This is a genomic window from Pseudomonas saudiphocaensis, assembly GCF_000756775.1.
Classification (GTDB): domain Bacteria; phylum Pseudomonadota; class Gammaproteobacteria; order Pseudomonadales; family Pseudomonadaceae; genus Stutzerimonas; species Stutzerimonas saudiphocaensis.
In genome coordinates this window covers 2,327,354-2,556,347 of the sequence record NZ_CCSF01000001.1, presented here as the reverse complement: position 1 = coordinate 2,556,347, position 228,994 = coordinate 2,327,354, and the positions used below count along the sequence as shown (strand labels likewise).

Annotated in this window: 197 protein-coding genes, 2 tRNA genes and 8 pseudogenes (2 of these 207 cut by a window edge); 87 read left to right on the top strand and 120 right to left on the bottom strand. The window is 61.5% G+C overall.

What is annotated here, in order from left to right; translation table 11 throughout:
• Together BN1079_RS11725 and BN1079_RS11720 are read right to left on the bottom strand one after the other, a co-directional pair.
• Positions 1-418, bottom strand: the start of a protein-coding gene (locus tag BN1079_RS11725) for an ABC transporter substrate-binding protein (RefSeq protein ID WP_037024609.1). Its footprint begins 788 nt before the window's first position; 418 of the gene's 1,206 nt are visible here — the first part of the coding sequence; its start codon is at positions 416-418; the stop codon falls past the left edge of the window.
• Between the two features lie 424 nt (positions 419-842).
• A complete protein-coding gene (locus BN1079_RS11720) occupies positions 843-1,628 on the bottom strand; it encodes a universal stress protein (RefSeq protein WP_037024608.1) in 786 nt (261 codons plus the stop codon).
• Between the two features lie 174 nt (positions 1,629-1,802).
• On the opposite strand from BN1079_RS11720, the gene BN1079_RS11715 reads away from it, so the two are divergent.
• Both BN1079_RS11715 and BN1079_RS11710 read left to right on the top strand, forming a co-directional pair.
• Complete coding sequence (locus BN1079_RS11715) at positions 1,803-2,717, top strand: response regulator (protein ID WP_037024607.1); 915 nt, start codon at positions 1,803-1,805, stop codon at positions 2,715-2,717.
• A gap of 162 nt (positions 2,718-2,879) precedes the next feature.
• A complete protein-coding gene (locus BN1079_RS11710) occupies positions 2,880-3,776 on the top strand; it encodes a peptidoglycan DD-metalloendopeptidase family protein (RefSeq protein ID WP_037024606.1) in 897 nt (298 codons plus the stop codon).
• Between the two features lie 33 nt (positions 3,777-3,809).
• On the opposite strand, the gene BN1079_RS11705 is transcribed toward BN1079_RS11710, so the two are convergent.
• From BN1079_RS11705 to rlmE, 5 genes are all read right to left on the bottom strand, one after another.
• Positions 3,810-4,568, bottom strand: coding sequence for an outer membrane beta-barrel protein (locus tag BN1079_RS11705; protein ID WP_037024604.1), 759 nt, complete (start codon positions 4,566-4,568; stop codon positions 3,810-3,812).
• 174 nt (positions 4,569-4,742) lie between these two features.
• On the bottom strand, positions 4,743-6,092 hold the full coding sequence (locus BN1079_RS11700) for a hemolysin family protein (protein WP_037026861.1): 1,350 nt from the start codon (positions 6,090-6,092) through the stop codon (positions 4,743-4,745).
• Positions 6,093-6,182: 90 nt separating this feature from the next.
• A complete protein-coding gene (gene phoR / locus BN1079_RS11695; RefSeq protein WP_037024602.1) occupies positions 6,183-7,475 on the bottom strand; it encodes a phosphate regulon sensor histidine kinase PhoR in 1,293 nt (430 codons plus the stop codon).
• A gap of 112 nt (positions 7,476-7,587) precedes the next feature.
• Entirely contained in the window at positions 7,588-8,277 is a 690-nt protein-coding gene (phoB, locus tag BN1079_RS11690; protein ID WP_037024600.1) for a phosphate regulon transcriptional regulator PhoB, read from the bottom strand.
• Positions 8,278-8,375: 98 nt separating this feature from the next.
• Entirely contained in the window at positions 8,376-9,011 is a 636-nt protein-coding gene (rlmE, locus tag BN1079_RS11685) for a 23S rRNA (uridine(2552)-2'-O)-methyltransferase RlmE (protein ID WP_037024598.1), read from the bottom strand.
• Between the two features lie 242 nt (positions 9,012-9,253).
• Here rlmE and BN1079_RS11680 point away from each other — a divergent pair, with 242 nt between their 5' ends.
• Both BN1079_RS11680 and BN1079_RS11675 read left to right on the top strand, forming a co-directional pair.
• Positions 9,254-10,882: an NAD(P)/FAD-dependent oxidoreductase gene (locus BN1079_RS11680; RefSeq protein WP_037024596.1), complete on the top strand. Its 1,629-nt coding sequence runs from the start codon at positions 9,254-9,256 to the stop codon at positions 10,880-10,882.
• Between the two features lie 8 nt (positions 10,883-10,890).
• Positions 10,891-11,616, top strand: a complete 726-nt coding sequence (locus BN1079_RS11675; RefSeq protein ID WP_037024594.1) for a TrmH family RNA methyltransferase — start codon at positions 10,891-10,893, stop codon at positions 11,614-11,616.
• A 16-nt stretch (positions 11,617-11,632) separates the two neighbouring features.
• Here BN1079_RS11675 and ubiA read toward each other — a convergent pair whose 3' ends face one another.
• The 3 genes from ubiA to glcC form a co-directional block, all read right to left on the bottom strand.
• Positions 11,633-12,529, bottom strand: a complete 897-nt coding sequence (gene ubiA / locus BN1079_RS11670; protein ID WP_037024592.1) for a 4-hydroxybenzoate octaprenyltransferase — start codon at positions 12,527-12,529, stop codon at positions 11,633-11,635.
• A 38-nt stretch (positions 12,530-12,567) separates the two neighbouring features.
• Positions 12,568-13,107 (bottom strand): chorismate--pyruvate lyase family protein, encoded by a 540-nt coding sequence (locus BN1079_RS11665; RefSeq protein WP_037024589.1) that lies wholly within the window; start codon positions 13,105-13,107, stop codon positions 12,568-12,570.
• A 132-nt stretch (positions 13,108-13,239) separates the two neighbouring features.
• Entirely contained in the window at positions 13,240-14,010 is a 771-nt protein-coding gene (gene glcC / locus BN1079_RS11660) for a transcriptional regulator GlcC (RefSeq protein ID WP_037024587.1), read from the bottom strand.
• 232 nt (positions 14,011-14,242) lie between these two features.
• On the opposite strand from glcC, the gene glcD reads away from it, so the two are divergent.
• The 11 genes from glcD to BN1079_RS11605 all read left to right on the top strand — a co-directional run bounded on the left by glcD (position 14,243) and on the right by BN1079_RS11605 (position 25,846).
• Positions 14,243-15,742, top strand: coding sequence for a glycolate oxidase subunit GlcD (gene glcD / locus BN1079_RS11655; RefSeq protein WP_037024584.1), 1,500 nt, complete (start codon positions 14,243-14,245; stop codon positions 15,740-15,742).
• A complete protein-coding gene (gene glcE, locus BN1079_RS11650) occupies positions 15,742-16,800 on the top strand; it encodes a glycolate oxidase subunit GlcE (protein ID WP_037024582.1) in 1,059 nt (352 codons plus the stop codon). Before glcD ends, glcE begins: the two co-directional genes overlap by 1 nt.
• 5 nt (positions 16,801-16,805) lie before the next feature.
• Complete coding sequence (gene glcF, locus BN1079_RS11645; RefSeq protein WP_037024579.1) at positions 16,806-18,023, top strand: glycolate oxidase subunit GlcF; 1,218 nt, start codon at positions 16,806-16,808, stop codon at positions 18,021-18,023.
• 103 nt (positions 18,024-18,126) lie between these two features.
• A complete protein-coding gene (locus tag BN1079_RS11640; protein ID WP_037024577.1) occupies positions 18,127-18,531 on the top strand; it encodes a heme-binding protein in 405 nt (134 codons plus the stop codon).
• 117 nt (positions 18,532-18,648) lie between these two features.
• Entirely contained in the window at positions 18,649-20,832 is a 2,184-nt protein-coding gene (locus BN1079_RS11635) for a malate synthase G (RefSeq protein ID WP_037024574.1), read from the top strand.
• Between the two features lie 200 nt (positions 20,833-21,032).
• Positions 21,033-22,736 carry an L-lactate permease gene (locus BN1079_RS11630; protein ID WP_037024572.1) on the top strand — a complete coding sequence of 568 codons (1,704 nt, stop codon included), beginning with the start codon at positions 21,033-21,035 and terminating at the stop codon, positions 22,734-22,736.
• Positions 22,737-22,849: 113 nt separating this feature from the next.
• Positions 22,850-23,017, top strand: a complete 168-nt coding sequence (locus BN1079_RS11625; RefSeq protein ID WP_037026858.1) for a rubredoxin — start codon at positions 22,850-22,852, stop codon at positions 23,015-23,017.
• Between the two features lie 34 nt (positions 23,018-23,051).
• Positions 23,052-24,236, top strand: coding sequence for an NAD(P)/FAD-dependent oxidoreductase (locus tag BN1079_RS11620; RefSeq protein ID WP_037024570.1), 1,185 nt, complete (start codon positions 23,052-23,054; stop codon positions 24,234-24,236).
• A gap of 149 nt (positions 24,237-24,385) precedes the next feature.
• Positions 24,386-24,658 (top strand): HU family DNA-binding protein, encoded by a 273-nt coding sequence (locus BN1079_RS11615; protein ID WP_037024568.1) that lies wholly within the window; start codon positions 24,386-24,388, stop codon positions 24,656-24,658.
• 147 nt (positions 24,659-24,805) lie between these two features.
• Positions 24,806-25,186: an SCP2 sterol-binding domain-containing protein gene (locus BN1079_RS11610; protein ID WP_037024566.1), complete on the top strand. Its 381-nt coding sequence runs from the start codon at positions 24,806-24,808 to the stop codon at positions 25,184-25,186.
• 366 nt (positions 25,187-25,552) lie between these two features.
• Positions 25,553-25,846 carry a hypothetical protein gene (locus BN1079_RS11605; RefSeq protein ID WP_231850781.1) on the top strand — a complete coding sequence of 98 codons (294 nt, stop codon included), beginning with the start codon at positions 25,553-25,555 and terminating at the stop codon, positions 25,844-25,846.
• 109 nt (positions 25,847-25,955) lie between these two features.
• Here BN1079_RS11605 and BN1079_RS11600 read toward each other — a convergent pair.
• Positions 25,956-26,032: transfer RNA gene (locus tag BN1079_RS11600), tRNA-Arg, on the bottom strand.
• A gap of 213 nt (positions 26,033-26,245) precedes the next feature.
• On the opposite strand from BN1079_RS11600, the gene BN1079_RS11595 reads away from it, so the two are divergent.
• A complete protein-coding gene (locus BN1079_RS11595; RefSeq protein WP_037024563.1) occupies positions 26,246-26,941 on the top strand; it encodes a cytochrome b/b6 domain-containing protein in 696 nt (231 codons plus the stop codon).
• A 40-nt stretch (positions 26,942-26,981) separates the two neighbouring features.
• Here the strand turns inward: BN1079_RS11595 and BN1079_RS11590 are convergent, their stop codons facing one another.
• The gene (locus BN1079_RS11590) at positions 26,982-27,437 is read right to left on the bottom strand and encodes a c-type cytochrome (RefSeq protein ID WP_171819335.1); all 456 of its coding nucleotides are present in this window, start codon (positions 27,435-27,437) and stop codon (positions 26,982-26,984) included.
• Between the two features lie 336 nt (positions 27,438-27,773).
• Between BN1079_RS11590 and gabD the strand changes: the two genes are divergently transcribed.
• Together gabD and BN1079_RS11580 are read left to right on the top strand one after the other, a co-directional pair.
• On the top strand, positions 27,774-29,222 hold the full coding sequence (gene gabD, locus BN1079_RS11585) for an NADP-dependent succinate-semialdehyde dehydrogenase (RefSeq protein ID WP_037024561.1): 1,449 nt from the start codon (positions 27,774-27,776) through the stop codon (positions 29,220-29,222).
• 97 nt (positions 29,223-29,319) lie between these two features.
• Complete coding sequence (locus BN1079_RS11580) at positions 29,320-30,504, top strand: HDOD domain-containing protein (RefSeq protein ID WP_037024559.1); 1,185 nt, start codon at positions 29,320-29,322, stop codon at positions 30,502-30,504.
• 59 nt (positions 30,505-30,563) lie between these two features.
• Here the strand turns inward: BN1079_RS11580 and BN1079_RS11575 are convergent, their stop codons facing one another.
• Positions 30,564-31,442 carry an alpha/beta hydrolase family protein gene (locus BN1079_RS11575; protein WP_037024557.1) on the bottom strand — a complete coding sequence of 293 codons (879 nt, stop codon included), beginning with the start codon at positions 31,440-31,442 and terminating at the stop codon, positions 30,564-30,566.
• A 98-nt stretch (positions 31,443-31,540) separates the two neighbouring features.
• Between BN1079_RS11575 and BN1079_RS11570 the strand changes: the two genes are divergently transcribed.
• From BN1079_RS11570 to rpmG, 3 genes are all read left to right on the top strand, one after another.
• Positions 31,541-32,140 carry a TetR/AcrR family transcriptional regulator gene (locus BN1079_RS11570; protein WP_037024555.1) on the top strand — a complete coding sequence of 200 codons (600 nt, stop codon included), beginning with the start codon at positions 31,541-31,543 and terminating at the stop codon, positions 32,138-32,140.
• Between the two features lie 229 nt (positions 32,141-32,369).
• Positions 32,370-32,606, top strand: a complete 237-nt coding sequence (gene rpmB / locus BN1079_RS11565) for a 50S ribosomal protein L28 (protein WP_037024553.1) — start codon at positions 32,370-32,372, stop codon at positions 32,604-32,606.
• An 11-nt stretch (positions 32,607-32,617) separates the two neighbouring features.
• Positions 32,618-32,773 carry a 50S ribosomal protein L33 gene (gene rpmG, locus BN1079_RS11560; RefSeq protein WP_014854577.1) on the top strand — a complete coding sequence of 52 codons (156 nt, stop codon included), beginning with the start codon at positions 32,618-32,620 and terminating at the stop codon, positions 32,771-32,773.
• A 202-nt stretch (positions 32,774-32,975) separates the two neighbouring features.
• Here rpmG and aptA read toward each other — a convergent pair whose 3' ends face one another.
• Positions 32,976-34,292: an omega-aminotransferase AptA gene (gene aptA / locus BN1079_RS11555; protein WP_037024550.1), complete on the bottom strand. Its 1,317-nt coding sequence runs from the start codon at positions 34,290-34,292 to the stop codon at positions 32,976-32,978.
• A gap of 199 nt (positions 34,293-34,491) precedes the next feature.
• Here aptA and BN1079_RS11550 point away from each other — a divergent pair, with 199 nt between their 5' ends.
• The 6 genes from BN1079_RS11550 (at position 34,492) to BN1079_RS11525 (ending at position 40,770) form a co-directional block, all read left to right on the top strand.
• On the top strand, positions 34,492-35,985 hold the full coding sequence (locus BN1079_RS11550) for an aldehyde dehydrogenase (protein WP_037024546.1): 1,494 nt from the start codon (positions 34,492-34,494) through the stop codon (positions 35,983-35,985).
• A gap of 179 nt (positions 35,986-36,164) precedes the next feature.
• Complete coding sequence (locus tag BN1079_RS11545; RefSeq protein WP_037024544.1) at positions 36,165-37,346, top strand: acyl-CoA dehydrogenase; 1,182 nt, start codon at positions 36,165-36,167, stop codon at positions 37,344-37,346.
• A gap of 122 nt (positions 37,347-37,468) precedes the next feature.
• Positions 37,469-38,692 carry a CaiB/BaiF CoA transferase family protein gene (locus BN1079_RS11540; protein WP_037024542.1) on the top strand — a complete coding sequence of 408 codons (1,224 nt, stop codon included), beginning with the start codon at positions 37,469-37,471 and terminating at the stop codon, positions 38,690-38,692.
• 84 nt (positions 38,693-38,776) lie between these two features.
• Positions 38,777-39,385, top strand: coding sequence for a LemA family protein (locus BN1079_RS11535; protein WP_037026853.1), 609 nt, complete (start codon positions 38,777-38,779; stop codon positions 39,383-39,385).
• Positions 39,382-40,137 carry a TPM domain-containing protein gene (locus tag BN1079_RS11530; RefSeq protein WP_037024539.1) on the top strand — a complete coding sequence of 252 codons (756 nt, stop codon included), beginning with the start codon at positions 39,382-39,384 and terminating at the stop codon, positions 40,135-40,137. Before BN1079_RS11535 ends, BN1079_RS11530 begins: the two co-directional genes overlap by 4 nt.
• An 18-nt stretch (positions 40,138-40,155) precedes the next feature.
• On the top strand, positions 40,156-40,770 hold the full coding sequence (locus BN1079_RS11525; RefSeq protein ID WP_037024537.1) for a TPM domain-containing protein: 615 nt from the start codon (positions 40,156-40,158) through the stop codon (positions 40,768-40,770).
• Positions 40,771-40,915: 145 nt separating this feature from the next.
• Here the strand turns inward: BN1079_RS11525 and BN1079_RS11520 are convergent, their stop codons facing one another.
• Positions 40,916-42,883: an AAA family ATPase gene (locus tag BN1079_RS11520; RefSeq protein WP_037024535.1), complete on the bottom strand. Its 1,968-nt coding sequence runs from the start codon at positions 42,881-42,883 to the stop codon at positions 40,916-40,918.
• Between the two features lie 293 nt (positions 42,884-43,176).
• Here BN1079_RS11520 and BN1079_RS11515 point away from each other — a divergent pair, with 293 nt between their 5' ends.
• Positions 43,177-43,635: a FecR family protein gene (locus BN1079_RS11515; protein WP_037024533.1), complete on the top strand. Its 459-nt coding sequence runs from the start codon at positions 43,177-43,179 to the stop codon at positions 43,633-43,635.
• Complete coding sequence (locus BN1079_RS11510) at positions 43,632-44,201, top strand: OmpA family protein (RefSeq protein WP_231850780.1); 570 nt, start codon at positions 43,632-43,634, stop codon at positions 44,199-44,201. The genes BN1079_RS11515 and BN1079_RS11510 overlap by 4 nt, the downstream gene beginning before the upstream one ends.
• 14 nt (positions 44,202-44,215) lie before the next feature.
• Here the strand turns inward: BN1079_RS11510 and BN1079_RS11505 are convergent, their stop codons facing one another.
• From BN1079_RS11505 to BN1079_RS11485, 5 genes are all read right to left on the bottom strand, one after another.
• Positions 44,216-44,596, bottom strand: coding sequence for a RidA family protein (locus BN1079_RS11505; protein WP_037024531.1), 381 nt, complete (start codon positions 44,594-44,596; stop codon positions 44,216-44,218).
• 97 nt (positions 44,597-44,693) lie between these two features.
• The gene (gene spoT / locus BN1079_RS11500) at positions 44,694-46,802 is read right to left on the bottom strand and encodes a bifunctional GTP diphosphokinase/guanosine-3',5'-bis pyrophosphate 3'-pyrophosphohydrolase (RefSeq protein WP_037024529.1); all 2,109 of its coding nucleotides are present in this window, start codon (positions 46,800-46,802) and stop codon (positions 44,694-44,696) included.
• Positions 46,803-46,859: 57 nt separating this feature from the next.
• Entirely contained in the window at positions 46,860-47,123 is a 264-nt protein-coding gene (rpoZ, locus tag BN1079_RS11495) for a DNA-directed RNA polymerase subunit omega (protein ID WP_037024527.1), read from the bottom strand.
• 99 nt (positions 47,124-47,222) lie between these two features.
• A complete protein-coding gene (gmk, locus tag BN1079_RS11490; protein ID WP_037024525.1) occupies positions 47,223-47,843 on the bottom strand; it encodes a guanylate kinase in 621 nt (206 codons plus the stop codon).
• Positions 47,844-47,909: 66 nt separating this feature from the next.
• Positions 47,910-48,773, bottom strand: a complete 864-nt coding sequence (locus BN1079_RS11485) for a YicC/YloC family endoribonuclease (protein ID WP_037024522.1) — start codon at positions 48,771-48,773, stop codon at positions 47,910-47,912.
• Between the two features lie 172 nt (positions 48,774-48,945).
• Here BN1079_RS11485 and rph point away from each other — a divergent pair, with 172 nt between their 5' ends.
• Together rph and BN1079_RS11475 are read left to right on the top strand one after the other, a co-directional pair.
• The gene (gene rph / locus BN1079_RS11480) at positions 48,946-49,668 is read left to right on the top strand and encodes a ribonuclease PH (RefSeq protein ID WP_037024519.1); all 723 of its coding nucleotides are present in this window, start codon (positions 48,946-48,948) and stop codon (positions 49,666-49,668) included.
• Between the two features lie 14 nt (positions 49,669-49,682).
• Positions 49,683-50,051 (top strand): DUF4870 domain-containing protein, encoded by a 369-nt coding sequence (locus tag BN1079_RS11475; RefSeq protein WP_037024516.1) that lies wholly within the window; start codon positions 49,683-49,685, stop codon positions 50,049-50,051.
• A 48-nt stretch (positions 50,052-50,099) separates the two neighbouring features.
• Here the strand turns inward: BN1079_RS11475 and BN1079_RS11470 are convergent, their stop codons facing one another.
• Positions 50,100-50,879: an exodeoxyribonuclease III gene (locus tag BN1079_RS11470; RefSeq protein WP_037024514.1), complete on the bottom strand. Its 780-nt coding sequence runs from the start codon at positions 50,877-50,879 to the stop codon at positions 50,100-50,102.
• An 84-nt stretch (positions 50,880-50,963) separates the two neighbouring features.
• On the opposite strand from BN1079_RS11470, the gene pyrE reads away from it, so the two are divergent.
• From pyrE to BN1079_RS11455, 3 genes are all read left to right on the top strand, one after another.
• Positions 50,964-51,605, top strand: a complete 642-nt coding sequence (gene pyrE / locus BN1079_RS11465) for an orotate phosphoribosyltransferase (protein ID WP_037024512.1) — start codon at positions 50,964-50,966, stop codon at positions 51,603-51,605.
• Between the two features lie 16 nt (positions 51,606-51,621).
• Complete coding sequence (locus BN1079_RS11460; protein WP_171819301.1) at positions 51,622-52,215, top strand: DUF4124 domain-containing protein; 594 nt, start codon at positions 51,622-51,624, stop codon at positions 52,213-52,215.
• 166 nt (positions 52,216-52,381) lie between these two features.
• Positions 52,382-53,857 carry a DUF3360 family protein gene (locus tag BN1079_RS11455; protein WP_074436838.1) on the top strand — a complete coding sequence of 492 codons (1,476 nt, stop codon included), beginning with the start codon at positions 52,382-52,384 and terminating at the stop codon, positions 53,855-53,857.
• A 77-nt stretch (positions 53,858-53,934) separates the two neighbouring features.
• Here BN1079_RS11455 and BN1079_RS11450 read toward each other — a convergent pair whose 3' ends face one another.
• From BN1079_RS11450 to BN1079_RS11430, 5 genes are all read right to left on the bottom strand, one after another.
• A complete protein-coding gene (locus BN1079_RS11450) occupies positions 53,935-55,569 on the bottom strand; it encodes a diguanylate cyclase domain-containing protein (RefSeq protein WP_037024505.1) in 1,635 nt (544 codons plus the stop codon).
• Positions 55,562-55,948, bottom strand: a complete 387-nt coding sequence (locus tag BN1079_RS11445) for a response regulator (RefSeq protein ID WP_037024501.1) — start codon at positions 55,946-55,948, stop codon at positions 55,562-55,564. Before BN1079_RS11445 ends, BN1079_RS11450 begins: the two co-directional genes overlap by 8 nt.
• Positions 55,945-58,338 (bottom strand): PAS domain S-box protein, encoded by a 2,394-nt coding sequence (locus BN1079_RS11440; RefSeq protein WP_037024498.1) that lies wholly within the window; start codon positions 58,336-58,338, stop codon positions 55,945-55,947. The genes BN1079_RS11445 and BN1079_RS11440 overlap by 4 nt, the downstream gene beginning before the upstream one ends.
• 27 nt (positions 58,339-58,365) lie before the next feature.
• On the bottom strand, positions 58,366-58,752 hold the full coding sequence (locus tag BN1079_RS11435; RefSeq protein WP_037024495.1) for a response regulator: 387 nt from the start codon (positions 58,750-58,752) through the stop codon (positions 58,366-58,368).
• Positions 58,753-58,817: 65 nt separating this feature from the next.
• On the bottom strand, positions 58,818-61,733 hold the full coding sequence (locus BN1079_RS11430; RefSeq protein ID WP_037024492.1) for a PAS domain-containing sensor histidine kinase: 2,916 nt from the start codon (positions 61,731-61,733) through the stop codon (positions 58,818-58,820).
• Between the two features lie 232 nt (positions 61,734-61,965).
• Between BN1079_RS11430 and BN1079_RS11425 the strand changes: the two genes are divergently transcribed.
• On the top strand, positions 61,966-62,964 hold the full coding sequence (locus BN1079_RS11425) for a GGDEF domain-containing protein (protein ID WP_052114471.1): 999 nt from the start codon (positions 61,966-61,968) through the stop codon (positions 62,962-62,964).
• Positions 62,965-63,177: 213 nt separating this feature from the next.
• Here the strand turns inward: BN1079_RS11425 and aguA are convergent, their stop codons facing one another.
• From aguA to BN1079_RS11410, 3 genes are all read right to left on the bottom strand, one after another.
• On the bottom strand, positions 63,178-64,275 hold the full coding sequence (gene aguA / locus BN1079_RS11420) for an agmatine deiminase (protein WP_037024490.1): 1,098 nt from the start codon (positions 64,273-64,275) through the stop codon (positions 63,178-63,180).
• Between the two features lie 108 nt (positions 64,276-64,383).
• On the bottom strand, positions 64,384-65,265 hold the full coding sequence (aguB, locus tag BN1079_RS11415) for an N-carbamoylputrescine amidase (protein WP_037024488.1): 882 nt from the start codon (positions 65,263-65,265) through the stop codon (positions 64,384-64,386).
• A 156-nt stretch (positions 65,266-65,421) separates the two neighbouring features.
• Positions 65,422-66,798, bottom strand: coding sequence for a glutamine synthetase family protein (locus BN1079_RS11410; protein ID WP_037024486.1), 1,377 nt, complete (start codon positions 66,796-66,798; stop codon positions 65,422-65,424).
• A 243-nt stretch (positions 66,799-67,041) separates the two neighbouring features.
• On the opposite strand from BN1079_RS11410, the gene BN1079_RS11405 reads away from it, so the two are divergent.
• From BN1079_RS11405 to BN1079_RS11370, 8 genes are all read left to right on the top strand, one after another.
• Entirely contained in the window at positions 67,042-67,788 is a 747-nt protein-coding gene (locus BN1079_RS11405; RefSeq protein WP_037024477.1) for a gamma-glutamyl-gamma-aminobutyrate hydrolase family protein, read from the top strand.
• Between the two features lie 68 nt (positions 67,789-67,856).
• A complete protein-coding gene (locus BN1079_RS11400; protein ID WP_037024476.1) occupies positions 67,857-69,215 on the top strand; it encodes a glutamine synthetase family protein in 1,359 nt (452 codons plus the stop codon).
• A 165-nt stretch (positions 69,216-69,380) separates the two neighbouring features.
• Complete coding sequence (locus BN1079_RS11395; protein ID WP_037024474.1) at positions 69,381-70,739, top strand: aspartate aminotransferase family protein; 1,359 nt, start codon at positions 69,381-69,383, stop codon at positions 70,737-70,739.
• A gap of 201 nt (positions 70,740-70,940) precedes the next feature.
• Positions 70,941-72,038 (top strand): polyamine ABC transporter substrate-binding protein, encoded by a 1,098-nt coding sequence (locus BN1079_RS11390; protein WP_037024473.1) that lies wholly within the window; start codon positions 70,941-70,943, stop codon positions 72,036-72,038.
• 201 nt (positions 72,039-72,239) lie between these two features.
• Positions 72,240-73,328, top strand: coding sequence for a polyamine ABC transporter substrate-binding protein (locus BN1079_RS11385; RefSeq protein ID WP_037024472.1), 1,089 nt, complete (start codon positions 72,240-72,242; stop codon positions 73,326-73,328).
• Positions 73,329-73,411: 83 nt separating this feature from the next.
• A complete protein-coding gene (locus BN1079_RS11380; protein ID WP_037024470.1) occupies positions 73,412-74,563 on the top strand; it encodes an ABC transporter ATP-binding protein in 1,152 nt (383 codons plus the stop codon).
• Positions 74,560-75,456, top strand: coding sequence for an ABC transporter permease subunit (locus BN1079_RS11375; protein ID WP_037024468.1), 897 nt, complete (start codon positions 74,560-74,562; stop codon positions 75,454-75,456). The genes BN1079_RS11380 and BN1079_RS11375 overlap by 4 nt, the downstream gene beginning before the upstream one ends.
• Complete coding sequence (locus BN1079_RS11370) at positions 75,453-76,331, top strand: ABC transporter permease subunit (RefSeq protein ID WP_037024467.1); 879 nt, start codon at positions 75,453-75,455, stop codon at positions 76,329-76,331. Before BN1079_RS11375 ends, BN1079_RS11370 begins: the two co-directional genes overlap by 4 nt.
• Positions 76,332-76,400: 69 nt before the next feature.
• Here BN1079_RS11370 and BN1079_RS11365 read toward each other — a convergent pair whose 3' ends face one another.
• Positions 76,401-76,970, bottom strand: a complete 570-nt coding sequence (locus BN1079_RS11365) for a DUF6436 domain-containing protein (protein ID WP_037024466.1) — start codon at positions 76,968-76,970, stop codon at positions 76,401-76,403.
• Positions 76,971-77,057: 87 nt separating this feature from the next.
• Between BN1079_RS11365 and bipL the strand changes: the two genes are divergently transcribed.
• Complete coding sequence (bipL, locus tag BN1079_RS11360) at positions 77,058-77,996, top strand: phospholipase BipL (RefSeq protein ID WP_037024465.1); 939 nt, start codon at positions 77,058-77,060, stop codon at positions 77,994-77,996.
• 30 nt (positions 77,997-78,026) lie between these two features.
• Here the strand turns inward: bipL and BN1079_RS11355 are convergent, their stop codons facing one another.
• Entirely contained in the window at positions 78,027-78,791 is a 765-nt protein-coding gene (locus tag BN1079_RS11355; RefSeq protein WP_037024463.1) for a DUF2059 domain-containing protein, read from the bottom strand.
• 96 nt (positions 78,792-78,887) lie between these two features.
• On the opposite strand from BN1079_RS11355, the gene BN1079_RS11350 reads away from it, so the two are divergent.
• Positions 78,888-79,496: a 2OG-Fe(II) oxygenase gene (locus BN1079_RS11350; RefSeq protein WP_037024461.1), complete on the top strand. Its 609-nt coding sequence runs from the start codon at positions 78,888-78,890 to the stop codon at positions 79,494-79,496.
• A gap of 56 nt (positions 79,497-79,552) precedes the next feature.
• On the opposite strand, the gene dctM is transcribed toward BN1079_RS11350, so the two are convergent.
• The 9 genes from dctM to rfbB form a co-directional block, all read right to left on the bottom strand.
• Positions 79,553-80,833 carry a C4-dicarboxylate TRAP transporter large permease protein DctM gene (gene dctM, locus BN1079_RS11345; RefSeq protein WP_037024460.1) on the bottom strand — a complete coding sequence of 427 codons (1,281 nt, stop codon included), beginning with the start codon at positions 80,831-80,833 and terminating at the stop codon, positions 79,553-79,555.
• The gene (locus tag BN1079_RS11340; protein ID WP_037024458.1) at positions 80,834-81,460 is read right to left on the bottom strand and encodes a TRAP transporter small permease; all 627 of its coding nucleotides are present in this window, start codon (positions 81,458-81,460) and stop codon (positions 80,834-80,836) included. It lies immediately after the preceding gene.
• 289 nt (positions 81,461-81,749) lie between these two features.
• On the bottom strand, positions 81,750-82,742 hold the full coding sequence (locus BN1079_RS11335; protein WP_037024456.1) for a TRAP transporter substrate-binding protein: 993 nt from the start codon (positions 82,740-82,742) through the stop codon (positions 81,750-81,752).
• A 331-nt stretch (positions 82,743-83,073) separates the two neighbouring features.
• Positions 83,074-84,459: a sigma-54-dependent transcriptional regulator gene (locus BN1079_RS11330; protein WP_037024454.1), complete on the bottom strand. Its 1,386-nt coding sequence runs from the start codon at positions 84,457-84,459 to the stop codon at positions 83,074-83,076.
• Positions 84,460-84,465: 6 nt separating this feature from the next.
• Positions 84,466-86,271: a sensor histidine kinase gene (locus tag BN1079_RS11325; RefSeq protein WP_037024452.1), complete on the bottom strand. Its 1,806-nt coding sequence runs from the start codon at positions 86,269-86,271 to the stop codon at positions 84,466-84,468.
• A gap of 73 nt (positions 86,272-86,344) precedes the next feature.
• Positions 86,345-87,259, bottom strand: coding sequence for a dTDP-4-dehydrorhamnose reductase (rfbD, locus tag BN1079_RS11320; protein WP_037024450.1), 915 nt, complete (start codon positions 87,257-87,259; stop codon positions 86,345-86,347).
• Positions 87,256-87,801 carry a dTDP-4-dehydrorhamnose 3,5-epimerase gene (gene rfbC / locus BN1079_RS11315; RefSeq protein WP_037024448.1) on the bottom strand — a complete coding sequence of 182 codons (546 nt, stop codon included), beginning with the start codon at positions 87,799-87,801 and terminating at the stop codon, positions 87,256-87,258. Before rfbC ends, rfbD begins: the two co-directional genes overlap by 4 nt.
• Positions 87,798-88,670 (bottom strand): glucose-1-phosphate thymidylyltransferase RfbA, encoded by an 873-nt coding sequence (rfbA, locus tag BN1079_RS11310; protein WP_037024446.1) that lies wholly within the window; start codon positions 88,668-88,670, stop codon positions 87,798-87,800. The genes rfbC and rfbA overlap by 4 nt, the downstream gene beginning before the upstream one ends.
• Positions 88,667-89,740: a dTDP-glucose 4,6-dehydratase gene (rfbB, locus tag BN1079_RS11305; protein WP_037024444.1), complete on the bottom strand. Its 1,074-nt coding sequence runs from the start codon at positions 89,738-89,740 to the stop codon at positions 88,667-88,669. Before rfbB ends, rfbA begins: the two co-directional genes overlap by 4 nt.
• A 235-nt stretch (positions 89,741-89,975) precedes the next feature.
• On the opposite strand from rfbB, the gene BN1079_RS11300 reads away from it, so the two are divergent.
• Positions 89,976-90,923, top strand: a complete 948-nt coding sequence (locus BN1079_RS11300) for a sensor domain-containing diguanylate cyclase (protein ID WP_197538855.1) — start codon at positions 89,976-89,978, stop codon at positions 90,921-90,923.
• Here BN1079_RS11300 and BN1079_RS11295 read toward each other — a convergent pair.
• From BN1079_RS11295 to BN1079_RS11280, 4 genes are all read right to left on the bottom strand, one after another.
• The gene (locus BN1079_RS11295; RefSeq protein ID WP_037024441.1) at positions 90,920-92,038 is read right to left on the bottom strand and encodes an ABC transporter permease; all 1,119 of its coding nucleotides are present in this window, start codon (positions 92,036-92,038) and stop codon (positions 90,920-90,922) included. The two genes, BN1079_RS11300 and BN1079_RS11295, sit on opposite strands and share 4 nt — an antisense overlap.
• A gap of 1 nt (position 92,039) precedes the next feature.
• The gene (rbbA, locus tag BN1079_RS11290; protein ID WP_037024438.1) at positions 92,040-94,778 is read right to left on the bottom strand and encodes a ribosome-associated ATPase/putative transporter RbbA; all 2,739 of its coding nucleotides are present in this window, start codon (positions 94,776-94,778) and stop codon (positions 92,040-92,042) included.
• Positions 94,775-95,842: an HlyD family secretion protein gene (locus BN1079_RS11285; protein WP_037024430.1), complete on the bottom strand. Its 1,068-nt coding sequence runs from the start codon at positions 95,840-95,842 to the stop codon at positions 94,775-94,777. The genes rbbA and BN1079_RS11285 overlap by 4 nt, the downstream gene beginning before the upstream one ends.
• 69 nt (positions 95,843-95,911) lie before the next feature.
• Entirely contained in the window at positions 95,912-96,187 is a 276-nt protein-coding gene (locus BN1079_RS11280; protein ID WP_231850779.1) for an ABC-type transport auxiliary lipoprotein family protein, read from the bottom strand.
• A 329-nt stretch (positions 96,188-96,516) separates the two neighbouring features.
• On the opposite strand from BN1079_RS11280, the gene BN1079_RS11275 reads away from it, so the two are divergent.
• Complete coding sequence (locus tag BN1079_RS11275) at positions 96,517-96,924, top strand: VanZ family protein (protein WP_037024427.1); 408 nt, start codon at positions 96,517-96,519, stop codon at positions 96,922-96,924.
• 145 nt (positions 96,925-97,069) lie between these two features.
• On the opposite strand, the gene BN1079_RS11270 is transcribed toward BN1079_RS11275, so the two are convergent.
• The 6 genes from BN1079_RS11270 to BN1079_RS18025 form a co-directional block, all read right to left on the bottom strand.
• A complete protein-coding gene (locus BN1079_RS11270; protein WP_037024425.1) occupies positions 97,070-98,248 on the bottom strand; it encodes a polysaccharide pyruvyl transferase family protein in 1,179 nt (392 codons plus the stop codon).
• 8 nt (positions 98,249-98,256) lie between these two features.
• On the bottom strand, positions 98,257-99,315 hold the full coding sequence (locus tag BN1079_RS11265; RefSeq protein ID WP_037024423.1) for a nitroreductase family protein: 1,059 nt from the start codon (positions 99,313-99,315) through the stop codon (positions 98,257-98,259).
• On the bottom strand, positions 99,312-100,640 hold the full coding sequence (locus tag BN1079_RS11260) for a flippase (protein WP_037024420.1): 1,329 nt from the start codon (positions 100,638-100,640) through the stop codon (positions 99,312-99,314). Before BN1079_RS11260 ends, BN1079_RS11265 begins: the two co-directional genes overlap by 4 nt.
• A gap of 261 nt (positions 100,641-100,901) precedes the next feature.
• Entirely contained in the window at positions 100,902-101,786 is an 885-nt protein-coding gene (locus BN1079_RS11255; RefSeq protein ID WP_269450526.1) for a GGDEF domain-containing protein, read from the bottom strand.
• Positions 101,787-102,621: 835 nt separating this feature from the next.
• Positions 102,622-103,773 (bottom strand): site-specific integrase, encoded by a 1,152-nt coding sequence (locus tag BN1079_RS11250; RefSeq protein ID WP_037024409.1) that lies wholly within the window; start codon positions 103,771-103,773, stop codon positions 102,622-102,624.
• Positions 103,773-104,000, bottom strand: coding sequence for a DUF4224 domain-containing protein (locus BN1079_RS18025; protein WP_037024406.1), 228 nt, complete (start codon positions 103,998-104,000; stop codon positions 103,773-103,775). Before BN1079_RS18025 ends, BN1079_RS11250 begins: the two co-directional genes overlap by 1 nt.
• A gap of 989 nt (positions 104,001-104,989) precedes the next feature.
• On the opposite strand from BN1079_RS18025, the pseudogene BN1079_RS17420 reads away from it, so the two are divergent.
• Positions 104,990-105,175: pseudogene (locus tag BN1079_RS17420) on the top strand (IS3 family transposase); the annotation flags it as partial.
• A gap of 1,060 nt (positions 105,176-106,235) precedes the next feature.
• A complete protein-coding gene (locus BN1079_RS11240; protein WP_037024405.1) occupies positions 106,236-106,547 on the top strand; it encodes a hypothetical protein in 312 nt (103 codons plus the stop codon).
• 222 nt (positions 106,548-106,769) lie between these two features.
• Here BN1079_RS11240 and BN1079_RS11235 read toward each other — a convergent pair whose 3' ends face one another.
• From BN1079_RS11235 to BN1079_RS11225, 3 genes are all read right to left on the bottom strand, one after another.
• Positions 106,770-106,955 (bottom strand): hypothetical protein, encoded by a 186-nt coding sequence (locus BN1079_RS11235; protein ID WP_037024404.1) that lies wholly within the window; start codon positions 106,953-106,955, stop codon positions 106,770-106,772.
• A 126-nt stretch (positions 106,956-107,081) separates the two neighbouring features.
• Positions 107,082-107,474, bottom strand: a complete 393-nt coding sequence (locus BN1079_RS11230; protein WP_037024403.1) for a hypothetical protein — start codon at positions 107,472-107,474, stop codon at positions 107,082-107,084.
• A 33-nt stretch (positions 107,475-107,507) separates the two neighbouring features.
• Positions 107,508-107,963, bottom strand: coding sequence for a hypothetical protein (locus tag BN1079_RS11225; RefSeq protein ID WP_037024402.1), 456 nt, complete (start codon positions 107,961-107,963; stop codon positions 107,508-107,510).
• A 230-nt stretch (positions 107,964-108,193) separates the two neighbouring features.
• Here BN1079_RS11225 and BN1079_RS11220 point away from each other — a divergent pair, with 230 nt between their 5' ends.
• Positions 108,194-108,556, top strand: a complete 363-nt coding sequence (locus tag BN1079_RS11220) for a hypothetical protein (RefSeq protein ID WP_231850778.1) — start codon at positions 108,194-108,196, stop codon at positions 108,554-108,556.
• 167 nt (positions 108,557-108,723) lie between these two features.
• Here the strand turns inward: BN1079_RS11220 and umuC are convergent, their stop codons facing one another.
• The 7 genes and pseudogenes from umuC to phnC all read right to left on the bottom strand — a co-directional run bounded on the left by umuC (position 108,724) and on the right by phnC (position 115,100).
• A complete protein-coding gene (gene umuC / locus BN1079_RS11215) occupies positions 108,724-110,031 on the bottom strand; it encodes a translesion error-prone DNA polymerase V subunit UmuC (protein ID WP_052114470.1) in 1,308 nt (435 codons plus the stop codon).
• Positions 109,994-110,431 (bottom strand): LexA family protein, encoded by a 438-nt coding sequence (locus BN1079_RS11210; protein ID WP_037024399.1) that lies wholly within the window; start codon positions 110,429-110,431, stop codon positions 109,994-109,996. Before BN1079_RS11210 ends, umuC begins: the two co-directional genes overlap by 38 nt.
• A 266-nt stretch (positions 110,432-110,697) precedes the next feature.
• Positions 110,698-111,564 (bottom strand): annotated as a pseudogene (locus BN1079_RS11205) (LysR family transcriptional regulator); the annotation flags it as partial.
• A complete protein-coding gene (gene ptxD / locus BN1079_RS11200; RefSeq protein WP_003152798.1) occupies positions 111,558-112,568 on the bottom strand; it encodes a phosphonate dehydrogenase PtxD in 1,011 nt (336 codons plus the stop codon). The pseudogene BN1079_RS11205 and the gene ptxD, both read right to left, overlap by 7 nt.
• A gap of 8 nt (positions 112,569-112,576) precedes the next feature.
• Positions 112,577-113,404, bottom strand: coding sequence for a phosphonate ABC transporter, permease protein PhnE (phnE, locus tag BN1079_RS11195; protein ID WP_003298907.1), 828 nt, complete (start codon positions 113,402-113,404; stop codon positions 112,577-112,579).
• 8 nt (positions 113,405-113,412) lie between these two features.
• Positions 113,413-114,276, bottom strand: coding sequence for a phosphate/phosphite/phosphonate ABC transporter substrate-binding protein (phnD, locus tag BN1079_RS11190; protein WP_003117866.1), 864 nt, complete (start codon positions 114,274-114,276; stop codon positions 113,413-113,415).
• Positions 114,273-115,100, bottom strand: a complete 828-nt coding sequence (phnC, locus tag BN1079_RS11185; RefSeq protein ID WP_003117867.1) for a phosphonate ABC transporter ATP-binding protein — start codon at positions 115,098-115,100, stop codon at positions 114,273-114,275. Before phnC ends, phnD begins: the two co-directional genes overlap by 4 nt.
• 510 nt (positions 115,101-115,610) lie before the next feature.
• Between phnC and BN1079_RS17415 the strand changes: the two genes are divergently transcribed.
• Positions 115,611-116,078 (top strand): VOC family protein, encoded by a 468-nt coding sequence (locus BN1079_RS17415; RefSeq protein ID WP_306424301.1) that lies wholly within the window; start codon positions 115,611-115,613, stop codon positions 116,076-116,078.
• A gap of 534 nt (positions 116,079-116,612) precedes the next feature.
• Positions 116,613-117,167: pseudogene (locus tag BN1079_RS11180) on the top strand (DinB/UmuC family translesion DNA polymerase); the annotation flags it as partial.
• A 163-nt stretch (positions 117,168-117,330) separates the two neighbouring features.
• On the opposite strand, the pseudogene BN1079_RS11175 reads toward BN1079_RS11180, so the two are convergent.
• From BN1079_RS11175 to aadA1, 7 genes and pseudogenes are all read right to left on the bottom strand, one after another.
• Positions 117,331-117,642, bottom strand: a pseudogene (locus tag BN1079_RS11175) (SdiA-regulated domain-containing protein); the annotation flags it as partial.
• Between the two features lie 34 nt (positions 117,643-117,676).
• Positions 117,677-120,595 (bottom strand): Tn3-like element ISPa38 family transposase, encoded by a 2,919-nt coding sequence (locus BN1079_RS11170; RefSeq protein ID WP_049339758.1) that lies wholly within the window; start codon positions 120,593-120,595, stop codon positions 117,677-117,679.
• Positions 120,596-120,619: 24 nt separating this feature from the next.
• The gene (locus BN1079_RS11165; RefSeq protein WP_001389365.1) at positions 120,620-121,384 is read right to left on the bottom strand and encodes an IS6-like element IS6100 family transposase; all 765 of its coding nucleotides are present in this window, start codon (positions 121,382-121,384) and stop codon (positions 120,620-120,622) included.
• A 506-nt stretch (positions 121,385-121,890) separates the two neighbouring features.
• Positions 121,891-122,391: a GNAT family N-acetyltransferase gene (locus tag BN1079_RS11160; protein WP_000376623.1), complete on the bottom strand. Its 501-nt coding sequence runs from the start codon at positions 122,389-122,391 to the stop codon at positions 121,891-121,893.
• A 127-nt stretch (positions 122,392-122,518) separates the two neighbouring features.
• Positions 122,519-123,358 (bottom strand): sulfonamide-resistant dihydropteroate synthase Sul1, encoded by an 840-nt coding sequence (gene sul1 / locus BN1079_RS11155; RefSeq protein WP_000259031.1) that lies wholly within the window; start codon positions 123,356-123,358, stop codon positions 122,519-122,521.
• Positions 123,352-123,699, bottom strand: a complete 348-nt coding sequence (locus BN1079_RS11150; RefSeq protein ID WP_000679427.1) for a quaternary ammonium compound efflux SMR transporter QacE delta 1 — start codon at positions 123,697-123,699, stop codon at positions 123,352-123,354. The genes sul1 and BN1079_RS11150 overlap by 7 nt, the downstream gene beginning before the upstream one ends.
• A 163-nt stretch (positions 123,700-123,862) precedes the next feature.
• Positions 123,863-124,654, bottom strand: a complete 792-nt coding sequence (aadA1, locus tag BN1079_RS11145; RefSeq protein WP_001209508.1) for an ANT(3'')-Ia family aminoglycoside nucleotidyltransferase AadA1 — start codon at positions 124,652-124,654, stop codon at positions 123,863-123,865.
• Between the two features lie 145 nt (positions 124,655-124,799).
• Between aadA1 and intI1 the strand changes: the two genes are divergently transcribed.
• From intI1 to BN1079_RS17390, 4 genes and pseudogenes are all read left to right on the top strand, one after another.
• Positions 124,800-125,813 (top strand): class 1 integron integrase IntI1, encoded by a 1,014-nt coding sequence (gene intI1 / locus BN1079_RS11140; RefSeq protein ID WP_000845048.1) that lies wholly within the window; start codon positions 124,800-124,802, stop codon positions 125,811-125,813.
• 261 nt (positions 125,814-126,074) lie between these two features.
• Positions 126,075-126,635, top strand: coding sequence for a recombinase family protein (locus BN1079_RS11135; protein ID WP_037024392.1), 561 nt, complete (start codon positions 126,075-126,077; stop codon positions 126,633-126,635).
• 223 nt (positions 126,636-126,858) lie between these two features.
• Positions 126,859-127,710: pseudogene (locus BN1079_RS11130) on the top strand (flavohemoglobin expression-modulating QEGLA motif protein); the annotation flags it as partial.
• An 11-nt stretch (positions 127,711-127,721) separates the two neighbouring features.
• Positions 127,722-128,034, top strand: a pseudogene (locus BN1079_RS17390) (hypothetical protein).
• Between the two features lie 13 nt (positions 128,035-128,047).
• On the opposite strand, the gene BN1079_RS11125 reads toward BN1079_RS17390, so the two are convergent.
• Together BN1079_RS11125 and BN1079_RS11120 are read right to left on the bottom strand one after the other, a co-directional pair.
• Positions 128,048-129,415, bottom strand: a complete 1,368-nt coding sequence (locus tag BN1079_RS11125) for a heavy metal sensor histidine kinase (protein WP_037024389.1) — start codon at positions 129,413-129,415, stop codon at positions 128,048-128,050.
• On the bottom strand, positions 129,412-130,086 hold the full coding sequence (locus BN1079_RS11120; protein ID WP_037024386.1) for a heavy metal response regulator transcription factor: 675 nt from the start codon (positions 130,084-130,086) through the stop codon (positions 129,412-129,414). Before BN1079_RS11120 ends, BN1079_RS11125 begins: the two co-directional genes overlap by 4 nt.
• A 457-nt stretch (positions 130,087-130,543) precedes the next feature.
• On the opposite strand from BN1079_RS11120, the gene BN1079_RS11115 reads away from it, so the two are divergent.
• Genes BN1079_RS11115 through BN1079_RS11105 form a run of 3 tightly spaced genes read left to right on the top strand, consistent with a single transcriptional unit; the run spans position 130,544 to position 136,317 of the window.
• Positions 130,544-131,785, top strand: a complete 1,242-nt coding sequence (locus tag BN1079_RS11115; RefSeq protein WP_037024384.1) for a TolC family protein — start codon at positions 130,544-130,546, stop codon at positions 131,783-131,785.
• 40 nt (positions 131,786-131,825) lie between these two features.
• Positions 131,826-133,133 carry an efflux RND transporter periplasmic adaptor subunit gene (locus tag BN1079_RS11110; RefSeq protein WP_037024381.1) on the top strand — a complete coding sequence of 436 codons (1,308 nt, stop codon included), beginning with the start codon at positions 131,826-131,828 and terminating at the stop codon, positions 133,131-133,133.
• A 19-nt stretch (positions 133,134-133,152) separates the two neighbouring features.
• Positions 133,153-136,317, top strand: coding sequence for a CusA/CzcA family heavy metal efflux RND transporter (locus tag BN1079_RS11105; RefSeq protein ID WP_037024378.1), 3,165 nt, complete (start codon positions 133,153-133,155; stop codon positions 136,315-136,317).
• A gap of 227 nt (positions 136,318-136,544) precedes the next feature.
• On the opposite strand, the gene BN1079_RS17385 is transcribed toward BN1079_RS11105, so the two are convergent.
• Positions 136,545-136,775, bottom strand: coding sequence for a hypothetical protein (locus BN1079_RS17385; protein ID WP_074436837.1), 231 nt, complete (start codon positions 136,773-136,775; stop codon positions 136,545-136,547).
• Between the two features lie 388 nt (positions 136,776-137,163).
• Between BN1079_RS17385 and BN1079_RS11100 the strand changes: the two genes are divergently transcribed.
• A complete protein-coding gene (locus BN1079_RS11100) occupies positions 137,164-138,096 on the top strand; it encodes a cation diffusion facilitator family transporter (protein ID WP_037024377.1) in 933 nt (310 codons plus the stop codon).
• A gap of 60 nt (positions 138,097-138,156) precedes the next feature.
• Here the strand turns inward: BN1079_RS11100 and BN1079_RS11095 are convergent, their stop codons facing one another.
• From BN1079_RS11095 to BN1079_RS11045, 12 genes are all read right to left on the bottom strand, one after another.
• A complete protein-coding gene (locus BN1079_RS11095; RefSeq protein WP_037024376.1) occupies positions 138,157-138,486 on the bottom strand; it encodes a DUF2790 domain-containing protein in 330 nt (109 codons plus the stop codon).
• Between the two features lie 214 nt (positions 138,487-138,700).
• Positions 138,701-139,402 carry a M48 family metallopeptidase gene (locus BN1079_RS11090; RefSeq protein WP_037024374.1) on the bottom strand — a complete coding sequence of 234 codons (702 nt, stop codon included), beginning with the start codon at positions 139,400-139,402 and terminating at the stop codon, positions 138,701-138,703.
• Positions 139,399-142,728 (bottom strand): type I restriction endonuclease subunit R, encoded by a 3,330-nt coding sequence (locus BN1079_RS11085; RefSeq protein ID WP_037024373.1) that lies wholly within the window; start codon positions 142,726-142,728, stop codon positions 139,399-139,401. The genes BN1079_RS11090 and BN1079_RS11085 overlap by 4 nt, the downstream gene beginning before the upstream one ends.
• 321 nt (positions 142,729-143,049) lie before the next feature.
• Positions 143,050-144,711, bottom strand: coding sequence for an ATP-binding protein (locus BN1079_RS11080; RefSeq protein ID WP_037024372.1), 1,662 nt, complete (start codon positions 144,709-144,711; stop codon positions 143,050-143,052).
• A gap of 1 nt (position 144,712) precedes the next feature.
• A complete protein-coding gene (locus tag BN1079_RS11075; RefSeq protein WP_052114469.1) occupies positions 144,713-146,059 on the bottom strand; it encodes a restriction endonuclease subunit S in 1,347 nt (448 codons plus the stop codon).
• Positions 146,052-148,550 (bottom strand): N-6 DNA methylase, encoded by a 2,499-nt coding sequence (locus tag BN1079_RS11070; protein WP_037024371.1) that lies wholly within the window; start codon positions 148,548-148,550, stop codon positions 146,052-146,054. Before BN1079_RS11070 ends, BN1079_RS11075 begins: the two co-directional genes overlap by 8 nt.
• 365 nt (positions 148,551-148,915) lie before the next feature.
• Positions 148,916-150,685 carry a DUF927 domain-containing protein gene (locus BN1079_RS11065; RefSeq protein WP_052114468.1) on the bottom strand — a complete coding sequence of 590 codons (1,770 nt, stop codon included), beginning with the start codon at positions 150,683-150,685 and terminating at the stop codon, positions 148,916-148,918.
• A gap of 114 nt (positions 150,686-150,799) precedes the next feature.
• The gene (locus BN1079_RS17725) at positions 150,800-150,970 is read right to left on the bottom strand and encodes a helix-turn-helix transcriptional regulator (protein WP_171819300.1); all 171 of its coding nucleotides are present in this window, start codon (positions 150,968-150,970) and stop codon (positions 150,800-150,802) included.
• Positions 150,971-151,501: 531 nt separating this feature from the next.
• Positions 151,502-151,577: transfer RNA gene (locus BN1079_RS11060), tRNA-Thr, on the bottom strand.
• A 57-nt stretch (positions 151,578-151,634) separates the two neighbouring features.
• Positions 151,635-152,861, bottom strand: coding sequence for a methyltransferase (locus tag BN1079_RS11055; protein ID WP_037024369.1), 1,227 nt, complete (start codon positions 152,859-152,861; stop codon positions 151,635-151,637).
• Between the two features lie 73 nt (positions 152,862-152,934).
• On the bottom strand, positions 152,935-154,311 hold the full coding sequence (locus BN1079_RS11050) for a TRAP transporter large permease (RefSeq protein ID WP_037024368.1): 1,377 nt from the start codon (positions 154,309-154,311) through the stop codon (positions 152,935-152,937).
• Positions 154,304-154,855, bottom strand: coding sequence for a TRAP transporter small permease subunit (locus BN1079_RS11045; RefSeq protein ID WP_037024365.1), 552 nt, complete (start codon positions 154,853-154,855; stop codon positions 154,304-154,306). Before BN1079_RS11045 ends, BN1079_RS11050 begins: the two co-directional genes overlap by 8 nt.
• A 198-nt stretch (positions 154,856-155,053) precedes the next feature.
• On the opposite strand from BN1079_RS11045, the gene BN1079_RS11040 reads away from it, so the two are divergent.
• Complete coding sequence (locus BN1079_RS11040; protein WP_037024364.1) at positions 155,054-156,157, top strand: TRAP transporter substrate-binding protein; 1,104 nt, start codon at positions 155,054-155,056, stop codon at positions 156,155-156,157.
• A gap of 67 nt (positions 156,158-156,224) precedes the next feature.
• Here BN1079_RS11040 and BN1079_RS11035 read toward each other — a convergent pair whose 3' ends face one another.
• The 4 genes from BN1079_RS11035 to BN1079_RS11005 form a co-directional block, all read right to left on the bottom strand.
• The gene (locus BN1079_RS11035; RefSeq protein ID WP_037024363.1) at positions 156,225-156,647 is read right to left on the bottom strand and encodes an OsmC family protein; all 423 of its coding nucleotides are present in this window, start codon (positions 156,645-156,647) and stop codon (positions 156,225-156,227) included.
• 66 nt (positions 156,648-156,713) lie between these two features.
• A complete protein-coding gene (locus tag BN1079_RS11030; RefSeq protein ID WP_037024361.1) occupies positions 156,714-157,019 on the bottom strand; it encodes a DUF2388 domain-containing protein in 306 nt (101 codons plus the stop codon).
• Positions 157,020-157,086: 67 nt separating this feature from the next.
• Entirely contained in the window at positions 157,087-160,224 is a 3,138-nt protein-coding gene (locus BN1079_RS17380; RefSeq protein ID WP_081950853.1) for a PAS domain-containing protein, read from the bottom strand.
• A 133-nt stretch (positions 160,225-160,357) separates the two neighbouring features.
• Positions 160,358-161,959, bottom strand: a complete 1,602-nt coding sequence (locus BN1079_RS11005; RefSeq protein ID WP_037024352.1) for a L,D-transpeptidase family protein — start codon at positions 161,957-161,959, stop codon at positions 160,358-160,360.
• Between the two features lie 205 nt (positions 161,960-162,164).
• On the opposite strand from BN1079_RS11005, the gene BN1079_RS11000 reads away from it, so the two are divergent.
• A complete protein-coding gene (locus BN1079_RS11000) occupies positions 162,165-162,872 on the top strand; it encodes a murein L,D-transpeptidase catalytic domain family protein (RefSeq protein WP_037026817.1) in 708 nt (235 codons plus the stop codon).
• 202 nt (positions 162,873-163,074) lie between these two features.
• On the opposite strand, the gene tfpB is transcribed toward BN1079_RS11000, so the two are convergent.
• Complete coding sequence (gene tfpB, locus BN1079_RS10995) at positions 163,075-164,859, bottom strand: type IV pilus assembly ATPase TfpB (RefSeq protein ID WP_037024351.1); 1,785 nt, start codon at positions 164,857-164,859, stop codon at positions 163,075-163,077.
• A gap of 120 nt (positions 164,860-164,979) precedes the next feature.
• Positions 164,980-166,344, bottom strand: coding sequence for a CYTH domain-containing protein (locus BN1079_RS10990; RefSeq protein ID WP_037024350.1), 1,365 nt, complete (start codon positions 166,342-166,344; stop codon positions 164,980-164,982).
• Between the two features lie 109 nt (positions 166,345-166,453).
• Here BN1079_RS10990 and BN1079_RS10985 point away from each other — a divergent pair, with 109 nt between their 5' ends.
• From BN1079_RS10985 to argA, 4 genes are all read left to right on the top strand, one after another.
• Entirely contained in the window at positions 166,454-167,131 is a 678-nt protein-coding gene (locus tag BN1079_RS10985; RefSeq protein WP_037026815.1) for a TIGR00153 family protein, read from the top strand.
• A 38-nt stretch (positions 167,132-167,169) separates the two neighbouring features.
• Positions 167,170-168,435 carry an inorganic phosphate transporter gene (locus tag BN1079_RS10980; protein WP_037024348.1) on the top strand — a complete coding sequence of 422 codons (1,266 nt, stop codon included), beginning with the start codon at positions 167,170-167,172 and terminating at the stop codon, positions 168,433-168,435.
• 127 nt (positions 168,436-168,562) lie between these two features.
• Positions 168,563-169,720: an acetylornithine deacetylase gene (argE, locus tag BN1079_RS10975; protein WP_037024346.1), complete on the top strand. Its 1,158-nt coding sequence runs from the start codon at positions 168,563-168,565 to the stop codon at positions 169,718-169,720.
• Positions 169,721-169,808: 88 nt separating this feature from the next.
• The gene (argA, locus tag BN1079_RS10970) at positions 169,809-171,107 is read left to right on the top strand and encodes an amino-acid N-acetyltransferase (RefSeq protein ID WP_037024345.1); all 1,299 of its coding nucleotides are present in this window, start codon (positions 169,809-169,811) and stop codon (positions 171,105-171,107) included.
• Between the two features lie 61 nt (positions 171,108-171,168).
• On the opposite strand, the gene gshA is transcribed toward argA, so the two are convergent.
• From gshA to BN1079_RS10955, 3 genes are all read right to left on the bottom strand, one after another.
• Positions 171,169-172,755, bottom strand: coding sequence for a glutamate--cysteine ligase (gene gshA / locus BN1079_RS10965; RefSeq protein ID WP_037024343.1), 1,587 nt, complete (start codon positions 172,753-172,755; stop codon positions 171,169-171,171).
• Positions 172,756-172,878: 123 nt separating this feature from the next.
• Positions 172,879-173,268: a PaaI family thioesterase gene (locus tag BN1079_RS10960; protein ID WP_052114467.1), complete on the bottom strand. Its 390-nt coding sequence runs from the start codon at positions 173,266-173,268 to the stop codon at positions 172,879-172,881.
• 3 nt (positions 173,269-173,271) lie between these two features.
• Positions 173,272-175,584 (bottom strand): Tex family protein, encoded by a 2,313-nt coding sequence (locus BN1079_RS10955; RefSeq protein WP_037024342.1) that lies wholly within the window; start codon positions 175,582-175,584, stop codon positions 173,272-173,274.
• Positions 175,585-175,801: 217 nt separating this feature from the next.
• On the opposite strand from BN1079_RS10955, the gene ompR reads away from it, so the two are divergent.
• Together ompR and BN1079_RS10945 are read left to right on the top strand one after the other, a co-directional pair.
• Positions 175,802-176,539, top strand: coding sequence for an osmolarity response regulator transcription factor OmpR (gene ompR, locus BN1079_RS10950; RefSeq protein WP_037024341.1), 738 nt, complete (start codon positions 175,802-175,804; stop codon positions 176,537-176,539).
• Positions 176,540-176,784: 245 nt separating this feature from the next.
• The gene (locus BN1079_RS10945; RefSeq protein ID WP_037024340.1) at positions 176,785-178,104 is read left to right on the top strand and encodes an ATP-binding protein; all 1,320 of its coding nucleotides are present in this window, start codon (positions 176,785-176,787) and stop codon (positions 178,102-178,104) included.
• Positions 178,105-178,213: 109 nt separating this feature from the next.
• Here BN1079_RS10945 and rimK read toward each other — a convergent pair whose 3' ends face one another.
• Both rimK and rimB read right to left on the bottom strand, forming a co-directional pair.
• Positions 178,214-179,119: a 30S ribosomal protein S6--L-glutamate ligase gene (gene rimK / locus BN1079_RS10940; RefSeq protein WP_037024339.1), complete on the bottom strand. Its 906-nt coding sequence runs from the start codon at positions 179,117-179,119 to the stop codon at positions 178,214-178,216.
• Positions 179,116-179,610 (bottom strand): retropepsin-like aspartic endopeptidase RimB, encoded by a 495-nt coding sequence (rimB, locus tag BN1079_RS10935; protein WP_081950831.1) that lies wholly within the window; start codon positions 179,608-179,610, stop codon positions 179,116-179,118. Before rimB ends, rimK begins: the two co-directional genes overlap by 4 nt.
• A 213-nt stretch (positions 179,611-179,823) precedes the next feature.
• Between rimB and hslR the strand changes: the two genes are divergently transcribed.
• The gene (hslR, locus tag BN1079_RS10930) at positions 179,824-180,216 is read left to right on the top strand and encodes a ribosome-associated heat shock protein Hsp15 (protein WP_037024336.1); all 393 of its coding nucleotides are present in this window, start codon (positions 179,824-179,826) and stop codon (positions 180,214-180,216) included.
• Here hslR and BN1079_RS10925 read toward each other — a convergent pair whose 3' ends face one another.
• Genes BN1079_RS10925 through BN1079_RS10850 form a run of 16 tightly spaced genes read right to left on the bottom strand, consistent with a single transcriptional unit; the run spans position 180,217 to position 198,113 of the window.
• Positions 180,217-180,972, bottom strand: a complete 756-nt coding sequence (locus tag BN1079_RS10925) for a carbohydrate deacetylase (protein WP_037024334.1) — start codon at positions 180,970-180,972, stop codon at positions 180,217-180,219.
• 17 nt (positions 180,973-180,989) lie between these two features.
• Positions 180,990-182,141 (bottom strand): GNAT family N-acetyltransferase, encoded by a 1,152-nt coding sequence (locus tag BN1079_RS10920; RefSeq protein WP_052114466.1) that lies wholly within the window; start codon positions 182,139-182,141, stop codon positions 180,990-180,992.
• A 4-nt stretch (positions 182,142-182,145) separates the two neighbouring features.
• The gene (locus BN1079_RS10915) at positions 182,146-182,838 is read right to left on the bottom strand and encodes a hypothetical protein (RefSeq protein WP_037024332.1); all 693 of its coding nucleotides are present in this window, start codon (positions 182,836-182,838) and stop codon (positions 182,146-182,148) included.
• Positions 182,835-184,760 carry a hypothetical protein gene (locus BN1079_RS10910; protein WP_037024329.1) on the bottom strand — a complete coding sequence of 642 codons (1,926 nt, stop codon included), beginning with the start codon at positions 184,758-184,760 and terminating at the stop codon, positions 182,835-182,837. The genes BN1079_RS10915 and BN1079_RS10910 overlap by 4 nt, the downstream gene beginning before the upstream one ends.
• Positions 184,757-186,067, bottom strand: a complete 1,311-nt coding sequence (locus BN1079_RS10905) for a lipopolysaccharide biosynthesis protein (RefSeq protein ID WP_037024326.1) — start codon at positions 186,065-186,067, stop codon at positions 184,757-184,759. Before BN1079_RS10905 ends, BN1079_RS10910 begins: the two co-directional genes overlap by 4 nt.
• A complete protein-coding gene (locus tag BN1079_RS10900) occupies positions 186,064-187,059 on the bottom strand; it encodes a polysaccharide deacetylase family protein (RefSeq protein ID WP_037024325.1) in 996 nt (331 codons plus the stop codon). Before BN1079_RS10900 ends, BN1079_RS10905 begins: the two co-directional genes overlap by 4 nt.
• A 4-nt stretch (positions 187,060-187,063) precedes the next feature.
• Entirely contained in the window at positions 187,064-188,200 is a 1,137-nt protein-coding gene (locus tag BN1079_RS10895; RefSeq protein WP_037024322.1) for a glycosyltransferase, read from the bottom strand.
• Positions 188,193-189,158 (bottom strand): glycosyltransferase family 2 protein, encoded by a 966-nt coding sequence (locus tag BN1079_RS10890; RefSeq protein ID WP_037024320.1) that lies wholly within the window; start codon positions 189,156-189,158, stop codon positions 188,193-188,195. The genes BN1079_RS10895 and BN1079_RS10890 overlap by 8 nt, the downstream gene beginning before the upstream one ends.
• Positions 189,155-190,528 carry an O-antigen ligase family protein gene (locus BN1079_RS10885; RefSeq protein ID WP_037024319.1) on the bottom strand — a complete coding sequence of 458 codons (1,374 nt, stop codon included), beginning with the start codon at positions 190,526-190,528 and terminating at the stop codon, positions 189,155-189,157. The genes BN1079_RS10890 and BN1079_RS10885 overlap by 4 nt, the downstream gene beginning before the upstream one ends.
• Positions 190,525-191,634: a glycosyltransferase family 4 protein gene (locus tag BN1079_RS10880; RefSeq protein ID WP_052114465.1), complete on the bottom strand. Its 1,110-nt coding sequence runs from the start codon at positions 191,632-191,634 to the stop codon at positions 190,525-190,527. Before BN1079_RS10880 ends, BN1079_RS10885 begins: the two co-directional genes overlap by 4 nt.
• On the bottom strand, positions 191,607-193,199 hold the full coding sequence (locus tag BN1079_RS10875) for a GumC family protein (RefSeq protein ID WP_037024318.1): 1,593 nt from the start codon (positions 193,197-193,199) through the stop codon (positions 191,607-191,609). The genes BN1079_RS10880 and BN1079_RS10875 overlap by 28 nt, the downstream gene beginning before the upstream one ends.
• Before the next feature lie 14 nt (positions 193,200-193,213).
• Positions 193,214-194,215 (bottom strand): polysaccharide biosynthesis/export family protein, encoded by a 1,002-nt coding sequence (locus tag BN1079_RS10870; protein WP_037026799.1) that lies wholly within the window; start codon positions 194,213-194,215, stop codon positions 193,214-193,216.
• A gap of 10 nt (positions 194,216-194,225) precedes the next feature.
• Entirely contained in the window at positions 194,226-194,873 is a 648-nt protein-coding gene (locus tag BN1079_RS10865) for a CpsD/CapB family tyrosine-protein kinase (RefSeq protein WP_037024317.1), read from the bottom strand.
• Positions 194,873-195,664 (bottom strand): sugar transferase, encoded by a 792-nt coding sequence (locus BN1079_RS10860; RefSeq protein ID WP_231850777.1) that lies wholly within the window; start codon positions 195,662-195,664, stop codon positions 194,873-194,875. Before BN1079_RS10860 ends, BN1079_RS10865 begins: the two co-directional genes overlap by 1 nt.
• On the bottom strand, positions 195,661-196,728 hold the full coding sequence (locus BN1079_RS10855; protein WP_037024316.1) for an NAD-dependent epimerase: 1,068 nt from the start codon (positions 196,726-196,728) through the stop codon (positions 195,661-195,663). The genes BN1079_RS10860 and BN1079_RS10855 overlap by 4 nt, the downstream gene beginning before the upstream one ends.
• The gene (locus BN1079_RS10850; protein ID WP_052114464.1) at positions 196,725-198,113 is read right to left on the bottom strand and encodes a UDP-glucose dehydrogenase family protein; all 1,389 of its coding nucleotides are present in this window, start codon (positions 198,111-198,113) and stop codon (positions 196,725-196,727) included. The genes BN1079_RS10855 and BN1079_RS10850 overlap by 4 nt, the downstream gene beginning before the upstream one ends.
• A gap of 282 nt (positions 198,114-198,395) precedes the next feature.
• Between BN1079_RS10850 and hslO the strand changes: the two genes are divergently transcribed.
• The 3 genes from hslO (at position 198,396) to BN1079_RS10835 (ending at position 201,798) form a co-directional block, all read left to right on the top strand.
• Positions 198,396-199,283 carry an Hsp33 family molecular chaperone HslO gene (gene hslO, locus BN1079_RS10845; RefSeq protein WP_037024315.1) on the top strand — a complete coding sequence of 296 codons (888 nt, stop codon included), beginning with the start codon at positions 198,396-198,398 and terminating at the stop codon, positions 199,281-199,283.
• A 188-nt stretch (positions 199,284-199,471) separates the two neighbouring features.
• Positions 199,472-201,013, top strand: a complete 1,542-nt coding sequence (locus BN1079_RS10840; protein ID WP_037024314.1) for a phosphoenolpyruvate carboxykinase — start codon at positions 199,472-199,474, stop codon at positions 201,011-201,013.
• Positions 201,014-201,195: 182 nt separating this feature from the next.
• On the top strand, positions 201,196-201,798 hold the full coding sequence (locus BN1079_RS10835) for a nitroreductase family protein (RefSeq protein ID WP_037024313.1): 603 nt from the start codon (positions 201,196-201,198) through the stop codon (positions 201,796-201,798).
• 150 nt (positions 201,799-201,948) lie between these two features.
• Here BN1079_RS10835 and BN1079_RS10830 read toward each other — a convergent pair whose 3' ends face one another.
• Positions 201,949-202,200 (bottom strand): DUF2790 domain-containing protein, encoded by a 252-nt coding sequence (locus BN1079_RS10830; RefSeq protein ID WP_037024309.1) that lies wholly within the window; start codon positions 202,198-202,200, stop codon positions 201,949-201,951.
• A gap of 287 nt (positions 202,201-202,487) precedes the next feature.
• Between BN1079_RS10830 and BN1079_RS10825 the strand changes: the two genes are divergently transcribed.
• Complete coding sequence (locus BN1079_RS10825; RefSeq protein ID WP_037024307.1) at positions 202,488-204,428, top strand: RecQ family ATP-dependent DNA helicase; 1,941 nt, start codon at positions 202,488-202,490, stop codon at positions 204,426-204,428.
• Between the two features lie 4 nt (positions 204,429-204,432).
• Here BN1079_RS10825 and BN1079_RS18020 read toward each other — a convergent pair whose 3' ends face one another.
• Together BN1079_RS18020 and BN1079_RS18015 are read right to left on the bottom strand one after the other, a co-directional pair.
• Complete coding sequence (locus tag BN1079_RS18020; protein WP_414860263.1) at positions 204,433-204,927, bottom strand: methyl-accepting chemotaxis protein; 495 nt, start codon at positions 204,925-204,927, stop codon at positions 204,433-204,435.
• A gap of 372 nt (positions 204,928-205,299) precedes the next feature.
• Positions 205,300-206,454: pseudogene (locus BN1079_RS18015) on the bottom strand (FIST signal transduction protein); the annotation flags it as partial.
• A gap of 322 nt (positions 206,455-206,776) precedes the next feature.
• Here BN1079_RS18015 and BN1079_RS18010 point away from each other — a divergent pair.
• Together BN1079_RS18010 and BN1079_RS18005 are read left to right on the top strand one after the other, a co-directional pair.
• A pseudogene (locus BN1079_RS18010) lies at positions 206,777-207,553 on the top strand (MCP four helix bundle domain-containing protein); the annotation flags it as partial.
• 69 nt (positions 207,554-207,622) lie between these two features.
• A complete protein-coding gene (locus tag BN1079_RS18005; RefSeq protein WP_414860262.1) occupies positions 207,623-208,411 on the top strand; it encodes a methyl-accepting chemotaxis protein in 789 nt (262 codons plus the stop codon).
• 19 nt (positions 208,412-208,430) lie between these two features.
• Here BN1079_RS18005 and BN1079_RS17895 read toward each other — a convergent pair whose 3' ends face one another.
• Positions 208,431-208,559, bottom strand: a complete 129-nt coding sequence (locus BN1079_RS17895; RefSeq protein WP_269450525.1) for a hypothetical protein — start codon at positions 208,557-208,559, stop codon at positions 208,431-208,433.
• A gap of 307 nt (positions 208,560-208,866) precedes the next feature.
• Between BN1079_RS17895 and BN1079_RS10810 the strand changes: the two genes are divergently transcribed.
• The 4 genes from BN1079_RS10810 (at position 208,867) to BN1079_RS10795 (ending at position 212,272) form a co-directional block, all read left to right on the top strand.
• Positions 208,867-209,781 carry an aldo/keto reductase gene (locus tag BN1079_RS10810; RefSeq protein WP_037024301.1) on the top strand — a complete coding sequence of 305 codons (915 nt, stop codon included), beginning with the start codon at positions 208,867-208,869 and terminating at the stop codon, positions 209,779-209,781.
• A 19-nt stretch (positions 209,782-209,800) separates the two neighbouring features.
• Complete coding sequence (locus BN1079_RS10805; RefSeq protein ID WP_037024298.1) at positions 209,801-211,108, top strand: NTP/NDP exchange transporter; 1,308 nt, start codon at positions 209,801-209,803, stop codon at positions 211,106-211,108.
• Positions 211,109-211,166: 58 nt separating this feature from the next.
• A complete protein-coding gene (locus BN1079_RS10800; RefSeq protein ID WP_037024295.1) occupies positions 211,167-211,751 on the top strand; it encodes an Sbal_3080 family lipoprotein in 585 nt (194 codons plus the stop codon).
• A 95-nt stretch (positions 211,752-211,846) separates the two neighbouring features.
• Positions 211,847-212,272, top strand: a complete 426-nt coding sequence (locus BN1079_RS10795) for an HPF/RaiA family ribosome-associated protein (protein ID WP_037024294.1) — start codon at positions 211,847-211,849, stop codon at positions 212,270-212,272.
• 17 nt (positions 212,273-212,289) lie between these two features.
• Here BN1079_RS10795 and BN1079_RS10790 read toward each other — a convergent pair whose 3' ends face one another.
• Positions 212,290-212,997 carry a succinate dehydrogenase iron-sulfur subunit gene (locus tag BN1079_RS10790; RefSeq protein WP_037024293.1) on the bottom strand — a complete coding sequence of 236 codons (708 nt, stop codon included), beginning with the start codon at positions 212,995-212,997 and terminating at the stop codon, positions 212,290-212,292.
• A gap of 111 nt (positions 212,998-213,108) precedes the next feature.
• On the opposite strand from BN1079_RS10790, the gene BN1079_RS10785 reads away from it, so the two are divergent.
• The gene (locus BN1079_RS10785; protein WP_037024291.1) at positions 213,109-214,218 is read left to right on the top strand and encodes an FUSC family protein; all 1,110 of its coding nucleotides are present in this window, start codon (positions 213,109-213,111) and stop codon (positions 214,216-214,218) included.
• 682 nt (positions 214,219-214,900) lie between these two features.
• Here BN1079_RS10785 and BN1079_RS10780 read toward each other — a convergent pair.
• The gene (locus BN1079_RS10780) at positions 214,901-215,809 is read right to left on the bottom strand and encodes a LysR family transcriptional regulator (RefSeq protein ID WP_037024290.1); all 909 of its coding nucleotides are present in this window, start codon (positions 215,807-215,809) and stop codon (positions 214,901-214,903) included.
• A gap of 115 nt (positions 215,810-215,924) precedes the next feature.
• On the opposite strand from BN1079_RS10780, the gene BN1079_RS10775 reads away from it, so the two are divergent.
• The 3 genes from BN1079_RS10775 (at position 215,925) to BN1079_RS10765 (ending at position 219,673) form a co-directional block, all read left to right on the top strand.
• Positions 215,925-217,715, top strand: a complete 1,791-nt coding sequence (locus BN1079_RS10775) for an acyl-CoA dehydrogenase C-terminal domain-containing protein (RefSeq protein WP_037024289.1) — start codon at positions 215,925-215,927, stop codon at positions 217,713-217,715.
• 330 nt (positions 217,716-218,045) lie between these two features.
• The gene (locus tag BN1079_RS10770) at positions 218,046-219,209 is read left to right on the top strand and encodes an iron-containing alcohol dehydrogenase (protein WP_037024287.1); all 1,164 of its coding nucleotides are present in this window, start codon (positions 218,046-218,048) and stop codon (positions 219,207-219,209) included.
• 20 nt (positions 219,210-219,229) lie between these two features.
• Positions 219,230-219,673 carry an acyl-CoA thioesterase gene (locus BN1079_RS10765; protein ID WP_037024285.1) on the top strand — a complete coding sequence of 148 codons (444 nt, stop codon included), beginning with the start codon at positions 219,230-219,232 and terminating at the stop codon, positions 219,671-219,673.
• Positions 219,674-219,712: 39 nt separating this feature from the next.
• On the opposite strand, the gene BN1079_RS10760 is transcribed toward BN1079_RS10765, so the two are convergent.
• The 3 genes from BN1079_RS10760 to yrfG form a co-directional block, all read right to left on the bottom strand.
• The gene (locus tag BN1079_RS10760; RefSeq protein ID WP_037024283.1) at positions 219,713-220,171 is read right to left on the bottom strand and encodes a YMGG-like glycine zipper-containing protein; all 459 of its coding nucleotides are present in this window, start codon (positions 220,169-220,171) and stop codon (positions 219,713-219,715) included.
• 157 nt (positions 220,172-220,328) lie between these two features.
• Positions 220,329-221,165: a formate dehydrogenase accessory sulfurtransferase FdhD gene (fdhD, locus tag BN1079_RS10755; protein WP_037024281.1), complete on the bottom strand. Its 837-nt coding sequence runs from the start codon at positions 221,163-221,165 to the stop codon at positions 220,329-220,331.
• Between the two features lie 138 nt (positions 221,166-221,303).
• Positions 221,304-221,984, bottom strand: coding sequence for a GMP/IMP nucleotidase (gene yrfG / locus BN1079_RS10750; RefSeq protein ID WP_037024280.1), 681 nt, complete (start codon positions 221,982-221,984; stop codon positions 221,304-221,306).
• A 150-nt stretch (positions 221,985-222,134) separates the two neighbouring features.
• Between yrfG and nudE the strand changes: the two genes are divergently transcribed.
• The 3 genes from nudE to BN1079_RS10735 all read left to right on the top strand — a co-directional run bounded on the left by nudE (position 222,135) and on the right by BN1079_RS10735 (position 226,060).
• Entirely contained in the window at positions 222,135-222,701 is a 567-nt protein-coding gene (gene nudE, locus BN1079_RS10745) for an ADP compounds hydrolase NudE (RefSeq protein ID WP_037024279.1), read from the top strand.
• Entirely contained in the window at positions 222,698-223,513 is an 816-nt protein-coding gene (gene cysQ, locus BN1079_RS10740; RefSeq protein ID WP_037024278.1) for a 3'(2'),5'-bisphosphate nucleotidase CysQ, read from the top strand. Before nudE ends, cysQ begins: the two co-directional genes overlap by 4 nt.
• Before the next feature lie 66 nt (positions 223,514-223,579).
• Positions 223,580-226,060 carry a sensor histidine kinase gene (locus BN1079_RS10735; protein WP_037024277.1) on the top strand — a complete coding sequence of 827 codons (2,481 nt, stop codon included), beginning with the start codon at positions 223,580-223,582 and terminating at the stop codon, positions 226,058-226,060.
• A 3-nt stretch (positions 226,061-226,063) separates the two neighbouring features.
• Here the strand turns inward: BN1079_RS10735 and BN1079_RS10730 are convergent, their stop codons facing one another.
• Positions 226,064-227,056, bottom strand: a complete 993-nt coding sequence (locus tag BN1079_RS10730) for an asparaginase (RefSeq protein ID WP_037024276.1) — start codon at positions 227,054-227,056, stop codon at positions 226,064-226,066.
• Positions 227,057-227,194: 138 nt separating this feature from the next.
• Positions 227,195-228,634, bottom strand: coding sequence for an alanine/glycine:cation symporter family protein (locus tag BN1079_RS10725; protein WP_037024275.1), 1,440 nt, complete (start codon positions 228,632-228,634; stop codon positions 227,195-227,197).
• A 156-nt stretch (positions 228,635-228,790) separates the two neighbouring features.
• Here BN1079_RS10725 and BN1079_RS10720 point away from each other — a divergent pair, with 156 nt between their 5' ends.
• Positions 228,791-228,994, top strand: partial view of a helix-turn-helix domain-containing protein gene (locus BN1079_RS10720; protein ID WP_037026790.1) — the beginning only. It continues 615 nt past the right edge of the window; only the first 204 of its 819 coding nucleotides appear in the window; its start codon is at positions 228,791-228,793; the stop codon falls past the right edge of the window.

The window sequence follows — 228,994 nt, the reverse complement described above, 5'->3', positions numbered from 1 at the left end:
CATAGGGCGAGCATTGCTTTCCGGTCAGCTCGGTGGTGGCGGCACCGGTCACCAGGTTGATCTTCTTCTTGCTCTTGGACAGCCCCTGCACGGCGAGCGCCACGGAGGAGGTGGTCAGCTCCATGATCGAGTCGACCTGTTCACGGTCGTACCATTGGCGGGCGATGTTGGAGGCGATGTCCGGTTTGTTCTGGTGGTCGGCGGTGACGATCTCGATGGGCGCGTCCAGTACCTTGCCGCCGAAATCCTCGGCTGCCATCTTCGCCGCCTCGAACGACCATTTACCGCCGAAATCGGCGTAGACGCCGGACTGGTCGTTGAGGATGCCGATCTTCACCTTGCCGTCGGATATCTCGGCCGAGGCGGGGGCGGCGATCGCCGCTGTCAGGGTTGCCGCTGCAATTGCTGAAAGCTTCATGCTTGTCTCCTGGCACGTTTGATCGTTGGCCGCTTCGCCTGGTTGGCCTGGCGGCTGACGTGGTTTTATGGCGAAACGCGATATCCGGCACTTGGTGCCTGGCGGTCTGTACAGGGGCTTTGTATGTGATGGGCGGTCGGCGCAAAGGCCTGCTGGAAGAGGGTCGGATGGCGATGGGGCAAGTTGGAATCCATGGTTGCTTCGACCTTGTTTATTGTTTTTCTAGGCCCCGAATCAGTGCCTTACTTCACGGCGCCGATGTGTTGAAACGACAACAGGCCATAGGAAATAAACGTAGCAGGGGATTCAGCGTAAGCAATGTCACTGGGGCAAGGCAGCTGCTGCTGCTTTGTAGACAGGGGTTGCGAAGCTAGGCATGGCGATGCCGCTTATGGCGCTCGCCAAGTTAGGGAACCGACGCGAATCAGCGTGCGATCAGGATGTCGCAGGGGGGCTGGTCGAGGTATTGCCGGGTCAGGCTGCCGAGCAGGGCGCTGCTCATCTCGCCACGACTATGACTGCCAAGAGCCAGCAGCTGCGGCTTGAATTCGGCAATGGCTGAGTCCAGGCAGTTGCTGCGCTCACCGTAGCGCAGGATCGAGCTGAGTACGGCGCCATTGTCATCCAGCTCGTCACCCAGATCCTCGATCAGCTGCCCGAACAGCTCCTGCTGCATTGCCAGCTCGCCGGCGTCCGGGCAGTGGATTTCGGCCACTTCATGAATATTCAGCGCGGTCAGCCTGGCCGCAGGCGGCAATAGTTGCCAGGTCGTTTGCAGGGCGCGACTGGCGCAGCGCGAGTAGTCCACTGCAGCCAGAGCCTGCGAGTAAGGCTGAACCGGTGCGATGGCAAGCAACAGGGGAATCGGGCAACCGAGCAGGATGCGCTCCAGTGTGGTGCCGGCGAAACCCTGTGGCGACTGGCGATGGTGCTGGCCGAGCACCAGCAGGTCGGCTTCCAGGCCGGTCGCCTGGGTGAGGATTTCCTCGACAGCGCGGCCTCGGCGTATCCAGGGCTTGAGCTCGCTACAGGCCACTTCCTGCAGCCGTGTCTGCAGATAACTGCGTGCCTGCAGCTCATCGCCGTGCTCGTCCAGCACATGCAGCAGGCTCAGACGGGCACCGGTCTGGCGTGCCAGCTGAGCGGCCCGACGCAGCGCCAAGTCAGCTTCAGGACTGAGGTCGTGAGCGATGAGGATATGCTGAACCATTGCGACCTCGCGGGCTGAACGGAGATGAGCAGTATGCCGCGCAGGCCGGTGATTGTCCTGCGTACCGGTGCCGCAGCGAGGCTGGGATGGCAAAAAAGCACCACCCCGGGCCGTCGAGCTTTTTAACACCGGCGGCTGCCGTTATGCTGGCGGCCATTCAAGCAGGAGCGAGTGATGAGCAAGGTCAGTGTGCTGGTGGTGGATGATGCGCCTTTCATCCGTGATCTGGTCAAGAAAGGGCTGCGTGGGCATTTCCCCGGCATTCGCATCGAGGAGGCGGTGAACGGTCGCAAGGCCCAGCAGATGCTCGATCGTGAACGCTTCGACCTGATCCTCTGCGACTGGGAGATGCCGGAAATGTCCGGCCTTGAGCTGCTTGATTGGTGCCGTGCGCAGGATCGTCTGAAAGGCGTGCCGTTCATCATGGTCACCAGCCGTGGCGACAAGGAAAACGTGGTGCAGGCGATTCAGTCCGGGGTCTCCGATTTCATCGGCAAGCCCTTCAGCAATGAGCAGCTGACCAGCAAGGTGCGCAAGGCGCTGGGCCGGGCCGGCAAGCTCGATGCGCTGGCCGCCAGTGCGCCGGTGCGTGCGCTGTCCACCGGCCTGGCCAATGACTCGCTGGCTGCACTGACCGGCGGCAAGGCGGAAGTGCTCAAGCCGGCTGCGACCAGCCCCGCCGCGCCTCAGGAGCAACCGGCAGCGGCCGCGCCATTGGTCCGGCCCCGTGTGGAAAAAGCCACTGCCGCCAGCGGGCGTGGGCAGGGGCAGTTGCGTCTGGCGGGCGGCACGCTGACCTGCGTGATCAAGGCGATGAGCCTCAAGGAAGCGTTGCTGGTCATCCGTCGCGGAGAAAAGCTGCCCCAGGTGCTGGAAGGCGCCGTGCTCGATCTGGAGCAGGGTGAAGGCGGTGAGGTGGCACGGCTGAACGGCTATCTGCATGCGGTGGCCGCGTTCGAGCCGAAGCCCGATAGTGAATGGCTGCAGCTGACCTTCCGTTTCGTCGACCGCGACCCGCAGAAGCTCGACTACCTGTCGCGCCTGATCGCCCGGGGTACGGCCCAGCGGCATTTCGTGCCGGGCGCCTGAGTGCTTCGCTGAGATGCGGGGTCGGCCCGGCTTTTCGCAACGCCTGTCGATTGCCGCGCATCCCGCTGATGATCCGCTTCACACCCCGATGGTTGGTAGCTCGCACGGAGGCTGTTGCGCTGCTAGTCTGCGGCTTCTGCACACACCATGAAGTTCGTTGCCATGACGGGACGTTTACTCGCGCTGCTCGGATTGCTCACGCTGGCCAGTCCGGCTTGGGCGCTGACCATTTACAAGTACACCGATGCCAATGGCGTGGTCACTTACAGCGACCAGGCGAGGCCGGGCGCCGCCGTGTTCACCTTCAATGACCGCATGGTGGAAAAGCTCGATAACCAGGTGAAGCTTGAAACCCGCAAGCATGCCGCCGGCGAAACCCTGCTGGTACGCAACGACCTTTACGCACCGGTGGATCTCGAGCTGAAGTTCGAGGGCGTGCAGAATGCGGTTGGGGTGCCGGCCAAGCCGATTCGTTGGGTACTGCCGCCGCGCAGCCAGATCCGCCTGGCTACCCTTGCCCCCCGCGATCCGTCCCGCCCGCTGAAATACACGCCGAAATTGCGCCACGCATTGGGCGATCCGCGCCTTCTGCCCAAGCCTTACAAGTACCCGCTGCCCTGGCGCGGCGGACCTTTTCGTCTGACCCAGGGTGCCAACGGTCAGTACAGCCACTTCACGCCCAAGGGCCGCTATGCGGTGGATATCGCCATGCCCGAAGGCACGCCCATCGTGGCGGCGCGTAGCGGCATGGTGGTCAAGGTGGAGAACCAGCAGAGCGGGCGCGGCAACAACCCGGCAGGCAACTTCGTGCGCATCCTGCATGACGACGGCACCATGGGTGTCTACCTGCACCTGATGAAGGGCTCGGTCACCGTGCGCGAAGGCCAGCGGGTCAGCGCCGGCAGTCCGATCGCCCGATCGGGCAACACCGGCAACAGCACCGGGCCGCATCTGCATTTCGTGGTTCAGCGCAACGTCGGCCTGGCGGTCGAATCGATTCCCTTCGAGTTCGCCCAGCCGGTTGGCAGTCTGCCGAACTTCGCCGTCGGCGGTGAATAACGGACGCTCGGCAGGCCCGGGTTTTCGGCGGGCTTAGAAGGCCAGGCCGACTTTCAAACCAACTTCTTCCTGCTTGAGTTTGGTGTTGTCGGCAACCACGCTGTCGCTGTCGAGTTCATAGCGGGTCTGGGTGTAGTACAGGCTGGTGCTGATCGGCATGTTGTTGATGCCCTTGTTCCAGAGCACGGTCAATTCGCCGTAAGGGTTGGCCTTGTCCTTGAGGTCCACGGTGTCGCTTTCGCCACCGACTTTCAATTTGCTTTCGGCTTCGATTGAGTAGCGGGCGCCGACTTCCAGGCGCAGGGTGTAGTCCGGCGTCAGGTAGTTGTAGCCGACCGCGGCCTTGGCGAATGGCGAGCGGTTGGTCAGCTCGACATCTTCCTCGAACAGACCGAAGCTCACGTCGTCCTGTTCGATACGGCCCCAGTCATAGCCGCCACCGACGATCAGGTCCACATAGTTGTTGGTGCTCAGTGCTGCACGCAGGCCCAGGTCCAGGTCAGCGCGCGCGGAGAGGAACTCCACGTCGTCCTTTTCCCGGTACTGGCCTTCCACGCCGATCTGGTAGATGAAGCCTTCCTGGCCGGTCAGCTTGTTGCCGAAGTTGTAATACAGGCCGCCCTGGTTGAGGCGTTCCTTGTCGCTTTCACCGTCGATGGTCAGCTTGTACTGGTTGTGCGAGCCGATGACGCCGAAGTTGGAGATTGGGCCGGTGGCGCTCTGGGCGAAGGCCTGGTGGCCGGCCAGGCACATGGCCAGAACTGCAGTAGTGCTCAGGGGATTGAGGCGCATGAAGGTAGCTCCATCTTGTTAGACGTGGATTGGCGGCCGGAGAGCCGCCTATGCCGTGGACCGGCACTACCTTCAGAAAATTCGCCCAGTGCGATGGGCGGTCAATTTTTCAAGTAAATCAGCGGCTAGCAGCCGATATGTAAACAAAGATGTAAGGACCGGTTCGCTGTCTCGTCACTCCTGCGGCTGAACTTTGAGCACCTTCGCCAGTACGATTTTCGGGCCGCGCATCTTCTTGATGATGATCTGCAGGCCGTCGACCAGCAGCTCTTCGTTTTCCTCGGGGACGCGCTTGAGGGTTTCGTAGATCAGGCCGGCCAGGGTGTCGGCTTCGATATGGTCAAGGTCGACATCGAGCAGACGTTCAACCTTGAACAGCGGGGTGTCGCCGCGCACCAGCAGTTTGCCTGGTTGATAGGTGAGGATGCCGCGCTCGGCCTTGCGGTGCTCGTCCTGGATGTCGCCGACCAGCACTTCCAGCACATCTTCCATGGTCAGGAAGCCCACCACCTTGTGATCGCCTTCCTCCACCAGCACGAAGTGCGCGCCACCCTGGCGGAACTGTTCCAGCAGGTCGCTCAGCGGCAGGTGCCGGGAAACGCGCTCAAGCGGGCGCAGCAGTTCGTTGAGGTGGAAGTTTTCCGCCAGGTTCTCGTCGCTGGCCAGGGCCAGCAACAGATCCTTGATATGCAGCAGGCCGGTGTATTCGCCGCGGTCACGGTCATACACGGGGTAGCGGCTGTACTTGTGAAAGCGGATCACATCGAGGATATGCGCCAGCGGAGCGTCATGGTCCAGCTGCAGCAGATCCTCGCGCGAGTTGGCCCAGTCGGCGACTTCCAGTTCACTCATCTCCACTGCCGAGGCGAGCACCTGGATCTGCGCGTTGGTCGGGTCCAGAGAGCGGTTGGAGTGCAGGATCAGCTTCAGCTCTTCCCGTGTGTAGTGGTGTTCGTAATTGCCACCGGGCTCGCCCTGGCCGGCGATGCGCAGGATGGCGTTGGCGCTGGCGTTGAGCAGGTAGATCGCCGGGTACATCAGCCAGTAGAACAGATACAGCGGCACCGCCGTCCACAGCGACAGCAATTCGGGTTTGCGGATTGCCCAGGATTTGGGCGCCAGCTCGCCGATCACGATGTGCAGGTAGGAAATGATGAAGAAGGCGGTGAAGAAGGCGATGGCGTGGACCAGAGCCGGCGAGTCGATGCCGAGCATCGCCAGCAGCGGTTCGAGCAAATGAGCAAAGGCCGGTTCACCGACCCAGCCCAGCCCCAGCGACGCCAGGGTGATACCCAGCTGGCAGGCGGACAGGTAGGCGTCCAGTTGGTCGTGCACCTTGCGCAGGATGTGCCCGCGCCAGCCGTGCTGCTTGGCAATGGCCTCGACCTTGGTCGCGCGCAGCTTGACCATGGCGAACTCGGCGGCCACGAAAAAGCCGTTGAGCAGGACCAGGAAGAAGGCAAATAGAATCAGGCCGATGTCGGCGAAGTAGGACGGATCGTTTAAAGCAGGGGAGGGGTCCATGAAGGTGTCGGGTAGCGGATGATCGCTGCACAATGGCCCCGCGCAGCGAACTTTTCAAGGGGCAGTCGACGAGAGCTGCCGGCGAGCGGCTCACTCGGTTCGCGAGCGCGGGAAGCTGCAGGTAAAGACGCTGCCCTTGCCGAGCGTGCTCTGGATGTCCAGGCGGCCCTGGTGCCGCAGCAGGACATGCTTGACGATGGCCAGGCCTAGGCCGGTGCCGCCGGTGCTGCTGGCGCGGCTGGAGTCGACTCGGTAGAAGCGTTCGGTCAGGCGTGGTAGGTGCTTGGACTCGATGCCGATGCCCGAGTCCTGCACGGCCAGGTGCGCACCATATTCGTCTCGCCACCAGCGCAGGTAAATCTGCCCGCCAGGTGGGCTGTATTTCACCGCATTGAACAGCAGGTTGGAAAAGGCGCTGCGCAATTCGGATTCACGGCCACGCAGCTGTAGCGAGGCGTCCACATCGAAACTGATGCTGTGTTGGTCGGCTGAGAGGGCCAGGGCGTCGCTGCGGATCGACTCCAGCAGCGCGGACACGTTTACCGGCTTGGCGCTTGTCGGAGGATCGGTGGCCTCCAGCTTGGCCAGCAGCAGCAGGTCGTTGAGCAGGTGCTGCATGCGATCGGCCTGCTGGTTCATCTGCTGCAATGCGCGGGTCCACTGCGGGCTTTGCTCCTCGCTGTGCTCGAGCATGGTTTCCAGATAGCCGGTGATCACCGTCAGCGGGGTGCGCAATTCGTGGGAAACGTTGGCGACGAAGTCCTTGCGCATCTGTTCCAGCTGATGGAGCCGGGTGATGTCGCGCACCACCATCAGGTACTCGCTGTTGCCGTAGCGGGTGATGGTGATCTGCAGCCAGAGACGGTCACTGACCGGTGAAGGCAGTTCCAGCGGGTCGTCATGGCGGCCGCTTTCGAAGTATTCCTTGAAGCTGGGATGGCGCACCAGGTTGGTGATCGCGTGGCCGCTATCCTGAGGTTTCTTCAGGCCCAGCAGGCGTTCGGCGGCTGGGTTCCACCACTCCAGGTTGGCATCGCTGTCGAGCATGATGACCGCGTCCTTCAGGGCCGCGGTGGAGCCCTGAACGCGGTCAATCACAGATTGCAGCTGGCCGCGCAAATGGATGTCGCGTCGCTGCAGCTGATACAGGCTGTCGAAGATCTCGCCCCAGATGCCATGGCTGTCCGGGGGGGGATCATCCGGCTGATCGCGCTTGAGCCACTGTTGCAGACGGCGTATCTGCCGGATGGTCCAGGCCAGGTAGCCGCCCAGGCCCAGCGCCAGTGCCCAGGCGTACTCGCCGGTGATCAGGCCGATCAGCAGACAGCCAGCCAACAGCAGGAGCAGACGACGCACCAGGGCGCCTTGCCAATCTTGGTTCACTGCTTGCGCTCCTGGGCGGCTCGGGCGGCGGGTCGTAGAAAACTACCTGGGTTTTTTCGCTGTCTGCTCGGGGCCATCTTCTATCCGTGAACTGCGGGTGGTGGCAGGGTTGTCAGCTTTTGGTGGAAAAACGATAGCCCGTGCCACGCACGGTCTGCACCAGGCCTTCGTAGGTTTCGCCCAGGGCTTTGCGCAGCCGGCGGATATGCACGTCCACGGTGCGTTCTTCTACGTATACGTTGCCGCCCCAGACCTGGTCGAGCAACTGGCCGCGCGTATAGGCGCGCTCCTGGTGAGTCATAAAGAACTGCAGCAGGCGATATTCGGTCGGGCCCATCTCGGCCGGAACGCCATCGATGGTGACGCGGTGGCTGACCGGATCAAGCAGCAGGCCGCCGATCTCGATGGGTGTCTCGGCGTCGTTGGCTCCGGCCCGGCGCAGCACCGCTTTCAGGCGCGCCACCAGCTCGCGTGGGGAGAAGGGCTTGGTGATGTAATCGTCCGCACCGACTTCCAGACCCTGGATCTTGTTGTCCTCGGCATCCTTGGCGGTAAGCATGATGATCGGCATGTCGGCCGTCATCTCTTCGCGTTTTAGGCGACGCGCCAGCTCGATTCCCGAGGTGCCGGGCAGCATCCAGTCGAGCAGGATCAGGTCCGGCTGACGGTCAACGACCAGGGCGTGGGCGGTCTGCGCGTTGTCTGCCTCAAGGCATTCGTAGCCAGCCATCTCCAGGGCCACCATGATCATCTCGCGAATCGGTGCTTCGTCGTCGACGATCAGTATGCATTTGCCATTCATGTCCGCTCTCGGTCCGCTTTCATCGTCGGGCATTAGATAACGGGAATGTTGCAGCGATGTTACAGGGAGAAGGCAGGCGCTAGCGGTGCGGCGCTCGGTCAGGCGTCTGCGTCCTGACCTTTGAACCCTTTGGCCACCAGGTAGACCTCATTCGACCGCGGTCGTGACGCCGCCGGCTTGCGTACCACCACCTTCTCGAATGAGGTGCGCACGTCCTTCAGAAAGGCGTCGGAGCCTTCGCCCTGGAACACCTTGACCACGTAGTTGCCGGCAGGCTTGAGCACCTTGCGCACCATGTCGAGGGTGAGCTCGACCAGGTACATCGAGGAAGCCTGGTCGGCGACAGCGATGCCGCTGAGGTTGGGAGCAATGTCGGAAACGATCAGATCCGGCTGACGGCCGTCGAGTTGGTCGAGAAGCTGCTGGAATACGGCATCTTCGGTGAAATCGCCCTGGATGAAGTCGACGTTATCCAGCGGGTCCATCGGTAGAATGTCGGTGGCTATGACCCGGCCCTTTTCGCCGACCAGCTTCCCCGCCACTTGCGACCAGCCGCCGGGGGCAGAGCCAAGGTCCATGATCAGCATGCCCGGGCGGATCAGCTTGTCCTTCTCGTTGAGCTCTATCAGCTTGTAGCTGGAGCGCGAGCGCAAGCCGTCCTTCTGAGCCCGTTTGACGTAGGGATCGTTGACATGTTCATCCAGCCAGCGGCGGCTGCTTTTGGATCGTTTCATTCGGGAGGTACCACGGGAATCAAGCTGAGGGGCGCGCCAACGCTTGGGGCTGAGGAGAGCCGTGCGCGCAGAATGGCGCCAATTATAGGCCGATAACGCGGTGCAGGTTAAATCGCCAGGCCGGTGCACCGGCTGCTGACGCCTCTGGAAAGTCGCCGGAGCGGGCGGCTCCGGGTACAATCGACCCCTATCCTCCCTCCTGTTTTCTTCCTCTGCCGGAGTCACCGGCCAGGACCATCGCCATGATTCGCATCACCGAACTGTCCCTGCCCCTCGATCACTCAAACGATGAGTTGCGCCAGGCCATCGTCCAACGGCTGGGCATCAGCGATGCCGATCTGCTGAACTTCACCGTGTTCAAACGCAGCTACGACGCGCGCAAGAAGAACAGCGTCATCCTGTTCATCTACATCATCGACCTGGAAGTGCGTGACGAGGCTGGCGTGCTGGCGCGCCTGGCCGATGATCGCAATGTCCGTCCGGCGCCGGATACCAATTATTATCCGGTGGGGCAGGCGCCAGCCGATCTGAGCGAGCGGCCGCTGGTCATTGGGCTTGGCCCTTGCGGGCTGTTTGCGGCGTTGCTGCTGGCGCAGATGGGCTTCAAGCCCATCGTGCTGGAGCGCGGCAAGGACGTGCGCAGCCGCACCAGGGACACCTGGGCACTGTGGCGCAAGAAGATCCTGAACTCCGAATCCAACGTGCAGTTCGGTGAAGGCGGGGCCGGCCTGTTCTCCGACGGCAAGCTCTACAGCCAGATCAAGGACCCGAAGTTCTATGCCCGCAAGGTGACCCAGGAGTTCGTTCGGGCCGGCGCGCCGGAGGAGATCATCTACGTCAGCAAACCGCACATCGGCACCTTCCGCCTCACTGGCGTGGTGGCGGCCATGCGCGAGGAGATCATTGCCCTGGGCGGCGAGGTGCGTTTCGAAAGCAAGGTGACCGATCTTGTGATCGACAATGACCAGCTCGAAGGTGTGGTGCTGGAGAACGGCGAAACCCTGCGCAGTCGCCATGTGGTAATGGCCCTGGGTCATAGCGCCCGCGATACCTTCCGCATGCTGCACGGACGGGGCGTATTCATGGAGGCCAAGCCCTTTGCCGTGGGCTTTCGCATCGAGCACCCGCAGGGCCTGATCGACCAGGCCCGCCTGGGCAAGTACGCCGGTCACCCGGAGCTGGGCGCCGCCGACTACAAGCTGGTCTATCACGCGAAAAATGGCCGCGCTGTCTACAGCTTCTGCATGTGCCCGGGCGGCACCGTGGTCGCCGCCACTTCCGAGCCGGGGCGCGTGGTAACCAATGGCATGAGCCAGTACTCGCGCAACGAGCGTAACGCCAACGCCGCCATCGTTGTCGGCATCAACCCGGAGCAGGATTTCCCCGGCGGCACGCTGGCCGGTGTGGAATTCCAGGAGCGCCTGGAGTCCCGTGCCTATGAACTGGGCGGCAGTGACTACTGTGCGCCGGGGCAGTTGGTGGGCGACTTTATTCGTGGCAAGCCGTCGAGCGAGTTTGGCGAGATAGAACCGTCCTACAAGCCGGGTGTGCGTCTGGGCGATCTGGCGCCGTCCCTGCCGGAATATGCCATTGAGGCCATTCGCGAGGCGCTGCCGGCGTTCGGCAAGCAGATTCGCGGTTTCGACCGTGACGACGCAGTGCTGACCGGTATTGAAACCCGCACCTCTTCACCCGTGCGCATTACCCGTGATCCGGAAACGCTGCAGAGCCTTAACCTTCGTGGCCTGTACCCGGCAGGCGAGGGTGCCGGTTATGCCGGCGGCATTCTTTCGGCGGGCGTGGATGGCATCAAGGTGGCTGAGGCGGTGGCCAAGTCCATGCTGGCCGAGGCCGGCGAGCCGAATAACTGAGCCAGCCGATGAAACTCGACGACATCAAGAAGCTTCAGCAGAAAAAGTACCGCGCCGAGTTCGGTCATTTTCTGGTGGAAGGCGAGCACCTGGTGCTGGAGCTGCAGAAAGCGGCTCTGCACAATCCGCTGCTACAGCGCAGCCAGCTATACGTCACCGGGGCCTACGAGCATTGGCAAAGTCCGTTCAGGACCCAGCTGATCAGCGAGCGGCAGATGGCGCAGATTGCCGATACCAAGACGCCGCAGGGCATCATCGCCGTGGTGCCGATGCCGGAAAGTACTGCGCTGGCCTCTACAGCCAATGAGCGCGCCATTTACCTGCATGAGATTCAGGACCCTGGCAATCTCGGCACCATCCTGCGCACCCTGGCCTGGTTCGGCAACTTTCGCTGCCTGCTCAGCCCCGGCAGCGTCGATCCGTACAATCCCAAGGTGGTGCGCTCCAGCATGGGAGCGATTTTCCATGCGCCTCTGGAGCTGGATGTGGAGCTGGATTCGTTGCCCGGGCGCTTCCAGCGTATCGCCTGCCTGGACATGCATGGCGACAGCCTGCAATCGGCCGACTTCAAGACCTTCGACTGCTACCTGTTCGGCAACGAGGCGCGCGGCGTGCCCCGCGAGCAGCTGTCCGCGCTCGGTGCCAAGCCTTTCACCATTGCCGGCAGTGGCGCCATCGAGTCGCTGAACCTGGCCACCACCGTCAATATCTGTGCCTACGAGCTGAATCGATAACGGCGCTGGGGTGCTATCAGCCGGCTTTGAGTGCGTAGTCGAGGATGATCCCCAGCAGCATCGCCAGCCCCGCCCAGTGGTTGTGCAGAAAGGCCTTGAAGCAGATCTGCGGATCGCGTGAGCGGGTTGTCCAGAACTCCCAGATAAAGCACACGGCGGCGATAAACAGGCCGAGGTGGAACCACTGGCCAAGCTCGAAGCGCGCGCCCGCGAGGAGCAGGCAGAACAGCGCAATCCCCTGCAGGGTGAGAATGATCACCCGGTCGGCATCGCCGAACAGCACGGCGGTGGACTTGATGCCGATCTTCAGGTCGTCCTCGCGGTCGGCCATGGCGTAATAGGTGTCATAGGCGACGGTCCAGACCATATTGGCGAGGAACAGCAGCCAGGCCTCTGCCGGCAGGCTGCCGGTTTCAGCGGTAAACGCCATCGGAATGCCCCAGGAGAAGGCCGCACCGAGCACCACCTGGGGGTAGTGGGTGTAGCGCTTCATAAAGGGATAGAGTGAGGCGACCGCCAGCGCGCCGAAGGACAGCCAGATGGTCGCCGCGTTGGTCAGCAGCACCAGCAAGAAGCTCAGCGCTACCAGCAGCGCGAACAGAATCCAGGCTTCCTTCGTTGTGACCTTGCCGGTGGCCAGCGGGCGATTCTTGGTGCGGCTGACGTGGCCGTCGAAATTGCGGTCGGCGAAGTCGTTGATAACGCAGCCGGCGGCGCGCATCAGGATCACGCCAAGTACGAAGATGATCAGATTCTTCACGCTGGGCGAACCTTCGCCGGCGATCCACAGCGCGCCAAGCGTCGGCCACAACAGCAGGTAGGTGCCGATGGGGCGATCCAGGCGCATCAGCTGAATGAAATCAAAGGCGCGTGGATGCAGGCGATTGCTCGATTGCAGAAGCTTTTGATACATCGGTGGGGCTCCTGAAGAAAAAGGTGTCGTACGGCCGATCAGCTGTCGCGCTGTGCGGCTTGCCAGAGCGCAGGCAGAAATACTTCGGCGACCAGCACGCCCAACTTGCCGCGGCTGAAGCAGGAGCGTCTGGCCCAGAGCTGGGTCTGCTGCACCTCGGCGGGCAGCCAGGCGTCAGGGTAGCGCATGGCTTCGAGCGGGCCGCGGGTAAAGGCCTGGTCGCTGAACAACAGTTCGCCCAGCGAGCGGCTGCCCAGGCGCTGCAGATCGAAGCCCGAGTCTTCCAGGGCTCTGCGAGCCGCCACGCTGCGGGCGAACACCCATGGCTCGCCATGCCCGCGCAGATACACCTCGCGCACCCAGCCGCTGCTGCCGAATGCCACGCCGAGTGCCGCGCATTCATCGTCACGCAGCGGCTGCCAACCTTCGCGCAGCGGCGTGACGCTGAAGGCGCCTTCAGCCAGCAGGGTCAGGCGGCGGGTCAGCGAGCCCTTGTCGATGTAAAGCCAGTCATGTTGCAACGGGTCGAGCGGCACGGGCAGTTGGTCGGCGGTCAGCCAATGGTGAGATTCGGACACGGGCGATAGTGGGTGCGGTTCGGAAAGGCGGGGAGTCTAGCAAGAAAGCCAGCGCTGGGGCCTGGCCCGCTGGACGAAAAAGCAGCGGTCCTCGTAGGGTGGATCACGCTTCATCGATCCACCGTGAGGGCGTTACGTCCAGCCCTCCAGCCGCATGGTGGCGCGCACCAGGCGCTGTTCCTCCTGTTCGATTTCTCTCAGGTTGTCGCGAATGCTGTGGATATGGTCGCGGGCCGCGCGCTGGGCCTGGTCAGGCAGGCGCTCGGTGACCGCATGGAACAGCCGCGAGTGTTGACGGTCGATCTGACGCTTCTGCACCGGGCGGTGATAAAGGTTGTTCACCGAGGCAAAGACCGTGGAGAGCATCAGGTCGGTCAAGGATTGCAGCGTGTGTACCAGCACCGGGTTATGCGACGCCTCGCATACCGCCAGGTGGAAGGCGTGATCCAGGCGCGCATGTTCGCGGGGGTCGGCCCCTTCTTCGGTGTGAGCGGCGAGCATTTCCTCGTAACGCCGGCGCAACAGAATGAAATCCGCGTCGGTGCCGCGCAGCGCCGCCAGCCGTGCCGACTCGCCTTCCAGCAGGGCGCGCACTTCGAGCAGATCGTAGAGCGTGCGCGGCTGGGAGTTGAACAGATGCATCAGCGGCGCGGCATCGTGCTCCCCGGACAGCCGGGCGACGAATGAGCCGCGTCCATGAGCGGTTTCAATGATCCCACGCCCGCGCAGCACACGCAGGCCTTCGCGCATGGCCGAGCGGGAAATTCCGAGTTTCTCGCACAGGCGGCGCTCGGAGGGCAGGGCCTGGCCGACCTTGAGCACGCCGTCGATGATCAGGCGTTCGATACGTTCGGCCACCACGTCCGCCACCTGGCGCCTTTCGGGCACTATCTGATTGAGCATGAGTTCTCCGCAGTGGTAGGACCAGTGTAGATCCCGCCTGGATTATTTTCTGAGAAAACTGAGCAAAGCCTCATATAGCTAAGACTTGGCGGGCTGTTGAGGATTCTAGCCTTTTTCAAACTGGTAGGACCAGCTGCTCAGGGGGTGGACTCCAGGTCTCATTCGGGCTAATGATGCGGCACTCCGCCGCAGTTTGAACGCTGCAGGTGAACAACGAGAGCACCCGACTGCCATGAATATTCTTTACGACGAACGCATCGACGGCGAGCTGCCCAAGGTGGATAAGGCCGCGCTGCTGGCCGAGCTGCAGGCGCAGCTTCCCGACCTGGAAATCCTGCATCGCCTCGAAGATCTCAAGCCATACGAGTGCGACGGCCTTTCCGCCTATCGCACCACGCCGATGCTGGTGGTGTTGCCCGAGCGCGTCGAGCAGGTCGAAGCCCTGCTCAAGCTCTGCCATCAGCGCCGCGTCCCGGTAGTTGCCCGTGGTGCCGGTACCGGTCTGTCCGGCGGCGCGCTGCCGCTGGAGCAGGGCGTCCTGCTGGTGATGGCGCGCTTCAACAAGATTCTCGAAGTTGATCCGGCGGGTCGCTTCGCCCGCGTTCAGCCCGGTGTGCGCAACCTGGCGATTTCCCAGGCTGCGGCGCCGTACGAACTCTATTACGCGCCCGATCCTTCGTCGCAGATCGCCTGTTCCATCGGCGGTAACGTCGCCGAGAACGCTGGCGGCGTGCACTGCCTGAAATACGGCCTGACCGTGCACAACCTGCTCAAGGTCGAGATCCTCACCGTCGAAGGTGAGCGCATGGTGCTCGGCTCCGACGCGCTGGACAGCCCGGGCTTCGACCTGCTGGCTCTGTTCACCGGCTCCGAGGGCATGCTCGGCATCATCACCGAGGTCACGGTCAAGCTGCTGCCCAAGCCGCAGGTAGCCAAGGTGCTGCTGGCTGCGTTCGATTCGGTAGAGAAAGCCGGGCGCGCGGTGGGTGACATCATCGCTGCCGGCATCATCCCTGGCGGGCTGGAGATGATGGACAACCTGTCGATCCGTGCCGCCGAGGATTTCATCCGTGCCGGTTACCCGGTGGATGCCGAGGCCATCCTGCTCTGTGAGCTGGACGGCGTCGAGGCTGACGTATCCGAAGACTGCGATCGCGTCAGCGAAGTCCTGAAGCTGGCCGGTGCGACCGAAGTGCGCCTGGCCAAGGACGAAGCCGAGCGCGTGCGCTTCTGGGCCGGCCGCAAGAACGCCTTCCCGGCGGTCGGGCGCATTTCGCCGGACTACTACTGCATGGACGGCACCATCCCGCGCCGCGAGCTGCCGGGCGTGCTCAAGGGCATCGCCGAGCTTTCCGAGCAGTACGGCCTGCGCGTGGCCAACGTGTTCCATGCCGGCGATGGCAACATGCACCCGCTGATCCTCTTCGATGCCAACCAGGAAGGTGAGCTGGAGCGCGCCGAAGACCTGGGCGGCAAGATCCTCGAACTTTGCGTCAAGGTTGGCGGCAGCATCACCGGTGAACACGGTGTAGGTCGCGAGAAGATCAACCAGATGTGCGCCCAGTTCAATTCCGACGAGCTGACCCTGTTCCACGCGGTGAAAGCGGCCTTCGACCCGAGCGGCCTGCTCAACCCTGGCAAGAACATTCCAACTCTGCACCGCTGCGCCGAATTCGGCCGCATGCATATCCACAACGGCGAGCTGCCCTTCCCCGAACTGGAGCGCTTCTGATGACGGTTTCATTTGATGCCAGCGAGCAGTTGCTGGAACAGGTCAACCAGGCTCTGGCGGCCAAGACGCCGCTGAATATCCAGGGTGGCGGCAGCAAGAAATTCCTTGGCCGTGTCGTTGAAGGCCAGTTTCTGGATGTGCGCGCCCATCGCGGCATTGTCAGCTACGACCCGACCGAACTGGTGGTCACCGCGCGTGCCGGCACGCCATTGGCCGAGCTGGAAGCGGCGCTGGACGCTGCCGGGCAGATGCTGCCCTGCGAGCCGCCACACTTCGCTGAAGGTGCCACGGTCGGTGGCATGGTAGCGGCCGGGCTGTCCGGTCCGCGGCGCCCGTGGAGCGGTTCGGTGCGCGACTTCGTACTCGGTACGCGGGTCATCACCGGCCAGGGCAAGCATCTGCGTTTTGGTGGCGAGGTGATGAAGAACGTCGCCGGTTACGACCTGTCGCGCCTGATGGCCGGCAGCTTCGGGTGCCTTGGCGTACTTACCGAGGTCTCGCTCAAGGTGCTGCCAAAACCGCGTCTGGTCACCGGGCTGCGTCTGGAAATGGATCTGGAGCGGGCACTGCTCAAGCTCGCCGAGTGGGGCCAGCAGCCGGTGCCGATCAGCGCCGCCAGCCATGACGGGAAGGCGTTGTACCTGCGTCTGGAAGGTGGTGAGGGTTCGGTCAACGCAGCGCGCGAGCGCATCGGTGGCGAGGACCTGGAGGGTGTCTACTGGAGCGATCTGCGTGAGCAGCGCCTGGCCTTCTTTGCCGACCCGCGTCCGCTGTGGCGTCTGTCGCTGCCCACCAACACGGCGCCAGTCGTGCTGCCCGGCGAGCAGCTGGTGGACTGGGCCGGAGCTCAGCGCTGGCTGAAGAGCGATGCCAGCGCCGAGACCGTGCGCGCCATCGTCGGTGAAGTCGGTGGCCACGCCACCTGCTACAGCGCCGGTGCCGTTGCCGAACCGTTCCAGCCACTGCCCGAGCCGCTGTTGCGCTACCACCGCCAGCTCAAGGCGCAGCTTGACCCGCAGGGAATTTTCAACCCTGGCCGCATGTACTCCGAGGTCTGACGACGATGCAAACCAATCTCAGCGAAGCCGCGAAGAAGCTGCCGCGTGCCGAGGAGGCCGAGAGCATTCTGCGCTCCTGCGTGCATTGCGGTTTCTGCAATGCCACCTGCCCGACCTATCAGCTGTTGGGCGACGAACTGGATGGCCCGCGCGGGCGTATCTACCTGATGAAGCAGATGCTCGAAGGCGGTGAAGTCACCGAGAGCACTCAGCTGCATCTGGATCGCTGCCTGACCTGCCGCAATTGCGAAACCACCTGCCCCTCGGGTGTGCAGTACCACAACCTGCTGGACATCGGTCGCGACTTCATCGAGCAACAGGTGCCTCGCTCCATGGGCGAGCGCATGGTGCGCAGTGGTCTGCGCACCGTGGTGCCGCGTCCGGCGCTGTTCAAGGCGCTGCTGACCACCGGCAACGCCCTGCGCCCGTTGATGCCGGCCAGCCTGAAAGCGCATCTGCCGCGTCAGGTGCGTGCACCGAAAGCGCGTCCGCAGACCCGTCACACACGCACTGTGCTGATTCTCGAAGGTTGCGTGCAGCCGAGCCTGTCGCCCAACACCAACGCGGCCACCGCGCGGGTTCTGGATCGCCTCGGCATCAGCGTCACGCCCATTCGTGAAGCCGGTTGCTGTGGCGCGGTGGACTACCACCTCAACGCCCAGGAAGCCGGGCTGGACCGCGCGCGGCGCAACATTGACGCCTGGTGGCCGGCCATCGAGGCCGGGGCCGAGGCCATCGTGCAGACCGCCAGCGGCTGCGGCGCCTTCGTCAAGGAGTACGGCCACCTGCTCAAGGGCGACCCGGCCTATGCCGTCAAGGCGGCGCGGGTCAGTGACCTGGCCAAGGACCTGGTAGAAGTCCTGCGCGGCGCCGAACTGGAGAAGCTCAACGTCAAGGCCGACCGGCGCATGGCCTTCCATTGCCCCTGCACGCTGCAGCACGCACAAAAGCTCGGTGGCGCAGTCGAAGACGTGCTGACCCGCCTGGGCTTCCAGCTCACTGCCGTGCCGGACGCGCACCTGTGCTGTGGTTCTGCGGGCAGCTACTCGATCACCCAGCCGGAGATTTCCAAACAGCTGCGTGACAACAAGCTCACCGCGCTGGAAAGCGGCAAGCCGGAAATCATCGTCACCGCCAACATCGGTTGTCAGACGCATCTGGACGGCGCCGGTCGCACGCCGGTGCGGCACTGGATCGAGATCGTCGAAGAAGCAATGCAATAACGCGTAGGAGCGAGTCCGTGGCTCAGAGCCGCTGTGTTCGCGAGCAAGCTCGCTCCTACAAAAACACCTGCGCCTGCGCAGAACGAATTCGAAAGGAGAGAACATGAAAACCAAAGCCGTACTGGGTCAAGCCGAAGTCGCTGCCATCCTCGCCGCTGCGCGCACCGAAGCGCAGAACAACGGCTGGGCCGTGACCATCGCCGTTGCCGATGACGGTGGCCACCTGCTGGGTCTGGAGCGCCTGGATGGCTGCGCGCCCGTTGCCAGCTACATCGCCACCGAAAAGGCCCGTAGCGCCGCCATCGGTCGTCGCGAAACCAAGGGTTACGAGGACATGGTCAATGGCGGCCGTAATGCCTTCCTGTCCGCGCCGGTAGTTTGCTCGCTGGAAGGCGGCGTGCCGGTGGTCGTTGACGGGCAGGTAATTGGCTCGGTGGGTGTTTCTGGCGTAACCGCCGTACAGGACGCCCAAGTAGCCAAGGCTGGCGTCGCTGCAGTGGGTAACTGAAACAAGCGTCAGCCAGAGTAAGCGCTGACGGTTGAATCGCAGCGGGTGCAGCGAGCGCCCGCGTTAGCCGTCAGGTGCCATCCGGCCAATGCCGGTAACGAATAAAGAGGTATTGTCATGAGTGAGCGTGTAACCCTGGGTCGCTTGCAAGTTGCGGCCAATCTGCAGCGTTTTATCGAAGACGAAGTGCTGCCAGGCACTGGCGTCGAGGCTTCCGCCTTCTGGAGCGGTTTCGACCAGCTGGTCCACGACCTGGCGCCGAAGAACCGCGCGCTGCTGGCCGAGCGCGACCGTCTGCAGGTGGAGCTGGACAACTGGCACAAGGCCAATCCGGGCCCGATCACCGACATGCCGGCCTACCGTGCCTTCCTTGAGTCCATCGGCTACCTGCTGCCCGAGCCGGGCGAAGTGAAGATCAGCACCGGCAACGTCGACACTGAAATCTCCAGCCAGGCCGGCCCGCAGCTGGTGGTGCCGATCGGCAACGCCCGCTACGCACTGAACGCCGCCAACGCACGTTGGGGCTCGCTGTACGACGCGCTCTACGGCACCGACGCCATCTCCGAAGAAGGCGGTGCGCAGAAGGGCCCGGGCTACAACGAAGTGCGCGGCGCCAAGGTCATCGCCTATGCGCGCAACGTTCTCGATCAGGCTGCGCCGCTGGCTGAAGGCAGCCACGCCGACGCCACCAACTACCGCGTCCAGGACGGCCAGCTCAAGGTCACCCTGGAGAACGGCAGCGTTACCAGCCTCAAGCAGCCGGAGAAGTTCGTCGGCTTCCAGGGTGAGGCTGTCGAGCCCACCGCTGTGCTGCTGAAGAACAACGGCCTGCACATCGAGATCCAGATCGACCCCAACAGCCCCATCGGCCAGACCGATGCCGCCGGCGTCAAGGACCTGCTGATCGAAGCGGCCGTGACCACCATCATGGACTGCGAAGACTCCACTGCTGCCGTCGACGCCGACGACAAGGTGCACGTCTACCGCAACTGGCTGGGCCTGATGAAGGGCGACCTGACCGACACCTTCCAGAAGGGTGGCAAGGCGCTGACTCGCAAGCTCAATGCCGATCGCGAATACACCGCGGCCGACGGTTCCAGCCTGAAGCTGCACGGCCGTTCGCTGCTGTTCATCCGTAACGTCGGTCACCTGATGACCAACCCGGCGATCATCGACGGCGAAGGCCACGAGATTCCCGAGGGCATCCTCGACGGCGTGGTTACCAGCCTGATCGCCAAGCACGACCTGGAGCGCAAGGGCAACTCGCGCACCGGCAGCGTCTACATCGTCAAGCCGAAGATGCACGGCCCGACCGAAGTGGCCTTCACCGACGAGCTGTTCGGCCGCGTCGAAGACCTTATCGGTCTGCCGCGCCACACCCTCAAGGTCGGCATCATGGACGAAGAGCGCCGCACCAGCGTCAACCTCAAGGCTTGCATCGGCGCTGCCCAGCACCGCGTCGCCTTCATCAACACCGGCTTCCTCGACCGTACCGGTGACGAGATGCACACCATCATGGAAGCCGGCGCCGTGCTGCGCAAAGGCGACATGAAGGGCACCGCCTGGATCCAGGCTTACGAGCGCAACAACGTCCTGGTCGGCCTGAACTGTGGCCTGCGTGGCAAGGCGCAGATCGGCAAGGGCATGTGGGCCATGCCGGACCTGATGGCCGCCATGCTCGAGCAGAAGATCGCTCACCCCAAAGCCGGCGCCAACACCGCCTGGGTTCCGTCGCCAACCGGCGCCACCCTGCACGCGCTGCACTACCACCAGGTGGATGTACAGGCAGTACAGGCCGAGCTGGAGAAGATCGACCTGGCCAGCGAGCGCGAGCAGCTGACCAACGACCTGCTGACCATCCCGGTCGCGCCTGAGCGCAACTGGAGCGCCGAGGAAATCCAGCAGGAGCTGGACAACAACTGCCAGGGCATCCTCGGTTACGTGGTGCGCTGGGTCGAGCAGGGTGTTGGCTGCTCCAAGGTGCCGGATATCCACGATGTCGGCCTGATGGAAGACCGCGCCACGCTGCGTATCTCCAGCCAGCACTTGGCAAACTGGCTTTACCACGGCGTGGTTGGTGAGGCTCAGGTTCGCGAAACTCTGGAGCGTATGGCCAAAGTGGTTGATCAGCAGAATGCTGGTGATCCGGTTTATCGCCCAATGGCAGCAGACTACGCGCAATCCATTGCTTTCCAGGCGGCCTGCGATCTGGTATTCAAGGGACGTGAGCAGCCGAGCGGCTACACCGAACCTCTGCTACATGCGTGGAGGCAGCGCTTCAAACAGCAGAACGGTTGCTGATAATATGTCGTTCAGCCGGTTCGCTGGCTAGTGGTAAGACCAAGCTCCGAAGTGCTTAAAGCCTTCGGAGCTTTTGAGCATGGGGGCTAGTCGATTTAAATCGAGCGGCACCTTTGGATGACGCAGGCGTCATCCATGCGGAGGTACCGGGTAACCGGGGAAAAGAAAGCGGTTCATTAGAATAAACAAGGGAACCCACAATGAGTCAGACTCTGCTGTCCATCCTGGCATTCGTGCCACTGGTCCTGGCGGGCGTATTGCTGATCGGCTTTCGTTGGCCGGCCAAGTACGCAATGCCGCTGGTATTTGTCCTCACCGCACTAATCGGCCTGTTGGCCTGGGACATGACGCTCAACCGCGTCGTCGCCTCGACCTTGCAAGGGCTGATTCTTACCGCCGCGATCCTCTGGATCATCTTCGGCGCTATCCTGCTCCTAAATACACTCAAGCACTCCGGTGGTATCGCTTCGATTCGCCGAGGTTTCTCCAATATCAGCCCTGACCGGCGCGTACAGGCCTTGATCGTGGCCTGGCTGTTCGGTTGCTTTATCGAAGGTGCTTCGGGCTTCGGTACGCCCGCTGCTGTAGCCGCACCGCTGATGGTGGCGCTGGGCTTCCCGGCCCTGGCTGCTGTGGTGATGGGGATGATGGTGCAATCCACACCGGTGTCCTTCGGTGCGGTGGGCACACCGATTCTGGTAGGTGTCGGGGCAGGCCTGGACCAGGCCGGCATCGGCGCTCAGCTGGCGACGGTTGGCAGCAACTGGGAAGTATTCTTCCACCTGATCTTCTCGCGCGTTGCGCTCATCCATGCGATGTGCGGAATTTTGATGCCGCTGATCATGCTGTGCATCCTGACTCGCTACTTCGGCCGCAACAAGTCCTGGTCTGAAGGCCTTGCGATGGCGCCGTTCGCGGTGTTCACCGGCTTGGCGTTCGTTATCCCCTATGCTGCTGCGGGCGTCTTCCTCGGCCCAGAATTCCCGTCGATGATCGGTGCCCTGATCGGCCTGGCCATTGTGGTGCCGGCTGCCAAGGCAGGCTTCCTGCTACCGAAGGAGAAGTGGGACTTCGCCCCGGCCAGTGAATGGCCGGCCGAGTGGATGGGCAAGATCGAGATGAAGATCGAGGACGTGGCCGGCAAAACGCCGATCTCCGTTCCGATGGCTTGGGCGCCCTATCTGCTGCTGGCCGCCTTCCTGGTGATCTCCCGCGTTTTCCCCGACGTCAAGGCAGCCCTGATGTCGGTCAGCTTCGGCTGGAAGGATATCCTCGGTGAGACTGGAGTATCCGGCACCCTGGAGCCTCTCTATCTGCCGGGCGGGATCCTCTGCATGGTAGTGCTGGTGACCTTCTTCCTGCATCGGATGAAGGCCCGTGAGCTGGGTGCAGCGCTTTCCGAGTCGAGCAAGACGCTGCTCGGCGCGGGCTTCGTGCTGATTTTCACCATCCCGATGGTGCGTATCCTGATCAACTCCGGTGTCAACGGCTCGGATCTGGTCTCCATGCCGGTGGCTATGGCGCAGTTGGTGGCCAATAGCGTGGGCGATATCTATCCGTTCTTCGCTCCGGCCGTTGGTGCTTTGGGTGCGTTCATTGCCGGTTCCAACACCGTCTCCAACCTGATGCTGTCCCAGTTCCAGTTCAATACGGCTGAACTGCTGACGCTTTCCGGCGCGCTGATGGTTGCGCTGCAGTCGGTTGGTGCAGCGGCCGGTAACATGATCGCCATCCACAACGTGGTGGCGGCATCGGCCACCGTGGGCCTGCTGGGTCGCGAAGGGATCACCTTGCGCAAGACCATGCTGCCGACCCTGTACTACCTTATCGTGGCCGGCACCATCGGCCTGATCGGGTTCTATGTGATGGGTATCAGCGATCCGCTGGTTGGCGCTGCCGGCTAAGCGATTGCGTTGAGTAAAACGGGCGGCCTTGGCCGCCCGTTTTGTTTGGATTTGGCGCAATGCCGGATTCTGGTATAGCGTTCGATGCAATCGCACTGATCAGGGGTGATCCCATGAAAAAGTGGCAATGCGTGGTATGTGGCTTCATTTATGACGAAGCCCTGGGCCTGCCGGACGAGGGCATTGCGCCCGGCACCGCCTGGGAAGATGTGCCGGAAGACTGGCTCTGCCCCGACTGCGGCGTGGGCAAGATGGATTTCGAAATGGTTGCGATCAGCTGATTCGTGACCTCATCAAGTCAACAGAGGAAGCGGCATGACGGCACCCTTGGTAATCATTGGCACAGGCCTGGCGGGCTATAACCTGGCCCGGGAGTTTCGCAAGCACGACAGCCAGACTCCGCTGCTGCTGATCACTGCCGACGACGGCCGCTCCTATTCCAAGCCGATGCTCTCCACCGGCTTTGCCATGGGCAAGGATGCCAATTCGCTCGGCATGCTGGATGCCGGTCAGATGGCCATCCAGCTCGATGCCGAGATCCGCACCCATACCAGGGTGACCCGGCTCGATCCCGACAACCGGCGGGTATGGATCGGCAACGAGCCGGTGCCCTATCGCGATCTGGTGCTTGCCTGGGGCGCACAGCCCATTCATGTGCCTCTGGCGGGTGATGCAACGGACCGGGTCTTCTCGATCAACGATCTGCTCGACTACGGCCGTTTCCGCGAAGCGGCGCAGGGCAAGCGGCGGGTGCTGATCCTTGGTACCGGGCTGATTGGCTGCGAGTTCGCCAACGACCTGCTGCAGGGGGGCTATGAGGTCGATCTGGTCGCGCCGGGCGAACAGGTCATGCCCGCACTGTTGCCGGCGGCAGTGGCCGCTGCCGTACAGGACGGCCTGGAATCACTGGGAGCGCGCTTTCATTTCGGTGCGGTGGTGGAGCGTGTCGATCACGTCGCCGAGGGCCTGCAGGCGCAGCTATCCAGCGGGAAGTTGTTGTCATGCGATCTGGTGGTCAGTGCCGTGGGCCTGCGTCCGCGCATCGAGCTGGCCGTCGAGGCCGGCTTGGAAGCTGCGCGAGGGATCGTCGTGGACCGCTACCTGCGCACTTCTGCCCGGCACGTTTATGCGTTGGGCGATTGCGCCGAAGTCGATGGGCTCAGCCTGCTTTATGTCATGCCGCTGATGAGCGGCGTGCGGGCACTGGCACGGACGCTGGCCGGCAGCGCCACAGCGGTTAGCTATGGACCGATGCCGGTAACGGTAAAGACTCCGGTATGTCCGCTGGTGGTATCGCCACCGGCGCTTGGTAGCGAAGGCGGCTGGGCCATCGAAGGCGAAGGCCGCGATATCACGGCTTTGTTTCAGGCCGCCGATGGACGTTTGCTCGGCTATGCGCTGGCAGGAGCAGCCGTGCAGCAGCGTCTGATGCTTAACAAACAACTGCCGCCAGTACTGGCTGAGGTGCCGCAAGTTCTGTCATTAACGCCTTCGAATTGAGTTCGGCCTAACACTTTAGGGTACTGGCGCCTCTGCCATCAGCGTGCCATTCTCCCCGAGTCTGCGGCGCTTAGGAGCTGCCCCAGCGCCTTGGAGCGCTGTTCCTGGAACAGCACACACACAAAAACAAGAAATCTCAGAGGCTACTCATGCGCAAACCGGAACTCGCGGCGGCCATCGCCGAAAAGGCCGACCTCACCAAGGATCAGGCCAATCGTGTACTCAACGCCGTTCTGGATGAAATCACCAACGCGCTGAACCGCAAGGACAGCGTCACCCTGGTCGGTTTCGGAACCTTCGTGCAACGCCACCGTGGCGCACGCACCGGCAAGAACCCTCAGACGGGAGAGCCGGTGACCATCAAGGCCAGCAATACCGTGGCCTTCAAGCCCGGGAAAATGCTCAAGGACGCGATCAACTGATCAGCGCTACCCGGAGCCGCCTGGCTCCGGGTTAACCCGACCCGCCGGTCTGTGCCAGACCGCTCCGTTCCCGCCGCGCAAAGCCCTTTTCCCATTCCGGCAAGCCGCTACAATGCGGAAATTTTCATTCCCCGGTCGGTAAAAATCATGAAATTTCGCTTTCTTCTATGGATGCTGGGCCGATTGATGAGCAAGGCCAGCCGCAACAATGCCGAGTTTCAACAGCAGCTTGGCGACAAGGATCTTACCTTTCAGCTGCACACCCTGGACGGCAAAGTGGCACGGCACTTCACCGTCAAGGATCAGCGCATCACCAGCAGCAGTGGCCCGGCAACCGAGCCGGCTTTCTCCCTGGGTTTTCGCGATGCCGCCTATGGTTTTGAAACCATGACGGCGAAGAACAAGCAGCTGGCTTTTATGCAGGGAATCCAGGACAAGCACATCCAGATCCAGGGCAACCCGGCACTGGTCATGTGGTTCCAGGGATTGACCAAGTATCTAAAGCCGAAGAAAGCGAAAAAAGCCTAAGCGGCGCTGTCGCTAGCGGCGTGTCAGCAATTGCGCGCCGGCAATATTTCACGCCGAAGGCGGGCAGACCGGCGAAAGCCAAAGTCCCAGGCCGCTCTTTCGATGACGGAAGTGTGCGCCAGAAGACTCGGCGAACAGCAGTCCTCTGGCAAGATGCCATGTCCGGACCGTTCGCCTCTGACTCCTATGCGTAGCAGGGCTCGATGCCATCAAGGAGAGCCGGACAGCCGGCCATTACCCGCCATTTCGTTAGCCGAAGGACCGATTATGAAAACCCGCTTGTCTCTGCTGTTCCCTCTCACCCTGGCCTTGGCCGGCTGCTAGACCGGTGCCTGGTTCAAGCTGCCCGATGAGACCCGGCTGGTGGTGAGCGAGAGGCCCACCAGCTTCGATGAGGGGCTGGTGCGCAGCCGTCCGTTTTCCTGGGGGGCGGCCGGCGGTATTCCTTATCGCGTAGTGGATCAGCAGTCGGAAACGGTCAGCAGCGGAAAGTTGCGCAGCCGCTTTCGAGTGGCTTCGATCTTCTGGCCGCCGGTGGGCATCGCTTATTGGCCAATGGGCTATGGGCAGCGTTGCTATGACCTGACCGGCAGTGAGCCGCTTACCTGCACCCACGAAGATTTCCGTCAGCTGCAGATGAAAGAGCGCATGCGTCGCTAACCTGATCTGCAAAAGCGAGGGAGGAGCAAGCCTTCTCCTCGCGTTCCCCTCGATAAGCGAGATTCAAAACAAAAGGCCCCAGGATTGCTCCTGGGGCCTTCGTCGTATCTGGCGCACTCGGCGGGATTCGAACCCACGACCCCTGCCTTCGGAGGGCAGTACTCTATCCAGCTGAGCTACGAGTGCGTTGCGGAGCGCAATCATACGCATGTCCTCCGGAGGCGTCCATGCTGGCGAGTGCTTCTGCGGTGGCTTGCCAATGGGCAGGGGTAAGCCGCTCGGGGTACTGAAAAGGCTCTGGCATGGGCGTGCAGTGGCTGCCAAGCCTGGTGGCGGCTGTTAACCTTGGCGATTATTTATGGCTTTTTGGCCGAGATCGGGACGTTAACGGGGGAAGGGATGTCGAGCCATATCAAGCTCTGGGACGCGCCGCTGCGTATTTTTCACTGGACCTTTGCCGCCGCGGTGACTGCCGCCATTGCCACCGGCTGGTTGGGCGGTGGTTTGATGGTCTGGCACGGCCGGTTGGGTTTGCTGGTACTGGGCTTGCTGATCTTTCGTCTGCTGTGGGGCTTCGTCGGCTCAACCTATGCGCGCTGGTCGCGCATTCTGGGGGCAGCCTTCGGAGTGAAAGCCTATCTGCAGGGCAGCTGGCGGGAGGCCGGGCATAACCCGCTGGGCGCGCTGTCGGTGCTCGCCATGCTGGGGCTGGTGGGGTTTCAGGTGGTCAGCGGCTTGATGGCAACCGACGATATCGCCTTCAAAGGGCCGCTGTATACGCTGGTCACCAGCGACACCGGCAGCTGGTTGAGCGGGTTGCATCGTCAGGCGAAATGGTTGCTGGTGGGCTTTATCGGCCTGCATCTGCTGGCGATTGCCTGGTACACGCTGGTGCGCCGCAAGCCGCTTGTCGCCGCGATGATTGCCGGGCGTGCGCGGCGTGAGCACCCCGTACAGCAGGATGCCCAAGGTGGCTCAGCGGTGGCGGCCGTGTTGGTCGTGGTGCTGGCCGTGGGCACGGTGTGGGGGGTGCAGTCGGTTGCCGGCTGGATGACGCCGCCACCGGCCGCACCGGCGCCTACGCTGGACTGGTAGTCCGAGGCCGGGCGGCGCAGCGCCCGGCGTCACGTTTGACTTATCGCTCTGCGCGGAAGTTGTCGTGGCAGGATTTGCACGAACCGCCGACGTCACCGAAGGCTTTCTTGATGGCGGCCTGGTCGCCATCAGCGGCAACGCTGGCGAGCTGGTTGGCGGCAACGGTGAAGTCGCGACCGATCTGGCCAGCCTTGTCCAGATTCTGGAAGAACTCGGGCTTCAGGCGAGTGGCCTTGCCCAGCTGCTCGGTGGTGGTTTCCGGGCTGTACAGCGCGCCCATGCCGGAGTTGGCGATGGCCGCAATGGCGTTGGCGGCAGCAGCAACCTTGGCCTGATCAAAAGGCTCCTTGCCATCGATGACCTGGGCTTTGATTTTGCCCATGTTCCACGCCATGAACTGGTAGCCGGCCTTGCGGGCTTCGACCATATCCTCGGGCTTCATTTGCGCATGTGCGGCAGTGGTTGCCAGCAGGGCGGCTGCCATGGCGCCCATCAACAGTGCTTTCACGGTAATTCCTCAACAATCCATTTAACGGGGACGGCAGGCTCTACCAGGGCGTTTGCAGTGCCCTGCGGCCAGCCGCGCGGAACTATACCTTGCCTGTCAGGCAGCGTCGTGTTGTGTAACAAGGGTTAACAGAATGCCCATCAGAGCGGCCTATGCTTGAACAATGCCCGGCTGGATGAGCTTGCTCGGCTGGCAATCGCGGCAATAGGATGGTTGCCATCTGCAGGCGGTTGAACCGGGCCGTGTCGGGAGGGCTCTGACGCCGTAGACATTCATTGATGCGGGCCGCCTTTCGCCGGCAGCGCAAGCCTTCAGGAGAGCACCATGCAACTGAAAGATTCTTCCCTGTTTCGCCAGCAGGCTTATATAGACGGTGCCTGGCTTGATGCCGATGGCGGGCAGACGATTGAGGTGAGCAACCCGGCCAGCGGCGAAGTTCTTGGAAGCGTGCCGAAGATGGGCGCGGCCGAGACGCGCCGTGCCATCGAGGCGGCCGAGCGCGCCCTGCCTGCCTGGCGCGATCTGACTGCCAAGGAACGCTCGCAGACGCTGCGCCGCTGGTATGAGCTGATCCTGGAAAACCAGGAAGATCTGGCCCGGCTGATGACCCTGGAGCAGGGCAAGCCGCTGACCGAGTCACGCGGCGAGATCGCCTATGCGGCATCGTTCATCGAGTGGTTCGCCGAGGAGGCCAAGCGCATTTACGGCGACACCATACCGGGGCATCAGAAGGACAAACGCATCATCGTCATCAAGCAGCCCATCGGCGTGACGGCGGCCATCACACCCTGGAACTTCCCCTCGGCGATGATCACCCGCAAGGCCGGCCCGGCGCTGGCAGCCGGTTGCACCATGGTGGTTAAACCCGCCAGCCAGACGCCGTTCTCCGCTTTGGCACTGGCCGAGCTGGCCGAGCGTGCGGGTATCCCTAAAGGCGTGTTCAGCGTAGTCACCGGCTCGGCCGGCGATATCGGCAGCGAGCTGACGTCCAACCCCGTTGTGCGCAAGATCACCTTCACCGGCTCCACCGAAATCGGTGCCAAGCTGATGGAGCAGTGCGCGCCGGGGATCAAGAAGGTATCGCTGGAGCTGGGCGGCAATGCGCCGTTTCTGGTGTTCGATGATGCCGACCTGGACGAGGCAGTGAAGGGCGCCATGCAGTCCAAGTACCGCAACGCCGGGCAGACCTGCGTGTGCGTCAACCGCATCTATGTGCAGGAGGGCGTGTATAAGGCCTTCGCGGAGAAATTCCAGGCGGCGGTCGAGAAGTTGAAGATCGGCAACGGCCTGGATGATGGCGTCGATGTCGGCCCGCTGATCGACGACCGTGCCGCGGCCAAGGTCCGGGAGCACATCGAGGATGCTGTGTCCCAGGGCGCGCAGGTGGTGACCGGGGGCAAGGCGCACAGCCTGGGCGGCAGCTATTTCGAGCCGACTTTGCTGATCGATGTGCCGCACACGGCAAAGGTGGCCAAGGAAGAGACCTTCGGGCCTCTGGCACCGCTGTTCCGCTTCAAGGACGAAGCCGAGGGCATCGCGCTGGCCAACGACACCGAGTTCGGTCTGGCGGCGTACTTCTATGCCCGCGACCTGGGCCGGGTGTTCCGCGTGGCTGAAGCGTTGGAGTCCGGCATGGTCGGCGTCAATACCGGGATGATCTCAACGGAAGTCGCGCCGTTCGGCGGTGTGAAATCCTCCGGCCTGGGCCGCGAAGGGTCCAAATACGGCATCGAGGATTATCTGGAAATCAAGTACATCTGCCTGGGTCTGTAACCGGGCGCGGCAAAAGGATCTGCCTTAACGGTCTGGTCCTTTTGCCTTGGGCGGCTCAAAATAAAGGCCCTATCTCGCGCTTTTTATCCTGGATGCTGTGCCCATTCCGGTCAGTGCTTCATTCGTTTTGATCGCCTTCAGCGACTCCTGGCGTGCCGACCAGCTCGGACAGCTGGTTGCGTCCCTGCGCCCGCGGCTGCGTATCCTCAAAGTACATGATGGTTACGCCGCGCTTGCCGCGTGCAAGCGTGAGCTGCCCCGGCTGCTGATTGTCGACGGTGAACTGGACGGGCTGGACGGACGAGCCGTGCTGCGTGAGTTGCGCCGTCGGGCGCCGCGGCAGCAGCTGGCGTGCATCCTTATCAGCGAGCGTATGGACCGGGCCAGCGTACGCGCCGCGATACCGCTCGGGCTGGCAGCCTATCTGGGCAAACCCTGTGACCTCGAAGGTCTGAGTCGGCGCCTGGACAGGCTCCTGCCACCGTCAGTTGGGCGCGCGATCCAGGCGCCTACCGATACCCTGGCAGCCTTCTTGGAGCGCATGCGCCAGAGCAACCCGGGTGCGCCTTTGCTCGAATCGGTGCAGGTGGCGGTAGGCGATAGCCTGAGTGCCGCCGAGCGCAACCTGAACGTACTTGAAGCGCGATTTTCCCGAGACCCGCAGATCACGGCGCGACTGATCAGCGTAGCCAACAGCGCGGGGCAGGCCGGTAACTGCCAGACCCTGGCCCAGGCGCTGCAGCGGCTGGGCGTCAGGCTTTCGTTGGATCTGGTGCTGGAGATGGCGGTCCAGGGCAGCGCGCAACTGGCTGACCCGGATCTGGCACGGCAGGCCGCCCACGTCAGCAAGCAGGCCCAGCGCGCGGCCAAACTCGCAGGCTGGCTGGCGCGCCGGCTGAAGCTGGATGCCAGCCTTTGCTACACCGCCGGCCTGCTGCACAACCTGGGCGAGCTGGCGGTGCTGCGCAGCCTGCAGAACTGGCTCGACAGCGGTGGTGAGCTGGGCGTTGAGGAGCTGCCGACATTGCTGCGTACCCACGCGGCAGGTTTCGGTTCCTCGCTGCGTATCCAGTGGCGACTGCCGCTGGGCTTGCGCCAGGCGATTGCCGGCTACTACGGGTTGGGTGCCGAAGTATTCACCCGCGAGGCGCTGGTGCTGAATCTGACCGGCCTGTTGCTGGCGCTGCCGGCCGATGCCTCAGCCCAGAGCCTGGCCGCCGAGCGCTCCGCACGTCTATTGCGGGTCGATCCTCAGCTCCTGATCGGCGCGCCGCGCGACTGAAGACCAACCCATAAGCGGAATTTTCCGCCGCTCCAAGGGTGCCCTAATGATTTCGCAGCTCAGGCCAGCTGTCGCTCCATCTGCAGTTCCGGCAACAGATGAGGCGCCCACAGGTTGTCCTGGAAGTGCTTGCGGAAGAAGCCGAAATGGCCGATGCGCGCCACGCCTATATCTTGCGGGGCGATACGGTGCATGGTCTTGGGGGCTGACCGGTAGAAGCCATGCAGAGACTCGGTACTGCGTGCCGACATCATCTCGTCGTCGCTGAACGAGAGTGACACCAGCGGTGTACGCACGGCATCGAAGGCGCGTTGCACCGGCTCGCCTTCGATGCCGATCAGGTAGTCCGGGTGCAGGCACCAGCGGCGCCACTGGCGGATCACGCCGGCCGGCAGGTCGCCCACCGCGCCTATACGCTCGCCTGGAAAGTAGCCGGCGACTCCGGTCAGCACTGGCGCCAGAGCGTGCCAGAGAAACCAGGCCTGCTTGCGAATCTGCGGACTGTTCTCGCGCCAATAACCACTGCCGGCTGCGATGGTGATGATCCGCGCCAGGCGCTCGTTGCCCCGGACCATCGGCAGTATCTGCGCGCCGAGGCTGTGACCGATCCAGTACGACGGCAGGTCCTCTGCCGCATTGGCGAGCTGGTCGAGCATGGCGCTGGCATCGTGCCGGGCCCAGTCGAGGACATCCACCTTGAGCTTGCGCAGTGAGCCGAGGCGCGACTGGCCAATGCCAATGTAGTCGAATGTCACCGCAAGATAACCCTGGCCGGCCAGCCAGGTGGCGAAATCACTGTAGAAACGTTGTTTGACGCCGATTGCCGGGGCGATCAACACGGCGCCGCAGGGCTTTGTGGCCGGCGCGTACCACTGGCTGGCCAGGTGCTGACCGTTGCCGTTGTCGATCCAGCGCAGTTCGGGCTTGGGTATTGCCATTTTCTTGTTCTCCGCACTTTCCCGGGAAGGGACGATGGGCGAGTATACGAGCGCAAGAATAAAATTCTAGAAAAATATTCTAGTAAGTCGGAGAGCTGATGGCCCGGTCGTCACGCAAACAGGAAATCCTCCAGGCCGCGCTTGCCTGCTTCACCGAGCACGGCGTGGATGCCACCACCATAGAAATGATCCGCGACCGATCGGGCGCGAGCATTGGCAGCCTTTATCACCATTTCGGCAACCGCGAGCGGATCATCGCTGCGCTTTATCTTGAGGGCATCGGTGAATATGCAGCGCTGCTGGAAGCCGGGTTGGTGGATACACTGCAGCCCGAAGCCTGCGTGAAGCTGTTCGTCACCTGTTATATCGACTGGGTTGTGGCCAATCCGGATTGGGCGCGTTTCATTCTGCACAATCGTGGCAGGGTGGAGGCAGGCGAGTGGGGCGAGCGTTTGCGCGAACATAATCGCGATCACGGCAAGCGTATCGGTGCGGTGCTGCGTCGGCATCGTGAGGCGGGTGCCTTCCGACCGATGCCCGGTGACTGTTTCGTCTCGGTGGTGATCGGCCCGGCCCATGACATGGCGCGCAACTGGTTGGCAGGGCGCAGCAGCACTGCTTTGTCCGACTGTCGCGAGCTGTTGGCAGAGATTGCCTGGGACAGCGTACGCTCTGTTCCGAAGGGCAAGCAGGGCTAAAACAGGCGCCTTTTCGGTGATGTCCCCTGAGCGGAAAAATCAATCCGCGCTTGTTGCAAAGGGGGGTTTCTGATATAAAGCAGCGCTCTTTTCTAGGGGCACGCTTTGTTCGTTTGCAGCGTAGCCGGTAAGACCCCAACGAATCGTGGTGCTGAGCGCCAAAAAAGACATTTGAATTCAAGCGGCCAACCCATGCCGGGTTGGGCATGTGGTTTTAGAGGGCTGAGGCATGTCGAGAGTCTGTCAAGTTACCGGTAAGGGTCCGGTAACCGGGAACAACGTTTCCCACGCGAACAACAAAACCCGTCGTCGTTTTCTGCCGAACCTGCAGCATCATCGCTTCTGGGTCGAGTCCGAGAACCGCTTCGTTCGTCTGCGCCTGACCGCCAAGGGCATGCGTGTGATCGACAAGCGCGGTATCGACGCCGTTCTGGCTGAACTTCGCGCTCGCGGCGAAAAGGTTTAAGGAGAACTATCATGCGTGACCTGATCCGTTTGGTGTCCAGCGCCGGTACCGGCCACTTCTACACCACCGACAAGAACAAGCGCACTACGCCCGACAAGATCGAAATCAAGAAGTACGATCCGGTCGTGCGCAAGCACGTGATCTACAAGGAAGCCAAGATCAAGTAATTGATCGGCCCTTGAAGAAAAAACCCGCCTTTCGGCGGGTTTTTTCGTTTCTGGATCCCGTTGTGGTTAACGCTTCGCGGTGAGGGCGCCGCTCCCACGGGGTCGGTGGGGGCGGCGCTGCTTCTGTGAAGCCGCCTCCTCGCGCTGAATGCAGTCGCGAGCCTGCCGTCGCGGCTTGACGGGGCACAACGGCAATCCGCTGTCAGCCGACCTTGCGAATTGCGCCAGCCAGGCGCTCGATCATCGCGTCGATCTGTTCGCGTTCCACGATCAGCGCAGGTGAGAGCGCAATGGTATCGCCGCTGGCCCGTGCCAGCAGGCCGTCCTCGAAACACTGGCGGAACACCTCATAAGCGCGTTTGCCGACGCCATCGGCGTGAGTTGCGAACTGAATTCCGCCGACCAGGCCGACACTGCGGATATCGGTCACGTTGGGCAGGTCCTGCAGGCTGAACAAGGCGTCCTGCCAGTAGTCCTCCAGCTCGATGGCTTTCTCGAACAACTGCTCGCGCTGGTAGATATCCAGAGTTGCCAGAGCCGCGGCGCAGGCTACTGGGTGCCCCGAATAGGTGTAGCCGTGGAAGAACTCGATGGCGCTTTCCGGGCCGTGCATAAAGGCCTGCTGGATCTCATCTGATACCAGCACCGCGCCCATGGGCACCGCGCCGTTGGTCAGGCCCTTGGCGCAGGTGAGGATGTCCGGAGTGACACCCCAGCGCTGAGCGGCGAAGGCCTTGCCGACGCGACCGAAACCGGTAATGACTTCGTCGAAGATCAGCAGGATCCCGTGCTTTCGGGTGATCTCGCGCAGCCGCTGCAGATAGCCCAGCGGCGGCAGGATCACCCCGGCCGAGCCGGACATGGGCTCGACGATCACTGCCGCGATGTTCTCGGCGCCGTGCAGGGTGATGAGCCGCTCCAGTTCATCGGCCTTCTCCGCGCCATGCTCCGGCAGGCCACGCGTGAAGGCGTTGCGTTGCATGTCCAGCGTGTGTGGCAGATGGTCGACACCGGGAAGCAGCGCGCTGCTAAAGGCTTTGCGGTTGTTGCCCATTCCGCCCACCGAGATGCCACCGAAGCCGACGCCGTGGTAGGCCAGCTCACGTCCGATCAGCCGGGTACGGCTGCCCTGGCCGATGGCGCGCTGATAAGCGAGGGCAACCTTCAATGCGGTGTCGGCAGATTCCGAGCCGGAATTGGTAAAGAACACCCGGCTTATGCCTGGCGGGGCGATCTCCACCAGCCGTTCGGCCAGCTCGAAGGGTAGCGGGTGGCCCATCTGGAAGGTCGGCGCAAAGTCCATCTTGGCGATCTGCCGGCTTACCGCCTCGGTGATTTCCGGCCGGCTGTGGCCTGCGTTGCAGCACCAGAGTCCGGCGGTGCCGTCGATCACCTGGCGGCCGCTGGTGTCGGTGTAGTACATCCCCTGGGCGCTTTCCAGCAGGCGTGGGTTGGCCTTGAACTGGCGGTTGGCGGTAAAGGGCATCCAGAAATGTTCGGCGTGCGGGTGGTTGGCCATGGTCGCTCCAGTCTTGCAGCAATGAGGGCTAAGCTGATACGTACAACCGCCTTCCGCACAGCCGTTGGCCCGAGTCTATGTTTAATAAAACGCACAAAACAAGGCCGATAGCCTGACTTCGTAAAATATATTGATAGCCTTGGCGCCGCTGGTTTAGGGTGCCTTTCTATTCGTTGGACTATTTGACCGAGGAAGCACCATGACCACCCTGACTCTTGCCGACTGGCAGCAGCGTGCCCGCGACCTGCGTATCGAAGGCCAGGCTTTCGTCCAAGGGCAGTACACGGCCGCTGCTGACGGGGCCACGTTCGACTGCATCAGCCCCATCGATGGCCGGGTGCTGGTGCAGGTTGCCAGCTGCGGTGCAGCGGATGCCGAACAGGCGGTGCAGAGCGCGCGGGCGGCTTTCGAGTCCGGCATCTGGTCGCGCCAGGCGCCGGCCAGGCGCAAGGCGGTGATGATCCGTTTTGCCGACCTGCTGGAGGCTCACAAAGAGGAGCTGGCATTGCTGGAAACCCTCGATATGGGCAAGCCGATTTCCGACTCGCTGGCAGTGGATATTCCCGGTGCGGCGCGGGCGCTGCGCTGGTCAGGCGAGGCCATCGACAAGGTCTACGACGAGGTGGCGCCCACGCCCCATGACCAGCTGGGGCTGGTTACGCGGGAGCCGGTGGGGGTGGTTGCGGCCATCGTGCCGTGGAATTTCCCGCTGATGATGGCCTGCTGGAAACTGGGCCCGGCGCTGGCCACCGGCAACTCGGTGGTGCTCAAACCGTCGGAGAAGTCTCCGCTGACAGCCATTCGTGTGGCGCAGCTGGCCGTTGAGGCCGGGATTCCGCCGGGCGTCCTCAACGTGTTGCCGGGTTACGGCCACACTGTGGGCAAGGCGCTGGCGCTGCACATGGATGTCGATACTCTGGTGTTCACCGGCTCCACACGGGTTGCCAAGCAGCTGATGGTCTATGCCGGCGAGTCGAACATGAAGCGCGTCTGGCTGGAGGCGGGTGGCAAGAGTCCGAACATCGTTTTCGCCGATGCGCCGGACCTTGCCGCAGCTGCCGAGGCGGCGGCTGGTGCCATCGCCTTCAACCAGGGCGAGGTTTGTACCGCGGGCTCGCGGCTGTTGGTGGAACGCTCGATCAAGGCGCGTTTCCTGCCACTGGTGGTGGAGGCGCTCAAGGGCTGGACACCGGGCAACCCGCTGGACCCGGCGACCAACGTCGGCGCCTTGGTGGATACCCAGCAGCTGGATACGGTGCTCGGCTATATCGAGGCCGGCCGTGAGGCCGGCGCGCAGGTGCTGATCGGCGGTCAGCGTACCCTTGAAGAAACCGGCGGCCTCTACGTCGAACCGACGATTTTCGATGGCGTCAGCAACGCCATGAAGATCGCCCAGGAAGAAATCTTCGGCCCGGTGCTCTCCGTGATCAGCTTCGACAGCGCCGAGGAAGCCGTGGCCATTGCCAACGACACACCCTATGGCCTGGCTGCGGCCGTGTGGACGGCGGATCTGTCCAAGGCCCATCGCACCGCCCGTGCGCTGCGTGCCGGCAGTGTGTGGGTCAACCAGTACGACGGCGGCGATATGACCGCTCCCTTCGGAGGCTTCAAGCAATCAGGCAATGGTCGCGACAAATCGCTGCATGCCTTCGACAAGTACACGGAGCTGAAGGCCACCTGGATCAAGCTCTAACAGGCCTTGAACTGGCGGCGTTGGCAATACGGCGCAGAAGCAGGCTCGTTGCACTCACCCTTCGGGCCTGCCTTCGGCTGCTACTTCCGCTGGTCGTCTTGCCGGCCTCGCCTAGGTTTCAACAACCTGCTCAACCGTCTGTTCAGCGCCTGCACCAATAACAATTCAGAGGATTCCCCATGTCCGGCAAGGCAAGTTTCAACTGGATCGACCCGCTGCTGCTCGACCAGCAGCTCACCGAAGAAGAGCGCATGGTGCGTGACAGCGCCGCCCAGTTCGCTGCCGACAAGCTGGCACCGCGGGTGCTGGAAGCCTTCCGCCATGAGCGCACCGATCCGGCGATCTTCCGCGAAATGGGCGAAACCGGGTTGCTTGGTGCAACCCTGCCGGAAGCCTACGGTGGTAGCGGCCTGAACTACGTCTGCTACGGCCTGATCGCCCGCGAGGTGGAGCGCATCGACTCCGGCTATCGCTCGATGATGAGCGTGCAGTCCTCGCTGGTAATGGTGCCGATCTTCGAGTTTGGCAACGAGGCGACCCGGCAGAAATACCTGCCCAAACTCGCCAGTGGCGAATACATCGGCTGCTTCGGCCTGACCGAGCCGGATCACGGCTCCGATCCGGGCTCGATGGCGACCCGGGCGAAAAAGGTCGACGGCGGCTATCGCCTGACCGGCAGCAAAATGTGGATCACCAACAGCCCTATCGCCGATGTCTTCGTGGTCTGGGCCAAGGATGACGAGGGCGCCATCCGCGGCTTCGTGCTGGAGAAGGGTTGGCAAGGCCTGAGTGCGCCGGCGATCCACGGCAAGGTCGGCTTGCGCGCCTCCATCACCGGCGAGATTGTCATGGACAACGTGTTCTGCCCCGAGGAAAACGCCTTCCCGGATGTGCGCGGCCTGAAAGGCCCCTTCACCTGCCTGAACAGCGCCCGCTACGGCATCAGCTGGGGCGCCCTGGGCGCAGCTGAATTCTGTTGGCACACCGCTCGCCAATACACGCTGGACCGTCAGCAGTTCGGCCGCCCGCTGGCTGCCAATCAGCTGATCCAGAAGAAACTGGCCGACATGCAGACCGAAATCACCCTGGCGCTGCAGGGCTGCCTGCGCCTGGGGCGCATGAAGGACGAGGGCACGGCGGCGGTGGAAATCACCTCCATCATGAAGCGCAACAGCTGCGGCAAGGCGCTGGATATCGCCCGCACGGCCCGTGACATGCTGGGCGGCAACGGCATCAGCGACGAGTTTGGTATCGCCCGGCATCTGGTCAACCTGGAAGTGGTGAACACCTACGAGGGCACCCACGATGTGCACGCGCTGATTCTCGGTCGTGCGCAGACGGGCATTCAGGCGTTCTTCTGACCGTAGGGTGGATGAGGTTCTTTTCATCCACCGCTGGCCGCTCAAGGCGGATGGGTAAAGTGTCATCCACCCTACGGTGCTCCTGCCGGTTTTTTCGTCGCGTTCAGATCGAGGCTTAATATATGTCCGGCGCCCTGTCTCATATTCGTGTTCTCGATCTTTCTCGTGTCCTCGCCGGGCCCTGGTGCGGGCAGATCCTCGGTGATCTGGGCGCCGAGGTCATCAAGATCGAGCGCCCCGGCAGTGGCGACGATACCCGTCATTGGGGTCCGCCATTTCTCAAGGACAGCCAGGGCGAAAATACCGCCGAAGCGGCCTATTACCTGAGTGCCAATCGCAATAAGCAGTCGCTGACGGTGGATTTCACCCAGCCCGAGGGCCAGCGCCTCATTCGCCAGCTGGTGGCGCAGAGCGATGTGCTGCTGGAAAATTTCAAGGTTGGTGGGCTGGCGGCTTATGGGCTGGATTACGCGAGCCTGAAGGCGATCAACCCACGGCTGATCTACTGCTCCATCACCGGCTTCGGCCAGGATGGACCCTACGCCCAGCGTGCCGGCTACGACTTCATGATCCAGGGCCTCGGCGGGCTGATGAGCCTGACCGGGCGCAGCGATGCCGAGCAGGGCGCTGGACCGGTGAAGGTCGGAGTGGCACTGACCGATATCCTCACCGGGCTTTACGCCACGGTCGGCGTATTGGCGGCGCTGGCCCACCGTGAACGCACGGGCGAGGGCCAGCATATCGATACGGCGCTGCTGGACGTGCAGGTCGCCTGCCTCGGCAACCAGGCGCTGAACTACCTCACCACCGGCGTTGCGCCAAAGCGCATGGGCAACGCGCATCCGAATATCGTCCCCTATCAGGACTTTCCCACGGCCGATGGCGATTTCATCCTCACGGTCGGCAATGACGCGCAGTTTCGAAAGTTCTGCACGGTGGCGGGGCGACCCGAATGGGCCGACGACCCGCGCTTCGCCAGCAACAAGGCGCGCGTCGCCCACAGGGCCGAGCTGATTCCGCTGATTCGCCAAGTCACGGTATTTCGCACCACCGCCGAATGGGTATCCGAACTGGAGCGGGCCGGGGTGCCCTGTGGGCCGATCAACGATGTGGCGCAGGTATTTGCCGACCCTCAGGTCCGGCACCGTGGCCTCAGGCTCGATATGCCGCATTCCCAGGCCGGCAGCGTGCCTCAGGTGGCCAGCCCGCTGCGCCTCTCGGCCTCGCCGGTCAGCTATCGCCACGCGCCGCCGCTGCTGGGGGAGCACAGCGAGGCATTGCTGCAGCATCTGCTGGGGCTGGACGCCCGGCAGATCGCCGCCCTGCGCCAGGCTGGGGTGATCTGAGCCGAGCGCCCCGGAAACTGCGCTGAACTCTGGAGCGGCTTCGCCATTCTTATGGTGGACACCCTTCTAGCGGAAGAGCGCACCATGCAAAGGCAGCATTCCCGTTTCACCTGGCAGCTGGCGACTGTTGTTCTTATGTCCTGGTTGTTGGCCGGTTGCGGCATCAACAACATTCCCCAGTACGATGAACAGGTTAAATCCGCCTGGTCGCAAGTGGAAAACCAGTATCAACGACGCGCCGATCTGATTCCGAATCTGGTCGAGACGGTCAAGGGCTTCGCCCGCCAGGAGCAGGAAACCCTGACCGCGGTGGTTGAGGCCCGGGCGAAGGCTACGTCCATTCAGGTCGATGCCAATACCCTGGACAACCCGGAGCAGTTGCAGCAGTTCCAGCAGGCGCAGAATCAGCTGAGTGGCGCGCTAAGCCGGCTGATGGTGGTGGTGGAGCGCTACCCGGAACTCAAGTCCAATCAGAACTTCCTGGCTCTGCAGTCGCAGCTTGAAGGCACCGAGAACCGCATTGCAGTGGCTCGGCGTGATTTCATCGCCGCGGTAGAGCGCTACAACACCGAGATTCGTACCTTCCCCGGCCGCATCTGGCACACCCTGATGTACAGCGACATGCCGCTTCGCGAGAACTTCGAGGCGACCACCGAGAACGCCGATCAGGCGCCGCAAGTGCAGTTTCAATGATTGCCAGGCGCCTGCTGTTTCCGCTGCTGCTGGTCTGCGCCAGCTCCGTCTTCGCTCAGGAAGCGGAACTGCCGGCGCTGACCGGGCAAGTGGTGGATAACGCCGAGTTGCTCGACACGCAGGCTGAGGCGCGGCTGACCAGCATGCTCGCGGCACATGAGCAGGCCAGCAGCGAGCAGGTGGTGGTGGTTACCGTGCCCGATCTGCAAGGCCGCAGCATTGAGGACTTCGGTCTGCAGCTGGGCCGTGAATGGGGCATTGGCCAGCAGGGCGTGGACAACGGGGCGTTGTTGATCGTCGCCCGGGATGACCGCAGGGTGCGTATCGAGGTCGGCTACGGGCTCGAGGGGCGGCTGACCGATGCGCAGTCGGCGATGATCATCAACGGCATCATCGTACCGGCGTTCCAGCAGGGCGACTTCGCCCGCGGCATCATCGAAGGCGCCGAAGCGATGGTTCAGGTGCTCGGTGGCGATCCGCTGAAAAGCGCGGCTATGCGCCCGGTGATGCCGATGGGCACCGAGCAGCCAGGTGGCTTCGGGGTGTTGGCATTCTTTCTGATGCTGGTGGCAATCTTCGTTATCGGCGGCGGTCGCAGTGGGCGTGGCGGCGGACGCCGTGCGCTGCTGCTTGGCGCACTGCTGGGCGGCATGAGCCGCGGCGGCGGCTTCGGTGGAGGTGGATTCGGAGGAGGCGGCTTTGGCGGTGGAGGCGGCGGTTTTGGTGGCGGTGGTGCCTCGGGTGGCTGGTGATCAAAGGATGAAAGCGCAATGACTCTACTGACCCAAAGCGAGCAGCAGCAGGTGGCCGATGCCATCGACCGCATCGAGCGCGACACCGATGCGGAGCTGGTCACTGTGCTGGCCGAACAGGCCGATGACTATCACTATATTCCGCTGCTATGGGCCGGCCTGATCGCACTGGTGGTACCGGGCGCCGCGCTGTTCTTCACGGCTGCGATGAGCGCCTGGCAATTGCTGCTGGTGCAGTGGGCAACCTTTATCGTGCTGGCGTTGCTGTTTCGCTTCCCCAGTCTGACGACGCGCCTGATTCCGCGCCCGGTGCGCCATTGGCGCGCCTGCAATCTGGCCAGGCGGCAGTTTATCGAGCTGAATCTGCATCACACCGAGGGCGGCACCGGCATCCTGATTTTCGTTTCCGAGGCCGAGCGTTACGTCGAAATACTGGTGGACCGGGGAATTTCCAGCCGCATCGACAACAGCGCCTGGGAAGCCATCGTTGCCAACTTCACCGAGCAGGTGCACGACGGCCAGGTACTGGAAGGCTTCCTTGGCTGCATTGAGGCCTGCGGGTCGCTGCTCAAGCAGCATGTTCCGGCTACCCATGCGCGCAACCAGCTACCGAACCGGCTGGTGATGATCTGAGTGGATGGCCGAAGCCATCCACGCGAACGACGTACGACTTGGGCAAGCTCTTTACTGGCGCGCTACGCGTGGAAAATCGCTTCGCGAGTTTATCCACCCTACGGATAGACAGTAACGGCGGCCTGGTTCCCGGCGCGCAGGCTGATCAGACCATCCCCGGCCCGTCATCCTTTTCAGGCTCGATCGGCGTCAGTTCGAGTTGCTCGACGTGCTCCAGGGCGCTGGCAGCAACCCGGTCGATGCTGCTCATGGCATGCCCGATGATCGAGCTGACGCGAGCTTCGTAGTGATGCTCGGGCAGGCGTTCGATGGCCTGCAGAATCTGTTCACCTGGCACGGTTTCCTCGGCTAGCAGCCGCGCGGTGATCTCATCCAGCGCCGGTTTCATGCGCTGCAAAAGCGCCTGGCATTCGCGATCCAGCTGCTTGAGCAGCTCATCGGCAGCGCGAATCGACTCGGCCGAATCGAACTCGATATGGGCGTCACGCACGGCCTGCAAACTCAGCAGCGAGCCGTTCGGGCCCATGCCCAGCGCGCCGACCATCGACAGAGCGATTTTCGAGGCTTCCTGCAGATCCTGGCCGGCGCCCGAGGACGACTCTTGGAAATACAGCAGCTCGGCGCCACGACCTGCCAGCAGCATCTGGATCCGATTGCGCAGTTCGGATGCCATATGCAGGCGCTTGTCTTCCACCGGCGTCACCAGGGTGACACCCAGCGCCTGGCCACGCGGCAGGATGGTGACCTTTTCCACCCGGCCGACCTTGAGTGCCGCGGCCACCAGGGCATGGCCGGCTTCATGCACGGCAATGCGCTTACGATCGCTGCCTGACAGCGGCGTGACACCGCTCGGCTGTTCGCCGATGCGGCAGGTCTCGATGGCGTCGATAAAGTGCGCCATGTCCACCTGCTGCTCGCCAGCACGCGCCGCCAGCAGCGCCGCATGGTTGACGATATGGGCGATGGCCGCAGGTGTCAGGCCGACGGTATTGCGCGCCAGCTGGGGATAGTCCAGCGCGTCGGTCGCGCGGATCTTGCCGGCATAGAGGCGAAACAGCGCCTCGCGGTCGTCGAGACCGGGCAGGCCGACGGCAATGGAGCGGTCGAAACGGCCTTCGCGCACCAAGGCCGGGTCGAGCGAGTTGGGGAAGTTGGTGGCGCCCAGCACCAGCACGCCGCTGGCCGCGTCAAAGCCGTCTATTTCGGCCAGGAACTGGTTGATGATGCGGTTGCTCTCCGCATCGCTGGAGCGCTGCTGCTCGGCGCGCTTGCCGATGCCGTCGATCTCGTCGATGAAGATGATGCACGGCGCCTGCTTGCGCGCGGTGCGAAACAGCGCCTTGACCTTCTGGATGCCGACACCGAAATACATCGAGGAGAAGTCGCTGCCGGTCACCTGGATAAAGCTGGCGTGGGATTCGCTGGCCAGGGCCTTGGCCAGCTGAGTCTTGCCGGTGCCCGGCTCGCCGGTCAGCAGCACACCCTTGGGCGGACGGGCACCGAGAGCGGCATAGGTACTGGGATCGCGCAGATACGCGGTGATATCGCTCAGCGCCTGCTTGGCTTCATGGGCACCGATGACGTCATCAAAGCCGATACCGCTGCCTTTGCGCTGCACGTTGAAGGACTGGTTTTTCACGAACAGGTAAGCCAGTACGCCGATCATCGCCAGAATAAAAGGCGTATAGGGCAGCACGGACTTATACCAGGGCGCTTCGCCATCGGTTTCGAACAGTGCCAGTGGAAATACCGGGGTTTGGGCGGCTGCATAGTGATCGAGCAGCAATTGCGCAACGTGACCGGCTTGGTCTGGCACCCAGTAATTCAGGCCATCGACACGCGTGACGTAGATGGCGTTCTTGCTCAGTGCGGCGCTGCTGATGGTCTGGCCGCGCAGGTCGCCGAGAAGGGTAGAGAGATCGCGGCGATTTTCCAGCCAGGGTTTTTTCGAAGCATCCAGCTGCTGCAGCATGCTGGTGCTGACATCGGTGGCAGGCGCGGCGGGGGTATCGGGTCTCAACTGCCAGTAGCCCAGCGCAACGGCTACTACCAGCGCCAGCGCAACGGACAGCAGGCCACGACGGCGGCCTTGCGGCAAATGGGGTTTTTTCATTTCACATCCAGGCGGGGCAAGCCCGAGGCGTCATAAAACAACCGCCCTTGGCGGACGGACCACAGTTTTCGGGCGAGTCGCCCGGAAGCACCAAGGCAGGCGCGGCGGCGCGGCTTATGCAAATGAATTTTGATGCCGACCGCTGGTCGGATAGCAGGGAACCGACCGTGGACGAGGATACGGCAAGGCGCCGTGAGTAAGTGGCGATGCGACGAATGGCGGGCCTTTTTAGACGAGCGTCACATTCTTGTTGGTTCTACGGGCGATCGGAGTAGTCACTTTTGGAGTGCCGGATGGCCTGTTTGCGCGACCTGTTTCGTTTGGCGGTTGCAGGGCTCTGCCTGTGGCCAGTTGCGCTCGTGGCGCAACCGCTGCCGGACCCTGCCGGCTATATTTCCCGAGTCAGTGGCGAGGCTCTGGTCACCAGCCGGGGCATCACCAGCGAGTTGCTGCCGGGACAGGCAGTGATCGAGGGCATGACGCTGCACAGCGGCCCTGGGGGCGGCCTGGCAGTGATCTTCGAAGACGGTACGGTCATGTCCTTCGGGCCGGACAGCGAGCTGCACCTGGAGCGTTATCGCTTCACGCCGGCCATTGGAGCCTTCGCTCTGGAGGCGCGCTTCGAGCGGGGCACATTGAGCATTGAGAGCGGGGCCATCACCCGACTCGATCCAGATGCGATCAACCTGCGAACGCCTGATGCGCGCGTCAGGGTGCGTGCCGGCCATGCGTTGCTGAAGGTGAGCCGGTGAGGCGCGTAATTGCGGTCTCGCTGCTGGTCATGACGCTGGCGGGTTGTGCCCAGCGCTCTTACGTGGCGCTGCTGGAAGATCCCGCCGGAGCCGAGGTGACGGTACTAGACGGTCAGCGCAGCCGAACCCTGCAACAGACCGGCCTGGCGATACCGTTGGCGGCCGGCGCTTCGCCCTTCACACCAGGCGACTGGCAATTGCGGCAAGATTTCGCCGCAGCGCTGGCAATGCGGCCGGAACCGGCGGAACGTTTCGTGGTGCGCATGGAGGCCGACGGGCAGCCGAGCATCTTCGCGGAGCAGGTGTTCGATCAGGTGCTGCATGCAGTGCGCCAGCGTGAGCATCCACTGGTGGTCGTCACCGGCCACACCGACACGCTCGGCCCTAGGCAGGCCAATCTCAGAATCGGCCTGCAGCGTGCGCAGTCAGTTGCCGAACGGCTTCGGGCGCAGGGGCTGCAGGCGAGAATGCAGGTCCGCTCGCTGGGCGAGCTGGACCTGTTGGTCAGCACACCGGATGCAACACCCGAAGTGCGTAATCGCCGGGTGGAGATAGAGGTGCGCTGAGGGTTCGCAATGGATCAGTCGAGCACCAGAATCGCGTCCATTTCCACCAGCGAGCCCTTGGGCAGGGCGCTGATGCCGATGGCGGCACGCGCAGGGTACGGCGCCTGGAAGTAACGGGTCATGACCTCATTGACGGCGGCGAAGTTGCCTAGATCGGTGAGGAAGATATTCAGCTTGACGATATTGGCGAGCGAGCCGCCCGCAGCTTCGGCTACAGACTTGAGATTCTCGAACACCTGCACGGTTTGCGCCTCGAAGCCCTCGACCAGTTCCATGGTCTTGGGGTCCAGCGGGATCTGCCCGGACATGTAGACGGTATTGCCGGCCTTGATGGCCTGGGAGTAAGGACCGATGGCGGCAGGGGCTTTATCGGACGTGATCACGGTGCGGGTCATGGCGGGTTCTCATGGTTCGGGGCTTGAACAGCAAGCCGGAGCTTAAAAGAAGGCGGATCCTAGACGAAGCCTGGTAGGCGTTGCCACCCTTTCTGCGTCAGGCCCTGACTCGCGTAATCCGTATCACGCCCTTGATGGTGCGTAGCTTCTTGATGACGTTCGCCAGGTGGACGCGGTCCTGAACGCTGACCACCAGCTGTACCACGCTGATGCGGCCGTCGCGCTCGTCCATGCTGATCTTCTCGATATTGCCGTCGGCGGCGTTGACGCTGCCGGCAAGCAGGGCGATCAGGCCGCGCTGATGCTCCAGTTCGACGCGCAGCTCGACGTTGAATTCGCCAGTGACGTCCTTGGACCAGGACAGCTGGATGCACTTGTCCGGGTTATGCCGCACTTCGCTGATATTGCGGCAGGTTTCCAGGTGCACGACCATGCCTTTGCCAGCGGAAAGATGGCCGACGATGGGGTCGCCCGGGATCGGCGTGCAGCACTTGGCGTAGTTGAGCACCAAGCCCTCGGTGCCGCGGATTGCCAGCGGCCCGTCGGCGTTGGGTTGTTCCTCATTGCTGCTGGCCAGCAGGCGCCGGGCGATGACGTAGGCCATGCGGTTGCCCAGGCCGATGTCCTCGAGCAGATCCTCGATGACGTCCATCTGGTATTCGCCCAGCACCGCCTTGATGCGCTCTTGGGAGATTGCTTCCAGGCTGGTCTCAAAACCAGTGAGCGCCTTGTTCAGCAGACGTTCGCCGAGGCTGATCGACTCCGAGCGGCGCTGCAGCTTGAGCGCATGGCGAATATGCGTGCGCGCCTTGCCGGTGACAACGAAGTTCAGCCAGGCGGGATTCGGGCGTGCACCGGGAGCGGTGACGATTTCCACCGTCGAGCCGCTTTCCAGGGCCTGTGACAGGGGCGCCAGGCGACGGTTGACCCGGCAGGCAATACAGGTGTTGCCGACGTCGGTGTGCACGGCGTAGGCGAAGTCGACCGCGGTCGAGCCCTTGGGCAGCTCCATGATGCGGCCCTTGGGCGTAAAGACGTAGACCTCGTCGGGGAACAGATCGATCTTGACGCTTTCGATGAACTCCAGCGAGTTGCCGGCGCGTTGCTGCATTTCCAGCACACCCTTGACCCACTGCCGGGCACGGGCGTGGGTGCCCTTGGGCGATTCGTCGTCGCTGGATTTGTACAGCCAGTGCGCGGCGATGCCGTTGTTGGCCATCTCCTCCATCTCGCGGGTGCGGATCTGGATTTCGATGGGCACGCCATGCATGCCGAACAGCGTGGTATGCAGCGACTGGTAGCCGTTGGCCTTGGGGATCGCAATGTAATCCTTGAAACGGCCCGGTAGCGGCTTGTACAGGCTGTGTACGGCGCCCAGCACGCGATAACAGGTGTCGACCTTGTCCACCACGATGCGGAAGGCATAGACATCCATGATCTCGTTGAAGGCCTTACGCTTGCCGCGCATCTTCTTGTAGATGCTGAACAGGTGCTTCTCGCGGCCCATGACCTCGCCTTCGAGGCCTTCTCGCTCCAGGCAGTGGATCAGCGACTGTTCGATCTTCTGCACGATCTCGTTGCGATTGCCCCGCGCCCGACGCACGGCGGCGCGGATGCGCTCGGAACGCATCGGGTGCATGGCCTTGAAACCCAGGTCCTCGAACTCCACGCGCATGGCCTGCATGCCCAGGCGGTTGGCGATGGGTGCGTAGATCTCCAGGGTTTCCTTGGCGATGCGGCGGCGCTTCTCCCCGGCCAAGACTTCCAAGGTGCGCATGTTGTGCAGGCGGTCGGCGAGCTTGACCAGAATCACGCGGATATCGCGGGCCATGGCCATGGCCATCTTCTGGAAGTTCTCGGCTTGGGCTTCCGCCTTGGTCTGAAAATCCATTTGGGTCAGCTTGCTGACGCCATCGACCAGTTCGGCAACTGTTTCGCCGAACTGCGCGGTCAGCGCTTCCTTGGGAATACCGGTGTCCTCGATGACGTCGTGCAGCATGGCGGCCATCAGGCTCTGATGGTCCATGTGCATGTCGGCAAGGATGTTGGCTACCGCGAGGGGGTGGGTGACGTAGGCTTCACCGCTGCGCCGACGCTGGCCATCGTGGGCCTGCTCGGCGTAGAAGTAGGCGCGGCGGACCAGGTTGACCTGATCCGGGCCAAGGTAGGTCGACAGGCGATCGGCAAGCGTATCTATGGCTGGCAAGGCATTACTCCTTGCCGACAGCGCGTCTCGGCGATTCGTCTTCGACCCGGCATATGATCAGATGGCCTCGTTGGGCTCTTCCTCGTACTGGGCGAAGAGCGGTTCGTCGTCCACGATTTCTTCCTGGGCGATGACGTCATAGTCGATCAGGCCGGAAGCGATTTCGCGCAGGGCGACCACGGTCGGCTTGTCGTTCTCCCAGGCTACCTTGGGCTCCTTGCCGCCGGTGGCCAGCTGGCGCGAGCGCTTGGTCGCGAGCATGACCAGCTCGAAGCGGTTATCTACGTTGTCCAGGCAGTCTTCAACGGTAACGCGGGCCATGGTGTTCCTCATCAGATTCGGTAAAGCGTGCCCAAATGGGCGAGCGGACGGGATAGTCTAAAAAATCACCAGCGGTTATGGAAGCTATAAAAGCGCCCGTCAAGCCAGCAATTGCTCCAGTAGCGCTCCGAAACGCTGCTGTTGGGCAGGTTGCAGAAGGCGGTTGGCGCGGAAGATGGCCTGCAGATCAGCCAGGGCGTGGGTGAAGTCGTCGTTGATCACCAGGTAGTCGTATTCCACGTAGTGAGTCATTTCGTTGACCGCTTCACGCATGCGAGTGTCGATCACATCCTCGCTGTCCTGGCCGCGATGGGTCAGTCGCTGGCGCAGGGCCTCGGCGCTCGGCGGCAGGATAAAGATGGACTTGGCCTGGGGCATCAGCCGGCGTACCTGCTGGGCGCCCTGCCAGTCGATTTCCAGAATCAGGTCGTAGCCGTCGGCGAGGGTCTGCTCGACCCAGCGCTGGGACGTGCCGTAGAGGTTGCCGAAGACTTCGGCATGCTCGAGAAACTCGTTGCGCTTGAGACGGTCGAGGAAATCCTCACGGCTGACGAAGTGGTAGTTGACCCCATCCACCTCACCCGGACGGATGCCCCGGGTGGTGTGGGATACCGACACCCGAACCTGCGGCTGCGCATCGAGCAGGGCCTTGACCAGGCTGGTCTTGCCGGCCCCGGAAGGCGCGGAAACGATATAGAGCGTACCGGTGGAGGCGGACATGGCGTTCTCTGCAAAAGCGGTGGTGATGGGCGCCCGAAGGAGCCGGGCAATTCAGGGCAATGCCCGTTATTCGATGTTCTGCACCTGTTCGCGCATCTGCTCGATCAGGACCTTGAGGTTGACCGCGGCCTGGGTGCTGCGTGGATCGAACGCCTTGGAACCGAGAGTGTTGGCTTCGCGGTTGAGTTCCTGCATAAGAAAGTCTAGCCGCCGGCCTGCGGCGCCTCCCGATTTCAGTATTCGGCGCACTTCGACGACATGGGTGGCGAGGCGGTCGAGTTCCTCGGCGACGTCGCTTTTCTGCGCCAGCAGGACCATTTCCTGTTCCAGGCGTTGCGGGTCCAGCTCAACCTGCATCTCGGCGCAGCGGTCCAGCAGTTTCTGCCGTTGCAGGGCAAGCATCTGCGGCACCTGCTCGCGCAGCGTGGCGGTCTCCTGGGTGATCGCATCAAGGCGCTCTTCGATCAGGCGGGCCAGCTCTTCGCCTTCACGCTGACGGCCTTTTTTCAATTCGCCAAGGGTTTCATGAAACAGCGCCAGCGCTGCGCTGTTGAGTGCCTGCGGATCGCTGGCGTCGCCCACCAGCACGCCCGGCCAGGCGAGCACTTCCAGCGGATTGATCGGGGCGGGCTGCTTGATCAGAGAGGCTACGCTTTCGGCGGCGGCGATCAGCTGGCTGGCGCGCTGGCTGTCGATCTGCATCGAGCGCCCACTGCTGTCCTCGGCAAAGCGCAGGGTGCATTCGACCTTGCCCCGCGACAGGCCCTTGCGCAGGGCTTCGCGCACCGCACCTTCGAGGTCGCGGAAGGCTTCCGGCAGGCGCAGGTGCGGTTCCAGGTAGCGATGATTGACCGAGCGGATTTCCCAGCTGAGAGTGCCGTGGGCGCCGGCCTGTTCGGCACGGGCAAAGGCCGTCATGCTATGGATCATCGGGGAACCTCTCGGTGATATTGCGAAAGGCGGAGGATTGTAAAGCAAAAAGGCGGGCAACGCCCCGGCTCTCGGTCGTTATAACCGGTGCGATTAGCCGGCTGGCTGCATGAATCAGCCGCAAAGGCACCTATAATGCGTCCACTCGAATCCATAGAAACAGGAAATGTCCATGAAGCGTCCCAGTGGCCGCGCCGCCGACCAGCTGCGTTCGATCCGTATCACCCGCAACTACACCATGCATGCCGAAGGCTCGGTGCTGGTTGAGTTCGGCGAGACCAAGGTGATCTGCACCGCCAGTATCGAAAACGGCGTACCGCGCTTCCTCAAAGGCCAAGGGCAGGGGTGGCTCACGGCTGAGTACGGCATGCTGCCGCGCTCTACCGGCTCGCGGAATCAGCGCGAGGCCAGCCGTGGCAAACAGGGTGGCCGAACCCTGGAGATCCAGCGCCTGATCGGTCGCTCGCTGCGCGCTGCACTGGACATGAGCAAGCTGGGCGAGAACACCATCTATATCGATTGCGATGTGATCCAGGCCGATGGCGGCACCCGTACCGCCTCCATCACCGGGGCCATGGTGGCGCTGGTGGATGCGCTGGCCGTGCTGAAAAAACGTGGTGGGCTCAAGGGCGGCAATCCGCTCAAGCAGATGGTCGCCGCCGTTTCCGTGGGCATGTACCAGGGTGAAGCTGTGCTGGATTTGGACTATCTGGAAGATTCCGCCGCGGAAACCGATCTCAATGTGGTGATGACCGACGCCGGTGGCTTCATCGAAGTACAGGGCACCGCCGAAGGAGCGCCGTTCCAGCCTGAAGAACTCAATGCCATGCTGGCACTGGCCCAGGCCGGCATGCGGGAGCTGTTCGCCGTGCAACAGGCTGCACTGGCTGACTAACGACGGAGAAGACCATGACTGATCAGCTGCCGGTTCCACAGCCTTCCTCCCAGGTGCGACGCTGGGCCATGCTCTGCCATTACTCGGCGTTCTGCTGGTTCGTGGTGCCGATGATCGGCAACGTGCTGGGGCCGCTGATCATCTGGCAGCTGAAGAAGGACATGGACCCTTTTATCGACGAGCAAGGCAAGGAGGCACTCAACTTCCAGATCACCTTCAGCATTCTGCTGATGATCTGCGGGGTGCTCGCCTGGATCCTTATCGGCTTTCCGCTGATGGTGCTGGTCAGTGTGGTGGCGCTGGTGCTGGTGGTGATCGCCGGCATCCGCGCCAACGAGGGCAAGCCCTATCGCTATCCGCTCTGCTGGCGGATCGTCAAATAGCCGGGCGAGGGTGCAAGAACGGCAGCGGCCAGCGTGCTGGCCGCCCGATCAGAGGCTCAGCGTCCAGTCGTAATCGACTATCAGTGCCGAGTGCTGGGAAAAGCGCGGCTGGCGTGGCAGGCGCGCGCTACGGACGAAACGGCGCAGCCCCGAGGTGAGGATCTGGTAGTCGAAGCGCCAGCCGAGGTTGAGCAGCTGTGCCTGTTCGGTATCGGACCACCAGCTGTACAAGTCGCCTTCACGGGTGACTTCGCGCAAGGCATCGACATAACCCATGGTGCCGAAAATCTCGTCAAGCCAAGCACGTTCCGGCGCCAGGAAGCCTACTTCCTGCTGGCAGTCGCGCCAGTTCTTCACGTCCAGCTTCTGGTGTGCCACATGCAGCGAGCCGCAATACAGGTACTCGCGGCGCTTGCGGCGTTGCTTGTCGAGGTAATGGGCGAAGTCGTCCATGAACTTGAATTTCTGGTTCAGGTCTTCATCACCGCCGCGGCCTGTAGGCAGTAGCAGGCTGGAGATGCTGACCTTGTCGAAATCGGCCTGCAGGTAACGACCATAGCGGTCGGCTGTTTCGAAACCCAGGCCCATGATGATGGCCTTGGGTTGCAGTCGGGAGTACAACGCGACGCCGCCTTGCTCGGGGATTTCAGCATCGCAGGCATAAAGAAAGTAGCCGTCGAGCTGATAAGCAGGATCGTCAAGTTCTACTACGGAGGCGCGGGTATCCTGCAGGCAGATGACATCGGCATTCTGTGCTTGCAACCAGCTGAGTAGACCCCGCTGTGCTGCCGCCTGAATACCATTCACGTTGACGCTGATAATCCGCATAAATGGCCCCTGAAAACTCGTGTGTGTATGATAACCCAAGCTCCTCGCAATTAGCGAAATCAGTGTCTTCCGGGAATTTTCTTCATGCAGGCGTATCAGCGCGAGTTCATCGGCTTCGCCATCGAGCGCGGGGTTCTGCGCTTTGGTGAGTTCACTCTGAAATCCGGGCGCACCAGCCCCTATTTCTTCAATGCCGGTCTGTTCAACAGCGGCTCGGCCCTGGCCCAGTTGGGACGTTTCTATGCGGCGGCCATTGTCGACAGTGGCATCGAGTTCGATGTGGTCTTCGGCCCGGCCTATAAAGGCATTCCGCTGGCGGCGGCCACGGCGATCTCGCTGGCCGAACATCACCAGCGCGATCTGCCCTGGTGTTTCAACCGCAAGGAAGCCAAGGATCACGGCGAAGGCGGCACCCTGGTCGGCTCGCCGCTGACCGGGCGCGTGCTGATCGTCGATGACGTGATCACCGCCGGTACCGCCATCCGTGAAGTCATGCAGATCATCCAGGCCCAGAATGCCCAGGCTGCCGGGGTGCTGATCGCCCTCGATCGGCAGGAGCGGGGGCAGGGCGAGCTTTCGGCGATCCAGGAAGTGGAGCGTGATTATCAAATGCCAGTAGTCAGTATTGTGTCCCTGACACAAGTGCTGGAGTATCTGGCCGATGACGCTCAGCTGAAGCAGCACCTGCCCGCCGTGCAGGCTTACCGCGAGCGATACGGGATCTGACACTCTGGAGTTCGGCATGCGCACACCGCTGTTCATTCGCTCGATATTGTTGCTGGGCCTGCTGGCTCCGGTTCTGGCGCAGGCCGCCGAACTCTATCGTTATGTGGATGACCGCGGGGTGGTGGTACTCGATCGACACGGCGTTCCGCCGCAGCACATCGGCCGTGGCTATCAGGTGCTCAACGAGCAGGGCCGTGTCATCCGTGAAATCCCCCCGGCACCCAGCGCCGAAGAGTTTCAGCGGCTGCAGGCCGACAAGGCGCGGGCAGCTGCCGATGCGAAACTGCTGCGTCTGTATGCCAGTGTCGAGGACGTGGAGCGAGCCGAAGCGCGTCGGCTTGCCGAGTTGGATAGCGTGATCGGTCTGACTCAGGGCAATCTGCAGGCGTTACGCAACCAGCAGGACAATTTGCAGAAGCAGGCTGCCAACCATGAGCGAGCGGGCCGCGGTGTCCCGGAAAACCTGCTGGCGCAGATCGCCAACCTGGAGCAGGAGCAGGCCAGCCTGCAGCGTGATCTCAAGCGCTACGAGAAGGGGCGGGTCGAGGCTCGGAGCAGCTTCGCCGACGATCGCCAGCGTGTTGCGGAGCTGCTCGGGCAAACGCCATAAGCTGACTTTCTTCCAGCGCTTGATCTGATGGTTGGCCATAGCGGTGATGGCATTTAGATAGCTAGCTATCATATGGCGCGACTTACTTCAATCCACTTAAGGTCTTGGTGAGCTGTCGCTTGCCGATCTGTACCGTTGCGCCCTTTTTCTTGGTGTGGCGATTGTCATGAAAGATAGGGACCTATGCAGTTACCAGGAGCTCCATAAGCCAAAGGGACAGTTTGCAACCCGCTCGGAGTATCTCGAGCATGAGCTGGAAATCATGGCGCCGAAACGCTGGGGGATTAACCTGCCGTTTCGTGATTACCGCTTCGAATACGAAGATTGGGTGCCGGCTATGGCTGCGACCATCGGCAAAATCGTCATGGTTGCGGCGATCGTCTCAACCTTTGCCGCACCACTGGGCCTTTCCGATGATTTTGTCATCGAAAACGTCCGTTTTGAGATGCTCATTGCTGCGCTTCTGTTTGTGGTGCTGTTTTCCGGCTTCCTCAATCCGACCTCCAATTTGGCCGGAACCCACGGCCCGCTGATTCCGCTGATTCCGCTGATTGTCGCATCGGGCGGCCATCCCATGGCATTGGGCATCATGGTCGGTGTGCTGGGCTTTACCTTGGGGGTCTTCAAGGGCGGCAGTCTACTGGCGCGCCTGACCAGTGACGGAGTGTGCGGCGGCCTGCTGCTATATCTGGGCTTCATTGGCGTGACTTCACAGATCAAGGTGCTGTTCGAGTGGGCCAATGGCTTTGATATGGGCTACATCGCCTTCGTTGTAGTGTTCGCAACCATCGTGATGTATGCCTATCTGGAGCACATACGCTTGCGCTGGCTGGCGATTCCCCTGGGCTGCGTGTTGGCGGCGGTGATCTCCTTCGCCTTGGGTGCACCCTTCGAGTTCGAGACCGAGCCGGGTATCCCCAATCTCAATCCCGCTTATTGGTGGGGCGAGGACACTGGCTGGCAGCTCGGCCTGCCGGGACTACATCACTTCGTAGCGGTCTTCCCCTTCGCGGTACTGGCTGTGGCGATGTGGTCGCCGGACTTCCTCGGCCACCGGATTTTCCAACAGCTCAACTACCCGCATAAAGCGCAGAAAGTGCTGATGAACATCGACGACACCATGTGTGTGGCGGCGGCGCGGCAGGTCGTCGGCACAGCGTTGGGCGGCGGCAACCTGGCGTCTTCCTGGGGTACCTTTCTGGTGCCGGCGGCCATCGCCAAGCGGCCAATCCCGGCGGGTGCAATGCTGACCGGTCTGCTCTGTGTGATCGCGGCGCTCTGGGGCTACCCGATGGATCTGGCCATCTGGCCGCCAGTGCTCAGCGTGGCGTTACTGGTGGGTGTGTTCCTGCCGTTGCTTGAAGCGGGCATGCAGATGACCCGCGAAGGCAAGACCTCGCAGTCGGCGGCCATCGTGGTGTTCTCCTCGGCGCTGGTAAACCCGGTGTTCGGCTGGTCGCTGACGGTGCTGCTGGACAATATGGGGCTGGTCGGTGACAAGGCGCACAGCCAGTCGCTGAGTCGCCTGCATCGCTGGATCATTCCCTTGCTGGTGTTCGTCGTGCTTTGCGGCGTGATGCTGGGCATCGGCATGTTCCCGGGTATCCCGGCATTGTTCGAGTCGTTTCGACTGGCGCAGTGATGGGCCGGCTCTGGCGACCTGATTAACGGCAAGTCCAATTTTCAGAGGTGCCGGGGCTGGCTCTGTAGCCTTTGGCTTCAGTCCCGAGCTGCTATGCGAACCTGGTTGCGGCCGTTGTGCTTGGCGACGTACAGCGCCTGGTCGGCGCGTTCGAGCAGGGTTCCAGGCTCCACCTGGGCGCTGGTTTCGCAGATGCCAGCGCTGAGTGAGACGCTGAAGGTGTGCGGGCCGGCATGGAAATTCAGCGCCGCGAAGCGCTGGCGGATCTCGTCGAAGATGGTCTTGGCTTGCTCGGCGCTGCACTCGGGCAGAACGGCAACGAACTCCTCGCCGCCGTAGCGGCCCAGGCTATCGATGCGCCTCAGTCGCTGGCGCAGAAGGTTGGCCAGTGACCGAATGACATTGTCGCCCGCGGCATGGCCGTACTGGTCGTTGACCTGCTTGAAGTGGTCCAGGTCGAGCATGACCACGCTGGTCGGCTTGCCGCTGCGCTGAGCTCGCTGAGCCTCCACAATCACGTGTTCCTTGATGTCGGCATGCTTGAGCAGGCCGGTAAGGCTGTCGCGCGCCAGCGCCGTGCTCAGCGAGCGGGCGCGCTTGGCGTGGGAGAACACGGCGGCAATCAGCGCGTTGTCGCTGATGGGTTTGGTGATGAAGTCGTCACCGGCCTTGAGCAGCGCGGCCATCTGCCGGTTGATATCGGTTTCGGCGGACAGATAGATGATGGTCAGGCGTAGCCATTCATCATTGAGGCGAATCATCTGCGCCAGTTCAGGGCCTGAGCACAGCGGCATATTGACGTCCAGCAGCAGCACTTCCGGGTTGAAGGTGTGCAGGGTATCGAACAGCTGGCTGGGGTCGCTGAGGGTCTGCACCAGCATCTGCGAGTTGCGCAGAACCAGGCTGTAGCGGGCGGCCAGGTCGGCATCATCATCGACGATGAGGATCCGATAAGGCTCGTTATGCTGCAGGTTGAGGCAGTGTTCCAGGCTGTTTTCCAGCTGCGTAAGATCCACCGGCCGGGTGAAATAGCCTTGCGCTCCGGCTCGAACGGCGGCCAACTGGCTGTCGAAGTCGCTACGCTGGCTGATCACCAGCAGCGGCAGCGGCGTTTCCAGACTCTGCTGCAGGGGGCCGATGGCCGCCAACTCGTTGGCATGCTGGCTGACGATAAGGGCGTCGGGCAGTTGCTCGGCAAGGGCGGCCAACAGTGGCTCGGGCTGGCTGAAGCGCAGTACGTCGTAACCGAAGTTGCCCAGCGTCTGGCACAGCTTGTGGCCTGCGTCAGGGTCGCTTTCAAGCAGGAAGATGCGACAGCCGGCCTGGAGGTTGTCGCAGCTTTCCGCGGGAGCCTCGGGCAGGTTGTTCGGCGCCCGAGCCTGGGTTTCTGCGGTCCACAGGCGCACCGCCCGAACAAATGCCGTGAGCGCCTGGCCGCTGGGCTTCGAGGCTTCCAGCCAGCGGTCCGCCCGTTGCTCCAGCAGGCGCGCCTGCTGGCCGAGGGTGGTGAAGCCGAAGGTGCCGGCACTACCGGCGAGGCGGTGCAGGTGTTCGTGAAGGACCAGCATCAGTTGCCGGCGCTGCTCGTTGTCGCGGGCCTGCTGCAAGGCTTCGGCAAGCCGATCGAGCTCCGGCAGCTCCTGCTGCAGGCGTTCGGCGAACTTGTCGGTCAAGGCTTGCAGCTGGCTTTGCAGCGCTTCGGCATTACTCATGTTCGGCTTCCCATATTGCATTGAGCTGTGTCGCCAGTAGCAGGGGGTCGAAGGGTTTGAGCAACAGCTGGCGAACCCCCAGATGGCGCAAATCGGCCAGCTCGACCGGTTCCTTACGGCCGGTCAGAAGTACCACCGGTATGCGTTGCAGATCGATCAGTTGTGCGAGTTGCTGCAACAATTCAAGGCCGTCCATTTGCGGCAATTCGAGATCCAGAAGAATCAGGTCTGGATCGAACTGGCGGACCTGCGCCAGCGCTTCGGCGCCACTGGCGCAGCTCAGAATCTGAAAACCGCCGAGTTTCTCCAGGGCGATGCGCGTCACCACCTGTATCGACGGCACGTCATCGATGTGCAGGATGCGCTGCAGGGGTCTCATCGGGGCAGGCTCCCGGACTGACAGGGCAGCTCTATCCAGAAGCAGGCACCGGCGCCGGGGGTTGAGTCGAAGCCTATCTGTCCACCCATGTGCTCTGTGAGTTCCTTGCTGATGGCCAGGCCCAGGCCGGTACCGCCCTGTGGGCGCGTATCGGAGGAGTCCGCCTGGGCAAATCGGCTGAAGATTCGGTCGCGGAAGCTGTCGGCGATACCCGGCCCGCGGTCACGGACACTGATACGCACTCGATTCTCGGTGACGCGCTCGGCAAACAAATCGACACTTTCTCCAGGCGGAGAAAACTTGGCTGCATTGGACAACAGGTTGCTCAATACCTGAACCAGGCGCATGCCATCGACCCTGACTAGGATTGGCGGGCAAACGCCGAGCTTGATGGTCACGGTGTAGCTGTTGGCATAGCCCTGATTATTGCGCCTGGCCTGCTCGAGCAGGGGCTGCAGGGGCTGCAGTTCGAGCTTGAAGCGCATCTTGCCGGCGTTCAGCTTGTCGATATCCAGCAGGTCGTCGATCAGCGCGCTAAGGTGCTTGCTGTTCTGGTGGGCGATGTCCAGCAGTTCCTGCAGATGCCCGGGCACCTCGCCCATTACCTGACCGCAGATCAGGCCCAGCGAGGCGGTGATGGAGGTCAGGGGCGTGCGCAGCTCGTGACTGACGGTGGAGACGAACTCGCGCTGCATCTTCTCGATGTTCTTGCGCTCGGTGATGTCGTGCAGGACCACTACCGCACCGTTCTGCTGGCCATCGGAGGCAAGCATCGGGTCGGCGTTGGCCAGTACGTAGCGGGTGTGGCCGTTGACGACGATGGTCATTTCCACGTTGCGGATACGTTCACCGCGCAGAGCCCGCATCAGCGGCACTTCTTCCGGGCGCAGTGGCGTCGTGCCGTCGGCGTGATAAAGATGGTAATACTCGGCCCAGTCCCCGGGCGCCAGCTGTTGCGCATCGAGGTTGTGCCAGAGCCGCGCGGTGTTGTTGAACAGCGTCAGGTTGCCTTTGGCATCGCAGGCAACCACCGCTTCGGACAGGGCCTCAAGCAGGCGGCGATTCATTTCCTGCTGCTTGTCCAGCTCCAGCTGTTCGGCCTTGCGCTCAGTGATGTCGGTCACCAGGCCATGCCAGAGCACCGAGCCATCGGCCTGGCGCAAGGGCGTGGCGCGCGCTTCGACCCAGATCAGCCCTTTGCGCGGGTGTTCGATGCGGTGCTCGAAATGCCAGGGCGTGAGGGTGCTGGCGGCCTGGCGGATGCTTGCCAGCACCTGTGCACGATCATCCGGATAAACCCTGGCATAGATCGGGCCGATGCTCGACTCCAGATCCGCCGTGCTCAGCCCGTAGATGGCTTCTATGCCTTCACTGACGTATGGAAACGAGGTCTGGCCGTTGGCGTGCCAGCAAAGCTGGAACAGCATTCCCGGTACCTGCGCGGCGATCTGCTGCAGGCGCAGTTGCAGGTGTTCCTGATGAGCCAGGTCGTGGGCACTGACGATATAGCCGCGCAGCAATTCATATTCGTCGTGAATCGCCGAGATGCTCACCAGCACAGGTATCGAGGTGCCGTTGCGATGGCGAAGGTGCCATTCGCGGACTTCCCGCCGGCCCTTGAACAGCGGTGCGGTAAGTACGGCAAATCCCGGCGTGACGGTTTCGCCCAGTGCATCGCTGAGAATCGCCGCGCGGCGGGCCAGTGCCTCCTGGGGAAACAGCGCCGAGGTCAGCGGATGATCCAGCAGCATTGCTTCGCTGTAGCCGAACAGGCGCTCAGCGGTGGGGTTGACGGCTGAGATCAAGCCATCGGTGGTGGTTACCAGCATGGCGCTGGCGGCACTGTTGAGCAGCGCTTGCTGCATGGCTGCCTGCTCGGCATAGCGTTGTGCGTGCAGGCGCTCCTCGAACAGGCGCATCAGCTGCCGGCCGAGGCGTTCCAATGCATCGCGCTGAATGGCGTCGAGCTGGCGTGGCCGGCTGTCGATCACGCACAAAGTGCCGATGTTGTAGGCGTCCGGGGTGGTCAGGGGCGTGCCTGCGTAAAAGCGAATATTCGGCGCGCCGGTCACCAGCGGGTTGTGCTGGAAGCGTGGATCCTGTTGCGCATCATTGATCTCGAAGAGGCCCTGGCCTTCGATGGTATGGGTACAGAAGGAAATCTCCCGTGGGGTCTGGCTGACGTCCAGGCCGAAACGGCTCTTGAACCACTGGCGTTGAGCATCTACCAGCGAAATCAGGGCGATGGGCGTACCGCAAATCTGCGCTGCCAAGTGGGTGAAATCGTCGAAAGCGTCTTCGTTGGGGCTGTCGAGAATGTCGTAGCGCAGCAGCGCTGCGAGCCGTGACAGCTCGCGTGACGACTTCGGGTTGGCTTTCGGAGACTCCATTTCTATTCCGTCTTGCTGCGCAGTGACTTATGGATGCCAGGTTTTCCAGATTGCCTGAATCTGGCTGGCCAGGCGCATCGGGTCGAACGGCTTGATGATCACATCCTGTGCACCTAGCTTGCGCAGATTCTCGATTTCACCGGGCTGCACCTTGGCGGTCATGAAGGCTACCGGAATCGTGCTCAGGTCCACCCGCTGGCCGAGCTTGGCCAGTGTCTCCGGGCCGCCCATGCCGGGCATCATCACATCGAGCAGGATGAACTGCGGCGCAAAGTCCTCGACTTCCTCCACGGCCTGCTGCCCGGACGCACAGCTCAATACCTGAAAGCCGCCGATCGCTTCCAGCGCCACCTTGGCCACCGCCTGGATGGAGGGGTCGTCCTCTACGTGCAGAATCCGTTTCAGCTCAATCATGCGGTACCTCCGGGTCAGACGCGCCTATGAGCTAACAATGCGCAATGTGTCGATAGAAACACAACTCATGGTGATGCCTCGTGAACGGGCAGCTCAAACCAGAAGCAGGCGCCCCGGGTGCGCTCGGCGTCGAAACCGATGCGGCCCTGCATCTGCTTGATCAGCTCTTTGCTGATTGCCAGGCCAAGGCCGGTACCGCCCTTCTGGCGCGTATCAGAGGAGTCGGCCTGGGAGAACTTCTGAAAAACGTGCTCCCTGAAGGTTTGCGGAATACCCGGCCCGCAGTCGGTGACGCTGACGCGAATATGCTCGCCCAGACGCTGGCTGCTCAAGGTTACGACTTCCCCGGGCGGCGAGAATTTCGCCGCATTGGAGAGGAAGTTTGCCAGCACCTGTTGCAGTCGGTGTGCGTCGACCGACACTAGGGCCGTGTCCAGTTCGCCCAGTTCGCAGCCAACACCGTACTGTTTGAAATAGCCCTGGTTGGTGCGCAACGCCTCTTGCAGTAGGGGTGCCAGTGGCTGCGTGTGCAGCTCGAGCTGCATCTGGCCGGCGGCCAGCTTGTCCATGTCCAGCAGGTCGCTGACCAGAAGTTCGAGCCTGAGGCTGTTCTGTTGCGCGATATCCAGCATTGGGCGCATGGCCTCAGGCGCCTCGCCCAGGGCACCGCCGGTGATCAGGCCGAGGGCGCCGGAGATCGAGGTCAACGGAGTGCGCAGTTCGTGGCTGACGACCGAGACGAAATCGCTCTTCATGCGCTCGATGCGCTTGCGCTCGGTGATATCGCGCAGCAGGCCGATGAACTTGCGCTCGCCGCCATGGCTGATCTCCGAGACGCGCAGCTCGATGGTGAAGATTTCACCGTTGCGCCGGACCGCCGATAGCTCGCGGTTCTGCTCCAGCATTCGCCCTGTGCCGTGCTTTTCGTAGTCCTGCAGATAGCTGTTGTGGGCACTGCGGTGCGATTCCGGCATCAGCATCGACAGGTTGTGACCCAGCACCTCCTGTTCGCCGTAGCCGAACATGTCTTCGGCGGCGTGGTTGAAGGTTTCGATAGTGCCGCGCGTGTCGATGATGACGATGGCGTCCACCACATTGGCAATCAGCAGGCGCAGATACTGCTCACGTTCGCTGGTTTCGCGCTCGGCGGTGACCCGTGCGGTGATGTCCTGCACGATGGACCAGACCAGCAGGCTGCCATCGGCTTCGCTGATCAGCGTGCCATTGAGCAGCACCGGCACCGGCTTGCCGTCCTGGCGGCGCAACTCGGTCTCGTGGGGGCCGTAACAGCCCTTCTGCAGCAGTTGCCTGACGGCGGCCTGGCCATTGCGTGGGTCGGGCAGCAGGCTGCGTACATTGCAGCCGGCCAGTTGCGCCGCGGAGTAGCCACTGACCCGCTGCAGTTCCGAGTTCCAATCCAGCAGTTCACCATCTTCCAGGCGGCTCAGCATGATGCCCACCGGTGCCAGGTGATACAGCGAACTCAGGTGCTCCTGGCTGGCCCGTAGGGCCTGTTCGGCGAGTACGCGCTGAGTCACGTCCCAGATGAAACCGTCGTACCAGAGCAGCCGGCCGTCGGCATCGCGCAACGCGCGGCGGCTTTCCTGGACCCAGAGGGTTTCGCCTTTGGCGTTGATCAGTCGGTAGGTACGCTCGAAATCGCCGTCCTCCTGAGCAAGGCAGGCCTGGTCTTCCGGATGAACCAGGCTGAGAAAGCTGCGCTGGCCCGGAGCGAAGTCCTCGGTGCGATAACCTGTCAGGCGCTCTATGCCGGTGCTCAGATAGTTCAAGGTGCGGGCGTTGTCACTGCCACGCCGGTAAACCACGCCCGGCAGGTTGCTGACCATGCTGCGAAAACGGCTTTCGCTATCGCGCAGGGCCGTGTCGTGCTGGCGCTGGACGACGGCGCGTCGATGCAGCAGCCAGCCGAGAATCAACAGCAACGCTTCGGCGATCAGCCAGGCCAGCATCCATTTCATGAGGAGTTGGCGTTCGGTGTGCTGGTGCTCGTCGATGGTTGCGGTGATGTCGCGCCAGACCAGTACAACGACCGTTGGCGGCTTTGAGGAGTCGTTCTGCGTACGTGCGTCATGCAGAGGGATCTGGTTCAGCAGAAAGCGGCGCCCTTCGGCTTCCAGCAGTTGCAACCTGTGGCCCGCACCTGGCGTCAGTAGCGCCCGTTGGGTCGTCCAATGGAGAATCTGCGGCGTCGAGTGGGCCTGCAGCAACCAGCCTTGCAAACCGTCGAGGCGGACACCTACGGGACGCGTCCAGAAGATTTCTTCCAGTTCTTCCTGGTTGAGCAGAATCCCCAGTCCTGCATCGAGCTGGTCGCCCAGCACGGAAAGCTCGGGGAGAATGCCAAAACCGACCTCCAGAGCACCAATGACCGGGCTGTCCGGGCTGTCGCCAGCGCGTAGCGGGGCAATGGCGCGATTGCCGACGCTGTGCTTGCCGATATCCAGCCCGGAAACAATCCGCCCCTGGTGCAGCGCTTTATAGAGCAGTGGGCGGTGATCGGCGACGGCATCGCCATAGGCTTCGGCATCCTGCATGCGCAGCAGGCTGATGCCGGCTTTGCCCCAGTAGATTTGCAGCTGCAGCGCACGGTGGTTTTGTAGCGCTTGCCAAGCCGGCGTCAGACGCCTGAACAACTGCTCGCGGATAGGTTGCAGCTCCTCGTCGTCGATCAATGCGCCCTGGCCTAACCACCGATCGGCCTGGCGCACCAGATCCAGCACTTCGGGGTCTGCCGCGAGGGTTGCGGCAAAGAGCCGACCTTGCTGCAACAGGTGCTGCTGCGCGCTCTGTACAGCCAGCGCCTGCAGCTTGCCCTGATTCTCGTTCTGCAGGTTCAGAACCGCTTCGCGGGCCTGGCGATCATTCAGCGCAAGGCCGCCGAACAGCAAGACCAGCAAAAGGCTGCCAATGCCGAGAAGCCAGCGTGGATCGGCAGAGCGTGAAGTGCGGGTTATGGGCATGGCACCGCCGGAAAGAGAGCTCGGCTTTTGCGAGTGATGGCTAAATGATATCTGTGCCGAGATTCTCGCATGCTGCACCCAATACGTCAGCTGTCGTCCATTAAAGCCTCGCCGCATCTGTCCCTGTCTTGAGCCACCAGGCTGGAACTTTGGATCTCCGCTACTTTCTGAACAGCATTGCGTCATGACCTACCGGTTCTCTGTCGGTCTGACGTCTGTTTGGATGGCAGGTATGTATCCCTTGAAGCAGCGAAGCGACCTGGTGACGGAAACCGAGCCACCGACCGAGACGCAAGCCCGTTTGGGCCTTATGCATGCCCGTGCCGAGGTGGCACGACTGCGCGAGCGAGAGCAGCTGTTCAGCACGTTGATGGGCGCCGTCAATGCTGTGCTGTGGGCGTTCGATGGGCAATCGCGGCGGATGGTCTATGTCAGCCCGGCCTATGAGCGCATCTTCGGTCGCTCGGCAGCTTTGCTGCTGGCGGATTTCGATGAATGGCGCAACAGCGTCTATCCCGACGATCTCGAATATGCCGAACAGTCCTTGTACGACGTGCTTGAACTGGGTGCCATCGAGGGACGCGAGTACCGCATCATCCGTGGTGATGGGCAGCTGCGCTGGATCAGCGATAAATGTTTCGTCGCCCAGGGCGTCGACCATGAGCGCGGGTCGATCGTGGTTGGTATCGCTGAGGACATCACTGAAAAGAAGCAACTCGAAGGTGAATTGCAGCGCCTGGCCACCACCGATGTGCTGACCCAGAGCAGCAACCGCCGGCACTTTTTCGAATGCGCCCATCGCGAGTTCGAGCTGGCCAGGCAGTACGCCACCCCGCTGGCGTTCCAGTTGCTGGATATTGATGACTTCAAGCGAATCAACGACAACTACGGCCACCCTATGGGCGATCAGGTGCTTCAGCGCGTTGCGCAGTGTGGCGCCGCGGTACTGCGGCGGGGTGATCTGTTCGGGCGTATCGGTGGCGAAGAATTCGCGCTGCTATTGCCTGGCTGCAAGCCGGATCTCGCCGAGCAGATAGGGGAGCGCCTGCAGCGAGAAGTCCAGCGGCTTTCGTTCACCGCGCCTGGTGGCAAGCGTTTCAGTGTGACCATCAGCCTCGGCGTGACCTACCTCAAGGCTGAGGACGCGGACCTCAGCGCCATGTTCGCCCGCGCCGATGCAGCGATGTATACCGCCAAGCGGCTGGGTAAGAACCAGGTCATTGTCGGCTGACCAGCTGTGGCTGGATCAGCCGAACGCGTAATCCCGTTTCGCCCCTACTGAACCACACCAGGTCCGGCTTTAGCAGGCTGTTGAAAAACTACCTGCGTTGGCAATACTGCGTTAAAAACGGCCTCAAAATGCTCATTTACAACTCGTAAACTGCGCTTTTTCGGCCGTTTTTGCCTTGTCTTGCCTGCCTCGCCTACGTTTTTCAACGGCCTGTTAGGGCAGCGGCTGCTGCTGGGTAATGCAGTGAATATTGCCGCCGCCAAGCAGGATCTCCCGGCCCGGCACCATCACCACTTCATGTTCGGGGAATAGTCGGCGCAGGATGCTTTCGGCTTCGCTGTCGTGGGCGTCGTCGAAGCTCGGCGCGATGATGCCGCCGTTGACGATCAGGAAGTTCACATAGCTGCCGGCCAGACGAATCGAAGGGTCACGTGGCTGGCTGCCGTCGATAGCCAGCACGCCGGCGCATTCGGCCTCACTCGCATAAATTGGTCCGGGAATCGGCATCCGATGCACAGTTAATGGGCGTCCACGTGCGTCGCGCTCCCGCTCCAGCACGCGCAGCGCTGCGTTACAGCGTTCGAAGTTGGGATCGGCGGGATCGTCAGTCCAGGCCAGCAGCACTTCGCCGGGACGCACAAAACAGCAGAAGTTGTCGACGTGTCCATCGGTTTCGTCGTTGTACAGGCCATGGGGTAGCCAGATCACCTTGTCGATGGCCAGGTGCTCGGCCATTACCGTCTCGATCTGCACGCGCGACAGGTGCGGATTTCGGTTGCGGTTGAGCAGGCACTCTTCGGTGGTGATAAGGGTGCGTTCGCCATCCACGTGGATTGCTCCGCCTTCAAGCACGAAGCCCTCGGTGCGGTAGCGCTGGCGTCGCTCGATCTGGAGGATCTTGCGCGCTACCAGGTCGTCGGTCTGCCAGTCGGCATAGAGACCGCCGTCCAGGCCGCCCCAGGCGTTGAACGTCCAGTCGACGCCGCGCAGGCCGCCCTTGCCATCAATGACGAAGGTCGGGCCGGTGTCGCGCACCCAGGCGTCGTCGCTGCTGATTTCTACCACGCGAATATGTGGGTCATCCAGCTGTTGGCAGGCGTTCAGGTACTGCCCGGCACTGGCGCAGACCGTTACCGGCTCGAAACGGGCAATGGCACGCGCCACGGCGGCAAAGGCCGCCTGCGCCGGTACGCCCTGTTCGCGCCAGTTGTCCGGGCGCTCGGGCCAGACCATCCAGGTCTGGCTGTGCGGCGCCCACTCGGCGGGCATGAAGTAGCCGTCGGCGCGGGGTGTGGAGGTCAGGGTGGTCATGACGATATCCGTCGATAGGGTGGAAAACGGCGGCAGACCTTTTCCACCATTGGGTTTCCGAACGGTGGAAAACGCTGTGCGGTTTTCCACCCTATGCATGGCTTTGGCTCACTCGGACGGCTGCGAGCCGTCCAGGGTCTTGATTGCACCGTAGAGATTCGGCCGGCGATCGCGGAACACGCCCCAGGCGCTGCGGATGTGTTCGAGCTGGTCAAGATCGAACTGGTGCACCAGCACGCCTTCGCTGGTGCGGTCCATTTCCTCGACCTTCTCGCCGAACTGGTCGGCGATGAAAGAGGAGCCGTAGAAGGTGATGTCGTAACCGTCCTGCTCCTCGGTACCGACGCGGTTGCTGGCAATCAGCGGCATCAGGTTGGCGCCGGCGTGGCCCTGCTGGACACGCTGCCAGTGGTCGCGCGAGGTGATGTTCGGGTCATGCGGCTCGCTGCCGATGGCGGTGGGATAGAACAGCAGTTCGGCGCCCATCAGCGCCATGCTGCGGGCAGTTTCCGGGAACCACTGGTCCCAGCAGATGGCTACGCCGATCTTCGCATAGCGGGTGTTCCAGACCTTGAAGCCGCTGTCGCCGGGGTTGAAATAGTACTTCTCGTGGTAGCCGGGGCCGTCCGGGATGTGGCTCTTGCGGTAGACGCCCAGCAGCGAGCCGTCGGCATCGATGATGGCGATGGAGTTGAAGCGGGCGCGCCCGGCCAGCTCGAAGAAGCTGATCGGCAACACCACGGCCAGCTCCTTGGCGATCTTCTGGAAATGCAGGATCGCCGGGTTTTCCTCTACCGGGGTGGCCAGCTGCAGATATTCGGGGTTGGGCTTCTGGCAGAAGTAGGGCGTCTCGAACAGTTCCTGGATCAGGATCACCTGGGCACCTTTGCCGGCGGCTTCGCGGACAAGCTGTTCGGCCTTGGCGATGTTCGCCTGGCGATCCCAGGAGCACGCCATCTGAGTGGCGGCGACGGTAACGGTACGGGTCATGACGGCCTCGCTGAGTTGAGCTTTCGGAATGGAGTGATTCTAAGCGATGGGGTTCAGAGAAGCAGCTGGCAGCCGGAGCCTGAACCATAAGCTGTCCGGACGGCGGGTGAGCCCCGCCGATCCGGTGTGGTGATGCGTCTGACGGCTTGCCCGGCCTTAGACCGTGTGCAGATACCAGTTGTATTCCAGGTCTGAAATCGAGTGTTCGAACTCGGCCAGTTCGCTTTCCTTACAGGCGACGAAGATGTCGATGTAATCCGGGCTGATGTAGCGGGCCATGATTTCGTTGTCGTCCAGCTCGCGCAGGGCATCGCGCAGGTTGGTCGGCAGGCTCTGCTCGACCTGCTCGTAGGAGTTGCCCTCGATGGGCGCATCCGGCTCGATCTTGTTGGTCAGGCCGTGGTGCACGCCCGCCAGAACGCTGGCCAGCAGCAGGTAGGGGTTGGCGTCCGCACCGGCGACACGGTGTTCGATACGCACGCCGTCCGGGCTGTCGGTGGGCACCCGCAGGGCCACGGTGCGGTTGTCCAGGCCCCAGCAGGGCGAGTTGGGCACGTAGAACTGCGCGCCGAAGCGGCGGTAGGAGTTGACGTTGGGGCAGAGGAAGGCCATCGAGGCGGCCATGGTCTGCTGGACGCCGCCGATGGCATGCCGCAGGGGTTCGCTCTCAAGCGGATTCTCGGTGGCGAAGATGTTGTTGCCCTGCTTGTCCAGCAGCGAGATGTGCACATGCAGGCCATTGCCGGCCTGGCCCGGATAGGGCTTGGCCATGAAGGTGCTGTCCATCTCGTGGTCGTACGCGATGTTCTTGATCAGGCGCTTGAGTAGTACCGCGTAGTCGCAGGCCTTGATCGGGTCGGCCACGTGGTGGAGGTTGACCTCGAACTGCGCCGGCGCGCTCTCCTTGACGATGGCATCGGCAGGAATGCCTTGTTCCTTGGCGCCTTCGAGGATGTCCTGCAGGCAGTCCACGTATTCGTCGAGATCGTCGATCAGGTAGACCTGGGTCGAATGGGGGCGCTTGCCCGAAATCGGCGAGCGTGGCGGTTGTGGTCGGCCGTTCACGTTCTCCTGGTCGATCAGGTAGAACTCCAGCTCAAAGGCGGCACAGATGGTCAGGCCCAGCTCGTCGAACCGGCTAACCACCTGGCGCAGCACTTCGCGCGGGTCGGCGAAGAACGGCGAGCCGTCGCGCTCGTGCATGGTCATCAGCAACTGCGCGGTGGGGCGCTTCTGCCAGGGTTCGTTGGACAGCGTATTGGGGATGGGGAAGCAGATGCGGTCCGAGTCGCCGATGTCCATGCCCAGTCCGGTGCTTTCTACCGTGATCCCGTTGATGTCGAGGGCAAACAGCGAAGCAGGCAGGTTGATGCCCTTCTCGTACACCTTGTGCAGGCTGGCGCGCTCGATGCGCTTGCCGCGCACGACACCGTTCATGTCGGCGATCAGCAGGTCGACGTATTGGACCTCCGGGTGTTGCTTGAGAAATGCGTTCGCTTCATTGAGCTGAACGGCACGCGGCGGCGGTTGCATGATGAGTTACCTTAAATATTGTTAAAAATTTCAATCATCAAAACGGCTTGATCGGAGTCAATCGAAAAGCCTTGCGACTGTCAATAGCGGCGCGCGAGTGCCCCATTATGGGCTGTGGCGGGCATTTCTGGGGCGCAGGAATCCCCCCGGAGAGGCCGAGATGAAGGTCGTTCAGCAATCTATTGTCTATAAAAATGAACAAGACTACTCTTCGGTGAGACCCACTTAAAAAACGAGTTTTTCATGTCTCGAGTGCCCCTGATCGGTGTGTGTGCCTGTACCCGGCAGATCGGCCATCATGGCTTTCATATTGCTGGTGACAAATATCTGCGTGCCGCAGCGATTGCCGGCGTGCCCCTGGTGATACCGGCGCTGGGCGAATTGATCGACCGGCAGTCCCTGCTGAGCAGCCTCGACGGCCTGCTCTTCACCGGCTCGCCGTCCAACGTTGAACCTCATCATTACCAGGGCCCGCCCAGCGAGCCCGGTACACCCCATGACCCTTCGCGCGACCAGCTGACGCTGCCGTTGATTCGCGAGGCGGTGGATGCCGGCATTCCGCTACTTGGGATTTGCCGTGGCTTTCAGGAAATGAACGTGGCCTTCGGCGGCACCTTGCACCAGAAGGTGCACGAGGCCGGGCCTTACCAGGATCACCGCGAGCGCCCCGAGGACCCCGTCGAAGTGCAATATGGCCTGAGCCACACGCTGCATGTGCAGCCGGGCGGCGTGCTGGAGCGGCTTGGCCTGCCTGCCGAGATTCGTGTCAACTCGGTGCATGGGCAGGGCGTCGAACGGCTGGGTGCGGGGCTGAGAGTCGAGGCGCTGGCACCGGACGGCCTGATTGAAGCGTTCTCCGTTGAAGGAGCGTCCAGCTTCGCCCTCGGGGTGCAATGGCATCCGGAATGGAAAGTACATGAACATCCGGCTTACCTGGCGCTGTTTCAGGGCTTCGCAGAAGCCTGCGAGGCACATGCGCAACGGCGCTAAAGGATACCTGCGGTACAAGCTTCACAAGGTGCAAGCATCATGCGGGTACTTTACCAATTGAGGTCATCATGAATACCAAGCTCGACCAGCTCACCAGCTGGCTGAAGGAACACAAAATCACCGAAGTGGAGTGCCTGATCAGTGACCTGACCGGCATCGCCCGAGGCAAGATTTCACCGACCAGCAAGTTCCTCGGTGAAAAGGGCATGCGTCTGCCGGAAAGCGTGCTGTTGCAGACGGTCACCGGAGACTATGTCGAGGACGATATCTACTACGAGCTTCTCGATCCGGCGGACATCGACATGTTCTGCCGTCCTGATCCCGATGCGATGTTTCTGGTGCCCTGGGCCATCGAGCCGACCGCCCAGGTGATTCACGACACCTACGACAAGATGGGCAATCCCATCGAGATTTCGCCGCGCAACATCTTGAAGCGCGTGCTGAAGATGTATGCCGACCGCGGTTGGCAGCCCATCGTCGCGCCGGAAATGGAGTTCTACCTGACCCAGCGCTGCGAGGACCCCGACCTGCCGTTCCAGGCGCCAATCGGGCGTTCCGGTCGCCAGGAGACGGGTCGCCAGTCGTTCTCCATCGACGCGGCCAACGAATTCGATCCGCTGTTCGAGGACATGTACGACTGGTGCGAGGCCCAGGGACTGGATCTGGACACCCTGATCCACGAGGAAGGCACCGCGCAGATGGAGATCAACTTCCGTCACGGCGAAGCGCTGCATCTGGCCGACCAGATCCTTGTGTTCAAGCGCACCATGCGCGAGGCGGCGCTCAAGCACAACGTGGCGGCCACTTTCATGGCCAAGCCGATGACCGGCGAGCCAGGCAGTGCCATGCACCTGCACCAGAGCGTGATCGACATCGAGACCGGGCAGAACATCTTTTCCAACCCGGACGGCTCAATGAGCCAGCTGTTCCTCAATCACGTTGGTGGCCTGCAGAAGTACATTCCCGAGCTGCTGCCGATGTTCGCGCCCAACGTCAATTCGTTCCGCCGCTTCCTGCCCGACACCTCGGCGCCAGTGAACGTCGAGTGGGGTGAGGAGAACCGCACCGTGGGGCTGCGCGTGCCGGACTCCAACCCGCAGAACCGCCGTCTGGAAAACCGCCTGCCGGGCGCCGACGCCAACCCCTACCTGGCCATCGCCGCCAGCCTGTTGTGCGGCTACATCGGTATGGTCGAGGGGCTGAACCCGAGCCCGCCGGTCAAAGGACGCGGATATGAGCGGCGCAACCTGCGTCTGCCATTGACCCTGGAAGCCGCGCTGGAACGCATGGAGAACTGCCGCGAGCTGCGTAAGTACCTGAGTCCGAAATTCATTACCGGCTACGTTGCGGTCAAACGTACCGAGCAGGAGAACTACCACCGGGTGATCAGTTCCTGGGAGCGGGAATTCCTGATGCTTTCGGTGTAACGGCGGGCGCAGGGTGGATGTCGCTTGCTACATCTACCTTGGTTTCCTGGGGCGGGCGTCACGTGGAAGCCAGGTGGATCGATAAAGCGCGACCCACCCTGCGTCGCGCCGAAGACGTGGATGAGTTTTTCATCCAGCCAAAATCACGGATAAAAGAGGTGACTGATGAGCGATTCGCAAACCCTGCACTGGCAAGACCTGAGCCGCAATCATCACCTGCCGCCGTTTACCGACTACAAGGCACTCAACGCCAAGGGCACCCGGGTGATCACCAAGGCTTCCGGGGTCTATCTGTGGGATAGCGAGGGCCACAAGATCCTTGATGCCATGGCCGGGCTCTGGTGCGTCAACATCGGCTACGGCCGCGAGGAACTGGTCGAGGCCGCCACCCGGCAGATGCGTGAGCTGCCCTATTACAACCTGTTCTTCGAGACCTCTCACCCGCCGGCCATCGCGCTGGCCAAGGCCATCGCCGACGTCGCGCCGGCCGGCATGAATCACGTCTTCTTCACCGGCTCCGGCTCGGAAGCCAATGACACGGTCTTGCGCATGGTGCGCCATTACTGGGCAATCAAGGGCAAGCCTGCCAAGAAAGTGGTCATTGGTCGCTGGAACGGTTACCACGGCTCCACCGTGGCGGGCGCCAGCCTGGGTGGCATGAAGGCCATGCACGGCCAGGGCGACGGTCCGATTCCCGGTATCGAGCATATCGACCAGCCTTACTGGTACGGCGAAGGCGGCGAGCTCGACCCGGAAGAGTTCGGTGTTCGCGTCGCCCAGCAGCTGGAGCAGAAGATCCTTGAGGTGGGTGAAGACAGGGTCGCCGCCTTTATCGCCGAGCCGATTCAGGGTGCCGGCGGCGTGATCATTCCACCGACCAGCTACTGGCCGAGGATTCGCGAGATTCTGGCGCGCTACGAGATTCTGTTCGTTGCTGACGAGGTCATCTGTGGCTTCGGCCGCACCGGCGAATGGTTCGGCAGCGACTACTACGGCAACGCCCCCGACCTGATGCCCATCGCCAAGGGCATGACCTCGGGCTACATCCCCATGGGTGGCGTGGTGGTGCGCGACGAAGTGGTGCAGACCCTCAACGAGGGCGGCGAGTTCTACCACGGCTTTACCTACTCGGGTCACCCGGTGGCTGCAGCGGTTGCGCTGGAAAATATTCGTATCTTGCGTGAAGAGAAGATAGTCGAGCGAATCAAAGCCGAAACGGCACCCTATTTGCAGTCACGCTGGCAGGAACTGGCCGAGCACCCGCTGGTGGGTGAAGCACGTGGCGTCGGCATGCTGGGTGCGCTGGAATTGGTGAAGAACAAGAAGACCCGCGAGCGCTTCGACAAGTCGGGGGTTGGCATGCTCTGCCGTCAGCATTGCTTCCAGAATGGTCTGGTGATGCGTGCAGTGGGCGATACCATGATCATTTCACCGCCGCTGGTGATCAATAAGGAAGAGATAGACGAGCTGATCGTCAAGGCGCGGCGCTGTCTGGATGCTACGGCGGCAGAGGTGCTGGGGTGACCACGGGGAGCGGTTTTCCCGGCGTGGACCGACTATGCTTGATGGCAGGTAGCCTTCAATGACGATTAGCTGATTGAATAAAGGGTTCCAATCTTGCCAGACTGCGTGCCGGGTTGACTTGGGCCTGGTCGATGTCGGCATAAGCTCCCGATCAATTGAATGATCATCTAAAACCCCGACAACGTAACAGGAGAAGCACGGATGACACCCTTTGCCAAAACGCTATTTGCCTTGACGCTGACCGGCGCGCTCGCTGGCGCTGCCCAGGCCCAGGAGAAGGTTCTGCATGTTTTCAACTGGTCCGATTACATCGCTGAAGACACACTGAGCAACTTCACCAAGGAAACCGGCATCAAGGTCGTTTACGACGTATTCGATAGCAACGAAGTATTGGAAGCCAAGCTGCTCGCCGGCAGCTCCGGCTACGACATCGTGGTGCCGTCCAACCCCTTCCTGGCCAAGCAGATCAAGGCTGGGGTGTTCCAGAAGCTGGACAAGTCCAAGCTGTCCAACTGGGACAATCTCGACAAGGACCTGCTCAAGGCGCTGGAGCCGAGCGATCCGGGCAACGAATACTCGGTGCCGTACATGTGGGGCACCATCGGCATCGGCTACAACCCGGAGAAGGTCAAGGCGGCTCTGGGTGAGGACGCTCCCGTGGACTCCTGGGACCTGGTGTTCAAACCCGAGAACATCGAGAAGCTGAAGTCCTGCGGTGTCGCTTTCCTCGACTCGCCTACCGAGATGCTGCCGGCAGCGCTGCATTACCTGGGCCACGCCTCCGACAGTGGCAAGGCCGACCAGCTGAAGCAGGCCGAGGAGCTGTTCATGCAGATCCGCCCGCACGTGGCCTATTTCCATTCGTCCAAGTACATCTCTGACCTGGCCAACGGCAATATCTGCGTCGCCATCGGTTACTCGGGTGACGTTTACCAGGCCAAGTCTCGCGCCGAGGATGCGCAGAACGGCGTCAACGTCAGCTACAACATTCCCAAGGAAGGCGCCGGCAGCTTCTTTGACATGCTGGCAATTCCGGCTGATGCCAAGAACGTCGAAAACGCCCACGTGTTCCTCAACTACCTGATGAAGCCGGAAGTCATGGCGCCCATCGTTGACTACGTACAGTTCCCAAGCGCCAACGCGGCTTCAACTCCGCTGGTGGCTGAGGAAATCCGTACCGACCCGGGCATCTATCCGAGCCAGGAGGTGCTGCAGAAGCTCTACACCTTCACCGACCTCGACCCCAAGACCCAGCGCACCATGACCCGCAGCTGGACGCGGATCAAATCTGGTCGCTGATACCTGAACAGCTCGCCGAATCTGCGGATTCGTGCGAGCCAGCGGGCCGCTGTTTCACCGCTGCACGGGTGTCGGGCGGCCTGTTTCGGGCACGATGTATGGCTTTTTGTATCAGACCAGTTGCATTCCCTTGGTTTTTCCAATAAATAGCCCGACCTTCGTCCGCTGTGCTAGCGCGGCCAATAACAAGAGGACAATTCCATGCGTTCCACGCTGAAGTCGCTTCTTATCGCCGTTGCCGCAGTCAGCGGTAGCGTTTCTGCCCAGGCCGCCAGTGTGCATATCTACAATTGGTCGGATTACATCGGCGAAACCACCCTCGAAACCTTCGAGAAAGAGACCGGCATCAAGCCCGTCTACGATGTCTTCGATGCCAACGAAACCCTGGAAGCCAAGCTGCTCGCCGGGCGTAGCGGCTATGACGTGGTGGTGCCTTCCAATCACTTTCTCGGCAAACAGATTCGCGCCGGTGCCTTTCAGGAGCTGGACCGCAGCAAGCTGCCGAACTGGGACAATCTCGACCCGGCTCTGCTCAAGCAGCTGCAGAAGAACGATCCCGGCAATGCCTATGCCGTGCCTTACCTGTGGGGCACCAATGGCATCGGCTACAACGTGGAAATGGTGAGCACGGCGCTCGGGATCGAGGAGGTCGATTCCTGGGCCGTGCTGTTCGAACCGGAGAACGCCAAAAAGCTCGCCGACTGTGGCATCGCGCTGCTCGACTCAGCAGATGAAATGATCCCGGCGGTGCTCAACTACCTGGGGCTGGACCCCAATAGCGAAGATCCGGACGACTACGCCAAGGCCGCGGCCAAGCTGCAGGAAATTCGCCCTTACGTGCGCTACTTCCATTCCTCCAAATACGTCTCCGATCTGGCCAACGGCAATATCTGCATTGCTGCCGGCTTCTCCGGTGACGTGTTCCAGGCTGCGGCACGCGCCGATGAAGCTGGCAAGGGCATCGATATCGCCTACGCCATCCCCAAGGAAGGCGGCAACCTCTGGTTCGACATGCTGGCGATTCCCGCCGACGCGAAGAATGTCGAGCAGGCCCACGCATTCATCAACTATCTGCTCAGGCCTGAAGTCATCGCTTCGGTCAGCGATTACGTCGGCTATGCCAACCCCAACATCAAGGCCGGCGAGCTGATGGACCCGGAGGTTCGCCAGGACCAGTCCATCTATCCGCCGCAGGACGTACTGGATCGCCTGTTCGTCAATAACGAACTGCCGCCCAAGATCCAGAGGCTGATGACCCGTTCCTGGACCAAGCTCAAGTCCGGACAGTGATAATGGTCGGGCGCTGCTCGGCTTGTACAAGACGATAGATCCGGCGATGTCCGGGCCCATTTCTTTTGATCGGGAGTTTGCGCATGGCTGTTGCCTCCAGCGCCTACAAAAAGGCCCTCACCGGTGGGAGCCAGAACAAGCAGGTGCTGCTGAAGATCGACCGTGTCACGAAGAAATTCGACGAGACGGTGGCGGTCGATGACGTCTCGCTGAGCATCCACAAGGGTGAAATCTTTGCCCTGCTCGGGGGCTCTGGATCGGGCAAGTCGACACTGCTGCGCATGCTCGCCGGCTTCGAACGGCCGACCGAGGGGCGGATTTTCCTCGATGGTCAGGACATCACCGACATGCCGCCCTACGAGCGGCCGATCAACATGATGTTCCAGTCCTATGCACTGTTCCCGCATATGACGGTGGAGCAGAACATCGCCTTTGGCCTCAAGCAGGATCGCCTGTCCAAGGCCGAGATCGACGAGCGTGTCCAGGAGATGCTTGGTCTGGTGCAGATGACCCAGTACGCCAAGCGCAAGCCGCACCAGCTCTCCGGCGGCCAGCGCCAGCGTGTGGCTCTGGCCCGCTCGCTGGCCAAGCGGCCGAAGCTGTTGCTGCTCGACGAGCCCATGGGCGCGCTGGACAAGAAACTGCGTTCGCGCATGCAGCTCGAGCTGGTGCAGATCATCGAGCGCGTTGGCGTGACCTGCGTGATGGTTACCCATGACCAGGAAGAGGCCATGACCATGGCCGAACGCATCGCGATCATGCACATCGGCTGGATCGCCCAGGTCGGCAGCCCCATGGACATCTACGAGACCCCGGCGAGCCGGCTGGTCTGCGAGTTCATCGGCAACGTCAATCTGTTCGATGGCGAGCTGATCGAAGATATGGAAGGCCATGCGGTGATCGGCTGCCCGCAGCTGGAACGACCGATCTATGTCGGGCACGGCATCAGTACCCGTGCCGAGGACAAGCGCGTGACCTTCGCCCTGCGCCCGGAAAAGCTGCTGATGAGCATCGAAAAACCCGAGCTGGAACTGCCCGACTACAACTGGGTACAGGGCACCGTGCACGATATCGCCTACCTGGGCGGGCACTCGGTGTACTTCATCAAGCTTGAGTCAGGCATGTTGCTGCAGGCCTTCGTCGCCAACGCCGAGCGCCACGTGAAATGGCCGACCTGGGACGAACAGGTCTATGTGCATTGGCTCAGCGACAGCGGCGTGGTGTTGCAGGCATGAACCGCATACGCCTGAGCGTCGGTCGCCGGCTGGTCATCGGCGTCCCTTTTCTGTGGCTGATGCTGTTCTTTCTGCTGCCGTTCGCCATCGTCCTGAAGATCAGCTTTGCCGAGGCCGATGTGGCGATTCCGCCGTATACCGATATCTTCGCCTACGCCGATCAGCAGTTGCAGGTGCTGATCAACCTCGGCAACTACATCTTCCTTAGCGAAGACGCGCTCTATCTGGCGGCCTACACCGGATCGTTGAAGATCGCCTTCTTCAGCACCCTGCTGTGCCTGCTGATCGGCTATCCCATGGCCTACGCCATCGCCCGGGCGCGCCGTGATCTGCAGACGGTGTTGTTGCTGCTGATCATGATGCCGACCTGGACGGCGATCCTGATCCGCGTTTATGCCTGGATGGGGATTCTCAGCAGCAACGGCCTGCTCAATAGCCTGCTGTTGAGCATTGGCCTGATCGACACGCCGCTGCAGATCCTCAACACGGATCTGGCGGTGTATATCGGCGTTGTGTACTCCTATCTGCCATTTATGATCCTGCCGCTCTACGCCAACCTGGTGAAGCACGACCTGAGCTTGCTGGAAGCCGCCTCCGACCTTGGTGCACGGCGGTTGACCAGTTTCTGGAAGATCACCGTACCGCTGTCCAAGAACGGCATCATCGCCGGCTGCATGCTGGTGTTCATTCCGGTGGTGGGTGAGTTCGTCATTCCCGAGCTGCTCGGTGGCCCGGAGACGCTGATGATCGGCAAGGTGCTCTGGCAGGAATTCTTCAACAACCGCGACTGGCCGGTGGCTTCGGCGTTGGCGGTGGTGATGCTGGCGATCCTGCTGGTGCCAATCATTCTGTTCAATCGCAACCAGGCCAAGGAATTGGAGGGCAAGCTATGAAGCGCTGGAGCTTTTCCAACCTGATCCTGGTGCTCGGGTTGCTGTTCATCTACCTGCCAATGGTCATTCTGGTCATCTACTCCTTCAACGGGTCGCGTCTGGTGACGGTCTGGGGTGGCTGGTCGGTGAAGTGGTATGTAGGGCTGCTCGACAACGCCCAGCTGATGGGCGCCGTCATGCGTTCGCTGGAGGTGGCGTTCTACACCGCCATCGCTGCGGTGGCGCTGGGCACCATGGCCGCCTTCGTGCTCACGCGTATCCCGGTGTTCCGTGGCCGCACGCTGTTCGGCGGGCTGGTCACGGCGCCGCTGGTAATGCCCGAAGTGATTACCGGTCTTTCGCTGCTGCTGCTGTTCGTGGCCATGGCGCAACTGGTGGGCTGGCCGGCGCAGCGTGGTCTGGCGACCATCTGGATCGCTCACACCACCTTCTGCTCGGCCTATGTAGCGGTGGTGGTGATGGCGCGCCTGCGCGAGCTGGACCTGTCCATCGAGGAGGCGGCAATGGACCTCGGGGCGCGTCCGTGGAAGGTGTTCCTTGTGATCACCATGCCGATGATCGCGCCCTCGCTGGCCGCTGGCGGGATGCTTTCCTTTGCCCTGTCGCTGGATGACCTGGTATTGGCCAGCTTCGTCTCAGGCCCCGGCTCGACCACCCTGCCGATGGAGATCTTCTCTGCCGTGCGCCTGGGCGTGAAACCGGAGATCAACGCCGTCGCCAGCCTGATCCTGCTGACGATCTCGTTGTTCACCTTTATCGCCTGGTACCTCTCGCGACGTGCGGAGAAGCGCCGTGTTCGCTCCATGCGGCAGGCTATAGATGCCGAGCAAGGTGCCGAGCGCAAGGTCATGATGCCGCCGCCGGCCCATAGCTGAGCGGAAAGATGAAAGGGCGCAGCTTGCGCCCTTTTGCTTGTTGCCCAAGGGTTTGTCGATCAGGCCTGCTCAGCGCTGCCAGTCACAGAAGCACGCAACCGCCAGGGAGTGGGTAGCGCGGACCGGTCGCCCGGCCAGCAGCGCTTCGAGGATGGGTTCGACGAAGCTGTTGTCCGAGCTGCATACCGCACCTTCACTGTAGGGGCCGATATAGGCCAGCTGGCCATTGCTATCCCAAATACCCACCGCCGGGCTGGCCGGCAGCAGCTCGGAGCCCGCAATTCCCGGAAGAGGTTTGAGCGCCGCCAGCTGTTGAGGCAGCCGGCCCGTGCTGCTCGGCTTGCGCACCTCGAAGAATTCCACTGGCTGATCGGCAAAATTTTCAAGCAACTCCTGCAGATGACGCTGATTGCCCACGTTGCAAGGGCAGCCAGGGTCCCAGAAATGCACGAAGCGCACCGGGCCTGGACCCTGTAGCGCGGCCGGGAGCTGTAAAGCGTCGCCGGAAAACAGCTCGGCACGCTCGCCCTCGAACGTGCGCAGATAGCGCGCCTCGAACCACCAGAACGCAGCAAGCATGGTGCTGGCCCAGAACAGGACAATCAGCCCTGCGATCAGATACTTGCGGCGGGTGCTCATGGCAGAACTCTACGGGTGGGCCGGCAAGCTTGCCATGACGCGGCGCAGAGCTGAATATCCGAAGGCCAAGCAAGTTGAAGAATTCCCATGCCCGCACGTATCCAGCCCGAGCGCCTGCGCAACGGTCTGTCATCATTGTCCCAAGCTGTTGTCGCAGGCGCCGAAGCCCTTGAATACCAGTCCTACTATGGCCTGGACCTGCCTCATCGGCCTAAAGTGCAACGTCGTCTGGGGCGCTTTCGGGTTGGCGATTACGACATCGTGGCCCAGGCCTGGTGGCCAGAGCAGCCCCACGCGACCTTGCTGATCCTGCATGGCTACTACGACCATATGGGCCTGTACCGGCATGTGGTGGATTGGGGGCTGGGGATGGGCTTTGCCGTGCTGGGTTGTGATCTTCCAGGGCATGGGCTTTCCAGCGGGCCGCGAGCCAGTATCAATGAGTTCGACGAGTACCAGGCGGTGCTCAGTGGTTTGTTCGAACAGGCCCGGCAACTGGATTTGCCGCGGCCTTGGCACCTGCTGGGGCAGAGTACCGGTGGCGCAATCGCCATCGATCACCTGTTGCATCGGCCGGACGATGCCGAGCTAGGGCGCACCATCCTGCTGGCACCGCTGGTGCGCCCGCGCGCCTGGCTACGCTCGCGGATCAGCTATGAGCTGGTGCGCCGCTTCGTGCAGCAGATTCCCCGGACTTTCAGTGACAACTCCGGAGACCCCGCCTTTCTGGATTTCGTTCAGCGCAGTGATCCGCTGCAGCCGGACATCCTGCCCACCGCCTGGGTCGGCGCACTGTCGCGCTGGATCCCGCGCATCGAAGGCGCTGGGGCGAGCCGGCAAAGCCCGATCATCATCCAGGGCGAAGCTGACATGACTGTCGACTGGCGGTACAACCTGCCGGTTCTGGAGCGAAAATTTGCCGCCCCGGAAATTCTGCGTTTGCCCGGCGCGAAGCATCATCTGGTCAATGAGCATGAAGCCCTGCGGCGGGAGTATTTCGACTTTCTCAGCGAGCGGCTGAAATGATCCGCAGGGTCGAATTCATACGCCTCCGGGCTAGCGACCCTGCTGCGCCTGAAGCTCGTTGCCGCTCACGCCAGCGCCAAGGCCTGCACGTAGGGTCTTCAGCGCTGCCTGATAGTAATCCCGGCCTGTGGATGACTGGGCGAAGGTAACGAACTCGTCCAGTTCCACATCCGAGAGGTTGCGGTAGACATATAGCAAGGTATTGTCCAGGTCGGCCTCGATCTCCTGTTGCAGACGCGCGCGCTGGCTGTCCAGCAGGCCCTGAGCCTGATTACCGCCGAGCAGGCCGGGGATCATCTGGCTAAGGCTGTCGGCGGCGACACCGGCCAGCGCCAGGCTGACCTCGGCACCCGCCTCTGCAGCGGGCAGAGCCTGGGCCAGGTGGCGAATCAGCAGTTGCCGATTGCTGCCGGCTTCCATGCGTGGCAAGCCGTTTTCATAGCGAGCCAGTTGCTCCTTGCGCGCGGCCAGGGTTTCGGCGGCAACGATCTTGTGGCCCAGGGGTGTCTGGAAGAACTCCAGCGCTGGTTGTGGGTCATTCAAGGACTGGCGCAGAGCCTGCTTGGCGCGTCGGTCGATCGCGTCGGCAGCGAAGCGTCTGTTGCTGTTGGTCACCAGTGCCTGGTAGACCGCAGGCGGCAAGCTGCTCTTGTAGCGTTGCTGGGCGGCGACCAGTGCGTCGCTGAAATTGCCCCGCTGCTCGGCCCAGCCGGCGGTTTCGTAGAGCTCGTCGTAGGTGTCGGCCAGGCTGCTCAGGCTGAAGGCAAGTAATACACAGGCAATAAGGGCGCGCATGGAGGCTCCTGTTGGCGGGCGGTTTATTTTCAGCGCCCGCAGCATGCTTGTCGAGGCGCTGTTAGACTCTTTCAGTATCCATTCGGAGTCACTTTCTTGCAGTTTTCAACCATCATCGATGACTTGGCTACACAGGGCTGGTCGCTGCAGAGTTCCTTTCTTTCCAATGCTGTGACCCACAAGCTGGCTGACGAGTGCCGCAGACGCGAGGCTGAAGGTGCGCTTGCGCCTGCCGGAGTTGGGCGTGGTGAGGCGCAGGCCGTGCGCGAAGGTATTCGTGGCGACCAGATCCAGTGGCTGGAATTGGGGCAATCCGAGGTCTGTGATCTCTACCTTAATTTTATGGACGAGTTGCGCAGAGCGCTCAACCGCGAGCTGTTTCTCGGTCTGGAAGAGTTCGAGTGCCACTTCGCCTTCTATCCGCCCGGTGCCTTCTACCAGACCCATCTCGATCGCTTCCGCGACGATGACAGTCGCTGCGTTACTGCGGTGCTCTATCTCAACCCTGACTGGCAGCCCGAGCATGCCGGTGAGCTGCGTATGCATTTTCCTGATGGCTCGCAGCGTGATATTGCCCCGCTGGCCGGCAACCTGGTGGTGTTTATGTCCGGCGACTTTCCCCATGAAGTGCGCCCCACCCAGGCCGAACGACTGTCGTTAACTGGCTGGTTCCGCCGGCGGCCCGAGGATGTGCTGGGGCTCTGAGCGCAGATGAAAAAAGCCCGGCGCGAGGCCGGGCAGAAGGCAGGGCAGGAGGGCGGTTACATGCCCAGCCAGTTCGGCAGTGCCAGGGATACCCACGGTACGTAGGTGATCACCACCAGGAAGCTCAGCATCAGTGCCAGCCATGGCAATACCGCGCGGACTACCTGCGTTACTGGCATGCCTGTCACCGCCGAGGCGACGAACAGGTTTAGGCCCACTGGCGGCGTGATCAGACCGATCTCCATGTTCACCACCATGATGATGCCCAGGTGAATCGGGTCGATGCCCAGCTGTACGGCGATCGGGAAGAGGATCGGCGCCAGGATCAGGATGATCGCCGACGGCTCCATGAAGGCACCGGCCACCAGCAGCACGATGTTGACCACCAGCAGGAACATCCACGGCTCGAGGCCGGCCGCGACTACCCAGGCGGTAATCGCCTGCGGAATCTGCTCGGTGGTCAGCACGTGAGCAAAGAGCATGGCGTTGGCGATGATGAACATCAGCATGATGCTCAGCTTGCCCGACTCCAGGATCACCTTCGGGCACTCGCTCAGCTTCAGATCCTTGTAGACAAAGATGGCGACGAAGGCCGAGTACACGGCGGCCACGGCGGCGGCCTCGGTGGGAGTAAACATGCCCGAGTAGATACCGCCGAGGATGATCACCATCAGCAGCAGGCCCCAGAGCGCCTTGCGCGCGGCAGACAGCCACTCGCGGAAGGTGGCGCGCGGCAGGGCCGGCAGGTTCTTCTTAACCGCGATGATGTAGATGGCGATCATCAGCGCGCCACCGAGCATCAGGCCCGGTACCACGCCGGCCATGAACAGCTTGCCCACCGAGGTTTCGGTCGCGGCGGCATACACCACCATCACCACCGACGGCGGAATCAAGATGCCCAGGGTACCGGCGTTACAGACGATGCCCGCACCGAAGGCCTGCGGATAACCGGAGCGCACCATGCCGGCGATGGCGATGGAGCCGACTGCCGCCACGGTGGCCGGGGACGAACCCGACAGTGCGGCGAACAGCATGCATGCCAGTACCGCACCGATGGCTAGGCCGCCACGGATATGTCCGACGCAGGCGTTGGCGAAGTCGATCAGGCGGCGGGCCACGCCGCCGGTGGTCATGAAGGCACCGGCCAGCAGGAAAAACGGAATCGCCAGCAGGGTGTAGTGCTCGGAAGTCTCGAACAGCTTGATCGCCAGCGAGCGCACCGAGTCTTCACTGAAGATCATGATGGTCAGCGAGCCGGCCAGGCCCAGCGATATGGCGATGGGCACGCCGATAAACATCAGCAGGAATAGGACGACGAATAGGAACAGGATGGTCATTTACTTCGACTCCTCTTCGCCGAGCTTGAGTGCGTCGGCTGCTTCATCGGCCAGGCCGAGGCCGGTTTGTTCGCCACGCAGAATACGCACGAAGATTTCGACGAAGCGGATGAAAACCATGGCGAAGCCGAAGGGCACGATCATGCCGATGTGCCATTGCTTAACGCCAACATGACCCAGGTCCTCCGCGCCGATGTTCGCGATGAACAGCGTTTCGATCCATTCGTAGCTGGCCACACTCAGGAGGCCGGCATAGCCCAGACAGATCAGGCAGGCAAGGATGCCGATGTAGCGCTGGACGTGCTTGGGTGCCAGCTTTACCAGCGCATCGACGCCGATATGGCCGGCAGTGCGTACGCCGTAGGCCAGGCCGAAAAAGATCAGCCAGGCGAACAGCGCCTTGGTCAGCGCGGTGCTCCAGGTCATGGACTGCGCCAGGCCGATGATGAAATCACCGATGGCATAGAAGAAGTCCTCGGCTGCCGGAAAGCGCTCGGCGAGACTGTAGAACAGCGTGTAGAAGTTGTTGAGGATGACGTATACGAACGTCACCAGAGTCATGGCGGCCAGCAGAAAGGCGATGAAGCCTTCCTCGAAGTGGTCCCAGACACGCCGCAGCGCGTTCATGGATGACATCTCCCGATGGACATTGATGGGATGGTTTGAGCGGACCGGATCGGCCACGGCGGCCGCCACGATTCGCCATGCACCAGCCGCGGCGGCTGGTAGACAGAGCAATGAAAAATTCTTGTTATGGCCGGTGAGGTGGCAAGGCCTGGGGTCGCCATGGCCAGTTGCCTGCACGCCCGTGGTGAGGGCTGGTGTTTTGCCGGTTGGACTGTCTTTTCACTGATCTGTCGGTGTCGCTCTACTGGAAATGGAGGGAGCAGATTGTGTCTGCCCCCTCCGGCGAGGGTTACTCGCCTTTGTTGGCGGCTTCGGCGGCCTGGATCAGGTCGGCACCGATTTCGCCTTCAAACTTCTTCCACACCGGCTTCATCGCTTCGCGCCACAGCTCGCGCTGCTCCGGCGTCAGGGTGACGATCTCGGTGGTGCCGGCATCGATGATGCGCTGCTTGTCGGCTTCGTTCAGCTCGCTGGCCAGACGGTTCACTTCGACGGTGACTTCGTCCAGGATGGTTTCCAGCTCGGTACGCACGTCATCCGGCAGGCCGTTCCAGAACTTGGTGTTGGTGATCACCATGTAGTCCAGCAGACCGTGGTTGGACTCGGTGATGTACTTCTGCACTTCGTGCATCTTCTGCGAGTAGATGTTCGAGTAGGGGTTCTCGGCACCGTTCACCACGCCAGTCTGCAGGCCCTGGTAGACCTCGGCGAAGCTCATCTTGCGCGGGTTTGCGCGCAGCGCCTTGAACTGCTCGTCCAGTACGGCGGAAGCCTGTACGCGGAACTTCAGGCCGCGGGCGTCCTTGGGCTCGACCAGCTTCTTGTTGGCCGACAGCTGCTTCATGCCGTTGTGCCAGTAGCCCAGGCCGGTGATGTTCTTGTCTTCCATGGAGCGCAGCAGCTTCTGGCCGGCTTCGCCTTTCTGGAAGCGATCAACCGCCTCGATGTCGTCGAACAGGAACGGCAGGTCGAAAACCTGGATGCCCTTGGAGTAGTGCTCGAACTTGGCCAGCGAAGGCGCGATCAGCTGTACGTCGCCCAGCAGCAGAGCTTCCATTTCCTTGCCGTCACCAAACAGCGAGGAGTTCGGGTAGACCTGAACTTCGACCTTGCCCGGCAGACGCTCTTCGGCCAGTTTCTTGAACAGCAGGGCGCCCTGGCCTTTCGGCGTGTTTTCCGCAACCACGTGGGAGAACTTGATGGAGATCGGGTTGGCGTTGGCCAGACCGGCAATACCCAGGGACAGAGCGCAGGCGAGCGCCGTGGCAGTCAACTTGAACATTCTTGTTTCCTCTTGTTGTGGATGAACCGCCCCCACGAGGCGGCTCGACTGTAGTCGGCAAGGCAGGACAGGTGCGACAGCTGGCACACCAACCGCGTCCATCTCGCCGGCTCATGGGCTTCTTGGAGCAAGCACTGTGCCAGTTGCGAAAATGCATGCAACTGGAGGCCGATTGATGGCCAATTGCCGATAAGTGGTTGCGGACAGCCTGTCGGCTCTAAAACTTTAGTCGAATGAGCGAGCGGCTGCCGTTACCTGTAACGGGAGATTTCCCGCCTTGAATTTCCCACCGACGAGGGTGTCGGCGGTGGGTGTGGCGGAAAACCGCCAGCTATTCGCCGTCCTCCGGCGAGCTTCCGCCAGTGTCGGCAAAGCTCAGACCGTGCTTGCGCAACTTGTCGTGCAGGGTCTTGCGCGGCAGTCCCAGCGCCTCGGCGACGCTGCGCAGGGAGCTGTGCGGGCGCGCCAGTTCAGAGGCGATCAGCGCGCGCTCGAAGGCATCGACCTGTTCGCCCAGGGTCAGGCCCGCGGTCGGGGTGCCGCCTGCCAGCGCGCCGCTTTCGTCCAGCCCCAGATCCAGCCCCAGGGCGAAGCGCTCGGCGGTGTTCTGCAGCTCGCGCACGTTGCCCGGCCAGGGGTGGCGCAGCAGCTGCGCGCGCTGCTCGGGGCGCAGGTCGCGAATTGGCAGCCCGTGGCGCTGGGCAGCGGTTTCGCTGAAGTGGCTGAACAGCAGCAGCAGGTCTTCGCTGCGCTCGCGCAGCGGCGGAATGCGCAACGGCGCGACGTTGAGGCGGTAATAAAGGTCGGCGCGGAAGCGGCCCTGCTCAGCGGACAAGCGCAGGTCTTCCTTGGTGGCGGCGATCACGCGGATATCCAGGCTGATCGACTGGTTGCCGCCCAGGCGTTCGACTACCCGCTCCTGCAGCATGCGCAGCAGCTTGACCTGCACGTCCAGGCTCATGCTCTCGATCTCGTCGAGGAACAGGGTGCCGCCGTTGGCGAACTCGAATTTGCCGATACGGCGCTTTTGCGCGCCGGTGAAGGCACCGGCTTCGTGGCCGAACAGTTCGCTCTCGACCACCGACTCGGCCAGGGCGCCGGCGTTGATGGCGACGAAAGGGCCGTCGCGGCGGCTGGACAGGTCGTGCAACGCGCGGGCAACGACTTCCTTGCCGGCGCCGGTCTCGCCCAGAATCAGCACATCGGCCTGGGTGCCGGCCAGCGCGCCGATCTGCTCGCGCAGGCGGACCATGGCCGGCGACTGGCCGAGCAGGCGCGCCGACAGTTGCTGGCGGTCGGCCAGGGCCAGACGCAGGCTGCGGTTGTCCAGCACCAGCTGACGCAGGGCCAGGGCGCGGCGCACGCTGTCGAGCAGGGCCTCGCTGGGGAAGGGTTTTTCCAGAAAGTCATAGGCCCCGGCACGCATCGCCTGCACCGCCAGCTGGACATCGCCGTGGCCGGTGATCAGTAGTACCGGCAACTCTGCGTCATGGCTTTGCAGCTGTTGCAGCAATTGCAGGCCATCGATCCCCGGCATGCGGATATCGCTGACCACCACGCCCGGCCAGTCGGCAGGCAGTCGTTGTGTCAGGTTGCGGGCATCGTCCAGATCGAGCACCCGCAGCCCGGCCAGATCGAGCGTCTGGCTCAGAGCTTTGCGCAGGTAGGGATCGTCATCGACCAGCAGCACTTGAGTTGCGCAATCGATCTGACTCATGGGGTTTCAGTCCTCGCTCGGAAAGGTCACGCCCGGGTCGGCGCTGCGTAGGTACAGGCTCAACTGAGCTCCGCCCTCGGGGTGGTTGGCAATGCTCAGTTCGCCATCCAGTGCGCGGGTCAGGGTATCGCAGATGGCCAGGCCCAGGCCCAGCCCCTGGGTGCTGGTCTTGGTGGTGAAGAAAGGCTCTCGCGAGCGCTGCAGGGCTTCTTCGCTGAAGCCGGGGCCGTTGTCACGCAGGGTCAGCAGCACGCCGTCGTTCTTGCGTTCGGCACGCAGCCAGATGCGCCGTTCCGGTGGCCGCTCGCTCAGCGCGTCGAGGGCGTTGGCCAGCAGGTTGGAGAGAATCTGTCGCAGTCGTGTCTCGCCAGCCTGGACCCAGAGGGTCGCTTCCGGCAGATCGCGAATCAGCTCGACGCCCATGGCTTGGCGACGTTTGGCCAGCAGCGCCAGGGCATCGTCCAGTGCCGGTTGCAGGGCGACGCGCTCGGGGGCGTGGCGGTCGCGACGGGCGAAGGCGCGCAGGTGAGCGATGATCGAAGCCATGCGAGCCGTGAGTTCGCTGATCAGCTGGAGGTTGTCCCGCGCCTCATCGGTGCGTTGGTGATCGAGCAATACCCTGGCATTGTCGGCATAGCTGCGGATGGCGCCCAACGGCTGATTGAGTTCATGGCTGATGCTGGCGCTCATGGTACCCAGCGCCGAGAGCTTTCCGGCTTGCAGCAGCTCGTCTTGAGTGCGGACCAGTTCCTGCTGGGTCTGCTCGCGCTCCAGAACCTCCTGTTTGAGGCGGCTGTTGAGCGCTTCCAGATCCTGAGTGCGCTCCTGTACGCGGCGCTCGAGTTGCTGGCGTGCCCGCGCATCCAAGGCGATGCGCTCCAGTAAATGGCGTCGTCGCTGCATCCACAGGCCAACCAGCAGCAGGAGTGCTGCGAGCGTCGCGCCGCCGATGGCCACGACCGTGCGTACCGGCCTTTCAAGCAGAGTAATGGGCGCGAGAATACGTACCGTCCAGCCAGTTTCCTTCAGCTCGCGGCTCTGGATCAGCCAGGAATCCAGGTCCAGTGTCATCAGCTGCGGGTTGAGCGTGGTATAGGGTTGATCGAAGGCGATCTGCTCGCGCTCGTCGGCTTCCAGGCCTCGCGTTGCGCGAAAACGCCACTCGGGGCGCGAGGTAAGGATCACTACGCCAAAGTTATCGGTGACCAGCAGCTGTTCCGGTGTCTTGCCCCAAAGAGTTTCGGTGTGGTCCAGGTCGACCTTGACCACCAGTACGCCGATGGCCTTGTCGCCATCGTATACGGCAGAGCCGAAGTAATAGCCGCGCTTGCCGGAGGTATTGCCGAGGCCGAAGAAGCGCCCGAGCCGGCCCTGTCCTTCCATGGCCTGGCGGAAGTACGGGCGAAAAGCGAAGTTGCGGCCGACGAAGCTGTCGTGATCGTCCCAATTGGATGAAGCCAGAGTAGTGCCTTCCAAATCCATCAGATAAATCACGTCCGCGCCCGTCTGCCGATGCAGCTTCTTCAGCAGGCGATTGGCGTTATCGCGCAAGGCGGGATCTTCGGCGGAATGCAGGGTGGCGCGTAGTGCAGGCAGATTACCAAGGATGCCTGGCAATACTTCATAGCGGCTGAGGATGCCGAGCAGGTTAGCGACGTAGAGATCCAGGGTCTGGCGGTTCTGCTCGATACGCTCGTTGCGGTAATAGCGCTCGGCCAACTGTTGCAGTGGCCACAGCAGCGGCGCCAGCAGCAGTGCCAGCAACGCCAGATTGCGCCAGCGTGGGCGACGGGGAGATGGAGGTGGAGTCATGCGGATGCGCCTGAAATTCGCGCACATTATGCACATTCAGGGCTCCGGGGGCCTCATGTGCGCAGATGAGGAGTCAGGCGTTCTGGACAGCGGGCATTTCGCGGGCGAAAGTCTCTGGGTGGCGTGGGCTGGCCAGGCAGACCTGCAAGGCTGCCTCCCAATCGGGCAGCTGAAGGTTCCAGTCGTGCTGCAGGCGAGCGCAATCCAGGCGTGAGTTGCGCGGGCGCTGGGCAGCCGTTGGATAGTCCTTGGAGGCAATCGGCGAGAGTCGCGCGCGCAGGCGGCCTTGCTGCTTCAGATGTTCGGCAATGCTACAGGCGAAACCGTACCAGGAGGTTTCACCGGTCGCGGAGAGATGATAGAGGCCGTTGAGGCTACCCTTGCCGTTGCGCCACTGACGCACGATCTCGGCAGTTGCCGTCGCTATGGTGCCGGCCCATGTCGGCGCACCGATCTCGTCGTCGACGATCGACAGCGAGTCGCGCTCCTGCATCAGGCGCTGCATGGTTAGCAGAAAATTGCGGCCCTGCAGCGAATAGACCCAACTGGTACGCAGGATCAGATGTTCACCGGAAACGGCCTGGATGGCTTGTTCGCCGGCCAGCTTGCTCTCGCCATAAACACTCAGCGGCGCGGTCCGGTCATGCTCCTGGTAAGGCGCTGGCTTGTGTCCATCAAAGACGTAGTCGGTGGAATAGTGGATCAGCGGAACCTCAAGGCGCGCTGCTTCTTCGGCCAATACCCCTGGGCCTGTGGCATTGACCGCAAAGGCCTGCTCTCGGTTGCTCTGGGCCGGATCGACCGCAGTGTAGGCCGCCGCATTGATGATCAGGTCGGGACGTAACAGGCGCACCTGCTGGCGTATTTGCTCGGGCTGGGCCAGATCCAGGGTTTGCTGCCCGAGGGCAAGCAGCTTTCCTTCACCGGCGAGCGCCAGCTGCAGCTCTTGCGACAGTTGCCCCTTGTTGCCGGTGATCAGAATTTTCATGGAAAAAGTTCAACCTCTCTCAGGCGTTTACCTGCGATGTCCTTGGCGGACAGCTGCGGCGATTCGTCGATTGGCCACTCGATGCCCAGTTCTGGATCGTTCCAGAGCAGGCTGCGCTCGTGTTCCGGGGCGTAGTAGTCAGTGGTTTTGTAAAGGAACTCGGCGGTTTCGCTAAGCACCAGAAACCCGTGCGCAAAGCCCTCTGGAATCCACAGCTGGCGCTGGTTGTCGGCGCTCAGGTGGACGCCGGTCCAGCGGCCGAAGCTTGGTGAGCTGCGGCGCAGATCCACGGCGACGTCGAACACCTCGCCGGCCACCACGCGGACCAGTTTTCCCTGGGGCTGGTGGATCTGATAATGCAGACCGCGCAGCACGCCGCGCTGGGATTTGGAATGGTTGTCCTGGACGAAACTGCGCGTGACTCCCGTCGCGGCTTCGAAGGCGGCAGCATTGAAGCTCTCGTAGAAGAAACCGCGTGCGTCACCGAATACCTTGGGTTCGATGATCAGCACATCGGGGATGTTGGTTTCGACAACCTTCATGCATCTTCCCCGGCGATCTTGAACAGGTACTGGCCGTAGCCGGTCTTGCCCAGGGCATCGGCCCGGCGCAGCAGTTGCTCGCGGTCTATCCAGCCGTTCTGGTAGGCGATTTCCTCCAGGCAGGCGACCTTCAGCCCTTGGCGGTGCTCGATGGTTTGCACGTACTGTGAAGCTTCCAGCAGGCTGTCATGAGTGCCGGTGTCGAGCCAGGCGAAGCCGCGGCCGAAGCGCTCGACGTTGAGGTCGCCCCGGTGCAGATAGGCGTTGTTGACGTCGGTGATCTCCAGCTCGCCGCGCGGCGAGGGCTTGATCGACTTGGCGATCTCGATCACGTCGTTGTCGTAGAAGTACAGGCCGGTCACCGCATAGCTGGACTTCGGCTTGCTCGGCTTCTCCTCGATGGACAGTGCCTTGCCGTTCTCGTCGAAGTCGATCACGCCGAAGCGCTCGGGGTCCTTGACCCAGTAGCCGAAGACCGTGGCGCCCTTGGGTTGGGCGGAGGCGCGCTGCAGTTTTTCGGTGAAGTGCTGGCCGTGGAAGATGTTGTCACCCAGGATCAGGCACACCGAATCGTCCCCGATGAACTCTTCGCCGATCAGGAAGGCCTGGGCCAGGCCATCCGGCGAGGGCTGCTCGGCATAGCTGAAGCTGACGCCGAACTGGCTGCCGTCGCCCAGCAGGTTGCGGTACTGCGGCAGATCCTGCGGGGTGGAAATGACCAGGATCTCGCGGATGCCGGCGAGCATCAGCACCGAGATCGGATAGTAGGCCATGGGTTTGTCGTAGATCGGCAGCAGCTGCTTGGACACGCCCAGGGTGATGGGGTGCAGGCGAGTACCGGAGCCGCCGGCGAGGATGATTCCCTTCATGCAATGTTCTCCAAGGCGCCAAGGCGCTCACGTTGGTAGCTGCCGTCCTGTACGCGACGGCACCATTCGAGGTTGTCCAGATACCACTGCACGGTCTTGCGCAGGCCGCTCTGGAAGGTTTCCTGCGGCACCCAGCCCAGCTCGCGCTCGATCTTGCTCGCATCGATGGCGTAGCGAAGGTCGTGGCCGGGACGGTCCTTGACGAAAGTGATCAGGTCCTCGAAGCGCGCCACGCCAGCGGGCTTGTTCGGCGCCAGATCTTCCAGCAGCGCGCAGATGCCGCGCACCACGTCGATATTCTTCTGCTCGTTGTGGCCGCCGATGTTGTAGGTCTCGCCGACCTCGCCTTCGGTCACCACCTTGAGCAGGGCGCGGGCGTGGTCCTCGACGAACAGCCAGTCACGGATCTGCGCACCGTCGCCGTAAACCGGCAGCGGCTTGCCATCCAGGGCGTTGAGGATAACCAGCGGGATCAGCTTCTCGGGAAAGTGATAGGGGCCGTAGTTGTTCGAGCAGTTGGTGATCAGCACCGGCAGGCCATAGGTGCGCTGCCAGGCTCGCACTAGATGATCGGAAGACGCCTTGCTGGCCGAGTAGGGCGAGCTGGGTGCGTAGGGCGTGGTCTCGGTGAACAGGTCGTCGGTGCCGTGCAGGTCGCCGTAAACCTCATCGGTGGAGATGTGGTGGAAGCGGAAGGCTTCGCGGCGATCGGCCGGCAGGCCCTGCCAGTAAGCACGAACTGCCTCCAGCAGCTGATAGGTGCCAACGATGTTGGTCTGGATGAACTCGGCCGGGCCGTCGATGGAACGGTCGACATGGGACTCGGCCGCCAGGTGCATGACGGCGTCCGGCTGGAACTCGCGCAGCGCTTCGGCCACGCGTTCGCGATCGCCAATGTCGGCCTGCAGAAACTGATAGCGCGGATCGCTATCCACCTCCGCCAAGGATTCGAGATTGCCGGCGTAGGTCAGTTTGTCGACGTTAAGGACACTGTGCTGAGTGTCGAGGATCAGGTGACGGATCAGTGCCGAGCCGATGAAACCGGCTCCGCCTGTGACGAGAATACGCATGATGAGTGAGCTTCCTTGGCGTGTTGCGCAGCGACAGGTTCTGGCATGTCGGCTGATAGACCGGGGTGGTGAACAAAAATTCCCATGACCCAGGCTGCTTTTCAGGGTGGCGCTTATACTACCAGTCTCCATTTACGACTGATGGCGAACTTGCGTCAGTTGGCCGGCAGAGGCACTCTCCGCCGTTTTCAGCAAAGCCGCCTCACCCACCGCAACGAGCGCAGGAGTAAAACGTTTGCCCGAGGATTCGTACCCGCCAGTGATTGCGGCACAGCTGGAATTCCCGGCAATCGTCGAGGCCGACCTGGCGACCATTCTCGACCGCCTGGATGCGCTGGTTTACGTGGCCGACATGGACACCCACGAGTTGTTGTTCCTCAACGCCTACGGTCGGCAGAAATGGGGGGACTTTCAGGGCCGCAAGTGCTGGCAGGTGCTGCAGGATAAGCAGGACGGCCCCTGCGGTTTCTGCAGCAATGCCCGCTTGTTGGACGAGCACGGCAAGCCTTCCGGCGTGCACGTCTGGGAGTTTCAGAACACCAGCAACGGTCACTGGTACCAATGCCGCGACCAGGCTATCGAATGGACCGACGGGCGCATCGTGCGGCTGGAGATCGCCACCGACATCACTGATCGAAAACGCATGGAGCTGGCGCTGGAGAAGGCAGTGGCCAGAGCCGAGGCGCTGGCGCGCACCGATGAGTTGACCGGCCTGAACAATCGTCGCGCCTTCTTCGAGCTGGGCGAACGCTTTTGCATGCGCGGGCGTGCCGGTCATCCGGTGGCTGTGCTGATGTTCGACGTCGATCATTTCAAACGTATCAACGACACCTACGGGCATGCGGCCGGCGACGCTTTGCTGCGCGCCCTCGGTCAGCGGCTGCCGCCTCTGCTGCGTCCGACGGATGTGCTGGGACGTCTGGGTGGCGAAGAGTTTGCGGTGTTGCTTCCCGAAACCGACGCGCAACAGGCGTGGTTGATTGCCGAGCGGCTGCGGTCTGGTATCGAGTCGCTGGTGGTCGAGTGTGAGGGGCGCTCGATTGGCTGCACCGCAAGCTTTGGTGTGGCGGTGCACGAGCACGAGGCGGTCTGCCTCGATACGCTGCTGGGCGAGGCCGACCAGGCTCTGCTGCAGGCCAAGCGCGCCGGACGCAACCGTACCCACACGGCGCCCTCGCGCTAGCGTAGCGATTTACGCAGCCGCGACAGCGCGCCGATGAAGAAGGCGCTGCCGATTACTGCCAGTGCCAATAACTGCGGCCAGACGATCGCGGCACCCGCGCCGCGGAACAGGATCGCCTGGGCCAGTTCGACGAAATGCGTGGTAGGCGCCAGCAGCATGATGTGCTGCACCAGCTCCGGCATGCTCTCGCGCGGGGTCATGCCGCCGGAAAGGATCTGCAGCGGGATCAGCACCAGGATGATCAGCAGGCCCAGCTGTGGCATCGAGCGCGCCACGGTGCCAAAGAAGATACCGATCGACGTGGTGGCGAACAGGTGCAGCGCGGCGCCGGCCATGAACAGCGCAATCGAGCCCTGAATCGGGACCTGCAGCCAGCCTTCGACGACAAACCGCAGGGCGAGCGCCGAAGCCAGCAACACCACCAGCCCCATCGACCAGACCTTGGCCGACATGATCTCGAATGACGTCACCGGCATCACCAGCAGGTGCTCGATGGTGCCGTGTTCGCGCTCGCGGATCAGTGCCGCGCCGGTCAGGATGATCGACAGCATGGTGATCTGGTTGATCACCTCGTTCACCGCGCCAAACCAGGCCCGCAGCAGGTTGGGATTGAACTCCGTATGTACCACCGCCTGGATCGGATAGGCCTCGACCTGACGATGACGGGCTAGGAATTCGGCGACCTCGGCGTTGATGATCTGCTGGATATGCCCGGCGCCGGTGAAGGCCTGGCTGACCTGCGTCGCATCGACGTTGAGCTGGATGCTCGGCCGGCGCCCGGCCAGCAGATCGCGCTGGAAGTTCGGCGGGATGTTCAGGGTGAAGGTATACAGCGCCGCATCCATGCCGCTATCCATTTCCGCCAGATTGATGGCTTTCGGCGGCAGGAAATAGGGCAGTTGAAAGGCGTTGACGATGCGCGTCGAGGCCTGCGACTGGTCTTCGTCGATGACGCCTATGGTGGCGCGGTGCGGTGCCTCGGGCACCCCGGTGGCGCTGGAGTAAATGCCCAGGCTGAAGGCATAGACGATCAGCAGCACCAGCGCCGGGTCGCGGTACAGGCTGCGCAGCTCCTTGATGCCCAGCTGCAGGATGTTGGAGAGTCGTCTGCCCATCTCATTTCTCCTGCTTCTTCAGGCCGGCGACGCTGAGCAGGGTCAGCAGCGGGATCGCCAGCAGCAGGGGGATGAAATACGGGTACAGCTCGATCAGCCCCAGGGATTTGGAGAACACGCCGCGGCTGATGATCAGGAAATGGCTGGTGGGGTAGATATTGCCGATCAGGGCGCTGGCGCCTTCCATGGCGGAAATGGGGTGCATCAGCCCGGAGAACTGCACCGCCGGCACCAGAGTGGCGATGGCAGTGCCGAAGATCGCCGCAATCTGGCTGTTGAGGATCGACGACATCAGTAATCCCAGAGCCGTGGCGCAGATCACATAGAGCAGCGCGCCCAAGGTCAGGGTCAGCAGGCTACCCTTGACCGGCACGCCGAACACCAGCACCGCCAGCGCCACCAGCATGAAGAAATTGATCATGCCCAGGGCGATATAGGGCAGTTGTTTGCCGAGCAGGAATTCCAGGCGGGTCACCGGCGTGACGTAGAGGTTGGTGATCGACCCCAGCTCCTTCTCGCGCACTACGCCCAGTGCAGTGAGCATCGCCGGAATCAGCATCAGCAGCAGCGGGATCACCGCCGGCACCATGGCCGGCAGGCTCTGTACGTCGGGGTTGTAGCGATAGCGCAGGGCGATATCCACCGAACTGCCGGCGACGGGCTGGCTGGCCTCGCGCGCCAGTTGTTGCAGGTAGTCGAAGTGGATGCCCTGCACGTAGCCCTTGATGGTGTCTGCGCGCATGGGCATGGCGCCGTCGATCCAGAAACCGACCTGCGGCTGGCTGCCGCGCTTGAGGTCACGGCCGAAGTTCGGCGGAATTTCCACCGCCAGGCTGATCTCGCCGCTGCGCATGCGCCGCTCCAGCTCGTCGTAGTCCCGAAGTGGCAGGCGTTCGCTGAAATAGCGCGAGCCGGCCAGGTTCAGTGCATAGGCCTGGCTGGTGGTGGTCTGGTCGCGGTCGAGCACCGCGAAGCTGAGATTTTCCACGTCCAGGTTGATGCCGTAACCCATGATGAACATCAGCAGCACGGTGCCGAGCAGCGCCAGCGTTGCGCGGATCGGGTCGCGGCGCAGTTCCGTGGCTTCGCGCCGGCTGTAGCTGAGCAGGCGGCGCAGGCTGAAGCGCGATTGCAGAGCGGCATTGCCAGCCGGCGGCCCGCTGCGGGGTGTTTGCGGTGCGGCTTCGGTGGGGGTCTGTTCGGCAGTGGCGTCCTGCAGATAGGCGATAAAGGTCTGCTCCAGCGTCGGCAAACCGCGTTTGGCCATCAGTGCGCGTGGTGCATCGCTATCGAGCACGCGCCCGGCGTGCATCATCGACATGCGGTCGCAGCGCAGCGCCTCGTTCATGAAGTGGGTGGAGATGAAGATGGTCACCCCGTCCTTGCGCGACAGTTCCACCAGCAGCCGCCAGAAACCGTCGCGGGCCACCGGGTCGACGCCAGAGGTCGGTTCGTCGAGGATCAGGATTTCCGGGCTGTGGATCACCGCCACCGCCAGTGACAGGCGCTGGCGCACGCCCAGCGGCAGGGCCTTGGGCAGACTGTCGGCGACCGTTTCCAGACCGAAGCGTGTGAGCATTTCGCGCACCCGCGCGGCGCGCTGCTCCTTGGGAATGTGGAACAGCCGGGCGTGCAACTCCAGGTTCTGTATCACGCTCAGCTCGCCGTACAGCGAGAAGGCCTGGGACATGTAGCCGACCCTTCGGCGCGTGTCGATGTTACGCGGGTCCACCGGCTGGCCGAAAAGAAAGGCTTCGCCCTCGCTGGCCGGCAGCAGGCCGGTGAGCATCTTCATGGTGGTGGTCTTGCCGCAGCCGTTGGAGCCGAGAAAGCCGAATATTTCGCCGCGTTCGATTCGAAAGCTCACCTTGTCCACCGCGACGAAATCGCCGAAACGCAAGGTCAGGTCGTGGGCCTCGATGGCGATCTCCGGTTCGCCCTCGGCCCGCTGCCGCGGTGGGATCACCAGGGCGCGATAGTCGCGGCGCTTGTGTTCCGGCAGCAGGGCGATAAAGGCGCTTTCCAGATCGTCGCTGGCGGTGTGCGCCAGCAGCTCGCCCGGCGTTCCGGTGGCCAGCACGCGGCCTTCATCCATGGCCACCAGCCAGTCAAAGCGCTGCGCCTCGTCCATGTAGGCGGTGGCTACCAGCACACTCATCTGCGGGCGGTTGGTGCGGATACGCGCGATCAGCTCCCAGAACTGGCTGCGTGCCAGCGGATCGACACCCGTGGTGGGCTCGTCGAGGATCAGCAGGTCAGGGTCGTGGATCAGCGCGCAGCACAGCCCGAGCTTCTGCTTCATGCCGCCGGAGAGCTTGCCCGCCGGGCGCTCGGTGAAGGGTGCCAACCCCGTGCTGCGGGTCAGCTCGGCAATGCGCTGCTGGCGCTCCTCGGCGTCCTGGCCGAACAGTCGGCCGAAGAACTCCAGGTTCTCGAACACCGTGAGGGTTGGGTAAAGGTTCTTGCCCAGGCCCTGGGGCATGTAGGCGATGCGCGGGCAGATTCGCCGACGATGCGCGGCCTCCGCCATGTCGCCGTCCAGCACCTGCACGCGACCCTGCTGGATGCGTCGCGCGCCGGCGATCAGCGCCAGCAGACTGGACTTGCCGACGCCATCGGGGCCGATCAGGCCGACCATGCGCCCGGCCGGCAATTCCAGGCTGAGGTCGTCCAGGGCCAGGGTCTGCCCGTAGCGCAGGGTCAGCTGCTCGACCCGAGCCACCGGCGCCGCTGTGCTCATGGGGTGACGTTGATGCGCAGGTGCTCGGGCCATTCGGCGTCGGCGTCGAGCTTGATGTAGGCCATGCCGGGCAGGCCGGTCTTGACCTGTTCCATGTGCTTGCGCAGCAGTTCGGGATCCAGTCGTGCCTTGACGCGGAACATTAGCTTTTCGCGCTCGCTTTCGGTTTCCACCGCCTTGGGGGTGAACTGGGCGACGCTGGCCACGTAGCTGACCTTGGCCGGGATCACATACTGCGGCGCGGCGTCCAACACCAGGTGTACGTCGGCACCGATGGCCACGCGCCCGGCCTGACGTCCCGGTAGGAAGAAGGTCATGTAGACGTCGGCCAGGTCCACCAGATTGAGCAGCCGACCACCTGCGCCCAGCACTTCGCCGGGCTGCGCCACGCGGTACTGCACGCGGGCGACGCGGTCGCTCTTGAGTTCGCTGTCGCGGACATCGGCCTGCAGCCGGGCGACGCTGGCCTTGGTCGCCTCCACCGCAGACTGCGCTTCGATCACCTGGGAGCGGGCGGCGGTAATGCCGGCCTGCGCCGACAATACCTGGGAACGCGCCGCCGCCAGCGCCGCCTGGGCGCTCTGCATCGCCGCCAGGTCGTCGTCCAGCTGCTGGCGCGCCATGGCGTTACGCGCCACCAGGGTCTCGGTGCGACGGTGGCGCTTCTGTGCGGCGGTCAGTTCGGCCTGGCGCTGGTGCACCACGGCTTTGGCGGTGGCCTTTTCGCTTTCACGCATGGCCACCAGCGCTTCGGCTGTGAGGATGGCGTTCTCGGCCTGGCGCACCTGCGCCTGGGCCTGGGTGAGCTGTGCCTGCAGCACCTCGGTATCCATCCTTGCCAAGACCTGCCCGGGCTGGACGAAGTCGCCCTCATCAACGCTGATCTCCAGGACCCGCCCGCCCAGCTTGGTCGCCAGATCGATCTCGGTGGCCTCGATGCGCCCGTTGCCGCTGGCGAAGCCTTCGCCCAGGCCACTGGGGCGCAGCTCATTCCAGGCCAGCGCGGCGACTGCCGCAACGATGCCGACGATGGTGAGGGTTCTGAAAATGCGCGCCCTGTTCATGGGTCACTCCGCTGCCCTGGTGAGTCAGGCAATTGTGCTACAGGCCCGTGAACCGCGTGTTTATCTGGATCAATTTCGGCTCAATTCATGAGCCTTGTGCGGCGGGTGGCGCGGTTTTACTGCGCCGGTGATCCGGTGATCCGCCTCAAGGTTCGGGAGGGCGCGCGACTGGCCGATGGACCAGTCGAGCACCTTGCGGCTCAGGCGCTCGCTGGCCTGACCGAATGCCTCGACTATTTTTTCGACGCTGGGGTCGGCGCTGGGTTGGCGGCTCTCGAAGCGTCGGCTAGCAAGCATCTGGTGGTTGTGCTGGTTGATCAAGCGCGCGTCGAGACGAATCAGCACCTGCGGCACCCTCGGCATAGGCCCGGATAAGAGCCGCTAGGCGATTTGCTGGAGCGGGAGGCGAACTATCAGGATTTTTCACCCTCATAGCGTGCAGGCCCGCAATCGTCGGAGCGGTGGGTGATTAGACCTTCTGCCCCCTAGGCGAGGTCGCAAATAGAGGCAAAAATGCCTGCAGAAAGCTGAGTTTGCAGCTTACAAATGTTTTTTTTGAGACCGGCGATATAACGCTTTTTGTCTTCGCAAATACTTATCGACGGTCTGTTATTCTGCCGCCCCGTCTGGGATGCCTTCCCGCTCATCGGCACAGCGAGAGTTTTCGATTACCCATGAATTACCTGCGCGCACTGCCCTTTATTGCAGTACTGGCGGTTATCCTCTTTACCGGTTTGCGCCCCGAGCCGGTCCCGCAGGTCTTCGACCAGCAGGACAAGCTGCATCATCTGCTCGGTTTCGCTGCACTGATGTTTACCGTACGTCTGGCTTTCCCACAGTGGCGGGTGTTCTGGGCGATTTCCCTGAGCCTCGCCGCTGCCGTGCTGATCGAACTGGCGCAGGGTCTGATACCCAACCGCTGGGCCTCCATGGGCGACATGCTGGCCAATACCCTCGGCGTGCTGCTGGGGTGGGGTTGTTCTCACCTGGCCTATCAGTGGTATCTGCGGCGTATCGGTGTCGTTCCCGATGTTGAAGCCCAGGAGCAGGCCGAGCCGCTGCGAAGCACAAGCCGGCCCTGAGCTGCCGTGCCTGCAGTTTGCCGGTTTCCGCTTTTTGGCGGGACCTGCGCTGAAGCCGGTTGATGTGCCACATTCCGTAGGGCGACCTGTGCCAGGCCCGCCGGCCGAATGAATTCGGCCCTACGGGTGCCCTGGCGAGAGGCCCTCAGGCCGCACCACTCTTGGGCGGCTGGCGATTGCGGGCGATGGGGTCGATCAGCGCGAAGACCTCCTGCCACATCTGCTGCGACTGCTGCTTAAGTTGGCCGGCACGCGTCTGGATCAACGTTCGCACCTGCTCTTGCTGATCGGTCACCAGATCCAGCTTGCGTCGGATCTCGGCTTTGTCGCCAGTGACCTGAAGAAGCCCATCGGGGAAGCCATAGTCCTCGAACAACATCTGGTACTTGTGGCTCCAGCCGGTGGCCAGTGCCGGGACGCCCTGTGACAGCGCGCTGACCAGGCCGTGGAAGCGGCTGCCGAGGGTGCCGCTGCAGGCACCGAGGATGCCCTTGATCTCCAGCGCGCCGCTTTCGCGAACGATATTGATGCCGCCCACCGCCGCCGACAGCTGCTCGGCCAGGCGCAGGTCGTTCTGGCCTTCGTGAACCAGCACGAAGGGTCGAGCGCCCTTTTCCTGCAGGTAGCGGGTGCATTCGATTAGAAACGGCAGGTAGGCATCGCGGGTGGCCTGGTCGGTCTTGTCCAGCATGCGGCAGTTGGGAACGATGCAGAAGCGGTTCTGCACGCTGTCAAAACCGGCTGGTAGCACGCCGCTGATGAGGTTGGTGAAGTCCGGGTATTGGCGAATGTTGTCGCGCTCGCCGACGAGCTGAACCAGGTGTTCGCGGGAGATGCGCTCGCGCGGGCAGATCAGGTCGACATGCTCGACCACGCTCTGCATCGCCGCACGGATTTTCTCTGTGGTGAATGGGCCGAAGGCCTGGGGCAGGAGGATCACGCGGGTGCCGTTCTTCGCCCAGCGCTTGGCGGACTGCGCCAGTTCGATGCTCGGATCGTCGCCCCACTGGTCGCTATAGGCGAAGCCGGCGGCGTCGATCACCACATCTACCTCGGTATCCAGCACCACGCCGTACATTTCCCGCAGTTGGCGCGGGGCAAGCTTGGCCAGGTTGCCCCACTGAATGCCGTAACGCCACAGCGAGGCCTTCGGGTAGAAGCCAAGCTGCACCAGCTTGCGAAACGGGTGGTCGGATTTCTCGGTAGTCGGAGCCATGACGAAAGTGGCATCGGGGTAGCGGGCTTTGAGTTGCTGCTGGGCTGCATGCAGCATCAGTTCGGCGCCCTTGTTGACGAAGCCGGCCTTTCGGATCTCGATAATCATGCGGTACCTCAGTTGAAGACGATCAGGTCCTGCTCGGTCTTCTTGTCCGAGTAGGGAATTCCTCCGGTGGGGTCGGCGTAGCCCACGGCGAGCAGCATCACGGTGCGCTCGTGGTAGGCCAGGCCGAGCTTGTCTGCCAGGAGGCGTTCCTTTTCCTCGATGTCGGGCCAGTTGATCGGGCAGGTGGAAAGGCCCAGGGTTTCGAAGGCCAACATCAGCTGCATCGCTGCCAGCGCGCCGTCGATATAGATGACATGACGGTCACGGGCTTCGGGATAGGCGCCCAGGTCGCCGACCACGGCAATCACGCAGGGCAGGTTGTGATGAAAGCCCCCAGTGCCTCCGGCGCACTGTGCGATTTCGGCGGCACGGCGCGGATCGCTGCTGACGTGAAAGCGAAACGGCTGGCGGTTGCAGGCTGACGGCGCCAGGGTCGCGGCGCGTACGGCCTGCTCGATCAGCTCGCGCTCGACCGGCCGCTCCTGGTACCAGCGTACTGAGCGGCGGCGCTTGAACAGCACCAGCAACTGGTCGTAGTCGACCGGGCAGGGTGGTAGCTGGCTGTGCGGGTAGGGTACGCAGCGGCCGGGTTCCTCGGCACCTGACGCACTAGAAAAGATCTCATGCGCCGCATCGATGCGCGGGGTGCTCCCGACAGCGGAAAAGTAGGCACCGAGCACATCGCCGGCCCAGCGTCGCTGACCATCGCAAATATTTCTTTGCGCGGCTCCGGCATAACAGTGCACGGTTTCGCCGATGTAATCCTCAGCGAAGGTATCGCGCCGCGGGCGCATGATCAGGCCCTTCTCCAGACGATGCACGTTGCGCCGCAGCAGGGCGCTGTTCTCGCCCTGACGCCGCAGCAGCTTGGCGTACTGCAAGCGCCCCTGCAGCACGGCGCGGTGTTCGCGATAGAACTCGCGGCTGAAGAAGCAGTAGTACAGCGAGGCCAGCAGGCCATTGCTCGAGCACAGGCGAACCAGCGCGAGTGAGCCGTTGTCGCGCACTGCCTTGAGCCGCATTTTGATCGGCTCGGGGAGCATTTGGGCGAGGGACTTGAGGCTCATCGGTTGGCTCCTGCGGCGCTTACGGCATAGCGCAAAGGACTAAAGAAGGATTTGGTCATCATGTAGAACACCGGACGCGTCTTCGGGTGCGCCAGTAGCGCGACCCAGGAGGCGATGGCGTAGGAAAGGACGGTGGCCAGCGCTGCGCCTTCGCCGCCGTAGCGCGGGATCAGCAGCAGGTTGAGCCCGATATTGGCCAGCGCGCCGAGCCCCTGGGTAATCAGGGAAAACATCAGCGCACCTTCGATCAGAATCCAGCGGCTGAACAGCGCCCGCATAAAGATGAACACACCGCCCCAAACATGAATAACCAGGATCGAAGCGGATTGCAGATATTCGGCGCCGAATAGCAGTGAAATCAGCGGCTCGGCCACCAGCGTGACCATAAGGGCGACGGCAATGGCGAAGATGCACAACATGTCGAACAACTGCTGCATGCGCAGCTTGAAGCGCTCGGGTGCGCTAGCGTGGAGCTTGATCAGGCGGGGAAAGAACGACGCAACGATGGCGGTGGGAAGGAAATACCAGGCTTCGGACAGCTGCGCAGCGACAGCGTAAACCCCCACCGCCTCGGCGCCGATCATCCACTTGAGCATAACCTGGTCGATCTTCATGTAGATCACCGCAAAGATCGAACCCAGGTAAATGATCCAGCCCTGGCTAAGCAGTTCCTTGGCCTTGGCGAAACTGGCCGTCCAGTCGGTAAGCGAGAGTCGCGTGGTGCCTTTGTACAGCAGCGTCAACAGCAGCGCGGCGATCATGAATTGCACGGTGTGGGCAAAGGCGAAGGCCATCAGCCCAGCGCCGGAAAAAATCAGCAGCAGCTTGATGGCCGCCGCCAGCAGCACCGCGCTGGACTTGGCAATGGCCGGATAGCGGGCCTGAACCTGCGACTGGAACCAGTACTCCACCACGTCGAAAGTCTGGAAGAAAATCGCCGAGGCGACGATCAGCAACATCCAGAACTCGGTGCCGCCGATCTCCTCGAACAGCAGCGCATAGAGGAGAACCAGGGCGAAGCCTACGACCATGCCGGAGAGCTTCAGGACAAAGGTGGTGCCCAAGGTTTCGGGGATGATCTCCGGCTTGCGCACCACCTCGCGCACCACCAGCCCGGCCAAACCCATGTGCCCGGCAGAGGCGAAGATTGCCGTCATCGCAATCGCATAGGACAGCACACCGAACTGCTCCGGCCCCAGATAGCGTGCCAGCAGCACCGCCATGACGAAGCCCACGCCGATGTGCAGCAAACGCTCCGCCATCATCCACGAAGCGTTGAACAGGTAATGCCTGATCTTGTTGAAGAGAGTGCGTACTGCAGACATCCGGGTTGCCCGGCTCCTTGCGACTGGCTCCGCACTAAAAGGCGGCGACGCACAGCTGACCCCGTTTAGCACGGCATGTTCCGGAGAGCTGTCGGAACGCAGGGACGCAATGTCGCAGGACTGAATCGCTTCAGGTCATGGCTGCGGAGGCTTTGCGGCAGATGAAGGTGCGTTGATGAATTGGGTGGCGCGCAATCGAATCAACGGCATCGCTGTTTCATCTGAAACCAGAGGTCAGCGCCTTTGCCGCGCGGGCAGTAGTCAGGCAAAAACGATTCGGTTCTTGCCCATGCCCTTGGCTTTGTACAGGGCTCGATCGGCCCGCTTGAGCGTGTCTTCATAAGAGTGGTCTTCGAGATGCATGGTCGCAATACCGATGCTCGCTGTGGCGAGCGTGCTCTCCACGGAAAACCGGCTTAGCTCTTCTCGTAGCTGCTCATGCAAACGCCTGGCGAACTGCAGGGCCTGTTCACGCTCCGTGTTGGGCAGGGCCAGCACAAATTCATCACCGCCAAAACGGCAGGCGGTATCGGTTTTGCGCAATGTAGAGCGGCAGGTGTCGGCCACCGCCAGAATCATTTCGTCGCCGGCGTGATGGCCCTTGGTGTCGTTGATTTTCTTGAGGTTGTCCAGGTCGAATATCAAAATCGAAGTCGGCACGCCGTAACGCGTGAAAGATTCGTAATGAAGCGTCAGGTCATGCTCCAGCTTGCGCCGGTTGAACAGGCCGGTGAGCTGATCGGTGTCGCTCAGCTCCCTCAGCTGGACCTCAAGGTTGTGACGCTCGGAAATATTGCTCGCGACCCAGAGCACCACCTCTTCGCCATCCACCATAAAATCCAGGGCCTGAATGCGTCCTTCAAACCAGATCGGCTCCTTGGGGCCGTGATCGGACAGGCCTTTCACATCGTGATTGCTCAGCTCGTACTCTTCGACCAGCAGATTTCGCGAGGCCAGCGCTCGGTCTATCTGCTCGAGAAACCAGTTCGCCTTTTCGGGCTTGATCAGCGCTGAAATGTACTGGCCGATAAGGCCCGTGCCGTCGTGGTAATAACGCTTGTCACGGCCACCAAACACCGCAACGTATTTCCCACTGCGCGACAGAATAAAGACAGGGTCCGGCAGGGCCTCAAGGATCGGGGCCATATGCTCAACATTTATCATGAGGACGTCTCAAAGCCGAGTATTGATGGCGTATTGCCAGTTTTGAAGCGAAAGGGAGCGGATTTTAGCGCTGAGCTAAGGGGCGAGGATATAGGGCGCTGCGTTTGTCCGGCACAGTTCGTATGGCCCGACACCGACGCCTGGAAGATGCTTCGCAGTCTTCCACCCTACGGCTTGCCATTGGGTTCGTGGGTGGGCTGGGCGTAGGGTGGATGTCGCGAAGCACATCCACGCGGTGCGGCGGCGCGTTGGGCTTTGATGCGTCCCAGCAGGACGCGGCGGGTTCATCGTTGGGGGCTTGGGGGACCAGTTCGCCTCGGACGGCCTTGGTCAAGATGCTTTGGTTTAGGTGATCGATGCGGGTTTTGGTCGAGGCGACCTTGCTGGATCTCGCGGCTCAGCTTGCCATGATCCACCCCTTGAGATCGTCCCCCCGGGGACCGGGATTTGGATTGACAGTGGGGTGATCATGCCAGACGAAGCCGCCGATGGTAATCAGATGGTCAGCAAGGAGTGCAGTGGAATCACTGGGAAAAGACGGAGGCGTACGTCCACCCTGAAATGCAAAAAGGCCCGCATCGCTGCGGGCCTTTCTGTATATGGTGCCGGCACCAAGAGTCGAACTCGGGACCTACTGATTACAAGAAAGATGCCCTTTATTGATAAATCAATAACTTAGGTGTTTATTCATTACGCTCTGCAATGGGCGGAAAGCCCGAATTTCCTAGGCCATTTTGCCAATTTTACGCTACAAATATGAAGCGGATGCAGCGAGGTGCTCACTGTTCACAGCGGGGCTTTTATAGCCGCCTCTCTTTCATTGCTGCTCTGGGGTGTTCACAACGGGCAGGCTGAAATCGTATACATCTAGCATCGACGCATCACGATGGCCGCTGGCGTCTTGCTTGTCTGCCCTGTTGCCTGCCGTATCGGTAATGCCCCGGCGTTTACAGTCATGAAGACCAAAGCGCTCATGCGGGAGCAGGATTTTTTTCTCCATGGCCAGGGTCATCAGCCGTTGCCAGGCGGTGTCCAGGCTCGATTTTTGTAATGCTCCGCCGTGCGCTGCCACAATTATCCGGCGCTGCTCGGGCAGGAGCGGTATCGGCATTTTCTTCTTTTCCCAAATGTCCGCACGTGTTTGCTTGGCTGCTTCCCAGGCTGCGCGCAAGCGCGGCGTCCAGCGTACGATGTTGTCGCGGCTGCCCTTGCGGCGATTGGTACGTACGCCCTCGGGTAGCTCGTGAGCATCTGTGAGTGTGACCGTTTCAATGCCACGCAGGCGGCAGAGATAGCTGATCTCCATGACATACCAGAGATAAGGTGCACAGGCCCCTTTCATGCCGCGTGTTAACGCACCCTGCTGCCGAGCAAACTGAGTTAGTTCCCCCATCACGGTCGGGTTTGGGAGGCGGCGCTGCTTGCGCTCCTTGGGTGCCTCAATCCCTTGTGCGGGGTTCGTGTCCACGTAACCGCGATTACGCCCCCACTGCATGAGGAGGCGTAGATATCGCAGCGCGTGCGCGGCTTTAGAGGGTGCTCCGTCTTCGGCAATCCTGTCGATAATGCGTTGAACTAGAGCGGGCGTAAACTTTCGTACCGAGAGCTTGCCCAGTGAATCGCCGCTCTTTGTGGGGAGGTTGAGAACAACATCGCGCGCGTAGCAGTAACTTTCTTGGGTTTTCTGTGCCAAGCCGCCGAATTTTTTACTGTTGTGGTATTGCTCGGACAGATAGGCCAGGCTGTTTCGATCGACACATGAACGATCCTCCATGAGGCGGTGCAACTCAGACAACGTTATATTCGAGCCCGCCAGATTTTTGCGGTGTGGCTTACCGCCCTCATCTTGGTAAATCGTGTACCAAACTCCAGAGCCACGGGAGTCAAAATAGATTCCTCGCGGCAGGGCGCTTTGATCGATATGTGCTGGTATATGCGGATTCGGCTTCCGCTTCCGTCCACGGGCCATCAAATGATCTCCGGGCTATAGCATTCGGAGTCACCGCCTCCGACACCGCCAGCGCGGTTGATCAGCGTGATAGTCGTCCAGATGCCGTAGCGGCCATAGAAGTACACGATCCCCTGCGATCGCAGCGAACGCTCGATATCAGCGCGCCGCTCGTATCCAGTTAGGTGCTGCAGGGCCTCATGAGTAATGAGCTCTGGCTGAAGATGTGGGGGGTTAAGTGTCGACATTTTCATTTTCCCGGTGATTTAGCCGACGCCCATTAGATAGCAACCTTTTCTGGTTATGAGGCCTTAATCTGACCAGATTCTGGTAGGTTTAGAAAAAAGTTGCGTCATGCGGGGCTCCTTGAGGGTAGGTGCCGGCAGCGTCTCATGACCCGAAAAAATCCCAAGCGCATGAGCAGACAAATACACCTCCGGTCAAGAAACGCGTCAATGAAAGTGGCGGTTAGTTTCCGCCTTCACGTAAAGCCGAAAAGCCAGCAGCGACTGGCCTGCTGAAGCACTTTCCACGGTGGAAAGAGTTCGGTGGAAAGAGAAACTGGGTTAGGTGGAAATTCTTGCCACTTCGCGGAAGGTGGAAACACCTCAAACCCAGCAACCATGCGGGTTCCAGCGACTTTCCACCCTCAATTTCCACCGTGGAAAGAGTTCGGTGGAAAGAGAAGCTGGGTTAGGTGGAAATTCTTGCCACTTCGCGGAAGGTGGAAACAGCGCAAACCCAGCAGCCATGCGGGTTCCAGCGACTTTCCACCCTCAATTTCCACCGTGGAAAGAGTTCGGTGGAAAGAGAAAGCGGGTTAGGTGGAAATTCTTGCCACTTCGCGGAAGGTGGAAACAGCGCAAACCCAGCAGCCATGCGGGTTCCAGCGACTTTCCACCCTCACTGCGCGGAAGGTTAGAAGTTCTAAAGAACTCAAAAAAAAGGGGGTTGATTCCTTATAGATATATTACGAGATGAGATTTTGAGGGTTGAGGCGGGAGTCTGTGTCGCGTAGCGGATGAGAGCGCTTCCGCAGGTCGAGGGTGAGGCTTTGGGGCTGGCGTAGGGGTGAGCGTGAGATTGGCAGTATACCGGGACGCTGAGCTCGCTGGAGGCTCTGGGTGCGACGAAAGCTTAAACCGCCCTTGCTGGGTGGCGGTTTAAGCTTTCCGTGCTCCCTGGGCCGTTTGCGGGGCTTTCTGGGGGTGTTGTGTTTTGACGGCCCCGGCCTCGGCTGTACAAAGCCGAGGTGATCCACCGGCGGTCATGGCAAAGCCGCGAGGCAGTGGATCTGGTAACGCTGGAGTGGGCGGGCCGGTTCAACCACCGACGGTTGCTGGAGCCCATCGGGAACATACCGCCGGCGGAAGCCGATGCGATCTACTATCGACGTCTTGCCGAGTCTGCCCAGGCGACGTGACTCGCACTCAAGAGCCTCCGGAACTGCGGGGCGGTTCAGTTTTGGTTCTTTGGTCGATTGAATTCGTAATCAATAAACCAGAAATAAAACTTGTATCCTGCCCATACTGCCAGCCCTAATGCGATGAAATGTGGCCAGGGGAATAATGCTTTTAGGCCCGCCATTGTTATAAGTTTCATGAGTAGTAGGCCAGTTAGAACGCTCAGGATAATTCCGAGTCCTAGGCCTAGTAAAGCGAACGCTTGTTCTCCAAGCGTTCGCGTTCGGTTTAGGCCGTGCCAGTTTTGGCTAAGGCAAAAGGGGCAGTGATTCCCTGAAGGCTGTCCGTATCGGTATTGAGTACGGGGTATCATTTCCATTTTGCAGTTGTGGCAAGTTACTGTAGCGTGGCGCATGTGGTTCTCGGTAGTCTGGGATTATGGATGGCTAGTTATTGTTTGGCGGCTGTCATATGTCTAAGCATTGATTTTCAGTCTAAGTGCTCACTTACCTATAAAATAATTCCCTCGTGAGCATTGGGACTACTTTCCAATATTAATGTGAAATTCTTGATGGGGTGAGGATGCCATCACGGAAAGTATGTGATGACTACACGAAATCCCTACTGCCTGTATTGCCCGCTTTAACGTCAGGGCACTCGCCAAGGCCAGCACCTCTCCATGGCAATGGGTATCTACAGCTTTCCCCACCTCTGAGCCCAATTACCTGCAACAGCAGTATGACGGCAGTGCATAACCAACCTCCAGGTCCTGATTGCCATTCGCGAGTGGCGGCCTTTGGTCGCGGCGACCACCAAATTATGCTGAATTATTTCGTTTTAAATAATTTATTGTGTGAATAATTTACCCTTCTGATCATTCAGGATGTGAAATATAGGGTTGTCGCTGGGCTATGTGTGGTGTGCCCTCAGCGCTGCGTGTCGGGCTGGCTGGAAAACCTGGGTGCCAAGAATCGGTAGGCTTGATGCTGCGGCACCTGGTTTGGGTTCTCTCCAGTCTGTGATCCCATGGTTCGCAGCCAGGGACTTTCCCCTGGCAGGGAACAGTTGTGGGAGCACACAATGCAAAAAGCAATTCTGGTAGCCGTCGTCGCGGTAGGCGCGCTGGTAGCCTTCAGCGGCGTTACCTCATCCAAGGGTGTAAGCCTTACCGGCAATGCCTGTCTCGGCCAGAACAATGACTCGCTGGTTGAGTTCATCGGTCAGCATTGCAAGGCAGGCGATACCATTGCCACCAAGCATCCGGCCTACTTCTGCGACTTCAATCACGCGGTTGCCTACAACGGTTACAACTCAGCGGTGTGCATCTACACCGGCAAGCAAGCCGGGGAGCGCGTGCCTGCGAGGGATAAGGCACCAAGTGCCGGCAGCTGATTTTCAAAATCGTTGTACCAATCTGAGTGCCGTTTTCGAGTGCTTCCGGAAGTCCGTCGTCGTTCGTCAGGCGCTTTCCCTTCCAGGAGAAGCGGTACTCAATGCGTTCGAGGGCGGCTTCCGGTGTGCACCTTCGGTACTCACCCTCCGGGAAGCTCTGGAACATCTACACGTGGCATGCGCCAGGAGGAGGCCGTTGGCAGCAGGGCGGGTCGCTGCGCTTCAAGATCGATTCGGATCGTCGTCCTGGACAGAGCGCCCGCCGTGGGCAGGCGCACCATCAGAACGCCTCATTGCACTCTTGCCGTCCGCACTCTGCGCCACTATCAGGCCAATCACCGTGGCAACCGCAATCACCGCCAGCGTCAGGCCGATGAAAAAGAGGATCGTGTAAGTCGTTGTATCCATGGCTTTTCCTATTGGTCCGTTGCCGTAGTGGATGTCCGATGGCAACGCGATGGTGCCGTCCGACTACCAGAGTCCGCTAATGTACGATCCCGTTGCCGCAGTGGCGGCCACACGGCAACGGTGGCATCAACCTTTGTCGCTGCCGATGCCGACGCGGATGCAGTACGTTCCCGGTACGGCCAGTACGACGCAGACGATGGGGCCGGCGCCCATGATCTGGCCCCAGAGGTTTTTCAACAGCGGATAAGCGATGAATACCGCCGCTGCTTCCGCCGGCTGCATGGTGGCGAGTCGGCCTAGGATGGCTGCCCCGATACCGGCAAGCAGCACGAGCAAACTGCCTGTCATTGCCATCACTGGCCGGAGCCCGCGCGGTGATCGGCGATGGTGGTCCAGCGGTAAGGGGATCTGCCGAATCAACCGGCCCCGCGCCATGCGGGCGTCTACCGCCAAGGCCAGCCAGGAGATGCCTATGGCGAAGACAAGGATGAAGCTGACGAGCAGCGAAAGTGGCGACATGATCAATTTCCTCCGGGGCTGTGGCGTCTGCGTTCAATCGAAACCGAACGACGAAAAGCTGCTTTCGAAACTGCTTATGCCGTGATCAAACGACAGGCTATCGCTCAGCATGTCCGTGCCGAACGCGTTCCCCATGGCATCGAAACAGCTGTCGAGCATGGGCATGCCGTTGGCCGGATTGACCCAGCAGGTTTCCATTGGCTCGAAGGGGGCGGAGAAAATCGAGGAAATTTCCTCGGTCTGGATCGGCTGAACCGGATCGAATGAGTCAGCCCAGTTGGTGTGAGCGTGCAGCAGACTATCGAAGGTCTCACTCGTGTCCTCGTCCAGCCAGGGGACCTGATACCAAGGGCGCTCATGGCGAATGCCGAGGCCGTCATGCACCACGACCGCCTTTCCCTGGCTGGGATAAATGATGGTGGTGTACGCCGTGCTGGCGGGCTTGCAGAAGAGGGTCAGCAGTTGGGCGATGTTTTGGATCAGATTCATGACGGGCTCCTTGAATGTAGGTGCCTTCAGCATCTCCCGACTTTATGGAAACCCAACTCGATGTGTCCGGCTGCAGGTCGCACCTTGTCGGTACCGGCGGCATCATAAGTGGGTTTCGGGTGCCGCCATGTTGGACGAGCTTTTTGCACAGCGGCATTAGCGGTGCAGGTATTATCAATACGTGCTCACAGGCCTGACCTGCGTGCTCGGCAAGCGAGGACGATGATTTGGTGTTCAAAGAGGTTTTTCCCGGTGAGTATTTTCCGCCGATTCTTCGCAACGGTCGGTTTTTCGCTCAGCCGGTTGGTGGGACGCAGACGCAGGAAATCCTGACGGTTACGGACGCGGGGTTGGAGTGCGGTGGCGTGAGTTTTCTGTGGTCGGAGATATGCGGGTTTTCGATCCAGGGAGAGACGGCGCACCTGCTGAGCGACAAGTACCCCTCGGGCGGTCTGAGGTTTTATGTGAGCACGTGTTATTTCGTGGGAAGCAACTTGTTGCGTGACAAGCACCAACAGGGCTACCCGGTCGAATACTGCCTGATGAACCGGATCACGTTCGAGCAACAACGGCTGTCGATGTCCGTCAGCTGAAGAATGCGGTGATAGGCCGGACTCGCCACTGCTCCTGGTAGGGATTTGGCGTGCTCGAATGGTGACGGACTGCAAGCGGGCCGGTGCGCCACTAGGAGTATCTCTTGGCCGCGCCTCTGCTGCTCAAGGCCTTTTCCCTTCCAGGAGAAGCGGTATAGCTGCGGCGGTTACCGCGCGGAAACCTTCCATAGTTGATCCACCCGCGTCGTGAAGCTCTGGCTCATCAGGTCGCGACGCATGCTCCAGACCGGCGTCGCCGGTACCACGCCGGGCCGCAACGTACCGCGTCCCCACTTGGCATTGATCGAATCCAGCACGGCCATGACGCGCTGCGAGTGCGCCGGCTGAATGGGTGCGAATAGATCGTCTGTGAATTCGCCTCGCCCGCAGAGCTCCATCAGCAGCACCTCGGCTTTCGAAAACGCAAAACCTGGGCGATACAACTCGTCGAGGCCGGTGAGTGCGGCCTGGGTGATCAGCCGGGTGTCGTCGGTGGGGTAGGGCAGCTCGCACAGCATGCCCTTGGCGAATTTGGGTTCGTCCGGGTTGAACATGCCGGTGCGGATGCTGACCCGAACCCGCTTGCACACCGAGCCCTGAGCGCGCAGCTTCTCGCTGGCCCGAGCGGCGTAGCTGGCGACCGCCTCGCGGATGGGCGCTAAGTCGTGCAGACGTTGCCCAAACATGCGGCTGCAGCAGATCTCCTGCTTGGGCGGTGCCACGCTGTCCAGCTCTAGGCAGGGCGTCCCGCGAAGCTCGCGTGCGGTTTTCTCCAAGACCACACTGAATTTTTTCCGCAGGGTCCAGGCATCCGCCTCGGCCAGTTGCCAGGCCGTGCGTATACCCATCTCGCCGAGTCGCTCGGTGAGCCGCCGACCGACTCCCCAGACTTCATTGACGGCCACAGCCTTCAGCAGCTTGTCCCGGCGCTGCGGGTCAGTGATATCCACTACACCCCCGGTCTGCTTCTGCCAGCGTTTTGCGGCGAAGTTGGCGAGCTTGGCCAGCGTTTTGGTCGGCGCTATGCCGACCCCTGTGGGGATACCCGTGGCGGCGAGCACTTGAGCGCGGATCTCTCGGCCCATGCGCACCAGATCCGTTTGGATGCCCGTGAGGTCCGCGAAGGCCTCGTCGATGCTGTAGACCTCCAGTTGCGGAACCAGGCCCTCGATGACGGTCATCACGCGTTCGCTGATGTCGCCGTACAGCGCGTAGTTGGAGCTGAACGCCACGCCCCCGGCTGCCTCAAAGCGCCGGCGAATCTGAAACCACGGCTCACCCATCTTGATCCCGAGCGCCTTGGCTTCCGGCGTGCGGCTAATCACGCAGCCATCGTTGTTAGAGAGCACCACAATGGGGGTGCGAATCAGATCGGGACGGAACAACCGCTCGCAGCTGCAGTAGAAACTGTTGCAGTCAATCAGCGCGAAAACGTGCTCAGCCACAATTGCGCCCCTGGCGGCATAAGCCGACATATACGCCCCAAATCTGAAGTTCTTCACCCTCAAGTACATAACGCGGCGGGTAGGCCGGGTTGGCCGAGCGCAACACCACCTGCTGCTGCTCAATGTCGAAAATCTTGATCAGTGACTCGCCGTTTAAGCACGCAATTACCACGTCCTCGCGGCGCGGTTGCAGCGCCTTGTCGATCAGCACAAAGTCGCCGTCGAGAATGCCCAGCCCCGTCAGGCTATGACCGGAAACCTGAGCGAGATAAATCTGTGGACGATGCAGTTTGAAAAGCTCGTCGAGCGAGATGCGCTGCTCCAGGTGGTCCTGGGCAGGACTGGGAAACCCAGCGGGCACCGTAGGCAGAAAAAACGGGATGGCCGTCGGAGACGGCGCGACGGGGCCGAGGATTGAAATGCTGTCCACGAAAGCTATCTCGAATACTGGATGTATAAACAGTATTTGCGAGGCGTGGGAGCGCGTCAATCGCGCGTGATGGAGGTTCCATCTGAAGGTGCTTCTTCCAGTGACGGAGCCCTGCCGCCTGGCTGATGAGCTGGGCCGCGAACATAGCTCTGGCAGGGAGAAAGTCGCCCTGCTGGGGTGATACAGCAGGCGCCGGGCACTCGGGTTTGTTGCTCATGGCTTTCGGCAGGCTCACCGCTTCGCCAGTATGCTGTGGATGGGCAGCTACCGGAAAGACAGCAAACGGCCAATAAGTGCCGCACAAATCCCGGCGGGTGCAGATTTCCGGGCGGTTTGCGCCAGATCAGTTGGAGACGCTTTTCAAGCCCCGGGATGGGAAGAGCTACCAGCGCGCCACTGCGAACTTCGTCTTGTACTGCGGAAGCCATCACCAACGACACGCCGAGTCCCGCCCTGACTGCTTGTTTGACTGCCTCGGTGCTGCCTAGCTGCATACCGCTGCGAGGCACGCCCAGCTCGCCAAAGTATTCGGTCAGAAGCCGTCCGGTACCGCTACCCGGTTCACCTCCCAGCATCGGCAGGTCCACCAGACGATCGCGTTCTATGCACCCTGCTTCAGCCAGCGGATGGTCGGGGCTGACGATAAGTACCAGCGGCTCGACCCGCCAGAGGCGGTGTTCGAAGTCGGGGTGAGGTAGCCACCATTCCATGATCGCGGCGTCGAGCTGGCCCGCCAGTAGCTGGTCGGCCACATCCGGGTTGGCGGCGATGCGCAGATCCACCTCGCCCCTCTCATTTGCGGTCGTCAGATAGCTGCGCACGAATGGCTGGAGAAGGTAGGTGCCGATGTTGGAGCTGGCCCCGACGCGCTCACTATTTCCATGCAGGGCTTCTAGCGCCCGGGCGTGCATGTCGAGCAAGGCGGTCGCATGCGGCATGAAGGCCAGCGCACGTGTGGTAGGCTGGCAGCCGCTACGACTGCGCTGCACCAGCGTTACGCCGACCTGCTCTTCAAGCTTCTGCAAGTGCTGCGACACCGTCGGCTGGGCCAGCCCCAACGCCCTCGCCGCGCTCTGAAAACTGCCTGTTTGAACGATCGCTACCAGGCTCTTCAGCCAGACCGGATTCAACATGCGGCAGGCTCGGCCTGGGGCAGACGGTTCGCAGCGTTGATTGGGCGCGCACCTGCCAACGCCTGGATGATGCTCTGCGCTGCACAACGTTCAATCTCCAGGCGCACCGCGCGCACTGCCGACCCTATGTGCGGAGTGAAGAGCGTATTCGGATGCGCGAGCAGCGCAGGATCGATCAGCCGCGGCCGGTCCGCGCGAGCCCAGTCTTCCATTTCGAATACATCCGCCGCATACCCGCCGAGCTGGCCTCGCTCAAGCGCCGCGAGCACGGCGGCTTCATCCACTACCGAACCACGACAGGGGTTTACAAGCAGAGCGCCCGGCCGTACGAGGGCAAGCAGCTCGGCGTTGACCAGATGCTCAGTATCGGCATTCAAGGGAAGCGCCAGCAGGATGAAGTCCGAGCTGGCGAAGAGTTCGCTGCACGCCACCTGGCGCAGGCCGAGCCGTTGCTCGGTTTGTGTATCCAGAGCCTTCGCCTCGTGGTACTGCAGGGTCGCGCCCCATCCCTGCAAGCGCTCAGCCATGGCCTGTCCGATGGCGCCCATGCCAAGGATGCCGACCGTCGCGTTATCCAGCCCCGTGCCGTAGAACTGTGGTTGCCAGCCCTGGAACTCGCCAGAGCGGACGAACGCATCTGCTGCGCGCAGATGCCGCCCCAGCCCCACCGCCAGTCCGATCGCCAGCTCGGCAGTCGGGACCGTCAACAGATCAGGCACGAAGGTCAACCAGACCCCGCGGGCAGTACAGGCGTCCACATCGAAATTGTCGAAGCCCTTGAGCGCGCAGCCGACCACACGCAGCTCGGGGCAGGCTTGGAGAAATTCTGCATCGACCCGATCGGGCATGAACGCCATCATCGCCTGAGCATCGCGGCAGCGGCGCAGAATTTCCTCGCGCGTCAGCGTGCTGTCGCTCTGGTTGGTCATCAGCTCGCAATGTGGCGCCAGCAGTTGCAGGATCTCATCGTGTACTCGGTGAGTTATAACGAGTTTCGGCAGCATGGTTTGTCCTATTTGAAACGTTTGCGCAGCACGCCACTGAAGGCGTCTACTAGCGTGACCATGGCCAGGATGACCAGCAGGATTGCTGCAACCTCCTGGTACTGCATGATGCGCAGCGAGCCCATGAGTTCGAAGCCGATACCGCCGGCGCCAACCATGCCCATCACGGTGGAGGCGCGAAAGTTGTATTCCCAGCGGTAGATCGCCACGTCGGCGAACTGCGGAGTCACCTGTGGCAAAACCGCGTGCAGCAGCACTTGCATCGGCGTAGCCCCCGCCGCCCGAGCGGCTTCCACCGGCGCTTCGTCGACGTGCTCGATGGCCTCGGCGAAGAACTTGCCGACCATGCCGATCGAATGCAGACCCAGGGCAAGCACGCCCGGCAAGGCGCCGAACCCTACGGCTGCAACGAAGATGATGCCCATGATCAGCTCCGGCACCGACCGCAGGGCATTGAGCAGCACCCGGGCAACACCGAACACAAGGGGGTGCGGCGCCGTATTGCGCGCTGCAACGAAGGCCACCACCAGCGAGAACACCACTGCGATGGCCGTGCCGGCGATGCTCATCGCCAGCGTGTCGATCAACGGGCGAATCCAGCTTCGATAGCCCGAAAAGTCTGGCGGCATGGCCTCGCCTGCCAGGGTCGCGATGGAGGGCAGCCCGTTCAGCAGCGTGGTGGCATCGAGCAGCCCCACGTACCAGCAGGCCAACAGCACCACTCCGAGTACAATTGCCACCTGCCCCAGCTGGCGCCACCAACCGAGGCCGAAGCCTCGAAGGATGTGCTCGCGTTGCTCTGCAGGCAGCGCCTGCACGTCATGATGAGTAGACATATCGGTGCTCACATCGTGGCGAAGTCGAGGCCGAGCAGCGATCCCATGTTGCGAATCACATCGTAGTCGGCGTCGGTGATTGGCGCGAAGGCCTCGGCTTTGAAGTTGCGCAGCACTTCGGGATCGTCGATACCGACGAATACATCCCGCACCTTGGTTTTCAGCTCGGGGCTCAGGTTCGAGCGCATCGCCCAGGGGTATTGGGGATATTCGCCGCTGTAACCAAGTACTTTCACCTTGCTCGGATCGATTAGGCCACGTTCGGCTACTTGATTGAAAATTACCTCCGACAGCCCACCCGCATCGGCGTTTCCGTTCGCCACGTTGACGGCAACGGCGTCATGCGTGCCCACAAAATGTTGTTCGTAGTCCTGCCCACCCGTCAGCTCGGCCGTCTCAAGAAGCACGGTTTTGGGAATCAGATGGCTGGACGTCGATGCCCGGTCACCATAGGCCATCTTCTTGCCCTTAAGGTCGGCATACTCATTCACGCCTGACGCCACATTGGCGATAATCACTGAGCGATAGGTCGGCTTGCCGTCGATGACCATGGCAGCGAAGGGCTCGATGTCGCTTTTGCTTTTGGCCATGACGTAGGACAGCGGACCGAAATACGCCAGGTCGATACGGCCAAAGCGCATCGCCTCAATCATCGAGGAATAGTCGGTGGTTACGATCAGCTGCACCTTCTTGTCCAGATGCTCTTCCAGATAATCCTTCAGCGGCTGGTTTCGCTTGATCAACTCCGAGGCGTTTTCGTCCGGCAGCAGCGCAACCTTTAGCACATCCGGATCGGCATCGGCCGCTACGGCGGACAGACTTGAAACAGCGGACAGCAAACAGGTCAATAAGAGAGCGGATAAGCGTTTCATCGGGACATCTCCAGTGAAGGTGCGAGCATGACAGGGGTTTCAGCCGGAGCAGTTGCTGGCTGAGTCGTAGAGCGGCCTGCATAGATGCGCTCAAGCTGCGCATCGGTGAGTTCCGAGGGCGCGGCATCGAAAACGATCTGAGAATCGGCCAGCCCGACGACGCGATCGGCGAAGCGGCGGGCATATTCGAGTTGATGCAGCGAAACGATGGCGGTGATCCCGTCTTCCTTGCAGATGTCGCGCAGCAGTCCGAGAACACGGACCGAAGTGGCCGGGTCGAGACTGGCTACCGGCTCATCGGCAAGAATGATCGCGGGCTGTTGCGCTAGCGCACGCGCGATGCCTACCCGCTGCTGCTGGCCACCGGACAGTTTGTCCACCCGGCTTAGCGCCTTGTCTGCCAGACCGACCCGAGCGAGGCAACTGAGCGCAATCTCCTGATCGGCACGCGGCAGAGGAAACAGCGAGCGGAGCGTGTTGTGAAAGGCCAGCCGACCGGTAAGCACATTAGCCAGTGCGCTTTGACGTTCGATTAGCTGGTGGTGCTGAAAGATCATGGCGGTACGCCGACGATGCTGACGCAAGGCCGAGCCGCTGCCGAGCTCACCGAGCTCGCTGGTGACACTGCCGCGAGTGGGCGTGACGAGTCGATTGAGGCTACGGAGCAAGGTCGACTTGCCTGCGCCCGAGAGACCAAGCAGCACGGTGAACTCACCACGCCGAAATGCAATCGAGGTATCGCGTAGGGCTGTCACGCCGCCTGGGTAGACGACGCTCAACCGGTCGACCCGCAGCACGGCGTCCTGTATCGGATGGGGCGTCATTTGATCACCTTTCGCAATATTGCTGGCCGCACAATTGCGGTTCGCGATGCAAAGGGTAGAAATTCCTTGTTAACGCACTGCTTCTAAATGATGACATTTCGATGAATGCTTCGAATCTGCCGTAGCGGGGCGGCAAGCGAAGCCGTGGAAGAACGGGCGCAACGTAGCGTCTTTCTTCACGCGGGATACAGGAGGCTTTGATTGATACTGCTGCGGATTCGCTACAGTAACGTTGGGCCAGAACGTAATGCCATCCAAGCAAGAGAGCGCACACTAGCGGACTATAGGAGACATTCTACTCTTGCCCGTCGATTGACCCAGGCCGTTATGTGGCTGGTCGAAACCTTCAGGTGCCGCCCAACTAGATGTCTGTTGTCGCGCCCAGCTTAATGCTAGCGCAAGCCGCTTATTCTTCTAGCAACGCCGCGCTAGTCTTGAATGATGTTTCCTCAGTAGACTGATCATGCGCGGTATCTGCTTCGATGCCTTGAAGAGAACGCCTTCGGCTAAATGTCATATGACCAGCGCTTTTTACACTTCGGTTATTACTCCTTTTTTCAGCGAGATTGGGAGGGAAGGATGATTGCATATACAATGGTCGGAACGACCGATCTGAACCGTTCAGCGCGTTTCTACGAACCTATATTCTCAGCAATGGGGTTGGAAATTTCGTGGAGGGACGAGCGATCGGTTGCTTGGGGAGTTCCGGGCAACCGGACCCCCACCTTTCACGCTTGTCTTCCTTATAACCAAGAGGAAGCACGCCCCGGCAATGGAACCATGACGGCGTTACTCACGGAGAGCCCAGCGCTAATAGGGCGACTCTTTGAACTCGCGCTTGAGAACGGAGGTACTGACGAAGGCTCTCCTGGCCCCAGACCTGAGTACGGAACGGGATTCTACGCAGCCTATGTTCGTGATCCTGACGGCAACAAGTTGGCCTTTGTCTATTTCGACGATAACCAGTGTGGCGGTTAGCGTTACCACTAAGTCTTGGTCGCCTCTATATAGATGAATCATTTATATGAACAAGCGACCAAACAAACATGTATTAGCTACTCAAGATGGCAATCCGATATATCCTGCACTTAGTGACCAAATCGTCTTAGCTCCTTTTGACCCCTTCGGCGATATTCGCTGGCATGCCCCGGCTGGCGTCACCCCGGTAAATCTCATGCCGTTTCTGGTTCGGGGTCGACTCGGAACGCTTCGTTAGCTGAACGATGCCACTTGATACGCTACCGGCCAGTACGAGGAGTTACAGTACTAGACGACCGCTTTCGGCCAATAGCGGACGCTAGTGATAAGTCGAATCTACGCCAAAAAGCGGGCAGCGCCTGGCGGCTGGGTAATCCACCATTTCCATTGGCTGCCACCTGGAAATTCTCCCAGACATAAGAGTTCGGCATGGTCCACGTAGTGGTGTGGCGAGACCTTGCGGAGCGATACAGGCCAGCCTTAATGGGTTCGAAGCTGCTCCAGGTCAAAGGCAAGCTGGAGAATCAGTCCGGGGTCGCGTCACCCAAACAAGAAATCTGCTGCTCGCGGATGTTCGGCAAGCGCTTGCGCGAGCTGGAGCCGATCAAGGAGGCAGTGGCGGCGTACGCCGCCCGGGCCAGCGAGAAGCTGAGGGCACAGCAGTCACTGTGCAAGCGTGTCCGAATCAGCATCCGTACCGGCATGTTCAATCCCGACGAGCCCAAGTTCGCAAAAGGCGTGGTGTGTGAGCTGCCGTATCCCACCGACGACACCCGATACATCACCCGGGCGGCGATCGCCGGTTTGGAGCACATCTATCGCGAGGGCTTTTCGTTCAGCAAGGCCGAGGTCCTGCTAATGGATCTGTGCCAGCGTGGCGAGTACACCGACGATCTATTCGCTCAAACCCAGTCCGCTGCGTCGGAGCGGGTTATGGGCGTGCTCGATGCAATCAACGCCAAGTGGGGCCGCAACACCCTCCGGCCCGGCCGCGTAACCACCGCGCCGGACTGGAGCACGCGACGGGAGATGATGAGCCAAAGTTTCACGACCAAGCTGGATCAGTTGTGGGTGGTGCGGTGCAACTAGGCGAGTGGCTGATACGAGTTTTTGCAATGGATGATATCGGCCAAAGCGAAGGTCAGATCAAATCCCACCAAACGGTAGATTTGCCTTCCATTGTAAATCATAGAATCTGTCAGCTTGTAAGAGCGTTGAGAAACGCCCAGCGATGAGGAGTTACTCCTATAAGTCAATCTTGCGCCCGTGTGAATCGGTAAAACAGATTTGGTTCGCTGACGATGTATAAATAGCCGTCCGTGTCGGTCGTTACACCCTCTGCCTGGGGAATACCTTTCTGCAACCCAGCAAAACCGGTGGCCAAGGAGCGAAAACTCACGACTTTCCCCACATCCGTCATTTCAATCAGCAGCTTCGACTCGTCGCTGAGTAGGAGTAGATGACCGCTTCGTTGATCGAACACGACCGAAGATAAGTCAGTCGCGAAAATCTTGCTATTTACCAAGTCCGACATGTCGCGCACATGAAGGGAAAGGCCGCCTTCAGGGGTCGTCTCAGAAAACGGAAAATAAAGCACGCTAAGCCGGTTGCAGCGGCCGTAGCGGCCTGAACTTGCCCGCGCCGATCTTGGCGCTGCTGCGCCAGAGGTAATCGCCGGTCAGGTTGATGTGCTCCCAGCCGAGCGGCGACAGGTACTGCAACAGGCCGTCATCGACGGCTTGACCGTGGCCACGCAAGGCGTTCGCGGCCCGCTCCAGATAGACCGTGTTCCATAGCACGATGGCCGCCGTCACCAGGTTGAGGCCGCTGGCCCGGTAGCGCTGCTGCTCGAAGCTGCGGTCGCGGATTTCCCCCAGGCGGTTGAAGAACACGGCGCGGGCCAGCGCGTTGCGCGCCTCGCCTTTGTTCAGCCCGGCATGCACGCGGCGGCGCAGCTCGACGCTTTGCAGCCAGTCCAGGATGAACAGTGTGCGCTCGATGCGTCCCAGCTCACGCAGGGCGACGGCCAGGCCGTTCTGGCGCGGGTAGCTGCCAAGCTTCCTGAGCATCAGCGAGGCCGTCGCCGTGCCCTGCTTGATCGAGGTGGCCATCCGCAGGATTTCATCCCAATGGGCGCGGACGTGCTTGATGTTGAGCGTGCCGCCGATCATCGGTTTCAACGCCTCGTAGGTGGCATCGCCCTTCGGGATGTAGAGCTTGGTGTCGCCCAGGTCACGAATGCGCGGGGCGAAGCGGAAGCCCAGCAGGTGCATCAACGCGAAGACGTGGTCCGTGAACCCTGCCGTGTCGGTGTAGTGCTCCTCGATCCGCAGGTCGGATTCGTGATACAGCAGGCCGTCGAGCACGTAGGTCGAGTCGCGCACGCCGACGTTCACGACCTTGGTGTGGAACGGCGCGTACTGGTCGGAGATATGGGTGTAGAACGTCCGCCCTGGGCTGCTGCCGTATTTCGGATTGATGTGGCCGGTGCTCTCGGCCTTGCTGCCGGTGCGGAAGTTCTGGCCGTCCGACGATGACGTGGTGCCGTCGCCCCAATGCTCGGCGAAGGGATGTCGGAACTGCGCGTTGACCAGCTCGGCCAGTGCCGCCCCGTAGGTTTCGTCGCGGATGTGCCAGGCTTGCAGCCAGGCCAGCTTGGCGTAGGTCGTGCCGGGGCACGATTCCGCCATCTTGGTCAGGCCCAGGTTGATCGCGTCGGCGAGGATCGTGGTCAGCAACAGGTTTTTGTCCTTGGCCAGGTCGCCTGACTTCAGGTGGGCGAAGTGCCGGGTGAAGCCCGTCCATTCGTCTACCTCCAGCAGCAATTCGGTGATCTTGACGTGCGGTAGGATCATCGCCGTCTGGTCGATCAGGGCCTGTGCGGTATCGGGCACCGCCGCATCGAGCGGCGTGATCTTCAGGCCCGACTCCGTGATGATGGCGTCCGGCAGCTCGTTGGCCAGCGCCATGCGGTTGACGGTGGCGAGCTGCGTTTCCAGCAGCGTCAGCCGGTCATGCAGGTACTGGTCGCAATCGGTGGCCACGGCCAGCGGCAATTCGCTGGCCTGCTTGAGGCTGGCGAATTTCGCGGGCGGCACCAGGTAGTCCTCGAAGTCCTTGAACTGGCGCGAGCCTTGCACCCAGATGTCGCCGGAGCGCAGCGCGTTCTTCAGCTCCGACAGCGCGCACAGTTCGTAGTAGCGCCGGTCGATGCCGGTGTCGGTCATCACCAGCTTCTGCCAGCGCGGCTTGATGAACTCGGTCGGCGCGTCGGTGGGCACCTTGCGGGCGTTGTCGCTGTTCATGCTGCGCAGCACCTCGATGGCGTCGAGTACGTCCTTGGCGGCGGGCGCGGCCCGCAACTTGAGCACGTCGAGAAATTCCGGCGCGTAGCGGCGCAGCGTGGCGTAGCTCTCGCCGATGCGGTGCAGGAAATCGAAGTCCTCGGGTTGCGCGAGCCGCTGCGCTTCGGTGACGCTCTCGGCGAAAGCATCCCAGGACATGACGGCCTCGATGGCGGCGAACGGATCGCGGCCCGCTTGCTTGGCCTCGATCAGCGCCTGGCCGATGCGCCCGAACAGCCGCACCTTGGCATTGATCGCCTTGCCGGATGCCTGGAACTGCTGCTGATGCTTGTTCTTGGCGGCATTGAACAGCTTGCCCAGGATGCGGTCATGCAGGTCGATGATTTCGTCGGTGACGGTGGCCATGCCCTCGATGGCGAGCGCCACCAGGGTCGCGTAACGCCGCTGCGGCTCGAACTTCGCCAGGTCGGCGGGCGTCATCTGGCCGCCCTCGCGGGCGATCTTGAGCAGCCGGTTCTGGTGAACCAGCCGCTCGATGCCGGAGGGCAGGTCGAGCGCCTGCCACGCCTTGAGGCGTTCGATGTGTTCCAGCATGTGCCGCGAGTTCGGTTTGACCGGGGATTGCCGCAGCCAGGCCAGCCACGTCGTCTTGCCGTTGTCGCGGCGCTTGAGCAGATCGTCGAGGCGACGGCGATGCACGTCCGTCAGCGGCTCAGCCAAGGCGTCGTAGAGACGCCGGTTGGCGCGGGTAATCGCTTCGGCGCTCGCCCGCTCGACGGCGTTGAGGGCGGGCACAATGACCGACTGCCGCCGCAGGTGCTCGATCAAGGCTCTGGCCAGCACGATGCCCTTGTCGGTTTGCATGGCCAGCTCGGTCAGCAACTGGACAGCCTGCCGGTAGTGGCCAATCGTGAACGGCTGGAAGCCGAACACCGTTTGCAGCTCGACCAGGTGCTCGCGTCGGGTCTGCTCACGCTGCCCGTACTCGTCCCAGCTTTCGATGCCGACCTTGAGCTGGTTGGCGACCAGTCTCAGCAATGGCGGGAACGGTGGCTCATCAGCGCCAAGGATGACGCCGGGAAAGCGCAGGTAGCAGAGCTGCACCGCGAAGCCCAGCCGATTGGCCGGGCCGCGCCGCTGCCGGATGATGGAGAGGTCGCTTTCGCTGAACGTGTAGTGACGGGCTCTGTTGCAAAGATTGGCGGCAGTCAGAGGTAGGCTGTCGCTCTGCGCCGATCAGGCGGCTGCTGCGAAATGGTGGTTGAGCATGCCCATGGCCTCCGTCAGCGCCGAGGGCCCAATGCCAAAAGCTCTCTCCACAAGGCGCACCTCGCCCCTGATGCCGGGCTGCAGGCACCAGGGGCGAGCCTGTCCTTTGCGCAGGGCTCGCATGACTTCGAATCCCTTGATCGTGGCATAGGCCGTGGGGATCGATTTGAAACCGCGCACCGGCTTGATCAGTATCTTGAGCTTTCCGTGATCGGCCTCGATCACGTTATTGAGATACTTCACCTGCCGGTGGGCCGTCTCCCGGTCCAGCTTTCCTTCGCGCTTCAATTCGGTGATCGCTGCACCATAGCTCGGCGCTTTGTCGGTATTGAGCGTGGCAGGCTTTTCCCAGTGCTTCAGGCCTCGCAGGGCCTTGCCCAGGAACCGCTTCGCTGCCTTGGCGCTGCGGGTCGGCGACAGGTAGAAATCGATCGTGTCGCCCCGCTTGTCGACTGCCCGGTACAGGTAGGTCCACTTGCCCCGCACCTTGACGTAGGTTTCATCCAGGCGCCAGCTCGGATCAAAGCCACGCCGCCAGAACCAGCGCAGCCGCTTCTCCATCTCCGGGGCGTAGCACTGGACCCAGCGATAGATCGTCGTATGGTCGACCGAAATGCCGCGTTCCGCCAGCATTTCCTCAAGGTCGCGATAGCTGATCGGATAGCGACAATACCAGCGCACCGCCCACAGGATCACATCACCCTGGAAATGGCGCCACTTGAAATCCGTCATCGTTCCGTCCGTCCAATCTCCGCCAAGCATGCTCAAGCTTCACGATTTTTGCAACAGAGCCCACACGAGTATTGAGCATAGTCGAGATTGGTGCAGATCACTTCTGATATTGAACTGTCAGGAGCTGGCTGCACAACAGCCATTACGCCCAATCAACTGGTGCAGTCGTCTTCTGAAAATGACATTTGGTATCTCTCATAAACGGATGTTTTTGAGAGAACTATCTTCGGCCTTCACACGCACGAAAGGCGGCGAAGCTCCGCCGTTAATCCGTCCGCCGGAGATCTCGCCCAGGCAGGCTGAAGGCCGAGCAAGCCTGACAGGCCCGAAAAGCCCGGCACGGGCGTCGGCGGCGATGACGGCGGCGGCATTATCCAGGGTTGATGATGGAAGTGGAGGATATCGACAACCTCTCGCGCAACCAAGACATCGCGGTCGGACTGCAAGTGATCTTGAAGCCACGGGCCCGTCCCACCCCGACATGGACCTCGATGCCCGAACGGACGTTAGATTTCGAGTTCTAGGCGTTCTGCGATGAAGGTTGGATCCCAGCCGGGATTGAAAGTGTCGACGTGGGTGAATCCGAGCCGCTCGTATAGGCCACGCAGGTTCGGGTGGCAGTCGAGCCGCAGCTTGGCGCACCCCTGCGTTCGCGCGGCATGGCGGCAAGCCTCGATCAGCGCGGAGCTGACACCCCGGCCCGCATGTGTCCGTCGCACCGCGAGCTTGTGCAGATATGCGGCCTCCCCCTTGAGGGCGTCGGGCCAGAACTCGGGATCCTCGGCCGACAAGGTGCAACAGCCGACGATGCCGTCGCTGCAACTCGCGACTAGGAGCTCGGATCTCAGGACGAAGGTCTCCGCGAATGTCCGGTCGATCCGCGCGACGTCCCAGGCGGGCGTTCCCTTGGCGGACATCCACGCCGCAGCGTCGTGCATCAGCCGCACAACCTCGTCGATATCACCCGAGCAGGCGACCCGAACGTTCGGAGGCTCCTCGCTGTCCATTCGCTCCCCTGGCGCGGTATGAACCGCCGCCTCATAGTGCAGTTTGATCCTGACGAGCCCAGCATGTCTGCGCCCACCTTCGCGGAACCTGACCAGGGTCCGCTAGCGGGCGGCCGGAAGGTGAATGCTAGGCATGATCTAACCCTCGGTCTCTGGCGTCGCGACTGCGAAATTTCGCGAGGGTTTCCGAGAAGGTGATTGCGCTTCGCAGATCTCCAGGCGCGTGGGTGCGGACGTAGTCAGCGCCATTGCCGATCGCGTGAAGTTCCGCCGCAAGGCTCGCTGGACCCAGATCCTTTACAGGAAGGCCAACGGTGGCGCCCAAGAAGGATTTCCGCGACACCGAGACCAATAGCGGAAGCCCCAACGCCGACTTCAGCTTTTGAAGGTTCGACAGCACGTGCAGCGATGTTTCCGGTGCGGGGCTCAAGAAAAATCCCATCCCCGGATCGAGGATGAGCCGGTCGGCAGCGACCCCGCTCCGTCGCAAGGCGGAAACCCGCGCCTCGAAGAACCGCACAATCTCGTCGAGCGCGTCTTCGGGTCGAAGGTGACCGGTGCGGGTGGCGATGCCATCCCGCTGCGCTGAGTGCATAACCACCAGCCTGCAGTCCGCCTCAGCAATATCGGGATAGAGCGCAGGGTCAGGAAATCCTTGGATATCGTTCAGGTAGCCCACGCCGCGCTTGAGCGCATAGCGCTGGGTTTCCGGTTGGAAGCTGTCGATTGAAACACGGTGCATCTGATCGGACAGGGCGTCTAAGAGCGGCGCAATACGTCTGATCTCATCGGCCGGCGATACAGGCCTCGCGTCCGGATGGCTGGCGGCCGGTCCGACATCCACGACGTCTGATCCGACTCGCAGCATTTCGATCGCCGCGGTGACAGCGCCGGCGGGGTCTAGCCGCCGGCTCTCATCGAAGAAGGAGTCCTCGGTGAGATTCAGAATGCCGAACACCGTCACCATGGCGTCGGCCTCCGCAGCGACTTCCACGATGGGGATCGGGCGAGCAAAAAGGCAGCAATTATGAGCCCCATACCTACAAAGCCCCACGCATCAAGCTTTTGCCCATGAAGCAACCAGGCAATGGCTGTAATTATGACGACGCCGAGTCCCGACCAGACTGCATAAGCAACACCGACAGGGATGGATTTCAGAACCAGAGAAAGAAAATAAAATGCGATGCCATAACCGATTATGACAACGGCGGAAGGGGCAAGCTTAGTAAAGCCCTCGCTAGATTTTAATGCGGATGTTGCGATTACTTCGCCAACTATTGCGATAACAAGAAAAAGCCAGCCTTTCATGATATATCTCCCAATTTGTGTAGGGCTTATTATGCACGCTTAAAAATAATAAAAGCAGACTTGACCTGATAGTTTGGCTGTGAGCAATTATGTGCTTAGTGCATCTAACGCTTGAGTTAAGCCGCGCCGCGAAGCGGCGTCGGCTTGAACGAATTGTTAGACATTATTTGCCGACTACCTTGGTGATCTCGCCTTTCACGTAGTGAACAAATTCTTCCAACTGATCTGCGCGCGAGGCCAAGCGATCTTCTTCTTGTCCAAGATAAGCCTGTCTAGCTTCAAGTATGACGGGCTGATACTGGGCCGGCAGGCGCTCCATTGCCCAGTCGGCAGCGACATCCTTCGGCGCGATTTTGCCGGTTACTGCGCTGTACCAAATGCGGGACAACGTAAGCACTACATTTCGCTCATCGCCAGCCCAGTCGGGCGGCGAGTTCCATAGCGTTAAGGTTTCATTTAGCGCCTCAAATAGATCCTGTTCAGGAACCGGATCAAAGAGTTCCTCCGCCGCTGGACCTACCAAGGCAACGCTATGTTCTCTTGCTTTTGTCAGCAAGATAGCCAGATCAATGTCGATCGTGGCTGGCTCGAAGATACCTGCAAGAATGTCATTGCGCTGCCATTCTCCAAATTGCAGTTCGCGCTTAGCTGGATAACGCCACGGAATGATGTCGTCGTGCACAACAATGGTGACTTCTACAGCGCGGAGAATCTCGCTCTCTCCAGGGGAAGCCGAAGTTTCCAAAAGGTCGTTGATCAAAGCTCGCCGCGTTGTTTCATCAAGCCTTACGGTCACCGTAACCAGCAAATCAATATCACTGTGTGGCTTCAGGCCGCCATCCACTGCGGAGCCGTACAAATGTACGGCCAGCAACGTCGGTTCGAGATGGCGCTCGATGACGCCAACTACCTCTGATAGTTGAGTCGATACTTCGGCGATCACCACTTCCCTCATGATGTTTAACTTTGTTTTAGGGCGACTGCCCTGCTGCGTAACATCGTTGCTGCTCCATAACATCAAACATCGACCCACGGCGTAACGCGCTTGCTGCTTGGATGCCCGAGGCATAGACTGTACAAAAAAACAGTCATAACAAGCCATGAAAACCGCCACTGCGCCGTTACCACCGCTGCGTTCGGTCAAGGTTCTGGACCAGTTGCGTGAGCGCATACGCTACTTGCATTACAGCTTACGAACCGAACAGGCTTATGTCCACTGGGTTCGTGCCTTCATCCGTTTCCACGGTGTGCGTCACCCGGCAACCTTGGGCAGCAGCGAAGTCGAGGCATTTCTGTCCTGGCTGGCGAACGAGCGCAAGGTTTCGGTCTCCACGCATCGTCAGGCATTGGCGGCCTTGCTGTTCTTCTACGGCAAGGTGCTGTGCACGGATCTGCCCTGGCTTCAGGAGATCGGAAGACCTCGGCCGTCGCGGCGCTTGCCGGTGGTGCTGACCCCGGATGAAGTGGTTCGCATCCTCGGTTTTCTGGAAGGCGAGCATCGTTTGTTCGCCCAGCTTCTGTATGGAACGGGCATGCGGATCAGTGAGGGTTTGCAACTGCGGGTCAAGGATCTGGATTTCGATCACGGCACGATCATCGTGCGGGAGGGCAAGGGCTCCAAGGATCGGGCCTTGATGTTACCCGAGAGCTTGGCACCCAGCCTGCGCGAGCAGCTGTCGCGTGCACGGGCATGGTGGCTGAAGGACCAGGCCGAGGGCCGCAGCGGCGTTGCGCTTCCCGACGCCCTTGAGCGGAAGTATCCGCGCGCCGGGCATTCCTGGCCGTGGTTCTGGGTTTTTGCGCAGCACACGCATTCGACCGATCCACGGAGCGGTGTCGTGCGTCGCCATCACATGTATGACCAGACCTTTCAGCGCGCCTTCAAACGTGCCGTAGAACAAGCAGGCATCACGAAGCCCGCCACACCGCACACCCTCCGCCACTCGTTCGCGACGGCCTTGCTCCGCAGCGGTTACGACATTCGAACCGTGCAGGATCTGCTCGGCCATTCCGACGTCTCTACGACGATGATTTACACGCATGTGCTGAAAGTTGGCGGTGCCGGAGTGCGCTCACCGCTTGATGCGCTGCCGCCCCTCACTAGTGAGAGGTAGGGCAGCGCAAGTCAATCCTGGCGGATTCACTACCCCTGCGCGAAGGCCATCGGTGCCGCATCGAACGGCCGGTTGCGGAAAGTCCTCCCTGCGTCCGCTGATGGCCGATAGCTGCCACCCGGTGACCATCTGACCTATACCCCAACCAGACACCCCGAAACCCAGCCCCAACCTGTCCAGATAGGGTCGGTTTTTCAATAATTTGGCATCTGTCTGGCTGCCTTTAGAATCTCAGCTATACACATTTCGCTGAGAGACGGCATGCACGGGCAACGGATTGGTTACATACGGGTCAGTACGCTCGACCAGAACCCGGATCGACAGCTTGAAGGCGTTCCGGTCGGCAAGGTGTTCATCGACAAGGCGTCTGGCAAGGACACGCAGCGCCCGCAGCTTGAAGCGTTGCTCAACTACGTCCGCGAGGGCGACACCCTGGTGGTTCACAGCATGGATCGTCTGGCACGTAATCTCGATGACTTGCGGCGCATGGTGCAGCAGCTCACCGGGCGGGGAGTGCGGATCGAGTTTGTGAAAGAATCGCTGGCCTTCACCGGGGAGGACTCGCCGATGGCCAATCTGCTGCTATCGGTCATGGGGGCGTTTGCGGAATTCGAGCGGGCGTTGATTCGTGAACGGCAGCGAGAGGGAATTTCTCTGGCGAAACAGCGCGGTGTTTATCGGGGGAGAAAAAAAGCACTGAGCGAAAGCCGGATCGAAGAGTTGCGGCGTCGTGTTGAAGCCCGCGAACCGAAAGCCGCCCTGGCCCGTGAGTTCGGTATCAGCCGCGCCACCCTGTACGAGTACCTGCGGACACCGCCATAAGACGTTATCCCCGGTAGGGAAAAGCTTTCCATCCAGGGGAAGAGCTTCAAACCCCCTCCACCTCGATGCCATGCTCGGCCGGCGAGCTCTCTTGCGCTGGGTGTAATCGCGCATGGCGCGTTCAGGGTACGCAAACGTATAGAACTGTATAGAAACGTATAGCGACTCAAATCAATTATTTCCCGGCAGGGTAAAGAAACATCATCGCCGCTTGCCACTACAGTCGGACTACCTGAACAACATCGACGACCGCAGCGACCTCAAGGACGAGCCCAAGACGCTCACCGCGCCGCAGGCGGTGGAGATGCTGCAACGCCGTCTGGACCCGGTATTCGGTGAAGGCGAGGGCGTGATTCGGGTGTTCGAATCCGACGGCATTCTCGCCGATGCGGCAGCCGGCGCCGACTACATCAAGATCCGCAGCGATGCGATATTCAACGAGCGCGACGTGCGTGCCCTGGAAGTGCATGAGGGGCTGGTGCATGTCGGCACCACGCTAAACGGCCAGAACCAGCCGATCTGCACCTTTTTGGCCAAGGGCCCGCCGTCCTCTACCGTGACCCAGGAGGGCCTGGCGATCCTGATGGAAGTGATTGCCTTCGCCTCCTATCCGACCCGTCTGCGCAAGCTCACCAACCGTACCCGCGCCATTCACATGGCCGAGGAGGGCGCGGACTTCCTCGACGTGTTCGGCTTCTTCCGCGAGCAGGGCTACGACGAGGACGAGTGCTACAGCAACGCCAACCGCGTGTTCCGTGGCTCGCTGCCCAACGGCCTGCCCTTCACCAAGGATTTGTCCTACCTGAAGGGTTTCATCATGGTCTACAACTACATCCAGCTGGCGGTGCGGCAGGGCAAGCTTGAGCACATCCCGCTGCTGTTTTGCGGCAAGACCACCCTGGAAGACATGCGCACACTGCGCCAGTTGGTTGATGAAGGCATGGTCGCACCGCCACGTTACCTGCCGCAGCAGTTCCAGGACCTCAACGCGCTTTCGGCCTGGATGTGCTTCTCCAACTTCCTCAATCACCTGAGCCTCGATCGGATCGAGGCTGACTACGCCAATATTCTGTGAGCCCTCAAGACATGTCTGAACGCAATGCCATCCCGCTGATCATCACCGCCATGGGCACTGTCGCCGCTACTGTCGGGGTGCTTTGGTATTACGGTTACCTGCATATCGCCAAGCCCCAGGATGCGTTGCTGCTGGCGGACTACACCATGCTCAAGATCATCCCGGGCGAGGATTACCGGATTTCGCTCAAGCCTGCACCGCAGATCGCGCAATGCATCGATGGCGTGCTGGTGTTGTTCGATACACAGCAGAAAGGCCTGACGGGCGTGTTGGTGGACAACCGCAAGCGCGGTGCGCTGCGCGGGGGAAGGCGTAGGCCGCTGACGGACCCTTCGGCTCAGGCGTGCCGAGGGAAAGTCAGTTCGAACGTGGTCTGGCCGCCTTTGCTGGCGGCGGTCACGTGGCCTTTGTGGAGGTTCATCACTGAACGAACAATCGCTAGCCCCAAGCCTGCCCCACGAGGTTGTATGCCGTTCACGCGGTAGAAGCGGTCGAACAGATGTGGGAGATGGTCCGATTCGATAGTCGTACCATGATTAGTAACAGCCAGCGAAATGATGTCTACGCCCTTCTCGAGAATCTTCAGTTCGACCGTACTGCCAGTGTTTGAATGCCGCAACGCGTTGGACAACAGATTGGAAATGGCCCGTTGGACCATAAGCCGATTTCCTAAAATAATGGCATCGCCCGTTACCGTCGTGGCGACTCCTGCTTCTTCGGCGATGACTTCGAAGTAATCACAGACGCGCCTCGTCTCGCTTCCCAAGGAGAACTCTTCGAACATCAGTGCTGGACTGGCGTGGCTGGTCTGGGCGAGAAATAGCATGTCTGACACGATTCGATCCATGCGTTCAAGCTCTTCGACCGACGATTCGAGCACTTCACGATACTGTTCTTTGCTTCGCTCACGTACCAAAGTCACCTGCGCCTTGCCTATCAGGTTGTTCAGCGGAGTTTTCAACTCATGGGCTGCATCGTCCGAGAATTGTGAAAGCTGCTGAACGCCGTCATCGAGTCGATGAAGCATTACGTTAAGGCTGTGCGCCAATGCCTGGAGCTCTTGTGGAAGCCGATCGCTACGGATTCGGGGCGATAGGTCTTGTGTCGACACCTTAGTCGCCAAGGCTCGAAACTTGCGCAGCGGTCGCAAACCGTTGTGCGCAACTAGCCATCCGACTAAACCGATCAATATCAGCAGCATCGGCACAGTCACTAAAGCCGAGCGCAGGAACGCAGCCATCAGCCGTTGATCGGCGCTGCGATCTTGCGAGAGCAGAAGTACCATTGGATCCAGGCCCGGAACCTGGATTCGCTTACGCCCGGTTAGCATCTGCACGCCATTTTTCGTGGTCCAGCCCAGGTAGTCGCCCTCCCTGCTCATCAGGTCCAGCTGTTCGGGCGCATTAGCGAACCGGCCGATACTGAAAATGGGTGATTTCGCCGTATCGCCGATGACGGTAATCGAGAGATCGTCATGTCCGAGTACCGCATCGCTCAATGCGTGTTGCCAGGAACGGCCCATGCGGGCATCTTCTAGCAGCCCATGATCGATCTGCGAGAGCTTGGTCGTGACTTCCTCTTGGGCGCGAAATTCCAATTGGCGTACAAGTACCCAGTAGCTCAGCGCAATCAGCAGCGCGACCAAAGCGGCGCCCGTCAGTGTGATTTGGAGCGCGAGACGCGATGCTAAGCTGAGTGGCTTCAAGCTCTAGCCTCCAGCACGTAACCAACACCCCGGACGGTGTGTATCAGGCGCTCTCCGAAGGGTTCGTCCACCTTCATCCGCAGGCGACGAATCGCAACATCCACCACGTTGGTATCGCAGTCGAAGTTGATGTCCCAGACCAAAGCGGTGATTTCGGTACGCGTCAGGACCTCCCCGGTCCGACGCATAAGCAGATGAAGCAAGGCGAACTCCTTGCTGGTGAGGTCGATACGCTGACCGCTCCGGTAAGCTCGATGCCGGCCTGGGTCCAGTTCGAGGTCGGCGACACGCAGGTTGCTCGGGAGTGCGACAGCCTCGCCTCGCCGCAACAGTGTCCGGATACGAGCAAGCAACTCGGGAAACTGGAACGGCTTGACCAGGTAGTCGTCGGCGCCCGATTCCAAGCCGCGGACTTTCTGCTCTAGGCGGCTATTGGCCGTCAGCATGATGACGCGTGTCTGCTTACGTCGCCTGATGAGTTCGAGCACCTCCCACCCATCCATGGTTGGCAGATTCACATCCAGCAGCACGACGTCATAGTCGTTCTGCAGTGCTAGGTGAAATCCATCGAGCCCATCACTCGCTCGATCGACCATGTAACCAGACTCGACAAGGCCCTGCTGCAGGTATTCGGCAGCTTTGTTCTCGTCTTCTACAACCAGGATGCGCATGTTTTCAGGTAACTCGGCAAGGAGGTGCGTGGTAAGCGGAACCCCGAATAATCCATGTGGTAACTATAAGGTCAAGAGGAAAGCAACTTGGCCCGCGCATAACAGGCGAATGCGGCAGGATCCGCCTAGGGAAGCGGAAAGTACTTTAGCGCGGTAAAAGCTCTGGGGACCATCTTGCGAATTTGTAATCTACTGGTCATTTCGCCTTTTTGTTTTCGTGCCGGGCGATGATCTTCCCCTGTAAATGACCGCAGGATTAGCGGTAAATGACAATCTCGTAATCTCGAGCGGTGCAATCGCAGATATTCCCTGGATTACAAACTTGTAATGTCGTGGTCACCCGGCCGATATCCGCGCTTAATTAAAGTCACGTCGCTTAGCTATCAGCTATCTGGCCGGTTTAACGCGGCTGAGGAAACGCTATCGACGAAGGGGGCACTGCGTTGCAGTGTTACGTATGTACCAAAAGAAACGTTTGTATCTGCTTGCTAGCGGGCTGCTTGGGCTCGGGCTGGCGTTAATGTCGCTCCAGGTGGGCGCGCAAGAGAGCCTGACACTGGAGCGTGCCGTGTCCCTTGCGTATGAACGCAACCCGGAATTTTCCGCAGCGCGGTCAGAGATCGGCATCGCAAACGGTCTGCGCCGTCAAGCTGGAGTCATCCCGAACCCGGAATTAGGGTTTGAAGTGGAAGATACCCGTGCCGATCGCCAGACACGTGCCATTACGATTACCCAGCCAATCGAGTTAGGGGGCAAGCGCGGCGCTCGAATTGATGTCGCGGAAGCCAATCGCTCGATGGTGGATGCCGATCTCGAAGTCCGGCGCCAAGGGTTGCGTGCAGACGTGATCCAGGCATTCTTCGCCGCCTTGCGTGCCCAAGAAGGAATGCGACTGGCGGAGGCCTCTCTGTCACTGGCCGAGCGGGGCGCGAAGGTCGCCGCCGCACAGGTTGATGCCGGCAAAGTTTCGCCGGTAGAGGCGGCGCGCGCCGACATGCAACTTGCAACCGTGCAGTTAGACCTGCGACGTGCGGGACAGGAATGGGACAACGCTCGTCAGATGCTGGCGCGCCTGCTCGGGTCCGACGCACCGGAATTCGGCGAATTGATGGGCAGTTTCGAGCACCTGCCAGATGTGCCTAGCGAATCTGCATTACTGGCACGCGTGCGCGAGAGTGCCGATATGCGCAGAGCTCTGCGCCAAGTGGCCTTGAGTGAAGCCGAACTGGGGCTTGAGCGCAGCCAGCGCTACCCGAACATAAGCCTCAGTATCGGCAGTCAGTACGAGGAGATCGAGCGTGAGCGCGTCAACCTCGTCGGCCTCTCTGTTCCGTTGCCTTTGTTCGACCGTAACCAGGGCAATGTCCTCGCTGCCGCACGACGAGCGGATCAGGCGCGTGATCTTCGCAATGCTGCCGAGCTGCGCGTTCGTGGAGAGATCCAGCAGGCCCTGCGCGACTGGCGCACCGCACGTGCGGACGTCGAGGAGATACGCAACCGAATACTCCCGGCAGGACAGCGAACCGTAGAGGCGGCCACACGTGGCTTCAGTCTGGGCCGCTTCGCATTCCTGGATGTGCTCGATGCACAGCGTGCGCTGATCGATGCGCGCACGCGCTATCTGCAGTCATTGCAAGCCGTGGTTGACGCCTGGGCGCGTATTGAGCGGCTGTACGGACCTACCACTACCTTCGAATGACCGAAACGCCTCCATTACGTATTGGCGGTGAGGAGCTTGCATGAAAAAACAGACGGGAATCGCTCTAGCGATCGCTTTGGTACTGCTGACCGGTGTTGGCGTCAGACAAGGTTTCGTTCTTGACGCACAGGCCAGCAATAACAAGGCGGAGCACGCCGAGGATGGCCATGCGCACGAGGATGGTGAAAACGGTCATGAGAAATCCGACGATGCCCATGGCGACGAAGACGGTCATGACGCTGAAAGTGATGGACACGGCCATGGTGACGAAGGCAATCACGGCGGCGAGAAGGACGAGCACGGCGAAGAAGCGCACGCCGAGGGTGAGATTGAGCTTTCCGAGGCGCAGATACGTGCCGCTGGCATTCAACTGAGCAAAGCCGGACCGGCTGAGATCGGCTCGTCTGTTTCCCTGCCGGGCGAACTGCGTTTCGACGAAGACCGTACCGCACATGTCGTGCCCCGTGTGGCAGGCGTTGTCGAAGAGGTTTCGGTCAACCTGGGTGATCAGGTCAAGAAGGGCCAGTTGCTCGCAGTTATTGCCAGCCAGCAGCTGTCCGAGCAGCGTAGTGAGCTGGCCGCCGCCGAGCAGCGTCTCCGGTTGGCTCGCATCTTGTTCGAGCGTGAGCGCACCCTATGGCAGGAGCGTATCTCTGCAGAGCAGGACTATCTGCAGGCCCAGCAGAGCTTGCGCGAAGCAGAGATCGCCTTGCGTAATGCTCAGGAAAAAACACAGGCGCTGGGTGGTGGAAGTGGCACCGGTGTGGGCAACCGCTACGAGCTGCGTGCACCTTTCGATGCAGTCGTCGTCGAGAAACATATCGTGCTGGGCGAACGTGTCGATGAAACGACCAGCGTGTTCACACTGACTGATTTGTCGCGGGTTTGGGCCACGTTCAGCGTGCCTGCGCGTGAACTGATGCGCGTGACCGTAGGCCGAGAGGTTGAAGTTGTCGCAGGCGAGCTAGGGGTAAGGACGATGGGCAAGGTCGCCCATGTGGGCAGCCTGCTGGGCGAACAGACGCGTGCAGCGACAGCCCGCGTGACGTTGGCCAATCCCGATGGGGCTTGGCGTCCCGGTCTTTTCGTGACGGTCCGAGTAAGCGCCGATGGGCGTAGTGCTCCGATTACGGTTCCAGTCGAGGCGGTTCAGACCGTGGAGAACGCGCCGACCGTTTTCATTCGCACGCCGCACGGCTTCCAGGCGCAACCGGTCTCGCTGGGCGAGCGTGATGAAAACCGTGTGGAAATTCGTGACGGATTGCAGGCCGGTCAGGAAATCGCGACTGCTGGCAGCTTCATCCTGAAATCCGAACTCGGCAAAGGCTCCGCCGAGCACGTTCACTGATTCTTCGGATACCTAACTCATGTTCGAACGCATTCTTCGCTTCGCCATCGAGCAGCGCTGGCTAGTGCTGCTCGCGGTCTTGGGCATGGCTGGCGTCGGGGTTTATAGCTACCAGCGCTTGCCCATCGACGCTGTGCCCGACATCACCAACGTCCAGGTCCAAATAAACGCCGCGGTCCCAGGCGCGTCGCCGCTCGAAACCGAGCAACGCGTTACTTTTCCCATAGAGACGGCGATGGCCGGCTTGCCCCACCTGCGCCAGACACGTTCATTGTCGCGCTCCGGGTTCGCTCAGATCACCGTGATTTTTGAGGATGGCACCGATCTCTATTTCGCTCGGCAACTTGTGAGTGAGCGGCTGCAGGCCGCACGCAATGAGCTTCCGCCGCGTGTGGAGGTCACCCTCGGCCCCATCTCTACGGGTCTGGGGGAAATCTTCCTCTGGACGGTAGAGGCCGAGCCCGAAGCGCGCCGTCCTGATGGTCAACCCTACACGCCGACGGACCTGCGCGAAATCCAGGATTGGATCATCAAGCCGCAGCTGCGAAACGTTCGAGGCGTTGCGGAGATCAACACGATCGGCGGCTTCGCTAAAGAATATCAGGTCGCGCCCGATCCGAAGCGCATGGCCGCTTACCGAATCACCCTGGAACAACTCGTCGTTGCGCTCGAGCGGAACAATGCCAACGTCGGTGCCGGCTTCATCGAGCGTAACGGTGAACAATTGTCGATCCGTACGCCAGGCCAACTCGGCTCCCCCGAGGATATTGGCAATATCGTTCTGAGCAACGCAGGCGGTGCGCCCGTGCGGGTTCGCGATATCGCCGAAGTGGGGATTGGTCGTGAGCTGCGTTCAGGGGCGGCCACCGACAATGGGCGCGAGGTGGTCCTTGGGACGGCCTTCATGCTGGTGGGAGAGAACAGCCGTAGCGTATCGCAGGCCGTTGCACAGCGCTTGGAGACCATCAACCAGAACCTGCCCGAAGGCATAAGCGCGATAACGGTTTACGATCGGACCGACCTGGTGGACAAGGCCATCGCCACGGTTCGCAAAAACCTGATCGAAGGCGCGATCCTGGTTATCGCTGTGCTCTTTCTGTTCCTCGGTAATCTGCGTGCGGCCCTGATTACGGCGATGGTCATCCCGCTGTCCATGCTGTTCACCTTTACCGGCATGGCCACCAACAAAGTCAGTGCCAACCTCATGAGCCTAGGGGCGCTCGACTTCGGCATCATTGTTGACGGTGCGGTGGTGATCGTCGAAAACGCCATCCGCCGGCTTGCCCATGCCCAGGAAAAGCATGGCAGGATTTTGACCCGCACCGAGCGTTTCCACGAGGTGTTCGCTGCGGCAAAAGAAGCACGACGCCCGCTCATCTATGGCCAGCTCATCATTATGGTCGTCTACCTCCCAATCTTTGCGCTCACTGGTGTCGAGGGGAAGATGTTCCACCCCATGGCATTCACAGTAGTGATCGCACTGTTGGGTGCCATGATTCTTTCGGTCACGTTCGTGCCGGCCGCCATTGCGCTTTTTGTCACCGGCAAGGTGAAGGAGAAGGACAACCGCCTGATGCGTGCGGCGCGCAATGGTTATGCACCGGTGCTCGACTGGGTCATGCAGCACCGCACGTTGGTATTCAGTGGCGCCGTCGCGAGCGTGCTGCTGTCAGCCCTGCTGGTCATGCGAATGGGTAGCGAGTTCATTCCAAGCCTCAGCGAGGGTGATTTCGCACTCCAAGCGCTGCGCGTCCCAGGTACCAGCCTCTCCCAATCGGTGGACATGCAGCAGCGGCTGGAAAAGGCAATTGCGGAGCAAGTACCGGAGGTCGAGCGTACATTTGCTCGAACCGGCACCGCCGAGATCGCGGCAGACCCGATGCCGCCGAATATCTCGGACAGCTATGTGATGCTCAAGCCCAAGGAAGAGTGGCCAGATCCGAACAAATCCCGTGAGCAGCTCATTGAAGACATCCAGAAAGCGGCCGCATCGGTGCCGGGCAGCAACTATGAGATGTCTCAGCCGATCCAATTACGCTTTAACGAGCTGATTTCCGGTATCCGCAGCGATGTCGCCGTTAAGGTATTTGGGGACGATATGGATGTTCTCAACAAAACGGCTGATGGCATCGCGGCGATACTACAGGACGTACCAGGCGCGTCCGAAGTGAAGGTGGAGCAGACGACGGGCCTCCCGTTACTCAGCGTCAATGTAGATCGCGACAAGGCGGCGCGCTTCGGACTCAACATCGGGGATGTGCAGGATACCGTCGCCGCCGCAATCGGCGGGCGGGAGGCCGGAACCTTCTTTGAAGGCGATCGCCGTTTCGATATCGTTGTTCGACTGTCCGATACGCTGCGCGCCGATCCGGATGTGCTGGCTCACCTGCCGATTCCGGTACCGGCGGTGGCGGGTGCAGCCAGCGACCGAATCGACTTCATTCCACTGGCTGAAGTTGCCACGCTGGAATTCGTGCTGGGACCGAACCAGATCAGTCGTGAGGATGGCAAACGTCTGGTAGTGGTCAGCGCCAATGTTCGGGGACGTGACATTGGCAGTTTCGTTCAAGATGCGTCTGCGGCAATCGCTGAACGAAACCCGGTACCGCCCGGTTACTGGACGACCTGGGGTGGGCAGTTCGAGCAGCTGCAGGCTGCCGCCCAGCGCCTGCAGTTGGTCGTCCCACTCGCCTTGCTGCTGGTCTTTGTGCTGCTGTTCATGATGTTTAATACGTTGCGCGATGGTCTAGTTGTGTTCACTGGCATTCCGTTCGCGCTTACCGGAGGCATTCTTGCGCTCTGGCTGAGAGACATTCCTCTCTCGATTTCGGCTGGCGTCGGGTTCATCGCATTGTCGGGGGTGGCAGTGCTCAACGGACTCGTGATGATTGCTTTTATTCGTGGGCTGCTAGAGGAAGGTCGGCCTTTATCCGAGGCTGTGCATGAAGGCGCACTGGTGCGATTGCGTCCAGTCCTGATGACAGCATTGGTAGCGTCGCTCGGCTTCGTCCCGATGGCGTTGGCCACCGGAACCGGTGCAGAGGTGCAACGACCACTGGCGACGGTGGTTATTGGCGGCATCCTGTCCTCGACGGCGCTCACGCTGCTGGTATTGCCTGCGCTCTATTACACGGCCCTGCAGCGCCGCATGAAACGCAACGAAGAGGATGAGGACGCGAACTGATATTGGTTCTTGTATAAGAAGGCCAGGCTTGATGCCTGGCCTTCTTTATGACCATGTTCCGTCCTGAATAAGGGTTCACTGCGAGAGTTGTCGTTCCAGTGCACTGGTAACGACTAACGGGCAAGTTGTCGTGAAGCAAAAAAAGCGCCTCGAAAGGCGCTTGAAATACAGCTTTACCAACGGGATTCGGAAGCTTCCAGAGGCGAACGCCGTCCGGAATGAAAAGGCTAGTCAGTTTTGGTTTCTTTCTTGTTTTGCGTAATGCTTTGGTCCTGCCGAGTATTTTTAATTTTTAGCTCGTCTGGTTTCTTTTCAGCAGACTCGGCTCCGTGAATTCGCTTTTGGTCTGCACGGAACTTTTCATTAAATTTAATTGAGCGATTGTAGCCATCTCCTGCATATGATAATGCAGAGCCGAAAATTATCGATCCAACAACAATGGCTTTCAACAGATTCATAGGGCGCCTCGCTAAGTTCAAAGTGGCTTGATGAGCCTTTCCGGTGAGTTCTACAGTTCGAAGTGATTTTGTCTGACTGAAGATAACGGCAGCGTGAGCAAAGCATTACATTATTGAAATGTTATATTCCGCTGTGCAGCTTGAACACTAAAATGATCGAAAGATTGCAAAGCTGTCATGTTCAGGCCATGATCGGCTAGTTATCGGAATATTTGAGAAATAACGCACGAGTTCGGGTGAGATGGTCGGATTTCTGTCGATGATTTGGAGGCTGTTTCCGTGTCAGCCTGTAAAGGCGCTAGTATTATCTATTTCGCGTTATGGGCGGCCTTTTGGCTTCCTGCCCAAAAATCTTTTTGTTAGCTTTTCAAGGAGTGGATAGAAAACAATGGGCCACGAACATAACCATAACACCGAAACCATAGGTGATAAGCGTCTAATCGCTGCCATTGGCGTTAATGCTACATTAACACTGGCACAAATAGTGGGCGGAATACTTTCTGGTAGCTTATCGCTCATAGCTGACGCGCTACATAATTTAAGCGATGCCGCATCCTTGGTTATTGCGCTCATCGCACGTAAGATCGGTCGCAGGCCGCCAGATGCTTTTAAGACCTTTGGCTACCGACGCAGCGAAACCATCGCGGCCTTGATCAACTTGGTCACGCTGATTATCGTCGGCCTCTACCTCATTTACGAGGCTATGGGTCGGTTGTTTGCCCCGCAACCCATTGAAGGTTGGACGGTGGTCGTTGTGGCGGGGATAGCCTTGATCGTAGATATCGCCACAGCAATACTCACCTACACGATGTCTAAGGACAGTATGAATATAAAGGCGGCATTCTTGCACAATGTGTCGGATGCACTGGCCTCCGTCGGCGTTGTTATCGCCGGGACATTGATTCTTCTGTATGGGTGGTACTGGACGGATACTGTACTGACACTAATGATTGCCGGCTACGTACTCTGGCAGGGCTTTAGCCTGCTACCTAAAACCATTCACTTGTTAATGGAAGGCGCTCCAGAAGGAATTTCCATTGCTGATGTAGTCAGTATCATGGAGCGTACGAACGGCGTAGAGAGCGTGCATCATGTGCACATTTGGGAGATCGCCGAGCATACAACTGCTCTGGAAGCACATGTCGTCATAAAAAAGGTGAGCCTGCCTGACATTGAACGAGTGAAGACTGAATTAAAGCGCGCGCTTTATGAGCAATTCAAAGTCATTCACTCGACACTTGAAATTGAGTTGGACGGCAGTGTTTGTATCGATGCCAGGCAGATCAACAGTAATCGCAATAATGGGAAAAGCCCTACTTAGAGGGGGGAAGCCGTCTGTGAGCGACGGTTAGTTCGTGGGTATACCAAGACACAATGCGCCTTATCCCTGACAGTTGGTTCCGATAACTCGATATTCAAGAATATTCAAGTCGCCATTGGAGTCTTCATAGGTCATCTGGACTGGCACCACATCATTGCAGGCTATGTCAGTCCGTGTCATACGAATAACCTTTACAATATCCAGCTTCATTCCATAACGATAATTGACTACTTTGGGAGGGTTCTTTCCGATTGACAAGGCGTATTCCTGCATGGCCTTTTCATTCGCGCGAATTATTTTGCCATAGACCCGGTCTGAGCTACCTTCGGCCATGGCAAATGAGGTTGCGGCCATAAATGATATTGCTGCCATAATCTTAAAGAATTTCATCTTAAGCTCCTGCTTCAAAAGTGATGCAGGGAATATACACCTGGTAAATTATTAGCAGGGTTACATTGAAATTACATTTAAGTAATTAAGCTGATCATTCTTTCAGTCAACACATGTTTCTCTAGGGAAACTCTGAAGAAGGCTTCCTAATTTTGGCAAAATGTCCGGACCTTAACCCTGGTAGGGAAAAGCTTTCCCATCCAGGAGAAGAGATTCAAACTCCCTCAACCTCAATGCCGTGCTCAGCCAGCCAAGCCTTGCGTTGCCCATAGTTCGGCATCGCGCGCTCCAGACGTAGCCAAAATTCCGGGGTGTGGTGGGGTTCGAGCAGGTGCACCATTTCATGCACTACCACGTACTCGGCGATGTGTTTTGGCAGCAGGATGGTTTTCCAGTGGAAGTACAGCACTGCGCCTTTTCCGCATGATCCCCAGCGATAGCCTAGGTCCTGCACCCGAACGCCGACGGGTGTTACTTCCATGCGTGCCTGGTGGCTCTTTACGCGTACCGCCAGCCAGTCGCGGGCGTGTTCGCTGTACCAGCGAATGAAATGTTCGCGGGCGCGTGGCAGTTCGCTGCGCAGTAGACGGAAGCGACCGGCGGTCAGCTTCAGGGGTACAGCCTGCTCGTCCACCAACTTCAGACGATAACTGCGCCCCAGATAGAGAAAGCCCTCACCATCCACATACTCCTTGGTAGGGATAGCCCGCTGCAGGCGCTCCTTCTCCGCCAGGCGCGAGTAAATCCAGAAGGTTTTTTCCGTCACAAACTCCCGCAGAGTTTGTTCATCCACGTCCGGCGGGCTGGAGAGAATCAGCGCCCCATCGCGCTCGACGGTGATCTGTAGGGTTTTGCGCCGCGTACTGCGGCGCAGCGACAACTGCAGGTCGCCCACGGTCAGTGTCTGGCTGTTCACACGCGCATCAACCTGTCGTGATTGGCGCGCGCCTGATCCAGCATTCGGTCTGCCAGCACGCCCGCCGTGTCGGTATCGACCAAGGGCGGGCGCAGGCGCATCAAGTGATCGAACAACTGCCCGGCCAGTTCTTCTTGGGCGGAGCGTTTGCGCGGGCTCCAGATGTCGCGGTGGCTTTGCAGCTCATCAACCAGCAGATCAACCAGCTCCACCGTGACATCCTTCAGCCGCAGCAGCTCGGCGGGTTGCGCATCCCGCTCGGCGCACACCACATCCAGCAGCGTGCGCAGAAACGGCGCGTAGTGCTCCGGCACATCCAGCGGAGTGCTCTCATCGCTCAACTGGCCGCTGCGCAGCTCGTCGATGATCTTCTGCATCTGCGCTACCAGATGATCCCATTGTTCACCCAGGGATTTGAGCAGCTCGTTCAGGCGCTCGGAGAGCTTGCGGTACAGCACCGGGTCTTCGTCGGCATGCTTGCGCACATGCGAGCGAATGGCGTGCTCCATTTCAGAGGCCTTGGCGCGGTCGTTGGCGCTGCGCGACAGCTCCTTTTCGAAATTGGCATCGGTCAGCTGGATCGGCGGAATCTTCGGGTCGATGCCCAACGAGATGACATGATCGTCGATCAGCTTGCGGACCTTGACGCCGACATCCTTGCCCAACTGCGGCAGGTCCTTGTAACGGCTGCGTGCACGGGCATGGATATAGGCTAGGCGCTTGGCATCCTTGACGAACGGCAGGCCTTCGGGACGCGGCAAAACGGTATCCAGGGAGGCAAGAAACGCCTTGAGTTTCACCGTGAACTCAGCCCGTACTTTCTCCTCCGCCAGAGCGGCAATGCAGGCTTCAGTATCTTCCAGGTTTTCGATGTCCTGACGACGTAGCACATCGACCACGCGAAGATGCCGATCACGCAATACCGGCACCTCATCCTTGATGCTGGTCAGCGCGCCCTCGATATCCTCGTCGGCGTAAGCAGCCAGGGCTTCTTGCAGGTGATTGGCGACTCCGTAGTAATCCACCACGATGCCGCAACGCTTGCCGAAGCCGGTACGGTTGACCCGAGCGATGGCCTGCAGCAGCTCGGCCTCCTTGATCGGGCGGTCGAGGTACATCACGCCTTCAATGGGCGCATCGAAACCGGTCAGCAGCATGGATTTGACGATCAGGAATGCCAGCGAATCGGCCTTGCCCGGCTGCTCATGGTGCAGCGGCTTCTTGAAGCGCTTGATCAGCTGTTCATGCCTGGCGCCATCGGTCCACACCTTCCATTCGGAGGGATCGTTATTGGTCCCGGAAATGATCGGCGCGAACTCCAGCGCTTGCAGCGTCTCGCGATAGCGCCAGGCCTGGACGCTCGCCTGTACCTTCGGCGGGCGTTGGCACAGGGCTTCGTCGTCGAGTGCCTTGTCGGTCGCCGGCAGGGCGTCGGCCTCGGCCAGCAACTCGTCGCGGGCGGCCTGCAGCGCATGGTAATAACGCACCGCCGCAATTCGGCTGTAGGCCACCACTTGGGCCTTGTAGCCGTTGGGCAGGATGTTGGTGACGTAGTGTCGGATGATGTCCCGCGCCTTGTCGGCAATCAGCGCCGGGGCGTCGAAGATATGGCCCTTGGTGGCGTATTTTTTCTTGATGAGTTCCAGTTCTTCCTGGCTGTGCTCGCGGAACAAATCCTCGAACAGCTCATCGAGGCTCGCCCCGTCCTTCACCGCGCCCTGTGCGGTGCGCCCCTCGTACAGCACGGGAACCGTGGCCCCGTCGGCCTCGGCCTCGCGGATGGTGTACTTGTCGATAAAGGCACCGAAAATCTCATGGGTGCGCTTCTTGTCGCCCATGATGATCGGCGTGCCGGTAAAGCCGATGCGTGCGCAATTGGGGAGGCCGGCCAGCAGGTTCGCGTGCAGATCGCCCGCCTGGGTGCGGTGCGCCTCGTCCACCAGCACCAGAATGCTCTCATCGGTGTTGAGCACCTCAAACGGCTTGTTCCCCTGGTAGGGAGCGCGTGTTTCAGCCGCCTTGGCAGTCGGGTTGGTCTCACCGATCTCTACGGCACCGGAGGCTTCTTCTTCCAGCTCGGGGTTGCGGTACTTCTGGATGGTGGCGAATACCAGCCCCGGTCCCTTGCGTCGCGCCAGGGCCTTCACGCCCGCGATGTTCGCGGCGACTTCCGGCGCCTCGCCGCTCAAGGTGGCGGTGGCGGCCAACTGGCTCTGCAGATCCTTACGGTCGGTGACCACGATCACCTTGAAGCGCCGCAGCTGTTCATCGGTACGCATCTTGCGCACCAGAAAGACCATGGTCAGGCTCTTGCCCGAGCCCTGGGTGTGCCAGACGATGCCGCCGCGCTGGTCGCTCTCGCCGTGCTGTGCGCGGGTCTGTCCGCGCTTTAGGCGGCTGATTGCATGGTTCACTGCGCGGTACTGCTGGTAACGGCACACCGTCTTGATGGTCTGCCCGCCCGCCTGCATGAACAGCATGAAGTGGCGGATCAGATCGAGCAGATGCGCCGGCGACAACATCCCCGCGACCAGGCGCTCCTGCTCGGACAACTTGGCCTTGCCCAGAGCCTCGGCGACAGCCTGCTCGCTGCCGCTGCCATCCGGGCCGACCACCGTTTTCCACTGCGCGTAATGGGCGAAGCCCGCGCCGATGCAGCCGACGCGAGCTTCGTCGAAGCTGCTGGCAATCAGCAGCTGTACGCTGGCGAACAGCGTCTCGTTGCCCTCGTTGTGCTCGACCTCAGCGTCCGCCTTGCGCTGGTTGCTGTAGCGCCGCAGCTGGTCCACCGCCTCGGCCAGTGGCTCGGGGATGGAAGGGCTCTTGCACTCCACCACCACCAGCGGGATACCGTTCACCAGCAACACCAGATCCGGGACGATGAACTTCTTGCCACTGTCGTAGCCGGCGGGGCAGTTCACCCGGTACTGGTTGACCACGCTGAAGCGGTTGTTTGCCGGGTTATCCCAGTCGATGTACTGGATGGTCTGCCCACGCCCGCTATCCCAGCCCGACAGGCCATCGACAGTGATGCCCTTGAGCAGCAGCTCGGTGGCTTTCTGGTTGGCTTCCATGAGTTTCGCTGTACCCAAGCGGGTAATGGCCGCAACCGCCTCGGACAATCGCTCATCATCCAGCCAGGGTTGGCCGTTGTGCAGGTTGAGCGTGCGCAGCTGGTCACGCAGCAGCGCCTCCTGTATCACCTCGGAGAAGCTGCCACGCCCGGTCAGTGCCGGGTCGTCGAGGCTGCCTTCTAGAGGCGTCCAGCCCAGCCCCTGAAGCTGCGCGACGAAAGGCTTCTCGACATCTTCCAATTCCCAACCCACAGGCCACTCCTTTTAATCCGGCCTTTATGGGAGCAAACACTCCCATAACATCCATAACCCCTATGCGGCCCCGAAGGCTCATTCCCAACCAGGGGAAGCGTTCGTTCGGTCGTCTGATCAAACAGCCGTCAAACAGGTAAATCGCGCAATGTCAGTAATCACGGGCCTTTCCGCCGCCCCGGTAAACCGTTGCCATGCTTCAATCAAATAGCCGTCAAACAAAAAACCGCTACCCATGCCTAATACAATTCATGTGCCTCGCGGCTTCCTATGCGTATACGCAAACGTATAGAACCGTATAGAAACGCATAGCGACACAGGTCAGTCATCTCCCGGCAGGGTATAGAAGCTCCAGCGCCGCTCGCCATGCTTGACCAGTTTTTCAGCCGACACCAGGCGCTTGATCAGTTGCCAGGCTTGATCTTCGGTAAGCCGGCACAGGTCCATGACCTCCGCCCGCTTGATCTGGCCGTGCTGCTGCACATAGCTCAGCACCATCTGCTCATGCTGGATAGGGCTGAACCCAGCCTGCCGGGTGTAGGCCGCCTTATTACCTACGGCCTGGTACAAGCTGGCTGACAGGGTGTAGCTGCGGCCACGGGTAGCGCCATGGGCTTCGACCATACCGGCTTCGGTCAGGGCTTCCAGGGTGCGTTTGGCACTGGTGACATCGCGCTGGATGCGTTCGGCCAGCGCGTCGGCGCTAAGACGCTTGAGTTCGCGCAGGGTGGCCAGAGCGATCAGGCTGTCGATAGGCAGCTCAGCGTTTGTCGTGCGTTCATGCTCGACCACCAGGCGGCGGAACTCCAGGTCGGCCTCGTCGGTGGGCAGGCGCAGCACCACGCTCTGGGCGGTGGTGTAGCTGTAATCCGGGGCCGGGCGACCGAACTTGAGCATGCCGCGAAAGATCTTGTCCACGCCGCGGCCGGAGCGCTCGACCACACCAATGCGCTTCATTGCATCGGCCAATGCCGGGTTGCGCGGGCGCGGCTCGGTCACCAGCAGGTTGGCCAGGGTTACGCCATCCACCAGACCGCCGGGGTTGCTGACCACCAGGGCATCGTCCTCTAGGCGCACATGCACCGCGCCACGGCCATGGTAATCACGGTGAACCAGCGCGTTGGCCACCGCTTCGCGGAAGGCGCCCATGTCTACCTTGGGAACAGGCACGCGGAACAAGCCGACCTGCAGTTCTTCCTCGGGGTTGTAGGGGCGGAAGTTGGTTTCCAGCCAGTCCAGCGCCTTAAGCAATGGGAAGCGGCGGAACTCGTTGAAGCGCACCGCCTGCTGGGCCAGCACCTGAAAAGCAAACTCGTGGGTGGGCACCAGCTGGCGCAGCGAGGTTTCCCGGCCCACCAGCAACAGGCCGGTGAGGGTCGGCACGCGCGAACCATCCGGCTGGCGCGCGGTGAGCAGCAGGGCACCATCCAGGGCTTCGTCGTCCAGTTCGAGCAGCACACGGTCGCCGCCATACTGCTGCACCGCCTGACGCAGGCGCTCACGTTCCAGCGGATCGAGGTCGGCCAGGGTGGCGCCGGCCACCGGCTGGGCCGACACGTCGATCAGGCCGAAACTGGAGGCGCGGCTGGCGCGCTCGTGGGGCAGCATGGCCACGCATTCCGGAGTCCCGTCGTGCTTGAGGCGGCGGCGCAGGTAGACGCCATTGGTAGTGGCCACCTCGCCCTGAGCCTTGGGCACGCGGATGCGCGCCACGGTAACGCCGGCCGCCTCGACCGCCTCGGCCTGCACGTTCAGCGCCGGCGAGGTGCGCGCCGCGACCATGCCGGCCAGACCTTCGAGCAGGCGATGCTCGGCATGCAGGCCGGTGGGCGTGCTGTCGTCCTCGACGCCCAGCCACAGCTCGCCGCCCTCGGCGTTGGCCAGGCAGACCAGCGCCTCAATCAGCTCGCGGTCGGGTAGCTTCTTCAGGTCGCTCTTGAACTCGACGGTGAGGGATTCGCGGGGCGGCAGGCGCTGGGTCATGTCAGGCTCTCGTTTGTCCAACAGGCTGTTGCACGGACTCCAGCAGCGGGTTGACGCGCACGCGTCCGGTCAGCAGGTCGTCCATCAGGCCGGCCTTTGCAAGCCGGAGCTTGGCGGCACTCAAGCTTTCACTTTCTAAACGCTGCTCCAGGGACTGAATTTCATCGGCGATTGCCTTTGCCTCAAGCGCCGAGGGACGCGCGATGGGGATTCGTCGAACATCTCGAAGGTTTATCCCTTGCACTGCTACTCCAAGCGTGTGAGTCGCAATGAACCTGCTTGGTACTGCCATGCCAAGATAGGCACGCAGGAACCGAGCATCAGTGCCAGTAACTGCCAGTCGAGCGGTATCTTGCGTGATGTTCGCTGAATCTAGAGCGGGAGGCACAAACGCTGTTCTGCTCACTGTTCCACGAATCGTAAACAAGAGGTCACCCGCCTTGAGGCGGGATCTGCTGTACTCCCGATCAATCTTAGGGCTGGTGAGCAACAGATCGTTGAGGTGAATCTTCCCATCGAAGATGTCCTTCACCTTTACAACAGGAACCCCTCCCGGATGCCCATAGCCAGGCATCAGAATCCCGTAGACGACCGGACGCTTCGGGTCAATCAACTGATTTAGCTCTACTGCCTCCCACTCCTGTGGAATCCACCCCAACGGCGACTCCTTGTAGAGCTGCGGCGCTTCGCTCTGTGGCGGGCGCAGTTGGCCGTTGGCGTCGATGCCGCGGGTCAGCAGGTCGTGCAGCAGGCCCTGCTTGACGGCCTTAAGCTTGTCGATCAGCGCCTCGGTTTCGCGGATGGCAATGTCGAGTGTATCGAGGATCTGGGTGATGACCTTTTTCTCAGGAGCCGGAGGATTAGGCACCTGAATGCTGCCGAACTCATTACCTGAGATTTCGAGAAAGGTTGTCCCTGATGCTCGACGAATCAGCTCAGGCTTAATCTTCTCGAAAAGGTGGAAGTAGTACCCGCCTTCCTCGGGATACTTGAAGACGATCGACTTGAACCCTTGGTTGGTCGCCATCGGAACCGCGTTGATGACTCGCGCCCCGAGTGTTGCCCGAGTTGTCACCATCAATGAGCCGACAGGAAGCAAATTCGCTCCGCTCCCACTTAACCCAGCGGGGCTGACGTGCTCTTGCGTGTCGTGTAGCAGCTGCCTATCCACTCCACTGACTTCGCCAGGCGTCACCCACGGAATACTTCCTTGCCAGTAGGAGGACACCTCGCGCGAAGGTGTCCCTCCACCAACGACTGCGCCAAGTTGCCGAATCTCTGCTTGCTGCCAATCACCAGGTAATTGCTGCAGAAACTCTCCGTACTGGTGCTTGGCATGATCAGACATACCCCAGCCCCTTCAGAAATCCCTGCAACGCCTCTGCCGCCGCATCGCGCTTGTGCTCGATCTCGTTCAGCGTCACCCGGTACTTGTCCCACCAGTTCTCGAAAGCGGCGACGATCTGCTTGCGCTGGGCGGCGATGTAGCGCTCGACGATGGCCTGCATATCGTTGTGCAGGATGGTCAGCAGCAGCTCGCCGGCCTGCTGCTCGTCCAGCCCATCGACGGCTTGGTTCAGGTGGGTGGCAAAGTTGTCCTTCTGGGTTTTGAGCTGCTTTTTCACCTTGGCCAGCTCGGCCTTCCAGGCCTTGAGCTGGGCTTCATCGACGGCGCTTTCCTCGGCGTCGCTGGTTTCCGCTTCGCTCTCGGCCTCATCGCCATCCTCGCCCTTGGCTGGGGTGGCGGCCTTGAGCTGGCTTTCCAGTTCGGCCTTTTTCGCTTCCAGCTCGGCCAGCCCGGCGACGAAATCATTGAGCAGGAATTTCACCAACTTGTGTTCCAGCGGGCTGTGCTTGCTGGCCTTGTCTTCCATGGCGGTGACGATACTGGTGCGCCAGGCATCCATCACGCCGCTGCTGCCGCGTGCCATCAGGCCAAGGAAGTCGTATTTGCTCTGGTACCAGAAGCCGGCAACGATGCCGCGCACCTGGAAGGGATCGAGCAGGCCGATGCGCTCCAGGGTTTCACTGAAGCTGGCCAGCAGCTCGCCGCGCAGGCTGACCAGCGCGGCGCTGTCATCCAGCTTCCCGGCCAGGGCGGTGATGCGCGGGCTGTGCTCGCTCCACCACGCCTCGAAGGCGGCGCGTATCGAGGCTTCCTTGAGCTGCAGACCGGGATTGCCTTCGATGGCGGCCTTGAGGTCGGCGCGCTGGGTCAGTTCGGGCTTGAAGTCGAAATACTGCGCGTCGCGTTCGGCGAACAGGTCCAGTGGATCGAGGCCGTGGGCACTGAACAGCGCGGCCTTGGCCTGCACTTCGGCCTTGGGCACGCCGCCGAGCAGGTGGGCGCGTACGTCATGGGACTCCGGCGGCGGGGCGTTGTCCACGTAGCGGCGGATGTTCAGGTTGTAGTCGTTGTCGCGCAGGGTGGCGATGTCTATCACGTCGCTGAGGCCGTCGATCTGGCGAAATTCCTCGTAGGCGGTAGTGATCTTCTCGATGTGCTCGGGCAGCAGGAAGTTCTGCGCGCGGCCCTCGAAGTATTCGCGGTCGGCATTGATGAACAGCACCTTGCCCTGGCGCTCGGCGGGCTTGGCGCTGACACGGTTGGCGCCTTCCTGCTTCTGTTGCCGCAGGATCAGGATGCAGGCCGGAATGCCGGTGCCGTAGAACAGATTGGCCGGCAGGCCGATCACCGCTTCGAGCAGATCCGCCTCGATGATGCCGGCGCGAATGGCTTTTTCCTCACCCCCCCGGAACAGCACGCCGTGGGGCAGTACGGTGGCAACCATGCCCTCGTCGCGGGTGACGGCGAGCATGTGCTGGAGGAACATCAGGTCGGCTTTCTTGGAGCCCAGCGGCACCTCGCCGAAGCGGAAGCGTTCTTCGCGGAAGGTCGGGTTCCAGGCCAGGCTGCCGTCGGCGTTTTTCTCGGTGTGGCCCCAGTTGATAGAGAAGGGTGGGTTGGTGAGGATGCGGTCGAAGCGGCGCAGTTCGCCACCTTCGATATGGCGCGGGTCGGCCAGGGTGTCTTCATTCTCCAGCCAGGCGTTGCTGATGCCGTGCAGGAGCATGTTCATCTGCGCGATGGACCACACGGTGCCGTTGAATTCCTGGCCGAACAGGTTGGCCTTGCGACCGTCCTCGCCGTGCTCGTCGATGTATTCCTTGGCGGCGATCAACATGCCGCCTGAGCCGCAGCAGGGGTCATAGATGTCGTGGGCCAGAGTCGGCTTGAGCAGGTGCACCATCAACCGCACCACCGAACGTGGCGTGTAGAACTCGCCGCCTTTCTTGCCAGCGGAGTCGGCGAATTCGGCGATCAGGTATTCGTAGGCCGCGCCGAGCAGGTCGGGGAATTCGAAGTCGCTGTTACGCAGGCGCACGTCGCCGAAGTGGGTGATGAGTTGGCGCAGCTTCTGGTCGGGAATCTTGCTCTGGCCCACCTTGCGCGTGAAGTCGATGTGCTCCAAAACCCCTTCCAGGGAGGAATTGTTTTCCTCGATACCGGAGAGGGCCTTGTTCAGCAGGTCGCCGACATTAATGTGTGCTTCGTTAACCAGGTGCTTGAAACGCGACTGGCTGGGTACCCAGAAATTGCCGTCACGCTTGTACCAGCGCGGGTTTTCCGCGGTGATATGGGCCTCGGCCTTGCTTTTGCCCGCTTTCAGCTCATCGGCAATGACCTGCTCGTAGCGCTCCTCGAACACATCTGAGCAACGCTTGAGAAACAGCATTCCGAAGATATATTCCTTGAACTCCGAGGCATCCATCTTGCCGCGCAGGATGTCGGCGGCTTTGAATAGGTGGCGTTCCAGCTGTTGCAGCGTGAGAGGCATTGCGAAGTCCCTTGTGGGCACCCGTCGTGGGCACCTGTCCTGGCAGCGTAAATGCCGGCGATTCTAACCCAAGCCAGGTGAGTGGCAGCAGTTCGTGGGTTAGCCCATCCTAAAGCTTCAGCTGAGTGCGACTTCAACTCTCGCTTATGCGCAGGGAACACAGGGATCGCAGGGATAGCGCAGGTTTGGCGGGGCCTGCAGCGGTTCCCTATGGTGTTTCCCGGCAGGGAGCAGTGGGGAACAATTGCTTTCAGTGCTCCCGGTGCTCCCTATGCCGATCTGGCGGAGGGAACAGGCGCAGACCCCGTGGATACTGGCTGATCCCGCTGTTCCCTGCGCTCCCTCCCCCTCATCGAATATTGCAGCTAATCACCATGATGCAAGCGTGCAGGGTCGATCCAGTACAGCCCAGGATTGCTGCCATCCGGGAGCCGCTTGCGGTGCTGCATCTTGCCCGGCTCCTTCTTGGTAATAGCCCCCACGCTGTCCAAGGTGCGCAGCACACGGGTCAGCTCGTAGCCTTGGGTTGCCTCTTGCAGACCGCCGCGAGTGAAAAGATAGATACGCGCACTGCCGGTGCCGGACTGCTCCCAGTAGCCGGCACGATCACGAACGGCCTCTGCGCATGCGTTCACGGACTGAAAGCGAGTGCCCCCGTGGCGGTCAAGGAAATCGGAGATCGTACGCAGGATCTGACGATCCTCGCTGGGACCTGTTCCGCGCTCGACCAGCCAGCCGTTGAAAAGCTTTACCATGCTGGCGGTCCCTTCGCCCTTGGTTAACGGCAGCAGGCCGTAAGTAGTCGCCAGTTCTAGCGCCAGTGCGACAATGGCGAAGCGCTCGCCCACTCGGGCGGACTGACCTGGTTCTGCGTGGAAGTGCATGCGTATGGTTTCAAGCATTGCCGGCAACTGGTCCAGTTTGCCGCTTTCGATGAGTGCCCGCACGAATGCCGGGCCAGCGTGGCCGTAGTGGGTGGTGCTGGCCTTCTTCAGTGAGTCGGACAGTGCTGCGCCGCTGGGGTGACCGTGCAGAGCATCCCAGGCGCCATATTTACGCCCAGACGATACTGTCACCAGGCGCACCTCTTGCCCCGCGTGGATTCGCTTGCCGGCCTCTGACATCTTGGTTTCCAGCGTTACCTCACCTGATGACAGGAGCATCACTCGCCAGCGTCGCACTCGGCGCGCAGCGCTTGACCGACCAGCGCGTTGCTTCCCGATACCATCTGACACGCTATAAACCACATTGCCTACATTGTTCGGCTCGGCCTGGCCCAGCTCATCCAGCGCCAGTAGACAGTCGTTGCGTAGTGACGCGATACCCTCCAGACCATTGGCGGTGGCATTCCATTTCAGAGTGAAATGCATACCGTGGCCCCACACGGAAGCCGCGCATAGAACGATGGTCGTTTTGCCGTTGGAGCTATCCCAAAGAAGATGGAAGCCCCCACCATTGTGGGCGTTGAGGGGCGCCAGCAGCGGACCGGAAAGCGCGGCGCCAATCCCCAGCTGCAGCAACTCGTTTCCTGGCAGAACTGCAGCGATTGTCTGATGCCAACCCTCAAGCGTGCCGCCTTTAGTGTATTCCCCATCGGCGGAGCCATCGGACTGAAAAATAGCGTCGCGGCCGCCTATAGCCTCAAGAGGAGTGATAAACAGTCCATCGACCCACCCGGTTGTCGAGCTAGAAATAACTCGACGTAGCGGCTCCTGACTGGCGATGTAGCGTACAACTTCCGAGCGCTTCGAATGCTCAATTTTCAGCCCTCGATTGTACAGCACAGATATGACCTGCTCCGTTCGGCCAGCAAGTAGCTCCAGAGGCATCGCCCACGTCATTTCGGCGCCGTCTAGGTTGGTAAAACGGAGCAGAACGCCATAGTCCTCGCTGCATGAGGGGCTGCGCGTGATTGCATCCACGTGCAGTGGACCGCACAGCCACTCGTGCGAGAGCGTTTCCTGCCCCTCGTCGGTACGAGTGCTGCGGTGCAGCCAGACGCCGGGAGCAAATTTTTGCCCGTTGTGCACGATCTCAGTGTCATGGACGGTGTAGCCGTTCTTGGGGATGACGGGGGAATGAGTGGCTAGCCGGGCAACGCTTGTACCCGTGCCGGTGGCCGCTACAGTTTGCATGCCTGATACCTCAATTTTTGAGCGCAAAAATCCGCAAACCAACAAGACGGTTTGTTCAGGATTTATTGGATTTGGGGACCTCTAGGCGGCACAGAGCCGCCTAGAGGCTATCGGTCAGGAAAGAAGCTCGAGAATCTGCTCGACCTGGTCACGGGTCCAGAGCAGCCGGCGACCAATCAGGTTGGGCTGAGGGAAGTGCTCAACGTCCTGCCGCAAACGCCAGAGAGTGGTCTGGCTGCAGCGCAGCAGTGAGCAGAGATCAAGAGTCGTGAAGTGGGGTTGCATGACAGGTGCTCCGTTTGGTTGGTAGGCATACGTTGACACAGTGCAACCCCCTTTTTGGGGCCTAATCTGACCACTTTTTGGTAAGATAAACACCTTTTAAAAAAGTATGTGATTAGCTGAGCCCCCGCTATTTGAATCGTTTTTTCCGGCCCAGATAGTCGGTTCCTTGCCCCCGCGCCCCTATGGCCCATCAAAAAATTCAGGCAAACCATCGGCGGATGCCCACCAGGCGCTTTTCCTGGAAGGGGATGGGCTTTGTCAGAAGTGCTCGCCTGGTAGGCTCAGGATTGTGTACGCCTGTTGGCCGCCTGCAATGAAGCGCCCAGCCAGGAATCGTGCAGATTGTGATCTGTAGGCGGGCCGCGAGGTCAGCACAAGCCAGCTTGAGTCCGCCGGTTGCGACAGATAAATCTGCTGCCAGAGGGTGGCGGAGAGCGTTCGGAGAGGAGGTAAAACGGCGTAATTTTACGTCTAATTTTACGTCTGGCAGAAAAAACAAAGGCCTGCATCGCTGCAAGCCTTTGATTTATATGGTGCCGGCACCAGGAGTCGAACCCGGGACCTACTGATTACAAGTCAGTTGCTCTACCAGCTGAGCTATACCGGCGAAAAGATGGGCGCCATTATAGCCATTGCTCGCGCCGAGTAAACCGTTTGTTTGCAGTTACTTGCAGCTGTTTTCTGCTGCGGTTGGCAACTCGGCGAGTAGCAGCAGATTACGTGGGGTGAGTTTGCTCGGGCAGAAGGTTCCGAGCCGTACTTTGTAGCCGTTTTCTGCGAGTAGAAGTGCGCGGTCCAGCAGCAGCCAAAGCTCCAGCGGGCGGCGGAACAGGCCGCGTAACAGTTCCAGGTTGCGGACTTCGGCCAAACGCTGCCATCCGCGCTGCTCCAGTTCATACCAGGGCTCGGCCTGTGGTTCGGGAAGGCTCTTGAGGGCGGCGAGGTCGCGGCAATACTGCTCGAAGTTTTTTTTCAGCCAGGCACTGGGCAGCGAGGGGGTCGGCAAATAGCTGTCGTTGTCACGCAGTTTTCGTTGCAGCAGATCGAAGCCCAGGCGCCAGGCCATGGACTGGTCGCGCTGGCGGCGTTCACGGGCGCCGGCGGTGACGGTTTCGCTGAGCGGCAGACCGAGGTCGTCGCGGGAAAGCTGCAGTCGGGACGCCTGCGTTGCGCTGGAGAGTGGCTGGTAGATATCGCCGCGAATCCGGTTGTAGCAACAGGGGGCGATGGCTAGCTGGCGGCATCGCTGCTCGATGCCGAGCTGAATCAAGCGGACATGCAGGTCGCCGCAGGCGTGCAGGGCAACCGGAGTCAAATCGGGTCCAAGCTGTGTGGCTGCCTCATCGCTCATTACGTCTTGCGCCCGGTGGTTCGCATGGAAACCCAGGCGCTGGCTAAGTTTTGCTCCGGCGTATACCAGTGCAGGGTCCCATTCCAAGCAGGTCAAGGTTGCGCCGCTATTTGCCAGCTGACGCCCCAGATGACCTTTGCCTGCGCACCAGTCGAGCCAATGCCGGGGCTGCTCGCGAAAGTCGAGGGCTGCGCTAAATGACTGAATCTGCTGCCATTTTCGGCCGGGTACATCCGTAGCCTGGCGCGGATCGTTGGTTGGTGTGCTCCGTTTGGGCAGTTCCTCGACGCAGCTTAGTGATCTCGCCTGTTCCGCCAGTGTCTGGAACGGGGCTGGCGCTGCGAGCCTGTCAGGATGGTTATGCGCGTCCTCTGCTTCTTCCAGCGAACGGGCGCGCAGCCATGCGGCGAGTTCTGGATATTCTGCTTCCCAAGGCAGGCGGAGATGGGTGAAGGGGCGTGGCCGCCACAGCGCCTGATGCTGTATGAGAAATGCGTCGAGCCTTTCAAAGCGCTCGACGAGCTGCGTATGGGTATACATCGGAAAAATCCGCGAGGATGGTTAAACGCCGCGCGACGGCAAGACGACGGCAGAAGCAGTCGTCTGCCTATGTTCACTTACCGTATATCTGTTCAGGAAGCCAAGTGATCAGACCGGGGAACAGATAAGCGATTACCAGCAGCAGCACCTGGATCAGGATGAAAGGTATCACTCCCTTGTAGATGGTGCTGGTAGGCACCGATTTCGGCGTCACGCCACGCAGGTAGAACAGCGCAAAACCGAAAGGCGGAGTAAGGAACGAGGTCTGCAGATTCAGCGCAATCATCACGCCGAGCCACACCGGGTCCAGTCCCATTGCAAGCAACACGGGGCCGACGATGGGCACGACGACGAAGGTGATCTCGATAAAGTCGAGGATGAAACCCAGCAGGAAGATTACCAGCATGACCAGGAAGAAGGCTCCGAGCACGCCGCCTGGCAGCTGGGCGAACACGTCTTCGATCAGGGCTTCGCCGCCGAACCCACGAAATACCAGCGAGAAGAGAGAGGCGCCAATGAGGATCAGGAACACCATGGCGGTGATTTCGGTTGTACCGTGCGCCACGTTACGCAGCTGGGTGAGGTTGAGTTTGCCCTTGTAGAAGGCCAACAGCATTGCGCCCAGTGCCCCCAGCGCTGCAGCCTCTGTTGGTGTTGCGTAACCGGCAAGGATAGAGCCGAGAACCGCGCTGATGAGCAGCAGCGGTGGGAACAGCGCATTGATCAGCTTGCCCCACTCGATGGGGCCGAGCTCTTCCTGGGGCAGGGCTGGCAATTTCTTCGGCTGCAGTACCGCTACAGCGATTATGTAGAGAATGTACAGGCCGACCAACAGCAGGCCCGGCAGCAGCGCCCCGACGAACAGGTCGCCCACCGAGACGGTCTTGGGCGAGAAGATCCCCATCTTCAGCTGCGCCTGCTGATACGCGCTGGACATCACGTCGCCTAGCAGAACCAGCACGATGGAGGGTGGAATGATCTGCCCGAGCGTGCCGGTGGCAGCCAGGGTGCCAGTGGAAATTGCCGGGTCGTAGCCGCGGCGCAGCATGGTCGGCAGGGCCAGTAGGCCCATCGTCACTACAGTGGCGCCGACAATGCCGGTACTGGCAGCGAGCAGCGCGCCGACCACGCAGACGGAAATAGCCAGGCCGCCGCGGAGGGTGCCGAACAGGCGCGACATGGATTCAAGCAGATCTTCAGCGACCCGGCTCTTCTCCAGCATCACGCCCATGAACACGAACAGGGGTACGGCGAGCATCGTCTGGTTGTTCATGATGCCGAACAGGCGGTTCGGCAGAGCACTGAGATAACCACCGTCGAAAGTGCCGGTAAGTACACCGAAGCCGGCGAACAGCAGCGAGACGCCGCCCAGGGTAAAGGCCACTGGATAGCCGGCCATCAAGGCCAGGCAGATGCAGGCAAACAGAGCAATTGCCATCAACTCAGCCATGCTTCACCTCCGGCTCTGCGGCCGGCAGGCGACCGGCAAAGAGGTAGGCTGCTTTGATGATCTCAGCGATGCCCTGCAGTATCAGGGTGAACACGAGTATCAGGATGATGCTTTTTTGCAGGTAGACGAATTTCAAGCCTCCGGACTCGCTGGACGCCTCCAGCGTTGACCAGGAATTGCTGACGTAGTCCCAGCTGGCCCAGCCAAGAAACAGGCAAACAGGGAGAAGAAAGAGCAGCGTGCCTAGCACTTCAACCAGAGCTTGATAGCGTGCGCTGAATCGCTGATAAAAGATGTCGACACGTACATGGCCGTTGCGCTGCAGCGTCCAGGCGGCGGCGCCCATGAAGACGAGCGCGTGGGCATAGAGAACTGCTTCCTGAAGTGCCGTGGCTCCGATGCCGAAGCCGTAGCGCAGCACCACCACGACTGCGGTGCCGAGCACCAGAAAGAGGGTCAGCCAGGCGCAGGCCTGACCAAAACGGGCGTTTAGCGTATCGATCAGACGGGCCAAGACGAGCAGAGGAGGGGCATGTTGCGACATGGTAGGTCCTTTATTGTTATTGCCCTTAGCAGCACGCGATTCTAGGCGCCTGCCAGATTGCATCGCAACTGACAAACTCAGTAAATAGTCTGCATACCCGGTGGCGGGCTTGAGTGGTGAGAAGCTGTGTGCTAGCTAGAGTATCTGGGTGCAGGGTTCTGGTACCCGGTAATTACAACAACAATAGGAAGTTAATCCATGAAACGACGTCAAATCTTGGCCGCGGCTGGTGTCGGCCTGGCCGCTACGGCTCTGGTCGGTTGCAATAAGGAGGCCGAACCTGGGGCCGGCAAGTCGGAGGCAGGCGCAAGCGCCGAGAAATTCAGCTGGAAGATGGTGACCTCCTGGCCGAAGAATTTCCCTGGCGTGGGCGTTGGGGCTGAGCGTTTCGCCAGGCTGGTCAACGAGATGAGCGCTGGCCGCCTGACGGTCAAGGTCTACGCTGCGGGTGAGCTGGTGCCAGCGCTGGAAGTGTTCGATGCAGTATCGCGCGGCACTGCCGAAATGGGCCATGGCGCACCGTACTACTGGAAAGGCAAGGTACCGGCTGCACAATTCTTCTGTGCCCTGCCGTTTGGCCCGAATGCTCAGGAAATGAACGCCTGGCTGCACCGCGGTGGCGGCATGGAACTCTGGGAAGAGGTCTACAAGCCCTTTGGCGTGTTGCCGATGGCCTGTGGTGCCACTGGCGTGCAAACCGCGGGCTGGTTCAACAAGGAAATCAAGTCGGTTGACGATTTCCGCGGCCTGAAGATGCGTACTCCAGGTTTGGGTGGTGAAGTGCTGACCCGTATGGGCGGTACCGTGGTGAATATGCCGGCTGGCGAAATCTTCACCGCGCTGCAGACCGGCGCTATTGACGCCACCGAGTGGATCGGCCCGTACAACGATCTTGCGCTGGGCCTGCACAAGGCTGCCAAGTACTACTACACGCCGGGCTGGCAGGAGCCTAACGTCACCTTCGAGCTGGACGTGAACCTCAAGGCTTGGGAAACCCTCCCCGACGATCTCAAGGCTATCGTTCGTGCCGCAGCGCGGGACGTCAACGGCGACATGCTCGATGACTACAACGCCAAGAACATGGAAGCGCTGGAGCAGATGCGCGAGCAGGGTGTTGAAGTTCGTCGCTTGCCGGATGAAGTGCTGGCGCGCCTGAAAGAGGTTGCTGCCGAAGCGGTCGATGCAGCTGCAGCCGCAGATCCGGTGGCAAGCAAGGTCTGGGAGCAGCAGCGCGCTTACATGCAGCGCCTGTACGAGTATGCCGAGCTCAACGAGAAAGACATCTACAACATTCGCGGCTGATTTCCCGTCGTATCAAGAACGCCGCCACCGGCTCAGCCGGTGGCGGCGTTTTTGTCTGGGAGCCTGTTTAAGCCAGGCTGGCCGTCAGGCTTATCTGCGCGTTGAGAACCTTGGAGACCGGGCAGCCTTCCTTCGCCTGATTGGCGATCTGCTGGAACTGCGCTTCATCGATGCCGGGAATCTGCGCCTCGAGCTTGAGCGCGATGGCGGTAATGCTGAAGCCTTCGCCGTCCTTGTCTAGTGTGACCTCAGCGCGGGTGGCGATACGGTCGGCGGTAAAGCCGGCCTGGCCGAGCATCAACGACAGGGCCATGGAAAAGCAACCGGCATGGGCAGCGCCGATCAGTTCCTCGGGGTTGGTGCCGGGTGCGCCTTCGAAGCGGGTGTTAAAACCGTATGGATTGTCCTTCAAGGCACCGCTTTCGGTGCTGATGGTCCCCTTGCCGCTCTTCAGGTCGCCCTGCCAGACGGCGGATGCGGTTTTCTTCATGAACCCTCCGGTTGTTGGATAGGCGATTGCAGCAAGTGCAATCGCCGTGCAGGTTATGCAGCTGCCTTAGTACTCGGCGGCCAGAACCGCGCGTGCAAGCTCCAGGTCGCTGGCCTGAAGATCAGGTTGCTCGCTGCGCAGTTGCTGCAGCATGGCTTCCAGGTAAGGTCCGCGGATTACACCGTCACTGGCAACGAAACTGCTGGCATCCTCGCGGGCATCCGTCACCAGCTTGTTGTCCTTGAAAGTGAGGTAAGTCGAGCCGGTGGTTGCGCCGGAGGAAAGTACCTGGCGGATAAAACTGCCATCCGCCATTGCCGCTCCAACAGGTAAACAGGTCATCGCAAGGGCAGCCAAAAGTGTTTTGCGCATGATGGTTTCTCCGTCTGATCCTGCATCAAGAGACTGTCATGCAACTGACGGAGTTCCTCGGCGGGCGTTATCCGCTGTGCCCGATCAGCTGACGCACCTTGGCGCCGAGGATGTCGATGCTGAAGGGCTTGGTCAGCATGTCCATGCCGGGTGCCAGGAAGTCGTCACGCACCTCGGCATCGGGTGCGTAACCGGTGATGAAAAGCACATTGAGTCGCGGGCGCACTTGCCGAGCAATTTCGGCGAGTTGGCGACCACTGATCCCAGGCAGGCCAATATCACTGAGCAACAAATCGATTCGCCGATCGCTTTGCAGGAAGGGCAGCGCGGTGGTGCCATCCACGGCTTCGAGTACCTGGTAGCCAAGCTCTTCCAGCACCTCGATCACCAGCATGCGCACGGCGACCTCGTCTTCGACGACCAGTACGGTTTCGCCGTGGCGAGCGCCCTGAGCTTCCAGATCGGGGCTCTCTTGCTCCTCGGAAACCTCTATCTGCACCTCCTGGTTGCGCGGCAGGAACAGGGTGATCAGGGTGCCCTGGCCGGGAGTGCTGTCGATCTGCACATGGCCGCCGGTTTGCTTGACGAAACCGTAGACCATCGACAGGCCAAGGCCGGTGCCTTGGCCGATGGGTTTGGTGGTGAAAAAGGGGTCGAAGGCCTTGGCGATCACCTCTGCCGGCATGCCGCAGCCGTTGTCGGCCACGCTGAGAGTGACGTAGTCGCCCGGTTCGAGATTGTCATGCTGGGGTTCGCCAATGTGCACGGAGCTGGTCTGGATGATCAGCCGACCGCCTTCGCTCATGGCATCGCGGGCGTTGATGACCAGATTGAGCAGGGCGTTTTCCAGCTGGTGGGCATCGGTGTAGGCCAGCCAGGGGTCCGCTTGCAGCCGGGTTTCCAAGGTGATGTGCTCGGCCATGGTACGGCGCAGCATGTCTTCCATGGACAGCACCAGCCGGTTGACGTCTACCGGTTTGGGGTCCAATGACTGTCGGCGGGCGAAGGCCAATAGGCGGTGGGTCAGGGCGGCAGCCCGGTTGGCAGAGGTTGTGGCGGCATCGACATAGCGATTGAGATCGGTCACCCGACCGCTGGCGACCCGCCGCTGGATCAGTTCCAGTGCGCCCAGCACGCCGCTGAGCATGTTGTTGAGGTCGTGGGCCAGACCACCGGTAAGTTGGCCGATGGCTTCCATCTTTTGTGCGTGGCGCAGGGTTTCCTCAGCGCGCTCGCGCTCGGCCATTTCCAGGTGCAGCAGGTGGTTGATCTCTGCCAGTTCGCGGGTACGTTCGGCAACGCGACGCTCAAGGTTGTCGTTGAGTTCGCGTAGAGCTTCCTCGGCGGTGACCTGGGCGGTGATATCGGTATTGGTGCCGAACCAGTGTGTGACCTGGCCGAATTCATCGCGAATGGGCAGGGCACGTGACAGAAACCAGCGGTACTGGCCGTCCTTGCCACGCAGCGGGAAGGTCTCCTCCCAGACCGAGCCGATTGCCACCGCGCGTTTCATCGAGGCGCTGACCCGCTCATGGTGATCGGGATGGTTCACCGAGCGCCAGCTAAGGGCGCGCATGGCTTCGTAGGTCGTTCCGGTGTAGTCGTACCAGCGTTTGTTGTACCAGTAGATGTGCCCGGTTGGGTCGGCCATCCAGGCGAACTGGCTCATATTGTCGGCCAGCGTGCGGAACTGTTCCTCGCTGGCGCGCAGGGCGCGTTCGGCACGGATGCGTTCGTCAGCGGTCCAGGCGCGGTCGGTCACTTCGCGGATAAAGGAAAGGTCCTCTTCGCTCCATTGGCGCGGCTGCTTCTGCAAAAGGATTAGCGCGGCGCTTAGGTGACCCTGCTCCTGCAGCGGTACACAGACCAGACTCTGAATGTGGCGCCCCAAAAGGGTCTCGGCTTGCGCTGCAGTACGGGTATCGTGCTGCACGTCTTCGACCACTACCAGCTCATCGTTTTGCAGGTCGTAGATGAAGTCGCCGTAATCGGAGAAGCACATGCGCTCGTCGCTCTCGCCGTGGGCGTCGCCGCTCCAATAGCGTTCCACGGTGGCGTAATGGCCGGCGGGATCGATGTTGAGAAAGGCAGCGCGACTGACGTTCAGGCTCTCTCCCAATGTCTGCACAACGGCGGAGGCAATGGTCAGGCTGTCCGGCTGTCCACGCAGCAGATCGCCAAGCTCCATAAGCAGTGTCTGGCGCTGCTCGGTGAGGCTTCTTTCGCGGATCTGCTCCTCCAGCAGGGCATTCATGTGTTGCAGCTCAAGCGCTGCGTTGCGTTCGGCAGTGATGTCCCGAGCGGTACCCAGCAGGCGGATGCTGCCGTTAGGTGCCTGAAGGCGACGACCGCGGTTGGTCAGCCAGCGGAAGTGCTGACCGGCGGCGTCGTAGACGCGGTAGTCGAGGCTGATCTCGCCATCCTGATCTTCCAGTGCACTGCGGAAGGTGTCGATTAGCGGCTGGCGATCATCATCGTGGACCCTGGCAAGGAATTCGTTAAGGCTCAGCTCCGGCTCGTTGGCGGCGATGCCGCCGAGTGCCTTGAGTTGGGCATCCCAGTGCAGGACATTGCGCTCGAGGTCATATTCCCAGACCCCAATGGAGGCGATTTCATTGGCCAGGCTGACTCGCTGTTCGGCTTCCAGCAGGGCCTGGCTGGCCTGGTCGATGGCTTTGCGAAAGTGTGTGGAACCTTCCGAAGGGCGGTCCGTGGCGCGTTCACGGCGTAACTCCAGCAAGGCCATGACTTGTCGGGCCAGGGTCTGCAGCTGGGCCAGCTGTCGCTCGAAAAGTTGTTGAGGTTCGGCATGCAGCACGCAAAGCGTGCCGAGTGGCAGCCCGTGCGGGGTCTGCAATACAGCTGCGGCATAGAAGCCGGACAGCGGCTGATTTTGCGGATCGGCGGCAAGATCTTCGATAACCAGCGCCGATGCTTGCGCCATCGATCTGGTGCAGAGTGTGCTGGCGCAAGCACGGCCTTGTTCGTCGAGGTTTAGCGAGGCCAAAAAATGGTGGCGCCCGCGTTCGGGAAAGAGGATGGCGGCGCTGGATGTACCGCACAAGTCTGCAGCCAGCGATAGCAGATCGTCGAATGCGGTGTTGTCAGGTATTTCGAAAACCCCGTATTCGGCTAACGCTGCTCGCCGTTCAGCTTCGTCCTGATCTTGGTCTTCTTCGTTCAAGATTTCTGCTCGTCTATCCATGTCGGCAAAATCGCAGTTGTTCCAGCCTTCTGCGCGGGTGCGCAAATGCCCGCTGGACGCCTTTTCAAGTAGACCTCGGTCTAGGGGCAATCTGCCAGAGCCGCCGGTCTGTTCATCGTGAGTGCTCCAGCGGTTATTGATCGGCAGCCAACAGTGCTCCTAGAAGGCTGCGGTCACGCTGGTAAATGTCGGGGCGATAGCGCGGCTGGCCGCTGCTGTCGGCTTCGGCTGTCCAGTAGGCTAGTAGTATAGGCATCGCTTTGCTCAGGCGAAATTCGTAGGTTTTCCCGGTTTCGAGTAGTCGCTCGAAGCGTTCTTGCTCATTCTCGGCGAGTAGCAGGTTGACCAGCTGCATCACCGATTCGACCCTTACGCAGCCGGAGCTGGTGGCTCGTTGCGCGCGGCCGAACAATCCCTGACTCGGGGTGTCGTGCAGGTAGATTGAGTACGGGTTGGCAAAGCGGATGGCCACCCGTCCGAGGGGGTTGTCCGGGCCTGCCGCCTGCCGCAGCAGGATGTTGCCGGGGTTGTTCCAGTCGATCAGCTGCGGGTCGAGCAGGTTGCCCTGGTAGTCCAGGACCTGCAGGTTTTGCTGCGCGAGGTAGTCGAGGTTTTCGCGGATCTTCGGCAGTTTGTCTTCCCGCAGAATGGTCGGCGGTACGGTCCAGGTTGGATTCAGTGTCAGGCGGGTCACACTGGATTTGATCGCAGGTGTCTGCCGCGTGCTGCGACCGACCTGGGCGCGGGTTTCCCATAGGGGCTGGCCATGGTGGATATGGATCACCCGTCCGCCGGCAATGTCCACCAGCAGAGATTGATCCTCGATATCACGGGAAAGCCAGCGGAAGCGCTCGAGATTCGCCCGTAACTGGCCGAGCCGCTCGTCCGCGGAGGCATTCAGTGCGGCAAGGGTCTCGACACCCAGCACGCCGTCATCCTGCAGTCCGTGATGGCGCTGGAAAGCCATGAGTGCAGCCTCATCAACGGCGTTGTAAGTGTCGGCATCGTCCGGAGATACGGCAGCCGCCGGAAGGTAATCGTCGGCGCTCAGGCGCTGGCGCAGCAGCGGCAGGCGCGGGTCTGTCATGCCGGGGCGCAAGGTCTTCCCGGATGGGATGTTCGGTTGCTCGGTGCGCTCGGCACGGCGTAGCTGCGCATAGGCCAAGCGCAGGTTGCGGTACTGCTCCAGTGCCGGGCGAGCCTTGTCGAAGGCCAGTCGTGGGGTTTTCAGCGCTTGCGCGGCGGTATCCAGCAGTTGCTCGTCCCGCTGGGTTGCCGGATCCTCGGTACTACGCCAGACCGGTTCGTGAAGAGCCTGGGGCAAGCGGCCGTGGGTCAGATGCTGCAGGGCCAGGAGATAACCATGGCTGGCGAGCAGATCGCTGCACTCGCGATGGAGCGGCTGCGTGGTTGCTGTATGTGCCGCGTGGCGAATGGCTTCGGTGTGATAGGTCGCAGGGTTTAACCCGTCATCGGCCAGCGCGTTGAGCTGGCTCAGCAATTCGTCGAGCTGTGCATAGGAAGTCCACAGGGGTTCGAATTGCGCGCGTGCATACAGCGCGGTCAGCTGCTGGCGTGCCTGTGAGTCGATATCGGCCAACGGTTTGCCGCACGCTTCGGGAAGCATTTGCAGCGCGCCCAGCATGGGGCCGGGGGCCTCGCTGCCGTCGGCGCATGCCAACAGTGGCGTGAGTAGAAGCGGCACGAGAAGACGAAATGCATGTTTTTTGTACAACGCTTCACTCCAGGCTGACTCGTCGGCTGCTAGACTCCGCCGCTGTAACCGGCTGCGGTACTGGGAAAAAAACCAAGCCACTAAAACATGTTTTGTCTGACGCAAGTGTATTCCGCCTGGGTCAGGCTTTTATACGCTATCTAATGGCGATCGGCGCCGGCTAGACGGGAAACCGCGGCATTGGCGCCGGATGGGGATCACGCACATGATGGTAACGCTAAGGCGCCTGTGCCTTGTCGCCGGCTTGCTGATGTCTGCGCCGCTGGCTCTGGCTGCGCCTTCTTATAAGCCTTTGCTGAACGATTTGGCGCGAGTTGCGCCTGCTCTGGATACGCGGGTACTGAGCCACGCCATAGCAGCCATGCAATGCGCCGTAAACAATGGTGCCAGCCCAGCCAAGCGGCTGGCAGTGATTGATTTCTCCCTCCCGTCCTCCGAGCGGCGCTTGTGGATCTTCGACCTTCAGCGCAAGCGATTGTTGCTGGAAGAGTTTGTCGCCCACGGACAGAAGTCCGGTGAGAATCACGCCACGCGCTTTTCCAATATCCTCGGCAGCCACCAGTCGAGTATCGGCCTGTTCCGCACTGCCGAGAGCTACCACGGCAAGCACGGCTATTCACTGCGCATGGATGGCCTTGAACCCGGCGTGAATGACCTGGCCCGCGAGCGTGCCATCGTCATCCACCCGGCGGACTACGTGAATCCGGATTGGATCGCCACTCAGGGGCGCATCGGTCGCAGCCAGGGCTGCCCGGCAGTACGCCCGGAAGTGGCGCGCATGGTGGTCGATAGCCTCAAGGGCGGACAGTTCATGTTTTCCTGGTATCCCGACCAGGACTGGCTGCAGTCCTCGGCCTATCTCAACTGCCAGCCTTCGCGGGTGGCGGGGATATTGGCGGCACGGCAGGGATAGGCTGCAATTATCTGCGCCGATGCCTCGGCTCTCGCGTTCTGGCTGAAAGGCCGGCCATGTGTGGAATAGACGTCCGGCTGACGTAGGGTGCACGCTTCACCGATCCATGCGTTTGGCGTTCCATTGCGGCATACAGCGCAGGCGATCTGCCGGCGGAGTTGCGGTGGATGTAGAAAGGCGGCATCCCCCGCGTTCATCTGGCCTACTTCTGCTCGCTCTGCGGCGTTACCCGCAGCACTTCTTCCAGGGTGGTCAGCCCGGCGGAGATTTTCTGCGCGCCGGACAGTCGCAGGCTGTGCATTCCGTCCTTGAAGGCCTGGCGGCGCAGGGCAAGGAGGTCGGTGTCGGCGGTGATGAGTGGTTTGATCGCATCGTTCAGCAGCATGATTTCGTACACCCCGGCACGCCCGCGATAGCCGGTATCTCGGCATTCGATGCAGCCCACCGCTTGGTGCGCGTGGGTCGGCAGCGGGGCGTTCCAGGGCTTGGTCAGAGTCTGCCAGTCATCAGCATTCAGTTGCACGGGCGTCTTGCAATGTGGGCACAGCGTGCGCACCAGGCGCTGAGCCATTACGCCCAGCAGCGTTGCGCGCAGCAGATAATGCGGCACGCCCAGTTCCAGCAAGCGGGTAATGGCGCTGGGCGCATCGTTGGTGTGCAGGGTGGAGAGTACCAGGTGGCCGGTCAGCGCAGCCTGAATCGCCATCTCGGCGGTTTCCAGATCGCGAATCTCGCCGACCATGATGATGTCCGGGTCCTGCCGCATCAGCGCGCGTACGCCGCTGGCAAACGTCAGGTCGATGTTGTGCTGCACCTGCATCTGGTTGAAGGCTCCCTCGATCATTTCGATCGGATCTTCGATGGTGCAGACGTTCACCTCCGGCGTCGCCAGTTGCTTGAGGGTGGTGTAGAGCGTGGTGGTCTTGCCCGAGCCGGTGGGGCCGGTGACCAGGATGATGCCGTTGGGCTGGCGGGTCATGCTCTGCCAGCGCCGCAGATCCTCGGCGGAAAAGCCCAGCTGGTCGAAGCCCTTGAGTAGCACTTCCGGGTCAAAGATGCGCATGACCATCTTCTCGCCGAAGGCCGTCGGCAACGTCGACAGGCGCAGCTCCACCTCGCCGCCATCCGGCGTTTTGGTCTTGACCCGACCATCCTGCGGTTTGCGTTTTTCGGCGACGTTCATCCGCCCCAGGGATTTCAGTCGGCTGACCACCGCCATGGTCACCTGCGGCGGAAATTGATAGACGTTGTGCAGCACGCCGTCGATGCGAAAGCGCACGGTGCCCTGCTCGCGCCGCGGTTCGATATGGATGTCGCTGGCGCGCTGGTCGAAAGCGTACTGGAACAGCCAGTCGACGATGTTGACGATGTGCGAGTCGTTGGCATCCGGTTCCTGGTCGCTGGCGCCCAGGTTGAGCAGTTGCTCGAAGTTGCCGGTGCCGCTGACCTTCTGGTCCGTCGCGGTGGCACCGCTGACCGATTTGGCCAGCCGGTAAAATTCCACCGTGAAGCGCTGCAGCTCCACCGGGTTGGCCACCACGCGCTTGATCGGACGCTTGAGGACGTGGGTGAGATTGTCCTCCCAGCTGCTCACGAAGGGCTGAGCACTGGCAATGGTCACGCTCTGGCTGTCCACCGCCACGGCAAGAATCTTGTGGCGTTGGGCGAAGGCGTAGGACATCAGCGGGGTGATGGCCGCAACATTGATCTTCAACGGATCGATGCGCAGGTAGGGTTGCCCAGCCTGCTCGGCGAGCCATTGGGTCAGGGTTTCCAGGTCCAGCTTCTTGTCGGGGCGCTTCAGATCGTCGAGCTGCTGCGCGGCGAGAAACTCCAGCGGGTGCTGCTGATTGGCCGCGGTGCTGCGGCGCAGGGTCATGCACTGCTCGGCGACATCCTGTGACAGTCTGCCCTGTGCCACCAGGTCACGCAGCAAGTCGTTGAGGTCAAGCAGGCGGTCAACGGAGGTCGGGGCGAAGGCGGACATGAAAGCTCCTGGGATGGCCGATGTAGGGTGGATGTTGCTTTACATCCACCGTGACGCCGACGGGTGGGATGCCACTCGGTGGATCGATGAAACGTGATCCACCCTACGCTGGCTCGCAGCTTACTTCGTCAGTACCTTCCAAGCCTTGAGCGTGCACACAATCCGCGCCTGCTCGATGCGGGCATCGAGTATTTCCTCGTTCACGGGTTGTTGCGCCAGCTCGTGGAGCTTGATCAGCTCGCCGTAGAGGCGGTCGACTTCCGGTACTTCCAGCACGTTGCGCGCCAAACGCAGCCAGACCAGCAGACGTTCCATGCGCGGGCGTTGTTCGGCCAGGTCTTCGGGCTGCTGCTGGTAGCGCAGCAATTGCAGGGCGGTGGCTTCCTCGCCCAGCTCACGTTGCAGCCACTTGGCCAGTTCGGCGGCACCCTGGCGGTCACCGCGCTTGTTGCGTTCAATGGTCCAGCCGCGCTGCCACAGCCAGAGCGAAGCCTTCAGGGAGAACAGGCCCCAGCGAGGCTGATCCAGCTCGGCGGAAAACTTGTTGGGTGCGCTCTGGCGGATATCCTCGTCGGCCTGGCCGGCTTCGATGCGCGGTCGCCAGTCATTGATCAGGCCGTCAAGCAGCTCGCGCAGTTCGCGGCTGCTGGCGCGCGGTGCGGCTTGGCCGAGGCTGCCGAGCAGGGCGCGCAGTTCGACCAAGTGCTGCAGCCACTGTTCAAGCAGCTTCCAGTGGCCCTTGAAACGATATTGTTCGGCCAGGCGCTGGCTGTTGCCCAGCAGCAGCCAGGCCAGCGCGGCGAAAGCATCGTCCAGCTGCATGTCCGCTTCGAGCTGTGGGGCCGGCAGCTGCAGGGAATAACTGTCGGCATCGTACAAGCGGTAGCCACGCTCGGCCTTGCTGATATCGCAGGGCATCAGCGCCAAGTCGGCAGCCAGCTCTACAGCCAGCTCCAGCAGCGCCTGGGGATCGCCCTGACGCAGTTCAAGTTCCAGTTCGCAGATTTCCTCGCTCTGCTTGCCAGCCACCACTTCGCCCAGGTCCAGCGCTGCTTCGATAACCACCTTGGCCTTGCCTCGGCCCCAGGCGATCTCTGCTTTTTCGCGGACAAAGTCGGTTTTAAAGATCGGTTTCAGGTTTTTCTTTTCCAGCTCAGCGAGCGCTGCCGGCCAGCAGTCATCTGTGAGTTTCCTGGTGTCCAGCTTGGCCTTGTCCAGATACCAGTCCCATTCGTTGCGCTCGGACAGGCCCGCCACGCTCTGGCCCCGACTTTTCAGGGTCTGAATGAACTGCTCGCCATCGCGGCGCAGGCGCAGTGCGACTTTCGCCTGAGCCAAGTCGCGTTCTGGCGTGTCGTAATACTGATTGAACAGCTCATGACGTTGCCAGCCGCCCTTGTTGCGCTTCTTCAGGAGCGGGTGATCGCGTAGCGCCGCGAGTGTGTCGCGACTGGCGCGCAGTTTGATTTCGGTTTCTCTGTGCATGATGCCGACGGATGCCTATACCAAGTTAGTATTACAGCTTGATGCCTACGGTAGCAGCCGCGATGGGCTAACCGTATACTTGCCGCCTTCTGAAGCCGGGGTATTCCCTATGCCAATCAATCCATTCGTCAGCCTGTTCGGGCGTTCGCCCATTGGCCCGATGCAACAGCACATGGCCAAGTCCCACGAATGTGCCGCTAACCTGGTACCACTGTTCCAGGCGGTGACGGCGGAGGACTGGGAGCGGGTCGAGCAGATCCAGAAAGAGATGGCTCAGCTGGAGAGCGAGGCTGACAAGCTCAAGAAGAATGTTCGACAGCACCTGCCCAAGAGTCTGTTCCTGCCGGTGCCGCGCTCTGATTTGCTGGAACTGCTGAGTGTACAGGACAAGATCGCCAACCGCGCCAAGGACATTGCTGGTCTGATGCTGGGCCGCTGCATGACCATTCCGGTGCCGTTGCAACCGAAGATGCTGGCCTTTGTCCAGCGTAGTGTCGATGCCAGCAACCAGGCGCTCAAAGCGCTCAAGGAGCTTGATTCACTGCTCGAAACCGGCTTCAGCGGTCGCGAAGCAGCGCATGTCGAAAGCATGGTCGAGGAGCTCGAGGAGATCGAGCGGGAGACCGACCGCATGCAGATCACGGTTCGCCGTGAACTGTACAGGCTGGAAAAGGAATTGCCTCCGGTAGACGTCATGTTCCTCTACAAGATCATCGAATGGATCGGTGACGTGGCTGACCGCGCCGAGCGCGTCGGCAATCGTCTGGAACAATTGCTGGCGCGTTGAGCGCCGGCATCCTTTTCTGGTTCAACAGGTAAATCTTTATGTCTTTTGTCTCGGAATACGGCTTCGTACTCCTGGTGCTCGCCTGCGCGTTCGGTTTTTTCATGGCTTGGGGCGTGGGCGCCAACGATGTGGCCAACGCCATGGGTACTTCGGTCGGCTCGCGTGCGCTGACCATCAAGCAAGCCATTCTGATCGCGATGGTTTTCGAGTTCTGCGGCGCCTATCTGGCGGGCGGGCAAGTCACTGAAACCATTAAAAATGGCATCGTCGATGCCGAGTTGATACCGCCGGATCTGTTCATCCTAGGCATGATGTCTTCATTGCTGGCCGCTGGCACTTGGCTGTTTATCGCCTCGGTCCGCGGCTGGCCGGTTTCCACAACCCACTCCATCGTAGGCGCAGTTATCGGTTTTGCTGCGGTGGGCATCTCGGCCGATGCAGTGCATTGGGGGGCAATCGGACCCATCGTCGCCAGCTGGGTGGTGACGCCTTTCATGTCGGGTGTGATCGCCTTTGGCCTGTTCATGAGTGTGCAGGCGTTGATCATGAACACCGACAATCCCTTTATGAACGCCAAGCGCTTTGTCCCGGTATACATGTTCCTGACCGGCTTCATGGTGTCCCTGATGACCTTCACCAAGGGTCTCAAGCATGTCGGCATCGATCTGGCCACCCCGCAGAGCCTGCTGCTTTCGATAGCCATGGGTGTAGTTGTGGCATTGCTCGGCATGGCGTTGCTGGCCCGCATCAAGGTTGACGAAGAGGCCGATCGGGCATTCCATTTCGCCAGTGTCGAAAAGGTCTTCGCTGTTCTGATGATTTTCACGGCCTGTGCCATGGCGTTCGCCCATGGCGCCAACGACGTGGCCAATGCCGTCGGGCCGCTGGCAGCGGTGGTCGGTGCGATCCAGGCCGGAGGCGACATGACCATTGGGGCCAAGTCCGCCGTCCCAGGCTGGGTACTGTTGCTGGGCGCCCTCGGTATCGTCATCGGTCTTGCCACCTATGGTTACAAGGTGATTGCCACTATTGGCCGGGAAATCACCGAGCTGACCCCCAGCCGCGGCTTCGCTGCAGAGCTGGCCACGGCTACTACCGTAGTCTCCGCATCGGCCCTGGGCCTGCCGATCTCCACTACTCATACATTGGTCGGTGCCGTGCTGGGCATCGGTCTCGCGCGCGGCATCGGCGCACTGAACCTGGGGGTTATCGGCAAGATCTTCACCTCCTGGCTGGTTACGCTGCCGGTTGGCGCTGCTCTGTCGATAGTTTTCTTCCTGATCCTCCAGGCAGTCTTCACCTGATGTAGGCCGAGATTGAATATTAAGGCGCCCCGTCCAATGGACGGGGCGTTTTGTTTTGAGCCGACTCCAACTGCACGGTGTTTCGTGTTTCACTGCGGCATCGTCCGATGAATCACGGAGGTAGCCGGTGGCCCTTCCCCCGCTCAAGCAGCGTTTCGCCGAACTCATTGCCGCCCCTTCGGTAAGTTGCACCCAGCCGCACTGGGACCAGACCAACCGTCCAGTCATCGAGCTGCTGTCAGCCTGGCTGGGTGAGCTCGGCTTTGTCTGTGAAACCCAGGAAGTAGAGCCCGGCAAGTTCAACCTGCTGGCCAGCTACGGCAGTGGCCCCGGTGGGCTGGTGCTGGCCGGGCACAGCGACACCGTGCCCTTCGATGCCGAGCTGTGGAAATCCGACCCGCTGCGCCTGCGCGAAGCCGATGATCGCTGGTACGGCCTGGGCAGTTGCGACATGAAGGGCTTCTTCGCGCTGGTCATCGAGGCGGTTCTGCCACTGCTCGACCAGCCGTTCAAGCAGCCGCTGCTGATTCTTGCCACTTGTGACGAGGAGAGCTCGATGTCCGGTGCCCGTGCGCTGGCCGAGGCTGGCCGGCCGTTGGGGCGTGCCGCGCTGATCGGTGAACCCACCGGCCTGCGCCCGGTACGCCTGCACAAGGGCATCATGATGGAAGGCATCAGCATCCTGGGGCAGAGCGGTCACTCATCCAACCCGGCTTACGGCCATAGTGCGCTGGAAGCCATGCATGCGGTGATGGGCGAGTTGTTGACCCTGCGCCAGCAGTGGCAGCACGAATACAACAACCCACTGTTCGACGTGCCGGTGCCGACGCTCAACCTGGGCTGCATTCACGGCGGTGACAACCCCAACCGAATCTGCGGCCAGTGTTCGCTCGAATACGACCTGCGTCCGTTGCCCGGGATGGACCCTGAGCAGCTGCGTGCGGCCATTGCTCAGCGCCTGCAGCCTTTGGCCGAGCAGCATCAGGTCCAGATCGAGCTGACACCGCTGTTTCCCAGCGTACCGGCCTTCGAACAGCCGGCGAATGGCGAGCTGGTCAGGCTTGCCGAACGCCTGACCGGCCATGGGGCCGAAGCAGTGGCGTTCGCCACCGAAGCGCCTTATCTTCAGCAGCTCGGCTGCGAGACCCTGGTGCTCGGGCCCGGCGACATCGCCTGCGCCCACCAGCCGGATGAGTATCTGGATCTCGACCGAATCGAACCTACCGTGAGGTTGTTGCGCGCCATGATCGATCACTACTGCCTGCAGCCAGCTAGCCGAGGATAGGAGCAGGTTTCTTCAGCGAATCTGCTCCATCCCCCGTTCCCTGACCCGACTACCGGACCTCAAGCTGCAATCTGAAGGCTTTAGCAACATGAACGATTACGTCACCTGGCTTCGCGACTCTTCCCCCTATATCAACTCGCACCGTGAGCGCACTTTCGTGGTGATGCTGCCGGGCGATGGCCTGGAAAACCCCAACTTCGCCAACATCGTCCACGACCTGGTGCTGCTGCATAGCCTGGGCGTACGCCTGGTGCTGGTGTTCGGCTCGCGCCCGCAGATCGAGGCGCGGCTGGCTGCCAGCGGCCTAGAACCGCGCTTCCATCAGGGGCTGCGCATCACCGATCCCGCTGCGCTGGCGTGCGCTATCGATGCCGTTGGCCATATGCGCATCGCTCTGGAGGCGCGGCTGTCCATGGATATGGCGGCCTCGCCGATGCAGGGCGCGCGTCTGCGCGTGGCCAGCGGCAACTTCGTCACCGCGCGGCCCATCGGTGTGGTCGATGGCGTCGACTACCAGCACACCGGCGAAGTGCGGCGTATCGACCGCAAGGGCATTGGTCGCCTGCTGGACGAGCGCACCATCGTGCTGCTGTCGCCACTGGGCTACTCGCCCACCGGGGAAATCTTCAATCTGGCCTGTGAAGACGTCGCCACCCGCGCGGCGATCGACCTGCAGGCCGACAAACTGGTGCTTTATGGTGCCGAGCGTGGCTTGCTCGACGAGGATGGCAATCTGGTGCGTGAACTGCGGCCACCGCAGATTCCTGCGCATGTGGCGCGCCTTGGCGGCGATTACCAGGCCGAGCTGCTGGATGCTGCAGCGCAGGCCTGCCGTGGCGGAGTGCGGCGCAGCCATCTGGTCAGCTATGCCGATGACGGTGCCTTGCTCAACGAGCTGTTCACCCGAGACGGCGGCGGTACCCTGGTAACCCAGGAGCAGTTCGAGCAGGTGCGCGAGGCGACCATCGAGGACGTGGGCGGGTTGATCGACCTGATCACGCCGCTGGAAGAGCAGGGCATTCTCGTGCGTCGCTCTCGGGATGTGCTGGAGCGTGAGGTGGAGCAGTTCAGCATCGTCGAGCGTGACGGCCTGATCATCGCCTGCGCTGCGCTCTACCCGATCCCCGACTCGGACTGGGGCGAGCTGGCCTGTCTGGCGGTCAATCCGGAGTACCGCCACGGCGGTCGCGGTGACGAGCTGCTTGCGCGCATCGAAATGCGTGCGCGCAAGTTGGGCCTGAAAACCCTGTTCGTGCTCACCACGCGCACCGCCCACTGGTTTCAGGAGCGGGGCTTCAACCCTTGCAGCGTCGAGCGCCTGCCGCCGGCCCGTGCCTCGCTGTACAACTTCCAGCGCAACTCGAAGGTATTCGAGAAGAAGTTGTAAGGCTGCAGAGCCTGACGCACATCAAGGGCCGAACACATTCGGCCCCGCCTTTTTCTGATGCTTAGATAGCGACGGACAGCAGGCTTGCCTGATAGGCAGCAACGAACTGGTCGAAATCCGGTCCCTGCTGCGCTTCCAGTTCGGCCTGCTCCTGTAGCGACTTCTGCGCCGCGGCTTCGAAACCGGCCTGCACGGCAGCGTTCAGTGGCTGGCTGCGGAAGAACTCGGCGTGTGCCCGGGTTTGGCGCAGAGCGAATTGGCTGAAGCTCTCGCCGTTGCGCTTGAGCTCGTTGAGCAGCTTTGCCGAGGGTGTCAGGCTGCTGTCGGCGACCTTGGCCCGCTGCACGTTCAGCGATTGCGTATGCGGGTTGTCGCTCTGGCCCTGGTCCAGCAATGCGGCGACCTGAGCGATCTTGTCAAGCAATTCATTGGCCCAGGTTTGCAAGGCTATCGGCTCGCCCTGGCGTTGCAGTTCCAGGCCCGGCTTGCGCCCTTCATTGACCACCTTGAGGAAGTTGGCCTGGCTGACGCCGCACTCGCCCTGCACCAGGCAGGGGCTGTCCTGCAGCGCGCAGAAGAGCAGAAAGGCGTCGAGGAAACGTGCTTCGCTGAGATCGATACCCAGCGGCAGGAAGGGGTTGATGTCCAGACAGCGCACTTCGATGTACTGGATGCCCCGCGCCTGCAGCGCGTGCAGCGGCCGTTCGCCGCTTTGGGTAACGCGCTTGGGCCGAATGCTGGAGTAGTACTCGTTTTCGATCTGCAGCACATTGGTGTTGAGTTGCAGCCAGTTGCCGTCGGCATCCTTGATCCCCATCGCCGCATAGTCAGGGTAGGGCGTGGAGACGGCCTTGTGCAGGCTGTCGGTATAGCTGGACAGATTGTCGTAGCAGGGTGTCAGGCCAGCCTGGGCGTTGCTCTGGTAGCCCAGGTCGCTCATGCGCAGGCTGGTGGCCCAAGGCAGGTAGAGCGTATCGGCATCGAGGTGTTCGAGCTGGTGCGTGCGGCCGCGCATAAAGCTGGCATCCAGCGCCGGTGAAGCGCCGAACAGGTACATCAGCAACCAGCTGTAGCGGCGGAAGTTGCGGATCAACGCGATATAGCGCGAGGACTGGTATTCCTGAAGGCTGCGAGTGTCGCCATCCTCGGCCTGCAGCAGCGACCAGAGCGCCTCGGGCAGCGAGAAGTTGTAATGGATGCCGGCGATGCACTGCATGGTCTTGCCATAGCGCAGCGCCAGACCCTGACGGTAGACATACTTCAGGCGGCCCACATTGGAGCTGCCGTATTCGGCAATGGGGATCAGCGCCTCTTCGGGCAGCGAGCCCGGCATCGAAGGGCTCCAGAGAAGCTCGTCGGTCAGCTTGGCATAGGTATAGCGATGGATGCTGTCCAGCTCGCTCAGCGTCTGTTGCGGATCGCTGGCGGTGCCGGTGATGAACTCCAGCAGCGCTTCGGAATAGTCGGTGGTGATCTGCGGGTGCGTCAGAGCCGAGCCCAGCGCCTGTGGATGCGGTGTCAGGGCCAGCTCGCCACGGCTGTCTATGCGCAGGCATTCACGCTCGATCCCGTGCAGGCATTGTGAGAGCAGCGGAAGGTGGGAGGGCTCGGCCAGCAATGCCAGGCGGTGGGAGAGAAGATCGCTCAATTGGGAATTCCTTCACGCATCAGTCGGCACAATATGGGGTGGCAAGGGGCAAGCTTCAAGCCGCAGCATCAAGAACAAGCTCGTCGGCTTCCCTTGGCGCCTGTGCGGTCAAGCCTGCGCCTTTTAGAGGCAGGCAAAGGTCGATTGTGCCTTGGCCACCAGCTTCTCACCTTGATGAACCTCGGCTTCGAGTACCTGGGTGCGCCGCCCGGCATGCACGACCCAGGCGCGGCAGGTGAGCTCGCCGTCGGTGACAGGGCGGATGTAGTTGACCTTGCACTCCAGGGTCACGCTGTTCGGCAAGCCGTCGTTGAGGCTGTGACTGGCCTGGCCCATGGCAGTGTCGATCAGCGAGAACAGGGCGCCGCCATGCAGCTTGCCGTGCAGATTGCGCAAGCCGTCGTGCATGGTCAGGCCGAGTACTGCCTCGCCGTTTTCAGCCTTGTGAATCTCCAGGCCCAGCAGGCGGCCAAAGGCGCTGGAATTGCCCACCGCCTCGACTTGAATGCTCATGCTCTACTTCCTCAGGCTCTTGGCATTGGCAAACAGCGCCGCCATGGCATTGTTCGCTGGTGCGGGCTTGTCCTGGGGCGCGTGGCGCTCACTGCGCGGCGCGTTGCCGCGAGGCTTGCCGCCCCGTGGGCCTTCGGTCTTCTCGCCGGGGGTATCGCTCATGCGCATCGACAGGCCGACGCGGTTGCGCGGGATGTCCACTTCCATGACCTTGACCTTGACGATGTCGCCAGCCTTGACCACTTCGTAGGGATCTTTCACGAACTTCTCCGACAGCGCGCTGATGTGCACCAGGCCATCCTGATGCACGCCGATGTCGACGAAGGCGCCGAAGTTGGTCACGTTGGTCACCACCCCTTCGAGCACCATTCCCGGGGTCAAATCGCTGAGTTTCTCGACGCCTTCCTGGAATTCGGCGGTCTTGAACTCGGGGCGTGGGTCGCGGCCGGGTTTCTCCAGCTCTTGGAGGATGTCGCTGACGGTCACCAGGCCGAAGCTCTCGTCGGTGAACTGTTTGGGATCCAGGCGCTTGAGGAAGGCCGAGTCGCCGATCAGCGAGCGGATATCGCGACCGGTGTCCTGGGCGATGCGCGTGACCAGCGGATAGGTCTCCGGGTGTACCGCGGAGGCGTCCAGCGGGTTGTCGCCATTCATCACGCGGAGGAAGCCGGCGGCCTGCTCGAAGGTCTTCTCGCCCAGGCGCGGCACCTTCTTCAGCTCGCTGCGGGACTTGAACGCACCGTTGGCGTCGCGGTAGGCCACGATGTTCTGCGCCAGGGTGCCGTTGAGCCCGGAAATGCGTGCCAGCAGCGCAGCGGAGGCGGTGTTCACGTCCACGCCGACGGCGTTCACGCAGTCCTCGACCACCGCGTCCAGCGAGCGCGCCAGCTTCAGCTGCGACACGTCGTGCTGGTACTGGCCGACGCCGATGGCCTTGGGCTCGATCTTCACCAGCTCGGCCAGCGGGTCCTGCAGGCGGCGGGCAATGGATACGGCGCCGCGCAGCGACACGTCCAGATCGGGGAATTCCCTGGCGGCCAGTTCCGAGGCCGAATACACCGAGGCGCCGGCCTCGCTGACCATGATCTTGGTCAGCTTCAGCCCCGGCACCTTCTTGATCAGCTCGCCGGCCAGCTTGTCGGTCTCGCGGCTGGCGGTGCCGTTGCCGATGGCGATAAGGTCCACCCCATGCTTGGCACAGAGCTTGGCCAGGATCGCCAGGGTGCCGTCCCAGTCGTTGCGCGGCGCGTGCGGGTAGACGGTGGCGGTGTCGAGCAGCTTGCCGGTGGCATCCACCACCGCCACCTTGCAGCCGGTGCGCAGGCCCGGATCCAGCGCCAGGGTCGCGCGCGGTCCGGCCGGTGCGGCCAGCAACAGGTCATGCAGGTTGCGCGCGAAGACGCCGATGGCATCGTCCTCGGCCTTGTCGCGCAGCTCGCCGAGCAGGTCGGTTTCCAGGTGGGTATAGAGCTTGACCTTCCAGGTCCAGCGCACCACCTCGCCCAGCCACTTGTCGGCGGCACGGCCACGGTTGTCAATGCCGAAGCGCTCGCCGATCATCACCTCGCCCGGATGCATGGTGCCCGGCGCTTCGTCGCCGACCTTGAGAGCGATGCTGAGAATGCCTTCGTTGCGGCCGCGGAAGATCGCCAGTGCACGGTGGGACGGGGTGTTCTTCAGCACTTCGTCGTGCTCGAAGTAGTCGCTGAACTTGGCGCCTTCGTTTTCCTTGCCCGGCACCACGCGGGCACTCAGGGTGGCGTTGTGCTTGAGGAAGTCGCGCAGCTTGGCCAGCAGATCGGCGTCCTCGGCGAAGCGCTCCATGAGGATGTACTTGGCGCCTTCGAGCACCGCCTTGGTGTCGGCGAAGCCCTTTTCGGCATCGATGAAGCGTGCGGCTTCGGTCTCGGGGTCTAGCTCAGGATTGCCGAACAGGCTGTCGGCCAGCTCGCCCAGGCCGGCTTCCAGGGCGATCTGGCCCTTGGTGCGGCGCTTCTGCTTGTAGGGCAGGTACAGGTCTTCGAGACGGGTCTTGGTGTCGGCCAGATCGATCTCGCGTTTCAGTTCCGGGGTCAGCTTGCCCTGCTCTTCGATGCTGGCGAGGATCGAGGCGCGGCGCTCGTCCAGCTCGCGCAGGTAGCGCAGGCGCTCTTCCAGATTGCGCAGCTGGGTATCGTCGAGGCTGCCGGTGACTTCCTTGCGGTAACGGGCGATGAAGGGCACGGTGGAGCCTTCGTCGAGCAGCGCCACGGCGGCGGCTACCTGTTGCGGGCGCACGCCCAGTTCTGTGGCGATGCGGGAATTGATGCTGTCCATGAACCTACCTGGGTCAGTCAAACCATGCAGGCCGTGCCTGCGCGAAAGGGCGCGATTATAAAGGCAGCGGCCGGCTTGGGATCGGGCGTTGGAAGAAAAACCCTGCGGCCGTTTTCGTCTCCGCCCGCCGTTCGGTCGCAAAATCTGCTAACAATGGCTGTCAGTTGTGTTGAGACCAGTGGGCGCATAATGCCCTGTCGATCATTTGGGAGTTTCCATGAGCAGCACTGCGCCCGCCAGCGAAGGCGAAAAGATCCTTATTGTCGATGACGATGCCCGCCTGCGGCGTTTGCTTGAACGCTTTCTGGATGAGCAGGGTTACCGCGTCCGTACCGTGGAAAGTGCTGAGCAGATGGATCGCCTGCTCAGTCGCGAGCTGTTCCACCTGGTGGTGCTGGACCTGATGATGCCGGGTGAAGATGGTCTCTCGGCTTGCCATCGTCTGCGTGAAGGCGGCAACCAGATTCCCATCATCATGCTGACGGCCAAGGGCGATGAGGCCAGTCGTATTCAGGGGCTGGAGCAGGGGGCTGACGATTACCTGGCCAAGCCTTTCAACCCGCGCGAGCTGCTGGCGCGGATTCGCGCCGTATTGCGTCGTCAGACCCCGCAGGTGCCTGGCGCGCCGGGTAGCGAAGACGAAACCGTGACCTTCGGTGACTACGAGCTATTCCTCGGCACTCGCGAGCTGAAGAAGGGTGACCAGGTCCATATGCTCACCACTGGCGAATTTGCCGTGCTCAAGGCATTGGTGCAGCACGCCCGCGAGCCTTTGACCCGCGACAAGCTGATGAACCTGGCCCGTGGTCGGGAATGGGATGCCCTGGAGCGCTCCATCGACGTACAGATTTCCCGTTTGCGCCGCCTGATCGAACCCGACCCGTCCAAGCCGCGCTACATCCAGACCGTCTGGGGCGTGGGCTACGTGTTTGTGCCTGATGGCAACAAAAGCTGACGAATCAAAGAGCGCCAAGGGCTGGCCCGCAGGGTGAGCGCAGCGAATCAAACTTGCCGGGCTCGCTACAGGTTGATTGATCGTTACTCACCTGGTTCGCCCGTCGGGCCGCGCTGGGGCGCGCTAGTCGCAGGCCACTTGCGGGCCTGTCTTTGCAAGGCAGGTGGTTTCAGCGACCTGCTAAAGGCGAGGGCTGGTGCTTCGAACGATCCTGTCGCGTCTTTTATCGACCTCATCGAGTTGCCATGAAAACTCCCCTGTGGTTCCCGCAAAGCTTCTTTGCCCGCACCTTGTGGCTGGTGCTGATCGTCGTGCTGTTCTCCAAGGTGCTGATGCTGGTGTACCTGATGATGAACGAAGACGTCATGGTCGATCGCCAGTACAGCCATGGAGCTGCGCTGACCCTGCGTGCGTACTGGGCTGCCGATGAGGCGAGCCGCGAGCGCATTGCCGAGGCTGCCGGTTTGCGCAAGGTGGCGCCCGAAGATGTGCCGCCCAGCGAATACCACTGGCCCTACACCGAGATTTTCCAGCGCCAGATGCAGGCCGAGCTTGGGGCCGATACCGATGTTCGGGTGCGGATCCAGCCGCAGACTGCCATTTGGGTGCGGGCACCGGAGCTGGGGCCGGATTGGCTGCAGGTGCCGTTGTATGCCTATCCATTGCGCGGTCAGCGGATCTGGAGCGTGCTCGGCTGGTTCCTCGGAATCGGTCTGCTTTCTACCGCAGCGGCCTGGATCTTCGTCAGCCAGCTCAACCTGCCGCTCAAGCGTCTGGTCTACGCCGCCCGGCAGTTCGGCAAGGGGCGCAGCGTGCGCCTGCCGGTGAGCGATACACCCAGCGAGATGACCGAGGTTTATCGCGCCTTCAACCAGATGGCCGAAGATGTCGAGCAGGCCGGGCGTGAGCGAGAACTGATGCTCGCCGGTGTTTCCCACGATCTGCGTACGCCGCTGACCCGCCTGCGACTGTCGCTGGAGCTGATGTCCAGCGATGCCGAGCTGACTGAAGACATGATCCGCGATATTGAGGATATGGACGCCATCCTCGATCAATTCCTGGCCTTTGTCCGTGACGGCAGCGATGAGCCGGTGGAGAAGCTCGACCTGGGCGAGCTGGTTCGCGAGGTGGTGGCGCCTTACAACCAGTACGAAGAAACCGTGCGCTTGTGTCTGGAACCGATGCCGGCGTTGGCGTTACGCCGGGTGTCGATCAAGCGCCTGCTGGTCAACCTGATCGAGAATGCTCTGCGGTACGGCGGGCACGGTGTGGAGGTGGCAGCATTCGTCTCGGGCGAACAGCAGGCGCCCTATGTGGTACTGAGCGTGTTGGACCGGGGCGCCGGGATCAATCCCGACGAGCTTGGCGAGATCTTCAACCCCTTTATCCGCGGCGACCGCGCCAGGGGCGGACACGGCACCGGGCTGGGTCTGGCCATCGTCAAGCGCATCGCCGCCCAGCATGGTGGCGCCATCGAACTGCGCAACCGTGCCGGTGGCGGGCTGGAGGCACGGGTCAGCTTGCCGCTGGGGCTGTTGCTGCCCAGGGATGCGACCAAGGCCTGAAAGCCGCTGTAGGCTTCAGGGGGAAACTGGAGCTCCGGCCCGAGGTTGGGCCTCCCACAAAAGCATGCAAGGCGCCTGGAAATTGACCGCAGGCGCGCCGGAACCCGGGTTAGCCCTTGCCCTTGGTCCGCGTCAGATGCGGGCCGGCGTTTTTTTCCAGGTACTGGATGATCAGCCCGGCCACGTCCTTGCCGGTGGTTTCCTCGATGCCGGCCAGGCCCGGCGAGGAATTTACTTCCATCACCAGTGGGCCGTGGTTGGAGCGCAGGATATCGACGCCCGCTACCGAAAGGCCCATGACCTTGGCCGCGCGGATGGCGGTCATGCGTTCTTCCGGGGTGATCTTGATCAGGCTGGCGGAGCCGCCGCGGTGCAGATTGGAGCGGAATTCACCGGGCTTGGCCTGGCGCTTCATGGCCGCGATCACCTTGTCGCCAACCACGAAGCAGCGGATGTCGGCGCCGCCGGCTTCCTTGATGTATTCCTGCACCATGATGTCCTGCTTGAGGCTCATAAAGGCCTCGATCACCGATTCGGCGGCCTTTTCCGTCTCACACAGCACCACGCCAATGCCCTGGGTGCCTTCCAGCACCTTGATCACCAGCGGCGCACCGCCGACCATGCGGATCAGGTCGGCGATGTCGTCCGGAGAGTGGGCGAAACCGGTGACCGGCAGGCCGATGCCGCGGCGTGACAGCAGCTGCAGCGAGCGCAGCTTGTCCCGCGAGCGGGCAATCGCCACCGACTCGTTCAACGGGAACACGCCCATCATCTCGAACTGGCGCAACACGGCGCAGCCATAGAAGGTGACCGAGGCGCCGATCCGCGGGATTACTGCGTCGAAGCCTTCCAGCGGGCGGCCACGATAGTGGATCTGCGGTTTGTGACTGGCGATGTTCATATAGGCCCGCAGGGTGTCGATTACCACCATCTCATGGCCACGCTGCTGGCCGGCCTCCACCAGGCGGCGGGTCGAATACAGGCGAGGATTGCGCGACAGCACGGCGATTTTCATTGGGCACCGGGAGAAGTAAGGTTCTGGGGTTTTTGCTGCACATAGGTGCGCGAGGGGTCGATCAACCATTTGCCGTCCATCAGGGCCTTGGAGCCCAGCAGCAGGCGATAGCGCATGGTCTTGCGGCAGGTCAGGGTGAATTCCACCGGCCACAGATGATCGCCCAGCGCCAACAGCGTGCGCACCACAAAGCGGGTCTGGGTATGACCATTGGAACTCTTGATCAGTTTGCGCGTGACCAGTGGTGCCTCACAGCGATGGCGGCGTTGCACTTGCGTGCCAAGGTGGGCATTGAAGCGCACCCAACGCTCGCCATTGCGATCGAATTCGACGATCTCGGTGGCGTGCAGTGCCGAGGTGCTGGCGCCGGTGTCGATCTTCGCGCGCAGACCGACCACACCAAGCTCGGGCAGTGCAATCCATTCGCGCAAACCGATGACGGTGTGTGGGTCGGGAGTATCCAAGGCGAGTATCCAGTAGGGTTGCGCCATTCTAGATGGGGCGCATGACAAGCGCATCTATCTGGCAGGCCATTGAAAAACGTAGCCGAGGCAGGCAAGACAAGGCGAAACAGCCGGAAAGCGGAGTTTAGTTTTCTAAATGAGCAATTTGAGGCTGTTTTAACGAAGTATTGCCAACACGGGTGGTTTTTCAGCGACCTGCTGTATGAACCTATGACATGGCACCGCTGACAGAGTTGAATGATGAGCGAAAAAGACGACGGCAAGGTACGCCTGGACAAATGGTTATGGGCCGCGCGCTTCTTCAAGACGCGCGCATTGGCCAAGGCAGCCATCGAGGGCGGCAAGGTGCACTGCAAGGGCGAGCGCTGCAAACCCAGCAAAGAGCTCAGGGTTGGCGAGGAACTGGTGATTCGCGCCGGCTTCGATGAGCGCACGGTGGTGGTTCGCGCGCTGTCGGACGTGCGCCGAGGTGCACCTGAAGCACAGCTGCTGTATGAAGAGACCGCCGAAAGCCTGACGCGCCGCGAGCAGGCGGCTGCGCTGCGCAAGGCCGGCGCGCTGGGTGTGGAAACCGATGGCAGGCCGAGCAAGAAGCAGCGTCGCGCCTTGCAACGATTTCGCGCCGAAGGCTGATCAGAGCTCGCTGTATGCGATGCGTGGTACGCCAGTAAAGCTGCGCTTCAGCAGCTCGTCCAGGCGCACACCTGTGGCCAGGTATTCATCACCGTAGCCATCGGCCTGCAAAGTCGGGTGAGCAATGACTTCGAGGGTGCCCTCGCCGGGTAGTTCGGTGGTGGTCAGGTCGTACGGAGTACAGGCGTAGTCGGGCATTCGACCGGCCAGCTGGCGTAGCCGGCGGTTAAGCAAATGCTTGAACACCCGCTTTGGCAAACTGATGTTGTGACCGAGGTTGCGCGCCGGGCGCAGCGGTATGCCTTGCTCGGCGGCGAAGCGGGCCAGTTCTGCGCCGACCGGCCAAAGATTGTGTACGTGCTGGTGGGAGTCCAGATGGCTGGGTCGCACGGATTTGTCCAGACAGCGTTGCCACTGCGCCTGGATCTCCTGACGGACCGCATCGCGCGCCTGCGAAGAAAGCCAAAAGGAGTGCTGCGCGAGGCTCAGGTCGAATTCTCCTGTGGGCGAGCAGAACTGCCGGAGTCGCTGGATCGGCTGGGTCAGTGGTTGGCCATGGGTGAGGTTTACATGAAGGCCGATGCGCCCGTGCAGTTTATGGGCATGAATCAGCTGGCAGGCCTCGTCAAAGGCTGGGGTGTTGGCCATCAGGGTGGCCGAGCTGATTAGGCCCTGGCAGAAGGCAGCGACGATCACTTGGTTGTTCGAAGTCGACAGACCAAAATCGTCGGCATTGATGATCACTCTGGATGGCATAACCGGTTCTCGGTAAATCAGCAGGAAGGTTGCTTGACGGCGCTACGTCCGACGCGGGTGGTTGCGTGCCGGTTACGCCACGCCCGCAGTGCAGGTTTGACCAGCAGCCACAGGCGATAGGCAAGCCCCAGCGCAACGCCTGACGGCCGACGGGAGTAGAAACTCCAGCGCAGATGCTCGACCTGACCCGTCATGCGTTCGTGAAGCTGATGGTTGGACTGGTGCAGGCTGACGCGGGACGCATCGATGTAGTTCCAGCCCTCGTCCAATCCCCAGCGGAACCATTCGTCCAGCAATAATCGTCCGCTGCCGAGCGATGCGAATTCGGGCAGGAAGGCGATGTTGTAGTCGTAGAGCCGGCCACGATCGAGCAGGCCCAGGCGGTAACTGATGCAGCGCCCTTCGAGTGACAGCTGTACCACGCGCACGTGGCCCTCTGCTGCCAACGAGGTGAGCGCACGGATGATCCAGTCTCGATGTGGGCCTGGGCTGAAAATGCCAACGCCATTGTCGCCTTTCCAGCTTGCAGCCTCGACCGCCTCGAGCGTCTGCAGGCATTGGGCGATAGTCGTCCCATCCGGTGTAATGCGCTCCACTATGGCCCCGCAGGCTTGCGTACGCTTGCGTGCGCGACGCAGCTCGTAGCGGGTATCGCCTGTGGCCTCTTGGCGATCCTCTTCACTCAGTCGATGCTCCGGCACTCGACAGCTGGTGCGCGCTTCCGATTGCCAGCTCTGCATCGCCCAGTGTCCAAGCAGATCTTGGTGCGCGGCGATTGCAGGTAATTCGTTGAGCTGCAGCCGAGCATGCGGCATTCGACGGCGAATGGCCTTGAGCGCCCGTTCGAGCAGGTAGGGGTTGGTTACCTCCACAAGCAGGCCGATGCGGTCGCTGAGCGGATGGCCCAAATGCCTGACCTCATGCACGGTCATGCCGAGCAGGCGGAGTGGGCAGCGAACCAGCGGAAGGCAACCGATCAAGCGGTCTCCCTGCCAGAGCAGCAGTACATGTAGCGTGCATCCGTGCTGAAGCGCCTGCTCGGCCGCACGTAGCCAGGCCAGGCTATTGAACGGCGTGCTTTGCGCCGAGCGTTTGCACAGTGCTTCATAGGCCGCAGCGGGAAATGAGGCTGAGCACAGGCTCGTTTGCCATTCCAGACGTTCGTTCATTCCTTCAGCACTCCACCTCAGTTTTTGGGGTTTCTCCGACGCTGGATCGGCGCCTGCTCAAGTGCTCAAGCCGTTTACCGTCGTAGCGGCTATAGCGATGAAACTTCAGGCAATTGAACAGGCAGTAGAGGTGAATGCTTTCGCCGACTTCTTCGAATTTGAACTTCACGTGCATGCGCAGCGCCGGTGAGTTATTCATGTTGACGACCGCTCGCGAATGGCTGAAACCTTCATCGAGAAAGGCTTGCCAGCGCTCTCGCTGTAACAGTACGGGCATGCCAGTGCTTCGATAGGGCGCCGCCACCTCGCCGGCAAACTGATAGATGCGCCCCGGTGGAAGACGCAGCCAGCAGTGGTAGGTCTGGTCGTCGTAGTAGTCCTTGGTACGAAACCAGGCCATGCCGATAACCTGTCCATCGTCATCCAGACAGGCCTCGCCGATACTATCGGAGCGGATCAATGTCGGTAGCGCGGGCTTGTATCGGGCGAAATAACGATCGAACGCCGGCAGCATCGCCTCGGTGATCCGTTCCTTTCGCCAGATGCATTTGCGCGGATAGGGGGGGGGCGGCACGTCCAGTGCGCGTTCCATCCATATCAGCTCGTCGTGGCGGTAGATGTAACGTGCCCACAGGACGCGCAAAGTACCCATCAGCCCCTTGCGTCTGATTTTTTCAAGCAGGGTGGGTTCTGTCATGGTCGCCTCCAATCCATCGAAAACAACGTTTCCCCCGGCAGGGTGAAGCTCAGAGAGTTATTGTCGCAATGCCAGCTGCCCTCACGCTCGCGGCTGTCCGGGCCGAACAAGGACAGTCGGAACGTGCCGGCGCAACCGACCGATTCGATCTTGACGTTCTGCTCTCGTAGGGCTTTGTTCACGCCCAACACTCGCTGCCCAGACTTACCGTCAACGGAGGTATTCAGCGCCAGGGCGTCGACTTCGAATGCATCGTTGTCCAGCTTCAGGACTTGACTGCCCCAGTGGCGGGCGATGAAGGACTGGGCCAGACCGACGGGTTTGATGGCATAAGCCTCATGACCGTTCTCGTGCAGCATGCCTTTCGGATATTCCGGTTCATCGGCGGCCTGGAAGTAATTGATCATGTCCAGCAGGCCGTCCTGCGATGCATTGATGACCACGGAAGCCCACCAGAGCGACGCGAAGTGGGTGTTTTGCTCATACGGGCTCAGGCTCGAGCCGCTGGAGATGTTGGTCTGGTCCAGAAGCAATGCCTTGCGTGGCCGGCCCTTTACGTCCAGCCCGACCAGTTTCGCCGCAGCGAGAACGTTGTCCCGGTAGACGCGTGTGGCAAGCAGGTCTCGCACCATCCATTCATGCCAGGCCAGGGCGTCGATGAATTCACCGTGGCGCGCCAGCAGCCGCGCAGCCCAGTCCAAGCCGCGGCGCTGTGCGGCGTTGTCGCGTGTCGGTCCGTTGCTCAAGCGTGAACTGGCTGGCATCGCGATGCGTACGCCCGCGGCATAGGCGGCGGTGTCGGCGCGGATCTGCCGGCTGAGCGTGGCGAAATACCGCTCGAAACTTTCAAAGCTGGGGTAATTAAGGTTCGGTTCGTCTGCGACGGCCAGGTAATGCAGCCCACCGTTTAACGTACGGCTGTCCTCAAGCCAGGTTTCCAGGCCTGCCAGTGTTTCCGCAGTTGCCTCCAGTACGGCTTTGCGACCGCTGCCGGCAAGCAATGTGATGCTTTGGTTGATGCCAAAGTGCTGTTGGTAGACCTGGCGGAATCCGCGTTCCCGACCGGGCTGTCTGCTGAGCACGTCGACGAAGCTGTAATACCCTCCAGCCTGAGGTTTGAGCGCATCCAGCGCGGTGTACGCCGACTGTGGTGGCTCGGCGTAGGGGAGTGCGATGCCGATTGCCGGAGTTGGGCCAAGCACAGCCTCGTGCAACTTGAGGTGAACCTCACCGGGATGCCAGTGCGGGGTGCGCAGATCTTCCGGGCGCTGAGCGAACAGGTTGGCGGCTCCGTCGAGCCAGAAGGCGGCCTTGCCGCTGCCGACCAAGGTCAGTTGCCAGATTTGATCCTGGCCCGAACCGGGTAGGGCGACCTGATCGAAATCCGCGTACGTCTTATGGGGCTTTAGCGCCAGGGTCACTTGCTGCCCGTCTGCTAGACGGCGTGCCTGCAAGCCATGTACCCCGCCGTGAAACTTGCCTGCCAGCACGGCACGCTCGCCGGCACGGGTCCGGAAGTAAAGCGTCGCATTGCGGCCCACGTCAGCGCTGAAGTGCAGCTTCACCGGCTCGAACATCGAGGCCAGGTGTTCTGAGTGTTTGACGCGGTAGTTGCGAAAGCTATATCCCGGCACTTCCAGGCGATAGGGTGCATGGGGGTCCGAGAGCGTCCACTGCAGTTGCCCACGTGTTTCGCTGGCCGCAATCGCCCGCTCGGCTTGCAGGCGACCTCGTCCGTCGACCAGATAAAGGCGCTCGGCATTGGCTTCCGCCTGCCAGGCTGGCTGCCAGTCGATCTGCAACTGCTGGGTACCTTTCGGATACAGATGCAGCGTGCCGTCGCGAAGTGCCTGCCAGCTCCGGTCGGCAGCCGCGACCGGTCCGGCCAGCAGGGCCGCCAAAAGGAAGATCACGCATTTCATGTGAGGGACTCTCCACCTTTCAGCAGTTGACGCAGTCTGGCGATGTCACTCGGCAGGATGAGCAATGTCTGTAACAGGGGCACCTGGCTGAGCCGGCAGTACCACAGAAGCATGGCCAGGCTGACAACGAGATAGGCCACCGATGACGCGATGCCGGCGCCGACGATGCCCAGCGGCGGAATCAGCAGAACATTGAGCAACAGGTTAAGCGCCGCCCCGGCGCCCATCATCAGCGATACGCTTCCCGGGTGATTCTTGCCAAGCAGATCCAGGCGCAGGATGCTGGCGTAGCACAGGCCGAACAGGCCCGGCAGCAGGGCAAGCAAGGCCGGGTATGCGGGCGCATAGCTTTCACCGAACAGGCCCACGATAAGCCACTGCCCGACCAGAGCCATGCATGCGCAGGCGCCGAGCATGACTGTGGCGGTGATACGCAATGCGAAGGGAGTAAGTTGCCGGATGCCCTCGCCTTGCCTGAGGAGGCGCTTCATCAGCGGCGTGGTCACAGCCTCGGGAACGATCAGCAGCAGCTCGGCAGCGGCCGATGCCATGGCGTAGTACCCCAGTGCTTCGCTGCCGATGAAGGCGCCGATGAACAGGTAGTCCGAGCGCAGCAGTACCTGCTGGAACAGAACGTCGGGATGGCTCTTGCTGCTGTAGCGCAGCAGTTCGCGATGACTGCCCGAGTCCCAGCGCAGCCGCAATTGATGAAAGCGTCCAAGCCAGCACCAGCCTGCCATGACCACCAGCCCGATGCCCAGCATCCAGCTGATGATCGCGGCCTCCAGCGCCGCGGTTTGCCACATCCAGAAACAGGCCAGGAACAGCACCAGCGGTGCCAGCGACTCGAGCAGCCGCAGGGCGTTGAACGGGCCGACTCGACCGTCCGCATTGTGCAGGGTCAGCAAGCCGTTCTTGAGTATGGTCAGCGGTACGGCGAGCAGCAGGATCCAAACCAGGGGCCCGAGTTGGCCTGCTGCTTCCAGCTCCGCGCCAAACTGATCGAACAGCAGCACGCCGCATAACGTCAGCAGGCCCGCCGCCAGGCAGCCGAACACCAGTACTTGGGTAAGCAGCAGGCCCATGGGCCGCTGCTGAGCTGCCTGATATCCCAGTGCGGTATTCAGTCCGCCGCTGGTAAGCGCTGCAAGCAGGTCTGGCAAGGCACTGAGCAAGGCGAAAAGCCCTCGCTCCGAAGGGCCGAGAATCCGCGCCAGCAGCACGTTGCGCAGCAACCGCAGGCCGATCATGGCCAATCGGGTTCCCATGCTCAGCGCCAGGTGGCGTAGATACTGGTTGCGGCTCATCGCGCCAGGCCCTGCAGCAGGCGCCAGCCAAACAGCCCGGGGTTTCGGGCCATCTGGTGACTGACGCCAATGCGCGGAAGCGCAAGGGGGTCATCATCGGCTTGGTACAACGCCGGGTGGGTAGCTAGGGCGCGGTGATAACCGAGCTGCGCCACGGCCTGACGAACACGGCCGTCGTGATCGCCATTGGGGTAGCAGTAGATCGGCAGGGGAGCCTGGCACCGCGTCGCCAGCTCGCGATGGCTGCGTTGCAGGTCATCGACCAGTGCTGCGTCGTCCATCTTCGTGAGAATGCCATGGCGGGCGCCATGCGGACCGAAACGTACCCAGCCGGAATCTTCCAGCGCTCTGACCTGGTCCCAGTCCATCGCCTGTGGCGTCTGCTGTGGGCAGAGGTTGGCCAGCTTTTGCAGCGTCGCGGCAGGCAAGGCCTTGAGTGACTGCAGGTAGAACGCCAGTGCCCGGCTGCGCTGTCGCTCAGGCAGGGTGTCAAAGTCGGCCGGCAATGGTGCGGCGCCACACTCGGCCAGCTTCTTCTGTAACAGCGTTCGAGTCTGTGTGCCGGACGCTTCCCAGAGGGTTTCGCCGATGCTTTCCCACCAGAAGCCCTGCGGGTTACCGATAAAGTCGGTAGAAAGAAAGATGCTTGCGGGCACGCCATAGCGGGCAAGCAGTGGGTATGCAACCTCGGCATTGTCCCGCCAGCCATCGTCGAACGTCAGGGCGACCCGGGCACGTCCGTCAGCGGGTGCGGTAAGCAGCTCTTCCAGCGGAACACAGGCAAAGCGTCGTTGCAGCCAAGCCAGCAGCTGCGCGAAAGCCGACTGGCCAATGCACAGCTCGGCACGGTGAGGCAGCGCAGCCGCATTGTCGTCGGCAAGCACACGGTGCAGCATTAGAATCAGGCGCGCTTCACGGAGCTGGCGCCGCCCGCTGGGGCCGTTGAGATGAAGCCAGCCGATTGCGGCCTTGCATGCTTGGGAAGGAGTCATTGGCTTAACGATTCTGCTGAGGATTCCATTGCTGATAGCTGTGTCCTCGCAGAAACTGCCAGAGACCACCGCACATCCCGGCCAGTGTCACCAGGAGGAAGGCCGCCAGGCGGAATGGCCTGGGCAGGATGCCTCGGGTGTCTAGCAGGCCTATCAGGCCGACTGCATAACCAGCCAGTTGTGCAATCAGGAACAGCTGATAAAACGTGCCGGCGTCCTGTAGCCAGAAGCTGCTGATCAGCAGCGGTACCAACAGGACAGGCGCCAGCCGACGTATCAGCTTATGGCTGATAAGGGCCACGGCGTAAAACCCGTGACGTAACGGATTTATCAGTCCGCGACGGCAAGCCAGGCTCTGCAGCCCGCCGACCGTAACACGCAGTCGGCGGCGGAACTGCTTGTCCACCTCGTCCACGCCCTGATCGTGCACGATCGCATCCTCGGCAAAGACGATACGTTTTCCAGCTACTGGGGCGCAGGTGCTGAGAAAGAAGTCGTCGTTGACATGCGCCGGGACTGCCTGGAACAGCTCGCGTCGCAGGGCGAGCAGCGCGCCATCGGTGGATACCACGCATCCGGTGCGGTTCTCGGCGCGGCGCAGCCAGGCTTCGTAGTGACGGTAGAGACTATCGCCCAGGCTTAGCGCATGGCCCGGATCGGGAATGATCATATGCCCGCCAACGCAGCCTACGTCCGGGTCTGCCAGAGGCGCCAGCAACCGCCCCAGCGTCTGCGCGTTCCATTGATTGTCGGCATCGGTGAATACCAACACGTCGCCGTCGGCCAACGCGACGGCGGCATTCAGCGCGGCGGCCTTACCGCCGCGTGGAAGATCCAGTACGCGGATACGTGGGTCCTGCAGTGCGCTCGCACGAGCGACGGTCTCATCGCTTGAGCCGTCGCTGGCGACGATGATCTCCAGGCGAGTGGCCTGGTAGTCCTGTGCCAGCAGCGTTCGCAGCTTGTGTTCGATGTGTGCCGCCTCATTGTGTGCGGCGATGATCACGCTGACAGACAGCGGCTCGCCTTCGGCAAGGGGCTTGGCTCGGGTGCAGGCTGCTAGCACAGCCAGCGTGAGCGGGTAGCCAAGATACGCGTAGGTCGGTAATAGCAGGCATAGCCAGAACACGGAATCAGCCACGGGCAGGTCTCCTGGCGGTCCATTTGAACAAGCTGAGCAGGAAGGCTCCGCCGGCAATGTGCAGGCGCAACCAGTGCAGAAACCACAGCTGCACGGTGAGAACTCCGTCGAGTTGCCGGGCGCTCTGGCGAAGACTGAGCAAGAGTGCCGGCGCCGTGCTGAGCAGCGCGGCCATCAAGGCCAGCGGGAACTGCCCGAGGGCGCCAGCCGATAGCGCCAGCAAGGTTGGTAGCCAGTTAGCCAATGCGAGCAGGGGAAAGCGCAATAGCCGCCAGTTCCCGTGACCTTGGGTGCGCATAAGCTGTAGGTGGCTGCCCTGACGCCAGAGCTCCTTGCCGAACCATTCAGCCCAGCACTGTTCGTAGCCCCAGTGCAGCACGCGGGGCGACCTCAGCATCAGCTGGCTTGCGCCCAAGCGGTGCAGGCGCAGCCCCAGATCCTTGTCTTCCCCGGTACGCAGTTGTTCGTCGAAACCGCCGACCGCCTCGAAGGCCTCGCGAGTCAGGCACAGATTGGCGCTTGGCAGCCAGCTCGAAGGTTGCGCGGCGACGGCAGGCAGGCTGCGGCGTTGCCAGGCACGGGCATACCAAGGCGCTTGCGATGGTGTATCGAGGGCCAAGGCAAACACGCCGACATCGCCGCGTTCGTTGCACAATTGCCACTGTTGCAGCCAGTCGAGCGGTACTTCGATGTCAGCATCGAGAAAGGCCAGCCAGGCATGCCGGGCCGCTGCCGCGCCGCGGTTGCGTAGCGCGCCGATGGGCAATCCGGGATGGTGCAGCACGCGAGCCCCGGCCGCCTCGGCAAGCGCCGGACCTTCGTCGCGCGAGCCGTTATCGACCACGATAAGTTCGCATTCCAGCCCGGCGGCGTCGGCAGCGGCCCGCGCCGCGCCGAGCGTCCGGGTGATGTGCCGAGCTTCGTCGAACATCGGAATGACGATGCTGATTCCGTTCATTGTGTCTGACTCAAGCGTGTTGCACGGGCTTCAGCGTCGAGCCGCAGGTATCCCGATAGGCCCAGCAATATCCACAGGTACTTGTGGTTGGGTGCGCTGAGGAACATGAGAAACAGCGCCATTGCCAGGAAGCTCAATCCCAGGTGCGTGGCCAGGTCGGCTCGCTCGGTATCTCCGCTGGCGAGGGAGGCCTGCCGGGCCCGCTCGAAGTTGCGAAGCCCGAACAGGATCAGCGCGCAAAACAGCAAGCCGCCGGGAATCCCAATTTCGCTGAACAGCTCCAGATAGGTGTTGTGGGCGCGGCGGTAGAGGTCGGTTGTGCCAGCCTGCTCGGAGAACGCCTTGGCAAAGCCGGTCGCGGCATAGTGCACTGGGAAGGTGCCCGGACCGCTGCCGGCCAGCGGGTTGTCGCGGATCATCTGGCTACCGACCACCAGGTACGAGGCACGACGCCCGAGGGACGCATCCTGATGGGCATTGATGCCGGACTTGAGTTCCACAAGCGATTTGATGCGCGCTACGTAATCGGCCGGTAACGACGCCAGACCTAGGGGTATGAAAATGGCTGCCCCCAGCAGAACGAAGCCCAGATGGCGCGAGCGAATCTGACGCAGCCTGGCGCGATGATGCCAGAGCCCAATCAGTAAACAGCCGACCAGCACCACCAGCCCGGAGCGGGAATCGGTCTTGGTCATTCCCGCCAGCAATAGCAGGGTAACCGCCAGCCAGCCCAATCGAGCCGGCAGGCTGTTGGCGCGCAGGGCGAGCCAGGCAGACATCGGTGCGGCAAGGGCGATCAACAGCGCGAAGTAGTTGGCATCCTCGAGCAGACCGACTGCCCGGCCGCCAACCTGATGCTTGGCTGATGCCAATGCCATCGCACAGGTCGCAGCCACGCTCAGCGAGACCACTCTGCAGAGCATCTTCAGGTTCAGCTCCGCCGCAACCAGGACGGTGATGAAGAACACTGCCAGGCCGACGGCCAGTTCGCGCAAGTGCCCCAATGAGAGTTCGTAGTGCTCACTGAACATCAGGCTGATCAGATAGGCGAGCATGAACAGCGACAGCGGCCGCCACAGGTTGTTGCGCAGGCGCTGGTCAGGCAGTTGCCGCAGCAGTAACTGCAGGGCAAGGATGCCTATCATCGAAACACCCAGCAGCTTCGCGCCGGTGAATTCGCTGCCCTTGAACAGCCCCTCGAACGGTAACAGAGCGGCAATGCCCAGCAGGCCCCAGGCCGGGCGGCGGTAGAGTGCGGCCAGCCCCGCCAGCCCGAATACCGCCAAGGGCGCAAGAAATGGCCATGGGCTGGCAAGTAATCCCAGGCACAGCAGCACCAGCACGCCGCCGACGGTTGCGGTCGCAATCATCCTGGCAATCCTCGGGTCTGGTGGTACAGCTGTGCCCAGCGCTCGGCGAGCACGGGAAGGTGGTAGCGGCTGCGTTGCGTCGATCGTGCTTGTGCAGCGAGACGCTCGGCAAGGTCGGGTTCATTCACCAGGCGTTCGATCTGCTCGGCCAGTGATGCGCTATCGCCGGGTGTCGCCAGCAACCCGTCATGCCCGTGGCTGAGTATGTCCGGTACCCCCCCTACTGCGAACGCGGCCACCGGCGTTCCAGCCTGCATGGCCTCAAGCAGGATCATCGGGGTGCCTTCGGTTCGCGAGCTGATCGCCAGCACCGTCAGCTGCGCCAGCCAGTCAGGCATGTTCTGCTGATAGCCTGGCAAGCGGATGCGCTCGGTCAGTCCGGCAGCGTCAATGCGCGCCTGCAGGCTTGCACGTTCTTCGCCATCGCCCAGCAAAACGCCCTGCCAGTCCTGGTGGCGTTGGCACAGCGGAATCAGCGCATCGAGAAACAGATCGGGGCCTTTTTCCGCGCTTAGCCTACCCACGTAGCCAATCAGTGGCGCACTGGCAGGCGCGCCGGTCAGTGGCGGGGCCGAATCCGGCAGCCCATTGGGAATGACCTTGAGCTTGTCTTGCCGAATGCCTGCTGCGCGAAGGATGCGCTCGATGCTGGTAGCCACGCAGACTATCTGGCGAACCTGCCATAAACGGCACAGCTGGATGCTCACCCACATATAGAAACGCTGCTTGCGACTGCGCGGAGTGAAGCCGTGCTGAGTGGTCACCAACGGCAGCCTGAACAGCGCGGCGGCAGTCCAGCCGTAGATCATCCCCTTGAAGTTATGCGTATTGATCAGCGGCCTTTCGGAGCGGCGACCACGTACATGCCGCAGCAGCGTCGCCAGGCTCTGGCATACGATGCTGTCAACTCCGGCCAGACGAAAGCGCTCCACCAGCGCCGCCGGCGCATCAAGAAAGACCACCTGGTGCCGCCCGGGCGTAACCAGGCAGTGATCCAGCAGCATGCGCTCCGCTCCGTAGAAACCTCCGCTGCTGATCAGGTGAATGATCGGCAGGGACGCTGCTCGCTCAAGCTGGTTCACTGACGTATCCAGTGCCAGATCCATGGCCAGGTCCAGGCTTGCGGTGCGGGCGCCTGTGCAGCTTGCTTCTCGTTGATGACCATCAACACAGGCAAGCCGAGGTGCTCGGTCAACTGCGCCGGATGCTTGAAGCGATGATCGAAGAACTCACGCAGATAGCCGAGCGCTACGGCCAGCAACAATCCGGTCAGCAGGCCGAGCGGCACGATCAGCATTGGCTTGGGAAAGGACGGCTCGCTCGGTTCGTAAGGCCAGCTCAGGACCCGGGCGTTGGATGCGCTGCCGTCGAGCAATCCTTGAGAGCGGCTCTCTTCGTAGCGCTGGGTGTAAGTGAAGAACGCCTTATGCAGCGCATCGATCTCCGTGTCGAACAGGCGGAGTTGCGCCTGAACATTCTGCAGGTCGCGAACGCGGGCCTTGTATTGGTCAATGCGCTCGGTCTTTTGCGCGATCACCTGTTGCAACGTGGTGAGCTCACTGTTGCGTTCGAGAATGCGATTTTCCACGACCTTGAGGAACTGCCCACGGGTGCGAGCAATCCGCTCACGCTGCTGCTGTACCGGCAGGCTGTCTTCCTGGAACGAGGCCGTTGCATTGCCGTAGCTGCCGATCAGTTCGATCAGCTTCTCGCCGAGCTGCTTGATTTCACGGTCTTCGTAGGCGGCATTGTCCACCGTGTGGGTGAAGGTGAAGGGGAATGTGGCGTCTTTGAAGCTCGCCTCGCGGGCGGCTGTAAGGTTGGTAGTCAGGTAGTCGAGCCAGCGCTGGCTTTCCAGCAAGCGGTCTCGGTACAGATTCAGCGCTTGCTCCTCGGTGTTGATCGCATTCAGGCGGAAGGTGATCTCTTCCTTGGGGTCAGACGCGCCAATGCTTTCGAGCAGGTCCCGCCGACGTTCTTCGAGTTCGCCGATGCGCTCCTGATATTGGCTCTTCTTCTGCTCGAAGAAGGATTCAGGCAGATCGCTGGATTGCAGGTTCTGCCGGCTTTTCAGGTAGTTCTCCAGAAGGCGGTTGACCAACCGCGTACCCAGCTCTGGATCGACGGAGCTGTAGCTCACCGAGATCACATTGGATCCGGGTAAGGTCTCTACCGTCAGTGCGGCGCTGGCCTGCTCCGTCAAGGCGTCGATGGTGCCGTCGCGCACGGGGTCGACCTCAAGCCCCAACGCGCTACGCAACGGGTTGATCACATGTTCACGCAGCGGATTGGCAACATAGGCGCGCAGCGGCTCAAGTACGAGCGTATGGAAGACTCCCTGGCTCGGGCTGTAGACGCCTTCCTCATGCAGTTGGCCAATGGTTTCGCGCATCAGCGAGGGTGAGCGGAGGATGTTGCTCTCCGTTTCCATGTCAGCCAGCGACGGCGGCAGGAACTTATCCGTCTCCTGGCTGAGCGCAGTATTGACGTCGCTCTGGGGCAGTTTCTTCGATTGCACCAGCACTTCTGCGGTGATGTCGAAGCTCTGCTTGAGCAATAACGGCATGGCTAATGTGATCAGGGCGAACACCAGGAAAACCCGTTTGATCAACTGGCGGTTGGCAAAGAAAATTCGCAGAAACTCATGCAAATAATTTTCTTTCGGCGACATGACCTGCAATCTGTTCAATTGTTGTCTTCCTTACTGTCGACCCGATACGAAAAGCCGAACCCGACTCCGTTGAACAGCAGAACATCGGCGAGCTGTCGGCTGATTTCACCTGCCCGTGCAAGCTTGGTCTTGGGCACGTAAAGCAGGTCGTCCGGCTGGAGATAGGCGAATGTGTCGGCCGAGGCGTTGAGCGCGTCGCCCACGTCGTACAAGCGCGCCTCCACCTGGTCGCCCTTGCGTCGCATGATCACAACCGAATCCAGGCGAGCCAGCGGATTGGCTCCGTGGGCCATGGTCAGGGCTTCGAGCACCGAGACCGGCCGCCGGATCGGATAGACGCCCGGCTGGGTCACCTCCCCGAGTACGAAGATTTCGTTGGCGGCGGTGCTCTTGAGCAGCGCGTCTACCTGCACATTGGCGGTATGCGCCGCATAGCGTTCGTTAAGCGTGGCGTTGAGCTGCGTGAGGGTCATGCCCTGGAGGGCGACCGAGCCGATAAGCGGGAACCTGGCGTGGCCGTCGGCGCCGACGACGATTTCCCGGCTCAGCCCGGTAGACGGGTGGTTCAGCGTCAAACGCAGGTTTTCCTCCGCGGTGAGCGGACGAGGCACCGAAAGAGAAACCACAGGGCGTTTGAGAATTGTCCTGTAGCTGTTGATGACTTTGTCCTGGGCCTGCAAGGCCGTCATGCCCGCAATCGCCAGGGTGCCGGTATAAGGCAGCTCGATGGTGCCGTCGGGCATGACCAGCTTGGTGCCGCTGAGCTCCGGCGCGGTCAGGAAGTTGATCTCAACCTGATCACCAGGCTGGATCCGGTAGGCCTTCGGGCTCGTATGGTCGATATAGAAGATCACGTCCAGCACATCCTGCGGACGCAGTGTCTTCTCTACCGCGAACACCTCGGTACGCAGCGCGTCGGCAGGGGCAGCCGTCGTTATTTCAGCAGGGATATGTTGCACCGCGGGGCTGGTACAGCCGGCCAGCGCCAGAAGCAGGGGGATCGGTTTGAGATTCATCATGGCGCGCTCAAAGTTGATCGTAGACCCATTTGGGCATGTAGTACTTGCGTGCGTTGAGCACGCTTCCCATCAAGTTGGCACCCGCTTGTGCGAGTCGCTGCGTAGCGGCTTGGGCGACTTCCCAGCGCGTTTCTTCGGCCCGTACCACGAGGATCACGCCGTCGACCAGCGAGCCGATGGTCAGCGTATCGCCGCCGGCATATACGGCTTCGCCGTCGATCACCACGAACCGGTAGCGATCACGAAGCTGCGAAAGGAGCTGGCGCAGCTGCTCCGCTGACAGCCTGCGGCCGTCGTTCCTGCGCTGCCCCAGCGGGAGCAGGTGGAATGAGTTCGCTGGTAGCTCGACGAGGCAGGTGTCCAGCGACGTCGAGCTGCCATCAGCCACCAGATCCAGAAAGCCCAGCTGCTCTTGCATGCCCAACTGGCAGGTAAGGCTGTTGGGTGAAAGGCTTGCGTCGATCAGCAGCACTTGTCCGCTACAGGCGGCCGTCAGCTGCTGGGCCATGGCGATCGCGCTGGTCGTCACGCCGCAGCCATTATTGGCCGCGGTTAGCAGCAGCACTTGTCGCTCCTGGTCGAGCACAGTAGAGGCGAGGTTGCTCTCGCTGGGTGTGGCGACGTCCAAACGGATGGCTGGAAGTGAACCGTCCATTAGCTTGCTCCATGGCCGCTGACGACCTTGAAAGGGGTTTTTAGAAGTATCTTCAGATCCAGCCAGGGGCTTTGCTGGCTGATGTAGGCCACATCCAGAGCGACCCGGTCGTCGAAGTCGATATTGCTGCGACCGGATATCTGCCAGAGGCCGGTAATGCCCGGGTAAATGCTGAGCCGGGCAAGGTGATGGTTGTGGTAGCGATTCGCGTCGAAGGAGGTCGGTCGCGGGCCGACCAGGCGCATGTCGCCACGCACCACGTTTAGCAAGTTGGGCAGTTCATCGAGGCTGGTACGCCTTAGCCATCGCCCTATGGCTGTTACGCGAGGGTCGCGGTCGATCTTGAAGTCCACGGAGTCGGAGCCGTGCTTGTTCAGGTGGCGCAGGCTTTCTTTCAGCTCTTCAGCGTTTACCACCATCGTCCGGAACTTGAACATGCCAAAGCGGCGACCCCGATAGCCCGTGCGCTGTTGGATAAAGAAAACCGGCCCTTGGCTGCTTATCTTGATGCTGATGGCGACCACCAACAGCAAGGGTGAGAGCAGTAGCAGCGCCAGGGTCGCGCACAGAGCTTCGATCCACCGCTTGGTACGCGAAAGGCTCCACGGGGTCCCTCCGGGGCGTCCGAGCAGCCAACCGCTCTGCTGGAGCAAGATGGCCTCTTCTATTTTTAAACGCAGCGCGGGATCGCGTCGCTTCTCTCCGGCTGGCAGCTCTTGCGTGACGCCCGGGTCAAACGCCAGTTCTTCTGCCAGTTCTTCCGCCAATCCTTCGACGGATGTCTCCATCATGCCACCCCCTCTGGAGCTGCGGCCGAGCGGCTCGATTCGCCGGGCAGCGGTAGGTTGATCAGGTAATAATTCCGGAACCACTCGACGAAGCGTGCCAGGCCTTGTTCCAAAGACGTGCAGGGCGCGAAGCCGATCGCCTGTTCCAGGGCGCTGGAGGAGGCGCAGGTGTTGATGACGTCGCCAGGCTGCAAGGGCAGCAGTTGCAGCTCGGCTTGTTGGCCCAGTAGGCCTGCCAGCATTTCCACATAGCTGCGTAGATGCACTGGGCGGCTGCCGCCGATGTTGTAAAGCCGCCACGGAGCCATGCTGGTCGACGGGTTCGGCTGTTCCCGATCCCAGTGCTGATCGGCTTCGGGCGGTTGCGGAAGCAGACGCACCAGGCCCTCGACGATGTCGTCAATGTAGGTGAAGTCCCGTTGATGCTCGCCGTGGTTGAACAGCTTAAGCGGCTGGCCGGAGCTGATGGCATTGGCAAACAGCATGGGCGACATGTCCGGTCGACCCCAGGGGCCGTATACCGTGAAGAAGCGCAGACCGGTTGCAGGAATGCCAAACAGGTGGCTGTAGCTATGCGCCATCAGCTCATTGGCTTTCTTGCTGGCGGCATACAGCGATAGCGGATGATCGGTGTTGTGCTGCTCGGCATAAGGCGTGCAGTGGTTGGCGCCGTATACCGAACTGGAAGAGGCAAAGATCAGGTGCTTTACCGGATGACGGCGGCAGGCTTCCAGGAGATTCAGAAAACCCGCCAAGTTGCTGTTCAAATAGGCGCGGGGATTGTCCAGCGAATAGCGCACACCTGCCTGGGCCGCCAGGTTGATGACCGCTTCAGGACGGTGCGCGGCGAAAAGCTGCTCGAGTCCGTACTCGTCTTCCAGGTCGATACGGTACAGAGGGAAGTCGCCAGCCGTTTCACGCACCCACCGCACCCGCGCTTCTTTGAGCTGCGGGTCGTAGTAGTCATTGAAGTTATCCAGCCCGACAACCTCGTGACCCTCTTGTAACAGGCGCAAGGTGGTATGGGCGCCAATGAATCCGGCCGCTCCGGTAACCAGCGTTTTCATGCCGGCACCATGATGTGGGCGTGCTGGGGCTCTGGCTGCGACGCGCTTGCGGGGGGAATGTGTGGGATGCCGATGCCGAAGTAATGTAGCCCTGCGTTTGCCATGTGCTGCGGGTTGAACAGGTTGCGCCCGTCGATGACAACGCGCGTTCGCAGCTTTCTTCCCAACTCGTCGAGGTCAACCACCCGAAACGTCTTCCACTCGGTGCAGATAACCAGAGCGTCTGCATCCTGCAGGGTGTCGTCTCGGGTCGCGCACAGCTCCAGGTCGTTCCGGTAGCCGTAGATACGACGACATTCCGTCATGGCTTCCGGATCGAAGGCTCGCACTCGAGCACCTTCTGCCCAGAGTGCTTCCATGAGATAGCGGCTCGGTGCTTCGCGCATATCGTCGGTATTGGGCTTGAATGCCAGACCCCAGATGGCGATGGACTTGTCGGCCAGTCCTTCAGGAAATTGCTCTTTGATTTTGCGTAGCAGTACCTGCCTTTGGTCTTCGTTGATCCGCACGACCGTTTTCAGCAGGCGCGGGTCGAGGCCATTTACTTCAGCGGTATGGATCAGGGCATTCAGATCCTTTGGGAAACAGGACCCGCCGAAGCCGCAGCCCGGATAAATGAAGTGGTATCCGATCCTGGGGTCCGAGCCGATCCCTTTGCGCACCGCCTCAATGTCCACGCCCAGGCGTTCTGCCAGATTGGCCAGCTCGTTCATGAAACTGATGCGGGTAGCCAACATGGCGTTGGCGGCGTACTTGACCAGCTCGGCGCTACGGTTGTCCATGTACAGGGTGCGTTCATGATTGCGATTGAACGGTGCGTAAAGCTCCGCCATTTGCGCTTGCGCGGCTGCGTCCTGGGTGCCGACGATGATGCGATCCGGCCGGGTGCAGTCGGCAATGGCACTGCCTTCCTTTAGAAACTCCGGATTTGATACGACCCAGGCGTTCAGCTGCGTCTTGCCGCGTATCTCAAGGGTTGCGCCGACTTCTGCTCGCACCTTGTCAGCCGTGCCGACCGGTACTGTGGACTTGATTACGAGCGTGCAGTCTTGCTCCATCAGGCTGGCGATCTGGCGGGCGACATTCAGCACGTGCTGAAGATCAGCAGAACCGTCCTCGTTCGGTGGTGTACCTACGGCGATAAAGATCAGCTTGCCATGGGCAACGGCATCGCTTGCCTGAGAGGTGAAGTGAAGGCGCTTTGCCTTGAGGTTCTCCTCGAGCATGGCGCTCAAGCCCGGCTCGTGAATCGGGGGTATTCCGCGTTGCAGTTGAGCAATTTTTTGCGGGTCGACGTCCACGCATATGACTTGGTGGCCCACATCTGCAAGGACTGCAGCTTGTACCAAGCCAACGTAGCCTGAACCAAAGACGCTCACTTCCATGTGGTGCACCTATCACTATCGCGTAAGGATGATTGACATCACAACGATATCAGTGGCCAAAAGCCTTGATGATGAATTTTTCGGAAGGGTCAGATGTCTGAGGGTCAATTAATGGCGCTTTTTTTTTGACGAAATTCGCGTGCTCGTCAGGAAAATGGCAATGGCGGCAGCCTTTATACGGCCCTGCTGGTGGATAGCGCGGCGTTGGTTCCTACCCTTGGAGGTGCGCCTACTTACCCCTAGAATGCTGCCGTAGTTATCCCTTTTGAGTACGAGCCCGGCATGACCGACCAGACCCAGCGTTTCCTTTTCGATGACACCGACGTGCGTGGCGAATGGGCCGGCCTCGAGCGCAGTTATGCCGAAGTGCTGGCCAAGCACGAGTACCCGGAGCCGGTTGCCCAGTTGCTGGGCGAGTTGCTGGCTGCGGCAGCATTGCTGGTTGGTACCCTGAAGTTCGATGGCTTGATGGTGCTGCAGGCGCGTTCCAACGGGCCGGTGCCGCTGCTGATGGTCGAGTGCTCCAGTAATCGCGAAGTGCGCGGCATCGCGCGTTATGACGCCGATCAGCTGACCCCCGGGGCTAGCTTTGCTGAGCTGATGCCCGAGGGGATGCTGGCGATGACTGTCGACCCGGCCAATGGCCAGCGCTACCAGGGCATCGTGGCGCTGGATGGCGCCACTTTGGCAGAAAGCCTTTCCAACTACTTCGCCTCATCCGAACAGTTGCCAACGCGCTTCTGGCTCAACGCCGATGGCCGGCGTGCCTGTGGCCTGCTGCTGCAGCAATTGCCCGCCGACCGTATCCGCGACAGCGAGGAGCGAGAGGCCAGCTGGCAACACCTGCGTACCCTGGCCGATACGTTGCTGGCCGAGGAACTGTTGGGCCTGGATGCCGAGACCGTCCTGCATCGGCTCTATCACGAGGAGCCGGTACGCCTGTTCGAGCCGCGCCCGATCACCTTCCGCTGCAGTTGCTCACGCGAGCGCTCGGCCAAGGCGGTGATCAGCCTGGGCCAGGCAGATGCCGAACAGTTATTGCGCGAGCAGGGTGATGCGATCACCATCGACTGTCAGTTCTGTAACCACAGCTATCGCTTCGATGCAGCGGACATTGCTCAGTTGTTCGCGGGTGCGGGCGTCGAAGGGCCCTCCGGCACCCGGCATTAGGCTCTGCGACCGCGGTTTGCGGCGAAACGGCAACAGATTCAGTGGCTCTGAACCTTTTTGCCATCACACGCTCATACCCTGCACCGCGCCTTTTCTGTATATAATCGCGCCCACTTTTTTCGGTGTAGTCCACTGATAGTTGGGCTACAAAAGCAAGGAGGAATCGGCCCAGAGCCGACGGGAAACCCATGACGCAAGCCACTAACGCCGTGTACACCGACATCAGCGCAGCCCAACTCGTTGAACAAGCCATCCAGCGCGGCGAGGGCGAGCTGGCCGCCAATGGCGCGCTCGTCGTCAAGACTGGGCACCGTACCGGCCGTTCTCCTGTCGACCGCTTCATTGTCGAAGAGCCAAGCAGTCAGGCCAACATCGCCTGGGGGCCGATCAACCGTCCGTTTCCTGCAGACAAGTTCGATGCCCTCTGGGACCGCGTTGAGACCTTCAATCAGGCCCAGGATCATTTCGTTTCCCACGTCCATGTAGGCTCCTCCGAAGCCCACTACCTGCCGGTGAAGATGACCACCGCCACGGCCTGGCAGAATCTGTTTGGCCGTCAGCTGTTCATCAACCCCGAGCAGTACAACCCGGCTGGCAAGGACGAGTGGCAGGTGCTTAACGTCGCCAACTTCGAGTGCTCCCCTGAGCGCGATGGCACCAACTCCGATGGCTGCGTGATCATCAACTTCGCGCAGAAGAAGGTGCTGATCGCCGGCATGCGTTACGCCGGGGAAATGAAGAAGGCGATGTTCTCGGTGCAGAACTACCTGCTGCCCGAAGCCGACGTGCTGCCGATGCACTGCGCTGCCAACATCGGCGAAGAAGGCGACGTGACATTGTTCTTCGGCCTGTCCGGCACCGGCAAGACCACCCTGTCCGCCGACGAGTCGCGCTACCTGATCGGCGATGACGAGCACGGTTGGGGCACCGGCGTGGTGTTCAACATCGAAGGCGGCTGCTACGCCAAGTGCATCGATCTGTCGGAAAAGAACGAGCCGGTCATCTGGAAGGCGATCAAGTTCGGCAGCGTGCTGGAGAACGTCGTTCTCGACGAGAACAAGGTACCGGACTACGCCGATGGCAGCCTGACCCAGAACAGCCGCGCCGCCTATCCGCTGGAGCACGTCGAGAAGCGTTCCGAGAAGAACCTCGGCGGCGAGCCTAACGCGGTGATCTTCCTGACCTGCGACCTGACTGGCGTATTGCCGCCGGTATCGATCCTCAACAACGAGCAGGCGGCCTACCACTTCCTGTCCGGCTACACCGCGCTTGTCGGTTCCACCGAGATGGGTTCGGGCAGCGGCATCAAGTCGACCTTCTCCACCTGCTTCGGTGCGCCGTTTTTCCCGCGTCCGGCCGGCGTGTACGCCGAGCTGCTGATCAAGCGTATCCAGGCGTTTGGCTCCAAGGTCTACCTGGTCAACACCGGCTGGACCGGCGGCGGCTATGGCGTCGGCAAGCGCTTCAGCATTCCGACCACCCGTGCGGTGATCGCGGCGATCCAGAGCGGTGCGCTGGTTGGCGCACAAACCGAGCACCTGCCGATCATCAACCTTGATGTGCCGACTGCGGTGCCCGGCGTAGAAACTCAGCTGCTCAACCCGCGCAACACTTGGGCTGACTCCAGCGCCTACGACGAAGCAGCCAGGCAGCTGGCGGAGAAATTCATCGAAAACTTCAAGAAGTTCGATGTGTCCGACGCCATCAAGGCTGCAGGTCCGCAGCTTTAAGCGTGATGTTCTAAAGAAAGCCGCCTTCGGGCGGCTTTTTTGTGGCCGACATTTAAGTGGTTTTAACGGCCTGCCGGCGATAGATCGAGCGTGTCGATAGTTTCCATCAGCAAAGACCCATGGATCGGATCGATACGCGGGCTTAGCATGGCGCTCTTGTTCAACTCAGCGGAGTTCATCTTATGCATATCGAAGAAGCCATTCAGAGCCGCCGCGCGGTAAAGGTCTACGACAGCAGTTTCAAGCTCAGCCAGGAAGAGAAGGATGAGCTGCTGCGCACTGCGCTGTTGGCTCCTTCGGCCTTCAACCTGCAGCACGTGCGCATGGTTGAAGTGGCTGATCCGGCGCTGCGCGCACAGATTCGCGAGGTGGGCTGGAACCAGGCTCAGATGACCGATGCCTCGATGCTGGTCGTGTTTTGCGCCCAGGTGGACAGCTGGGAAAAGAATGCCCGTCGCGTCTGGGAAGGCACGCCGCCCGAGGTGCAGGACCTGATGGCCGGTGCTATCGACAACTACTACCGCGATAAGCCGCAGGTCCAGCGTGATGAAACCATGCGCAGCTGCGGATTGATGGCCCAGACGCTGATGCTGGCGGCGCGTGGCAAGGGCCTGGATTCCTGCCCGATGGACGGCTTCGATTTCGAAGCGGTGGGCAAATTGATCAACCTGCCGGACAACCACGTGATTGCGCTGATGGTGGCGGTGGGCAAGCGCGCCGCCGATCCCAAGCCGCGCGTAGGCAAGCTGCCGTTCGAGGAAGTGGTCATTCGCGACCGGTTCTGATCGGCGTCTGATGCGCTGGATATATGGCTGATGGTAAGAGGGGCTAGGGTCACGAGGCGGCGAGAAAGCTGCCTCGTAGTTTTATCCGGCCCGGTAACGCCTCTCTTATCAGCTGGTCGGCCAGTCCAGCCGTTAGCAAGGTGTTCGGCTTCAATTCTCGGTCTTGCAGCTTTCTGAAAGTGTCCGATACGAGAGCTTGCGGACCTGATCCGTAGAGTCCCGATAGGTCATTACCGCATTGGTAACTCTGCAGAATGGCGTCGGCTCGAGCTTGATTGACAGGACCGAGGCGATATCCAGCTCGGTGCCGTAGGTGTAAACCTCGGCGTCGGAGTTGCCGGCATGAGCGAGGGAGGTAGCGGAAAGCAAAAGTGCGGTAGCAAATGCAAAGGCAGTACGCATGGCAGGGCATCCTTTTCTGGTTAGAGTTCCTCCTGTCGGCGCGCCGCATCACCCGATCAGGCTTCGCTTGTCACGTTCCAGGAGCCAGGTAATGATGATTTAGTAAGCTTGCTAACGATAATTGTCGATTCCAATCCTCGTGATTGAGCAAAATGTCTGGCCGCCTCGCTTGCATGCGTTCTCGGTCAATGCCATCCACATGCGTGTCGGCCATTGCTGCGGGTCGCTTCGCCATGGCGTTGCCCGCCTTTTGCTACCCTCTGGACCTTTGTCAGGAGTAGCTCTCGATGATCGAACAAACCCTAGCCCGGACATTTGGTTATGACGGCTTCCGCCCCGGTCAGGAGCAGGTGGTCGGCGCCGTGGTGGCCGGGCGTTCGGTGGCGGCGATCTTCCCGACCGGCTCCGGCAAATCACTGTGTTATCAGTTGCCTGCATTGCATCTGCCGCACCTGACGCTGGTGGTCTCGCCACTGCTGGCGCTGATGCAGGATCAGCTGGCCTTTCTGCACCGGCACGGTATTGCCGCAGCCAGCATCGATTCGGCCCAGGGGCGCGAGCAGGTCAGTGCGACCATGGCGCGTGCCAGGTCCGGCGAGCTGAAGATCCTGATGATTTCCGTGGAGCGCCTGAAGAATGAGCGCTTTCGCAATTTTATCAGCCAAGTGCCGATTTCCTTGCTGGTGGTGGATGAGGCGCACTGCATTTCCGAGTGGGGGCACAATTTCCGCCCGGACTACCTCAAGCTTCCCGACTATCAGCGCCAGTTCAATATTCCTCAGGTCCTGCTGCTGACCGCCACGGCAACGCCGCCGGTGATCGCCGACATGCAGGCCAAGTTCGCCATTGCTGCCGAGGACGTGGTCACCACCGGTTTTTACCGATCCAATCTCAATCTGCTGGTCGAGCCGGTCGCGGGTGACCGCAAGCAGCGCCGGCTGGTGGAATGGCTGGCGGCCAAGGCCGATCAGCCGAGCATTGTCTATGTCACCCAGCAGAAGACTGCCGAGCAGGTCACCGAGCACCTGGCGCGCAATGGCATCCCGGCAAGCGCCTACCATGCGGGCATGGCCCATGAGCTGCGCGAGGCCATCCAGCAGCGCTTTATGGAAGGCGAGCTTAATTGCATCGTCGCCACGATTGCCTTTGGCATGGGCATTGACAAGGCCGACATTCGCAACGTGGTGCACTACGACCTGCCCAAGTCGATCGAGAACTACAGCCAGGAAATCGGCCGCGCCGGGCGTGATGGTCAGCCCTCCGACTGCCTGGTGCTGGCCAACCGCGACAGCCTCAACGTGCTGCAGAACTTCGTTTATGGCGACACACCCGAGCGCGCCGGCATCCGCCTGGTCCTCGACGAGTTGGCCAGTGTTGGTTCGGACGGCCAGTGGGAGCTGATGCTCAACCGCCTTTCCGAGCAGAGCAACATCCGCCAGCTGCCGCTGAAAACCCTGCTGGTGCAGCTTGAACTGAAGGGCATCATCGCACCGCGCTTTGCCTATTTCGCCGAATATCGCTTCAAGTATCTCAGCGAACCTGAAGAACTGATTTCGCGTTTCGAGGGCGAGCGGCGGCAGTTCGTCGAGGCCATCGTGCAGACCTCGGCACGGGCTCGGACCTGGTGCACCCCGGATTTTGACGCGCTCTACCAGCAGTACGGCGCCGAGCGGGCACGGGTGGTCAAGGCCTTGGAGTACTTCCAGGAGCAGGGCTGGATCGAGCTTGAGAGCAAGCAGATGACCGAGGTGTATGCGCTGCTGGACTCAGGCTTCGATGCACAAGCGCTGAGTGAAGAGTTGCATGCCTACTTCAAGCAGCACGAGAGTAGCGAAATCACGCGCATCGACAACATGCTCGCGCTGTTTGAGTCGAGCGAGTGCCTTAGCTGGCGCCTGGCCGAATACTTTGGCGATCATCAGGCGCCTCGCCAGTGCGAGCGTTGCTCGGTTTGCCAAGGGCAGGTCGCACGACTGCCAGTGCCGCCACCGTTGCCGCCACTGGAAACAGTCGATATCGCTGCGCGCTGCGCCGAGTTCAGCCAGCGTTACCGGCAACTGGCCGGCGACGAGCCCGGCACCGAGTGCCTGGTGCGCTTCCTCTGTGGCATCAGCGTGCCGCTGTTTACCCGACTCAAGGCGCGAGGCATCCCCGGTTTTGCCTCCTTGGAAGCCTATCCCTATGCCGAGGTGCGTGAGCAGGTTGCGAGTCTGGCGCCACGCACCTGAGCCATCAGTGGGCGGTCAGTCCAATCAGCCTGTCGGCCACTCCCTTGGTCTGATGGGAGGTGTCGGCGGTACGCTCGCTGGAGACCTCCAGCGCATCGAGCAGGCCGGTGAGCGAGCCGACATCGGTTGATTGCACCTCGATATGCTGCGCCACGGCACGGATCTCACTGGCCAGACGCTCGATATCGGTACTGATTTCCTCGGCATTTTTGCCGGTGATTTCCGCCAGCTTGCGCACTTCATCGGCGACCACGGCGAAGCCACGACCCATTTCCCCGGCACGTGCGGCTTCGATGGCGGCGTTCAGCGCCAGCAGGTTGGTCTGCCCGGCAATCTGCTGGATGGTCTGTACCACCGACTGAATACGCTGGCTCGATTGCGCCAAGTCGCGGGCGCTGCCGACGACCTCGTCGGCCTGCTGAACCATCTGCTTGACCGAGCTGGCAGCCTGCTCGATGACCTGGCCCTGGCGACTGATATTCAGGCTCAGATCGTCCATCGAGCTGTGCAGTTCGGTGGCGCACTGATTCAGCTGCCCGGCGATGCTCTGGCGCTCGTAGTCGGCTTGCGACAGCACCTGGCCAAGGTCGGCCAGGCCCGTGAATACCGGGCGGATATGCTCATCGAGGCCGTTGACGTCCACTGCGCTGCTGTAGTCCTGGCGCTTGAACTGGTCGATCTGCTTGACCACCACCTGGCTCAGACCGGTGAGCTTCTTGATCTGCCGCCGCAGGAAGAACGCCTTGAACTCGCCGTGGTAGGCGATGAAGTTGTCGGTGTACTCGTCGTGGAATTCGGCGCTCTCGGCGGTGCGAAAGAAAAACACGGCTGTCAGCGTCTGGTTGAGGTTCAGGCCGAGGATCTCGCCGAAGGTGGAAAAGCCGGCCACCGGCACATCGTCGAACACCGGATCCATGCTGCCCAGTGCCTGCTCGTTGTTGAGCCGGCGCAGGATGCAGTCGTTGAGAATGCCCACCAGCGGCTTGCCCGGCTTGTTCCGCAGGAAGCGTTCGTAGTCGCGGCGTGTGGCCTCGGCCAGCGGCGTGCGCTTGACCATGACCAGCTCCTCGCCAGGCGCTACGTCGCAGAACAGGTGCACGCGCTCGTTGGCAAAGTCGATCCGCGAGATGGAGCGGACGAACACCTCTTCGCCCACCTTGATCGCGAAGGAGTAGTCGGCCAGGCGTTTTTCCAGATCCTGCGGTGCGCAGCTGAGCGCCTCGCAGAGCGCCGCGACCATGCTGCGGATATTGCCGCGAGCATCGACCACCTGGCTGATGTAGCGGTCTTCGAGCGAGGCGCTGAGTACGCTCAGGCTGAGCGGCGTGGGCTCGAAGTTCTGGCTCTTGAACACCCCGAAACGGACGTTGCGTGCGCATTTGAGAAAAACGATCAGCGCATGGTTCTGGTAGGCACGCTTGCCGTCATGCAGTTGGGTCTTCTGAAAATCCAGCGTGCCGCCGGCTGAGCCGCCGACGAACAGGCAGGGAAAGCGCCCGGACTCGTACAGCGCTTCCATGAAGAACGATTCCGAGGCCGATAGCCCGTCGAAGAGGATATTGGCCAGGGTGTCGCGGTAGTCGATCTTCATCGATACCTGCAGTTGCTTGATCGAGGCGGTCAGGCTGGCAATGCGCTGGGCCATGCTCATGCGCGGGCCGGCGCCACGGATGTCTTCGCATTCCAGCGGTACGCGGACGATCTCCGCAGCCGCGATCACGCTGGCGTCGAAAAGCTGCAGCACGACGCGGTCCCAGTGCGAGCCGGTGGCGCAGTACAGGCGCTGGTTGTCGCTGGACAGCTCCCCCGAGGTGGTGCACAGGCTGATCACCGCCTGAGGAAAGCGCTGGGTGAGCTGTCGGGCCACGGCGTCGATATCCACATGCGGCGAAACGAAACCGGCGATGTAGGTGGGGTCGAAGCGTAGCGCGGCCAGCTGCTGTGCAAGCTGCGAAGCGCTGCCGAGCAGGCTCAGCACGCCATCGGCCTGCTTGTTGCCCGGCTTGAATCGGGAGAACGAAAACATGGGTGTACTCGCGCAGATCGTAGGGGACCGCCGCCAGCGGCGAGGAGCTTTTTCGGCATCGCGCGGCTTCTCTGCAGTACCGTCTGGCGCCTGATTTGTGCGGTTCAGGCTACCGGCCGGCTGGCAAATCTGGCTATGCCACCATGGTGCTCGTACTTAAGTAGGGGGAAATCATGGTGGCTGATTGATATCGCTCAAAAGTTGGCATTGGCCGCTATGCCACTCTGCTTGCTGCGGCCCTGTGCCGCACGCTGACTCGACAGTGCCTCCTGGTGCACGGGCGTCTGTCGATGGCCAGGAAACCCCTTCAAGGAGTGATGCCATGTTCCGTTTGTTCGCCGATCTCGGATTCCGCTGGAAAATTACCCTGCCAATCAGCTTCCTGGCGCTGCTGCTGATATTGATGGGCTGGCTGGGTATGCGTGGCATCGATCAGGTGGCTGCTTCCAGCGGCAATCTCGCCACGCGTTATCTGCCGGCGATCAGTCTGCTGCTGAACGCCGATCGCGACCTGTATCAGGCATTCATTGCCGAACGCAGCTTGCTCGGTGATGAAGTCGGGGAGCATGCCCAGACGCTGCGCAAGAGCCATGCGGAAAACCTGCAGCAGGCCCAGGAACGCGTACAGCAATACGCCCAGATGAAACCGGGTGCCGAGGCGCTGGCGCTGGTCGAGCAATTCAATCAGGGCTTCGAGCAATGGCGGCAGATTTCGCAGCGCGTCGTCCAACTGGTCGATAGCGATCCGCAGGCTGCCAGTACCTTGAGCTTTGGCGCCAGCGAGGAGCGCTTCGAGGTCATGCGTGAGGCCATCGACAAACTGGGGGACCTGGAAGATCAGGCCGCACGCAGCGTCGGGGAATCGGCAATAGCTGAAGGCATGACAGTGGCTACGCAGCAGGGCACGCTGGTGCTGGTAGGCCTGTTCGGCTGTATTTTGCTGGTTCTGGGAATGCCGCTGGTGGTGCTGAGCCCGATGCGTAGGCTGCTCCAGCGCGTCGAGCAGATCGCCGAAGGCGACGGCGACTTGCGTGCCCGGGTGGACGTCCGCTCGGCCGACGAATTGGGTCAGTTGGGGCGTGCCTTCAATGGCTTTCTCGACAAGCTGCAGCCGCTGATTGCCGAGGTCGGAAAGGTGACCGCCGAAGTGGAGGCCGCAGCACGCGGGATGTCCAGCATGGCCACAGCCAATGACCAGCTGATCAGCGGCGAACATGCGGCTGTCGATCAGGTCAGTACCGCGGCCACCGAGATGAGCGCCGCCGTGCATGAGGTGGCGCGCAATGCGCAGAGCGCCTCGGAGGCAGCGCGTAAAGCCGAGGAGGAGGCCAGCGAGAGCGCGCGAGTGGTAAGCGACACCATCTTGTCCATCCGCCAGCTGGCCCAGGAAGTCGAAGGCACCTCGCAGAGCATTGAAGCCCTGGCTGAAGAAGCCTCAAGCATCGGCAGCGTAATGGAGGTCATCCGCGGTATCGCCGAGCAGACCAACCTGCTGGCGCTGAATGCGGCCATCGAGGCCGCGCGAGCGGGCGAACAGGGGCGCGGTTTTGCCGTAGTCGCCGATGAGGTCCGGGCGCTGGCCGCGCGGACCCAGGAATCGACCAAGGATATTCAGCTTCGCATCGAGCGCCTGCAGGAGGGTGTCAGTCGCGCGGTTCAGGCAATGCATGCAGGCAGCGGCAAGGCCCGCGACAGCGTCGAGCGCGCGACGGGTGTGGATCAGGCGCTGAGCGATACCACGCAGGCCGTCAGGCGCATCAATGACATGGCTGCGCAGATCGCCACAGCCTGTGAAGAGCAGAGCAGCGTGACCGAGGAGATCGCCCGCAATATCAACGATATTCGCGACCTGTCCGACGAGGCCTCGTCGAATTCCGCACAGAGCATGCGCGCCAGCCAGGATCTCTCCGGCCTGTCGCAGCGCCTGGCGGAGCTGGTAGGACGTTTTCGCGTCTGAGCTACGGGCGCCGAGTTCCTCAGCCGGAAAAGGCGCCCAGCGAACACCACAACAGCTTGCCCACGCCGACGTCAGGCGGCAGCAGGAGCAGGCTGAGGATGAACGTCAGCAGCAATCCCAGCGCGTATCCGCAAGCGATCAGACGCACTGCCGCCGTGAGTGCTTATCCGGCGATGTGGCAGTCGCGGAGTCGGCCAGGCTCGGGTTTTGTGGCTTATGGATAGGGCCGGGCATGTCTCGATGTCGCTTCGCTATGTCTGACGATTGCGCGGCGAAGTAAATATCAAGTGAGGGCCTTTTGCCAGCATTTCGTGACCGGTCGGTCACAGAGTTGCCGGCGCGCCGCAGCAATCTGAAACAAAAGGGCGGGCTTCGTTGCTTCAGCGCGGCGATGGCTTTGGTGATGTCGACCATACTCAAACACCAAGTCATGCCCTGATCTGGAGAACTCATCCATGCAGACGCGCCGTCAATTGCTGCACCGCTCCGCCGTCATCGCCGCGCTCACCGCCCTGGGGCCGCTTCTGCCGTCCCTGGCCTGGGCGGAGCCCTTGCGCCAGCGCCGCATTCCCTCCTCGGGCGAGATGCTTCCGGTGATCGGGTTGGGCACTTCGCGTACCCATGATGTCAGCCTGGATGACCCGCAGATGGATGAGCTGCTGGAGGTGCTGCGAATATTCATCGAGGGAGGCGCAAAACTCATAGATACCGCACCGAGCTATGGCAATGCCGAAGCGGCCAGCGGCGAGCTGGTTGCGCGGGAGGCTGTGCGTGAGCAGGTGTTTTTGGCCAGCAAGGTCTCCTCCACCGGCCGTGAGCGCGGGCTGGCGCAACTCGAAGCCAGCTTCAGGGCATTGCAGACCGGCACCATCGACCTGATTCAGGTGCATAACCTGCAGGACACCAGTACCCAGCTTGGCCTGTTGCGTGAGCTGAAAGAAGAGGGGCGCATCCGCTATATCGGCGTGACCCACTATGTGGAATCGGCCCATGATCGGCTGCTCGATGTGCTCAAGGAGCATCCGGTGGATTTCGTCCAGTTCAATTACTCGGTGGGGGAGCGCAATGCGGAGAAGCGCCTGCTGCCGTACTGTGCGGAGAATGGCATCGCCACCCTTATCAATCGTCCCTTCACCCGCGGCAACCTGCTCGGGCGAGTTAGAGGCAAACCGCTGCCTGACTGGGCTGCCGAGATCGACGCCACCTCCTGGGCGCAATTGGCGCTCAAGTTCATTCTTGCCGAGCCGGCGGTCACGACGGTCATTCCGGCCACTTCCACGCCACGCTACATGGCTGACAATCTGCTGGCTGGGCAGGGTCGTCTGCCGGACGCACGACAACGCCAGTTGATCGTCGATGCCTTCGCTTGAGCGTGGCTGAGCGCTAGCCATGCGTTCGTCTGCGGTCACGTCGCGACTGGCGCGGTTGATCAATGCGCAGCCCGGTGAATCCCGCGCCGCGCTGGCCGGCTTCGGGCTGTTCTTCTGCCTGTTCAGTGGTTACTTCATGCTGCGCCCGATCCGCGAGTCGATGGGCATCCAGGGTGGCGTGGACAATCTGCAATGGCTGTTCACCGCCACCTTCTTCGCGATGCTGGTGGCGGTGCCGCTGTTCGCCTGGCTCAACTCGCGCGTAGCGCGTATCCATTACATAGATTGGGTGTACGGGTTCTTCTGCCTCAACCTGCTGGCGTTCGGCGTGCTGTTCTTCCTTTTGGATGACAGTGTCTGGCTGGCGCGGGTGTTCTACGTGTGGATCTCGGTCTACAACCTGTTCGTGGTGTCAGTGGCCTGGAGTCTGATGGCCGACGTATTCGATGCGCCCCAAGCCAAGCGGCTTTTTGCCTTTATCGCAGCGGGTGCCAGCGTCGGCGGCCTGGTTGGCCCGGCCCTCAGCACGTTGCTGGTGGGAGCGCTGGGGGAGTTCGGGCTGGTGCTGTTGGCGGCGCTGCTGCTGGCCCTGGCCGTGGCGCTCAAGCATTACCTGATGGCGTGGCGGGAAGTGGGCGGCGCCGGGCGGGCCGGTGCTGAGCGGGCAGAAAGTCCTCGCCGGCCGGTGGCGGGCAATCCGTTCAGCGGGCTCACGCGAGTGCTGGGGTCCGGTTATCTGCTGGGGATCGCGGCGTTCGTATTGCTGCTGACCAGCGCCAGCACCTTTCTCTACTTTGAACAGGCACGGCTGGTTGCCGGGCTGTTTCCTGATCGTTCCGAGCAGGTACGGGTCTTCGGGGTCATCGACTTCGTGGTTCAGGCCGGCGCCCTGCTGTCGCAACTCTTCATTACCGGCCGTATCGCCCAGCGTCTTGGTGTCCGGGTTTTGCTGGCGGCAGTGCCGGCGTTGGTATGCCTGGGCTTTATCGGTCTGGCCCTGACGCCCACCTTCGCCATGCTGGCGGCGGTGATGATCGTGCGGCGTGTCGGCGAATACGCCTTCGTCCGACCGGGCCGCGAAATGCTCTTCGCCCCGCTGGATGCGGAGAGCAAATACAAGGCGAAGAATTTTATCGACACGGTGGTCTATCGTGGCGGCGACGCCCTCAGCGGCTGGGCCAAGGCGCTGTTGGACATGCTTGCTCAAGGCACCCTGCTGGTCGCCTTGGTAGGTGCCGGTTGTGCGGCGATCTGGGCCGCAATGGGCTGGTATCTAGGCGGACGGGTGGACCGGCGTGGGCAGGAGCCGATCGCGGCGAATCGGTGAAGACCTGCGCTTGTGGTGATGGCAAACTGCTTGCTCCGCTTTCGACAAGGAGGTTGCCATGCGCGCCGTATCGCTGTTCATGCTTGTTTCAGTCTTTGCCATCAGTGGCTGCAGCATCAAGCAGACCGTCACCCCTGCCACGCTGTCCGCCGAACTGGCACCGGAGATCTGCATGATCCCGGCACCGAATCTGCGCGCCGGCTTCACCACCGCCTATCAGGCATCGCTGGCTGAAAAAGGCTTCAGAACACGCCTGATGACGCCAGGCAGCAGCCCCAGTCGCTGTGCGCTCTCCACCACCTTTATCGGCAACTGGGGCTGGGATCTGGCGCTGTATATGAAGTACGCCGATATCCGGGTCTACGAAAAGGGTCGTCAGGTCGGCCATGCCGAGTACGATGCGCGCTGGGGAGGCGGACGTCTGGACAAGTTCATCAGTGCCGAGCAGAAGATTGCCGAGCTGACCCATCAGCTGTTTCCCCGCGGTGCAGCTGATATCGGCCGTCGCGTGCCGCAGGTGGCTGAGGGTCTGACGCCGCTGAGCAAAGAGGCGTACCGGCAGCAACAAATCGAGCGCTTGATGAATGAGAACCTCTCCTACGAGGACTATCAGCGGCGTTACCGTGAACTGATGGCTGACTAAAGGGTGTGCAGGTAGCCCGTCCGATCGTTCTGAACCCGGGTGCCGTTCTCGTCCTCGAATCCTGAGACCCATCACGACTAGAGGTGAGAGCGATCATGCAGATCCAGGTACGAAGCAACCATATCGAAGGCAGTGTCGGGCTTCATGAATGGGTGAGCGCGGCGGTAGAGGACCGGCTGGAGCGTTTTGATGATCTCCTGACGCGCGTGGAAGTTCACGTTGGTGACGAAAACGCGCAGAAGGCTGGAGCTGCAGACAAACGCTGCCAGATCGAGGCGCGACCCAAAGGCCACCAGCCGCTATCGGTCACGCATAAAGCCGAGTCGCTGGAGCTGGCGGTGGACGGTGCAGCCGAGAAAATGCACAACGCCCTTGGCCACTTGATGGGCAAGCTCGATACGAAAGTGGTCCCCACCGGCCAGCTCGATGATCCGCTGTTGGAACAGGAGCCGCAGCAAGTCACCGATGCTTTGCTGCAGGAAGAGTTTCTCGCCAAGCAGGAGGAGCGTGGCAAGGAATAGATAGGGCGCTCGGGACTTCAGGTTCCCCGTTGCAGAAGTTCACGCCGAATGTGGCCGATGGCGCCCATGGGGTTCAGGCCCTTTGGGCAGACCCAGCTGCAGTTGCCGATGCTGCGGCAGCGAAACACGCTAAAGGGATCGTCCAGATCCGCCAGACGCTCGTCCGCTGCCGTATCTCGACTGTCGGCAATGAAGCGCCATGCTTGTAGCAGTCCGGCCGGGCCAATGTACTTTTCCGGATTCCACCACCAGGAAGGGCACTGCGAGGAACAGCAACCGCAGAGGATGCATTCGTACAGGCCGTCGAGACGGGCGCGCTCGTCCGGGGATTGCAGGCGCTCGATACTGGGCGCCGGCTGGTCGTTAATGAGCCAGGGTTTGACGCGTTCGTACTGCTTGAAGAACAGGCTCTGATCCACCACCAGATCTCGAATCACCGGCATCCCAGGCAGCGGTCGGATGACCAGACAGCCAGCGCCATCCAGAGCATCGGTTACGGCTGTAATGCAAGCCAGGCGGTTCTTGCCTCCGATATTCATGCCGTCCGAGCCGCAGACCCCTTCTCGGCAGGAGCGCCGGTAAGCAAGGGAAGGATCCGTTTCGCGTAGATACTCCAGAACATCCAGCACCATGCGCTGACGAAACTCGTCGGGCGCCTGCCGCGACTGCATATAGGGCCTTGCATCCTGTTCCGCGTTGTAGCGATACAGCTGTATGTCGAGCATTGTCCGTCTCCCCAGGAAGACGACAGGGTGCTCCGGTAGCGGTCCGGAGCGGTTTAGCTAAAGCTTAGATCAGATAAGTAACGACCGACTCGCAATGGGAGCACCGCATAGATGCAAAGCAGATGGCAGCGGCTAAAGAACTTGTTGCGCGAACAGCTGCGCCTTCTACTGACCATCAACCCCAGCGATCGGCGTTGGCAGATGCCCTTCGCCGCTGCGCTGGCCACCGGTCTGCCGCTGTTCGTCGGAGCCTGGTTCGACCGTCTCGATTACGGCCTGGTGTCGTCACTTGGCGGGTTGGTGTTCCTCTATCTGCCGGCCACGCCACTGTCGCATCGAATGGTCACGCTGATGGCCTGCGCATTCGGCATGCTTGCCTGCTACACCCTGGGGTTGATGAGCCACTTCTTCCCCTGGACGAAGGTGCCAGTGCTGATCTTTATCACTTCGCTGGTGACCATGGTTTGCCGTTTTTACCGGATCGGCATGCCGAGCAGCCTGTTCATCATCATGGCCGCCGCCATTGGCATGTACACACCCTTGGAGGTGATGGAGGTGCCGCTGATGGTCGGCCTGCTTGGCATGGGCACGTTGCTGGCGGCGCTGATTGCGTTTCTGTACAGCCTGTATGTGCTGCGCCTGCAGGCGCCGAAACCGGTGGAGCCGTTGCCGCCGGCGAGCTTCGATTACGTGGTCTTCGACTCGATTCTGATCGGCGTTTTTGTCGGCCTGTCGCTGGCGCTTGCCCAGCTGCTGCAGTTGGAAAAGGCCTATTGGGTGCCGGTCAGCTGCCTGGCGGTGATCCAGGGCGCCTCGCTGCGTGCGGTGTGGGACAAGCAGCTTCATCGTGTGATCGGCACGGGGGTCGGGCTGCTGGTCGCTTGGGGCATGCTGCTGATGCCTCTGGATAAATGGAGCGTCCCGCTGATGATGATGGCGCTGTGTTTCGTGGTGGAAACCGCCGTGGTGCGGCATTACGCCTTCGCGGCGATCTTTATCACACCTCTGACCATCCTCCTGGCCGAGGCTGCAACTCTCGGCCAGGGTTCGGCCTCGGCGCTGATCGAGGCGCGCTTCTACGACACCGTGCTCGGTTGCCTGGTCGGGTTGTTGGGTGCTGTTTGCCTGCATAACGAGGCGTTCCGTCGCTTGCTCGGCATGCCGATGCGGCGGTTGATTCCGGCACGCCTCAAGGGGCAGACGGTGCCGACGGGAGATTAAGGCGGACTCTTCAACAAGACGAGCTGGCCTGATTGACGCATAGGCCTGTTCAGCGCAGCTATAGCGAAAGGCTTACACGCTGTCGCGCTTATCGCCGCTTTAGCTCCTGGGTGCGGATGCTTAATCTATGCCCATCTCTGAAGCGCAGGAAGCGCTCAGGATCATGGATGATCGGCCAAGCCAGGAAGGCGCTTCAAAGGATTGAAATGGTCAGGAAAAACCCGCTTCGGCGGGTTTTTTGTTGCCTGCGGGAAAGCAAGGCAGGGCTAAGTACTTCCCACTTCCGTGACTGACGGGATGCTTTGCCAGTTCTCCGATGTTTCTTGCCGTTACGCCAGCGGGCCGGGCACGCCGCTTATGGCGAGGCGTTTTTCAGACTTCTCAACCTCGGCAATGTCGGGCCGGTTGGAGTTTACGCTGCGGCGCCGAGGATGCTCCTGTCAGGACGCAGCAGATAGCAAAAGGCTTACAATGAGCGGTGGTTTTAGGCGCTACACCCGCACTTGCGGAAGGCTTAATCTGCACACCTCCGAAGCGCAGGAAGCGCTCGGAATCAAGGATGAGCGAGCACCGCCAGGACGGCCCCGAAAGGATTTGGAATGCTCAGAAAAAACCCGCTTCGGCGGGTTTTTTTGTTGTCTGCGAAAGCTCGGTGCCTCGCTGTCGCGTGTAACGGAAGCGCTCAGAGAGCTCCTCCCTGCCTGACGCTGACGATCTGCGCGATCAGCCACTGCAAAGCGGCATCCCGCTCGCGCTGAGCCACGCTGATGATGTCCAGCTGGAAGCTGCCGAGATCGAATGGCAGGTCGAACAGCTGCAGCGGCAGGAGCTTGGCGAACTGTTGTGCAAGCTGGGCCGGCAGCACTGCGGCCAGATCACTGCTGGCGACGATATGCGCGGCCTGCAGGTAATTGGGCGTGGTGTATACCACCTCGCGCTGCAAACCCTGCTCTTCCAGCCACTGGTCGACCATGCCGCGGGTCTGGCCGCCATGCACCCAGAGGTGGCGCAGGCGCAGAAAATCATCCAGCTCCAACCTCTCACTCGCATGTGGATGTCGCTTGCGCAGTGCGACCTGCAGGGTTTCGCTGGCCCAGCAGCGGCTGTGAAATCGAGCCGGGATATCGAGAAACCGCCCAACGGCCAGATCGATCTCGCCATTGTCCAGAGCCTCGGCCGGAAGCGTTGGGGTCAGATGCCTGATTGCCAGGCGAATGCCGGGAGCCACTTCGGCCAGACGGGCCATTAACGGCGGCATGCAGATCAGCTCGACGTAGTCGGTCACCGCAATGACGAAACGCTGCCGGCTGGTGGCCGGGTCGAAGCAATCGCCGGCATTGAGCGTGTGCTCGATCTGCCTCAGCGCGTCGCGGATCGGCGTCTCCAGACTCAATGCGCGAGGGGTAGGCTGCATCGTGCGGCCAACTCGGACCAGCAGCGGATCATCAAGCAACTCGCGCAGGCGCCCCAGCGCATTGCTTACAGCCGGTTGGCTGAGAGCGAGACGTTGGGCGGCACGGGAAACGTTGCGCTCGTGCAGCAGGGCGTCGAGTACGCGCAGCAGGTTGAGATCGAAGCTATAGATATTCATCCCATGAATTCCAACTATCACAACTCTAAATTTCAAAAATACTACCTTCTTCATCTAAGGTAGGTCCCGAACTTTCCGCCTTGCTGCAACGAACCCGAATCAATAGGGCCTGACCATGGAATACAACGCTACCTTACGTGACATGCGCTTTGTGCTGCATGAGCTGTTCGACGCCACGGCTCATTGCGAGCTGCTCGGCAATGGCCTCGACCGTGAGCTGATCGACGGTGTGCTGGAAGAAGCGGCGCGCTACACCGGCGGTGAAATTGCACCGCTCAATCGCAACAGCGACGAAGAAGGCGTGACCTTGGAAAATGGCGAGGTAAAGACCCCGCAAGGCTTTGTCGAGGCTTACCAGCAGTACGTCGCCAACGGCTGGGCGAGCATGACGGGCCCCAGTGAATACGGTGGCCAGGGCTTTCCGCAGATGGTGGCCTGCAACTTCCACGAGATGCTGATGGGTGCCTCGCTGTCGTTCCGCATCTACTCCGGGCTTACCGAGGGTGCGGTGCTGGCGCTGTACAAGCACGGTAGCGAAGCGCTTAAAAGTGCCTATCTGGCGAAGCTGGTCAGTGGCCAATGGAGCGGCACCATGTGCCTGACCGAGCCCCAGGCCGGCACCGATCTGGCACTGCTGCGCACCCGCGCCGAACCCCAGGCGGACGGCAGCTACCGCGTCAGCGGCAGCAAGATCTTCATCTCTGGCGGTGAGCACGACATGAGCGAGAACATCGTGCATCTGGTGCTGGCGCGCCTGCCCGATGCCCCGCCCGGCGTAAAGGGGATCAGCCTGCTGCTGGTACCCAAGTTCATCGCCAGTGCCGACGGCACACCGGGCGAGCGTAACGCGCTGAGCTGCGGCGCCATCGAACACAAGATGGGTATCAAGGGCGCGGCCACCTGCGTGATGAACTTCGACGGCGCTACCGGCTGGATTGTCGGTGAGCCGAATCAGGGTCTGGCGTGCATGTTCACCATGATGAACGACGCGCGTTTCCAGGTCGGGCTGCAGGGCCTGGGTATCGCCGAGCAAGCCTGGCAAGGCTCGCTTGCCTACGCTCGCGAACGGTTGCAGTCACGCGGGCTGGCTGGTGCGCAATACCCGGACAAACCGGCCGACCCGATCATCGTTCACCCGGATGTGCGGCGCATGCTGCTGACCCAGAAAACCCTGGTGGAAGGCAGCCGCATGCTGGGGGTCTATTGCGCGCGCCAGCTGGATCTGGAGCACGGCCATCCGGAGCCGAGCTACCGCAAGGCAGCTGGTAGACGCGCTGCGCTGCTGATCCCCATCGTCAAGGCGTTCTTCACCGACATGGGCCAGGAGGTCGCCAGCCTGGGTGTGCAGATCTACGGCGGCCACGGCTATATCCGCGAGTGGGGCATGGAACAGCTGATGCGCGACAGCCGCATTACCCAGCTTTACGAGGGCACCAACGGCATTCAGGCGCTGGATTACATTCGCCGCAAGTTGCTTGGCGACGGTGGTGCGGAACTGTCGGCGTTGCAGGCCGAGTTCAGCGAAATCTGCGATCGGCAACTCGATCGCCCGGCGCTGCACGCACTGGCGAGCAAGGTGCAGGCCCGTCTGGGCGAGTGGCGTGAACTGAGCGCCGAAGTCATCGCCGCGACCCAGCGTGACCCGCAGGAGATCGGTGCGGTGTCGGTGGATTTCCTCCAGTACTCGGCCTATGTGTTGCTCGCCGGGTTCTGGCTGCAGGCCGCTGCAAAGGCGCAGGATGTGCTGGAGCAGGGCTCCGGGGACGACGCCTTCTACCAGGCCAAGCTGGCCAGCGCGGATTTCTATCTGCGTCGCGTTTTGCCACGAGCCAGCGCGCACCGGGAGGCGATTGCCGGCGGTGCAGATTGTCTGATGGCGCTGGATGAGGGCAGCTTTGCGTTTTGACGGGAGTGTCGTAACCGCTGTCGCCAGCAAGCTGGCTCCTACGGGGATGTTCGTTTTGTAGGAGCGAGCGAAGCGGTTATTGGCGTTTGCTAGTTCCCCTCACCCCGGCCCTCTCCCCGGTGGGGAGAGGGAGCTCTACCAGGTAAGGTTCGAGAGTGTAGTGCTCAGCGTTAAATCGAAATAGCGGGAGGGCGCTGCACCGGGTGAGGTACGCGAGCGTCGTACTTACTGTTGCACGGTAATACCCCCTTTCCCTACGGGAGAGGGTTGGGGTGAGGGCGTTTTTAAAGCACCTGCGCAAGCCGAATCACAAAAAATCAGGAGGCACCGATGCATCCGTTCAGTTTCGCCACCACCGCCCAGTTGATCTGTGAATCCGGCGCCTCACGCCGCCTGGCCAGCATCTGCAAGGAACGCGGTGCCCGCTCGATTTTGGTGGTGACCGATCCAGGCATCACCCGCTTCGGCCTGCTCGCTGAGGTATTGCCGAGGTTCGCCGAGGAAGGCTTGCAGGTCGCTGTCTACGACCAGGTTCTGGCCGACCCGCCGGAAGCGATCGTGCTGGCTGCCGTAGCCCAGGCCAGGGAGGCCGAAGCGGATCTGATCATCGGTTTTGGCGGTGGCAGCTCCATGGATGTCGCCAAGCTGGTGGCGCTGCTGGCGCATCCGGCCTGCGGACAGTCGCTGCAGGATATCTATGGCGTGGGCAACGCCCGTGGCCAGCGCCTGCCATTGATCCAGGTGCCAACCACCGCTGGCACCGGCTCGGAAGTCACTCAGATCGCCATTGTCACCACCGGCGAAACCACCAAGATGGGTGTGGTCTCGCCGCTGCTGCTGCCGGACCTTGCAGTGCTGGACGCTGATCTGACCCTCGGCCTGCCGCCGGCCATCACGGCTGCCACCGGCATCGACGCCATGGTGCATGCCATCGAGGCCTATACCAGCGCGCTGAAGAAGAATCCGCTGTCCGACCTCCTGGCCCGCGAGGCGCTGCGGCTGCTTTCGGCCAACCTGGATGAAGCCGTGCATAACGGCGGCAATCGTGAAGCGCGTCAGGCGATGCTGCTCGGTGCCTGCCTCGCCGGCCAGGCCTTTGCCAATGCGCCGGTGGCGGCCGTGCATGCGCTGGCCTATCCGCTGGGTGGCAATTTCCATATTCCTCACGGGTTGTCGAACGCGCTGGTACTGCCCCATGTGCTGCGTTTCAATGCCTGCGCGGCGGCCGGCCAGTACGCGGAGCTGGCACCCATCGTGCTCGGCGATCGCCTGAGCGGTGACGACCCGGCCACCTTTGCCGCGCAGCTGATCGATGAGCTTGGCGGGCTGAGTGCGCGTATGGGCCTGCCGACCCGGCTGCGCGATGCCGGCGTGCCGGAACAGATGCTGCCGCAACTGGCCCGGGAGGCGATGCAGCAACAGCGGCTATTGGTGAACAACCCGCGCGAGGTTACCGAGGCCGATGCGCTGGCTATCTATCAGGCCGCCTACTGACACTACGACGGAGTAAATCCATGCCCGAACAGCCCCGGCACCTGCGAAGCGACTATCGGCATTTTCATCCGCTCGATACCCGCTGGCACGACAACGATATCTACGGGCACATCAACAATGTCACTTACTACGGTTACTTCGACAGTGCGATCAATACCTACCTGATTCGTCAGGGCGGACTGGATATCCATGGCGGAGAAGTAGTGGGTTTCGTGGTCAGCTCGTCTTGCGAGTATTTCGCCCCCATTGCTTTTCCCGATGCCATCGAGGTGGGGTTGCGTGTCGCCAGGGTGGGCAACAGCTCGGTGCAGTATGAGCTGGCCATCTTCAGGCAGGGCGAACTGCAAGCGTGCGCGGTGGGGAAGGTCGTACACGTGTTTGTCGAACGTGAGCACAACCGTGCCACGCCGATTCCGAGCAGGTTGCGCCAGGCGCTCGAAGCATTGCTGCTGGAGGAGTCCTGAAGGCGGCGGTAGCCGTTTTTGAGCTACCGCCGTCACGCCTTAGTGCCTGTGGGCGTGTTTATGCTTGTGCTTGTGTTTGTGCTTGTGATGGCCCTTGGCTTTGCCAGGGTGCCCGTGCCGGCGGTCGTGCCGGTCATCATCATCGTCGCCGTAAGCATTGCCTATCGCGCCACCCGCACCGCCACCTACGGCAGCGCCGATCAGGCCGCCGGTGCTGCCGCCCACGCGCTGACCTATGACGTTGCCGCCAGCTGCGCCCAGGCCGCCGCCGATGGCTGCTTCGGTACGGCTGCGCTTGTCGGCACCAACCATGCCGCCAGCTGCACCACCTACACCGGCGCCGATGGCCGCGCCCGTGGAGCCTCCCAGGTGTTCGCCCACCACCGAACCCAATGCACCGCCCACGGCACCACCCACGGCGGCTTCGGTGTTGCTGCCGGCAAGGGCGGCGCCGCTCAGCAGGCTGGCGGACAACAGCAGAATAGAGGAGTACTTCATGGTTAAACCTCAGCAGGAATGACGGCGCGATCCTCGGCTGTCGGTCGGGCCTGTGCAAGCGCTGGGAGACGAAAGGTGTGAATCCCTTCGCTTTATGCAACTTATTGATTTATAGCGGGAACTTCGAGGAAGCGAAGCGGTCTTTGGGGGTCGACTTTCAGCTGCCCGCTTTTGGGCTGTAGACACGCGGCGGGCTGCGGTGCGGAATATGGATCAGGTTGAGGTTGTGTCGCTGCGCCCAGCGCGTGGCCAGGCCAGTCGGTGCCGAGAGGCTGACCAGCGTCGTAATGCCGGCGCGCTGGACCTTGTGGATCAGCTCCAGGCTGCAGCGGCTGGTGACCACTGCAACACCGCCGGCCACATCCAGCCCGCTGCGATTGATCGCCCCGATGAGCTTGTCCAGCGCGTTGTGCCGGCCGATGTCCTCACGGCTCAGGCGAATCTGGCCTTTGGCATCCATGAACAGCGCTGCATGCACCGCGCCGCAGCTCTGCCCAAGGACCTGGAATTCGCTGATCCGCTGGCGCAGATTGTCCAGCCAGTGCGCCGGCGGCAGCGGCGCAGCTGTCAGCGAGGGTAACTGCGGCAGCGCCTGCTCCAGGGCCTCGACTCCGCACAGGCCGCAACTGGCGTTGCCGGGTAACTGGCGGCGCTGCTCCTTGAGCTTCCAGAAGGCGCGGCTGGCGATTTCCACCTCGGCCTGGCGACCTTCGCCGGTCCCGCTGATCTGGATGTCATAAATGTCCTCGGCCTGTTCGACGATGCCGCTGCCGAGGCTGAAGCCCATGACGAAATCCTCCAGGTCTGCCGGGGACACCATCATCACCGCCTGGCTGATGCCGTTATAGGCGATCGCCAGCGCGCACTCCTCGGCCAGCTCGACGGTTTCCGGCTGAGTCAGGTCGAGGCTCTGGAAGCAATACGAGCCACTGGCACCCTCGGGCACTGTGGTGTTGCTTACGGCGGACGGGACGGGATGGTGTGGGGCGTTCATGGGCGGACTCGACTGGTTGTCGGTGGAGCGGAGTAGGTAGCCGTTACGACTGTGCGCGGCCCAGCGCGGTTTTTCAAGGCAAGGGCCGACCGGCTTCCGTTGAGCCGGTGATTTTACAGCCGTTCTGGCGCTGGAATGTCAGTCAGCATAGCCCTGCAGGCTGCGGATCAGCTCCAGGTAGTCGTCAACGGCTGCGAACTCCTCGGTGTCTTTCTGCCCGCGTCGGCTGTCCGGCTGGCTCACCGCCAACAAATGCGCAACGCCGAAATCACGGGCGCTGCGCAGTATCGGCAGGCTGTCATCGATGAACAGGGCGCGTGCGGGGTCGAACTCCAGGTCGGTCTTCAGCGCATGCCAGAACTGCGCCTGCTCCTTGGGGAAGCCGTAATCGTGGGAGCTGATCAGGCGGTCGAACCAGGGCGCCAGCTCGATGCGTTCGAGTTTCAGCGACAGCGAGTCACGATGGGCATTGGTGATCAGCACCACGCGCTTGCCGGCCTGCCGTAGCGCAGCGAGAAACTGGTCGGCGGCTGGGCGCAGGGCGATAAGGTCGGCGATCTCTCGCTTCATCTCGCGAATCGGCAGGTTCAGTTCGCGGGTCCAGAAGTCCAGGCAATACCAGCTCAACTGGCCCTGATGCGCGTTGAACAGCGGGCCCAGCTCCAACTCGGCCATGGCGAGGCTGGTGCCGTGCAGTTCGGCATAGCGTTGGGGCAGAAATTCGAGCCAGAAGTGATTATCGAAATGCAGGTCCAGCAGGGTGCCGTCCATGTCCAGCAGGACAGTATCGATAGCGGACCAGGGCAGGGAAGCGGTCATGTCAGGCTCAAGTGGTTCGGCAGAAGGTGGGCAATGGTGCGACAGCGGTCGGTCCGATGCAAAGAGGCTCCGGCGCGGATGTGATGAAACGACACCAGACCCTGCGACAAGGCAGGTTATGATTGCCCTTCGCGTTTCAAGGAACCTGTCATGCGCCAGAAACCCACCGTGCTTGCCCGTGAGATCGTCGCCACCAGCCGTCTGTTCCGTGTCGAGGAGCTACAGCTGCGTTTTTCCAACGGTGTGGAGCGCACCTACGAGCGGCTGGTCGGCAAGGGTACCGGCTACGGTGCGGTGATGATCGTCGCGCTCGATGCCGACGGGCAGGCGCTGCTGATCGAAGAATATTGCGGTGGTACCGACACCTATGAGCTGTCGCTGCCCAAGGGTCTGATCGAGCCAGGCGAGAATGTCCTGGATGCGGCCAACCGCGAACTCAAGGAGGAGGCCGGCTTTGGTGCACATCAGCTGGAGCTGCTGGCCGAGCTGTCACTTTCGCCCGGTTACATGAGTCAGAAAATTCAGGTCGTGCTGGCCCGCGATCTTTACCCCGAGCGGCTGCCAGGCGACGAGCCAGAGCCCATGCGTGTCGATCGGGTCGACCTGCGTGAGCTGTCGAACCTGATCCAGAATCCGCAGTTCAGCGAAGGCCGCGCGTTGGCCGCGCTCTATCTGGTGCGTGATCTGCTGACCCAGCGTGGGGAGTTCAGCCTGTGAGCCATCCCTATCTCGCGACTGTGATCGAACTTGTCCGCGAAGCGGGGCGGGCGATCCTGCCGCATTGGCGCAACGACGTGCAGGTGCAGGAAAAAGCCGATGCATCGCCAGTCACGGTGGCAGATCTGGCCGCCCATCATCTGCTGGCCGAGGGGCTGTGCCGGCTGGATGCAAACATTCCGGTGCTGTCGGAGGAAGATTGCGCGCTGAGCCTGGCCGAGCGCGCCGGCTGGAGCCGCTGGTGGCTGGTGGATCCGCTGGACGGAACCAAGGAATTCATCGCCGGCAGTGCAGAGTTCACGGTCAATGTCGCGCTGATCGAACAAGGCCGGGTGGTGTTTGGCGTGGTCGGCATTCCGGCCGATGGCCGTTGCTATTACGGAGGGGCCGAATTCGGCGCCTGGCTGGCCGACGCTGAGGGCGGCCTGCGGCCTTTGCAGGTGCGACATGAGCTTGCGCAGGGCTTTACCGTAGTGGCCAGTCGTCGCCATTCCAGCCCGGCGCAGGAGCATTTGCTCGACGGTCTGCGTCAGCGTTTTGGCGAGCTGGAGCTGGTCAGTGTCGGCAGCTCCCTGAAGTTCTGTCTGTTGGCCGAGGGTGCCGCCGACTGCTACCCGCGCCTGGCGCCTACCTCTCAGTGGGACACCGCTGCCGCACAGGGTGTGCTCGAAGGCGCCGGTGGAGAAGTGCTGGATATCGGAGGCGCGCCGCTCAGTTACGAAGCCCGTGAAAGCTATCTCAACCCCTCCTTTCTGGCATTGCCAGCCGGCGTGGTCTGGCGCCGCGAGCTGATTGCGTTGGCCAACCGCTAAATAAAGACTTCGCAGGGAATGACATTGCATGCAGGTCATGCCTGAAGTGAACGAAGGAACGTTTCGGTGACATCAAGAAGAGCGCCCGGCATACGTCAGTGGATCTGGCGTGCCTTTGTACAAAGTGCGCTGATCCCGCTGGTACTGGTTGAGATCATGTTGATCGCCGCCTACCTGCTGACCAACAACGCCATTCGCGACGCGCAGATCGAGCACCTGCGCGGAGCGGCGCTGGCCGATCTGCAGGCATCGGTGGACATGGAGGCGCGAGTCATCGACCAGCATCTGCAACGCATCGCCGCCACCACCGAGCTGTATCGCAACCTGACCCGGCACGAGCTGCTGGCCGGGGGCGGTCTGCCTGCGCTGCTGAGTCTGGACAGTCGTGGCGTGCGTTACAGCCCGCAGGATAATGGTGGCGCGGCGAGCTTCTACTCGGCGGCCACCCCAGCGGCCCGACAGGATCTGGAAAAGGTCGGGCGGCTGCAGCGCCTCGATGCTCTGATGAAGGAGTTGCATGCCGGCAACCCATTGATCGCCAGCCTCTACTTCAACAGTTGGGACAGCTACAACCATATCTATCCCTGGTTCGATACGGCCGGTCAGTATCCGCCAGACATGGATATCCCCAGTTACAACTTCTATTACCTGGCCAACGCCTGGCACAACCCCCAGCGTGCGATCGTCTGGACCGATGTCTATCTGGACCCTGCCGGGCACGGCTGGATGATGTCTGCCATCGCACCGCTGTACAGGGAGGATTTTCTTGAAGGCGTGAACGGCATCGATATCACCGTCAGCGGTCTGCTGCAGCAGATCGCCAGCCTGCGCCTGCCGTGGAACGGCTATGCCATGCTGGTCAGTCGCGACCTCAAGATCATGGCGCTGCCCGAAGCCGGTGAGCAGGATTTCGGCCTCGACGAGCTGACCAATCACTCCTACGAGGAAGCGATTCGTCGTGAGGTGTTCAAGCCCGAGGACTTTCGCCTTGGCAGCCGACCGCAAACCCGGGAGCTGGCCCATGCCATTGCTGCCGATGAGGAAGGCGTGCAGCGCCTGAGCCTTGGTGGTCAGCAAAAGCTCGTTGCCTGGACCCAGGTCGAGCACACCGGCTGGCATCTGCTGGCGGTAGTCGATGAGGCCCAGGTGTTTAGCCAGACCAATGCCTTGGCCAGTCGCTACCAGCAGATCGGTTATCTGTTGATCGCCGGCCTGGTGATGTTCTACCTGGTGTTCTTTGCCTATATGTGGTTCCGGGCGCGGCGGCTCAGCGAGGCGCTGCTGGCACCCATCGCAAGCATCTCGAAAATGATGGGGCAAATCGGTTTGGGTCACTGGCGCCCGGAACTTGCGACGTCGGATATCCGCGAACTGAACGATCTGGCCCAGCACACCCAAACCATCGGCAAGCAACTGGAGTTCAGCGAATCGCAGCGCAGCCTGGCGCAGCGGCATCTGGAGCTGGTGTTGGAGTGCGCCACCGAAAGTCTTTGGGAATACGATCTGCGCAGCGCCAGCCTGCAGTTTCGTGGACGCCTGCCGGCGCGTTTCGGACTGCCTTCATCGCGGCTCAGTGAAGAGCAATTCCTGCAGCGACTGCACCCCGACGATCTGCCGCGCGTCCGCGCCAGCATGGAGAGCATGCGTCGCGGCAATGCGCTGCGTTACGAGAGTGAGTTCCGCTTCGCCGATGCCCTCGGCGATTACCACTGGCTGTTGAGCCGTGGCCGCGTACTTGAGCGAGACCCTGAGAGCGGTTACACGCTGCTGTTAGCCGGCACCTATGTGGACATTGATGAGCTAAAGCGAGTCGAAGCGGAACTGCGCCAGGCGACGGCACAGGCTCAGGCTGCCAGCGAGGCCAAGACGCATCTGATCTCTGGCATCAGTCATGAGTTGCGAACTCCGCTCAATGCCATTCTCGGCTTTGCCCAGCTGATGCGCATGGATTGCTCGGCGGAGTCCGATCCGGATGCAGCGGGCTATCTTGACGAGATCCTCCTGGCCAGCCGGCACCTCAACCAGTTGCTGGGCGACATTCTCGACTGGTCGAGCCTGCAGGCCGAGCCCGCGAACCTGCAGCTGGAACCGGTCGAGGTAACCGCGTTGATGCGCGAATGCGCAGATCTGGTCGCTCTCGATGTGCGACGTCAGGGGCTGCGTCTGGAATTCGAACTGCCGGACGAGCCGGTGTTGGTGCAGGCCGAGCCACGCCGGCTGCGTCAGGTGTTGCTCAACCTGCTGTCCAACGCCATCAAATACAACATCCCCGAAGGGCGAATTTTGCTGGCGGTGGAGCGTCACGGCGACCAGGTCCATCTGCTGGTCGAGGACAGCGGTTTAGGCATCGACGAGACTTTGCAGGCGCGTATGTTCGAGCCGTTTCAACGCCTTGGCCGGGAAAACTCCAGAATCCTCGGCGCTGGTATCGGGCTGTCGTTGTGCCTGGAGTACGCCCGCCTGATGGACGGTGACATTGGCGTCTGGAGCGAGCCGGGCGTGGGCAGCCGCTTCTGGGTTTCGCTGCCGGTTATCAGCGCCGACTAGTTGTCAGTCGGCGCGTTCGCCACACAGGTCCAGCGCAAACCAGTGCTCCACTTCGGCTTGGCCGAGGCCCGCGCCAAGCAGGGCGAACAGCTTGCCCAGCGCCGCCTCTCGGGTCATGCCGCCGCCCGAGACCAGTCCGGTACTGGCCAGCTGGCTGCCGGCGGCATAGATGCCGAACTCCACATGGCCCTGCGGGCATTGGCTGATCGCCGTCAGCACCACCCCGCGCTGATGGGCAGCCGCCAGAGTTGCGAGCAGCTCGGCGTCGTCGCTGGGGCCGGTGCCGCTGCCGTAGCATTCGAGCACCAGCCCACGGATGCCGCTGTCGAACAAAGCCTGCAGTTGAGCGGCCTGAATGCCTGGAAACAGCGGCAGCACCGCCAGGTTGACCGGTAGTCGCGGCTGGCGATAGTCCAATTTCGGGTCGATCGCCTGGGCGCGCTGGCCGGAGCGCGGGCGTGGCTGTTCGGCGAAGGCATCGAGCCGGGCAGCGCTCAGCTTGGTCAGGCGCGCGCCGTGCATCAGCTTTTCGTGGAAATACACCTTCACACCGGGCTCGATGCCCTGAGCCAGCGCCAGCATGGCACCGAACAGGTTGGCCCAGGCATCGCTGTCGGGCGTACCGGCCGGCAGCATCGAGCCGGTCAGCACCACCGGCACCGGTAGGCCGAGCAGCAGGAAGCTCAGCGCCGCGGCGCTGTAGGCGAGGGTATCCGTGCCATGCAGCACCAGCACCCCATCGCAGCGGCCCGCATCCACTTCTTCGCGAATGCTGGCGGCCATTTCCAGCCAGTTGCGCTGGCTCATGGAAGCGCTGTCGATGGGCGGCAGCAGTTCGCGGAAATACCAGCTGGGCAGGCGCTGCTCGGCCGCTGCCTGTTGAACCCGCAGGCGTGCCTCGAAGCCGGTTGCCGGCATCAGACCCTGGGCGCCCATTTGCATGCCGATGGTGCCGCCGGTGTAGAGCACCAACAGGCACTTAGCAGGAGTAGTCACTGTAGTTTCCTTGTCGATGTGGCTGGTGGGCGTTTGGCGGACAGGGCGCCACTTTGCACGGCCGGCGCAGAGGAAGGGTGGCAGCCCGATCGTAGCGGCTGGCCGACCTGCCGGCCAGCCGCATCAAGCGTGGGTGCTTCAGCTCTGCAGCACCGTGCCGGCAGCCAGTGCCTGATTCTGCTGAGCGTCGGCACTCGGCCAGGCGCTGTGGTCGATGTCCAGATCGGCGTAGTCCTGTGCATTTAGCACCGGCTGCTCGATGCCGGAGCGGACCTGCGCGTCGTAGTCACGCATCAAGCGCAGGCCGGTCTTGAACAGCAGTGCCACGGCGATCAGGTTGACGATCGCCAGCAGACCCATGGTCAGGTCGGCGAAGGCAAACACGGTGCTCAAGTCCTGCAGCGAGCCCCAGAGCACCAGCGCGATCACCAGTGCGCGGTAGCCCTGGATCACGGCGCGCTTTTCGCTGAAGAAGCCCAATGCGTTCTCGCCCAGGTAATAGTTGTAGATTAGGGTGGTGAAGACGAAGAGCAGCAGCGCCAGGCTGATGAATACCCGGCCCCACTCACCGACCACCGCGGCCAGTGCCGTTTGCGTGAGGACCACACCGACGACCTCGGCGGTTTCGGGGCTGTAGATGCCCGAGAGCAGGATGATCAGCGCCGTGCTGGTGCATACCAGCAGGGTGTCGATGAACACGCTGAGTGACTGCACGATGCCCTGGGCCGCGGGGTGCTTCACCTCCGCCACGGCCGCCACGTTCGGCGCGCTGCCCAGCCCCGCTTCGTTGGAGAACAGCCCGCGCTTGACGCCCATAATGATTGCCGCGCCAATGCCGCCAGCGAAGGCCGGCTCCAGGCCGAAGGCGCTACGCACGATGAGTGTCAGTGCCTCCGGCACGCGTTCGAAGTTGATGCCTATGACGGTCAGGGCCATGGCAATGTAGGCGAAAGCCATGATGGGTACGAGGATATCGGCGATGCTGGCGATACGGCGAATGCCGCCGAAGATGATCATCGCCATGATGACCGCCAGGGCTATCCCGCTGATGTAGGTCGGCACGCCGAAGGTGTCGTGCATCGAACTGGCCACGGTGTAGGACTGCAACGCATTGAAGCCAAAACCGAAGGTGACCAGCAGCAGAATCGAGAACAGCACTGCCATCCAGCGCTGGCGCAGGCCATGCAGGATGTAGAAGGCCGGACCACCCCGGTAGGTGCCGTCCGCCTGGCGGCGCTTGTAGAGCTGCGCCAGGGAGCATTCGAAATAGCTGGTGGCCATTCCGACCAGCGCCACCATCCACATCCAGAACACCGCGCCTGGTCCGCCGAGCATGATGGCTACGGCGACGCCGGCGATGTTGCCCGCGCCCACGCGGCCCGCGACGCTGAGCATCAGGGCCTGAAAGGAGCTGAGTTGGCCAGGTTGGCGTTTGAAGGCCTGGCCGAAGATGCGGAACATGCTGCCGAAGTAGCGCAGCTGGACGAAACCGGAGCGGATGGTGAAGTACAAACCCAGGCCGACCAGCATCACGATCAGCAGTTTGCTCCAGATAAGATCATTGAGAATATCGAGCATGGAGGAAGCGCCTCTCTTGTTGTTCTAGTGAAAATGCCGTTTGCAGGCGTTCGGCAAATGGTCCGGCAGGGAAGTTTGCTATTCAATTTCGCGGATCGCGGCGAACTGGCGCGACTTGATGCTAAAATTGCGTCGCTCGCATCGCCGGAAAACCGCATGTCTGACTACCTCGGCTCCAATCTCAAGCTGCTGTGCAGCCATTACCGCTCCATTGCGGAGGTATGCCGAAAGCTGGTCATCAACCGCGGGCAGTTCAACAAATACCTCAGCGGCCAGAGTCGGCCCACTGCGCACAACCTCAAGCGCATCTGCGACTTCTTCGGGGTCGAGGCTTACGAGTTGGGGCTTCCCAGCGAGCAG

Bases quoted from the DNA above. Each gene is read 5' to 3' on its own strand.
- BN1079_RS11720 (WP_037024608.1), bottom strand. From the start codon at position 1,628: ATGGTTCAGCATATCCTCATCGCTCACGACCTCAGTCCTGAAGCTGAC.
- BN1079_RS11715 (WP_037024607.1), top strand. From the start codon at position 1,803: ATGAGCAAGGTCAGTGTGCTGGTGGTGGATGATGCGCCTTTCATCCGT.
- BN1079_RS11710 (WP_037024606.1), top strand. From the start codon at position 2,880: ATGACGGGACGTTTACTCGCGCTGCTCGGATTGCTCACGCTGGCCAGT.
- BN1079_RS11705 (WP_037024604.1), bottom strand. From the start codon at position 4,568: ATGCGCCTCAATCCCCTGAGCACTACTGCAGTTCTGGCCATGTGCCTG.
- BN1079_RS11700 (WP_037026861.1), bottom strand. From the start codon at position 6,092: ATGGACCCCTCCCCTGCTTTAAACGATCCGTCCTACTTCGCCGACATC.
- phoB (WP_037024600.1), bottom strand. From the start codon at position 8,277: ATGAATGGCAAATGCATACTGATCGTCGACGACGAAGCACCGATTCGC.
- rlmE (WP_037024598.1), bottom strand. From the start codon at position 9,011: ATGAAACGATCCAAAAGCAGCCGCCGCTGGCTGGATGAACATGTCAAC.
- BN1079_RS11680 (WP_037024596.1), top strand. From the start codon at position 9,254: ATGATTCGCATCACCGAACTGTCCCTGCCCCTCGATCACTCAAACGAT.
- BN1079_RS11675 (WP_037024594.1), top strand. From the start codon at position 10,891: ATGAAACTCGACGACATCAAGAAGCTTCAGCAGAAAAAGTACCGCGCC.
- ubiA (WP_037024592.1), bottom strand. From the start codon at position 12,529: ATGTATCAAAAGCTTCTGCAATCGAGCAATCGCCTGCATCCACGCGCC.
- glcC (WP_037024587.1), bottom strand. From the start codon at position 14,010: ATGCTCAATCAGATAGTGCCCGAAAGGCGCCAGGTGGCGGACGTGGTG.
- glcD (WP_037024584.1), top strand. From the start codon at position 14,243: ATGAATATTCTTTACGACGAACGCATCGACGGCGAGCTGCCCAAGGTG.
- glcE (WP_037024582.1), top strand. From the start codon at position 15,742: ATGACGGTTTCATTTGATGCCAGCGAGCAGTTGCTGGAACAGGTCAAC.
- glcF (WP_037024579.1), top strand. From the start codon at position 16,806: ATGCAAACCAATCTCAGCGAAGCCGCGAAGAAGCTGCCGCGTGCCGAG.
- BN1079_RS11640 (WP_037024577.1), top strand. From the start codon at position 18,127: ATGAAAACCAAAGCCGTACTGGGTCAAGCCGAAGTCGCTGCCATCCTC.
- BN1079_RS11635 (WP_037024574.1), top strand. From the start codon at position 18,649: ATGAGTGAGCGTGTAACCCTGGGTCGCTTGCAAGTTGCGGCCAATCTG.
- BN1079_RS11630 (WP_037024572.1), top strand. From the start codon at position 21,033: ATGAGTCAGACTCTGCTGTCCATCCTGGCATTCGTGCCACTGGTCCTG.
- BN1079_RS11625 (WP_037026858.1), top strand. From the start codon at position 22,850: ATGAAAAAGTGGCAATGCGTGGTATGTGGCTTCATTTATGACGAAGCC.
- BN1079_RS11620 (WP_037024570.1), top strand. From the start codon at position 23,052: ATGACGGCACCCTTGGTAATCATTGGCACAGGCCTGGCGGGCTATAAC.
- BN1079_RS11615 (WP_037024568.1), top strand. From the start codon at position 24,386: ATGCGCAAACCGGAACTCGCGGCGGCCATCGCCGAAAAGGCCGACCTC.
- BN1079_RS11610 (WP_037024566.1), top strand. From the start codon at position 24,806: ATGAAATTTCGCTTTCTTCTATGGATGCTGGGCCGATTGATGAGCAAG.
- BN1079_RS11595 (WP_037024563.1), top strand. From the start codon at position 26,246: ATGTCGAGCCATATCAAGCTCTGGGACGCGCCGCTGCGTATTTTTCAC.
- gabD (WP_037024561.1), top strand. From the start codon at position 27,774: ATGCAACTGAAAGATTCTTCCCTGTTTCGCCAGCAGGCTTATATAGAC.
- BN1079_RS11575 (WP_037024557.1), bottom strand. From the start codon at position 31,442: ATGGCAATACCCAAGCCCGAACTGCGCTGGATCGACAACGGCAACGGT.
- BN1079_RS11570 (WP_037024555.1), top strand. From the start codon at position 31,541: ATGGCCCGGTCGTCACGCAAACAGGAAATCCTCCAGGCCGCGCTTGCC.
- rpmB (WP_037024553.1), top strand. From the start codon at position 32,370: ATGTCGAGAGTCTGTCAAGTTACCGGTAAGGGTCCGGTAACCGGGAAC.
- rpmG (WP_014854577.1), top strand. From the start codon at position 32,618: ATGCGTGACCTGATCCGTTTGGTGTCCAGCGCCGGTACCGGCCACTTC.
- aptA (WP_037024550.1), bottom strand. From the start codon at position 34,292: ATGGCCAACCACCCGCACGCCGAACATTTCTGGATGCCCTTTACCGCC.
- BN1079_RS11550 (WP_037024546.1), top strand. From the start codon at position 34,492: ATGACCACCCTGACTCTTGCCGACTGGCAGCAGCGTGCCCGCGACCTG.
- BN1079_RS11545 (WP_037024544.1), top strand. From the start codon at position 36,165: ATGTCCGGCAAGGCAAGTTTCAACTGGATCGACCCGCTGCTGCTCGAC.
- BN1079_RS11540 (WP_037024542.1), top strand. From the start codon at position 37,469: ATGTCCGGCGCCCTGTCTCATATTCGTGTTCTCGATCTTTCTCGTGTC.
- BN1079_RS11535 (WP_037026853.1), top strand. From the start codon at position 38,777: ATGCAAAGGCAGCATTCCCGTTTCACCTGGCAGCTGGCGACTGTTGTT.
- BN1079_RS11530 (WP_037024539.1), top strand. From the start codon at position 39,382: ATGATTGCCAGGCGCCTGCTGTTTCCGCTGCTGCTGGTCTGCGCCAGC.
- BN1079_RS11525 (WP_037024537.1), top strand. From the start codon at position 40,156: ATGACTCTACTGACCCAAAGCGAGCAGCAGCAGGTGGCCGATGCCATC.
- BN1079_RS11520 (WP_037024535.1), bottom strand. From the start codon at position 42,883: ATGAAAAAACCCCATTTGCCGCAAGGCCGCCGTCGTGGCCTGCTGTCC.
- BN1079_RS11515 (WP_037024533.1), top strand. From the start codon at position 43,177: ATGGCCTGTTTGCGCGACCTGTTTCGTTTGGCGGTTGCAGGGCTCTGC.
- BN1079_RS11505 (WP_037024531.1), bottom strand. From the start codon at position 44,596: ATGACCCGCACCGTGATCACGTCCGATAAAGCCCCTGCCGCCATCGGT.
- rpoZ (WP_037024527.1), bottom strand. From the start codon at position 47,123: ATGGCCCGCGTTACCGTTGAAGACTGCCTGGACAACGTAGATAACCGC.
- gmk (WP_037024525.1), bottom strand. From the start codon at position 47,843: ATGTCCGCCTCCACCGGTACGCTCTATATCGTTTCCGCGCCTTCCGGG.
- BN1079_RS11485 (WP_037024522.1), bottom strand. From the start codon at position 48,773: ATGATCCATAGCATGACGGCCTTTGCCCGTGCCGAACAGGCCGGCGCC.
- rph (WP_037024519.1), top strand. From the start codon at position 48,946: ATGAAGCGTCCCAGTGGCCGCGCCGCCGACCAGCTGCGTTCGATCCGT.
- BN1079_RS11475 (WP_037024516.1), top strand. From the start codon at position 49,683: ATGACTGATCAGCTGCCGGTTCCACAGCCTTCCTCCCAGGTGCGACGC.
- BN1079_RS11470 (WP_037024514.1), bottom strand. From the start codon at position 50,879: ATGCGGATTATCAGCGTCAACGTGAATGGTATTCAGGCGGCAGCACAG.
- pyrE (WP_037024512.1), top strand. From the start codon at position 50,964: ATGCAGGCGTATCAGCGCGAGTTCATCGGCTTCGCCATCGAGCGCGGG.
- BN1079_RS11460 (WP_171819301.1), top strand. From the start codon at position 51,622: ATGCGCACACCGCTGTTCATTCGCTCGATATTGTTGCTGGGCCTGCTG.
- BN1079_RS11455 (WP_074436838.1), top strand. From the start codon at position 52,382: ATGAAAGATAGGGACCTATGCAGTTACCAGGAGCTCCATAAGCCAAAG.
- BN1079_RS11450 (WP_037024505.1), bottom strand. From the start codon at position 55,569: ATGAGTAATGCCGAAGCGCTGCAAAGCCAGCTGCAAGCCTTGACCGAC.
- BN1079_RS11445 (WP_037024501.1), bottom strand. From the start codon at position 55,948: ATGAGACCCCTGCAGCGCATCCTGCACATCGATGACGTGCCGTCGATA.
- BN1079_RS11440 (WP_037024498.1), bottom strand. From the start codon at position 58,338: ATGGAGTCTCCGAAAGCCAACCCGAAGTCGTCACGCGAGCTGTCACGG.
- BN1079_RS11435 (WP_037024495.1), bottom strand. From the start codon at position 58,752: ATGATTGAGCTGAAACGGATTCTGCACGTAGAGGACGACCCCTCCATC.
- BN1079_RS11430 (WP_037024492.1), bottom strand. From the start codon at position 61,733: ATGCCCATAACCCGCACTTCACGCTCTGCCGATCCACGCTGGCTTCTC.
- BN1079_RS11425 (WP_052114471.1), top strand. From the start codon at position 61,966: ATGTATCCCTTGAAGCAGCGAAGCGACCTGGTGACGGAAACCGAGCCA.
- aguA (WP_037024490.1), bottom strand. From the start codon at position 64,275: ATGACCACCCTGACCTCCACACCCCGCGCCGACGGCTACTTCATGCCC.
- aguB (WP_037024488.1), bottom strand. From the start codon at position 65,265: ATGACCCGTACCGTTACCGTCGCCGCCACTCAGATGGCGTGCTCCTGG.
- BN1079_RS11410 (WP_037024486.1), bottom strand. From the start codon at position 66,798: ATGCAACCGCCGCCGCGTGCCGTTCAGCTCAATGAAGCGAACGCATTT.
- BN1079_RS11405 (WP_037024477.1), top strand. From the start codon at position 67,042: ATGTCTCGAGTGCCCCTGATCGGTGTGTGTGCCTGTACCCGGCAGATC.
- BN1079_RS11400 (WP_037024476.1), top strand. From the start codon at position 67,857: ATGAATACCAAGCTCGACCAGCTCACCAGCTGGCTGAAGGAACACAAA.
- BN1079_RS11395 (WP_037024474.1), top strand. From the start codon at position 69,381: ATGAGCGATTCGCAAACCCTGCACTGGCAAGACCTGAGCCGCAATCAT.
- BN1079_RS11390 (WP_037024473.1), top strand. From the start codon at position 70,941: ATGACACCCTTTGCCAAAACGCTATTTGCCTTGACGCTGACCGGCGCG.
- BN1079_RS11385 (WP_037024472.1), top strand. From the start codon at position 72,240: ATGCGTTCCACGCTGAAGTCGCTTCTTATCGCCGTTGCCGCAGTCAGC.
- BN1079_RS11380 (WP_037024470.1), top strand. From the start codon at position 73,412: ATGGCTGTTGCCTCCAGCGCCTACAAAAAGGCCCTCACCGGTGGGAGC.
- BN1079_RS11375 (WP_037024468.1), top strand. From the start codon at position 74,560: ATGAACCGCATACGCCTGAGCGTCGGTCGCCGGCTGGTCATCGGCGTC.
- BN1079_RS11370 (WP_037024467.1), top strand. From the start codon at position 75,453: ATGAAGCGCTGGAGCTTTTCCAACCTGATCCTGGTGCTCGGGTTGCTG.
- BN1079_RS11365 (WP_037024466.1), bottom strand. From the start codon at position 76,970: ATGAGCACCCGCCGCAAGTATCTGATCGCAGGGCTGATTGTCCTGTTC.
- bipL (WP_037024465.1), top strand. From the start codon at position 77,058: ATGCCCGCACGTATCCAGCCCGAGCGCCTGCGCAACGGTCTGTCATCA.
- BN1079_RS11355 (WP_037024463.1), bottom strand. From the start codon at position 78,791: ATGCGCGCCCTTATTGCCTGTGTATTACTTGCCTTCAGCCTGAGCAGC.
- dctM (WP_037024460.1), bottom strand. From the start codon at position 80,833: ATGACCATCCTGTTCCTATTCGTCGTCCTATTCCTGCTGATGTTTATC.
- BN1079_RS11340 (WP_037024458.1), bottom strand. From the start codon at position 81,460: ATGAACGCGCTGCGGCGTGTCTGGGACCACTTCGAGGAAGGCTTCATC.
- BN1079_RS11335 (WP_037024456.1), bottom strand. From the start codon at position 82,742: ATGTTCAAGTTGACTGCCACGGCGCTCGCCTGCGCTCTGTCCCTGGGT.
- BN1079_RS11330 (WP_037024454.1), bottom strand. From the start codon at position 84,459: ATGAGTCAGATCGATTGCGCAACTCAAGTGCTGCTGGTCGATGACGAT.
- BN1079_RS11325 (WP_037024452.1), bottom strand. From the start codon at position 86,271: ATGACTCCACCTCCATCTCCCCGTCGCCCACGCTGGCGCAATCTGGCG.
- rfbD (WP_037024450.1), bottom strand. From the start codon at position 87,259: ATGAAAATTCTGATCACCGGCAACAAGGGGCAACTGTCGCAAGAGCTG.
- rfbC (WP_037024448.1), bottom strand. From the start codon at position 87,801: ATGAAGGTTGTCGAAACCAACATCCCCGATGTGCTGATCATCGAACCC.
- rfbA (WP_037024446.1), bottom strand. From the start codon at position 88,670: ATGAAGGGAATCATCCTCGCCGGCGGCTCCGGTACTCGCCTGCACCCC.
- rfbB (WP_037024444.1), bottom strand. From the start codon at position 89,740: ATGCGTATTCTCGTCACAGGCGGAGCCGGTTTCATCGGCTCGGCACTG.
- BN1079_RS11295 (WP_037024441.1), bottom strand. From the start codon at position 92,038: ATGGGCAGACGACTCTCCAACATCCTGCAGCTGGGCATCAAGGAGCTG.
- rbbA (WP_037024438.1), bottom strand. From the start codon at position 94,778: ATGAGCACAGCGGCGCCGGTGGCTCGGGTCGAGCAGCTGACCCTGCGC.
- BN1079_RS11285 (WP_037024430.1), bottom strand. From the start codon at position 95,842: ATGAACAGGGCGCGCATTTTCAGAACCCTCACCATCGTCGGCATCGTT.
- BN1079_RS11275 (WP_037024427.1), top strand. From the start codon at position 96,517: ATGAATTACCTGCGCGCACTGCCCTTTATTGCAGTACTGGCGGTTATC.
- BN1079_RS11270 (WP_037024425.1), bottom strand. From the start codon at position 98,248: ATGATTATCGAGATCCGAAAGGCCGGCTTCGTCAACAAGGGCGCCGAA.
- BN1079_RS11265 (WP_037024423.1), bottom strand. From the start codon at position 99,315: ATGAGCCTCAAGTCCCTCGCCCAAATGCTCCCCGAGCCGATCAAAATG.
- BN1079_RS11260 (WP_037024420.1), bottom strand. From the start codon at position 100,640: ATGTCTGCAGTACGCACTCTCTTCAACAAGATCAGGCATTACCTGTTC.
- BN1079_RS11255 (WP_269450526.1), bottom strand. From the start codon at position 101,786: ATGGCCCCGATCCTTGAGGCCCTGCCGGACCCTGTCTTTATTCTGTCG.
- BN1079_RS11250 (WP_037024409.1), bottom strand. From the start codon at position 103,773: ATGGCCCGTGGACGGAAGCGGAAGCCGAATCCGCATATACCAGCACAT.
- BN1079_RS18025 (WP_037024406.1), bottom strand. From the start codon at position 104,000: ATGTCGACACTTAACCCCCCACATCTTCAGCCAGAGCTCATTACTCAT.
- BN1079_RS11240 (WP_037024405.1), top strand. From the start codon at position 106,236: ATGCAAAAAGCAATTCTGGTAGCCGTCGTCGCGGTAGGCGCGCTGGTA.
- BN1079_RS11235 (WP_037024404.1), bottom strand. From the start codon at position 106,955: ATGGATACAACGACTTACACGATCCTCTTTTTCATCGGCCTGACGCTG.
- BN1079_RS11230 (WP_037024403.1), bottom strand. From the start codon at position 107,474: ATGTCGCCACTTTCGCTGCTCGTCAGCTTCATCCTTGTCTTCGCCATA.
- BN1079_RS11225 (WP_037024402.1), bottom strand. From the start codon at position 107,963: ATGAATCTGATCCAAAACATCGCCCAACTGCTGACCCTCTTCTGCAAG.
- umuC (WP_052114470.1), bottom strand. From the start codon at position 110,031: ATGTCGGCTTATGCCGCCAGGGGCGCAATTGTGGCTGAGCACGTTTTC.
- ptxD (WP_003152798.1), bottom strand. From the start codon at position 112,568: ATGCTGCCGAAACTCGTTATAACTCACCGAGTACACGATGAGATCCTG.
- phnE (WP_003298907.1), bottom strand. From the start codon at position 113,404: ATGTCTACTCATCATGACGTGCAGGCGCTGCCTGCAGAGCAACGCGAG.
- phnD (WP_003117866.1), bottom strand. From the start codon at position 114,276: ATGAAACGCTTATCCGCTCTCTTATTGACCTGTTTGCTGTCCGCTGTT.
- phnC (WP_003117867.1), bottom strand. From the start codon at position 115,100: ATGACGCCCCATCCGATACAGGACGCCGTGCTGCGGGTCGACCGGTTG.
- BN1079_RS17415 (WP_306424301.1), top strand. From the start codon at position 115,611: ATGTCATATGACCAGCGCTTTTTACACTTCGGTTATTACTCCTTTTTT.
- BN1079_RS11165 (WP_001389365.1), bottom strand. From the start codon at position 121,384: ATGACGGATTTCAAGTGGCGCCATTTCCAGGGTGATGTGATCCTGTGG.
- BN1079_RS11160 (WP_000376623.1), bottom strand. From the start codon at position 122,391: ATGGACAGCGAGGAGCCTCCGAACGTTCGGGTCGCCTGCTCGGGTGAT.
- sul1 (WP_000259031.1), bottom strand. From the start codon at position 123,358: ATGGTGACGGTGTTCGGCATTCTGAATCTCACCGAGGACTCCTTCTTC.
- BN1079_RS11150 (WP_000679427.1), bottom strand. From the start codon at position 123,699: ATGAAAGGCTGGCTTTTTCTTGTTATCGCAATAGTTGGCGAAGTAATC.
- aadA1 (WP_001209508.1), bottom strand. From the start codon at position 124,654: ATGAGGGAAGTGGTGATCGCCGAAGTATCGACTCAACTATCAGAGGTA.
- intI1 (WP_000845048.1), top strand. From the start codon at position 124,800: ATGAAAACCGCCACTGCGCCGTTACCACCGCTGCGTTCGGTCAAGGTT.
- BN1079_RS11135 (WP_037024392.1), top strand. From the start codon at position 126,075: ATGCACGGGCAACGGATTGGTTACATACGGGTCAGTACGCTCGACCAG.
- BN1079_RS11120 (WP_037024386.1), bottom strand. From the start codon at position 130,086: ATGCGCATCCTGGTTGTAGAAGACGAGAACAAAGCTGCCGAATACCTG.
- BN1079_RS11115 (WP_037024384.1), top strand. From the start codon at position 130,544: ATGTACCAAAAGAAACGTTTGTATCTGCTTGCTAGCGGGCTGCTTGGG.
- BN1079_RS11110 (WP_037024381.1), top strand. From the start codon at position 131,826: ATGAAAAAACAGACGGGAATCGCTCTAGCGATCGCTTTGGTACTGCTG.
- BN1079_RS11105 (WP_037024378.1), top strand. From the start codon at position 133,153: ATGTTCGAACGCATTCTTCGCTTCGCCATCGAGCAGCGCTGGCTAGTG.
- BN1079_RS17385 (WP_074436837.1), bottom strand. From the start codon at position 136,775: ATGAATCTGTTGAAAGCCATTGTTGTTGGATCGATAATTTTCGGCTCT.
- BN1079_RS11100 (WP_037024377.1), top strand. From the start codon at position 137,164: ATGGGCCACGAACATAACCATAACACCGAAACCATAGGTGATAAGCGT.
- BN1079_RS11095 (WP_037024376.1), bottom strand. From the start codon at position 138,486: ATGAAATTCTTTAAGATTATGGCAGCAATATCATTTATGGCCGCAACC.
- BN1079_RS11080 (WP_037024372.1), bottom strand. From the start codon at position 144,711: ATGACCCAGCGCCTGCCGCCCCGCGAATCCCTCACCGTCGAGTTCAAG.
- BN1079_RS11075 (WP_052114469.1), bottom strand. From the start codon at position 146,059: ATGTCTGATCATGCCAAGCACCAGTACGGAGAGTTTCTGCAGCAATTA.
- BN1079_RS11070 (WP_037024371.1), bottom strand. From the start codon at position 148,550: ATGCCTCTCACGCTGCAACAGCTGGAACGCCACCTATTCAAAGCCGCC.
- BN1079_RS11065 (WP_052114468.1), bottom strand. From the start codon at position 150,685: ATGCAAACTGTAGCGGCCACCGGCACGGGTACAAGCGTTGCCCGGCTA.
- BN1079_RS17725 (WP_171819300.1), bottom strand. From the start codon at position 150,970: ATGCAACCCCACTTCACGACTCTTGATCTCTGCTCACTGCTGCGCTGC.
- BN1079_RS11055 (WP_037024369.1), bottom strand. From the start codon at position 152,861: ATGTATACCCATACGCAGCTCGTCGAGCGCTTTGAAAGGCTCGACGCA.
- BN1079_RS11050 (WP_037024368.1), bottom strand. From the start codon at position 154,311: ATGGCTGAGTTGATGGCAATTGCTCTGTTTGCCTGCATCTGCCTGGCC.
- BN1079_RS11045 (WP_037024365.1), bottom strand. From the start codon at position 154,855: ATGTCGCAACATGCCCCTCCTCTGCTCGTCTTGGCCCGTCTGATCGAT.
- BN1079_RS11040 (WP_037024364.1), top strand. From the start codon at position 155,054: ATGAAACGACGTCAAATCTTGGCCGCGGCTGGTGTCGGCCTGGCCGCT.
- BN1079_RS11035 (WP_037024363.1), bottom strand. From the start codon at position 156,647: ATGAAGAAAACCGCATCCGCCGTCTGGCAGGGCGACCTGAAGAGCGGC.
- BN1079_RS11030 (WP_037024361.1), bottom strand. From the start codon at position 157,019: ATGCGCAAAACACTTTTGGCTGCCCTTGCGATGACCTGTTTACCTGTT.
- BN1079_RS17380 (WP_081950853.1), bottom strand. From the start codon at position 160,224: ATGGATAGACGAGCAGAAATCTTGAACGAAGAAGACCAAGATCAGGAC.
- BN1079_RS11000 (WP_037026817.1), top strand. From the start codon at position 162,165: ATGATGGTAACGCTAAGGCGCCTGTGCCTTGTCGCCGGCTTGCTGATG.
- tfpB (WP_037024351.1), bottom strand. From the start codon at position 164,859: ATGTCCGCCTTCGCCCCGACCTCCGTTGACCGCCTGCTTGACCTCAAC.
- BN1079_RS10990 (WP_037024350.1), bottom strand. From the start codon at position 166,344: ATGCACAGAGAAACCGAAATCAAACTGCGCGCCAGTCGCGACACACTC.
- BN1079_RS10985 (WP_037026815.1), top strand. From the start codon at position 166,454: ATGCCAATCAATCCATTCGTCAGCCTGTTCGGGCGTTCGCCCATTGGC.
- BN1079_RS10980 (WP_037024348.1), top strand. From the start codon at position 167,170: ATGTCTTTTGTCTCGGAATACGGCTTCGTACTCCTGGTGCTCGCCTGC.
- argA (WP_037024345.1), top strand. From the start codon at position 169,809: ATGAACGATTACGTCACCTGGCTTCGCGACTCTTCCCCCTATATCAAC.
- BN1079_RS10960 (WP_052114467.1), bottom strand. From the start codon at position 173,268: ATGAGCATTCAAGTCGAGGCGGTGGGCAATTCCAGCGCCTTTGGCCGC.
- BN1079_RS10955 (WP_037024342.1), bottom strand. From the start codon at position 175,584: ATGGACAGCATCAATTCCCGCATCGCCACAGAACTGGGCGTGCGCCCG.
- ompR (WP_037024341.1), top strand. From the start codon at position 175,802: ATGAGCAGCACTGCGCCCGCCAGCGAAGGCGAAAAGATCCTTATTGTC.
- BN1079_RS10945 (WP_037024340.1), top strand. From the start codon at position 176,785: ATGAAAACTCCCCTGTGGTTCCCGCAAAGCTTCTTTGCCCGCACCTTG.
- rimK (WP_037024339.1), bottom strand. From the start codon at position 179,119: ATGAAAATCGCCGTGCTGTCGCGCAATCCTCGCCTGTATTCGACCCGC.
- rimB (WP_081950831.1), bottom strand. From the start codon at position 179,610: ATGGCGCAACCCTACTGGATACTCGCCTTGGATACTCCCGACCCACAC.
- hslR (WP_037024336.1), top strand. From the start codon at position 179,824: ATGAGCGAAAAAGACGACGGCAAGGTACGCCTGGACAAATGGTTATGG.
- BN1079_RS10925 (WP_037024334.1), bottom strand. From the start codon at position 180,972: ATGCCATCCAGAGTGATCATCAATGCCGACGATTTTGGTCTGTCGACT.
- BN1079_RS10920 (WP_052114466.1), bottom strand. From the start codon at position 182,141: ATGAACGAACGTCTGGAATGGCAAACGAGCCTGTGCTCAGCCTCATTT.
- BN1079_RS10915 (WP_037024332.1), bottom strand. From the start codon at position 182,838: ATGACAGAACCCACCCTGCTTGAAAAAATCAGACGCAAGGGGCTGATG.
- BN1079_RS10910 (WP_037024329.1), bottom strand. From the start codon at position 184,760: ATGAAATGCGTGATCTTCCTTTTGGCGGCCCTGCTGGCCGGACCGGTC.
- BN1079_RS10905 (WP_037024326.1), bottom strand. From the start codon at position 186,067: ATGAGCCGCAACCAGTATCTACGCCACCTGGCGCTGAGCATGGGAACC.
- BN1079_RS10900 (WP_037024325.1), bottom strand. From the start codon at position 187,059: ATGACTCCTTCCCAAGCATGCAAGGCCGCAATCGGCTGGCTTCATCTC.
- BN1079_RS10890 (WP_037024320.1), bottom strand. From the start codon at position 189,158: ATGAACGGAATCAGCATCGTCATTCCGATGTTCGACGAAGCTCGGCAC.
- BN1079_RS10885 (WP_037024319.1), bottom strand. From the start codon at position 190,528: ATGATTGCGACCGCAACCGTCGGCGGCGTGCTGGTGCTGCTGTGCCTG.
- BN1079_RS10880 (WP_052114465.1), bottom strand. From the start codon at position 191,634: ATGGATCTGGCACTGGATACGTCAGTGAACCAGCTTGAGCGAGCAGCG.
- BN1079_RS10875 (WP_037024318.1), bottom strand. From the start codon at position 193,199: ATGTCGCCGAAAGAAAATTATTTGCATGAGTTTCTGCGAATTTTCTTT.
- BN1079_RS10870 (WP_037026799.1), bottom strand. From the start codon at position 194,215: ATGAATCTCAAACCGATCCCCCTGCTTCTGGCGCTGGCCGGCTGTACC.
- BN1079_RS10865 (WP_037024317.1), bottom strand. From the start codon at position 194,873: ATGGACGGTTCACTTCCAGCCATCCGTTTGGACGTCGCCACACCCAGC.
- BN1079_RS10860 (WP_231850777.1), bottom strand. From the start codon at position 195,664: ATGATGGAGACATCCGTCGAAGGATTGGCGGAAGAACTGGCAGAAGAA.
- BN1079_RS10855 (WP_037024316.1), bottom strand. From the start codon at position 196,728: ATGAAAACGCTGGTTACCGGAGCGGCCGGATTCATTGGCGCCCATACC.
- BN1079_RS10850 (WP_052114464.1), bottom strand. From the start codon at position 198,113: ATGGAAGTGAGCGTCTTTGGTTCAGGCTACGTTGGCTTGGTACAAGCT.
- hslO (WP_037024315.1), top strand. From the start codon at position 198,396: ATGACCGACCAGACCCAGCGTTTCCTTTTCGATGACACCGACGTGCGT.
- BN1079_RS10840 (WP_037024314.1), top strand. From the start codon at position 199,472: ATGACGCAAGCCACTAACGCCGTGTACACCGACATCAGCGCAGCCCAA.
- BN1079_RS10835 (WP_037024313.1), top strand. From the start codon at position 201,196: ATGCATATCGAAGAAGCCATTCAGAGCCGCCGCGCGGTAAAGGTCTAC.
- BN1079_RS10830 (WP_037024309.1), bottom strand. From the start codon at position 202,200: ATGCGTACTGCCTTTGCATTTGCTACCGCACTTTTGCTTTCCGCTACC.
- BN1079_RS10825 (WP_037024307.1), top strand. From the start codon at position 202,488: ATGATCGAACAAACCCTAGCCCGGACATTTGGTTATGACGGCTTCCGC.
- BN1079_RS18020 (WP_414860263.1), bottom strand. From the start codon at position 204,927: ATGGACGATCTGAGCCTGAATATCAGTCGCCAGGGCCAGGTCATCGAG.
- BN1079_RS18005 (WP_414860262.1), top strand. From the start codon at position 207,623: ATGTCCAGCATGGCCACAGCCAATGACCAGCTGATCAGCGGCGAACAT.
- BN1079_RS10810 (WP_037024301.1), top strand. From the start codon at position 208,867: ATGCAGACGCGCCGTCAATTGCTGCACCGCTCCGCCGTCATCGCCGCG.
- BN1079_RS10805 (WP_037024298.1), top strand. From the start codon at position 209,801: ATGCGTTCGTCTGCGGTCACGTCGCGACTGGCGCGGTTGATCAATGCG.
- BN1079_RS10800 (WP_037024295.1), top strand. From the start codon at position 211,167: ATGCGCGCCGTATCGCTGTTCATGCTTGTTTCAGTCTTTGCCATCAGT.
- BN1079_RS10795 (WP_037024294.1), top strand. From the start codon at position 211,847: ATGCAGATCCAGGTACGAAGCAACCATATCGAAGGCAGTGTCGGGCTT.
- BN1079_RS10790 (WP_037024293.1), bottom strand. From the start codon at position 212,997: ATGCTCGACATACAGCTGTATCGCTACAACGCGGAACAGGATGCAAGG.
- BN1079_RS10785 (WP_037024291.1), top strand. From the start codon at position 213,109: ATGCAAAGCAGATGGCAGCGGCTAAAGAACTTGTTGCGCGAACAGCTG.
- BN1079_RS10780 (WP_037024290.1), bottom strand. From the start codon at position 215,809: ATGAATATCTATAGCTTCGATCTCAACCTGCTGCGCGTACTCGACGCC.
- BN1079_RS10775 (WP_037024289.1), top strand. From the start codon at position 215,925: ATGGAATACAACGCTACCTTACGTGACATGCGCTTTGTGCTGCATGAG.
- BN1079_RS10770 (WP_037024287.1), top strand. From the start codon at position 218,046: ATGCATCCGTTCAGTTTCGCCACCACCGCCCAGTTGATCTGTGAATCC.
- BN1079_RS10765 (WP_037024285.1), top strand. From the start codon at position 219,230: ATGCCCGAACAGCCCCGGCACCTGCGAAGCGACTATCGGCATTTTCAT.
- BN1079_RS10760 (WP_037024283.1), bottom strand. From the start codon at position 220,171: ATGAAGTACTCCTCTATTCTGCTGTTGTCCGCCAGCCTGCTGAGCGGC.
- fdhD (WP_037024281.1), bottom strand. From the start codon at position 221,165: ATGAACGCCCCACACCATCCCGTCCCGTCCGCCGTAAGCAACACCACA.
- yrfG (WP_037024280.1), bottom strand. From the start codon at position 221,984: ATGACCGCTTCCCTGCCCTGGTCCGCTATCGATACTGTCCTGCTGGAC.
- nudE (WP_037024279.1), top strand. From the start codon at position 222,135: ATGCGCCAGAAACCCACCGTGCTTGCCCGTGAGATCGTCGCCACCAGC.
- BN1079_RS10725 (WP_037024275.1), bottom strand. From the start codon at position 228,634: ATGCTCGATATTCTCAATGATCTTATCTGGAGCAAACTGCTGATCGTG.